General features: G+C 64.2%; 205 protein-coding genes, 4 tRNA genes and 1 other RNA gene (2 of these 210 running past the window's edge). 63 read left to right on the forward strand and 147 right to left on the reverse strand.

Features of this window, described 5'->3' with window-relative positions:
- From LV28_RS38350 to dcm, 7 genes are all read left to right on the forward strand, one after another.
- Nucleotides 1-68, forward strand: the 3' end of a protein-coding gene (locus LV28_RS38350) for a hypothetical protein (protein WP_038620804.1). It extends 1,051 nt beyond the left edge of the window; only the last 68 of its 1,119 coding nucleotides appear in the window; its start codon lies off the left edge, out of view; its stop codon occupies nt 66-68.
- A 115-nt stretch (nt 69-183) separates the two neighbouring features.
- Nucleotides 184-1,044 (forward strand): DNA translocase FtsK, encoded by an 861-nt coding sequence (locus LV28_RS49535; protein ID WP_038620801.1) that lies wholly within the window; start codon nt 184-186, stop codon nt 1,042-1,044.
- A 4-nt stretch (nt 1,045-1,048) separates the two neighbouring features.
- Nucleotides 1,049-2,788, forward strand: a complete 1,740-nt coding sequence (locus LV28_RS38360) for an AAA family ATPase (protein WP_038620798.1) — start codon at nt 1,049-1,051, stop codon at nt 2,786-2,788.
- Entirely contained in the window at nt 2,785-3,699 is a 915-nt protein-coding gene (locus tag LV28_RS38365; protein ID WP_038620796.1) for a hypothetical protein, read from the forward strand. Before LV28_RS38360 ends, LV28_RS38365 begins: the two co-directional genes overlap by 4 nt.
- A complete protein-coding gene (locus LV28_RS38370; RefSeq protein WP_052408641.1) occupies nt 3,699-4,520 on the forward strand; it encodes a hypothetical protein in 822 nt (273 codons plus the stop codon). Before LV28_RS38365 ends, LV28_RS38370 begins: the two co-directional genes overlap by 1 nt.
- Nucleotides 4,521-4,755: 235 nt before the next feature.
- On the forward strand, nt 4,756-5,589 hold the full coding sequence (locus LV28_RS38375; RefSeq protein WP_038620795.1) for a DNA adenine methylase: 834 nt from the start codon (nt 4,756-4,758) through the stop codon (nt 5,587-5,589).
- A 5-nt stretch (nt 5,590-5,594) separates the two neighbouring features.
- Complete coding sequence (dcm, locus tag LV28_RS38380; RefSeq protein ID WP_038622417.1) at nt 5,595-6,752, forward strand: DNA (cytosine-5-)-methyltransferase; 1,158 nt, start codon at nt 5,595-5,597, stop codon at nt 6,750-6,752.
- A gap of 38 nt (nt 6,753-6,790) precedes the next feature.
- Here the strand turns inward: dcm and LV28_RS38385 are convergent, their stop codons facing one another.
- Complete coding sequence (locus LV28_RS38385) at nt 6,791-7,024, reverse strand: hypothetical protein (RefSeq protein ID WP_023873966.1); 234 nt, start codon at nt 7,022-7,024, stop codon at nt 6,791-6,793.
- A gap of 89 nt (nt 7,025-7,113) precedes the next feature.
- Between LV28_RS38385 and LV28_RS38390 the strand changes: the two genes are divergently transcribed.
- A complete protein-coding gene (locus LV28_RS38390) occupies nt 7,114-7,344 on the forward strand; it encodes a DUF4224 domain-containing protein (RefSeq protein ID WP_048806607.1) in 231 nt (76 codons plus the stop codon).
- The gene (locus tag LV28_RS38395) at nt 7,310-8,518 is read left to right on the forward strand and encodes a site-specific integrase (RefSeq protein ID WP_147291625.1); all 1,209 of its coding nucleotides are present in this window, start codon (nt 7,310-7,312) and stop codon (nt 8,516-8,518) included. Before LV28_RS38390 ends, LV28_RS38395 begins: the two co-directional genes overlap by 35 nt.
- Before the next feature lie 84 nt (nt 8,519-8,602).
- On the opposite strand, the gene LV28_RS38400 is transcribed toward LV28_RS38395, so the two are convergent.
- Both LV28_RS38400 and dusA read right to left on the reverse strand, forming a co-directional pair.
- Nucleotides 8,603-8,678, reverse strand: a tRNA-His gene (locus LV28_RS38400).
- Between the two features lie 199 nt (nt 8,679-8,877).
- Nucleotides 8,878-9,891, reverse strand: coding sequence for a tRNA dihydrouridine(20/20a) synthase DusA (gene dusA, locus LV28_RS38405; protein WP_023596485.1), 1,014 nt, complete (start codon nt 9,889-9,891; stop codon nt 8,878-8,880).
- A 239-nt stretch (nt 9,892-10,130) separates the two neighbouring features.
- On the opposite strand from dusA, the gene LV28_RS38410 reads away from it, so the two are divergent.
- Complete coding sequence (locus tag LV28_RS38410; RefSeq protein WP_023596487.1) at nt 10,131-11,015, forward strand: EamA family transporter; 885 nt, start codon at nt 10,131-10,133, stop codon at nt 11,013-11,015.
- A gap of 77 nt (nt 11,016-11,092) precedes the next feature.
- On the opposite strand, the gene LV28_RS38415 is transcribed toward LV28_RS38410, so the two are convergent.
- Together LV28_RS38415 and LV28_RS38420 are read right to left on the reverse strand one after the other, a co-directional pair.
- Nucleotides 11,093-11,566 (reverse strand): GNAT family N-acetyltransferase, encoded by a 474-nt coding sequence (locus tag LV28_RS38415; RefSeq protein ID WP_048806606.1) that lies wholly within the window; start codon nt 11,564-11,566, stop codon nt 11,093-11,095.
- 71 nt (nt 11,567-11,637) lie between these two features.
- Nucleotides 11,638-11,714, reverse strand: a tRNA-Met gene (locus LV28_RS38420).
- Nucleotides 11,715-11,937: 223 nt separating this feature from the next.
- Here LV28_RS38420 and LV28_RS38425 point away from each other — a divergent pair.
- The 6 genes from LV28_RS38425 to LV28_RS38450 all read left to right on the forward strand — a co-directional run bounded on the left by LV28_RS38425 (nt 11,938) and on the right by LV28_RS38450 (nt 16,998).
- On the forward strand, nt 11,938-12,552 hold the full coding sequence (locus LV28_RS38425) for an NUDIX hydrolase (RefSeq protein ID WP_025249314.1): 615 nt from the start codon (nt 11,938-11,940) through the stop codon (nt 12,550-12,552).
- A gap of 86 nt (nt 12,553-12,638) precedes the next feature.
- On the forward strand, nt 12,639-13,403 hold the full coding sequence (aat, locus tag LV28_RS38430; protein WP_038620789.1) for a leucyl/phenylalanyl-tRNA--protein transferase: 765 nt from the start codon (nt 12,639-12,641) through the stop codon (nt 13,401-13,403).
- Complete coding sequence (locus LV28_RS38435) at nt 13,400-14,176, forward strand: arginyltransferase (protein ID WP_023596490.1); 777 nt, start codon at nt 13,400-13,402, stop codon at nt 14,174-14,176. The genes aat and LV28_RS38435 overlap by 4 nt, the downstream gene beginning before the upstream one ends.
- Before the next feature lie 175 nt (nt 14,177-14,351).
- Nucleotides 14,352-15,380: a quinone-dependent dihydroorotate dehydrogenase gene (locus LV28_RS38440; protein WP_023596491.1), complete on the forward strand. Its 1,029-nt coding sequence runs from the start codon at nt 14,352-14,354 to the stop codon at nt 15,378-15,380.
- A gap of 49 nt (nt 15,381-15,429) precedes the next feature.
- Nucleotides 15,430-16,227 carry a transporter substrate-binding domain-containing protein gene (locus LV28_RS38445; protein WP_023596492.1) on the forward strand — a complete coding sequence of 266 codons (798 nt, stop codon included), beginning with the start codon at nt 15,430-15,432 and terminating at the stop codon, nt 16,225-16,227.
- A gap of 111 nt (nt 16,228-16,338) precedes the next feature.
- Nucleotides 16,339-16,998 carry an amino acid ABC transporter permease gene (locus LV28_RS38450; RefSeq protein ID WP_023596493.1) on the forward strand — a complete coding sequence of 220 codons (660 nt, stop codon included), beginning with the start codon at nt 16,339-16,341 and terminating at the stop codon, nt 16,996-16,998.
- Nucleotides 16,999-17,167: 169 nt separating this feature from the next.
- Here LV28_RS38450 and LV28_RS38455 read toward each other — a convergent pair whose 3' ends face one another.
- The 3 genes from LV28_RS38455 to LV28_RS38465 all read right to left on the reverse strand — a co-directional run bounded on the left by LV28_RS38455 (nt 17,168) and on the right by LV28_RS38465 (nt 21,008).
- Nucleotides 17,168-18,577, reverse strand: coding sequence for a lactate utilization protein B (locus LV28_RS38455; RefSeq protein ID WP_038620788.1), 1,410 nt, complete (start codon nt 18,575-18,577; stop codon nt 17,168-17,170).
- A 97-nt stretch (nt 18,578-18,674) separates the two neighbouring features.
- Nucleotides 18,675-19,400, reverse strand: coding sequence for a (Fe-S)-binding protein (locus LV28_RS38460; RefSeq protein ID WP_023596495.1), 726 nt, complete (start codon nt 19,398-19,400; stop codon nt 18,675-18,677).
- 90 nt (nt 19,401-19,490) lie between these two features.
- Nucleotides 19,491-21,008, reverse strand: a complete 1,518-nt coding sequence (locus LV28_RS38465; protein ID WP_115344508.1) for a PspA/IM30 family protein — start codon at nt 21,006-21,008, stop codon at nt 19,491-19,493.
- Nucleotides 21,009-21,299: 291 nt separating this feature from the next.
- On the opposite strand from LV28_RS38465, the gene LV28_RS38470 reads away from it, so the two are divergent.
- Nucleotides 21,300-22,130: an IclR family transcriptional regulator gene (locus LV28_RS38470; protein WP_025249318.1), complete on the forward strand. Its 831-nt coding sequence runs from the start codon at nt 21,300-21,302 to the stop codon at nt 22,128-22,130.
- A 145-nt stretch (nt 22,131-22,275) separates the two neighbouring features.
- Here the strand turns inward: LV28_RS38470 and pbpG are convergent, their stop codons facing one another.
- From pbpG to LV28_RS38490, 4 genes are all read right to left on the reverse strand, one after another.
- Entirely contained in the window at nt 22,276-23,541 is a 1,266-nt protein-coding gene (pbpG, locus tag LV28_RS38475; protein ID WP_038620782.1) for a D-alanyl-D-alanine endopeptidase, read from the reverse strand.
- 188 nt (nt 23,542-23,729) lie between these two features.
- Nucleotides 23,730-24,488 carry a nitroreductase gene (locus LV28_RS38480; RefSeq protein WP_081327010.1) on the reverse strand — a complete coding sequence of 253 codons (759 nt, stop codon included), beginning with the start codon at nt 24,486-24,488 and terminating at the stop codon, nt 23,730-23,732.
- A 174-nt stretch (nt 24,489-24,662) separates the two neighbouring features.
- The gene (locus tag LV28_RS38485) at nt 24,663-25,550 is read right to left on the reverse strand and encodes a DMT family transporter (protein WP_224785335.1); all 888 of its coding nucleotides are present in this window, start codon (nt 25,548-25,550) and stop codon (nt 24,663-24,665) included.
- Nucleotides 25,551-25,651: 101 nt separating this feature from the next.
- Nucleotides 25,652-26,629, reverse strand: a complete 978-nt coding sequence (locus LV28_RS38490; protein ID WP_023873950.1) for a histone deacetylase family protein — start codon at nt 26,627-26,629, stop codon at nt 25,652-25,654.
- Between the two features lie 482 nt (nt 26,630-27,111).
- Here LV28_RS38490 and LV28_RS38495 point away from each other — a divergent pair, with 482 nt between their 5' ends.
- On the forward strand, nt 27,112-27,672 hold the full coding sequence (locus tag LV28_RS38495; RefSeq protein ID WP_024788403.1) for a phasin family protein: 561 nt from the start codon (nt 27,112-27,114) through the stop codon (nt 27,670-27,672).
- A 329-nt stretch (nt 27,673-28,001) separates the two neighbouring features.
- Here LV28_RS38495 and lpdA read toward each other — a convergent pair whose 3' ends face one another.
- The 4 genes from lpdA to aceE form a co-directional block, all read right to left on the reverse strand.
- The gene (lpdA, locus tag LV28_RS38500) at nt 28,002-29,780 is read right to left on the reverse strand and encodes a dihydrolipoyl dehydrogenase (RefSeq protein WP_038620779.1); all 1,779 of its coding nucleotides are present in this window, start codon (nt 29,778-29,780) and stop codon (nt 28,002-28,004) included.
- 20 nt (nt 29,781-29,800) lie between these two features.
- Nucleotides 29,801-30,382, reverse strand: a complete 582-nt coding sequence (locus LV28_RS38505; protein ID WP_023596503.1) for an Ntn hydrolase family protein — start codon at nt 30,380-30,382, stop codon at nt 29,801-29,803.
- A gap of 83 nt (nt 30,383-30,465) precedes the next feature.
- Complete coding sequence (gene aceF / locus LV28_RS38510; RefSeq protein WP_038620776.1) at nt 30,466-32,178, reverse strand: dihydrolipoyllysine-residue acetyltransferase; 1,713 nt, start codon at nt 32,176-32,178, stop codon at nt 30,466-30,468.
- A 97-nt stretch (nt 32,179-32,275) separates the two neighbouring features.
- Nucleotides 32,276-34,963 carry a pyruvate dehydrogenase (acetyl-transferring), homodimeric type gene (gene aceE / locus LV28_RS38515; protein WP_023596505.1) on the reverse strand — a complete coding sequence of 896 codons (2,688 nt, stop codon included), beginning with the start codon at nt 34,961-34,963 and terminating at the stop codon, nt 32,276-32,278.
- 343 nt (nt 34,964-35,306) lie between these two features.
- Between aceE and LV28_RS38520 the strand changes: the two genes are divergently transcribed.
- The 4 genes from LV28_RS38520 (at nt 35,307) to LV28_RS38535 (ending at nt 41,770) form a co-directional block, all read left to right on the forward strand.
- A complete protein-coding gene (locus tag LV28_RS38520; protein ID WP_023873947.1) occupies nt 35,307-37,790 on the forward strand; it encodes a PAS domain-containing sensor histidine kinase in 2,484 nt (827 codons plus the stop codon).
- Nucleotides 37,787-38,431, forward strand: coding sequence for a response regulator transcription factor (locus LV28_RS38525; protein WP_023596507.1), 645 nt, complete (start codon nt 37,787-37,789; stop codon nt 38,429-38,431). Before LV28_RS38520 ends, LV28_RS38525 begins: the two co-directional genes overlap by 4 nt.
- A 208-nt stretch (nt 38,432-38,639) precedes the next feature.
- Nucleotides 38,640-39,494, forward strand: coding sequence for a bifunctional methylenetetrahydrofolate dehydrogenase/methenyltetrahydrofolate cyclohydrolase FolD (gene folD / locus LV28_RS38530; protein ID WP_023596508.1), 855 nt, complete (start codon nt 38,640-38,642; stop codon nt 39,492-39,494).
- A gap of 197 nt (nt 39,495-39,691) precedes the next feature.
- Complete coding sequence (locus tag LV28_RS38535) at nt 39,692-41,770, forward strand: M3 family metallopeptidase (RefSeq protein WP_023596509.1); 2,079 nt, start codon at nt 39,692-39,694, stop codon at nt 41,768-41,770.
- 124 nt (nt 41,771-41,894) lie between these two features.
- Here LV28_RS38535 and LV28_RS38540 read toward each other — a convergent pair whose 3' ends face one another.
- The 17 genes from LV28_RS38540 to ndk all read right to left on the reverse strand — a co-directional run bounded on the left by LV28_RS38540 (nt 41,895) and on the right by ndk (nt 59,579).
- Complete coding sequence (locus LV28_RS38540) at nt 41,895-42,527, reverse strand: DUF4189 domain-containing protein (RefSeq protein WP_081255977.1); 633 nt, start codon at nt 42,525-42,527, stop codon at nt 41,895-41,897.
- A gap of 464 nt (nt 42,528-42,991) precedes the next feature.
- Nucleotides 42,992-43,528 (reverse strand): phosphoribosyltransferase, encoded by a 537-nt coding sequence (locus tag LV28_RS38545; RefSeq protein ID WP_023596511.1) that lies wholly within the window; start codon nt 43,526-43,528, stop codon nt 42,992-42,994.
- Nucleotides 43,529-43,555: 27 nt separating this feature from the next.
- Nucleotides 43,556-44,896: an adenylosuccinate synthase gene (locus LV28_RS38550; RefSeq protein WP_023596512.1), complete on the reverse strand. Its 1,341-nt coding sequence runs from the start codon at nt 44,894-44,896 to the stop codon at nt 43,556-43,558.
- Between the two features lie 74 nt (nt 44,897-44,970).
- On the reverse strand, nt 44,971-46,131 hold the full coding sequence (locus LV28_RS38555) for an ATP phosphoribosyltransferase regulatory subunit (RefSeq protein ID WP_023596513.1): 1,161 nt from the start codon (nt 46,129-46,131) through the stop codon (nt 44,971-44,973).
- Nucleotides 46,132-46,169: 38 nt separating this feature from the next.
- Complete coding sequence (locus LV28_RS48400) at nt 46,170-46,361, reverse strand: DUF2065 domain-containing protein (RefSeq protein ID WP_023596514.1); 192 nt, start codon at nt 46,359-46,361, stop codon at nt 46,170-46,172.
- A gap of 72 nt (nt 46,362-46,433) precedes the next feature.
- Nucleotides 46,434-47,333 (reverse strand): protease modulator HflC, encoded by a 900-nt coding sequence (gene hflC, locus LV28_RS38560; RefSeq protein ID WP_023873944.1) that lies wholly within the window; start codon nt 47,331-47,333, stop codon nt 46,434-46,436.
- Nucleotides 47,334-47,345: 12 nt separating this feature from the next.
- Nucleotides 47,346-48,665, reverse strand: a complete 1,320-nt coding sequence (hflK, locus tag LV28_RS38565; RefSeq protein ID WP_024788402.1) for an FtsH protease activity modulator HflK — start codon at nt 48,663-48,665, stop codon at nt 47,346-47,348.
- Between the two features lie 252 nt (nt 48,666-48,917).
- Nucleotides 48,918-50,087, reverse strand: coding sequence for a GTPase HflX (hflX, locus tag LV28_RS38570; protein WP_023596517.1), 1,170 nt, complete (start codon nt 50,085-50,087; stop codon nt 48,918-48,920).
- A 99-nt stretch (nt 50,088-50,186) separates the two neighbouring features.
- Nucleotides 50,187-50,423 carry an RNA chaperone Hfq gene (gene hfq, locus LV28_RS38575; protein ID WP_010807283.1) on the reverse strand — a complete coding sequence of 79 codons (237 nt, stop codon included), beginning with the start codon at nt 50,421-50,423 and terminating at the stop codon, nt 50,187-50,189.
- Nucleotides 50,424-50,549: 126 nt separating this feature from the next.
- On the reverse strand, nt 50,550-51,887 hold the full coding sequence (der, locus tag LV28_RS38580; protein ID WP_023596518.1) for a ribosome biogenesis GTPase Der: 1,338 nt from the start codon (nt 51,885-51,887) through the stop codon (nt 50,550-50,552).
- A 78-nt stretch (nt 51,888-51,965) separates the two neighbouring features.
- Nucleotides 51,966-53,135 carry an outer membrane protein assembly factor BamB gene (gene bamB / locus LV28_RS38585; protein WP_426630757.1) on the reverse strand — a complete coding sequence of 390 codons (1,170 nt, stop codon included), beginning with the start codon at nt 53,133-53,135 and terminating at the stop codon, nt 51,966-51,968.
- 104 nt (nt 53,136-53,239) lie between these two features.
- A complete protein-coding gene (locus LV28_RS38590) occupies nt 53,240-53,869 on the reverse strand; it encodes a YfgM family protein (RefSeq protein WP_023873937.1) in 630 nt (209 codons plus the stop codon).
- Between the two features lie 32 nt (nt 53,870-53,901).
- Nucleotides 53,902-55,278, reverse strand: a complete 1,377-nt coding sequence (gene hisS, locus LV28_RS38595; protein WP_023596521.1) for a histidine--tRNA ligase — start codon at nt 55,276-55,278, stop codon at nt 53,902-53,904.
- Between the two features lie 67 nt (nt 55,279-55,345).
- Nucleotides 55,346-56,626, reverse strand: a complete 1,281-nt coding sequence (gene ispG / locus LV28_RS38600) for a flavodoxin-dependent (E)-4-hydroxy-3-methylbut-2-enyl-diphosphate synthase (protein ID WP_029754083.1) — start codon at nt 56,624-56,626, stop codon at nt 55,346-55,348.
- A 20-nt stretch (nt 56,627-56,646) separates the two neighbouring features.
- A complete protein-coding gene (locus LV28_RS38605; RefSeq protein ID WP_023596523.1) occupies nt 56,647-57,708 on the reverse strand; it encodes a RodZ domain-containing protein in 1,062 nt (353 codons plus the stop codon).
- A 261-nt stretch (nt 57,709-57,969) separates the two neighbouring features.
- Nucleotides 57,970-59,091 carry a dual-specificity RNA methyltransferase RlmN gene (rlmN, locus tag LV28_RS38610; protein WP_023596524.1) on the reverse strand — a complete coding sequence of 374 codons (1,122 nt, stop codon included), beginning with the start codon at nt 59,089-59,091 and terminating at the stop codon, nt 57,970-57,972.
- Nucleotides 59,092-59,153: 62 nt separating this feature from the next.
- Entirely contained in the window at nt 59,154-59,579 is a 426-nt protein-coding gene (gene ndk / locus LV28_RS38615) for a nucleoside-diphosphate kinase (RefSeq protein ID WP_023596525.1), read from the reverse strand.
- A gap of 407 nt (nt 59,580-59,986) precedes the next feature.
- Here ndk and LV28_RS38620 point away from each other — a divergent pair, with 407 nt between their 5' ends.
- Nucleotides 59,987-60,688, forward strand: a complete 702-nt coding sequence (locus LV28_RS38620; protein ID WP_023596527.1) for a Bax inhibitor-1/YccA family protein — start codon at nt 59,987-59,989, stop codon at nt 60,686-60,688.
- Between the two features lie 163 nt (nt 60,689-60,851).
- Here the strand turns inward: LV28_RS38620 and rlmD are convergent, their stop codons facing one another.
- The 11 genes from rlmD to LV28_RS38675 form a co-directional block, all read right to left on the reverse strand.
- On the reverse strand, nt 60,852-62,381 hold the full coding sequence (gene rlmD / locus LV28_RS38625; RefSeq protein WP_169834579.1) for a 23S rRNA (uracil(1939)-C(5))-methyltransferase RlmD: 1,530 nt from the start codon (nt 62,379-62,381) through the stop codon (nt 60,852-60,854).
- A 131-nt stretch (nt 62,382-62,512) separates the two neighbouring features.
- Nucleotides 62,513-63,289 carry a 3'-5' exonuclease gene (locus LV28_RS38630; RefSeq protein ID WP_023596529.1) on the reverse strand — a complete coding sequence of 259 codons (777 nt, stop codon included), beginning with the start codon at nt 63,287-63,289 and terminating at the stop codon, nt 62,513-62,515.
- Nucleotides 63,290-63,447: 158 nt separating this feature from the next.
- Complete coding sequence (rpoS, locus tag LV28_RS38635; RefSeq protein ID WP_069106836.1) at nt 63,448-64,533, reverse strand: RNA polymerase sigma factor RpoS; 1,086 nt, start codon at nt 64,531-64,533, stop codon at nt 63,448-63,450.
- A 15-nt stretch (nt 64,534-64,548) separates the two neighbouring features.
- Complete coding sequence (locus tag LV28_RS38640) at nt 64,549-65,322, reverse strand: peptidoglycan DD-metalloendopeptidase family protein (protein ID WP_224785342.1); 774 nt, start codon at nt 65,320-65,322, stop codon at nt 64,549-64,551.
- Nucleotides 65,323-65,407: 85 nt separating this feature from the next.
- Entirely contained in the window at nt 65,408-66,466 is a 1,059-nt protein-coding gene (locus tag LV28_RS49650) for a protein-L-isoaspartate(D-aspartate) O-methyltransferase (protein WP_407944702.1), read from the reverse strand.
- A 119-nt stretch (nt 66,467-66,585) separates the two neighbouring features.
- Nucleotides 66,586-67,347, reverse strand: coding sequence for a 5'/3'-nucleotidase SurE (gene surE / locus LV28_RS38650; protein ID WP_023596533.1), 762 nt, complete (start codon nt 67,345-67,347; stop codon nt 66,586-66,588).
- Between the two features lie 171 nt (nt 67,348-67,518).
- Nucleotides 67,519-68,337: an ABC transporter permease gene (locus LV28_RS38655; RefSeq protein WP_023596534.1), complete on the reverse strand. Its 819-nt coding sequence runs from the start codon at nt 68,335-68,337 to the stop codon at nt 67,519-67,521.
- A gap of 165 nt (nt 68,338-68,502) precedes the next feature.
- The gene (locus tag LV28_RS38660) at nt 68,503-69,315 is read right to left on the reverse strand and encodes an ABC transporter ATP-binding protein (protein ID WP_023596536.1); all 813 of its coding nucleotides are present in this window, start codon (nt 69,313-69,315) and stop codon (nt 68,503-68,505) included.
- Nucleotides 69,315-70,346 carry an ABC transporter substrate-binding protein gene (locus LV28_RS38665; protein WP_023596537.1) on the reverse strand — a complete coding sequence of 344 codons (1,032 nt, stop codon included), beginning with the start codon at nt 70,344-70,346 and terminating at the stop codon, nt 69,315-69,317. The genes LV28_RS38660 and LV28_RS38665 overlap by 1 nt, the downstream gene beginning before the upstream one ends.
- Before the next feature lie 142 nt (nt 70,347-70,488).
- Nucleotides 70,489-71,862, reverse strand: a complete 1,374-nt coding sequence (locus tag LV28_RS38670) for a CaiB/BaiF CoA transferase family protein (protein ID WP_023873933.1) — start codon at nt 71,860-71,862, stop codon at nt 70,489-70,491.
- 206 nt (nt 71,863-72,068) lie between these two features.
- Nucleotides 72,069-72,794 (reverse strand): helix-turn-helix transcriptional regulator, encoded by a 726-nt coding sequence (locus LV28_RS38675; protein ID WP_058371666.1) that lies wholly within the window; start codon nt 72,792-72,794, stop codon nt 72,069-72,071.
- Nucleotides 72,795-73,227: 433 nt separating this feature from the next.
- On the opposite strand from LV28_RS38675, the gene LV28_RS38680 reads away from it, so the two are divergent.
- Nucleotides 73,228-73,653, forward strand: a complete 426-nt coding sequence (locus LV28_RS38680; RefSeq protein ID WP_023596540.1) for a hypothetical protein — start codon at nt 73,228-73,230, stop codon at nt 73,651-73,653.
- Nucleotides 73,654-73,793: 140 nt separating this feature from the next.
- Here LV28_RS38680 and LV28_RS38685 read toward each other — a convergent pair whose 3' ends face one another.
- From LV28_RS38685 to ffs, 12 genes are all read right to left on the reverse strand, one after another.
- Nucleotides 73,794-75,125 (reverse strand): hypothetical protein, encoded by a 1,332-nt coding sequence (locus LV28_RS38685; RefSeq protein WP_023873931.1) that lies wholly within the window; start codon nt 75,123-75,125, stop codon nt 73,794-73,796.
- A gap of 395 nt (nt 75,126-75,520) precedes the next feature.
- The gene (locus tag LV28_RS38690) at nt 75,521-76,282 is read right to left on the reverse strand and encodes a hypothetical protein (RefSeq protein WP_023596542.1); all 762 of its coding nucleotides are present in this window, start codon (nt 76,280-76,282) and stop codon (nt 75,521-75,523) included.
- Nucleotides 76,283-76,294: 12 nt separating this feature from the next.
- Complete coding sequence (locus tag LV28_RS38695) at nt 76,295-77,005, reverse strand: C39 family peptidase (protein ID WP_023873927.1); 711 nt, start codon at nt 77,003-77,005, stop codon at nt 76,295-76,297.
- 52 nt (nt 77,006-77,057) lie between these two features.
- Complete coding sequence (locus LV28_RS38700) at nt 77,058-78,437, reverse strand: FapB/FapC family functional amyloid domain-containing protein (protein ID WP_023596544.1); 1,380 nt, start codon at nt 78,435-78,437, stop codon at nt 77,058-77,060.
- A gap of 30 nt (nt 78,438-78,467) precedes the next feature.
- The gene (locus LV28_RS38705) at nt 78,468-79,118 is read right to left on the reverse strand and encodes a FapB/FapC family functional amyloid domain-containing protein (protein ID WP_023596545.1); all 651 of its coding nucleotides are present in this window, start codon (nt 79,116-79,118) and stop codon (nt 78,468-78,470) included.
- Nucleotides 79,115-79,636 (reverse strand): FapA family amyloid fibril periplasmic chaperone, encoded by a 522-nt coding sequence (locus tag LV28_RS38710; RefSeq protein WP_023596546.1) that lies wholly within the window; start codon nt 79,634-79,636, stop codon nt 79,115-79,117. Before LV28_RS38710 ends, LV28_RS38705 begins: the two co-directional genes overlap by 4 nt.
- Before the next feature lie 5 nt (nt 79,637-79,641).
- The gene (locus LV28_RS38715) at nt 79,642-80,196 is read right to left on the reverse strand and encodes a hypothetical protein (RefSeq protein WP_051610622.1); all 555 of its coding nucleotides are present in this window, start codon (nt 80,194-80,196) and stop codon (nt 79,642-79,644) included.
- Nucleotides 80,197-80,915: 719 nt separating this feature from the next.
- Complete coding sequence (locus tag LV28_RS38720) at nt 80,916-82,274, reverse strand: sigma-54 dependent transcriptional regulator (RefSeq protein ID WP_023596549.1); 1,359 nt, start codon at nt 82,272-82,274, stop codon at nt 80,916-80,918.
- 248 nt (nt 82,275-82,522) lie between these two features.
- Nucleotides 82,523-83,119, reverse strand: coding sequence for a recombination mediator RecR (recR, locus tag LV28_RS38725; protein WP_023596550.1), 597 nt, complete (start codon nt 83,117-83,119; stop codon nt 82,523-82,525).
- Between the two features lie 37 nt (nt 83,120-83,156).
- Nucleotides 83,157-83,483 (reverse strand): YbaB/EbfC family nucleoid-associated protein, encoded by a 327-nt coding sequence (locus LV28_RS38730; RefSeq protein WP_023596551.1) that lies wholly within the window; start codon nt 83,481-83,483, stop codon nt 83,157-83,159.
- 195 nt (nt 83,484-83,678) lie between these two features.
- Nucleotides 83,679-85,601 (reverse strand): DNA polymerase III subunit gamma/tau, encoded by a 1,923-nt coding sequence (dnaX, locus tag LV28_RS38735; RefSeq protein ID WP_038622402.1) that lies wholly within the window; start codon nt 85,599-85,601, stop codon nt 83,679-83,681.
- A gap of 309 nt (nt 85,602-85,910) precedes the next feature.
- An RNA gene (gene ffs, locus LV28_RS38740) (signal recognition particle sRNA small type) lies at nt 85,911-86,009 on the reverse strand.
- Nucleotides 86,010-86,296: 287 nt separating this feature from the next.
- On the opposite strand from ffs, the gene trxA reads away from it, so the two are divergent.
- The 3 genes from trxA to LV28_RS38755 all read left to right on the forward strand — a co-directional run bounded on the left by trxA (nt 86,297) and on the right by LV28_RS38755 (nt 89,311).
- On the forward strand, nt 86,297-86,623 hold the full coding sequence (trxA, locus tag LV28_RS38745; protein WP_023596553.1) for a thioredoxin TrxA: 327 nt from the start codon (nt 86,297-86,299) through the stop codon (nt 86,621-86,623).
- Nucleotides 86,624-86,815: 192 nt separating this feature from the next.
- Nucleotides 86,816-88,078, forward strand: coding sequence for a transcription termination factor Rho (gene rho / locus LV28_RS38750; RefSeq protein WP_023596554.1), 1,263 nt, complete (start codon nt 86,816-86,818; stop codon nt 88,076-88,078).
- Between the two features lie 231 nt (nt 88,079-88,309).
- Nucleotides 88,310-89,311, forward strand: a complete 1,002-nt coding sequence (locus LV28_RS38755) for a tetratricopeptide repeat protein (RefSeq protein WP_038620760.1) — start codon at nt 88,310-88,312, stop codon at nt 89,309-89,311.
- A gap of 169 nt (nt 89,312-89,480) precedes the next feature.
- On the opposite strand, the gene LV28_RS38760 is transcribed toward LV28_RS38755, so the two are convergent.
- On the reverse strand, nt 89,481-90,533 hold the full coding sequence (locus LV28_RS38760) for a Fe(3+) ABC transporter substrate-binding protein (RefSeq protein WP_052408640.1): 1,053 nt from the start codon (nt 90,531-90,533) through the stop codon (nt 89,481-89,483).
- A gap of 399 nt (nt 90,534-90,932) precedes the next feature.
- Here LV28_RS38760 and LV28_RS38765 point away from each other — a divergent pair, with 399 nt between their 5' ends.
- Complete coding sequence (locus LV28_RS38765; protein WP_023596558.1) at nt 90,933-92,036, forward strand: patatin-like phospholipase family protein; 1,104 nt, start codon at nt 90,933-90,935, stop codon at nt 92,034-92,036.
- 127 nt (nt 92,037-92,163) lie between these two features.
- On the opposite strand, the gene LV28_RS38770 is transcribed toward LV28_RS38765, so the two are convergent.
- The 5 genes from LV28_RS38770 to LV28_RS38790 all read right to left on the reverse strand — a co-directional run bounded on the left by LV28_RS38770 (nt 92,164) and on the right by LV28_RS38790 (nt 99,084).
- The gene (locus LV28_RS38770; protein ID WP_080685069.1) at nt 92,164-92,901 is read right to left on the reverse strand and encodes a C40 family peptidase; all 738 of its coding nucleotides are present in this window, start codon (nt 92,899-92,901) and stop codon (nt 92,164-92,166) included.
- 311 nt (nt 92,902-93,212) lie between these two features.
- The gene (locus tag LV28_RS38775) at nt 93,213-94,808 is read right to left on the reverse strand and encodes an ABC transporter ATP-binding protein (RefSeq protein ID WP_038620757.1); all 1,596 of its coding nucleotides are present in this window, start codon (nt 94,806-94,808) and stop codon (nt 93,213-93,215) included.
- On the reverse strand, nt 94,805-95,914 hold the full coding sequence (locus tag LV28_RS38780; RefSeq protein ID WP_023596561.1) for an ABC transporter permease: 1,110 nt from the start codon (nt 95,912-95,914) through the stop codon (nt 94,805-94,807). The genes LV28_RS38775 and LV28_RS38780 overlap by 4 nt, the downstream gene beginning before the upstream one ends.
- A 1-nt stretch (nt 95,915) precedes the next feature.
- On the reverse strand, nt 95,916-96,971 hold the full coding sequence (locus tag LV28_RS38785; protein ID WP_023596562.1) for a microcin C ABC transporter permease YejB: 1,056 nt from the start codon (nt 96,969-96,971) through the stop codon (nt 95,916-95,918).
- A gap of 43 nt (nt 96,972-97,014) precedes the next feature.
- Nucleotides 97,015-99,084 carry an extracellular solute-binding protein gene (locus LV28_RS38790; protein WP_052408639.1) on the reverse strand — a complete coding sequence of 690 codons (2,070 nt, stop codon included), beginning with the start codon at nt 99,082-99,084 and terminating at the stop codon, nt 97,015-97,017.
- A 255-nt stretch (nt 99,085-99,339) separates the two neighbouring features.
- Here LV28_RS38790 and LV28_RS38795 point away from each other — a divergent pair, with 255 nt between their 5' ends.
- Nucleotides 99,340-100,191, forward strand: a complete 852-nt coding sequence (locus LV28_RS38795; protein ID WP_048806601.1) for an aspartyl/asparaginyl beta-hydroxylase domain-containing protein — start codon at nt 99,340-99,342, stop codon at nt 100,189-100,191.
- Between the two features lie 113 nt (nt 100,192-100,304).
- Here LV28_RS38795 and LV28_RS38800 read toward each other — a convergent pair whose 3' ends face one another.
- The 8 genes from LV28_RS38800 to cysS all read right to left on the reverse strand — a co-directional run bounded on the left by LV28_RS38800 (nt 100,305) and on the right by cysS (nt 109,244).
- Complete coding sequence (locus LV28_RS38800) at nt 100,305-101,537, reverse strand: MFS transporter (protein WP_023596565.1); 1,233 nt, start codon at nt 101,535-101,537, stop codon at nt 100,305-100,307.
- Nucleotides 101,538-101,670: 133 nt separating this feature from the next.
- Nucleotides 101,671-102,012, reverse strand: coding sequence for an FKBP-type peptidyl-prolyl cis-trans isomerase (locus tag LV28_RS38805; RefSeq protein ID WP_023596566.1), 342 nt, complete (start codon nt 102,010-102,012; stop codon nt 101,671-101,673).
- 130 nt (nt 102,013-102,142) lie between these two features.
- Nucleotides 102,143-102,236, reverse strand: a tRNA-Ser gene (locus tag LV28_RS38810).
- A gap of 235 nt (nt 102,237-102,471) precedes the next feature.
- A complete protein-coding gene (locus LV28_RS38815) occupies nt 102,472-103,722 on the reverse strand; it encodes an aspartate kinase (protein WP_023596567.1) in 1,251 nt (416 codons plus the stop codon).
- Nucleotides 103,723-103,953: 231 nt separating this feature from the next.
- Nucleotides 103,954-105,399, reverse strand: coding sequence for a tRNA lysidine(34) synthetase TilS (gene tilS, locus LV28_RS38820; protein ID WP_038622391.1), 1,446 nt, complete (start codon nt 105,397-105,399; stop codon nt 103,954-103,956).
- Nucleotides 105,400-105,514: 115 nt separating this feature from the next.
- Nucleotides 105,515-106,483, reverse strand: coding sequence for an acetyl-CoA carboxylase carboxyltransferase subunit alpha (locus LV28_RS38825; protein ID WP_023596569.1), 969 nt, complete (start codon nt 106,481-106,483; stop codon nt 105,515-105,517).
- A 154-nt stretch (nt 106,484-106,637) separates the two neighbouring features.
- Complete coding sequence (locus LV28_RS38830) at nt 106,638-107,816, reverse strand: endonuclease III domain-containing protein (protein WP_038620753.1); 1,179 nt, start codon at nt 107,814-107,816, stop codon at nt 106,638-106,640.
- Nucleotides 107,817-107,840: 24 nt separating this feature from the next.
- On the reverse strand, nt 107,841-109,244 hold the full coding sequence (cysS, locus tag LV28_RS38835) for a cysteine--tRNA ligase (protein ID WP_038622388.1): 1,404 nt from the start codon (nt 109,242-109,244) through the stop codon (nt 107,841-107,843).
- A 267-nt stretch (nt 109,245-109,511) separates the two neighbouring features.
- Here cysS and LV28_RS38840 point away from each other — a divergent pair, with 267 nt between their 5' ends.
- The 4 genes from LV28_RS38840 (at nt 109,512) to LV28_RS38855 (ending at nt 112,332) form a co-directional block, all read left to right on the forward strand.
- The gene (locus LV28_RS38840) at nt 109,512-110,240 is read left to right on the forward strand and encodes a tetratricopeptide repeat protein (RefSeq protein WP_063599202.1); all 729 of its coding nucleotides are present in this window, start codon (nt 109,512-109,514) and stop codon (nt 110,238-110,240) included.
- A gap of 83 nt (nt 110,241-110,323) precedes the next feature.
- Complete coding sequence (locus LV28_RS38845) at nt 110,324-110,911, forward strand: peptidylprolyl isomerase (protein ID WP_024788397.1); 588 nt, start codon at nt 110,324-110,326, stop codon at nt 110,909-110,911.
- A gap of 44 nt (nt 110,912-110,955) precedes the next feature.
- Nucleotides 110,956-111,450 carry a peptidylprolyl isomerase gene (locus tag LV28_RS38850; protein ID WP_023596574.1) on the forward strand — a complete coding sequence of 165 codons (495 nt, stop codon included), beginning with the start codon at nt 110,956-110,958 and terminating at the stop codon, nt 111,448-111,450.
- Nucleotides 111,451-111,510: 60 nt separating this feature from the next.
- The gene (locus LV28_RS38855; protein ID WP_023596575.1) at nt 111,511-112,332 is read left to right on the forward strand and encodes a UDP-2,3-diacylglucosamine diphosphatase; all 822 of its coding nucleotides are present in this window, start codon (nt 111,511-111,513) and stop codon (nt 112,330-112,332) included.
- A gap of 13 nt (nt 112,333-112,345) precedes the next feature.
- On the opposite strand, the gene cysE is transcribed toward LV28_RS38855, so the two are convergent.
- A complete protein-coding gene (cysE, locus tag LV28_RS38860) occupies nt 112,346-113,125 on the reverse strand; it encodes a serine O-acetyltransferase (RefSeq protein ID WP_023596576.1) in 780 nt (259 codons plus the stop codon).
- Between the two features lie 310 nt (nt 113,126-113,435).
- The gene (locus LV28_RS38865; RefSeq protein ID WP_023873907.1) at nt 113,436-114,245 is read right to left on the reverse strand and encodes an RNA methyltransferase; all 810 of its coding nucleotides are present in this window, start codon (nt 114,243-114,245) and stop codon (nt 113,436-113,438) included.
- A 393-nt stretch (nt 114,246-114,638) separates the two neighbouring features.
- Between LV28_RS38865 and LV28_RS38870 the strand changes: the two genes are divergently transcribed.
- Nucleotides 114,639-115,499 carry an inositol monophosphatase family protein gene (locus LV28_RS38870; RefSeq protein ID WP_023596578.1) on the forward strand — a complete coding sequence of 287 codons (861 nt, stop codon included), beginning with the start codon at nt 114,639-114,641 and terminating at the stop codon, nt 115,497-115,499.
- A 196-nt stretch (nt 115,500-115,695) separates the two neighbouring features.
- Here LV28_RS38870 and gltX read toward each other — a convergent pair whose 3' ends face one another.
- Entirely contained in the window at nt 115,696-117,087 is a 1,392-nt protein-coding gene (gene gltX / locus LV28_RS38875; protein WP_023596579.1) for a glutamate--tRNA ligase, read from the reverse strand.
- 302 nt (nt 117,088-117,389) lie between these two features.
- Between gltX and LV28_RS38880 the strand changes: the two genes are divergently transcribed.
- The 4 genes from LV28_RS38880 to LV28_RS38895 all read left to right on the forward strand — a co-directional run bounded on the left by LV28_RS38880 (nt 117,390) and on the right by LV28_RS38895 (nt 122,025).
- Entirely contained in the window at nt 117,390-118,166 is a 777-nt protein-coding gene (locus LV28_RS38880; RefSeq protein ID WP_038620749.1) for a helix-turn-helix transcriptional regulator, read from the forward strand.
- A 103-nt stretch (nt 118,167-118,269) separates the two neighbouring features.
- The gene (locus tag LV28_RS38885; protein ID WP_025249339.1) at nt 118,270-118,608 is read left to right on the forward strand and encodes a tRNA-binding protein; all 339 of its coding nucleotides are present in this window, start codon (nt 118,270-118,272) and stop codon (nt 118,606-118,608) included.
- Nucleotides 118,609-118,795: 187 nt separating this feature from the next.
- Complete coding sequence (locus tag LV28_RS38890) at nt 118,796-120,511, forward strand: phosphoethanolamine transferase (RefSeq protein ID WP_115344654.1); 1,716 nt, start codon at nt 118,796-118,798, stop codon at nt 120,509-120,511.
- Between the two features lie 143 nt (nt 120,512-120,654).
- Entirely contained in the window at nt 120,655-122,025 is a 1,371-nt protein-coding gene (locus tag LV28_RS38895; protein ID WP_255315218.1) for an MFS transporter, read from the forward strand.
- A gap of 66 nt (nt 122,026-122,091) precedes the next feature.
- On the opposite strand, the gene hisC is transcribed toward LV28_RS38895, so the two are convergent.
- The 25 genes from hisC to LV28_RS39020 all read right to left on the reverse strand — a co-directional run bounded on the left by hisC (nt 122,092) and on the right by LV28_RS39020 (nt 149,501).
- Nucleotides 122,092-123,165 carry a histidinol-phosphate transaminase gene (gene hisC / locus LV28_RS38900; RefSeq protein WP_023596583.1) on the reverse strand — a complete coding sequence of 358 codons (1,074 nt, stop codon included), beginning with the start codon at nt 123,163-123,165 and terminating at the stop codon, nt 122,092-122,094.
- Between the two features lie 14 nt (nt 123,166-123,179).
- On the reverse strand, nt 123,180-124,367 hold the full coding sequence (locus LV28_RS38905) for an O-succinylhomoserine sulfhydrylase (protein ID WP_023596584.1): 1,188 nt from the start codon (nt 124,365-124,367) through the stop codon (nt 123,180-123,182).
- A 291-nt stretch (nt 124,368-124,658) separates the two neighbouring features.
- Nucleotides 124,659-126,179, reverse strand: a complete 1,521-nt coding sequence (gene purF, locus LV28_RS38910) for an amidophosphoribosyltransferase (RefSeq protein ID WP_023596585.1) — start codon at nt 126,177-126,179, stop codon at nt 124,659-124,661.
- A gap of 55 nt (nt 126,180-126,234) precedes the next feature.
- Nucleotides 126,235-127,158 (reverse strand): CvpA family protein, encoded by a 924-nt coding sequence (locus LV28_RS38915; protein WP_023596586.1) that lies wholly within the window; start codon nt 127,156-127,158, stop codon nt 126,235-126,237.
- A gap of 13 nt (nt 127,159-127,171) precedes the next feature.
- Nucleotides 127,172-128,206, reverse strand: a complete 1,035-nt coding sequence (locus LV28_RS38920) for an SPOR domain-containing protein (protein ID WP_048806598.1) — start codon at nt 128,204-128,206, stop codon at nt 127,172-127,174.
- 45 nt (nt 128,207-128,251) lie between these two features.
- Nucleotides 128,252-129,550 carry a bifunctional tetrahydrofolate synthase/dihydrofolate synthase gene (gene folC, locus LV28_RS38925; RefSeq protein ID WP_023596588.1) on the reverse strand — a complete coding sequence of 433 codons (1,299 nt, stop codon included), beginning with the start codon at nt 129,548-129,550 and terminating at the stop codon, nt 128,252-128,254.
- A gap of 206 nt (nt 129,551-129,756) precedes the next feature.
- Nucleotides 129,757-130,632: an acetyl-CoA carboxylase, carboxyltransferase subunit beta gene (gene accD / locus LV28_RS38930; protein ID WP_023596589.1), complete on the reverse strand. Its 876-nt coding sequence runs from the start codon at nt 130,630-130,632 to the stop codon at nt 129,757-129,759.
- Nucleotides 130,633-130,767: 135 nt separating this feature from the next.
- On the reverse strand, nt 130,768-131,592 hold the full coding sequence (gene trpA, locus LV28_RS38935; protein ID WP_023596590.1) for a tryptophan synthase subunit alpha: 825 nt from the start codon (nt 131,590-131,592) through the stop codon (nt 130,768-130,770).
- Nucleotides 131,546-132,475 (reverse strand): DNA-methyltransferase, encoded by a 930-nt coding sequence (locus LV28_RS38940; RefSeq protein ID WP_023596591.1) that lies wholly within the window; start codon nt 132,473-132,475, stop codon nt 131,546-131,548. Before LV28_RS38940 ends, trpA begins: the two co-directional genes overlap by 47 nt.
- 73 nt (nt 132,476-132,548) lie before the next feature.
- Nucleotides 132,549-133,751, reverse strand: a complete 1,203-nt coding sequence (trpB, locus tag LV28_RS38945) for a tryptophan synthase subunit beta (protein WP_023596592.1) — start codon at nt 133,749-133,751, stop codon at nt 132,549-132,551.
- Between the two features lie 56 nt (nt 133,752-133,807).
- On the reverse strand, nt 133,808-134,473 hold the full coding sequence (locus LV28_RS38950; protein ID WP_029754106.1) for a phosphoribosylanthranilate isomerase: 666 nt from the start codon (nt 134,471-134,473) through the stop codon (nt 133,808-133,810).
- Nucleotides 134,470-135,270 carry a tRNA pseudouridine(38-40) synthase TruA gene (gene truA / locus LV28_RS38955; RefSeq protein ID WP_038620746.1) on the reverse strand — a complete coding sequence of 267 codons (801 nt, stop codon included), beginning with the start codon at nt 135,268-135,270 and terminating at the stop codon, nt 134,470-134,472. Before truA ends, LV28_RS38950 begins: the two co-directional genes overlap by 4 nt.
- 83 nt (nt 135,271-135,353) lie before the next feature.
- Nucleotides 135,354-138,449 carry a motility hub landmark protein FimV gene (locus LV28_RS38960; protein WP_038620743.1) on the reverse strand — a complete coding sequence of 1,032 codons (3,096 nt, stop codon included), beginning with the start codon at nt 138,447-138,449 and terminating at the stop codon, nt 135,354-135,356.
- 179 nt (nt 138,450-138,628) lie between these two features.
- A complete protein-coding gene (gene asd, locus LV28_RS38965) occupies nt 138,629-139,759 on the reverse strand; it encodes an aspartate-semialdehyde dehydrogenase (RefSeq protein ID WP_023596596.1) in 1,131 nt (376 codons plus the stop codon).
- A gap of 60 nt (nt 139,760-139,819) precedes the next feature.
- Nucleotides 139,820-140,887 carry a 3-isopropylmalate dehydrogenase gene (gene leuB, locus LV28_RS38970; RefSeq protein ID WP_023596597.1) on the reverse strand — a complete coding sequence of 356 codons (1,068 nt, stop codon included), beginning with the start codon at nt 140,885-140,887 and terminating at the stop codon, nt 139,820-139,822.
- Nucleotides 140,888-140,921: 34 nt separating this feature from the next.
- A complete protein-coding gene (gene leuD / locus LV28_RS38975) occupies nt 140,922-141,572 on the reverse strand; it encodes a 3-isopropylmalate dehydratase small subunit (protein ID WP_023873898.1) in 651 nt (216 codons plus the stop codon).
- Nucleotides 141,573-141,692: 120 nt separating this feature from the next.
- A complete protein-coding gene (locus LV28_RS38980) occupies nt 141,693-141,821 on the reverse strand; it encodes an entericidin A/B family lipoprotein (protein ID WP_023596599.1) in 129 nt (42 codons plus the stop codon).
- 55 nt (nt 141,822-141,876) lie between these two features.
- Nucleotides 141,877-143,286 (reverse strand): 3-isopropylmalate dehydratase large subunit, encoded by a 1,410-nt coding sequence (gene leuC, locus LV28_RS38985; protein WP_023596600.1) that lies wholly within the window; start codon nt 143,284-143,286, stop codon nt 141,877-141,879.
- A gap of 279 nt (nt 143,287-143,565) precedes the next feature.
- On the reverse strand, nt 143,566-144,867 hold the full coding sequence (gene gltA / locus LV28_RS38990; RefSeq protein WP_023596601.1) for a citrate synthase: 1,302 nt from the start codon (nt 144,865-144,867) through the stop codon (nt 143,566-143,568).
- Nucleotides 144,868-144,897: 30 nt separating this feature from the next.
- Nucleotides 144,898-145,170 (reverse strand): FAD assembly factor SdhE, encoded by a 273-nt coding sequence (locus LV28_RS38995; RefSeq protein WP_023596602.1) that lies wholly within the window; start codon nt 145,168-145,170, stop codon nt 144,898-144,900.
- Nucleotides 145,171-145,180: 10 nt separating this feature from the next.
- Complete coding sequence (locus tag LV28_RS39000; RefSeq protein ID WP_023873897.1) at nt 145,181-145,885, reverse strand: succinate dehydrogenase iron-sulfur subunit; 705 nt, start codon at nt 145,883-145,885, stop codon at nt 145,181-145,183.
- A gap of 12 nt (nt 145,886-145,897) precedes the next feature.
- A complete protein-coding gene (gene sdhA, locus LV28_RS39005) occupies nt 145,898-147,673 on the reverse strand; it encodes a succinate dehydrogenase flavoprotein subunit (RefSeq protein ID WP_038620738.1) in 1,776 nt (591 codons plus the stop codon).
- A gap of 3 nt (nt 147,674-147,676) precedes the next feature.
- Nucleotides 147,677-148,042: a succinate dehydrogenase, hydrophobic membrane anchor protein gene (sdhD, locus tag LV28_RS39010; protein ID WP_023873896.1), complete on the reverse strand. Its 366-nt coding sequence runs from the start codon at nt 148,040-148,042 to the stop codon at nt 147,677-147,679.
- 1 nt (nt 148,043) lies between these two features.
- Nucleotides 148,044-148,457: a succinate dehydrogenase, cytochrome b556 subunit gene (gene sdhC, locus LV28_RS39015; protein ID WP_023596605.1), complete on the reverse strand. Its 414-nt coding sequence runs from the start codon at nt 148,455-148,457 to the stop codon at nt 148,044-148,046.
- Between the two features lie 201 nt (nt 148,458-148,658).
- Nucleotides 148,659-149,501 (reverse strand): GntR family transcriptional regulator, encoded by an 843-nt coding sequence (locus LV28_RS39020; RefSeq protein ID WP_023596606.1) that lies wholly within the window; start codon nt 149,499-149,501, stop codon nt 148,659-148,661.
- Nucleotides 149,502-149,844: 343 nt separating this feature from the next.
- On the opposite strand from LV28_RS39020, the gene LV28_RS39025 reads away from it, so the two are divergent.
- The 6 genes from LV28_RS39025 to LV28_RS39050 all read left to right on the forward strand — a co-directional run bounded on the left by LV28_RS39025 (nt 149,845) and on the right by LV28_RS39050 (nt 158,532).
- On the forward strand, nt 149,845-150,828 hold the full coding sequence (locus LV28_RS39025) for a malate dehydrogenase (RefSeq protein ID WP_023873895.1): 984 nt from the start codon (nt 149,845-149,847) through the stop codon (nt 150,826-150,828).
- A gap of 585 nt (nt 150,829-151,413) precedes the next feature.
- Nucleotides 151,414-151,905, forward strand: a complete 492-nt coding sequence (locus tag LV28_RS39030) for a hypothetical protein (protein ID WP_023873894.1) — start codon at nt 151,414-151,416, stop codon at nt 151,903-151,905.
- A gap of 222 nt (nt 151,906-152,127) precedes the next feature.
- Nucleotides 152,128-154,836 carry an aconitate hydratase AcnA gene (acnA, locus tag LV28_RS39035; RefSeq protein ID WP_023596609.1) on the forward strand — a complete coding sequence of 903 codons (2,709 nt, stop codon included), beginning with the start codon at nt 152,128-152,130 and terminating at the stop codon, nt 154,834-154,836.
- 356 nt (nt 154,837-155,192) lie between these two features.
- Nucleotides 155,193-156,680 carry a DNA-3-methyladenine glycosylase 2 family protein gene (locus LV28_RS39040; protein ID WP_023596610.1) on the forward strand — a complete coding sequence of 496 codons (1,488 nt, stop codon included), beginning with the start codon at nt 155,193-155,195 and terminating at the stop codon, nt 156,678-156,680.
- Nucleotides 156,677-157,240: a methylated-DNA--[protein]-cysteine S-methyltransferase gene (locus tag LV28_RS39045; protein WP_025249346.1), complete on the forward strand. Its 564-nt coding sequence runs from the start codon at nt 156,677-156,679 to the stop codon at nt 157,238-157,240. The genes LV28_RS39040 and LV28_RS39045 overlap by 4 nt, the downstream gene beginning before the upstream one ends.
- 113 nt (nt 157,241-157,353) lie before the next feature.
- Nucleotides 157,354-158,532: a DUF2863 family protein gene (locus LV28_RS39050; RefSeq protein WP_023596612.1), complete on the forward strand. Its 1,179-nt coding sequence runs from the start codon at nt 157,354-157,356 to the stop codon at nt 158,530-158,532.
- A 45-nt stretch (nt 158,533-158,577) separates the two neighbouring features.
- Here the strand turns inward: LV28_RS39050 and trmB are convergent, their stop codons facing one another.
- Nucleotides 158,578-159,258, reverse strand: a complete 681-nt coding sequence (trmB, locus tag LV28_RS39055) for a tRNA (guanine(46)-N(7))-methyltransferase TrmB (protein WP_023596613.1) — start codon at nt 159,256-159,258, stop codon at nt 158,578-158,580.
- Nucleotides 159,259-159,574: 316 nt separating this feature from the next.
- Here trmB and LV28_RS39060 point away from each other — a divergent pair, with 316 nt between their 5' ends.
- A complete protein-coding gene (locus LV28_RS39060; RefSeq protein ID WP_048806597.1) occupies nt 159,575-160,213 on the forward strand; it encodes a BspC domain-containing protein in 639 nt (212 codons plus the stop codon).
- A 42-nt stretch (nt 160,214-160,255) separates the two neighbouring features.
- On the opposite strand, the gene LV28_RS39065 is transcribed toward LV28_RS39060, so the two are convergent.
- Together LV28_RS39065 and yaaA are read right to left on the reverse strand one after the other, a co-directional pair.
- Nucleotides 160,256-161,404 carry a M14 family metallopeptidase gene (locus LV28_RS39065; RefSeq protein ID WP_038620733.1) on the reverse strand — a complete coding sequence of 383 codons (1,149 nt, stop codon included), beginning with the start codon at nt 161,402-161,404 and terminating at the stop codon, nt 160,256-160,258.
- 79 nt (nt 161,405-161,483) lie between these two features.
- Nucleotides 161,484-162,263 (reverse strand): peroxide stress protein YaaA, encoded by a 780-nt coding sequence (gene yaaA, locus LV28_RS39070; protein WP_023873891.1) that lies wholly within the window; start codon nt 162,261-162,263, stop codon nt 161,484-161,486.
- Between the two features lie 47 nt (nt 162,264-162,310).
- Between yaaA and LV28_RS39075 the strand changes: the two genes are divergently transcribed.
- On the forward strand, nt 162,311-162,823 hold the full coding sequence (locus LV28_RS39075; RefSeq protein WP_023596617.1) for a putative toxin-antitoxin system toxin component, PIN family: 513 nt from the start codon (nt 162,311-162,313) through the stop codon (nt 162,821-162,823).
- Between the two features lie 98 nt (nt 162,824-162,921).
- Entirely contained in the window at nt 162,922-164,109 is a 1,188-nt protein-coding gene (locus LV28_RS39080) for a pyridoxal phosphate-dependent aminotransferase (protein ID WP_023873888.1), read from the forward strand.
- Nucleotides 164,110-164,244: 135 nt separating this feature from the next.
- Here LV28_RS39080 and LV28_RS39085 read toward each other — a convergent pair whose 3' ends face one another.
- From LV28_RS39085 to LV28_RS39105, 5 genes are all read right to left on the reverse strand, one after another.
- Nucleotides 164,245-164,784 (reverse strand): carboxymuconolactone decarboxylase family protein, encoded by a 540-nt coding sequence (locus LV28_RS39085; protein ID WP_038620730.1) that lies wholly within the window; start codon nt 164,782-164,784, stop codon nt 164,245-164,247.
- A 74-nt stretch (nt 164,785-164,858) separates the two neighbouring features.
- The gene (locus LV28_RS39090) at nt 164,859-166,100 is read right to left on the reverse strand and encodes an MFS transporter (protein ID WP_048806596.1); all 1,242 of its coding nucleotides are present in this window, start codon (nt 166,098-166,100) and stop codon (nt 164,859-164,861) included.
- Nucleotides 166,101-166,163: 63 nt separating this feature from the next.
- Nucleotides 166,164-166,922, reverse strand: a complete 759-nt coding sequence (locus tag LV28_RS39095; RefSeq protein WP_023596621.1) for an SDR family oxidoreductase — start codon at nt 166,920-166,922, stop codon at nt 166,164-166,166.
- A gap of 336 nt (nt 166,923-167,258) precedes the next feature.
- Complete coding sequence (locus tag LV28_RS39100; protein ID WP_025249348.1) at nt 167,259-168,209, reverse strand: GlxA family transcriptional regulator; 951 nt, start codon at nt 168,207-168,209, stop codon at nt 167,259-167,261.
- A 173-nt stretch (nt 168,210-168,382) separates the two neighbouring features.
- Nucleotides 168,383-169,039, reverse strand: coding sequence for a glutathione S-transferase family protein (locus LV28_RS39105; RefSeq protein ID WP_023596623.1), 657 nt, complete (start codon nt 169,037-169,039; stop codon nt 168,383-168,385).
- Nucleotides 169,040-169,546: 507 nt separating this feature from the next.
- Between LV28_RS39105 and LV28_RS39110 the strand changes: the two genes are divergently transcribed.
- The 8 genes from LV28_RS39110 to LV28_RS39145 all read left to right on the forward strand — a co-directional run bounded on the left by LV28_RS39110 (nt 169,547) and on the right by LV28_RS39145 (nt 182,181).
- Nucleotides 169,547-171,094: a 3-hydroxyacyl-CoA dehydrogenase gene (locus tag LV28_RS39110; RefSeq protein ID WP_025249349.1), complete on the forward strand. Its 1,548-nt coding sequence runs from the start codon at nt 169,547-169,549 to the stop codon at nt 171,092-171,094.
- A gap of 16 nt (nt 171,095-171,110) precedes the next feature.
- Nucleotides 171,111-171,890: an oxepin-CoA hydrolase, alternative type gene (locus LV28_RS39115; protein ID WP_038620726.1), complete on the forward strand. Its 780-nt coding sequence runs from the start codon at nt 171,111-171,113 to the stop codon at nt 171,888-171,890.
- Between the two features lie 168 nt (nt 171,891-172,058).
- Nucleotides 172,059-172,775 carry a histidine phosphatase family protein gene (locus tag LV28_RS39120; RefSeq protein WP_023873875.1) on the forward strand — a complete coding sequence of 239 codons (717 nt, stop codon included), beginning with the start codon at nt 172,059-172,061 and terminating at the stop codon, nt 172,773-172,775.
- A gap of 98 nt (nt 172,776-172,873) precedes the next feature.
- A complete protein-coding gene (locus LV28_RS39125) occupies nt 172,874-173,971 on the forward strand; it encodes a phosphotransferase (RefSeq protein ID WP_038620724.1) in 1,098 nt (365 codons plus the stop codon).
- 113 nt (nt 173,972-174,084) lie between these two features.
- Nucleotides 174,085-175,338 carry an acyl-CoA dehydrogenase family protein gene (locus LV28_RS39130; RefSeq protein WP_023596629.1) on the forward strand — a complete coding sequence of 418 codons (1,254 nt, stop codon included), beginning with the start codon at nt 174,085-174,087 and terminating at the stop codon, nt 175,336-175,338.
- A gap of 202 nt (nt 175,339-175,540) precedes the next feature.
- A complete protein-coding gene (locus LV28_RS39135; protein ID WP_025249351.1) occupies nt 175,541-176,233 on the forward strand; it encodes a glutathione binding-like protein in 693 nt (230 codons plus the stop codon).
- Between the two features lie 426 nt (nt 176,234-176,659).
- Nucleotides 176,660-176,998: a YegP family protein gene (locus tag LV28_RS39140; protein WP_023596631.1), complete on the forward strand. Its 339-nt coding sequence runs from the start codon at nt 176,660-176,662 to the stop codon at nt 176,996-176,998.
- A 332-nt stretch (nt 176,999-177,330) separates the two neighbouring features.
- Nucleotides 177,331-182,181: an Mcf1 protease effector domain-containing protein gene (locus LV28_RS39145; RefSeq protein ID WP_147291624.1), complete on the forward strand. Its 4,851-nt coding sequence runs from the start codon at nt 177,331-177,333 to the stop codon at nt 182,179-182,181.
- Between the two features lie 13 nt (nt 182,182-182,194).
- On the opposite strand, the gene LV28_RS39150 is transcribed toward LV28_RS39145, so the two are convergent.
- The 24 genes from LV28_RS39150 to LV28_RS39265 form a co-directional block, all read right to left on the reverse strand.
- A complete protein-coding gene (locus LV28_RS39150) occupies nt 182,195-182,650 on the reverse strand; it encodes a MaoC family dehydratase (RefSeq protein ID WP_038620717.1) in 456 nt (151 codons plus the stop codon).
- A 116-nt stretch (nt 182,651-182,766) separates the two neighbouring features.
- Nucleotides 182,767-183,228 (reverse strand): DUF1178 family protein, encoded by a 462-nt coding sequence (locus LV28_RS39155; protein WP_038620714.1) that lies wholly within the window; start codon nt 183,226-183,228, stop codon nt 182,767-182,769.
- Nucleotides 183,229-183,298: 70 nt separating this feature from the next.
- Complete coding sequence (locus LV28_RS39160; RefSeq protein WP_038620711.1) at nt 183,299-183,892, reverse strand: NUDIX domain-containing protein; 594 nt, start codon at nt 183,890-183,892, stop codon at nt 183,299-183,301.
- A gap of 78 nt (nt 183,893-183,970) precedes the next feature.
- Entirely contained in the window at nt 183,971-184,282 is a 312-nt protein-coding gene (locus tag LV28_RS39165; protein ID WP_038622371.1) for a DUF2818 family protein, read from the reverse strand.
- A gap of 123 nt (nt 184,283-184,405) precedes the next feature.
- Nucleotides 184,406-185,875, reverse strand: a complete 1,470-nt coding sequence (gene nuoN, locus LV28_RS39170; protein WP_023596637.1) for an NADH-quinone oxidoreductase subunit NuoN — start codon at nt 185,873-185,875, stop codon at nt 184,406-184,408.
- Nucleotides 185,876-185,895: 20 nt separating this feature from the next.
- Entirely contained in the window at nt 185,896-187,377 is a 1,482-nt protein-coding gene (locus LV28_RS39175) for an NADH-quinone oxidoreductase subunit M (protein ID WP_023596638.1), read from the reverse strand.
- 18 nt (nt 187,378-187,395) lie between these two features.
- Nucleotides 187,396-189,447, reverse strand: coding sequence for an NADH-quinone oxidoreductase subunit L (nuoL, locus tag LV28_RS39180; protein WP_023596639.1), 2,052 nt, complete (start codon nt 189,445-189,447; stop codon nt 187,396-187,398).
- A 17-nt stretch (nt 189,448-189,464) separates the two neighbouring features.
- The gene (gene nuoK, locus LV28_RS39185; protein ID WP_023596640.1) at nt 189,465-189,776 is read right to left on the reverse strand and encodes an NADH-quinone oxidoreductase subunit NuoK; all 312 of its coding nucleotides are present in this window, start codon (nt 189,774-189,776) and stop codon (nt 189,465-189,467) included.
- Between the two features lie 9 nt (nt 189,777-189,785).
- Entirely contained in the window at nt 189,786-190,421 is a 636-nt protein-coding gene (locus LV28_RS39190) for an NADH-quinone oxidoreductase subunit J (RefSeq protein ID WP_023596641.1), read from the reverse strand.
- 80 nt (nt 190,422-190,501) lie between these two features.
- Nucleotides 190,502-190,993, reverse strand: a complete 492-nt coding sequence (gene nuoI / locus LV28_RS39195) for an NADH-quinone oxidoreductase subunit NuoI (RefSeq protein WP_024788717.1) — start codon at nt 190,991-190,993, stop codon at nt 190,502-190,504.
- A 23-nt stretch (nt 190,994-191,016) separates the two neighbouring features.
- The gene (gene nuoH, locus LV28_RS39200; RefSeq protein WP_023596643.1) at nt 191,017-192,081 is read right to left on the reverse strand and encodes an NADH-quinone oxidoreductase subunit NuoH; all 1,065 of its coding nucleotides are present in this window, start codon (nt 192,079-192,081) and stop codon (nt 191,017-191,019) included.
- Nucleotides 192,082-194,394, reverse strand: a complete 2,313-nt coding sequence (gene nuoG, locus LV28_RS39205) for an NADH-quinone oxidoreductase subunit NuoG (RefSeq protein WP_038620708.1) — start codon at nt 194,392-194,394, stop codon at nt 192,082-192,084.
- A gap of 29 nt (nt 194,395-194,423) precedes the next feature.
- Nucleotides 194,424-195,716, reverse strand: a complete 1,293-nt coding sequence (gene nuoF / locus LV28_RS39210) for an NADH-quinone oxidoreductase subunit NuoF (RefSeq protein ID WP_038620705.1) — start codon at nt 195,714-195,716, stop codon at nt 194,424-194,426.
- Nucleotides 195,713-196,213 carry an NADH-quinone oxidoreductase subunit NuoE gene (gene nuoE, locus LV28_RS39215; RefSeq protein ID WP_023596646.1) on the reverse strand — a complete coding sequence of 167 codons (501 nt, stop codon included), beginning with the start codon at nt 196,211-196,213 and terminating at the stop codon, nt 195,713-195,715. Before nuoE ends, nuoF begins: the two co-directional genes overlap by 4 nt.
- Before the next feature lie 170 nt (nt 196,214-196,383).
- On the reverse strand, nt 196,384-197,637 hold the full coding sequence (locus LV28_RS39220) for an NADH-quinone oxidoreductase subunit D (protein WP_023596647.1): 1,254 nt from the start codon (nt 197,635-197,637) through the stop codon (nt 196,384-196,386).
- A 9-nt stretch (nt 197,638-197,646) separates the two neighbouring features.
- Complete coding sequence (locus LV28_RS39225) at nt 197,647-198,246, reverse strand: NADH-quinone oxidoreductase subunit C (protein WP_023596648.1); 600 nt, start codon at nt 198,244-198,246, stop codon at nt 197,647-197,649.
- A gap of 12 nt (nt 198,247-198,258) precedes the next feature.
- Nucleotides 198,259-198,738: a NuoB/complex I 20 kDa subunit family protein gene (locus LV28_RS39230; RefSeq protein WP_010807413.1), complete on the reverse strand. Its 480-nt coding sequence runs from the start codon at nt 198,736-198,738 to the stop codon at nt 198,259-198,261.
- Between the two features lie 48 nt (nt 198,739-198,786).
- The gene (locus LV28_RS39235) at nt 198,787-199,146 is read right to left on the reverse strand and encodes an NADH-quinone oxidoreductase subunit A (protein ID WP_010807414.1); all 360 of its coding nucleotides are present in this window, start codon (nt 199,144-199,146) and stop codon (nt 198,787-198,789) included.
- Between the two features lie 130 nt (nt 199,147-199,276).
- A tRNA-Leu gene (locus LV28_RS39240) sits at nt 199,277-199,361 on the reverse strand.
- A 142-nt stretch (nt 199,362-199,503) separates the two neighbouring features.
- Complete coding sequence (gene secG, locus LV28_RS39245; RefSeq protein WP_023873862.1) at nt 199,504-199,872, reverse strand: preprotein translocase subunit SecG; 369 nt, start codon at nt 199,870-199,872, stop codon at nt 199,504-199,506.
- A 92-nt stretch (nt 199,873-199,964) separates the two neighbouring features.
- Nucleotides 199,965-200,732 (reverse strand): triose-phosphate isomerase, encoded by a 768-nt coding sequence (gene tpiA / locus LV28_RS39250; RefSeq protein WP_031627316.1) that lies wholly within the window; start codon nt 200,730-200,732, stop codon nt 199,965-199,967.
- Between the two features lie 181 nt (nt 200,733-200,913).
- Entirely contained in the window at nt 200,914-201,918 is a 1,005-nt protein-coding gene (locus tag LV28_RS39255) for an NAD(P)H-quinone oxidoreductase (RefSeq protein ID WP_023596651.1), read from the reverse strand.
- A 337-nt stretch (nt 201,919-202,255) separates the two neighbouring features.
- Nucleotides 202,256-202,627: a response regulator transcription factor gene (locus LV28_RS49420; protein ID WP_072619097.1), complete on the reverse strand. Its 372-nt coding sequence runs from the start codon at nt 202,625-202,627 to the stop codon at nt 202,256-202,258.
- 247 nt (nt 202,628-202,874) lie between these two features.
- On the reverse strand, nt 202,875-204,884 hold the full coding sequence (locus LV28_RS39265) for a sensor domain-containing diguanylate cyclase (RefSeq protein WP_028730746.1): 2,010 nt from the start codon (nt 204,882-204,884) through the stop codon (nt 202,875-202,877).
- Nucleotides 204,885-205,234: 350 nt separating this feature from the next.
- Between LV28_RS39265 and mutS the strand changes: the two genes are divergently transcribed.
- Both mutS and LV28_RS39275 read left to right on the forward strand, forming a co-directional pair.
- Complete coding sequence (mutS, locus tag LV28_RS39270) at nt 205,235-207,907, forward strand: DNA mismatch repair protein MutS (RefSeq protein WP_023596654.1); 2,673 nt, start codon at nt 205,235-205,237, stop codon at nt 207,905-207,907.
- Nucleotides 207,908-208,126: 219 nt separating this feature from the next.
- Nucleotides 208,127-209,323 carry a hypothetical protein gene (locus tag LV28_RS39275; protein ID WP_147291623.1) on the forward strand — a complete coding sequence of 399 codons (1,197 nt, stop codon included), beginning with the start codon at nt 208,127-208,129 and terminating at the stop codon, nt 209,321-209,323.
- Nucleotides 209,324-209,483: 160 nt separating this feature from the next.
- Here the strand turns inward: LV28_RS39275 and LV28_RS39280 are convergent, their stop codons facing one another.
- Entirely contained in the window at nt 209,484-210,011 is a 528-nt protein-coding gene (locus LV28_RS39280) for an FKBP-type peptidyl-prolyl cis-trans isomerase (protein ID WP_023596656.1), read from the reverse strand.
- 87 nt (nt 210,012-210,098) lie between these two features.
- On the opposite strand from LV28_RS39280, the gene LV28_RS39285 reads away from it, so the two are divergent.
- Together LV28_RS39285 and LV28_RS48795 are read left to right on the forward strand one after the other, a co-directional pair.
- Nucleotides 210,099-211,319: a cupin domain-containing protein gene (locus tag LV28_RS39285; protein ID WP_025249359.1), complete on the forward strand. Its 1,221-nt coding sequence runs from the start codon at nt 210,099-210,101 to the stop codon at nt 211,317-211,319.
- Nucleotides 211,320-211,498: 179 nt separating this feature from the next.
- Entirely contained in the window at nt 211,499-211,756 is a 258-nt protein-coding gene (locus LV28_RS48795; RefSeq protein ID WP_072617452.1) for a hypothetical protein, read from the forward strand.
- Nucleotides 211,757-211,879: 123 nt separating this feature from the next.
- On the opposite strand, the gene LV28_RS39295 is transcribed toward LV28_RS48795, so the two are convergent.
- From LV28_RS39295 to LV28_RS39340, 10 genes are all read right to left on the reverse strand, one after another.
- Nucleotides 211,880-212,671, reverse strand: a complete 792-nt coding sequence (locus LV28_RS39295; protein ID WP_023596658.1) for an MBL fold metallo-hydrolase — start codon at nt 212,669-212,671, stop codon at nt 211,880-211,882.
- 8 nt (nt 212,672-212,679) lie between these two features.
- A complete protein-coding gene (bamC, locus tag LV28_RS39300) occupies nt 212,680-213,822 on the reverse strand; it encodes an NlpB/DapX family lipoprotein (RefSeq protein ID WP_023873845.1) in 1,143 nt (380 codons plus the stop codon).
- 50 nt (nt 213,823-213,872) lie between these two features.
- Nucleotides 213,873-214,790, reverse strand: a complete 918-nt coding sequence (gene dapA / locus LV28_RS39305; RefSeq protein ID WP_023596660.1) for a 4-hydroxy-tetrahydrodipicolinate synthase — start codon at nt 214,788-214,790, stop codon at nt 213,873-213,875.
- A 42-nt stretch (nt 214,791-214,832) separates the two neighbouring features.
- The gene (locus LV28_RS39310) at nt 214,833-215,429 is read right to left on the reverse strand and encodes a class I SAM-dependent methyltransferase (RefSeq protein WP_048806593.1); all 597 of its coding nucleotides are present in this window, start codon (nt 215,427-215,429) and stop codon (nt 214,833-214,835) included.
- Complete coding sequence (locus tag LV28_RS39315; RefSeq protein WP_023596662.1) at nt 215,426-216,628, reverse strand: tryptophan--tRNA ligase; 1,203 nt, start codon at nt 216,626-216,628, stop codon at nt 215,426-215,428. Before LV28_RS39315 ends, LV28_RS39310 begins: the two co-directional genes overlap by 4 nt.
- Nucleotides 216,629-216,653: 25 nt before the next feature.
- Nucleotides 216,654-217,319 carry a site-2 protease family protein gene (locus LV28_RS39320; protein ID WP_023596663.1) on the reverse strand — a complete coding sequence of 222 codons (666 nt, stop codon included), beginning with the start codon at nt 217,317-217,319 and terminating at the stop codon, nt 216,654-216,656.
- 73 nt (nt 217,320-217,392) lie between these two features.
- The gene (locus LV28_RS39325) at nt 217,393-218,019 is read right to left on the reverse strand and encodes an L-threonylcarbamoyladenylate synthase (protein ID WP_023873841.1); all 627 of its coding nucleotides are present in this window, start codon (nt 218,017-218,019) and stop codon (nt 217,393-217,395) included.
- Nucleotides 218,020-218,031: 12 nt separating this feature from the next.
- The gene (locus LV28_RS39330) at nt 218,032-218,865 is read right to left on the reverse strand and encodes a 3',5'-nucleoside bisphosphate phosphatase (RefSeq protein ID WP_023596665.1); all 834 of its coding nucleotides are present in this window, start codon (nt 218,863-218,865) and stop codon (nt 218,032-218,034) included.
- A gap of 119 nt (nt 218,866-218,984) precedes the next feature.
- Nucleotides 218,985-219,875, reverse strand: a complete 891-nt coding sequence (locus LV28_RS39335; protein WP_023596666.1) for an alpha/beta fold hydrolase — start codon at nt 219,873-219,875, stop codon at nt 218,985-218,987.
- A 78-nt stretch (nt 219,876-219,953) separates the two neighbouring features.
- On the reverse strand, nt 219,954-220,916 hold the full coding sequence (locus LV28_RS39340; RefSeq protein WP_081326900.1) for a ferritin-like domain-containing protein: 963 nt from the start codon (nt 220,914-220,916) through the stop codon (nt 219,954-219,956).
- A 49-nt stretch (nt 220,917-220,965) separates the two neighbouring features.
- Between LV28_RS39340 and LV28_RS39345 the strand changes: the two genes are divergently transcribed.
- The 3 genes from LV28_RS39345 (at nt 220,966) to LV28_RS48800 (ending at nt 223,269) form a co-directional block, all read left to right on the forward strand.
- Nucleotides 220,966-221,490 (forward strand): gamma carbonic anhydrase family protein, encoded by a 525-nt coding sequence (locus LV28_RS39345; protein ID WP_023596668.1) that lies wholly within the window; start codon nt 220,966-220,968, stop codon nt 221,488-221,490.
- Nucleotides 221,491-221,730: 240 nt separating this feature from the next.
- A complete protein-coding gene (gene hslO, locus LV28_RS39350) occupies nt 221,731-222,666 on the forward strand; it encodes an Hsp33 family molecular chaperone HslO (RefSeq protein ID WP_023596669.1) in 936 nt (311 codons plus the stop codon).
- Nucleotides 222,667-222,873: 207 nt separating this feature from the next.
- Nucleotides 222,874-223,269: a hypothetical protein gene (locus LV28_RS48800; protein ID WP_155734185.1), complete on the forward strand. Its 396-nt coding sequence runs from the start codon at nt 222,874-222,876 to the stop codon at nt 223,267-223,269.
- 98 nt (nt 223,270-223,367) lie between these two features.
- On the opposite strand, the gene ftsB is transcribed toward LV28_RS48800, so the two are convergent.
- The 5 genes from ftsB to LV28_RS39380 all read right to left on the reverse strand — a co-directional run bounded on the left by ftsB (nt 223,368) and on the right by LV28_RS39380 (nt 229,238).
- Nucleotides 223,368-223,799 (reverse strand): cell division protein FtsB, encoded by a 432-nt coding sequence (ftsB, locus tag LV28_RS39360; RefSeq protein ID WP_023873833.1) that lies wholly within the window; start codon nt 223,797-223,799, stop codon nt 223,368-223,370.
- Nucleotides 223,800-223,871: 72 nt separating this feature from the next.
- Nucleotides 223,872-225,155, reverse strand: a complete 1,284-nt coding sequence (eno, locus tag LV28_RS39365; protein WP_023596672.1) for a phosphopyruvate hydratase — start codon at nt 225,153-225,155, stop codon at nt 223,872-223,874.
- 408 nt (nt 225,156-225,563) lie between these two features.
- On the reverse strand, nt 225,564-226,418 hold the full coding sequence (kdsA, locus tag LV28_RS39370; RefSeq protein ID WP_023596673.1) for a 3-deoxy-8-phosphooctulonate synthase: 855 nt from the start codon (nt 226,416-226,418) through the stop codon (nt 225,564-225,566).
- Between the two features lie 36 nt (nt 226,419-226,454).
- The gene (pyrG, locus tag LV28_RS39375; protein ID WP_023596674.1) at nt 226,455-228,113 is read right to left on the reverse strand and encodes a CTP synthase; all 1,659 of its coding nucleotides are present in this window, start codon (nt 228,111-228,113) and stop codon (nt 226,455-226,457) included.
- 294 nt (nt 228,114-228,407) lie between these two features.
- Nucleotides 228,408-229,238: an alpha/beta fold hydrolase gene (locus LV28_RS39380; protein ID WP_023596675.1), complete on the reverse strand. Its 831-nt coding sequence runs from the start codon at nt 229,236-229,238 to the stop codon at nt 228,408-228,410.
- Here LV28_RS39380 and LV28_RS39385 point away from each other — a divergent pair.
- A complete protein-coding gene (locus LV28_RS39385) occupies nt 229,237-229,503 on the forward strand; it encodes a hypothetical protein (protein ID WP_023596676.1) in 267 nt (88 codons plus the stop codon). The two genes, LV28_RS39380 and LV28_RS39385, sit on opposite strands and share 2 nt — an antisense overlap.
- A gap of 183 nt (nt 229,504-229,686) precedes the next feature.
- Here LV28_RS39385 and LV28_RS39390 read toward each other — a convergent pair whose 3' ends face one another.
- Nucleotides 229,687-230,686: the end of a DNA internalization-related competence protein ComEC/Rec2 gene (locus LV28_RS39390; protein ID WP_081326901.1), read on the reverse strand. The gene runs 1,955 nt beyond the window's last position; the window shows 1,000 of its 2,955 coding nt (coding positions 1,956-2,955); its start codon lies beyond the right edge, outside the window; it ends in the stop codon at nt 229,687-229,689.

The following is a 230,686-nucleotide window of genomic DNA, read 5'->3' on the forward strand; positions in this document are numbered from 1 at the left end:
ACGACGAACCGTCCGCCGCAGCACAGACGACCACGCGCCGTGCGCGCGCCCCACTGAACGCCGACTGAATACCTCGCCCCGGTACGGCCCGCGTAGACGGCTATCGCGGGAGGAAGAGCGTCGCCGCGCCGCCGGTTTCACGCTGGCGCGGCGGGCAGATCACCCACAGGAGAACGCATCACCATGAGCCACTCGCCCGAAATGAAAGACACGATGAACATGACCGCCACCACGCTCGGTAAGGATCTGCTCGGCGCGCTGGTGCAGGAAATCAAGCTGCTGCCCGACGTATGGGTGAAGCTTTCGCAGAAGAAGCAAGACGACATTCTTGACCGGCTTCGCAATCGCGTCGATGCGTCGGTCAAGATGGCTGTACACCTCATCGCCAGCCAGGGCCGCGTGGTGGTAGTCGGCGATCTGGATCAAATCACGATCAAGGATGGCGCGAAGGCCGTAGTGAAGATCGGTAAATCGGCCACCGCGCTGCACGAGTTGGCCGAGGCCCAAGGTCAGGCGGTGCTGCTCGTTCTGTCCGGCGGACACGAGTCGTACACGTCGGGTATGGACGAGGTTACCGGCGAGTCCGATCAACGCGCGTTCGACCTCGGCAAGGAATACACCGACCAGGACGGCGACGGCATGCCCGACGATATCGTCGATGCCGAGGTGAAGACCATCGAGCACCAGCCGCTGAAAGAAGAACTCGACGCCGCGTTCGACGAAGGCTATACCGCCGCGTCCGAAGGCAAACCGGAAAGCGATTGCCCGGTCGTGGCCGGCCCTCTTTGCATCGAATGGGTGAAGGGCTGGAAGGCATGGCACGACGAGCAGGAAATCACCGCCGACCCGCTTTACGAGCAAGCGGTGGCGCACGTCGTCGAGACGCAACTGGCATCGATCTCGAGCCTGCAGCGCCACCTGCGTATCGGCTACAACCGGGCGAATCGCCTCATCGAGCGCATGGAAGCCGAAGGCGTCGTCAGCGCGCCGGACGAGACTGGCATGCGCACCGTGCTGCGCACGACCGAGGAACAGGAGGGCTAAGGCCATGCGGCTCACCCACATCCACGCCACCAACTTCCTCGGCATCCGCACGGCCGACGTCGAGCTGCGCACGCCGGTCGCCCTCTTCTGCGGTCCTAACGGCGCGGGCAAGTCGAGCATTCAGGACGCCGTACGCCTGGCCCTCGCCGGCGAGAGCGTGCGCGTGGCGCTCAAGAAGGAATACGGGCGCCTGGTACACGACGGCGCCGAGTCGGGATCCATCGTCGTCGTGGCCGACGGCGGGCGCGCGAATAACGTCGCGCTGCCCGGCGGGAAGATCACGCAGACGATCCCGACCGATCCGCGCACACCGTTCGTGCTCGACGCCCAGCGCTTCGCCAGCCTCGATTCGAAGGCCCGCCGCACGTTCCTGTTCGACCTGATGGGTGTGACCGTGGGCACCGATGACGTGCGCAAGCGCCTCGCTGCCCGCGGCATCACCGGCGACAAGGTAGATGGCGTGCTGCCACTGGTGCGCGCCGGCTTTGACGCCGCGGCGACCGAGGCTCAGTCTAAGGCCACCGCCGCAAAGGGCGCGTGGCGCGCAGTCACCGGCGAGACCTACGGAAGCTCGAAGGCCAACGGTTGGACGGCAAAGGCGCCGGAAGGCGCCGAGGATGCCGCCGACCTCGCCGCCGCGCTGGTCGAGGGCCGCGAGACAAGCGAGACCTTCGACCGCGAGTGTGCCGACCTTCAGCAGCAGCTCGGCGCCATCGACGCGGCAGACCGCCAGCGGCAACAACGTGACGCGCGCGCCGCGGCGCTGCGCGAGGCTGCCGCCAAGCTGCCGAAGGCGGAACAGTCGCTCGAGCGCGCGCGCGCCGAACTGGCCGAATTCCTGCCGAAGGTCGAAGCGCTGCGCGCCGCCGCCGGCGGCAAGGTCGAGGGCATGCCGTGCACCTGCCCCGAGTGCGGCGCCCTGCTGCGCTACCTCGCCGGGAAGCTCGCGGCCGACACACCGATCGAGCGCAACGAGGATGCAGCCGCGAGCCTGCCCGAGTACGAGAAGAGCCTGGCCGTGTTGCAGAACGCGATGAAGAGCCGCGAGGCCGAATTCGACCGCGCGCGCGACGCCGCCGTGCAGTTGGAACTGATCATGAAAGAGTCCGCCGAGGCCGCGTCGGACGATGCCCCGCCGCGCACCGACATCGAGCAGGCGCTGGCCGATGCCAAGGCAAGCGCCACCAAGGCGCGCGAGATTGTCGCGGGCATCGAAGCGACGCAGCGCGCGATCGCCGACGCTGGCGCGAAGACGAAGCGCGCCGCGCAGCATCACGCAGACGTTGCAGCCTGGGAAGCACTCGCCGGTGCGTTGGGCCCGGACGGCATCCCCGCTGATCTGCTCGCCGAAGCCCTCGGGCCAATCAATGCCCGGGCGGCAGAACAATCCGACGCCGCGGGCTGGGCACGCGTAGCGATCGCGGCTGATATGTCGATCACCGCCGCCGGTCGCGATTACGCCCTGCTGTCTGAATCCGAGAAGTGGCGTGCAGACGCCGTGATCGCCGAGGCCATCGCGCACCTGTCCGGCGTGCGCGTGCTGATGCTCGACCGCGCCGACGTGCTGGTCGGCGCCGAACGCGACAACCTGTTGTATTGGCTCGACGACCTGGCGCACGCCGGCGACCTCGATACCGCTCTCGTGTTCATGAGCATGAAGGCCGCGCCCGGCGCCATGCCGGAATCCATCACCACTTTCTGGATCGCCGACCACTGCGTCGGTGGATCGAAGGCGGCAGCATGACGCAAACGTTCGAACAATGGGCCGAATCCGAAGGGCTCGATATGTCGGTTGACTGGAAAGGTGACCTCACGTCGCCGGTAACTGCCGGGGCGTTGCGCGGATGGGAAGCCGCACAGGGCGCAGGGCAAGAGGCGATCTATCAAGTGCGGTGGCATGAAGGCGACCCGTGGGTGGACATTGACAGCGCTATGTATGCGACTCACGCCGACCGCATGCACGACAAGCGCATCGTCTACGCCGCATCCGTAAGTCCGCCGGAGTTGGTGGCGCATGTCAGAAAGCTGGTGAACGGTGAAATCCTTGATTCGACCGGTTGCCCCACGCGGTGGGAAGATTTGCCAGACGGCACGCCGATCTACGCCAACGCCGCACCCGTGAACGGCGGCGAGCGCGAGCTGGGGCAAGTGATTGACGAGCGCGACCAGTTTCACGACGCGGCCGAGAAGCTGGCCGATGCCATCGCAAAGCATTTCGGTGTCGAAATTGGCGAACACAGCAACCTCAATTGCCCATGGCAGAACGCGCTTGATCATATCGCGCAGGCGACCAAGCGCGCCGCAGATGCGCAGCAGGTAGGCGCTGCTCGATACGAGAAGGTCGACGGCTGCAAGGATTGCCGACACGCGCACTACTACTCGGCCGACCGCTGGGAATGCCTGAAAGCAAATCGCATGTTCGACGAACTCGGCAGGCCGGTCGCCGTGCCGGCATGGTGCCCGCTGCCAGCCCTCACGTATCCCGCGAAGGATGCACAACAGGCAGCCATGACAGACCGCCAGATTATCGAACTGTGTAAGTCGGTCGGCGTCGAGTGGGAAGGCCCGGACATGTGCGACTTCATGGGCGACTTTGGCCGCGTCAACATGGCCGAAATGCGGGCAATCATCGACGCGGCGAAGGAGAAAAAATAATGGACAACACCCCCGACATCAAGACCGCGCTCCGCAAAGCCTATTTGCTCGGCCAAACGTATTGGCAACAGGCTGACAGCGAGTACACGTCGCAGCACAGGAAAGCTGACGAGACACAGGCGAAGTTCGAGCAGCTCGTGACCGATACGGTCGCCGCCCTCACGTCTCCCGAGAAGGTGCCCGACGCCGTTATGCAAGCGCTCGATCGTATGTCGACCCCCCTGCATGACTCGCGTCTGTCTGGCCTGACTGCCGAACTTGATGCCGCTAACATCAAGACCATCCGAGACTATGTGCTTTCCGGGGCTGTGCCCGCAAAGGTGGTAGGGGACGATCAACACCCCGACGATGCCGCCGTCGACCGCTTCTCCGTCGCCATGAAAGCCAAGCTCGCGAAGAAACGTGCACAGGGCCGTGGCGGGTGGGACGACGAGCGCATTTGCTCGCCGGACGACCTCGCCCGCATGCTGGTAGATCACGTTCGCAAGGGCGATCCTGTCGATGTCGGCAACCTCGCCATGATGCTGTTCAACCGGCCTGACGCTGGTGCTGCATTGTGCCGCGCCGCGCTGTCGGCGGATGGCGGGGAGGACAAGCGGGATGCGGAGTATTGGCGCTTCCTCCGAGAGCAGCATGAAGGAACCGAATCATTCGAGGATGCCGAAGGCTTCACCGTCACCGAGCCAACTGCGCGAGCGTTCACTGTTTTCAAACCCGGTCAGGGAGACTATCACCTTGAACCTGTCGGATGCATGCCCGGAGAACTTGAAGAGACGATCCGCGACGCCATTGCCGCCAATCAGGCGCGAAAGGGGGAGTGATGCTAGCGAACCGGATCCCCGTAGCAGCGCAACGCAGGCCCGTCGCCGTAGACGGCCGCCATGCACATCTTTTGTGCCCATCGATCCCACACGATGGTGGGATTTGCGTTCGACGGCTCGAACCGAAACATCCACGCCGCTACAAGCAGTCCAACTGCCGCCAAAGCCAATGCAGCCCAGGCAGGTGTGATGCCCTTCATTTTGGTCTCCACGATAAATTTCGAGGAATACTAGCATGACCTCCCCCACTCGCCCCATCATGCGATACCACGGCGGAAAATGGCGCCTGGCCGACTGGATCATCGCCCAGTTTCCGCAGCACAAGGTCTATGTCGAACCGTTCGGCGGTGCCGCGTCCGTACTCATGAAAAAGCCGCGTAGCCACGGAGAGGTCTACAACGACCTCGACGGCGATATGGTCAACGTCATGCGGGTCATCCAGACGCCTGAAATGCGCGACGCGCTCGCCGAAGCGTTGGCCCTCACTCCTTACGCTCGAGCCGAATTCGAGAAGGCTTGGGAATTCACCGACGAACCGATCGAGCGGGCACGCCGCACGTTCATCCGCGCCGAGATGGGTTTCGGTTCAGCCGGGGCCACGAAAGGCACAACGGGGTTTCGCATCGACTCGAAACGCAACTATGGCACCGCAATGCAGATCTGGACGCGCGTTCCGGAAGGACTTCGCGCGTTCGGTATGCGGCTGCAAGGCGTGCTCATCGAAAATCGGCCGGCCTTGCAGGTAATGCGTGATCACGACACGGCTTACACGCTGTTCTATGTGGATCCGCCGTACGTGCATGACACCCGCAAGATGGGGTCAGCCTGCTACCGTCATGAAATGACCGACGTCGATCACGCCCAGATGCTTGACGCGCTGCTCGAGCTGGAAGGCATGGTAATTCTGAGCGGCTACCCGCACCCGGCATATGACGAACGTCTCGCAGGCTGGCGCCGCGTCGAGACCAAGGCTCGCATGGCCGCAGGGCGTGGCACAGGAACCCGGACAGAGGTGCTTTGGATCTCGCCCAAGGTGCCGCAGTCCGGACTATTGCTGGAGGTGGCATGAAACCGATTCGCTACCTGTCGGTATGCTCGGGTATAGAAGCCGCGACGTGCGCGTGGCATGGCCTCGGCTGGCTGCCGTGGGCGTTCTCGGAGATTGAGCGCTTCCCGTCAGCCATACTCGCGCACCACTACCCCAACGTGCCCAACCTGGGCGACATGACCAAGTTCAAGGGCTGGCCCGATGCAACTATCGATCTTCTCGTCGGCGGAACCCCTTGCCAGTCCTTCAGCGTCGCAGGACTACGAAAGGGACTGGCAGATCCGCGTGGCAACCTCATGCTCACCTATCTTGCCATTGCTCGCCGCTACTCTCCCCGCTGGCTGGTCTGGGAAAACGTCCCCGGCGTACTGTCATCGAACGAAGGGCGGGATTTTGGCACCTTCCTCGGGGGCCTGGCAGAACTCGGGTATGGGTTCGCCTACCGCGTTCTTGACGCTCAGTACGTCCGAGTGGAATCACACTCTCGCGCCGTCCCTCAGCGACGTCGGCGTGTGTTCGTTGTCGGATATCTTGGAGACTGGCGACGTCCCGCAGCGGCACTTTTTGAGCGCGAAAGCATGCTCGGGCATCCTGCGCCGCGCCGCGAAGCGGGGCAAAGAGTTGCCGGCACCCTTACGTGCAGCTCTCTCGACGGTAGCGGCGCAGGAGGGGGAGACGGGCGCGATCAGTTCATGATCCCTACGATTACCCGCGCACTCACCACGAGTAATCAGAGAATCGATGCAGAGACGGAGACGTTGCTCGTTGCTCACTCGCTGCGCGGCGAAGGCTTCGATGCCAGTGAGGACGGCACCGGTCGAGGAACCCCGCTGATTCCTGTCGTTGCCGGCGCCATCGCCTTCGACTGCAAGGCCAGCGGACGCAACGGGTTCGCCGTGGGCGACATCGCCGCGACGCAGCGGTCAATGGGCCACGCCAACAGTCATACGAACGGCGGTGGCCATCAGGCCGTCATGGTCGGAACAGCGGTCCGCCGACTTACACCGCGCGAGTGCGAACGCCTTCAGGGCTTCCCCGATGACTACACGCTGCTGCCTGGCGCGAAGGCTCCGGACGGCCCGCGCTACAAAGCCCTCGGCAACAGCATGGCTGTGAACGTGATGCGGTGGATCGGCGCGCGAATCCAGAGCGTCGAGAATTTGGAAATAGAGAAAGCAGCATGACCACCCACCCGGCCACGGCCGAAGCACTGAATGGCTACTCAGCAGCCAACAAGCCGATGATCGATCGCCATCTGGATCTCTTCGACAAGCGCCGCCTGGATCTCGTCCAGTTCCTCGACCTTCGCCAGCTTCAGCTTGCGGGCCCCGAACGGTTCGATGAGTTCGACGCCGTCGAACGGCGTCACCTCGATGGTGATGTCCCACAGGGTCGCACGCTCGCCGATCTCGATGTCGACGTTGCAACCGCGATACGTGAAGTTGAGGGTAGGCATGGTTTGGGCGGCTTCCGAGAGTGGCCGGGTACCCATGATAGTACGAACGAAATTCTACGAGTGACAGCGCGAAATTGGGGAATCGCAATATGAACGACTACCTCTCCATGCACGAACTTGCCGAGCTGATCGGCTGCAAACCGAACCAGCGCTCGGCAATGATGAAGTGGCTCGACGCCAATCGATGGCGTTACGTGGTCGACAGCCACGGACAGCCGAAAGTGGCCCGGGCATACCGAGACAAGAAGATGGGCATCGTAGAGAACAACAGCAGCACCAACAAATATGACGCAACGCCGAACTACCAAGCCTTCGCGTAAGAGCACCACCTCAGTCACGGACGAGCCCACCGGTACCCCGCGCCTCTACAAGAGGTTCGGGGTTCGCAAGGTCACCTTCTGGTACAAGTACCCGGACGGGCGCCGGGAAACGATCGCGAGTGCGCCGCGTGGTGACCGCGCGGAAATCGCGCGCGCCGCGGCGGTGAGCCAGCGCCGCGCGATGGACATCATTGCGGGACAGATCATCGCTGATTCGGTTGGCGACATGATCGATCGCTTTCGCACCGAGATCGACCCCACCCATTACGCCGACCAGTCGAAGGCAGGCATCGCGGTGCGCAAAGGCACATATGAACGGCTCACGGCATTCTTCGGCCGCATGCAGCCGGCGGCATTGGAGCCGGTCCACGGCTATCAGTATCTGGACGCGCGAGCAAAGTCCGGCGCCCCCAAAGGGGCGAACAAGGAAATGGCCCTCATGTCGACAATCTGCAACTACGGTATTCGCTGGGGGCTGATCCGTGTCCACCCGTTCCGCAACCTCATGTTGAACAAGGCCGACACCTTCGTGCGCGATGTCGTGCGCAGCCAGGTGATTCGGTTCTACCTGTGGTCGGTAAGGCAGGAGCAGGCCTTCCGTACGATGGGCGTGGCCGGCATGTTCACGTACTTGACCGGCTTCCGTGCCGCAGAGGTACGCCCGTATCACATGTCAGGGCTGAGCGACGACGGGGTGATGGTCGTTAGCGCTAAGCGGAAGATGGGTGAATCGGAAACGCGAAAATTGAGGAAATGGTCCCCACGCCTTCGCGTCGTCGTCGAGCGCGCGAAGCGCGAGCGAAAAGTCGCGAGCGTGTTTCTGTTTCCAAACCGCAGCGGGCGGCCGTACACGAAGAGCGGCTGGAACTCGGTTTGGCAGGACGCGATGTACACGTACATCGGCGAAAAGGACGCCGCGATCGCCGAAGAATTCAAGGCGAAGAAGGCGCGCGAGGCAGCTCAGCGAAGAGGCGAAGCTGTGGCCGACTTGGACCTTCAACTCACGAAGCACCCGGAATACTTTTCGTTGCTCGACATCCGCCCGGCCGCCATCACCTCGAAGCTCGAACAGCGCGCTGCAGATGCGTATGATTTCGCCGCTCACACGAGCCCGTCGACGACACATCGACACTACGATCGACGCAAGACAAAGGTCGCTGACGCTACCGAGTGAATTCCGAATTTGGGATTTTCGTTCCGAATTTTGCTTTGTGGAACGTAATGGGTGAGCTTAACGCTTTGAACAACAAGGGAATTTTGGGGTGACCGATGGGACTCGAACCCACGACGACTGGAATCACAATCCAGGACTCTACCAACTGAGCTACGGCCACCGCCGTGATCAGCAACATGACTTGCTTGCTGAACAGAAGCAAGATTATAGCGACGTTTTTATTTCGTTGCCAAGCACTTTTTTCACTTCTTCTAAATGTTTCCTCACTCGCGTGCGCGATCGATGCGCAACATCGCCATCTCACGCGGCGAACGATCCTCGCGCGACGCGGTGCAACATCACTCGCGCCACAACGCCGCTCAAGCCGAAGCTACACCACCCGCGTCTTCGCGCGCCGCGAAGGCGCCTGCGCGCAGTTGCTCCCGCGCTTGCTCGAACGCACCAATGCCGGCCTTCAATCGCTTGGGGTCCGACAGCACTCGACGCCAACCGCGCGCGCCCGGCACCCCGCGATACAACCCCAACGCGTGACGCGTGATCGCGCCCAGGTATTGCCCCTTATCCACCTGCGATGCCGCGTATTCGATCAACGCATCCTCCACCGCCTCGCGTGACTTGACCGGCGACGCGTCCCCATAGAATCGCGCATCCACCTCCGCCAGCACGTACGGGTTGTGATATGCCTCGCGGCCCAGCATCACACCGTCGACATGCCGCAGATGCCGCTCGACTTCATCGAGCGTCTTCACGCCACCGTTGATCAGGATTTCCAGTTGCGGAAATACCTGTTTCAGACGATATGCGTAGTCATATTTCAGTGGCGGAATTTCGCGATTCTCCTTCGGGCTCAGGCCCTTGAGAATGGCATTGCGGGCATGAACGATAAACGTCGTGCAACCCGCCTCGGCAACCTTGCCGACGAAATCCTCCACGAACGAGAACGATTCGACGTCGTCGATGCCAATGCGGTGCTTCACCGTGACGGGCACCTGCACCACGTCGCGCATCGCCTTGACGCAGTCGGCCACCAACGCCGGCTCGGCCATCAGACACGCGCCAAATGCACCGCGCTGCACGCGCTCCGACGGACATCCGCAGTTCAGGTTGATCTCGTCGTACCCCCACCGCTCACCCAATTTCGCCGCCTGCGCCAGATCCGCCGGCTCGCTGCCGCCCAGTTGCAGCGCGACCGGATGCTCCACGGCGTCGAAGTCGAGATGACGCGCCACGTCGCCGTGCAGCAACGCCCCGGTCGTGACCATCTCGGTATAGAGCCACGTGTGACGCGAAAGCTGGCGATGAAAAACGCGACAGTGCGAATCCGTCCAATCCATCATCGGTGCGACGCTGACGCGGCGGGCAGGCAAGTTCATGCAAATTCCTCAAATACAGCAATCGCCGACTTGCTCCGGCAAGACGACGTCATGTGAAATACGAAACGCAAAGTATACGTGATGCCTTCGCCGGCCGCCGGCAGTACATCCCGGTCGCGGTCATCCTCCATCGCCCTGCCCCGCCCCGCAGGTTTTTCCTACGACACGTCGACGTCGCGGGAGTACACTTTCGCCTTTCTCCCCGAAACCCTACCCAAGCAGCGACAGGAGACGTCGGCATGGCACCGAAGGACCTCTTTCAGGCATTGATCGTCGTACTCGCCTGGGGCGTGAACTTCGTCGTCATCAAGGTCGGCCTTCACGGCGTGCCCCCCATGCTGTTGGGCGCGCTCCGATTTTTGCTCGCAGCGTTTCCCGCGGTCTTTTTCGTGAGACGCCCGCAAGTGCCATGGCGGTGGCTGCTCGCCTACGGCGCGACCATCTCATTCGGACAATTCGCGCTGCTGTTCACGGCGATGTATGTCGGCATGCCCGCCGGGTTGGCGTCGCTGGTACTTCAGGCCCAGGCATTCTTCACGCTCGGACTCGCCGTGATGTGCCTCGGCGAACGCTTTCGTGCGCAGAACGTCGTCGGACTGTTGATCGCGGCAGCAGGGCTCACCGTGATCGGACTTCAGGGCGGCGGCGCGATGACGCTCCTCGGCTTCGTGCTCACGCTGTGCGCGTCGCTGAGTTGGGCGACCGGCAACATCGTCACCAAGAAGATCGGCAATGTCGATCTGGTCGGACTCGTCGTATGGGGCAGCCTGATTCCGCCAATTCCCTTTGCCCTGCTCGCCTATGTGTTCGAAGGCCCACGGCAAATCGCCGACTCGCTGATGCACATTTCGGCGTCTTCGGTTTTCGCGGTGGCCTATCTGTCGTTCATCGCCACGCTCGTCGGCTACTCGCTGTGGGGACGCCTGATGACGCGCTATCCAGCCAGTCAGGTCGCGCCCTTCTCGCTGCTCGTGCCCATCATCGGCCTCGCATCGGCCGCCCTTTTGCTGGACGAACAACTCACGACACCGCAAATCGCAGGGGCTGCGCTCGTCATGGCCGGACTCGTCGTCAACGTGTTCGGTGCACGCATCAGACAGCGCCTGATGCCGGCGTCGCGTTAAATACGCGTGGCGCCTGACTTGCCTGATTTGCCCGATTCGCCTGATCCGCCTGACTCGCCTGATCCGCTCGATCGGCCCTACGCGTTCGATCCTGCGGCATGACCGGTCGGCGCGCTCGCCAGTTGCATGTGCAAAAGCGGAAAAGGACGCCCCTGTCCGTCGAGCGGCGAGCGCCCGGTCACCTCGAAGCCCTCGCGGCGATAAAACGCCAGCGCCTGCGGATTCTGCTCATTGACGTCGACGCGCGAGCAACCGAGTTCGCGCACCGCATAAGCCAGCAGCGCCGCGCCGATCCCCTGGCGCCGCGCGTCGGGCGCCACAAAAAGCATCTCGACGTTCCCTTCGGCCACACCGACAAACCCGCGGATGACATTCGCATCGTCGCGAAACACCCGCAGCGTCACCGCAGCGAGATATTCATTCCGAATGCGCGGACGCAACCAGGCGATATCCGCTTCGCTCAGGAAATCGTGCGTCGCGCGCACCGACGCTTCCCATAATTCGGTAATGGCGTCGAATGCCTTTTCGCTCGTAGAAAAGATGCCGGACATGGCGGTACCCGCTGGTTTGTCGTTCAGAACGCAAAAAGCCTGATTTCTTGTGGAAATCAGGCTTTCGAATTTGGTTGCGGGGACAGGATTTGAACCTGTGACCTTCGGGTTATGAGCCCGACGAGCTGCCAGACTGCTCCACCCCGCGTCTGAAGAATTAAATTATATGACAATCGCCATCGCAGCGCAACATTTACGGCCGAATATTTTTCCAGTCCCCTCATGAGGTGCCACCGGCTCACCGACACCCTCCGCCGCGCAGTCCTCCGGCATGGGCGCTCGCCGGGGTTATCCCGGCACCCCGCGTGCGTCGGCGCACAGCGCGCGCCGCCGATGATACACTCGCAGCAACCATGAACCGACGTCCTACCATCCAATTCTGTTCCGCCTGCGGCCATCCGGTCGAGCTGCGCATTCCGCCCGGCGACAACCGCGAGCGGCATGTTTGCACCCATTGCGGCACCATCCACTATCAGAACCCGCGCAACGTGCTCGGCACGGTGCCCGTGTGGGGCGATCAGGTGCTGCTGTGCAAGCGCGCCATCGAGCCGCGTCTCGGATACTGGACGCTGCCAGCCGGCTTCATGGAAATCGGAGAGACGACGTCGCAAGCCGCCGCGCGCGAAACACTGGAAGAAGCCGGTGCAGTCGTCGAGGTCGGCGCGCTGTTCTCGCTGCTCAACGTGCCGCACGTCAATCAGGTGCATATCTTCTATCTGGCACAGATGCGCGAACCGCAATTTGCCGCCGGCGAAGAGAGTCTCGAGGTCGGGCTGTTCTCGGAAGACGAGATTCCCTGGGACGATATCGCCTTTCCGACCGTCGCCAAGACGCTGAAGTACTTCTTCGAGGATCGCCGCGCGGGCGCCTTCGGCGTGCACCTCGAAGGCATGCCCAATGCAACCGCCCCCGGCATGCCGACGCCGGTGTTGCCCGTCAATACGGCGCACACCGAGGACATCCTCACGCCGATGCTGCGTGTCTGAACACACGAACGCCTCGCCTGCGGCTCCGCCTCGGCGCCTCACGCCCCGCGCGATGGCCTCCGTCACCCCGAAAAGCTAACGTCGTCATGGTCGTCTGGCTCGAAGCAAACGATCCTTTCCCGTCGGTCGACGAAGCGCTCGACGCCACGAGCGACGCGCCGGGACTGCTCGCCGCCGGCCTCGACCTCTCACCGCAACGCTTGCTCGCCGCCTACCGGCATGGCATTTTCCCGTGGTACTCGCAGGCCCAGCCTGTTCTCTGGTGGAGCCCGGACCCACGCATGGTGCTGCGCCCGGAGCAGTTCGTCGTCAGTCACAACTTCCGCAAGTTGCTGCGCCGAGTGCTGCGCGACGACGCCTGGGAAATCCGGCTCGACGACGATTTCGCCGCCGTGATGCAAGCCTGCGCGCAAGCTCCCCGGCGCGGACAGGACGGCACGTGGATCACGCCGGCCATCGTCGCGGCGTACCGCGCGCTGCACGACGCCGGCCTCGCCCACAGCGTGGAAACGTTCTACGAAGGTGAACGCGTAGGCGGCCTTTACGGCGTGGCCCTCGGACGAATGTTCTACGGCGAATCGATGTTCGCCCGCCGTAACGACGCGTCGAAAATCGCCCTGGCCGCACTCGTTGCTTTTGCACGCGCGCACGCTATAGAGATGATAGACTGCCAGCAAAGTACCGCACATCTGGCGTCGCTCGGCGGCGGCGAAATCCCCCGCCAGGCCTTTCTGGCCCACGTGCAGAAAGCGGTCATGGCCCCCGCGCCGGTCTGGCGTCTGGACAAGCGGATGCTCAGCGCACTGGCCTACGGTAACGCAGCAGACAAGGCTCACGAGGTTTCGCAGTGACCCATCCGAACGAACTGCCGCTGTCCCCGCTGTCTGCCCTTCAGTTCTACGCGACAGCGCCCTACCCCTGCAGCTATCTCGACAATCACACGGCACGCTCGCAGGTCGCCACTCCCAGTCATCTCATCAACTCGGACGTCTACAGCGAACTCGTGCGCGCCGGATTCCGACGCAGCGGCGTATTCACCTACCGTCCCTATTGCGACGGCTGCCGCGCCTGCGTTCCCGTGCGCGTGCCGATCGCGCGCTTCGCGCCGAATCGTACGCAGCGACGTATCTGGCGGCGCCACGCCGGTCTGGCCGTCAACGTATCGGGACTGCACTACACCGAAGAGCACTACCAGCTCTATATGCGCTATCAGTCGCAGCGTCACGCGGGCGGCGGAATGGACCACGACAGCCGCGAACAGTACGAACAGTTCCTGCTGCAAAGCCGCGTGAACTCCCGCCTCGTCGAATTCCGCGAACCTCCCGGACATCAGGGCGCCGGCACGCTGCGCATGATCAGCATGGTCGACATCCTCAGCGACGGGCTGTCGTCGGTGTACACGTTCTTCGACCCCGACGTCGAAGGCGCCTCCTACGGCACGTACAACATCCTCTGGCAGATCGAACAGGCGCGTGCGCTCGGACTGCCCCACGTCTACCTCGGCTACTGGATCCAGGCCAGCCGGAAGATGGTCTACAAGGCCAATTTCCGACCGCTCCAGGGCTTGATCGACGGACAGTGGCAGGACATGCCACAAGCCATGCTCGACGCCGCCGGGGCGTGACCCGGCGGGCAAAGGAACGCACCGGCGCACCCGCGCACGCCTCGTAGTGCGCACCGCGCTCATCGCACCCCGGATGCTGCGGAATACAAGAGTACGCAGAGCGTAGAAAAAGACGCGCCCCGGCGTCGCGATCCCGGTAAAATGGCGACTTTCCGATTCTGCCGAACCCGACACCGTGCTTGCGTCTCTCTATCCTCTGGCCCGCCGCGCCCTGTTCTGCCTCGACGCCGAACAAGCTCACCATCTGACGCTTGCCACGCTGCGGGGCACCGCCGCGCTAGGCCTGGGCGGCCTCGTGGGCCAGACGCTTCCCGAATCCCCCCGCACGGTCATGGGCATCCGCTTCCCGAACCCCGTGGGCCTGGCCGCAGGCCTCGACAAGGACGGCAGCTGCATCGACGGTCTGGCCGCACTCGGCTTCGGTTTCGTGGAAGTGGGCACGGTCACGCCGCGTCCGCAGCCCGGCAATCCGAAGCCGCGCATCTTCCGGCTGCCGCAGGCCGAAGCGATCATCAACCGCATGGGCTTCAACAACGGCGGCGTCGAGCAGTTTCTCCAGAACGTCCAGTCGGCGCGCTACAAGGGACCGCTCGGCCTGAACATCGGCAAGAATGCCGACACGCCCATCGAGCGCGCCGTCGACGACTACCTCATCTGCCTCGAGAAGGTGTACCCGTACGCCACCTATGTAACGGTGAACATCTCGTCGCCCAACACGAAGAACCTGCGCCAGTTGCAAGGCGGCGATGAACTCGACGCACTGCTCGGTAAGCTCAAGGAAAAGCAACGCGCGCTGTCCGATCGTCATGGCAAGTACGTGCCGATTGCACTCAAGATCGCTCCGGATCTCGACGACGAGCAGATCAAGGTGATTGCGGGCACGCTGACGCGCCACGGCTTCGACGGCGTGATCGCCACCAACACCACACTGTCGCGTGAAGCGGTCGCCGGCCTGCCCTACGCCAACGAAACGGGTGGATTGTCGGGGCGTCCGGTGTTCGAGGCGTCGAACCGGGTGATTCGCGCGCTTGCCGCCGAACTTGGCGGCGCGTTGCCGATCATCGGCGTGGGCGGCATCCTGTCGGGCGCCGACGCACGAGCCAAGCTCGATGCCGGCGCAAGCCTGGTTCAGGTCTACAGCGGATTGATTTACCGCGGACCCGAGCTGGTGCGAGAATGCGTGGAGGCACTGCGTTCGGCCTGACCGGCTGCACGCTGCCCCTCTTCAATCGCCATAGGGAGAATTCGTCACCATGAAAAACTGGCTCAAGACGCTGTGCCTCGTGCCGCTGGCCGCCGCCGCGTTGATCGGCACATCGCCGGCCCGCGCAGCCGACCTGCTCGATACCGTGAAATCGGCGGGCGTGTTGAAAGTCGGCATCGAGGGGACTTACCCCCCGTTCAACTACCGTGGCACCGACGGCCAGCTCGACGGCTATGACGTCGACGTGGCCAAGGCCGTGGCGCAGCGCCTCGGCGTGAAGGCGCAATTCGTGACGACCGAATGGAGCGGCATCATCGGCGGGCTGGTCGCAGGCAAGTTCGATGTCATCGTCAATCAGGTGGCCATCACCGACGAGCGCAAGAAGTCGCTCGACTTCAGCCAGCCGTACACCTACTCGGCCGCACAGCTCATTCAGCGCAAGGACGACAAGCGCGAATTCAATTCGCTCGACGCGCTCAAGGGCCACAAACTCGGCGTGAGCCTGGGCAGCAACTACGACAAGATGGCCAAAGCCGTGCCGGGCATCGACGTGCGCACGTATCCGGGCGCGCCCGAGTACTTGCGCGACCTCGCGGCAAACCGCATCGACGCCGCCCTCAACGATCGCCTGATGCTCGCGTATCTGATCAAGACGTCGAATCTGCCGCTGCGTCCGGGCGCCGTGCTCGAAGGCGCCAGCCAGTCCGTGGGCATCCCGTTCCGCAAGGGCAATCCGAAATTCGCCAAGGCCATCGACGACGCCCTCACGCAGATGAAGCAGGACGGCACGCTCACCAGGATCGCACAGAAGTGGTTCGGTGAAGACGTGTCCAAACCCGCGAAGTAAACCGCAGCTCCCGCGCCGAACGGTTTCGGCGACGTCACGGCCGGCATCACGCACACGACGCGGGTGCCGGCCGTCGTCATTGCGCACTCCGCCATTCCACCAGACATCCCCATGAATCCATTCGAACTCGCCGCCCAATCCATGCCGGTGCTGCTGCAGGGCACCGTGCTGACGATCAAGTTCGCCTTGATGTCGATGGTGTTCGGCCTGATGATCGGCATCGTCGTGGCGATCATGGGCATCGGCAAGATCCGTGCGCTGCGCGCCATCGCCCGCGCCTACGTCAGCGTGATGCGCGGCACGCCGCTGCTCGTGCAGATCTTCGTGGTCTATTACGGCCTGCCGGGCATCGGTATCTCGCTTGATCCCACTCCCGCCGGCGTGCTCACGCTCAGCCTGAATGTGGGTGCGTACCTGTCGGAGAGCATGCGCGGTGCGCTCGAAGGCATGCCGCGCGGCCAGTGGCTGGCCGCCTATAGCCTTGGTCTGTCGTACTGGCAGACGCTGCGCTACGTGATCGCGCCTCAGGCGCTACGCATCGCCGTGCCGAGTCTTGGCAACAGCCTGATCAGCCTGATCAAGGACACCTCGCTCGTATCGGTGATCACGGTGACCGAGTTGCTGCGCTCCGCACAGGAAGTGATTGCCTCGACGTACCAGCCGCTACCGCTATACCTCGCGTGCGCCGCCATCTACTGGGTGCTCTCGACGGGGCTGTCCGCGTTGCAGCGACGCATCGAGAAGCGCCTCGCGCTGCCGGCGAGGACGTAAGCCCACCCGCTGAATGCGACATGGCCGGGGGGCGCCGACACGGTCGACGCCACCCGGCCATGCCGGAAGTCCCACGTTGCGTTGGCGCGTCGGCGTGCGAACATGCACGCGCTCTTCGTCAACGCACCGCCGCGATCATCGCCAAGACGCACGCGCGGGCGGCTGACGCTTACCGCGGCGCCCTGCGCTCGCGATACATCGCACGGAACGTCTTGCCGCTCGGGGCCGGCATCTCGCGCGTGTCGGTCCAGCCTCCCCCGAAAGGCAATTTCGAAATGCTGCCGCGATCGCGCCCCATGCGACGCAGCGCCCACGAGCCAATGCCCGTGAGCGTGGCATACAGACGCGGCCGACGCGCGGCGAACGCCCATGCCGCAAGCGCCGCCCGCTCCTGCCACGGACGCAGGCCACGGTCGACCTGGCGCTCACGCAGCTTTCGCAGCAGGTCCGAAATCGGAATGCCGACCGGACACACACGGTTGCACTCCCCGCATAGCGTTGCTGCCTGCGGCAGGTCGAGCGTCTTCTCCAGCCCCACGTAGCTGGGGGTGAGCACCGACCCCATCGGCCCAGGATAGACCCAGCCGTAGGCGTGGCCTCCGATCTTCTGGTACACCGGACAGTGGTTCATGCACGCGCCGCAGCGAATGCATCGCAGCATCTCCTGGAACGCACCGCCGATCAGCCCCGAGCGCCCGCCATCGACGAGTACGAAGTACATGTGATCGGGGCCGTCCACCTCGCCTTCAGCACGCGTGCCCGTGAGCAACGAGAAGTAGTTCGACGTTCCCTGCCCGGTCGCCGAGCGCGGCAGCAAGCGCATCGCCGTGGCCAGGTCCTCGAGCGTGGGCAATACCTTTTCGATGCCCGTCACCGCCACATGCACGCGCGGCATGATCGTGCACATGCCCTCGTTGCCCTCGTTGGTCACCACGGCCACGGAGCCGGTTTCGGCCACGAGGAAGTTGCCGCCGGTCACGCCCATGTCGGCCGAGAGAAACTGCGGGCGCAACATCTCGCGGGCTTCGCGCGTCATCGCGGGAATCTCGGTCAGGCGCGGCTTTTGGTGCACGCGCGCGAACAGATCCGCGACCTCGTCTTTATCCTTGTGCACCACCGGCGCGATGATGTGCGACGGCGGCTCGTTGTCGTTGATCTGAAGAATGTACTCGCCAAGATCGGTCTCGACGGACTGCACGCCCATGTCGGCGAGCACCTTGTTGAGCTGCAACTCCTCTGTGACCATCGACTTCGACTTGATCACCTTTTTCACGTCATGCTTGCGCGCGATCTCGGCGATCAGGCGCGCGGCGTCCTGCGTGGATTCGGCGAACAGCACCGTCGCGCCGCGACGCGTGGCTTCGCGCTCGAAGATCTCCAGCCAGACGTCAAGCGTCTCGAGCCCGCGGTTGCGGCGCTCCTTGAGCGCCTCGCGAGTGGCCTCGAAATCGATCTCTTCGATGGCCGCGGCGCGCGCCGTCACGAACTTGGTCGAGAGCTTCTTGAGATTGGCCTGCAGACGCTGATCCGCGAGCTTCTGCCCCGCGCGCGCCTTGAACTGCATCGATTGAACTTGCATCGCGACTCAAGAGTAGTGATGGCAACCCGCACGCGCGCCGCGCGTCACCACGCGCGACAGTGCCGGGGCCGGTAGGGTCGGGAGGATGGCGGCGAACTCACGCATCGCCGGCGAGCACCTGTGCGATGTGCAACACGCGCGTCTTCGTGTCGCCCGTGCGCCGCAGGCGCCCTTCGATGTTGAGCATGCAACCGAGGTCGCCGAGCACCACGGCCGGTGCACCGCTCGCCGCAATGTTCGCGCACTTCTCGTCGACGATCGCCGTCGAGATGTCGCCGTACTTCAAGGCGAACGTGCCGCCGAATCCGCAGCAGGCCTGGCAGTCCTTCATCTCGGTCATCTTCACGCCGGGCATCTTCGCGAGCAATGCACGCGGCTGCGTCTTGACGCCAAGCTCGCGCAGGCCCGAGCAGGAATCGTGGTACGTCACTTCGCCGTTGTAGTCGCCGGGCACTGTGTCGATGTGCAGAACGTTGACGAGAAAATCGGTCAGCTCGAACACCCGCGGGCGCAGGCGTTCGTAGCGTCCCATGAGTTCGGGGTCGTCGGCGAAGAGGTCGCCGTAATGCGCCTTGACCATGCCGCCACACGAACCCGACGGCACCACGACATAGTCGAACGATTCGAATTCATCGAGGAATTTCTGGGCGAGATCGCGGGCGATGGCGCGCTCGCCCGAGTTGTAGCCCGGCTGACCGCAACAGGTCTGGGAATCGGGAATGACGACTTCGCAACCGGCTGTCTCGAGCAGCTTGAGCGTCGAGAAGCCGATCTCCGGACGCATCATATCGATCAGACACGTGACAAACAGTCCGACGCGCATTGGGGGAATCCTCTTTTCGGGAACAATGCGCCATTATAAGTCGCCGGGCCAGGGCGGCCCAGCGTGGATTCCCGCATATCGCGCAGTGGATCACACCATGCGCGGAACGTGCGGGCCGGCGCGGCCCGCCGAGCGGGAGCGCGGCGGCACGTAACCCCGGTCCGCCATCAGCGTGGCGACCTGATCCGAGGTGACCTTCAGCATGCGCTCCAGGCGATCCTGCCCCGCCGAGAGCCGCGCGTATCCCTCGGCCTGTGTCGTCCTGAGGCTCGCCACGTCGGCCTCGAGCACGGTCAGGCGATTCACGTCGGCCTCCACACGATCGAATCGTTCTCCAGTCGTGCCGGCGAGCGCCTTCAAGTCCGAGGAAAGCGCGTCGAGCCGGTGCCAGACCTGTTTGTCACGCGCCTCCTGCGCACGCGTCGCCTTCTCCAACCCGGTGGACAATCCGTCGAGCCGGTGCGAGACGCGCGCTTCGCTTTCCTGCCGCGCCCGGGTCTCCTTCGCCAGGTCCGCCGACAGCCCATCGAGCCGACGCCGCACCTGCGCATCGTCCTCCCGACGCGCCAGCGCCTCCTTCGCGAAATCCTCTGACAGTCCCTCGAGCCGGTTCGTGACGAAAGTGTCGCGCGCCTGTTGCGCCTGCGTCGCCTTGGCAAGATCCGCCGACAGCGCATTGAGCTGGTTCCATACCATCGTGTCACGCTCCAGTCGCGCACGTGTGGCCTGCACGTTCATTTGCGTTTTCATCATTGCCCCCTCCGATTCCAGAAAATGTCGGGTATCCGCCAACAGACCTTCGATCGACTTCCACGCGCGATCGCGATCGAACCCTCGTATGCTCGCCAGACTCTGCAGGCGAATAACCGTGGTGAATGTCAGTGCGGCGATGCCGATGATCGCCGCGAACGAGCCCCCCGAAGCAATCAGCGCCGCGATGCCGATTCCGACGGAGACGGCGTATAGCGCCGACGAAATCCAGAATCGCTTGCCGTAGTGCTTCTTCTCGGGCACCACCTGCTTCGAGGCCTGCCCAAGCGCCTCGCGCACCTCGTCGAGATGCAGGTCGATGGTCGCCATGAGCGCGGACGCCTCGCTCTCCACCTCGAGCCGGCTGCGCCACTCTCCCTGCACGTGCGAAGGCGGCCTCGCCCCGAGCTCCTCCACGCTCCGGGCCACGTCGATGCACGTCTGAAGCGCCTGATGTTCGTGCGCCAACACCTCCGTCAACTTCTCCAGAATCCGCGAAAACCGCCTGGCCGACGGCGTCAGCCGGCGGGCGTCGCTCACTGTCGTCTGATCGCCGACGAAGCCGAGCAGACCGGATGCCCGCGACGCCGATCCGCACCGCCAGAACGCATCGCACAGCCCGCCGCGCCAATAACCGGACGTCGCCTTCGCATAGCTCGTCACGAAGGTCTTCTGAAGCTTGCGCGTTGCAACGTTGCTCAGGCCGAGCCGGTCGCGGGCGTTGGCGATCTGCTCGAGTCGCGCGACGATTTCCGCCCGCCTCGCATCGATCGACCCTCCCAGCCCCTTGACCGCGCGAGGAACGTCATGGCGTCGGGGCAACACCGCCACCGCCGGCGCGTACACATAACCGAACATTGCCTGCACCTCCTCCGTGCCGGCCGCCGCCGCCCTCGACCGCGGCTTGACACTCCGTTGAATGGCACTGTCATCGTAACGAGCCACGGCGTTGGCCACTTTCGGTTTCTATCGGCGGTTACTGCGGCACCAACGCGCTTGCATGGCGAAGACCGAGCCACGGCGGCTCGCCGCCCCTTGCGCATACGATCGGCGTCGACGTCACTTTTCGCATGAGTCCTCTACGCGAAATGTGCGAATTTTTCACCATATGATATAGAATCGACGCTATACGAAACTCGGCCCTACCCCATGAAAGACGAAAGCAGTCAAGGCACGGAATCACGCACGTCCATCCAGGTGATCGAGCGCATGATGCGTTTGCTCGACGCGCTGGCAGCGCATGCGGACCCGGTCAGTCTCAAGGATCTGGCGCACGCCACCGAACTCCACCCGTCCACCGCACACCGCATCCTGAACGATATGGTGGCTTGCCGTTTCGTGGATCGTTGCGACCCGGGCACGTACCGTCTGGGCATGCGGTTGCTGGAACTCGGCAACCTGGTCAAGGCGCGCCTGTCGGTGCGCGACGCCGCGCTCACGCCGATGCGCAGCCTGCACCGCATTACCGGACAGACGGTGAACCTTTCGGTCCGTCAGGGCGACGAGATCGTCTATATCGAGCGCGCCTACAGCGAGCGCTCGGGCATGCAGGTGGTGCGTGCCATCGGCGGCCACGCGCCGTTGCACCTGACCTCGGTCGGCAAGCTGTTCCTCGCCGCCGACGAAGCGGCTCGCGTGCGGGCCTATGCCACACGCACCGGACTGTCGGGACATACGCGCAACAGCATCACCGATCTGCAGAAGCTCGAGCGCGAACTGACCCACGTTCGCAAATCGGGCTACGCGCGCGATAACGAAGAGCTCGAGCTTGGCGTGCGATGCATTGCTGCGGGAATCTACGACGACAGTGGCAAGCTCGTGGCGGGCCTCTCGCTCTCGGCGCCCGCCGACCGGCTGCAGGACGCCTGGCTGGCCAATCTGAACGAAACCGCGTTGGCGATTTCCACCTCGCTGGGTTTTCACGCCCCGCATCCGGATACCAGCGGCGCGGCAGCACCGCACACCGCCGCGGCGGAATAGCCTGGATCGCCCAGTCGCGCCAGGGCCTCCTCGGCCTTCACGGCCTTCACGACGACCGGAACGGTTTGGAAAAAACAAAAGGCGCTCCCGTGGGAGCGCCTTTTGTTTTGAACCCGAGCGTGGCAGCGGCCACGCCGCGAGCCGCTTACAGCGCGTGCTCGCTGTTGGTCGCGACCTGCGCCGTCGGCGCGGTACCGGCCGTACGCTGCGGCACCGAGCCACCCCCTTCCAGCAGCCACTTGCGGACGCGCGTTGCGTCGGCGAAGCGTGAATACTTGCCGGTCGAATCGAGCAGAATCATGATCACGGGACGGCCATCGACGTTCGCCTGCATCACGAGACATTGTCCGGCTTCGTTGATGTAACCCGTCTTCTGCAGACCGATTTCCCAACCCGGATGTCCGATCAGGTGGTTCGTGCTTACGTAGTGCAATTCACGACGACCGGTATTGACGTCGTAATTGCTGTCCGTCGAGAAACGGCGAATCATCGGGTACTGATACGCGGCCTTGACCATCTTCACGAGATCGCGGGCGCTCGACACGTTCTGGCTCGACAGTCCGGTGGGATCGTTGAAGTGCGTATCGTTCATGCCGAGCGCTTTCGCCTTGCGGTTCATCGCCGCGAGGAACGCCGGACGGCCACCCGGGAAATAGCGCGAGAGCGCCGCTGCCGCACGGTTCTCCGACGACATCAGCGCAATGTGCAGCATGTCCTCGCGCGTTAGACGCGAGCCCACCGACAGACGCGAGCCGGTGCCCTTCTCGTAGTCACGATCCTCGTCCGTCACTTCCATGACGTCCGTCATCGGGATATTGGCGTCGAGCGCGACCATTGCCGTCATCAGCTTGGAAATCGATGCGATCGGCAGCACGGCCTGCGAGTTCTTGTCGAACAGCGACTCGCCGGTGCGCTCGTCGACGACATACGCCACCGACGAACGCAGTGCCAGGGAGTCCGGTGTTTCGTGCAGGCCGAAGGCGCGGCCCGTCGACAAACGCTCCGGCGCCTGCGGTGCAAAACTCACGGTGCGGTACGACGTCACGACACGACGCTTGCCGTTCTTGTAGACGACGCGCTTGACGGCAACTCGCTTGGCCGCGGGTTCGTCGACTTCGACGGCCGCGAGCTTGCGAACCTTGCCACCGGCTTTCGCGTGTTTCGTTTCGCGAGAGACCTTGGTCGCTACAGCGGGTCTGACTTGGGATTTGGCGTTAACGGATTTCGTGGAGGCAACATTCGCGCAGGCACGCTTCTGTGCAGCCGTCTTAGCCGTCTTGGGCGAGCAGGGGCTCGTCTTACCAGCGGCATGAACGACTGCCGGTGCACCGGCGGCGAGCGAAATCGCCACGACGGCAGCACCCCAGAGGCGGGAGCGGCACAGACGCGCAAGGGCGGTGATCGCGTACATAGATTGGGGGTAGCGTAAGGTTGGCAGGCAACGAGTTTGGGAGAAGTTTAGTAACTTCCGAAAAAATAAGCAATATGAATGACTTAGCTGAAATACTTAAACTGGCATCTGGCAGTTTTGTGCAGCGCAACGCGGCGAAATGCACATCCGCCAAATTTTGCCAAATTACGCCAACCTCTCGTGAAACGTCAGTTCAGAAAATGCGCCCATTCTTCAAGGGGCGCGCGCTCGGTGACGAGGCCGTTTTCCACCGCGTTCGGGTCGGCATGGCCCATCGCCATGCCACAGACCACCATGCGGGTCTCGGGCAGACGCAGTTCCGCCGCAATGACCTGATGAAACGTGGCGAAAGCCGCTTGTGGACACGTATCGAGCCCACGCGCGCGCGCCGCGACCATCACGCTCTGCAGGAACATCCCGTAATCCAGCCAGCTTCCCTGCTCCAGATGCCGGTCGATCGTGAAGATCAGTCCGACCGGGGCGTCGAAGAAGGTGAAATTGCGGGCATGTTGTCCGTGCATGCGCGCCTTGTCGGCCCGACCGATGCCCAGCAGTCCGTACAAATCCCATCCCACCTTGCGGCGCCGCGCCTGATAGGGCTCGGTCCACTCGCGCGGGTAGTACGCGTACTCCTCCTGGTGCAACAGCCGCTGCGCCGGATCGTTGAACGCCTCGAGCAAACGCGTCGTGAGCCGCTTCAGCGCTTCACCGGTCAGAACATAGGTCTGCCACGGTTGAATGTTGCTGCCGGATGGCGCCCTCGACGCGACCGACAGAATGTCGGCCACGGTCGACGGCGGCACCGGCTTGGGCAAATAGGCGCGAATCGAACGACGGCTGCGAATCGCCTCGTCGACATATCTCACGCACAGACCCGCATCGTCGTTGACAACTTCGTTCTGCGAACTTTCCCCAGGGCGTGCGCAATCGCCGTCGGCCGTCGCCATCGGACCGGGCGAATCGACGCGATCGGACGGATCGGCCGAACCGGTCGAATCCGTAGGATACGTAGAATCCGTCGAATCGACGTGCGGCATCGACTGTGCCGTGGGGATGTGCGGTGCTTCGTGACTCATGACGATGGACTCGTAACGTTCGGGAAAAGGCGAGCGCCGTGCCGATTACGACACTGCTGCGGCAGGCGCCGTGCGGCGTTCGATCACGAGGGCAACGCCCAGGGCCGCAACGACCATGCCTGCAGCGCTCAGCGGCGAGAGCGTCTCGCCGAACAGCAGCCACGCCATGACGGCAGTGGTCGGAGGTGTCAGGTACATCAGACTGGAAACCTTGGTTGCGGCACCATGCCGGATCAGCACGAACAGCAACGAAATGGCGCCGATCGACAAGGCGAGCACCGACCACGCGAGCGCACCGATCATCTCGGCATTCCAGCGCACCTGCATGGTTTCGAGCGCCCAGGCGGCAGGCAAAGTCACGGCGAAGGCGGCGCCGAACTGCACGATCATGCCCACGCGCAGGTCGAAGTGCGAGCAGAAGCGCTTCTGGTACAACGTGCCCATGGTGATGGCAAACAGGCTCAGCACACACAGCGCGACCGTGCCGGCGCCAACGCCGCGAACACCGACCTTGTTGGCTACCACCAGCCCAACGCCCACGAAGCCGCACAGCAGGCCAAGCCATTGGCGGCGCGATACGGGTTCGCCGACCACACGCGCGAAGAGCGCCGTCAGGAGCGGCTGGATACCCACGACGAGCGCCGCCAGCCCTGCCGGTGCCCCGTGCTTGATCGCAGCCCAGACACCGCCGAGATAGATCGCCTGAATCAGGATGCCGGAGATCGCCAGATGCACGATGAGGGCCCAGTCGATGCGCTGCGCATCGCCGCGTCGCCTTGGCCACGGCGTGCGCGTGAGCAATGCGATCGGCAGCATCACGATCAGCGTGCCGCCAAACCGCAGTGCCAGGAAGGTCAGCGGTTCGGCGTTCGGCATGCCGTACTTCGCGACAATGAAGCCCGTGCTCCAGATCAGCACGAACCACCAAGGCATGGTGGCGCTCCAGAGCGCGCCCGCTCCGGCACGCGGCGCAGCGTATGCGCCTGGCAAATTCGGGGAATGGGAGGATTGCGGGTCGGCCGCGCGTCGATCCGTCATGCGAGCGCAACCGTCTGCGAGGTCGCGCTCGACGAGCCTGCCGCAAGTGCGCTGACTGCACCCAATGCACGACGTGAAGCGCGCTGGAACTGACTGGCGAGTCGAATCGTCGAGAAATGCGCGTCGACGGTCTGGCCAATGTCCCGTCCATATCCCCCTGCCATGGCAATCGCCACCGGCAGCCCCCGCTCGACGCACGCCGTGAGCACCCGCCGGTCGCGTGCGATCAGACCATCGTGCGTGAGCGCGAGCCGTCCGAGCCGGTCGTTCTCCAGCGGATCGGCGCCCGCAAGATAGATCACGAGCGTCGGGGTGAACTGCGCGAACAGGTCCGTCAACGCATGCCCCAGCGCGACGAGGTATTCGTCGTCGCCGCAGCCGTCGGGCAATGCGACATCCATGTCGCCGTGCGCCTTGTGAAACGGATAGTTATGCTCGCCGTGCAGCGACAGCGTGAAGACGCTCGGATCCTGCTCGAAAATCGCCGCGGTGCCATTGCCCTGGTGCACGTCGAGATCGACGATCGCCACGCGCGTGCCTGGGCCGAGCTCGGCCTGCATGGCACGGGCCGCGACCGCGGCATCGTTGAATACACAAAAGCCCTCGCCGTGATCGGAATAGGCGTGATGCGTACCCCCAGCGAGATTGACGGCAACACCGTCGACGAGCGCCGCCCGACACGCCGCCACCGTGGCCCCCGCTGACCGACGCGAACGCTCCACCATCTGTAGCGACCACGGAAACCCGATTTCGCGCTGTTCTTTCGGACTCAGCGCGCCCGAGCTAACGCGGCCAACGTAGTCCGAGGCATGGACGCGGCCGAGCATCGCATCATCGGCCGGCAGGGCCTCGACGAGCATGACCTGGGGCAGCTCTCGCGCCACACGTTCGCGCAGGCGCGCGTACTTCTCCATGGGAAACCGATGCCCGGGAGGCAGCGGCAAGACGAAATGGTCGCTGTAAAACGCTTGCATCGACGCGGATGGCCGGCGGGTGCGGCACGCTAAAAGGCGTTGAACGACGTCGGCAACGGCGAACGGCGCTCGCGGGAGCCCCCATCGGGTGTCCACCGCACGGCAAGCGCCCGTTCCGCCAGTGCCGGAACTCGTCGATAGTACCATCGCCCGGGACGGTGCGCCGGGCGCCACAACGGTGCAAAGCCGCACCAGTCAAGGCGTGCGAGGCGTCTCCCTGCCTTCGCCGCAACGCGAGGTGATATGCGCGCCACGGGATCCCAAGTTGCTGATTTTGTAAGTCTTTGTTGAATTTGTGCGCCGCACAAAAAAGACTTGACAGCCACGGGAAAATCTCTAAACTTGCATTTGTGCGATGCACAAAAAGAGATCGCACCCATTTTGAGAAGGCCCCAACCGTGTTTTCACCGAGATAAGGTGAGAACCATCCAGCGAACACGGAGTGGGTCGATACGTTGTGTATGACACCCTAGGAGAACGCCATGTCGTTTCTGACCCCCGAACAATTCGCTGCCGCGCACAAAGCCAACCTCGAAACCCTGTTTGGCCTGACCAACAAGGCCTTTGAAGGCGTTGAGAAGCTGGTCGAGCTGAACCTGCAAGCCGTCAAGGCATCGCTGGCCGAATCCGCCTCGACCGCACAGAAGGCTTTCGCCGTGAAGGACGCTCAGGAGCTGCTCGCCCTGCAAGCCAATCTCGTTCAGCCGGCGGCCGAAAAGGCGCTCGCGTATGGCCGTCACCTGTATGAAATCGCTTCGTCGACGCAAGCCGAAGTGACCAAGGTGGCGGAAGCCCAACTGGCCGAAGGCTCGCACAACATGCAAGCGCTGTTCGACAATCTGGCCAAGAACGCTCCGGCCGGTTCGGAGTCGGCGGTGGCACTGGCCAAGTCGGCCCTGTCCGCTGCCAACAGCGCGTTCGACAGCGTCCAGAAGGCAACCAAGCAAGCCGTGGAAATCGCCGAAACGAACTTCGCCGCTGCGACCAACGTCGCATCGAAGGCTGCGGCTCAGGCGTCGCGCGCCGCCAGCGCCAAGAAGTAATCTCGGCGAGTCTTTGGCATTGCTTTACGAGGGACGCTTGAAAATTCGTCGCCGCACCCCAAACTGATGTGGCGACACCAGTTGTCTCCTCGGTACCAAGGGTACCTTTCGAACCCGGCACTCGCCGGGTTTTCTTTTTGTGCGGTGCGAATTGTGCGCCACTGCGGAGCATCGACGCCGCACAAAAGAAAACCGCCATTCGGAGTCCGAACGGCGGTTTTTCACTTTGGCGATCGATGCGGCAGGGAGCACCCCTGGCGACCCTGCCGCACCGTGCTACGCCCTATCGCGCCGACGCGGCAAACGTGGCAAACGCGATCAACGTTGCCTCACTTCTTGCGAGCAGGCGGCACATCGGTGCACACCCCTTCATAGATCTCCGCGGCCATGCCGACCGATTCGGCCAGCGTCGGATGCGGATGGATCGTCTTGCCGATGTCGACCGCGTCGGCGCCCATCTCGACCGCCAGGCAAAGCTCGCCGATCAGATCGCCCGCATGGGTGCCGACGATCGCGCCGCCAACGATGCGATGGGTTTCTTCGTCGAACAGCACCTTGGTGAAGCCCTCGTCGCGGCCGTTCGCGATCGCGCGGCCCGACGCCGCCCACGGGAACACGGCCTTGCCGTACTTCACACCTTCGGCTTTCAACTGATCCTCGGTCTTGCCAGCCCAGGCCACTTCCGGATCGGTGTACGCGACCGAGGGAATCTGGATCGCATCGAAGTAAGCCTTCTCACCCGCTGCCGCCTCGGCAGCCACGTGCGCCTCATGCACCGCCTTGTGCGCGAGCATCGGCTGGCCGACGATATCGCCGATGGCGAAAATGTTCGGCACGTTGGTGCGCATTTGCTTGTCGACGGAAATGAACCCGCGATCGCCCACCGCCACGCCCGCCTTCTCCGCGCCGATCTTCTTGCCGTTCGGGCTGCGGCCCACCGCGACGAGCACGAGGTCGTAGCGTTGCGGCTCGGCCGGTGCGGATTCGCCTTCGAATTTCACATAAATGCCGTCGGGCTTGGCTTCGGCACCCACGGTCTTGGTCTTGAGCATGACGCGACCGAAGCGCTTGGCGTTCATTTTCTCCCAGACCTTGACGAGATCGCGGTCCGCGCCCTGCATCAGGCCATCGAGCATTTCGACGACGTCGATTTCGGCACCCAGCGCGCTGTACACCGTCGCCATCTCGAGACCGATGATGCCACCGCCGATCACCAGCATCTTCTTCGGCATCTGGCGCAACTCCAGCGCACCGGTCGAATCGACGATGCGCGGGTCTTCCGGCAGGAACGGCAGCTTGACGGCTTGTGAGCCAGCCGCAATGATCGCCTGCGCGAACTTCACCACGCGCTTGTTGCCCTCGCCGTCCACGACTTCGATGTGATTCGGGTCGAGGAAGGTGCCCACGCCGCGCACGACTTCGACCTTGCGCATCTTGGCCATGCCCGCCAGGCCGCCGGTGAGTTTGCCGACCACGCTTTCCTTGTAGCTGCGCAGCTTGTCGAGGTCGATCTCGGGCTTCGCAAACGAGATACCGTGATGCCCAAGCGATTGCGCCTCTTCAAGCACGGCGGCCGTGTGAAGCAGCGCCTTCGACGGAATACACCCCACGTTCAGACACACGCCGCCGAGCGTCGCGTAGCGCTCGATCAGCACGGTCTTGCGCCCCAGATCGGCACTGCGGAAGGCGGCCGAGTACCCGCCCGGTCCTGCGCCGAGCACGACCACGTCGCACTCGGTGTCGGCGCCACCGGCATGCGTGGCCGCGGCCGGTGCGGGTGCGCTCGATGCGGCTGGCGCTGCCGGCGCTGCCTGGGCCGTTTGCGGCGCGGGCGCAGCGGCGGCCGGCGCAGAGGCCGTTGCGACACCCGCGTCGTCGGCTTCGACGAGCGCGATCAGCGTGCCCTGGCTGGCCTTGTCACCAACCTTGATCTTCACTTCCTTGACGGTGCCCGCCACTTCGGACGGCACTTCCATGGACGCCTTGTCCGATTCCAGCGTGATGAGCGACGCATCCTTGGCGATCTTGTCGCCGGGCTTGATCATCACTTCGATGACATCCACGCCCTCTGCGCCGATATCCGGCACCTTGACTTCAATGAGACTCATGCGGGGTCTCCCTGTCGCATTTATGACTTGATGGTGGTATCGATCGGAAACGCATGCACCTGAAACGGGCCGGCCGAGCTCTTGTCGAACTCGGCCCCCGCCTTCACGCCCGCTTCGGCGATGGCGCTAGCGCTCAGATCCTGGTCGTAGAGGGCGTACATCGCACCGAGCGCGAAGTTGCGCCCCGAGCCGATCCCCCAGAACCGATCGAAAACAAACACTTCCCGATAGGAATAGATCCCGTAGATACCCGTCGGATTCGCGACCACACAAGTGATCTGCGACGATTCGTACGGATCGTCTTCCTCTTCCTTGGTGTTGAGGAAATACTCTTCCTTGAGCTTCTGGTGGACGCGACAGAACGTGCGGAACACTTCGTCACGCGTGTGCAGACGGCACTCATCCGCCATGCCGGAGAGAATGGCGCGCATGACCGGAAAGTGCGCGGTCGTGCCGGCCAGTCCGATATACGAGTCGCCGACGAGAAACACCTTGCGATTCTCTTCGTACGTTTGCGACAGCCGCGTATCGCCGAACGTGACGAGCGAATCGGCGGCAATGGCGATCTCGCCGGCCTTCCTGACGACTACCACGGTGGTCATGCTGCCCCTCCCCCGTCCAGATCCAGAAACTTGTCCGCGCCGCCGCCGGCATTGCGCTCACGCGCGGCCGGCGGCGATTGCCATCACAGCATTGCGCGGCGGAAGTCAGCCAACAGTTGACCCAGGTAGGCATTGAAGCGCGCGGCCTCGGCGCCGTCGATCACGCGGTGATCGTACGACAGCGACAGCGGCAGCGTCAGTTGCGGCACGAACTGCTGCTTGCTTTCGTCCCACACCGGCTTCTGATACGAACGGGACAGGCCGAGAATGGCCACTTCCGGCGCGTTGATGATCGGCGTGAAGGTCGTCCCGCCGATACCGCCCAGCGACGAAATCGAGAAGCATCCGCCCTGCATCTGGTCCGGCTTGAGCTTGCCTTCGCGGGCGAGCTTGGCCAGTTCCGACGTTTCGCGAGCGATCTCGAACACGCCCTTCTTGTCGGCGTCGCGCACGACCGGCACCACGAGGCCGTTCGGGGTGTCAGCGGCGAAGCCGATGTGGAAATACTGCTTGAAGACGAGGTTGTCGCCGTCGAGGCTGGCGTTGAACGTCGGGAACTTCTTCAGGGCCAGCACGCAGGCCTTGATCACGAACGCAAGCATCGTCACCTTGATGCCGGCCTTTTCGTTTTCCTTGTTCAGTTGAACACGGAAGGCCTCGAGCTCGCCAATATCCGCTTCGTCGTTGTTCGTGACGTGCGGAATCATGACCCAGTTGCGGTGCAGATTGGCGCCGGAAATCTTCTTGATGCGCGAGATTGCCTTGGGCTCGACCGGGCCGAACTTGGAGAAGTCGACCTTCGGCCACGGCAGCAGATTCAGTTCGCCACCACCGGCCGGGGTCCCAACCGCCGCAGCCGGACGATTGCCGGCAAGCGCTGCCTTCACGAAGTTGCGAACGTCGTCGATGACGATACGTCCCTTCGGACCGGTGCCCTTCACTTGCGTAACATCCACGCCCAGTTCGCGGGCGAATTTGCGCACCGACGGGCTGGCATGGCTGATCGGTTGACCGCTCTGGGCCACGGCGGGCGCAACAGGTGCGGCGGCAGCGGGGGCCTGCTGGGGCGCCGGCGCGGGCGCCTGTGCTGCGGGCGCCTGTGCTGCGGGCGCCTGTGCTGCGGGCGCCTGCACTGCGGGAGCCGGCGCGGGTGCAGGTGCAGCGGCCTTGGCCGGGGCAGCAGCGCCTTCGAGCACGACGATCGACGTGCCTTCCGAAACCTTGTCGCCCACCTTGACCTTCACTTCCTTGACAACGCCAGCCGCCGGGCTCGGTACGTCCATCGACGCCTTGTCCGACTCCAGCGTGATCAGCGATTGCTCGGCCGTCACGGTGTCGCCCACCTTGACGAGCAATTCGATCACGGGCACGTCGTCGTAGCCGCCGATATCCGGCACCTTCACATCGATCGTGCTTGTGCCCCCGGCGACCGGTGCGGAGGCCGGGGCCGGGGCCGCGGCGGGTGCAGACGGCGCGGCGGCCGTCGTCGCAGGCGCCTGAGGCGCTGCAGCCGGTGCGGGCGCCGCGGCACCGTTGGCTTGCGCACCCGAGCCGTTTGCGGTCTCGAGCGTCAGAATGAGGGAACCCTCGGATACCTCATCGCCGACTTTCAGGCTCATCGCCTTGATGACACCGGCGGCCGGACTCGGCACATCCATCGTGGCCTTGTCCGATTCCAGGGTGATCAGGGCCTGCTCGGCATCGATCTTGTCGCCCGCCTTGACCAGCACGTCGATGACGGGCAAGTCCTTGAAGTCACCGATATCCGGGACTTTCACTTCGATCACTTGACTCATTTTCCACAGTCTCCTCGAGGCTGCGCTTGGCACACAGCGCGCGAGCGCCGGCCGCTGGGGGGCGGCCGGTGCGCATGCACACCGTGCGAAGCGGCCTTTAGACGGTCATCGGGTTGGGTTTGTTCGGATCCAGGTTGTACTTGGCAATCGCTTCGGCGACCTTGCTCGCCGGCAGCGTGCCTTCGTCGGCCAGTGCCTTGAGGGCAGCGACCGTGACCCAGTTACGATCCACCTCGAAGAAGTGACGCAGCTTCTCGCGCGTGTCCGAGCGGCCGTAACCGTCGGTACCGAGCACCACATAGCGCCCGCGTACGAACGGACGGATCTGATCGGCGTACGTACGGATATAGTCGGTCGATGCGATGACCGGACCACGCGTGTCATTCAGGCACTTCTCGACATGCGACAGACGCGCCGTCTCGGTCGGGTGCAGGAGGTTGTAACGTGCCACGTCGTTGCCTTCGCGGGCCAGTTCGGTGAAGCTCGGGCAGCTCCACAGATCCGATTCGACACCCCAGTCGTTCCTGAGCATCTCGGCGGCGGCAATGACCTCATTGAAGATCGTGCCCGACCCCAGCAGTTGCACCCGCGGCGCCTTGCCGTTGTCCGCGCCACGGCGGAACGCGTACATACCCTTGAGGATGTCCTTTTCCACGCCTTCCGGCATGGCCGGATGCGGGTAGTTCTCGTTCATCACGGTCAGGTAGTAATACACGTCTTCCTGATCCTGCACCATGCGGCGCAGACCGTCCTGAACGATCACGGCGAGTTCGTAGGCGAACGTCGGATCGTACGGCAGGCAGTTCGGAATCGACGACGCCCACAGCAGCGAGTGACCGTCTTCGTGCTGGAGACCTTCGCCGTTGAGCGTCGTGCGACCAGCCGTGCCGCCAACCAGGAAGCCGCGTGCACGCATGTCGCCCGCTGCCCAGGCCAGATCGCCGATGCGCTGGAAGCCGAACATCGAGTAGAAGATGTAGAACGGGATCATCGTCTCGCCATGCGTCGAGTACGACGTCGCAGCGGCGATCCAGTCGCACATGCCGCCCGCTTCGTTGATGCCTTCCTGGAGAATCTGACCGCTTTCCGATTCCTTGTAGAACATGAGCTGGTCGTGATCCTGCGGAATGTAGCGCTGACCAGCCTGGCTCCAGATGCCGATCTGGCGGAACAGACCTTCCATCCCGAAGGTGCGCGACTCGTCCGGCACGATCGGTACGATGCGCTGGCCGAGCGCCTTGTCCTTGAGCAGCACGTTGAGAATACGCACGAACGCCATCGTCGTCGAAATCTCACGGCCTTCTGCCGTCGCCTTGAGCAGCGCGTCGAACGCTGCCAGCGCGGGCACCGGCAACGAAGCCGCCTTGGTACGGCGCTGCGGCAGGTAGCCGCCCAGTTCCATGCGGCGAGCGCGCATGTACTCGAGTTCCTTCGAGCCTTCCTCGAACTTCAGGTAGGGCACTTCAGCGATCTGATCGTCCGGAATCGGGAGCTTGAACTGATCGCGGAACTTCTTGAGCGACTCCACCGGCATCTTCTTCTGCTGGTGGGTGATGTTCATGGCCTGACCGGCCTCGCCCATGCCATAACCCTTGATCGTCTTGGCCAGGATGACGGTCGGTTGCCCCTTGTGCTGCGTGGCGGCCTGGTACGCGGCGTAGATCTTGTGCGGATCGTGACCGCCGCGGTTGAGCGCCCAGATGTCCTCGTCGGAATAATCGGCGACCATCGCCTTGAGTTCCGGCGTGTTGAAGAAATGCTCGCGCACGTAGGCGCCGTCCTTCGACTTGTAGGTCTGATACTCGCCGTCCACGCACTCCATCATGCGCTTCATCAGCAGGCCGTTCTTGTCGCGAGCCAGCAGCGGATCCCAGCGGCTACCCCAGATCACCTTGATGACGTTCCAGCCTGCGCCGCGGAACTCCGACTCGAGTTCCTGGATGATCTTGCCGTTGCCGCGCACCGGACCATCCAGGCGCTGCAGGTTGCAGTTGATCACGAAAACGAGGTTGTCGAGCTGCTCGCGGCCGGCCATGCCGATGGCGCCCAGCGATTCCGGCTCGTCCGTCTCTCCATCGCCGAGGAAGGCCCAGACCTTACGGCCCTCGGTCTTCACGATATTGCGCGACTCCAGGTACTTCATGAAGCGTGCCTGGTAGATCGCCATGATCGGGCCGAGGCCCATCGACACGGTCGGGAACTGCCAGAAATCCGGCATCAGCCAGGGGTGCGGATACGACGACAGACCGCCGCCATCGACTTCCTGGCGGAAATTGTCGAGCTGCGGCATGTCGAGTCGGCCCAGCAGGAAAGCCCGGCTGTACACGCCCGGCGACGAGTGGCCCTGCACGAAAACCAGGTCACCGCCATGCTTGTCGGAAGGTGCATGCCAGAAGTGGTTGAAACCGACGTCGTACAGCGTGGCGGCCGAGGCGAACGATGCGATGTGGCCGCCCACGTTCGTGTCCTTGCCGGCGCGCAGCACCATCGCGATCGCGTTCCAGCGGGTGTACGAGCGGATCTTGTGCTCGACGTCCTGATCGCCAGGAATGCGGGCCTGCTGATCGACCGGGATGGTATTGATATAGGGGGTGTTGGCCGAGAACGGGTGGTGCTCGCCGTTGATGCGGGCGAATTCGATCAGCTTCTCGAGCAGGTAGTGGGCGCGCCCAGGTCCTTCGGCCGCCAGCACGCCTTCGAGCGATGCCAGCCATTCTTGCGTTTCTTGGGGATCGGCGTCCGCAGGGGATACGATCTTCAGGGCTTCTTCAGGTACGGCGGACATGGCGTCTCCTTGTCTGTCGTTAGCGGGTTGGCGTAATGGTCGATACCCGCTTCATGGACGGGCCCACCGGCATTTTTACCGGGGCATTGTACGAAGGATATTCCCGCATTCGCAAGCGAAATTTCAGATTACGATAGTAAATTTCATGATGCGGAATTCTGTTGCAGTGCACATAAAATCAAGGGGTTGCTGACGACATCACACCACGAATCGAGCGCGTACCGATCGGTCTCAACTGCACTTTGAGGTGCCGTCTTACCAAAAGGATCGGACGCATCCGAAAAGCAGGACCCTACGTGTTGCGGCAGCGGGAAACGGGGCGCGCCTGCGCTACAATCTCGCCATGCTTTCGCCACGCCTTGCCAACTCCGCCCCACCGTCCCGGTCCGCCGCTACGCCTGCCCGCTCCAACCGATGGTTGCAGGGGTTCGCGGAGTCGCATTACTACTTGCTCGTCCCGCTCGTCTCCATTGTGATCTTCCTCGTGGTGATGAGTTTGATCCTGTGGAGCCTGAACCGCAGGGAGACGGAGCAGCAGCAGGACACGCTTTACCGCAACGTGGCGTGGGCGCAGCAGCAGATTCGCCTGAACATGCTGGCCATTCAGGACCAGATCAGTTCCCTCGCGCGGGACACGGCCGCCAAGCCCCAGGACATCACGCACTTCCAGAACACCGCGAGCGAGCTGATGCAGAATCATGCGGACATCGTCTTCATGAACTGGCTCGACGCGTCGCAACGTCCGCGGTGGGCCGTCCCCGCCGATTCACCGTTTGCCTCGCGCCTGCAAGGCTCGGCGCAGCATCCGATGGAGGACGAACTGTTGGTGGCGTTTCGCGCCGCCCGGGATTCGCGGCGATCGGCGTACTCCACGCTGATCTACGACGCGTCCGGCGCCAGCTACATCGTCGTGCAGGTGCCGGTGCTGCGCGAGCGCGAGTTTCTCGGCACGATCAGCGCAGTGTATTCCGTCGAGGGGCTGCTCATCCATGAGCTGCCTCAGGAGCTCGGCGACAAGTTCAAGGTGTCGTTCATCGACACGCACAACAACGAGTTGGCCACGACCTCCACACGTCCGCCGTTGCCGCGCGACGTCTCGTACGAGTTGCTGCTCGATCCGCCGGGTCACAGTCTGGCGGTGCGTATCTACTCGTATCCGGCCGTCGGGAATTTCGTCAACAACACACTCGTCTGGCTGATCGCGGGACTGTCGTGTTTCGTCCTGTGGAGCTTGTGGAGCCTGTGGCGTCACACGCGGCAACGCTTCGAAGCCCAGCAGGCGCTGTTCAACGAAACGTCGTTCCGGCGTGCCATGGAGAACTCGATCGTCATCGGCATGCGCGTGCTGGACCTGCAGGGCCACATCACGTACGTGAATCCCGCGTTCTGCCGCATGACCGGCTGGGACGAGCCCGATCTCATGAATCGCGCGCCGCCCTACCCCTACTGGCCGAAGGACGACATTCACGAAATGCAGCGCCGCATCGACATGACACTGCGCGGCAAGGCCCCGTCGCACGGATTCGAGATTCGCGTGCAGCGCAAGGACGGCACCATCTTCTACGCGCGCATGTTCGTCTCGCCCCTCGTGGATGCACACGGCCGCCAGACCGGCTGGATGTCGTCGCTGACCGACATCAGTGAGCCCAAACGCGCGCGCGAGGAACTGGCGGCGGCGCACGAGCGTTTCACGACCGTGCTCGAAAGCCTCGACGCGTCGGTGTCGGTACTGGCCGTCGACAAGGCCGAATTGCTGTTCGCGAACCGTTACTATCGACAACTGTTCGGTACGCGTCCCGAAGGTCACCTCGAACTATCGGGCGGCGGAGAACTGTCCCCGACGTCGCTCGATCATATCGACATGGTCGATGCGTTTGCGGGGCTGCCGGCGGCATCGCTGACCGACACGGCAGCGGAAACGCAGGAAATCTACCTGCCAACGCACCAGAAATGGTTCGAAGTCCGACGTCAGTACATTCAGTGGGTGGATGGTCATTTGGCGCAATTGCAGGTGGCGACCGACATTACGGCGCGTCGGCACGCGGAAGAACTGGCCCGCCAGGAAGAAGAACGCCTGCAATTCACCGGGCGCCTGACGACCATGGGTGAAATGGCGTCGTCGCTGGCTCACGAACTGAACCAGCCGTTGGCGGCCATCAACAACTACTGCATGGGCACGGCCGCACTGGTCCGTGCCGGGCGTACGTCCCCCGAGACCTTGCTGCCCGCGCTGGAAAAGACATCCCAGCAGGCCGTTCGCGCGGGCATGATCATCAAACGGATTCGCGCGTTCGTGAAACGTAGTGAACCGAAGCGTCAACCGTCATCGATTTATGAGATCGTGGCGGATGCCGTGGGCCTCGCCGAGATCGAAGCGCGCAAGCGGCGCATTCGCATCGTGACCGAGCTGCCCGCGGGACTACCGCAGATTTACGTCGATCCGGTGCTCATCGAGCAGGTGTTGGTGAACCTGCTCAAGAACGCCGCGGAAGCCATGCACGGCTACACGCCGCCGCCTGGTCAGCGACGCGATCCGACGGTACGTCTGCATGTGGAACGGCGAGACAAATCGGTCGAATTCCAGGTATCCGATCATGGACCTGGCGTCGACGAGGCGACCATCGAACGACTGTTTGAACCGTTCTTTAGCACCAAGTCGGACGGCATGGGCATGGGCCTGAACATTTGCCGCTCCATCATCGAATCGCATCACGGCCGTCTGTGGGTCGAAAACAATGAAATCGACGGCGTGCGGAATGGTTGTACTTTTTGTATTCTGTTACCGTTAGAAGGCGATACGACATCCGGATCCGGGGGAGGACTATGACGACACCCAACACCAATATCGATCAAGAAACTGTCTTCGTTGTCGATGACGACGAAGCTGTCCGCGACTCGCTTCGCTGGCTTCTCGAGGCCAATGGCTATCACGTGCGTACTTTTTCGAACGCCGAAGATTTCCTTTTGCACTACAACGAACATCAGATCGGCTGCCTGATTCTGGATGTCCGCATGCCCGGCATGACCGGCCCCGAACTTCAGGACCAACTGCTTGGCAAGAAAGTCAATATTCCGATCATTTTCGTGACCGGGCACGGCGACGTGCCGATGGCCGTCGAGACGATGAAAAAAGGCGCGATGGATTTCATCGAAAAGCCGTTCGACGAAGCGGACCTCCGGGCACAGGTCGAGAAGATGCTGTCGAAAGCGCGTGCCGAAGCGAGCAGCCAGCGCGAACAACAGGCAGCGGAAGAGTTGCTCTCCAAGCTCACCAGTCGCGAGCACCAGGTGCTCGAGCGCATCATCGCCGGTCGCCTGAACAAGCAAATTGCCGACGATCTGGGCATCAGCATCAAAACGGTCGAAGCGCACCGCGCGAACATCATGGAGAAGCTCAACGTCAACACCGTTGCCGATCTGCTTCGCCTCGCGCTCTCGAAGCGCTCCAGCAGCGCACCTCGCCCCTGAGCGAACCGCCGCGAGCCGTGTGAAGGACGCCTCGTCACTCCCCCTTTGACGAGGCGTCAAAGCGCAGGCGCCCGCGCTTGTACGCCCTCTCCCGTCCGTCCAGACGCGTCGGTATAATACGGTCTTTGCGCTCGTCATCCGCCTGACACGCGCCGCCGTATCCGGCCCCTTGGGCCAGCCCCCTTCCTTCATTGAATACCCACGCATCATGACCGCCACCCTCATCGACGGCAACGCCCTCGCCAAACGTATTCGCGCCGAAGTCGCCACGCGCGCCGCCGCCCTCACCGCCCGCGGCCACCAGCCCGGCCTGGCCGTGGTGCTCGTCGGCGACGACCCCGCCAGCCAGGTCTACGTGCGCAACAAGGTCAAGGCGTGCGAGGACAACGGTTTGTATTCGTCCCTCGACCGCTATCCGGCGGATCTGACGGAAACCGCCCTGCTCGCCCGAATCGATGAGCTCAATCGCGACCCGAAGATCAATGGCATTCTGGTGCAACTGCCACTGCCGAAGCATATCGACAGCCACAAGGTGCTCGAAGCCATCGCGCCGGAAAAGGACGTCGACGGCTTCCACGTCTCAAACGCCGGCGCACTCATGACCGGCGCGCCGCTGTTCCGCCCGTGTACGCCCTACGGCTGCATGAAAATGCTCGAGTCCGTCGAATTCCCGCTGCGCGGCGCGGTGGCCGTCGTGATCGGCGCGTCGAACATTGTCGGCAAGCCCATGGCCATGATGCTGCTGCAAGCGGGCGCCACCGTCACCATCTGCAACAGCAAGACCCGTGACCTGGCCGCGCACACCCGTAACGCCGACGTGATCGTCGCCGCCGTGGGCAAGCGAAACATCGTGACGGCCGACATGGTCAAGCCGGGCGCCGCGGTCATCGACGTCGGCATGAACCGTGACGACGAAGGCAAGCTTTGCGGCGACGTCGATTTCAATGGTGTCAAGGACGTGGCGGGCTACATCACGCCAGTGCCGGGCGGCGTTGGCCCCATGACGATCACCATGCTGCTCGTCAACACGATCGAGGCCGCCGAGCGCGCACTGGGCGCCTGATCGCCCACCCGCCTCGGCCGCCCCTCGCAAGGGTGCATGCGGACAACCGCATGCACCCTTGTTGTTTCTGGACGCGCGCCATCGGACGGCCATTCGGGACCGCCCCACCCAATCGGCGCGGTTGAAAAAAACGACTGGAAAATTCGACGGGATGCCCCCACACTCTTCGTAAGCCCTTTCCAGTGGACCATGAACGCATGAATACGCCGCAAACCAATCCCCTGCTCGACATCGAAGGCCTGCCCCGTTTCGCCGAAATTCGCCCTGAGCACGTGACGCCGGCCGTCGACGTGCTGCTGGAGCAGGCGCGCGCGGCGGTCGAGCGCGCAGCGGACCCCGCAACGCCGGCGACCTGGGCCAACATTCTCGACGCCGTGGAAGACGGCACGGAAGGCCTTGGCCGTGCCTGGGAGATCGTCGGGCACCTGAACGCCGTTGCGGATACCCCCGAACTGCGCGCCGCCTACAGTGAAAACTTGCCGCGCGTTACCGAATTCTCGGCCAGCGTCGGCCAGAATCTGGCGTTGTTCGAAAAGTACAAGGCGATCGCCGCCGGCTCGGAATTCGACGGCCTGTCCGCAGCCCGCAAAAAGATCCTCGAAAACGAAATGCGCGGCTTTCGTTTGGGCGGTGCCGAACTGCCCGAAGACCAAAAGCCTCGATTCGCCGAGATTCAGGAAGCGCAGGCGCGACTGGCCAAGACCTTCTCGGATCACGTGCTCGACGCCACGAACAAGTTTTCGCTGATCGTCACCGACGAGCAGGAAATCGCTGGCCTGCCCGACGACGACAAGGCCGCCGCCCGTGCCGCCGCAGAGCGCGACGGCGCACAGGGCTGGAAGTTCACGCTGCACTTCCCGTCTTATTTCCCGGTGTTGCAGTACGCCGAAAATCGCGCGTTGCGCGAGAAGCTGTATCGCGCAAACGTCACGCGCGCCTCGGAGCTGGGACCGAAGTTCGGTGACGGCGAAGCCGACTGGGACAACACGGAAATCGTCGTCGAACAGCTGGCATTGCGTCGCGAAGAAGCCCATATGCTCGGCTTCAAGAACTATGCGGAGGTGTCGCTCGAACCCAAGATGGCGGAATCGCCGGCACAAGTGCTCGAGTTCCTCGAAGACCTCGCCCGTCGTGCCCGCCCCTACGCCGAACAGGATTGGGCGGAACTTCAGGCATTTGCCGCGACATCGCTCGGCATCGACAAGCTCGAACCCTGGGACACGGCCTATGCCTCTGAGAAGTTGCGTCAACAGCGCTACGCATTCTCGGAAACCGAAGTTCGCCAATATTTCCCCTTGCCCAAGGTGCTCGACGGCCTGTTCCGCGTGGCCGGCACGCTGTTCGGCGTGACGATCCGTCCGCAGGATGCCGAGACGTGGCACCCGGACGTGCGCTTTTTCCGTATCGAGCGCGACGGTGAACTGGTGGCCCAGTTCTACATGGATCTGTTCGCACGCGAAGGCAAGCGCGGCGGCGCCTGGATGGACAGCGCCCGTACGCGCAAGCGCCTGCACGACGGTGCGCTTCAAACCCCGGTCGCGTACCTGGTTTGCAACTTCCCCGCGCCGGTTGGCGAGAAGCCAGCCCTGTTGCCGCATGACGACGTGATCACACTGTTCCACGAGTTCGGCCACGGGCTGCACCATATGCTCACGCAGGTGGAAGACGCCGGCGTCGCGGGCATCAACGGCGTGGAATGGGATGCCGTCGAGCTGCCGTCGCAGTTCATGGAGAATTTCTGCTGGGAATGGGATGTGCTGGAGCACATGACGGCGCACGTCGACACGGGTGCCCCATTGCCGCGCGCATTGTTCGACAAGATGGTCGCCGCACGCAACTTCCAGAGCGGCCTGATGATGCTGCGTCAGCTGGTTTTCTCCGACTTCGACATGCATCTGCATTACGACTTCGACCCGCATGGCAAGGAGTCGGTGCTGGCGCTGTCCAAGCGCATCAACGATCGTCTGCACGTCACGCCCCAAGCGGAGTTCTCGCGCTGGCCGAACACGTTCAGCCACATCTTCGCCGGCGGATATGCCGCGGGGTACTACAGCTACAAGTGGGCCGAGGTGCTGTCGGCGGACGTGTATGCCGCGTTCGAGGAAGCCGCCAAAGTGAGTGGCACCGTTCTCGATACGACCACGGGTGCACGGTACCGCGATGAAATTCTTGCCGTGGGCGGCAGCCGCGAAGCGATGGAATCGTTCATCGCATTCCGTGGCCGAGCCCCGCAGGTGGACGCGCTGCTGCGCCACAGCGGGATGTCGGCAAACTGACGGACCTGCTCCGGGCGTGCGGGGGTAGACGCCGCGGTAAGGAAGACGGGCGCTTTCGAGCGCCCGTTTTTGTTTCGTCGGCCTTTCGCAAGGCACCAGCCGTCCAACGTCCCGACAACCGGCGTCACCCAGCGTCGTCACAGGCGTCCGGCTGCCAGACGTAGCGGTTCGTCTCCTTGTCAAAACAACGGGTAGCCTGAAAGCGAACTGTACAGCCGTTGTCGTAGGTTCGCGTGCAGCCGAGCGCATCGCATCGGGTCTGCATTCGGATCACCTGACCTGTCGGGATCCGGCACTGTGCGGGAGAAGCCTGTGCCGCCGGCGGCGGTGGCAGTCTGCGGCCCGGTCGTTGACCGTTGTCCGCCCACACTTGCGCGTTCTCCAGCGTGCATTGCCCCGCGCGCTGACACACCACGAAAGCGTCCCCGATTGCCGCCTCCTGCGTGTCGCCGAGCGCCACACCGACCTCGCCATTGGTCGCTCGCACCACCGCCCAGTAGGCGGGGCCGTTTCCGGCCATCAGAACTTCACATCGCCCTCCCCGGCTCCCCGCCGAGAACTGGGTCCGGCACCGGCTCAAGGCCGCAACTTTGGCCTTGGCCATGGATGTCTGGTTGGTCACGTACACGAGTCGAAACCCGCCCGACCCGCGTACCCCCGCCACGGCAGACGCCGCAAGGCCCGACGTGCTGGCCAAGCCCAACAGGCAGGACAGCCACATCGCAAGCATCACGGAAAGATAACGACTTCCATTCATCAGGGCGTAACCGCTGGTGCGGGAGCAACGAAGGCGTGAACCGATGCCCTCATCAAACCACACGACACCGCCTGACGAAGCGCGAAACAAAGGGGATTTTCGGGGGCATTATGGCCCGTCCAGCGTGGCGGCCATGCGCGCATGGGGCTCATCGGTGTCGCCGCTGCCTTGTCGGGTTGACGCGGCCACCGGCGTTCCGGCCCACTTCCCGGGAGTCTCGATAGAGAGAGCGATGCAGCGCGATAGCACGTCGCGGGCCGAAGCGCACACCGAAACGGCGATACCGCCTCAAGTCGTCGGATAGCCGCTGCCAAAGCGCCTTCGGCATGCAAAGTCGCCGAAAAGCCGATATAACACTCCCGCCAAAGAAAAAGGCGGTGCATCTTTCGATATCACCGCCTTCCGGCAGAAGTTCGGCAGTTGGACGCCCCTGTCAAGGCGCGTCCAGTGCCTGCAAATTTCGCTCAGGTGCCGCGTTTGATCCAGGCCGCCAGGTTGTGCGGGCGCAGCGTGTCGTACTCTTCGAACGGCTGGTGAATCCATGGGTTCGTCGGCAGGAATTCCACGGCGTAGTCGGGCGCCACCTTCGAGCAGGCCTTGTGCCAGAGCACTGCCGAGCGCACGTCGGTCACGGCAGGAAATCGCTGCTTGAGGTGCTGGCCCACGCGCTCGAGCGTCACGCCCGAATCGACCAGATCGTCGACCAACAGCACGCGGCCTTCCAGCTCGCCGCGCGTGATGGTGATGTACTGAGCGATATCGAGGTCACCGCGCACGGTCCCCTCGGCTTCACGATACGAACTGGTCGCCAGAATCGCGAGCGGCACGTCGTAGATGCGCGCGAGCTGATCGCCCACGCGCAAACCACCACGGGCCAGACACAGGATCTTGTCGAACTTCCAGTTGGACTCATGGACCTTGAGCGCCAGACGCTCGATCAGCCGGTGATACTCTTCCCACGAGACCCAGAGGTTCTTATCGTCGTTTTGGGGCAGATTCATGGTGTGCCTTGCCAGTCCTACGGTATTTCAGTTCTTGAAGGGGTGACGCAACAGGATGGTTTCGTCGCGATCCGGGCCGGTCGACACCATATCGATCGGAATACCGCTCACCTCTTCGATGCGCTTCAGGTAATTCTGCGCCTGAACCGGCAATTGATCCCACGACGTCACGCCGACCGTGCTTTGCGACCAGCCGGGGAAGTCCTCGTAAACCGGCTCGCAACGCGCCACATCGACCGCACCGCGCGGCAGGATATCCACCGTCTTGCCGTCGATCTTGTAACCCACGCACAGGCGCACGGTGTCGAGGCCGTCGAGCACGTCGAGCTTCGTCATGCACAGGCCGGTCACGCCGTTGATCTGGATCGAACGCTTGAGCGCCGCGGCATCCATCCAGCCCGTGCGACGCGGACGTCCCGTGACCGAACCGAACTCCTTGCCGACCGTGGCCAGTTGCAGCCCGATGGGTTCCTGACGGGCGGGGTTGTCCGCATCGTACAGTTCGCTCGGGAACGGACCGGCGCCCACACGCGTGCAGTACGCCTTGGTGATGCCCAGAACATAGTGCAGTTGTTGCGGACCAACGCCGGCACCGGCCGAGGCGGCGCCCGCCACGCAGTTGCTGCTGGTCACGAACGGATACGTCCCGTGATCGATGTCGAGCAGCGTCCCCTGGGCACCTTCGAACAACAGCTTCTGGCCTTCACGGTTGGCCGCGTAGAGCATCTGCGACACGTCGGCAATCATCGGCTGCAGACGCGGTGCGTAGCTCAGCATCGTGTCGAGCGTTTCCTGGAAGTCGACAGCCTTCGCGCCCAGATATTGGGTCAGCACGAAGTTGTGATAATCGAGGTTTTCACGCAGACGATCGGCGAACGTCTTCGGATCGAACAGATCCTGGACACGCAGGGCACGGCGCCCGACCTTGTCTTCGTAGGCCGGACCAATGCCACGACCGGTCGTGCCAATCTTGCCGGCACCGCGGCGCGCTTCACGCGCCTGATCGATGGCGACGTGGTACGGGAGAATCAGCGTACAGGCCTCGGAAATGCGAAGGCGGCCGCAGACATCCAGGCCAGCGCTTTCGAGTTCTTCGATTTCCTTGAACAGCGCTTCGGGCGACAGCACGACGCCGTTGCCGATGTAGCAAGTGACGTCCTTGTGCATGATCCCCGACGGGATCAGGCGCAGAATGGTCTTCTTGCCACCGATGATGAGCGTGTGTCCGGCATTGTGACCACCCTGGAAACGCACCACGCCTTGCGCGTGATCGGTCAGCCAATCGACGACCTTACCCTTGCCTTCGTCGCCCCATTGGGTTCCGATAACGACGACGTTGCGTCCCTGATTCAAAGCATTGCCGGACATAACAATAGTTGGTTTGGTTAAAAACGTATTCTACCCGTGTTGACGGACGCTAGTGCCGCTTTTTTCAGCGGGGTTCACCTGGGTGTCACTACCCATTGCCCATCTTTCTCGACGAGTACGCGGTCTCCCGTGAATTCCTCGAAATCCTGGTCGTGGCCGGGCAACATGCGGATGACCACCTCGCCCGCGTCGCGCAGGCCATCGATCTTCGCGCGCAGACCCGGCACATCGTCGGCCGGCGCCAAAATCGCGTTACTGCGCGCTTCCACCGGCGAAATAGCTGCCAATTCTCGCAAATCGAGCGAAAAACCAGTGGCAGGACGATCACGTCCGAAGGCCTGTCCAACCTTGTCGTAACGGCCACCGCGCGCGATCGCATTCGGGATGCCGTCCACGTAAGCGGCGAACATCACGCCGCTGTGGTACTGGTAGCCACGAAGATCGGCCAGATCGATCGAAAGGACGGCGGGTCCGTCCTTGCCTTGCGAAGCCGCCAGATACGCCAGATCATCCAGTGCGGCCTTCACGCCCGGCAGGTCCGGCAGCGCGTTGCGCGCGCGCGCGAGCGTCTCGGCCGGTTCACCGTACAACGTGGTCAGGGCAAGCAGCGCATCGCGCAGGTGCGCGGGCAGATCGCGCGTCAACTCCTGCAGCTGGGGCACGTCCTTCGTCGCGAGCGCGCCGAACAGCTGGCTTTCAATGGCCTCCGCCGCCGGCACGCCTTCGATCAGCGCCTCGAGCACGCCGGCGTGACACAAATCGATACGAATCTGCTTCAGACCCGCCAGTTGCAGGCAGTAGAGCAGCAACTCCTGGATCTCGAGATCGGCTTCCAGGCCGCTGTGACCGAAGATCTCGGCACCGATCTGGAACGGCTCGCGGGTCGCCAGCAGATTGCGTGGGCGGGTGAAGAGCACACTGCCCGCGTAGCACAGGCGGGTCACGCCCTTGCGATTAAGCAAATGTGCATCGATACGGGCGATCTGCGGCGTGATATCCGCGCGCAGGCCCATCGTGCGTCCCGAAAGCTGGTCGACGAGCTTGAACGTGCGCAGATCGAGGTCATGCCCGGTCCCCGTGAGCAGCGACTCGACATATTCGAGCATCGGCGGCATCACGAGTTCGTAGCCGTAGGTACGGAATCGATCGAGCATGAGACGGCGCAGATCCTCGATCTTGCGCGCCTCGGACGGCAGCACGTCGGCGATATTTTCGGGAAGTAGCCAATTCGGCATGGGTAGTTCGGTATTCAGACGGCGCGCAAAGGCGCCTTTTAGTAGTCGGCCAGCAGCATCAGAATCAGCCCCAGCGAGACGGCGGCCAGGCCGAAGAAGCGAATCTGGCCGGACGGCATTTCCGTTATTTTACGAAAACTTTGCCGCCACCGGTCCGGCGCGACAAACGGAAACATTCCCTCGACGATCAGCATGAGGGCAAAAGCGAGAATTATCGTGCTGCTGGTCACAGGGAGGCTCGGCCAAAACGCCACCGCCCGCGATTGACGCGGGCGGTGGCAGCTACTCGGATGTCAAGAGCGCTATTTTCCCGCTTTTCCGGCCGACGCGCCAGCACCACCGGAACTGCGCATGAATCGGAAGAAATCGCTGTTCGGGTCGGCGATGATCACGTCCTTCTTGTCGCGGAAGGTGGCCTTGTACGCCTCCAGACTCTGGTAGAACTGCGCGAACTGCGGGTCACGCCCAAAAGCCTGGGCATAGATGCCAGCCGCGGTGGCGTCGCCCTCACCCTTGACCTGCTGGGCCTTGGCATACGCTTCGGCCACCACGACGTCGCGCTGACGGTCCGCATCGGCACGAATCTGTTCGGCCTCGGCGGCGCCTGTCGAACGCAACTCGTTCGCCACACGCTTGCGCTCGGCCGCCATCCGGCTATAGACCGAATCGCTGATGCCCGCGGCCAGATCCACGCGGCGCATCCGCACGTCGACGATCTGGATGCCAACCTGCGCGGCGTCCTCGCCCACCTTCTGCTTGACCCACTGCATCACCTGCTCGCGCTGCGTCGACACGACTTCGGTCACCGTACGCTTGGTGAAGGCCTCCTGAAGGGCCGAGCGAATCTGCTGCGTCAGGCGATCCTGGGCGAGACGATTGTCGCCCTTGAAGCTCACATAGAACTTTCGCGGGTCGACGATGCGCCATTTCACGTATGAATCGACGATCAGGTTCTTCTTCTCGGCCGTGATGAAGCGCTCCGGCTCCGGGTTATCGATGGTCATGATGCGCTTGTCCAGATACAGCACGGTCTGGAGCGGCGGCGGCAACTTGAATTTCAAGCCGGGCTGGCCATAGACATCCTTGATCTCGCCGAGCGAGAACACCACGGCGTAACGGCGCTGATCCACCACGAACATGGTCGAGGCGAGCACGATCAGCAGGACGATCAGCGCGACAATAGCGGTTCCAATACGGTTCATGCGCATATCCCCTTAGCGTGAATCGCGGTCGCGGTTGCGCAGTGCCGCGCGCGAACGATCATGGTCGACATCGTTGTTGTCATCAGCGGCCGGCGCACCCGCCGCCGAACCCGTGCCGGCGCCGGACGCCGGTGCAGGGGTCGACGCGTCGCCGCGCGAACGCTCCATGATCTTGTCCAACGGCAGGTACAACAGACTGTTGTTCTTCGAGTCCACCATGATTTTCGTGGTACGCGAGTAGATCTGTTGCATCGTGTCGAGATACATCCGCTCGCGAATCACGCCAGGCGCCTTGGCATAGGCTTCCTGCACCGACTTGAAGCGATCGGCATCACCCTGCGCCTGCGATACCACGCGCGCCTTGTACGCGGCGGCTTCCTCGGTCAGGCGCGAGGCCGTACCCTTGGCGCGCGGTATCACGTCGTTGGCATAGGCCTGCGCTTCGTTCTTCGCACGCTCCAGATCCTGGCCGGCCTTCACGGCGTCGTCGAATGCGGCCTGCACCTGTTCTGGCGGCTGCACGCTCTGCATCGTCACGCTCGTGACGAGAATACCGGTCTTGTAGCTATCGAGAATGCGCTGAATCGACGTGACGAGTTCGTTGGCGATTTCCTCGCGCCCCGCATAGAGCACAAAATCCATCTTGCTCTTGCCGACGATTTCGCGAACCGCCGTCTGGGCCGCCAGATTCACCGACGATTCGGCGTCCACGTTATTGAAGAGGAATTCGGTCGCGTCCTTGATGCGGTACTGCACGGCAAAGCGCACGTCGATGATGTTCTCATCGCCCGTGAGCATGGACGAATCCTTCAGATCGGTGTCGCGGATCGTATTCGAGCGGCCGATCTCGACCGACCGGATTTGCGACATGTTGACGATCTCGACCGACTGGAAAGGATAAGGCAGGCGCCACTGAATCCCGGAGGTCGTCGTGTATTTGTACTTGCCGAATTGCGTGACGACGCCGACCTGGCCTTCCTGCACAATGAACACGCCGGTGGCGAGCCAGATGAGGAACGCCAGCGCGACAACGACGCCCACGCCGATGCCCGACCCACGCGAGCCGCCGGAGACATTGCCGGAGCCGCCGTTGCCGCTTCCGCCGCCCTTGCGGCCAAAGATACGGTTCAGGCGCCGGTTGAAATCGCGCCACAATTCGTCGAGATCGGGCGGGCCGTCCTGCTGCGGGCCTTGCGGTCCGCGTTGCGGCTCCTTCGGATCCTGCGAATTCGGTGGATTCGCACGATCAGGGCGGTTCGGCTCCTGATTGCCGGACGGCGTGTCGCCGCCGCCGTCCCGCCCCCAGCGCGGGTCGTTCAGGGAGAAAATCAAGCCAACTCGTCGCATCAAAGCTCTTGGAAGCATAGGTAGAAGCGTGGTGACTGAAGCGGTCTTGGCGTTGCGACCGGCGCCCGCGCTTCGGAGCGCGCATGCTGCCGGTTCGCGCGTGGTTACCGAATCTGGTTTGCCGATCGGTGGCCTTGCCCGGCCTCCGTCTAGTCTCTTGCCAGTTCGTCACCCGTCTCGGGTCGCGCTGCCGGTATTCCCCGTGGCAACCCGCCCTTCACGGTGCGACGTCTCGTGTTATCTGTCTTCTGCGCGCGGCGCATCTTCCCAACGGTCGATGAGCCGGACATCGGGCGCTTCGTGTTGCGATTGTAACCCAGCAGTGCCGGCCACAACCGCTTCGCTGATGGCCTCGCGCAGCAGATCGAGGCCCTGGCCGGTACGTGCGCTCAGGAAGACGCGTGTGATGCGCCCCGCCTCATCCCGCTCGATTCTCGGCCCTTGCGCGGCCAGTTCCGGCACCGCGTCGATCTTGTTCCAGACGAGAATCTGCGGGATGTTCGCCGCGTCGATCTCCGCCAAAACGGCATTGACCTCGGCCATCTGCTCCTGACGCACCTGACTCGAGGCGTCCACCACATGCAACAGCATGTCGGCGTGCACCGTCTCCTCCAGGGTCGCCCGGAATGCCGCCACCAGTTGGTGCGGCAACTCGCGGATGAATCCGACAGTGTCGGACAGCACGATGTTCCCGACTTCGCCAAGATAAACGCGACGCGAGGTCGTATCGAGCGTGGCGAACAGCTGATCCGCGGCGTAGGCATTGGCCTTCGTCATCGCGTTGAACAGCGTGGATTTACCGGCGTTGGTGTAGCCGACGAGCGAGATCGACATGGTGCCGCTGCGCTGGCGCGCCCGGCGTTGCGTGTCGTGCTGGCGCTTGAGCCGCTCCAGACGCGCCGTGAGCGACTTCACCCGCTCGCCCAGCAGACGACGGTCGGTTTCGAGCTGCGTCTCACCCGGCCCTCGCAGGCCGATACCGCCCTTCTGACGTTCCAGGTGAGTCCAGGCGCGAACGAGGCGCGTGGACAGGTACTGCAACTGCGCCAGTTCGACCTGCAGCTTGCCCTCGTGACTCTTCGCGCGCTGGGCGAAGATGTCGAGAATCAGGCTGGTACGGTCCACCACGCGACGTTGCAGCAGGTGTTCGAGGTTTCGCTGCTGACCGGGTGTCAGCGCGTGGTTGAAGATCACCAGGTCGACGTCGTATTCCGCGATCGCGGCGCGCAATTCTTCCGCCTTGCCGCTGCCGATGAACAGCTTCGCATCGGGGCTGTGACGGCGACCGGTAATGGTCACGACAGGCGTGGCGCCTGCGGATTGCGTCAGAAGGTCGAGTTCCTGGAGACTGGCTTCGAAATCGAGTTTGCCGAAATCGATGCCGACGAGCGCGGCGTTGGTGGTCAAGCTACGCTGAGACTGGGTGTTGGGACTGTTGGACAAGAGCGGGCGATGGGGAAGAGAAATTCGCCCGGCCGGAGAGACTCCCGGTCGGGCGAGCCTGAATCAGGACTGCTCGGCTTCCGGATGGAAATTCACCGGACGCGCAGGGACGACCGTCGAAATGGCGTGCTTGTACACCATTTGGGTGACCGTGTTGCGCAGCAGGACGACATACTGGTCGAACGACTCGATGTTTCCCTGCAGCTTGATACCGTTGACCAGATAGATCGAGACGGGAACATGCTCCTTACGCAAGGCGTTCAGAAACGGGTCTTGTAGAAGTTGCCCTTTGTTGCTCATAAGTTACTCCATTGTATTTTTAGCAAATGACCGTAAGCCAGGGCGTGTGCGCGCTTCCCACCCTGACCTCCACACTATAGCCGATTTTGCTAGCGTCGCCAGCAAAACCCCGCCCGGGACTGGCTTTCACTCGCCCTTGGCGTAAGGGTTCGCGCTGTTGCGGAACTCTATGCGTAATGGAGTGCCCTTCAACTTAAAAGTTTCGCGGAAGCGGTTCTCCAGGTAGCGGCGATACGTGTCGGTCACGCCATCCAGATTGTTCCCGTGGATAACGATGATCGGCGGGTTCGATCCCCCCTGGTGCGCGTAGCGCAGCTTCGGACGAGAGAACCCCGAACGACGCGGCTGCTGGTGCTCCACCGCCTCGATGAGGGCCTTCGTGAGCTTCGGCGTGGGCAGCTTGCTCATGGCCGCGGCGTAGGCCTCGTCCACCGAGCGCATCAGCGGGCCGATACCGGTTGCCTTCGCGGCCGAAATGAAGTGGAAGTTCGCGAAACTCAGGAATTTGAGTTTGCGCTCCAACTCCTGCTTCGCCTGGTCCCGGGTGTACTCGTCCAGGCCGTCCCACTTGTTCACGCCAACGACCAGCGCGCGCCCCGACTCGAGAATGAAGCCGGCAATGTGCGCGTCCTGATCCGAGATGTCCTGACGTGCGTCGAGCATGAGAATCACGACATTGGCGTCCGCGATCGATTGGAGCGTTTTCACAACCGAGAACTTCTCGACCGCCTCGAACACCTTGCCGCGACGGCGCAGACCCGCCGTATCGATCAGCGTGTACTGCTTGCCCTGACGCTCGAAGTCGATGTGAATCGAGTCGCGCGTGGTGCCCGGCATGTCGAAGGCGATCACGCGCTCTTCGCCGAGCAGCGTGTTGACCAGCGTCGACTTGCCGACGTTGGGGCGCCCGACGATGGCGATGCGCACACGGCCGTCATGCTTCGCATCGTCGTCCTCTTCGTCCTGATTGGCATAGAACGGTGCGATCGCTTCGTCGATCACCTCCTTCACGCCATCGCCGTGCGCGGCGGAAATCGCCAGCGGATCGCCCAGACCGAGTTCGTAGAAGTCGTTCGCCACGGTGGTGTACTTCATGCCCTCGGCCTTGTTGACCACGAGCATGATCTTGCGTCCCGTCTTGCGCAGGTATTCGGCGATGATCTGGTCCTGCGGCGTGAGGCCCTGACGCCCGTCCACGATGTAGATCACCACGTCGGCCTCGACCACGGCCTGGCGCGTCTGCTTGGCCATTTCGTGGAAGATGCCGTCCTTGGCCACGGGTTCGAAGCCGCCGGTGTCGATCAGCAGATACGGGTGCTCGCCCACGCGCCCCTCGCCGTAGTGACGGTCGCGCGTGAGCCCGGGCATGTCGGCGACGAGCGCGTCGCGCGAGCGGGTCAAACGGTTGAATAGCGTCGATTTACCGACGTTGGGGCGCCCTACGAGCGCGATCACGGGTTTCATGAATAAGCCCTAAAAACGAAGACGGCCGGCGCGCTGCCGGCCGTTCCCGGAAAATGCCCGGGTGCTGCCGGTTACCGGTTATTCCGGACGGAAGCCATAGATGTTGCCGTCGCGCGTCTGGACCACCAGCGTCTGGCCGGCCAGCACCGGCTGCGCGCTGATCGCGCCGCTCAACTTGACGCGGGCGAGAATGTCACCGTTGTCACGCGACAGGAAATGCAGATAGCCCTGCTTGTCGCCCACGACCACCACGCGGCCGAGCGCCAGCGGCGCCGACAGGTCGCGGTACTTGAGCTTGTCGTTCTGCCACAGTGTACTGCCATCAGCCGCATTGAAAGCGTACACGGCGCCGTCGGTATTGACCGCCGCCACCACGCGCTCGTCCTGCGACACGCCGTTCGGCGACGAGAAATCACGCGCCCAAAGGCCATTGCCGGTCTGCACGTCCACGCAGCCCACGCGGCCCTGGAACGACGCACCACAAACTTGACGGCCGAAAACGACCGGCGAGCCCGTGACGTCATTCACGCGCTCGACCTCCGTCACGCCCTTCGGGTACGACAGCGGCGTGATCCACAGCGGATTGCCCGTGTTGGCGTCGAGTGCCACCAGCTTGCCGCCCGGGAAGCCCGTCACGATCGCACGGTCGCCCACGAATGTCATGCCGGTGCCGGTGCGCAGCGTGAGCGTGGAGGTCGGCTGCGAATACGACCAACGCACGCTACCGGTGCCGGCGTCGAACGCCGTCACGCGGTTATTGATCGCGCGCACCACCACCAGACCGCGACCGACGAGCGGCGCGGTCAGCACCTCGCTGCCGGCGTTGGCCTTCCAAGACGGCTTTCCGTCATGGTCGAAAGCGATCACGTCACCCTTGTGGGTGGCGACAACCGTCGTCTCGCCGTCGCTACCCGGGCCGGCGGTGATGTTCGTGTCGGCCTTGGCCGACCAGGTCGATGCCCCCGTGTCCGCATCCACGCGCACGACGCCGCCGTTGGCGCCGGCCGCAAACACGGCATTGCCCACCGCGACCGGGGCAAAGCTGTAAGCGCCCGCCTTGCCGACGCTCGCCGTCCAGATTTGCTTGACGGTCAACGCCTGCTTGATCTCCGTGAGCGGCGTCGGCTCATGCGCCGGCTTGCTGCCGAACAGACCGCAACCACCCAGCGTGCCCAGCACCGCCAGCGTCAGCGCGGCGCTGCCCACTCGCTTGAAAATGCCACGGCGCGACGGCTCGGACTGTGACATGGCCATCGTTTGCGGCATCGATCGACGGAAGTCGTTAAGGATCATCATGTACCCGGTTATGCGTTATGGGAGGGTAATACTTGCCAACGGAATGCCGACGCGCGTCAGGCCCCCAGCGCGTCGAGCTTGAACTGCACGAACTGCCGCATGCCCGAGTCCTGCTTGTCGAGCTTGTCGAGCGCGAGCTTGTATGCGGTGCGCGCATCGGCCACCTTGCTCTGCGCGACGAGCACGTCGCCGCGACGGTCGGCAAACAGGGCAGCATACGCCGCCGGCGGGTTCTCGAGCAGCTTGAGCGCCTCGTCGTAGGCCTTCTCGTCGAGCAACACACCCGCCAGACGCAGCTTGGCCAGTTGTTTGTACTCGTCGTCCTTCGCATTCGACACCGCCCATTGCAGTTGGGCCTTGGCGCCGGCAGCGTCGCCCGCGTCCGAAAGCGACTTCGCCGCCAGCAGCGCGGTCATCTGCGCATACGGCGTGCCGCTGAACTTGCTCTCCATGTCGGAGGCAATACGCGCGACCTTGGCCTTGTCCTTCGCATCGATGGCGCTTTCCAGTTCGCCGTACAGCACGCCCGCCTCGACCGTTTGCTTGCGCTCGTAGTAGCGCCACAGGTTCCAGCCGCCATAGGCCAGCATGATGACGACCAGCGTCCAGATAACGTAATTGCCGTACTGCTTCCACCAGGCTTTTACGTTCTCGATCTGTTCCTGTTCCTCGTGATAGCTGCTCATTCGCCGGGGTTCTCCGTGTCTGGCGTCTTGGATTAGTGAAGCGTTTCGTTGCCCGTACCGTTGCCGGTCAGGCTTTCGTTCACGCTTTCGTCGGCACTGGCGACGATCGCGTCGATCAGGTGCTCGGCGAGGGCGTCGAACGCCACGCTCGTCTGGTTGTTGGCCTGGTCGGCCGCGCGCAGGTGCTTGACCACCGCGGTGCCCGAGGCAACTTCGTTCTCGCCGACGATTACGGCGAAATTCGCCCCGCTCGCGTCCGCGCGCTTCATCTGCGACTTGAAGCTGCTGCCCTTGCCGTCCGGGCTGCAATGGAACACGACGTTCAGCCCGGCATCGCGCATGCGCTCGGCCGCGATCAGCGCCGGCGCCACCGCCGACTCACCCTGGTGCACGACGTAGACGTCGGCGCCTTCGGCCTGCGGCACGAGATCGTCTTCACGCAGCAGTTCGAGAATTCGCTCCACGCCCATTGCCCAGCCGCATGCCGGCGTGGCATCGCCGCCCAACTGTTCGATGAGCGGGTCGTAGCGGCCGCCGCCGGCCACCGTGCCTTGCGCGCCGAGCTTGTCGGTCACCCACTCGAACACGGTCAGGTTGTAATAGTCCAGCCCCCGCACCAGGCGCGGATTGATCGTGAACGGGATGTTGTTCGCCTTGAGCAGCGACTGCACACCCTCGAAGTGCTTGATCGACGCCTCGCCGAGGTAATCGATGAGCTTCGGCGCACCTTCGACCATCGCCTGCATCGCGGGGTTCTTCGTGTCGAGCACGCGCAACGGGTTCGTGTACAAACGACGCTTGCCATCCTCGTCGAGCAGGTCGACGTGCTTTTCCAGATACGTGATCAGGTCGGCACGGTGGCGCGCGCGCTCCTCGCCCTGCCCCAGCGAGTTCAGTTGCAGATGAATCCCGGTCAGGCCGAGATCGTCCCACAGGCGCTGGCACATCAGAATGATTTCGACGTCGGCATCGGGACCGGCCAGGCCGAGCGCTTCGACGCCCACCTGATGGAACTGGCGATAGCGACCGCGCTGCGGCTTCTCGTGACGGAACATCGGACCGAAATACCACAGGCGCTTCGGACCGCCGTAGAGCAAATTGTGCTCGAGCGTCGCACGCACAGCGGCGGCCGTACCCTCGGGGCGCATCGTCAGTTGCTCACCGTTGAGCGAATCGGTAAAGCTGTACATCTCTTTCTCGACGATATCGGTCACTTCGCCGATACCGCGCGTGAACAACTGCGTGTGCTCGAGAATCGGCGTACGGATCTGCTGATAGCCATACGCGCGCAGCATGGCGCGCACCGATTCTTCGAAAAACTCCCACAGGGCTTCGTCCTGCGGGAGGATGTCGTTCATGCCCTTGACCCCGGCCAGCTTGGCGGGGCGTTTCTTCTTTGCGTCAGTCATATTCTCTTGTGTCCTGCCTGCTTGCTCCTGCTTGCAACGGCCTCACTGCCCCACCGTCGGCACGGGGTCAGGCAGCGACCACCCCTTCGGCCTGACCGTAGCGCGTCTTCACGTACTCGTCGACGATCTGCTGGAATTCCTCGGCGATGTGATCGCCGCGCAGCGTGCGTACCTTCTCGCCGTCGACAAACACCGGGGCGGCCGGGGATTCGCCCGACCCCGGCAGGCTGATGCCGATGTTCGCGTGCTTCGATTCGCCCGGGCCGTTCACGATACAGCCCATCACGGCCACGTGCATGTTCTCGACGCCCGGATATTGAGCCTTCCATACCGGCATTTGTTCACGCAGATACGTCTGGATGCTCGAAGCCAGCTCCTGGAACACCGTGCTCGTCGTACGGCCGCAACCCGGACAGGCGATGACCATCGGTGCGAACGCGCGCAGGCCCATCGTCTGCAGGATTTCCTGCGCCACCACGACTTCGCCCGTGCGTGCGCCACCCGGCTCCGGCGTCAGCGAAATCCGAATCGTGTCGCCGATCCCTTCCTGCAGCAGCACCGCGAGCGCGGCCGTCGACGCCACGATGCCCTTCGACCCCATGCCGGCTTCGGTCAGCCCCAGATGCAACGCATAGTCGCAGCGCCTGGCCAACTCGCGATACACGGCGATCAGGTCCTGCACGGCGCTCACCTTGCACGAGAGCAGGATCTTGTCGGCCGACAGCCCCACGCGCTGCGCGAGTTCCGCCGATTCGAGCGCGGACGTGATGAGCGCTTCGTACATCACGCTTTGCGCGTCCCACGGCGTGGCGCGCGACGCGTTTTCGTCCATGATGCGTGCGAGCAGCGACTGGTCCAGACTGCCCCAGTTCACGCCGATGCGCACCGGCTTGTCGTGCTTGATCGCCATCTCGATCATCTGCGCGAACTGCGTGTCGCGCTTGGCGCCCTGCCCGACGTTGCCCGGGTTGATACGATACTTCGAGAGCGCCTGCGCGCACTCCGGATAGTCGGCGAGCAGCTTGTGACCGTTGTAATGGAAATCACCCACGAGCGGCACCGTCACGCCCATGCGATCGAGCTGCTCACGAATCGCCGGCACCGCCGCGGCGGCCTCCGGCGTATTCACGGTGATACGCACGAGTTCGGAGCCCGCCTGCGCAAGTTCCTTGACCTGGATGGCCGTGCCGATCGCGTCCGCGGTATCGGTATTGGTCATCGATTGCACGCGAATCGGCGAGTCGCCACCGACCGTCACCAGCTGGCCGCCCCAGCGAATCGCAACCTTGCGCGACTGACGGCGCGGCGCCGGACCGCCGATGATCGGCATGCATTCTACAGAAGCCATGATTACCCTCTTTCGGTCACTTACTGGAGCGTCAGACGCGCCACGTTGCCCGCATTGCGGGACTTGATCTCGACCGGTTGACCGTTGAACTCCAGCGACTCGACGCCCGCGACGTTACCCACGACGATCCTGAGCGGCGCATCGCCCGTAATTTCCTGTTGCGCACCTGCGCGCAGCAACTGGGAGAACAGCACCTTGCCGTCCTTCGAACGCACTTCTACCCAGCTATCCGCCTTCAGACGCAACGCAATCTTGCCATTACCCGGCGCACCGGCGCTCGACGCCCTGGCGTCCGACGGCGCCTCGGGGGCCGAAGCCACCTGCGCCGCGGCGGCCGCGCTCGCGATACCCGCCACCACATGCGTGGGGTCGACGGCCGCGATCAGGCCCGGGCCAGCAACGGCGGCACTGGCCGTCGCACCATTGACCGCATTTTCCGTGTTGCCGATGTTGGCCCCATCCGCGCCCGGCGGCGTGCCGTTGGCGTCGGTAACCACCGGCTGGCTCGCCGGCTCGGCGGCGTCCGTCGCACCTTGCGCCGACACGCCGCTGGCGAGTTCGGCCGGCTCGACCGAACCGCGTCCGGCCTTGTGGGCGTTGCCAAAGTACCAGGCGGCGCCAGCGATCACCACGAGCGCGGCGAGCGCCCAGGGCCATTTGGCCTGCGACGCGGCCACAGGCGAGCGAAAGCGCACCGGGCTCTTCGGAATGCTCGGCTGCCCCGTGGGCGCCTGCGGAATATCGATGGGTGCCGCGCGGCCGAAACGACGCAGCGGTTCGATCATCGGCTCCGGATCCGCGCCGAGCATGCGTGCATAGCTGCGCACGACGCCCTGGAGGAATGGCATCTCCGGCAAGGCATCCCACTCGCCGGCTTCGAGGCGCCTGAGCTTTTGCACCGACACTTTCAGACGCGCCGACACGTCTTCGATCGACATGCCGCGCTGTTCGCGCAATGCGGCCAGTTGCGCACCCACCTGCGCGCCCAGCTCAGCCAATCCGGCGGAAGACGATCCCTGCGGCAGCCCTTGGCCCTGAGCCTCGGCTTGCCCGCCTGCATCCGCCTGATTCTGGTTATCCATCGATACGCCCCCGTTCGTAAGCAGCCGCCCGCAGCGGCTGAGGATATGCTGACGACAGTCCCGCTACATCATCAGACGTACGCTCGGCGTGAAGATCTGCTCGGCGCATCGACGGATTCGGCATGGAACTGACGGAATCGCGCGGCGCACGAAACGCGCCCCGCGCAAGGAATGCTGTCCTGCGAGACTGATCCGACGGGCGGCACGGCGCGTGCGGGGCCGACGGCCCTCGCCACGGTCCGCGCCCGCCCGTTCGCAACCTCATACGGTACGCACCTCGACCGCGATTTTCCCGAATTTGCCGCGTTGCGCAAGCCGTGTGCGGTCCTGCACTTCACCGGCGAGTTGGCCGCACGCCGCGTCAATGTCGTCGCCACGCGTCTTGCGCACGGTGGTGACCAGGCCCGCGTCGAGCAGAATTTGAGCAAATCGCTTGATCTGCGGATCCTTCGAACGCAGCAGACCGGATTCGGGAAACGGATTGAACGGAATCAGATTGAATTTGCACGGCACGTCGCGCGTAAGGGCGACCAGCTCGCGCGCATGCGCTTCGGTGTCGTTCACACCGTCGAGCATGCAGTACTCGAACGTGATGAAATCGCGCGGCGCCACTTCCAGGTAACGCTCGCACGCGGCCATCAGTTCGCGTAACGGATATTTCTTGTTGAGCGGCACGAGCACGTCGCGCAGCGCGTCGTTCGGCGCATGCAGCGACACGGCCAGCGCCACGGGCAACTCCTGGCCCAGGCGATCCATCATCGGCACCACACCGGACGTCGACAATGTAACGCGCCGACGTGACAGCCCGTAAGCATTGTCGTCGAGCATCAGGCGCATGGCGCCCACGACGTTATCGAAATTGAGCAGCGGCTCGCCCATGCCCATCATCACCACGTTGGTGATGACACGCTCGTTCTTGCCCTCGCGCCCGAGATCACGACGCAGCGCGAATTCGGCCATCCACAGCTGGCCGATGATCTCGCCGAGCGTCAGGTTGCGCGAGAAACCTTGCTTGCCGGTGGAACAGAACCGGCAATTGACCGCGCAGCCCGCCTGCGACGAGACGCAAAGCGTGCCACGCGTTTCCTCGGGAATGTAGACGGTCTCGACGGCATTGCCGTTACCCACGTCCAGCAGCCACTTGCGCGTGCCGTCCGCCGACAGGTGGTCGGTGATGGCGGCGGGCGCTGCGATGGTCGCGCGCGTCTTCAACTTCTCGCGCAGCGACTTGGCAAGATCGGTCATGCCGTCGAAATCGGCGGCGCCCATCTGGTGGATCCAACGCTGGAGCTGGCGGGCACGGAACGGCTTTTCGCCGAGCGTGCCGCAATAGGCGGCCAGACCGTCCGGATCGTAATCAAGCAGATTCGTAAGGTGGGTCATGGCCGTAGTCCGTCTAACATCCCTTCGGTAACTTCCTGCAATCGAGCGACTGAACGCGCGGCTTAGCGCGCGTAGACGTTCATGCCCGGGAAGAAGAATGCCACTTCCACGGCGGCCGTTTCAGCGGCGTCCGAGCCGTGCACGGCGTTGGCGTCGATGCTGTCGGCGAAGTCGGCGCGAATCGTGCCCTTTTCGGCCTTCTTCGGATCGGTGGCGCCCATCAGTTCGCGGTTCTTCGCGATGGCGTTCTCGCCCTCGAGCACCTGGATCATCACCGGACCCGAGACCATGAAGTCGACCAGATCCTTGAAGAACGGGCGCTCCTTGTGCACGGCGTAGAACTGCTCGGCTTCGGCGCGCGACAGGTGCACGAGCTTGGCAGCGGCGATCTTCAGGCCTGCGCCTTCGAAGCGGCTGTAAATCTGGCCGATCACGTTCTTGGCAACGGCATCGGGCTTGATAATCGACAAAGTGCGTTCGACTGCCATGAAAAACTCCAAAAAATTAAGCAGTTATATAACCAACATGAACCCATAATTGTAGCACGAAGGCTGTTATGATGGGGATGGAACCTACAGTGCGCGTACCGCTCAAACGCAGGACGGCCGGGACGATCCGGCTTTTCGTGAAGTCGACGCAGGGGTATGAATCGGCAACCCTCCTATTATTGGAGGGTCAGGTGTCGGAAAGGTGAATTGAAATTCGGGGATTCGCCCGCAAATTTCGAGCGTCTTCCGAGTCCGCTGCCGGGTATCTTTCGGTATCCTCTGGACTTCGACGACGAGCCAGTCGCAGCGGCTGCGGGGAATTTGCCGGAGAAACGCCGGCATCGTAAGCGTCAAGCGGCGCTTGCCGGCCCCGCCGGCGGGCACAATGACCACGGAGAACACAATATATGAACCAGGACTTCCAACGTTTCGGCTACGGCGGGACCGCCGGCGCCACCACCGTACAAGTGCGCAACAAGGTACTGCGCAATACGTACTGGCTGCTCGCCCTGTCGATGCTGCCGACGATTGCGGGCGCCTGGCTGGGCGTGAACTACGGTTTCGCCTTGTTCGCGGGCAGCCCGATGGTCAGCATGATCGCCTTCCTGGCGATCGCTTTCGGCTTCATGTTCGCGATCGAGCGCTTCAAGAACAGCGGCGTGGGGGTTGCCCTGCTGCTGGGCTTCACGTTCTTCATGGGCCTGATGCTCACGCGCCTGCTGAGCTTCGTGCTGGGCTTCTCGAATGGCGCATCGCTCATCATGCTGGCGTTTGGCGGCACGGCGGTGATCTTCGGCGTCATGGCCTCGATCGCCACGGTCAGCAAGCGTGACTTCAGCGGACTCGGCAAGTGGCTGTTCATGGGCGTGCTCGTGATCCTTCTGGCCTCGGTCGCCAACATCTTCCTGCAACTGCCGGCACTGATGCTGACGGTTTCGGTGCTTGCCATCGCGATCTTCTCCGCCTACATCCTGTTCGACGTCCAGCGCGTGGTGAATGGCGGCGAAACGAACTACGTGACGGCAACGCTGGCGATCTACCTCGACCTTTACAACATCTTCACCAACCTGCTCGCCTTGCTGGGCGTGCTGGGCGGCAACCGCAACTGATCTGCCGCGGATGCGGTGGGTGCGCCCACCGCATCCATCTCGATCCGACAAAAAAACCAGTCCCTCGGGACTGGTTTTTTCGTTTTGGCGAATCGCGCCGCGCGCCTCGTCCTTCGCCGGGCCACGGGGAGAGAAGCGGGATTGCCGTCCCGCCCGCACGAAATCACTCGCTTTCGTGGACCACACCGTCACCGCCGATGGCACCGGCGATCGCCTCGACCCCCTCATCGGCGGGCGTCGCCTCGTCCTGCGGCTCCGACACGCGCACGCGCGGCACCCAGGGCTGACCGATACTCTCGTGCTCGAACACCGCCATCGATTCGACGTGCGACGTATGGGGGAACATGTTCACCACCCCCGCCAGCGTCAGACGGTAACCCGCCTCGTGCACGAGCAGGCCGGCGTCTCGCGCAAGCGTTGCAGGACTGCACGACACGTAAACGATTCGCCTGGGTAGCCCATCGTAGCCCTGTTGCGCCAACTCGGCGAGCGCCTTCGCGACGGCCAGCGCCCCTTCGCGCGGCGGGTCGATCAGGTAGCGATCGAACGCGCCCAGCGCCCGAATGTCGTCAGGCGTGATGTCGAACAGGTTGCGGCACGCGAACTCGGTACGATCCGCCACGCCATTGCGCTGGGCGTTGGCCAGCGCCCGCTCCGTAAGCGCCGTGCTGCCCTCGATCCCCATCACGGTGCCGGCGCGACGCGCCAGCGGCAGCGTGAAGTTACCCAGGCCGCAGAACAGGTCGAGCACGCGCTCATGCGACTCGGGAGCCAGCAGCCGCAGCGCACGATGGACCAGTACGCGATTAATCTGGTGATTGACCTGCGTGAAGTCCGTCGGCTTGAACGGCATGCGGATCTGATATTCCGGCAGCGTGTAATGCAGCTCCGGCTCGAGCGGATAGAACGGCACCGCGGTATCCGGCCCCTTCGGCTGAACCCAGAACTGCACACGATGGGCGTCGGCAAACGTCCGCAGAATGGTTTCGTCTTCTGGCGTAAGCGGCTCGAGAATACGCAACACGAGCGCTGTCACGTCCGCGCCGATAGCCAGCTCGATCTGCGGCAGACGCTCGCGAATCGAGAGCGACTCGACCAACCGCCGCAAGGGCACGAGCATGTCGGAAACATGGCGCGGCAACACTTCGCACGAGTCCATGTCGGCCACGTAGCTGCTCTTGCGTTCGTGAAAACCGATGAGCACCCCACCCTTCTTCGGCACGTAACGCACCGTCAGACGCGCCCGGAAACGGTACCCCCAGTCCGGGCCCTGAATCGGGCGAAGCATGGCTTCGGCTTTCACTTTCCCCAACCGGGCGAGATTGTCCTCGAGCACGCGCTGCTTGATGGCGATCTGTGCCCGGGGCTCGAGGTGCTGCATCGAGCAGCCGCCACACTTGCCGAAATGGGGGCATTGTGGCTTCGCGCGCATCGGACTCGAGCGCAGCACGCTGACGGCTTCGGCCTGCTCGAACTTGGGCTTGCGGCGATAGCTCAGATAGGTGACGCGTTCGCCGGGCAATGCGCCTTCGACGAAGATGACCTTGCCGGGCTTGTAATCGGGGGTACCCGGCTCACCCTCTGGCGCGGTGCGGCCAACGCCGCGCGCTTCCATGTCGAGCGATTCGATGTCGATGATGCCGGGCTCGGCGGCCGGCCGGCCGCGCGAGGCGTTTCGGGAGGAACGGGTCACGTCTTGGTTCTCATGGGCGACAGCAAACCCGGCATTTTAATCGATTCGTCCGCCCCTGACGCGTGCAGGCCGCGTCGCACCGCACCCCCATGCCTCGAACTGTCGATTCCGCGCACCGCCCCGCCTTGCGTTCAGCCCCACGCGTCGAGATATTCCTTCCAGTGGGCAGCGGCCTCCTGCGCGAGCGAATTTTTCACAAACTCGATTTCCTGCTCGTACTCGGCCTGACGCAGTCCACCGCGCATCAACTGATAGCGGCAATAGACGAGGTACGTGTTCACGACATCCGTCTCGCAGTAGTTGCGAATTTCCTCGAGCTTGCCTTGGCGATACGCCTCCCACACCTTGCTGCCGTCCATGCCGAGCTTGCCCGGGAAGCCGCACAGTTTGGCCAGATCGTCGAGGGGCGCATTTGCCCGAGCCTGATACATCGCAAGCAAGTCCATCAAATCAAGGTGACGCTGGTGGTAACGGCTGATGTAGTTGTTCCATTTGAACTCGCGATCGTCTTCGCCCATGTCCCAGTAGCGCGGCGCGGCAATGCCGTGAATCATCGCGCGGTAGTGCAACACGGGCAGATCGAATCCGCCGCCGTTCCACGATACGAGTTGCGGCGCGTACTTTTCGATCGTGCGATAAAACCCCGACACCAGTGCGCCCTCGCCGTCCTCGAGCGTGCCCAGCGACTTCACCCGGAAACCGTCGCGATCGCGAAACACGCAGGAAATGGCGGCGACACGCTGCAGATGCAACGGCAGGAAATCATGCCCCACCTTTTCGCGGCGCGCGGCGAAAGCGGCCTCGGCAACGGCATCGTCGGACAGGCCGGCGTACGCCGGTTCGAGCTTGCGCAAGCCCTCGACATCGGGAATCGTTTCAATGTCGAAGACGAGTACGGGAGATGGCATGGTGACAATCGAAAGAGAAAAAATAGTGAGCGCCGCAATGCGGCATCGACGTGAGGCATGACCCGCCGGCAACGTTGGCGATTCGCGGCAATCCGTGATGCCGACCGGCGCGCGTCAGCGAGATGGCCGCATGCCGTAAGCGACTGGACCTGCGTTGCTCAGAGCACCGCGTCCTTGCGCACGCCGTTCGACGCGAAGTAGCGCTTGAGCTTGACGAGTGCTTCCTGCTGGATCTGACGTACGCGCTCGCGCGTCAGCCCCATTTCGTCGGCCAGCTCTTCGAGCGTCGCGGGCTCGACGCGATTGAGCCCGAAACGACGCTCGATCACGTAACGATGCTTGGTCGACAGCCGGGACAGCCACAGACGCATCAGGTCCTCCAGCTCTCGGTGTTGCACCTCTTGCTCGGGAGCCTCGCTGTGATCGTCGGACAGCAAATCGAGCAGACTGCTGCCCGGATCGATGTCCAGCGGTGCGTCGAGCGACGCCACGTGTTCGTTGAGCGCGAGGATGTCGGTAATTTCCTCGGGCGTCTTGCCGGTCAGGTCGGCAATGTCCTCGATACTGGCCTCGCGTTGTTCGCCAGCGTCGACATACGCCGCGCTCTTCTCGAGATGACGCTTGGCGCGCAGCACCTGATTGAGCTCGCGAATGACGTGCACCGGCAGGCGCACGGTGCGCGCCTGATTCATGATGGCCCGCTCGATGCTCTGGCGAATCCACCACGTGGCGTAGGTCGAGAAGCGGAACCCGCGACCCGGATCGAACTTCTCGATGGCGTGCATCAGGCCGAGATTGCCTTCCTCGATCAGATCGAGCAGCGGCACCCCGCGATTGAGATAGCCTTTGGCGATACTCACGACCAGACGCAGGTTGCGCTCGATCATGACCTGACGGGCGTCGAACTCGCCCGCTTGCGCGCGCGTGGAGTAATCGAGCTCCTCCGCGGGCGTGAGCAGCGGCTTGACACTGATGCGGTTGAGATAGTGCTGGACGGTGTCGGCCGTGAGTTCGGCCTGCAGCACGGTGCCGAAGTCGTCGGCGTCGGCGGACTTGCGCTTGCGCGCGCTACCGCCGTCTTCGGCGGCATCGGACGACGAGGCGTCGTCGTCCTCCGCCTCGCGCTCGTCGAAAGCGTCGTCCACGTCCTCGTCCTGCCGGGATTGCCGATCGTCGATTTCCTGATCGGGCTCCGGGGCAGCGAGGTCTTCCTCTTGCGAAGTACGACGCTTTCTCTTGAGCATTCGACCCTGCCTAGATTATTGAGGCGGCAAATACTTCATCGGATCCACAGGCTTGCCATCCTTGCGCACTTCGAAATGCAGCATCACACGGTCTGCATCCGAACTGCCCATTTCGGCAATTTGCTGACCCCGCGTAACGGAGTCGCCTTCCTTGACCAACAGTTTGCGGTTGTGCGCATACGCCGTCAAGAAGGTGGCGTCGTGTTTGATGATGACAAGGTTGCCGTAGCCGCGCAGCCCCGCGCCGGAGTACACCACCTTGCCCGCCCCGGCGGCGTAGACGGGGGCGCCCGCGTCGGCGGCAATGTTCAGCCCCTTGTTCTTCGAATCGTCGAAACGCCCGACGACCATCCCCTTTGCCGGCCACGAGAGTTGCAGCTCGCCGCTCGACACCGCGGTCGGCGCCGACGACGTTGCCGGCGGCGGCACAACGGCCGGCGGCACGGTCGCCGCCGTGTTGCCGGTGCTCGACGGCGTGCTGGCCATCGGCGGCGGCAGCGGCGTGCCGGTGTCGCCTGCCGGCGGCTTCACGCGCAGCACCTGACCGACCTCGATCTGGTCCGGATTCTGGATGTTGTTCCAGCGCGCGATGTCGCGATAGTTCTGACCGTTCTCCAGCGCGATGCGATAGAGGCGATCACCGGGCTTGACCCGATAATAGCCCGCCGGCACCGGCGTGTTGTCGATAACGGGCGCAGCACCCGGCACGTTGCTGTCGGTCGTCGCACCGCCTACGGTACGGTCGACGACCGGCGCCCCGACTTGTCGCGATGCGCACGCTGCCAGCATGCTCAGCAACAGGACACTGGCGACGCGTTGTTGGAAACCCGCTCGCAAATTCACTCAAATCCTCCGCAGAATAGGCCCGTCGGGCTCAAATGATGCCCGATTTTAAGGGGACGAATAACACCCTATCAAGCTGCGTCTCGCGCCATTGGCGCGCACCGACGCGCTCGATCAGGGTCAAAATCTGTTGCTCGCCGCCAACCGGCGCGACGAGACGCGCACCAACGGCCAGTTGGTCGATCAGCGCGTCCGGAATCTCCAGCCCGGCGGCCGCGATCACAATACCGTCGAACGGGGCGACCGCTGGCAATCCCAGGCGTCCGTCGCCGTAATGCAACCGGATGTTCGGCACGCGCAACGGCCGAAGATTGGCTTTGGCCCGCTCATGTAACGGCCGAACCCGCTCAATGGAATACACGTCGCGCGCGACGCACGACAACACGGCCGCCTGATAGCCGCAGCCAGTGCCGATCTCAAGCACCTTCTCGAGCGGACGTCCGCCCGCGAGCAGTAACTCGATCATCCGGCCGACGACCGAAGGCTTCGAAATCGTTTGTCCGTGGCCGATGGGCAGCGCGGCGTCCTCATACGCCTGAGTGGCCAGCGCGGCGTCCACGAAGCCATGGCGCGGCACCGTTGCGAGCGCCGCCAGCACGCCCGCGTGTTTGACGCCGGATGCGGCGACGCGTTCAGCCATTCGCGCCCGCACCCGATCGGATGTAAGTCCCATGCCCTCGGGCACGCTGGTGACCGCCGACGGGCCCGTGCGTACGGTACCGACAGACGAAACCTTCGCCGACGCGCCGCCATGCGACATCCCCGACGCACCGGCGGTACCGGCGGTGCCGACGGCACCGGCGACGGCCGGCTTGTGCAAACCGCCCGCAGCGGGCTTTGCCGCCTGACGCGGTGGGGTCTTCGCGGCGTGTGGGGCGGGTTGGGCATGCGGCGCCGCCGCCGGGCGCGCCAACCCTTTGGGCACGACGGGATGCGGCGTCTGGGCGCCACCCGGTCGCGCGGACGCGCCCGCCATCGGCGTCGACGCGGCGCGCGGTCCAGTGCGCGTGTTGGAATGCGCCGTAGCCGCGCCTCCTGCCGCCGGCGTTTTCCCATTCCCCGGGTTCGCTGAGCCCGCCTTGCGCGTCATTGCCGCGGGCGGTGCCCCTGCGGGACTTACCCGCGACGCCTTGTCGAGCGTCGGCGCCTTGCGTTGCCGACGCGTCATCACTTCGGCCAGGGGGAGAGGAAAACGCTTCGGCGGTGTCGTCATCGTTGGGCCACCCCTGCGCTGGCCAGCCAGTCATGCACGACACCGAGCCGTGCGTTATGCGTGAGATCCAGTTGCAAGGGGGTGACCGAGACGTAATCGTGCGCCACGGCGTGAAAATCGGTGCCTTCGCTGCTGTCGCGCGCGTCGCCGGCCGGACCGATCCAATAAATGGCTTCGCCGCGCGGATTTTCCTGACGGATCACCGGCTGCGATTGGTGTCGCTTCCCAAGACGCGTGGCGAGTGCGCCTTTGAGCCGATCGTACGGCAAATTGGGAATATTGACGTTCAACAGGAACGGCGCGCCCAGCGGGCGCTCCATGTAGCGCTCGACGATCTCGCGCGCCACGCGTGCGGCGCTGTCGAGATGATCCCAACCCTTGTTGACCTGGGAAAACGCGAACGAGGGAATGCCGAACAGGAAACCCTCGGTGGCAGCGGCCACGGTACCGGAGTACAGCGTGTCCTCGCCCATGTTCTGGCCGTTATTGATACCCGAGACGACGATATCGGGACGCTCATTGAGCAGGCCTGTGAGCGCCACGTGTACGCAATCGGTCGGTGTGCCGTTGATGAACGTGAAATCGTTGGCCGCCTTGAAGACGGAAAGCGGCCGTTGCAGGGTCAGGGAATTGGACGCACCGCTACAGTTCTGTTCGGGCGCCACCACGGTAATGTCGCCAAGCGGTGCCAGCGCTTCGTAAAGCGCGGCCAGGCCTGGCGCCTGATACCCATCGTCGTTGCTGAGCAGGATTCGCATGCGGCAATTGTAACCGAGGAAAGGTACCCGGATATGACGCCTTCGCGGCATCGATCCACGCTTGGCCACGATCCGGGGTGGGCGGCAACGGCAAAATCGCCGTGTGTCGCCCAGTCGGCCATGCCACTGCCGCGAGCGCCGGAAACCCGGGGCGCCAGCGACACCGGCGCGCTACATCTTCTCGGTCTCGCCGGCTTGCGGTTGCCACACGAGCAAGCGCCGCTCGGCCACCCCGACCAGTCCGTCGAGCACCAGGGCGAATGCGGTGAGGATCAGCACCCCGGCAATCACGGCATTGATGTCGAACGTGCCCTCGGCCTGGAGGATGAGGTACCCCACGCCGCGCGCGGAGCCGAGGTATTCACCGACCACCGCGCCGACGAATGCCAGCCCCACCGAATTGTGAAGACTGGAGAACACCCAGCTCGTGGCGCTCGGCAAGTAGACGCGGCGCAGCAACTGGCGCTGGTTCGCGCCCAGCATGCGGGCGTTGGCCAGCACGACCGGACTCACTTCCTTCACGCCCTGGTAGACGTTGAAGAACACGATGAAAAACACCAGCGTGACCCCAAGTGCGACCTTCGACCAGATACCCAGCCCGAACCAGACCCCGAAAATCGGGGCGAGAATCACGCGCGGCATCGAATTGGCCGCCTTGATGTACGGATCGAGCAAGGCGCCGGCGCTGGGCGAGAGCGCCAGCCAGAGCCCGACCGCCAGGCCGGACACGGTGCCGATGATGAAAGCCAGCACCGTTTCGAGCAGCGTCACACCCAGATGCAGGTAGATCTCGCCGCTGGCGAACCATTGCCAGATTTGCAGGAGCACTTTCTGCGGTTCGCCAAAGAAGAAAGCCGCCTTGTCGGGGCTGTCGAAGTAGAACGCGGGCAGCAGCGTCGGGCTGGTGAGCACATACCAGACAAGAAACGCCACCGCCAGCAGCAGCCATTGCCACAAACGCAAATGCCGCATGATCGAACGATTACGCATGACGAACGGATTCCGGGAAATTCAGACGGACACGCAAACGAGCCGTCAGACAAGCCAATCGAACAGGCCGAAGCCATCCGGGAGATCGAACCAGTCCAGCCAATCGAACCAGCGCGCCCAGCCGCATGTACTCATCAGAAAGCCCGCGATTTGGCACATGACGATTCAGACCGCCTTCAACTGTTGGGCATAGCCCTTGAGCACTTCCTCGCGCAGCACGTCCCAGATCTGGGCGTGGAGCTCGGTAAAGCGCGGATGGTTCCGGATTTCCGCCACATCGCGCGGACGCGGCAGATCGATCCGGAACTCCCCTATCGGATGGGTGCCCGGCCCCGCGGCGAGCACCACGACACGGTCGGACAATGCAATCGCCTCGTCCAGATCGTGCGTGATGAAGAGCACCGCGCGACGTTTGGCCGCCCACAGCTCGAGCAACTCGTTCTCCATCAGCTGTCGCGTCTGGATATCGAGCGCCGAAAACGGCTCGTCCATCAAAATGATGTCGGGGTCGAGGATCAGCGTCTGCGCCATGGCAACCCGCTTTCGCATCCCGCCCGAAAGCTGGTGCGGATATCGGTCGCCGAATCCGCCGAGCCCCACCCGCTTGAGCCATTCATGGCCGCGCGCCTTCGCCTCGTCGGCCGCCATGCCGCGAAATTCGAGGCCGGCGGTCACGTTGTCGATCGCGTTGCGCCAGGGCATCAGCGCTTCGGCCTGAAACATGTAGCCGGCGCGCGAATTGATGCCCCGAAGCGGTTCGCCGAACACCTTCACGGCGCCCGACGACGGCATGAGCAACCCCGCCGCGACGTTGAGCAAGGTCGACTTGCCGCAGCCGGTCGGCCCCACGACGGAGACGAACTCTCCCGGCGCAATATCGAGCGAGGTGTCCGCCACCGCCGTGTAACGCCTGGCGCGATCGTCGCGTGCGACGAAGGTGCACGTAATGCTGTCGAAACTCAGAGCCGGCGCAGTCATCATTTGTACTTGGCGTCGGCCTTCTTGGTGAACTCGTTCGTGAACGTCTTCGACAGATCGATCGACTTGCCCTTGACGGTTTCGTCGAACGCCTGGAGCGTGCGCAGCGCCGTTGCCGGACCGTCGGCGGGAATCATCCCATCGGGCGAGATCGCTTCTTTCACCCGCGCCCAGGCGTCGAGGTAAAGCGCACGATCGCCCAGCAGGTAGGCATCCGGCACCGTCTTGATGATGTCCGACGGACCGGCCGTCTGCAGCCAGCGCAATGCGCGAACCATGGCATTGGTCAGCGCCTGCGTGGTGTTCGGATTTTTCTGGATGAACGCTTCGTTCGTGTAAAGACAGCCGGCCGGCATGTTGCCGCCGAACAACGATACCGTTTCCTTGAGCGTGCGCGTGTCGGAGATCACGCGGATTTCCTTGTCGCGCTCGAGCATCGTGATGACCGGATCGAGGTTCACGATCGCATCGATATTGCCCGAGCGGATCGCGGCGAGCGCACCGGACGAGGCCCCGACCCCGACGAAGGCCACCTCATTGGGTTTCACGCCGCCCTTGGCGAGCACGAAGTTCGCCATGATGTTCGTGGACGATCCGGGCGCGGTCACACCGATCTTCTTGCCGCGCAGATCGGCGATCGACTTGTAGTTCGGCAAGGTCTTGTTGGACACGCCGAAAACGATCTGGGGCGCACGGCCCTGCAGCACGAACGCGCGGATGTACTGATGCTTCGCCTGCAACAGGATCGTATGTTCGTACGCCCCCGACACCACATCCGCGCTGCCGCCGACCAGCGCCTGCAACGCCTTCGAACCACCGGCGAAGTCCGAGATCTCGACGTCCAGACCTTCGTCCTTGAAATAGTTCAGACGCTCGGCAATCGTGAGCGGCAAATAGTAGAAGAGGTTCTTTCCGCCGACGGCGATGGCGACCTTGGTCTTTTCCAGCTTGGCTTGCGCGAAGCCCGGACGAATGCCGGCCCCGATCAGACCGGTCGCGGCCAGTGCCGTAACGAATTGACGTCGTTGCATGGTTGTTTGTCTCCTTGGTTGCAGCGATTTTTCTTGGTGTGACGTGCGATGGGTGTGACGTGCTGCAGGGGCATCGCGTAAGGCGGCAAAGCGCGGACGATGCCGCATCTCGCGCGCCCCGGCGGGCACCAGGCAGTTTGGCTCAGATGACCCCGTTCTCGCGCAGCGCCTTGATTTGCTCGGCATCATACCCCAGGCGTGCGAGCACCTCGTCGGTGTGCGCGCCCAGTTCGGGGCCGAGCCACTGCGTCTGGCCAGGCGTCTCCGACAGCTTTGGCGTGACGTTGGGCAGATCGATCGGCGTGCCGTCGGGGAACGTGTGACGCTGGATCATCTGGCGCGCGATGAACTGCGGGTCCTTGAACATGTCGGCCACGGTGTAGATCCGGCTCGCGGGCACATCCGCGCCCTGCAGCACGTCGAGCGCCTCCTCGATCGGTCGCTCGCGCGTCCAGTTGCCGATGGCATCGTCGATTTCCTGCGTGCGTGGCACGCGTCCGTCGTTGTGTGCCAGGCCGGGGTCTTCCGCCAGATCGGCGCGACCGATGGCGTGCATCAGCCGCTTGAAGATCGGGTCGCTGTTGCCGCCGACGACGATCATGCCGTCGGCGCAGGGATAGGTATTCGAAGGCACGATGCCCGGCAGCGACGCGCCGGTTCGCTCGCGCACCATGCCCGCCACGCTGTATTCGGGCACCACGCTCTCCATGAGGTTGAAGACAGCCTCGTAAAGTGCCACGTCCACGACCTGCCCTCGCCCGCCGTTCGCATTCCGATGGTGCAGCGCCATCATCGCGCCGATCACGCCGTGCAGCGCCGCGATCGAATCGCCAATCGAAATGCCGATACGCGGTGGCGGCAGATCCGGGTAGCCGGTGATGTGCCGCAATCCCCCCATCGATTCGGCAATGGCGCCAAAACCCGGGCGGTCGCGGTACGGCCCGGTCTGTCCGTAGCCCGACAGGCGCACCATCACTAGCCCGGGATTGAGCGCGGACAATTGTTCGTATCCCAGACCGAAGCGCTCGAGCAGGCCCGGCCGGAAATTCTCCACCACGATGTCGGCCTGCGCCGCCAGCTTGCGCACGATCTCCTGGCCTTCCGACGATTTGAGGTTGATCGTCACCGACTTCTTGTTGCGTGCCTGCACGGCCCACCATAGCGAAGTACCGCCGGCGTCGGGGTGCAGCTTGCGCCACTTGCGCAATGGATCGCCGTGCTGCGGATCCTCGATCTTGATGACTTCAGCGCCGAATTCGCCGAGCATGCGCGCCGCGAACGGCCCAGCGATGAGCGTACCGAGCTCCAGGACCTTGACCCCGGCGAGCGCGCCGCGCGCGGGCAGGCCAGCGGTCGCGGCGGAATTCTGCGACGAAGCGGCCCCGGGAGTACCGGCAGTACCGGGATTTCCGCCCATACCGGACGGATCGGACGGATCGGACGGATCGGACGTGGCAACCGAATCGGGTGAACGCGACGGTTCAGACGATGTGAACGACGTGGACGACTTGGACAACGCGTGGACTCCTGTACCCGTCGACGGCCATTGCCGTCGACTTCGAAACGCGCCCGGTGGGCGGCGCCTGTCACCATGGGTGGCAAATGAAGTCCGTATAGTAATTCGACAGTCGGCTATCGGCCAATAACGTAGAACCCGATACCGGAGAGTTCCGATCCGGATCGTCGCGAAGTCCTAAACGTGGCCTTCACCGGCCGCAGCGATCATGTCTCGAACAGGTGACGCGCGCCTCGCTGCGCCGCAATATAAATCGCTTCGCCCCGATTACGCGCGCCAAGCCGCCGGTAGAGCGCGGACACGTGGGTCTTTGCGGTGCCCTCCGAGATCACCAGTTGCTGGCAAATGGTTTTGATGGACAAACCGCGCGACAGCAGGGCCAGAATTTCATACTGCCTTTGCGAGATGCCGAGGAGCGCCGACTCGGCCAGTTGCGTCGCCTTGTCGCCGCCGAGCGGAAACACGGGCAGACGCGACAAGGGCAGCGCCTCGCCCATGGCTTCCTGCCGCCAGAGCACGAGCAGCGCCGATAGCGCATCTTCCGGCACATAGCGCCCGCCGCAGAACGCCAGGTCGAACACCGACCGCACGCGCGCGACGGCGCTCGGCCAGGGCAGAAACGCGGTAACACCGCTCTGCAGCCAGTGAATGATTTCATCGGGAAAACCCGTATCGCCGATCACGATGACCGGCACAGGCGGCGCGCATTCGCCGGCCATCGAGCACAAGGTGTCGAGAAGCGGGGTGCGAGCGACCGATTCATCGAGTACGAGTGCACGGCGCGAGGGCAGTTCGCGCAGCCAGATCCAGTCCTGCGTCGCCACGTCATGAACGTGGCGCAGGACCGGTAGTGTCGCGTTGGCGTCGGTTTGCAATGCGACCTGCAGGCCGCTCAGCCATCTGGCGGCCTCACCCATGACCAGTACACGCATGGTTTCCCCTGTATTTCCGGTCGGCACCCCACGCCGCCGCCCCGATTCTGGTGACACCCGCCCGCTCGCCTGCGCTTCATCGCGCGGCTGCGCCCCTTTGTCCGCTCGCCACGTATATCCGGCATCCCCGCGCGTTCCGCGCGTGTCGTGGCCGGCACGAAAACCGAAGATATCCTCCAGCGTTCGTCGTGATCTGTCCCTCAGGTGTCACTTCGCTTTTGAAGCAGTTTATGCGTGAAATCCGCACGTCGGCGAGTCCGCCCTCACGGGATCCCGGCCGTTGTTGCCTCTGCGCGACAATCCGCAATGTGCGTAACCTATTTACTCATTTCACCGAGACTCCGCCATTACTTTTTTCCCTTCCTTTTCTGCAATAGCGCAATAGAATACAAAAAGCCTGACAGGACAGTCAGCGGAAGCCGGGGGGCACGCCATGTTCAAATTTTCCGTCGTCTCGACGCGCAGCGCCATGTTTTGCATGGCTTGCGCGTGCATTGCCAGCAGCGCCCAGGCCGACGTCACCGGCGCAGGCATCCCGAATATCGCCGTGAGCGACGCCTTGCTCGCCACCACCCGCGCCGCGAATCTGCAACAGAGTGTCGTTGCCCATCTCCCGGGCGCCACGCCCACCGCGCTCGCACCGGTCAGCTCGACACTCACCACCGCCAACAACGTGCGACTCTGGGATGAAGTCATCCCGCCTGCGCCGTCGCCGAAGCCAACACAGGCATCGAGCGCGCCGCAGGGACAACTGCGCACCACGGTTGCCATCGCCCAGCCGTCGACGCATCCCATCGCGGCCGGTTTGCTGGCAACGAGCTTCACGCTCAACGCCAGCACGGTGCGCGTGGGGCGTTGATCACCGGCGCATCACCGAGGCTTTCCCGGCGCATCGCACGCACGCCGCGCCAGGCGCGCTCCGAATTTCACTGACGCGCTGCGCCTCTCCTGCGGGCGGGATGCGCAGCGCGTCACTTGTCACGGCCTCGCGTCACGCCATCAGAACGTGTACGGGAAACGCACGCCGATCACGTAATTCGGCGCATCCGGCGACATGCCGGCGTTCACGTAACCGTTCACCGTCCAGTGCTTGTTGATGGCGTAATTGATGCCGAAGTTGAGCGACGCGGCGTTCGTCGAGCTGCCGGCCACCGTCGTCCACGGACCGCCCGGCGTGGCGGTCTTCGTCGCACGCGAAATGGCCGTCGAGTACGAGATCGACAGCGCCGTCTTGTCGTTGAGCGCGAGCGCCATGCCGGCGCCGAGCTGAATGATGTCGCCCAGCTTGACCTTCGCGGGCTGCACCGTACCTTCGATCGTCGAGATGTCGTCGAAGGTGCGCGCCACGTTGTACGTGTACGCCACGTTCGCGAACAGCACGATCGGATCGTAGGTCCGCAGGAACGACAAGCCGGCCGTGAACGCCCAGATCCCGTTCCCCGTGGGCAGACGCGACGGCGTGGTCAGGTTGTTGTTGGACGGGTCGGGCGTGCCGAGCTTGATACCGAACGGCGACGTGCCGGTCGGCGCCGTGACGCGCAACGACGCCACGATGTCCGGCCAGTTCGCATTCTCCTTGACCAGCTGGTAGTACAGCGACGCGTTCACGTCGCCGATATTCGCCGAGTTCTTGCTGATGTCGCTCACCGACGATGCCGCGCCGCCCACCCCGCCCGAGATGAAGTCCGAGTTGCGGTACAGGTACGGCACGTCGAACGCCACGCTCATACGGTCGGTGATGCCGTAGCGCGTGTTGACGTCGAAGGTCCACACGTTCGCCTTCGTCTGGCCGAGATTGAGCTGGCCGAGGAAGATGGCGTCGAGTGCCAGGAAGCCACTCAGTACGAGTTGACGCCGATCGTAGTAGCTGTAGCTGATACCGGCGTCGATGGTGAGCTTGCGATCGAACAGCGGCGCGTGCTGCGCCTGCACCACGGCTTCTTCGGCCGGCGTGCGCTGCGAGTCGGTCTCGCTCTTTTGCATCTGCTGCGTCTCGCCGATGGGCGTGGCCGTCGTGGGGCCCGCGGCCCCGGCCGCGCCACCGCCCGGCGTACCCGCGGACCCGGCGGCGGAACCGTCGCCGGGCGACACCTGCGCGATCTGCGCGGTGTCCCACGCGGTCAGGCCGCGTCCGCGTTGCGCCATCTCGATGTCGGTAAGGCGCTGTTTCAGAGAAGAAATTTCCCGCTGCTGCCGGTCGACCATGTCCATCAACATCTGGAGACGGTCATCCGGCGATGGGTTCGTATGCTCCTGAGCCTGGGCCGATAGCGTGAAAAGCAGTACCCCCAACGGAATAGCGGCAACGGGAAAAAAGCGGTGAGTGTTCATGGTCCCCCCCGGGTAAAAAAGCGGACGGGCGTCCGCGCGCAATCCAACCAACACGTGATGCCGAAAAACGGTTGTCCTAGCTGCTCGACTGCGGGGTGATGCGTGCGAAACCCACCGCGACACCTGCTGCGCGCACTGCCCGGGCTCTGCCGACATCACCTTCTTGTTACGCCCCACTTCTTGTTGTCATCGCGTCCGGTGTCGCCCCGTCGCTTCACTGCGTTCGACGACCGCACCGGCCACTGCTGCCGGCGTCGCGTGGTGCATGCACCACCTCGCGACGCCGTTACGACACCTGCGCTTTGCCTGCACCGCCACCTGCATCGGCGTCTGGGCGAACCGCATCGACACGGCTCGCCACATCGGTCACCGAATCGGTCACCCCAGCGATCGCTTCACCGGCGAATGGCCGCCATGTTGGCAAGCGCACTCTGCACGCCTGCCTGACGCAGCCCGCCCGATGTGATCGGACTCGACTGGAGGTTCAACTGCAACGTATTCATGACCTGCTGTGCGTTGCCCGCCACCTGCACGACCTGCATGATCTGGTTCATGGCCGCACCGGCGCCGCCGCCGATGCTCTGCCCGAGATTGCCGTTGGGCGTATTGAGCGTGACCTGCATGCCCGCCGACGTAATGGCGACGCTCGCACTCAGGTTGCCCACCGTGGTCTGCGAATGGTTGGCGCCCTGCCCGCTCACCGGTATGAGCGAGGCAATCGACACGCCCGGGGCGTACTGGATGATGGCTTTGTTCAATGCGTTGTTCGCGTCGCCGGCCACCTGCGTAATCTGGGCGACGCCGTTGATGAGCACGCTCGCACCGCCGGAGACAACCTGCGTGACGGGCGTCGTTGCGTTCGCCACGCCCGGCAGGATGCCGGTCGCGGCGCCGGTTTGGACCTGGTAGCCGCCGGCGCCCTGATTCACGCCGAGCACGCCGGTGGCCATCAGGCTCGCACCGGTCGGCATCTGCCATTGCGACTGCATGACGAGCTGAAAGCCCGTGATCATGTTCTGTTGAGCGTATTTGCCGGTCGCGTGCGAGAGCACCTCATCGCTCACGGGCGTCCAGCTCTCGGGCACCACGCTCGACGCGAATGCCGGCACGGCGCTCGCGAACAGCGGGATGGCCAGCATCGGGACATATCGATTCATGATGGTCTGGTCTCAAAACAGATCCGCCCGGATGATGCCGAAGTCCACCATCGGGGTCGGTGACGTCCCGGTCGCCAAGGCGCTGTCGCGTAGCTTGACTGCCAGGGATTCGTTGCCTTTGAGCAGCGGTGAATCCTCCAGAAACGGCTTGCCGATGACCGCCAACACCAAGCCATTCCACTGCTTGGCAAAATCGGCCTGCTCGATGATGCGGTTGCCCAGCGCCGGATCCGACACGAACACGCGCCCGTCCTTCGCCGCCTTGATGACCACAAAGTGCTGATAACCGTTGACGTCGATGAGCGCGATGACCGGGATCTTCAGGTCGTACAGCGCATTCACGTCCACCTTGAAACCGCGGCCCTCGAGCCCGAGCGTTTCGACGAACTTCTTCATGTCGAGCATCGAGAAACCATTCTTGATGACGGTCTGCGGATTGGAGAAGACCATCATCTTCTGAATCATTTCGGCCTCGGGGATATCGATCCCGTAGCCATATCGCAGCAACGTTGCCAGGGCTGCGGACCCACAGCTGAAGTCGTATTCCTGCTGGACCAGATTCACGTAGTGCATCGACTTGAACGAGCGCATCTTCTTGACCGCCGGTACACCGATCGAAGACTCCAGGTTCACCGATGCATACTGCGCGTGCCCGGCCACGCTTGCGCACGCCAGGGCGCAAACAGTAGCGATCCTCACTGCGGCACGACGCGCATCACTCATGACACACCTCAGGAAAAAACCGGTCCGGGGAACCCCGGACCGGTGACCTGCATTACTTGATTGCCGAGATGGCGAGGCTGTTGGCCTGAACGTTGCCGATACCGGCTGCGACGTTCACGCCCACGTTGCCGCTGGCCCACTGCAGAGCGCCGTTGCCCAGCGATGCGTTGGCGACGAAGTCACCCGAGGCCTTCATGCCTGCGACCTGGTCGGTTTGGGCCGTCGAGTTGGCCGCACCGCCCTTGAACCAGCCGTTTCCACCTTGCGAGACGGCCGCGGCCAGGCTGTTGCCCTGCACGTTGCCCACACCCGAAGCCACGTTCACGCCGACGTTGCCGGTGGCGCCGGCAAGCGCTCCGTCGCCCACGCTGGCGTTGACCATGAACTGCGAGATGCTGGCCGAACCCTTGGACGACTGGTTCGCAAACACCTGGGCCGACGCATACACCGGCTGGGCGTTGAGCGATGCGATCGCCACGTTGTTGGCCTGGGCGTTGTCGGCACCCGCCGCCACGTTCACACCGACGTTGCCGTTGGCGTTAGCCAGTGCGTTGGTGCCCAGCGTTGCGCCCATCGTCTGGTATTGCGCCGTGTTGAAGTGGTACGTGAGCGCGCCCTTCGTCCATGCGGTCGACGACATGTAGGTGTTCGAGAAACCCCACAGCGCACCGGCGGCCATCGAGTCGCTCTCGACGGAGTAGTTGCCGTGGTTCAGCGTGGCGTGGAACGCCGCGTCGAAGCTCTTCTGCGTGTTCAGGAAGCCTGCAGCAAGGAATCCGGCAGCCTGCTGCGACTGTTGCCCGTAGGCGTAGCCGCCCCATGCCGAACCCTGACCCGCGCCGAAGTTGCCCACGAGATAGCCGCCATACAGCGCCAGACCGCCCGGCAGCGGGATAATGCCGCCGCCGATGATGCCTCCACCGCCTGCGACGTTCGAGTACTGATACCCGCCGCCCGCGATGAAGCCACCCGAACCGGAGCTCGACTGGCCGGCCACATAACCCGCGCCCGCCTGGAAGGAGTGGCTCGTGTTCAGGTGGCCGTTGGCCGAAGCGTTCACCCACGACGTGGAGTTGTCGTAGTGCGTGGTGGTCCTGCCTGCGATCATGTACGCGCTACCCTGATCCGTCACCGTCTTGGTCTTCGAATCGACGCCGTACGTCACATGGCCTGTCACATAGGAACCAAGCAGCGGTCCCGTCAGGTTCACGTGGTGTACGTCGACACGCTGGTTGCTCTGCACGACAGCGTTGCCGGTGTTGTCCACCGTCACGCAGCCGCGAATGCCGACCAGACCGAAGATGCCGACCAGGTTCAGTACGTTGGTCTCGTTGCCGATGAACGAGAAGCTGTATTGCTGGTGATTGGGGGACGCCATGGCGGAACCCGTTGCTACCAGCAGTGCAGCCGCTGCAATTGCTTTCGTTTTCATGACCATCTCCTTGACGAGAGAATTACCCAGTTAAAAAGATGTGCCCGCCGGGGGACGGAGCACAAAAACATTTGCGGTTACATTGCCTATCCCAGCCGACTGGTTCACTTGCACCACACCGCTCGCGCCCCGAAAGGCGTCACCGGAAATCGACGCCGTGCGGAACTGATCGTTGAGGTTGTCGCGCCCAGCCGGGCCACCCTTGGAGATCGCAGCGGATAGTGCCGTATCCGATACGCTCGCCACTCCAGACGCATCGCCGGTCACAATGACGGTCGCGTTGCGTTGAAGATTGCCGGCACCGCTCGCCTGGTTGACTTGCGTCAGCCCCGAGGTGCCTGAAAATGCGTTGCCTTGAATTGCTGCGCTGGCCGCGCCGGTCGTGGTCGTGACGAGCGCCTGCTGATTCGTGCTCGACGCCCCGGCCGTCACACTGCCGCCATTGGCAATCACGGCACTGTTGGCCTGGGCGTTGTTCACGCCCGCCGCCTGATTCACACCCAGCGCGCCGGTCACGCCGACGGCCGTGCCGTTCTCGACGGTGGCGTGCGTGCCGGCGAGTTCACCGTTCACGAACCACACATCTTCCGCGGCCGATGCACCGGCAAGCGTCGCCAACATTGCGGCAACCGCCAGATGGACGGCGCGCTGCGCGCCACGCGACCCACGCAGTCCGCTCATTTCGTCGCTCCTGCCGCGCCGAGATTGGTCAGCGGCGAGAGCGCCGAGCTGATCACCGACGGCACGAGCGTGCCGATGCTGCCGATACCGCCTACGCCACCCGAGGCACCCGCGAATCCACCGCCGACACCGTTGGACGTGTTGAGGCTGTTCCCACCAGGCGCATTGCCCACGAGCACGCCCATCACCGGATTGATGCCGGACTGCACGGCGCCCGTGACGAGACCGGCGTTGCCGCGGCCCATCAGGTCGCTGTCCGTGACCTGCTTGACAGCGCCCATGGCGGTATTGAACGGCCCGGTCGGGAAAGCCGGAACAGCGATGCCGATCGGGTTCTCGACGCGCGGCAGGCCTCGATAGGCGATTTGCGGACCGATGTTGCGCTCGACCACGATATCGCCCGGGGTCGCCGGTTCCGCACTCGCCTGACCCGCGAGCAGCACCGGCGTCAGCACCACGACCATCGTGGCGAGCGCTCGTGCGGCGTGCGCGACAGGAAGAAAATGGGTCTGGGTCATGTCGTTCACCGCGTGGTGTAAGTCACACGCGTCACCTGCACGTTGTTCACGCCGTTGGACAGTTGCTGCGGACGCGGCATCGGCGTGACGGCGCCGGGCAGTTCGTCCCACAACGTCACACCATTGGCGAGCGCCATGCCTGGTGACTTGACCATCGTGCCGCCCATGTTGCGGCCGCGCTGGTTCCCAAGTTGTTCGTCGTCGACACGGGCGGCCGCGAGCGGCATTCCCGTAACGGCGGGGGCATTGCTTGCGGCCTCAGCCGATTCGTCATTGGTGGCGGCCACGTCCTGCGCATCGCCTTGCGGCAATTGCGCGGCAAGCGGCGCCGGGATGGCGACATCGGCGTCGTAAATCGACGCACGCGGCAGTGCCGTGGTCGTGAACGTCGTCGGCACCATCGCGCCCGTGAGCATCGCAACCTGCACGAACGGCGAGCGCGACACTTCCTGCGCCTGAGCCTGCGCGGCACACAGACCCAGTGCCACGGCAACCGCGGCGCCCAGAGCGCCTGCACTTTGCCGTACGCGGACCTGCATTTCGGTAGTGAGAATTCGCATCGCTTTGCCCTCCTTGCCCGGACCAATAAAGCGACTTCCGTGCCACCCACCTTAAGTGCATGAAAACATTGGCTTTATATTTTTCGACGTTCCAGTGTGCCTGGCCATGTGTCCGAAAACGTTTCAGCATTGATACGTGGGCCGCCATCCAGCGCGTGCGTCGTTTCACCCATGCCGTTCGCAAGCATTCCGAACTGCGAACGATATCCGCGCGAGCAGCGACGCATGCCGCGAAGGCCCGGCCGGCAAGGCGCTCCTGTGACGGAGCGATGCCAAATTTGCCGCGCGGGCGCACAACGACACGACGCCGTCACACGGGTTCGCGCGATGCCTTGGCGAATGCGGCGCCACGGATGTTTCATCTTTGATGTGTGCCTCCGACGCGCACGCGGCGCGCGCACCGATCGTGTTGGCGACGCGCTTCAAACGCGCGCTGCATGGCATCGCGTTATGGCAGGCGTGACGTCGCGACATGAGGTCTTTCGAAGCGCGAGAGAACGCATTGCGTACGGAGCGCGCGACAGGCGAAGGCAACGGAAATGGCGCGATTTTTCCGTCGTTATTGGCGACGTCAGGATTCGCGGAATGCGAAGACGCCGCAGCGAGGGCGTGTGTCGCAGCGTGACTTCAATGGTGTGTCAGGGAGATCTTCAGGACCCCAAAAAGAAACGACCGCCCTGTTCATCACAGGACGGTCGCCCTCTCTTCGCCAGAAGATATCAGGCCGGCACGCCCGATTCGTCACCACGCAATCCGTAGCGGCACATGAGCCGATAGAGGGTGATGCGTGAAATGCCCAACTCTGCGGCCACCTCGGTGAGCCGATGACAATGGCGCAGCAATGCTTGCTCGATGGCCGTTCGTTCGGCCTCGGCACGGATTTCCTCGAGCGTGCGCACCTGCGTCGGCACCCACGGCAGCAGGTCGAGATCCTTGGCCGAGATCACGCGACTGTCGGCCATCACGATGGCGCGGCGCACGCGGTTGATCAACTCGCGCACGTTGCCCGGCCAGTGATATTCGTACATCGCCTGCACCGCGCACTGCGTAAAACCGCGGATCTTGCGATGGTTATCGCCCTTGAAGCGTTGCAGCACATGATGCGCCAGGATCTCGATATCCTGGCCGCGGGCACGCAACGGCGGCTCGTCCACACGCAACACGCACAGGCGATGGAACAGATCCATGCGGAACCGGCCTTCCTTGACCGCGGTCTCGAGGTCCACATGGGTCGCGGAAATGATGCGCACGTTCACGGGAATGACTTCATGTCCGCCCAGACGTTCGATCGCACCTTGCTGCAGGAAGCGCAACAGGCTCGCCTGACTCTCGATGGGCAGATCGCCGATTTCGTCGAGGAACAAGGTACCGCCGTTGGCCGACTCGACGCGCCCGACCTTGCGCGCGTTCGCACCGGTGAAGGCGCCGCGCTCGTAGCCGAACAGTTCGGACTGCATCAGGTGCGGCGGAATGGCGCCACAGTTGATCGCCACGAACGGGCCCTTGGCGCGCAGCGAGCGCTCGTGAATCGCCACGGCACTCAATTCCTTGCCCGTGCCCGATTCACCGGAGATGAACACGGGCGCGTCCGTGTTGGCAACCTTGCGGATCGTTCGGAAGAGCTGCTGCATCGCCTCGCACGTGCCGACCATTTCCTGGTCGCCACCGACCTGCGGTGTGATGATCGGCACTTCCGAGAGCGACGCCATGCCCCATGCGTGACCGATCGAATGCGCAAGCTGATCGTTCGTGCAAGGCACGTTGACGTAATCGAAGCAGTAGTCGCGAATCAAACGACGAATCGAGGTCGTCGTCAGTTGCTCGGGGTGCGTTGCGGCAACCCAGCCGACCGTGGCCGGCTGCATGCAAGACTCGAATGCCCCCATCTCGCGGTCGCTGTAACCGCTCGCCAGGTCAATGAGTGCTGCGCTGGTGATCCCCGGATTCAGAATGCGACCGACGTCGCTGGCGCTCTTGGCCGGCATGACTTGCCAGCCTTGCTCTCCCAGAAACGACAGCAACCCGTCGTTGTGCTTTCGGGAGGCGTAAATCAGGGTGCGCCCGGTATCGTTAGCCATACCTTAACTCCCTGCCTAAGCAGTGCCCGCGCGCCATTATTGGGTTTCAGACCGGTTGGCACGACAGGTATACGGCCCCACGCCGCTCGGGAGTTATGGTGTTCCCCGTGTTGTTTGGGTCCCCAAGTCGGCAGGTTCAGTCTAGAAGACCGGAATAGGCGCAGGAATACCGAATAACAACTAATCCGATTGGATGAGAGTACGAGTACCTACGCGCAAGGGCGCGTGGCGTCACGCGAGCTTCATGCTCAGAGCGTATGCCGATCGAGCACGGCGCGGGCGATGGTGCCGGCATCGACGTACTCCAATTCGCCCCCGACAGGCACGCCTCGCGCGAGCCGGCTCACGCGCAGGCCGCGCGCCTTGAGCGTCTGACCGATGTAATGCGCGGTGGCCTCGCCTTCGTTGGTGAAGTTGGTCGCGAGCACCACTTCCTTGACCACGCCGTCGGTGGCGCGGCGAATCAACTGCTCGAAATGGATCTCGCCCGGGCCGACGCCGTCAAGCGGCGACAAGTGCCCCATCAGCACGAAATAAAGCCCCTTGAAGGTCATGGTCTGCTCGAGCATGTTTTGGTCGGCGGGGGTTTCCACCACGCAAAGCAGGCTCGTGTCGCGCTCGGAATCGAGGCACGTCTCGCAGATCTCGACTTCGGAAAACGTATTGCAGCGCGCACAATGGCGAATCTGCTCGGACGCATGCACCAGCGCCTCACCCAGCCGCACCGCCCCTTTGCGGTCGCGTTGCAGCAGGTGATAAGCGATGCGTTGGGCGGACTTCGGACCGACACCCGGCAGCGCGCGCAGGGCGTCGACGAGTTCTTGCAGGCTCGAGAGCTGAGGCATGCGTCGTCTTTCGATACTTGTGACTGGCCGGCGCGGTTCAGAACGGCATCTTGAAGCCCGGCGGCAGCGGCAGACCGGCGGTCAGGCCACCCATCTTTTCCGCGGCGGTCGCCTCGGCCTTGCGCACGGCATCGTTGAACGCCGCGGCCACGAGATCCTCGAGCATGTCCTTGTCGTCGGCCAGGAGGCTCGGATCGATGGTCACGCGACGCACATCGTTCTTGCACGTCATCACCACCTTCACCAGGCCGGCCCCCGACTGCCCCTCGACTTCGATCTGCGCGAGCTGCTCCTGCGCCTTCTTCATGTTTTCCTGCATTTGCTGGGCCTGTTTCATCAGACCCGCGATGTTTCCTTTCAGCATGTCGACTCCTGAGTAAATCGTATGAGGGGCTTGGCGCGCGTTGCCGTTTTGCAGCGTTGACGTCAGGACGACCACCCTGTCCCACGGCGTACAGCGGCGTGCCGCATCGTCGCGCCGCGCCCTGTAACGCGCGTTTGGGTGACGCCCTCCGAAACGCTCGGAAAGCGGCGACCCGGTTATCGAAAACGAACCCGATTATTGTACCGGGCGAATGCTGCCCGGCAGGATCTGTGCACCGAAATCCTCGATCAATTCGCGCACGAGCGGATCCTCGGCAATGGCCTGCTCGGCGGCGCGCTGCCTTGCGGCAGCCGCTTCGGCCGCCAGCGAAGCCGCCGTCGTGCCGACCTGTCCCAGCGCCACGTGCAGTTGCACTTCCGTGCCGAAATGCTCGTTGAGCGCCTGTCGCAGCTTGTCGGTGGTGGCGGCGTCGGCCAGTTGACGCAGCGGCACGCGCAAATGCAGCGCGCGCCCCGCGACTTCCGTCAATTCGCTCTGGAATGCCAGTTGCTGGGCAAGCCCCCGCGCCGGCAGTTCGACCGCCAGCGCCGGCCAATCGCCCGTGAACACGGGCGCCACGCCGTCGGCTTCGCGATAGACACAGGCGTGCGGCGCGACGGCCGGTGCAGGTGCCGGCGGGGCAGGCTCAGGTTCAGGATCGGCGCCGGCCGGGGCATCGTCCGAGGCGCGCGACGGATTGCCTCGGTTGGCGCCTGCGGCAGCGCCCCCGTTGCTGGTGCGCCCGGCCGTGCCCTTGCGTCCGGCATTGAGTGCGGCAAGCGCCGCCCGGGCGGGCGACATCGGTGCGCCGTCGGCCGGCGCGGCGGTACTGCGCGCGGCGGGCACGCGGCGCGCCTCGGGCTGTGCGGGTGCTGCCACGGCGCCCGCCCCCCCCATAGGCGACGATGCCGACGACGTCATGCGGCCCGGCTCACCCGTCGGCACGCGTGCCGGCGCGCCGGTCGAGGGCGCCGCGGCGCGAGCGGCACCGGCGGCCCGGGGCATGGGTGGTTCGGCCAGCGTGCCGCCTGCGAGCAGCGGCGTGAATGCCGCCATGCGCAGCAGCGCCATGGAGAAACCGGTGTATTCGTCGGGTGCGAGACCCAATTCGCCGCGCGCACGCGTGGCGATCTGGTAATAGAGTTGCACGGCCTCGGGCGACAACGCCTCGGCCAGACGCCGCACGTCCGCCGCTTCCGGCCAATCGTCGGAGACGGCTTGGGGTGCGTACTGCGCCAGGGCAATTTTGTGCAGCAGACTGCCGAGGTCCTGGAGCCCGGCGGCAAACGAGAAACTGCGCTCGGCCATTTCATCGGCGATCGCCAGCAGGTCGGTACGCGATTCGTCCTTGAGGGCATCGAGCAAGCGCACGAGCACACTCTGGTCGATGGCGCCGAGCATGCCGCGTACCGCTGTCTCGGACAGCGGCCCCGCCGCATAGGCGATGGCCTGATCGGTGAGCGAGAGCGCGTCGCGCATGCTGCCCCCCGCCGCCTTGGCGAGCAGGCGCAGCGCCTGTGGCTCGCTCTCGATGCCCTCTTCGCCCAGGATATTCGTGAGGTGCGACACGATATGCCCGGCAGGCATCTGCTTCAGGTTGAATTGCAGGCAACGCGAGAGCACGGTGACCGGAATCTTTTGCGGATCGGTCGTCGCCAGGATGAACTTGACGTGTGCGGGCGGCTCCTCGAGCGTCTTGAGCATCGCGTTGAACGCGTGCCCCGTGAGCATGTGCACTTCGTCGATCATGTAGACCTTGAAGCGGGCATCCGCGGGCGCGTAGACGGCCTTCTCGAGCAACGACGTCATTTCATCGACGCCCCGGTTCGACGCCGCATCCATTTCGACGTAATCGACGAAACGGCCCTCGTCGATCGCGCGGCACGCCTTGCACACACCACACGGCTCGGCCGTGATCCCCGTCTCGCAGTTGAGCGCCTTGGCCAAAATACGCGAGAGCGTCGTCTTGCCGACGCCGCGCGTGCCCGTAAACAAATAGGCGTGATGCAGACGCTGTTGCTCGAGCGCGTGCGTCAACGCACGCACGACATGCTCCTGGCCCACCAGGGTCGAGAAGCCTTTGGGGCGCCATTTGCGCGCGAGTACTTGATAGGTCATGCCAAATTGTAACAGTTCGGCGTTGAGCGCCCGCACCGATATCCTACCGCGGCCGGGTGGTCCGGCGCCCGCCCGAGGCGGTGGCTATCAGTGCGATAGAAAAAAATGTTGCGCGATTCTACCAAGGGCATCCCGGACATGCGACACGTCGGCGCCAGCCCATCGTCGCGCGCGTGCCTCTGGCCCGTCTGCACGGCGAGGCGCACCGATCACATGCCCGGCAATGGGTGGCGGCAACGGATTCAGGCAAAGGTTTCGGGGGAAAACGTGCGCAGAACGCGCGGAGAACATCGATAAAACAAGGAGGTAGGTGACGAGCCTGACCCTCGGCACTGGTAGAAAACGGTTGTGGCTGCTTCGTTCCCGACCTGACCAGATTGGCCGCGCCACCATGCGAGGAGGCCCGTCAGTGATAGATTCTACCAGAGTCGACGCGCCAACAGAAGCCCCATTCCGCCAGAAGATGCGTCAGGGCGCCGCCGTGCCCCGGGCACGGGCCGTGGGCGCGCGCGCAAGCGTTTGCGATTTCCGCTAAGATGAGCACAAACTGCATTGGCGGGCGCTATTGAAGCCCGCGATTGCAGCCTCCATATGGGGAATGCACGCCCGGAACGTCGGGTGACATCTCCAGCGTCGGCGAGAGCGAGGGGCTTTCGCCGCACGTTTCCGAATAGTCAGACGAGGCAACAATACTCATGAGCGAAGCCATCAAACACATCTCCGACGCCAGCTTCGATGCGGACGTTCTGAATTCCGACAAGCCGGTGCTTCTCGACTTCTGGGCAGAGTGGTGCGGTCCGTGCAAGATGATCGCGCCCATCCTGGAAGAGGTCACGAAGGAATACGGCGACAAGGTCCAGGTCGCCAAGATGAACGTCGACGACAACCAGGCCACGCCGGCCAAGTTCGGCATCCGCGGTATTCCCACGCTGATCCTGTTCAAGAACGGCGCCGTCGCCGCTCAGAAGGTCGGCGCCCTGTCGAAGTCGCAACTGACCGCGTTCCTCGACGGCAATCTGTAATCCCCGCCGGTGGGAGCATACGCCGGGGCCTTTGTCGCCACAGTGCGACACCCCGGCGGCGCGCAGGCAGGACAGTGCTTGCGCGCCGCGCTGCTTGCTATATAATCCGGCGAAAAGCATCTCAAAGTTCTTCGAGCGTTCGCTCACTTTTCCCTGATCCTTCACTTGTCGTCCGATGGACGGCACCTCCGTATGCATTTATCCGAACTAAAGTCCCAGCACGTCTCCGAGCTGCTTGAAATGGCGAACGGTCTCGAGATCGAGAACGCGAACCGCCTTCGCAAGCAGGAGCTGATGTTCGCCATTCTGAAGAAGCGCGCAAAGTCCGGCGAAACCATCTTTGGCGACGGTACGCTCGAGGTGCTGCCGGACGGCTTCGGTTTCCTGCGTTCCCCCGAAACGTCGTATCTCGCCAGCACGGACGATATCTATATCAGCCCGTCGCAGATTCGTCGCTTCAACCTGCATACCGGAGACACGATCGAAGGCGAAGTGCGCACGCCCAAGGACGGCGAGCGTTATTTCGCGCTGGTGAAGGTCGACAAAGTCAACGGCCACCCGCCCGAGGCCTCGAAACATAAGATCATGTTCGAGAACCTCACGCCGCTGCATCCGAACAAGCCGCTGCTGCTCGAGCGCGACATTCGCGGCGAGGAAAACGTCACGGGCCGCATCATCGACATGATCGCCCCGATCGGCAAGGGCCAGCGGGGCCTGCTGGTCGCCTCGCCGAAGTCGGGCAAGACGGTCATGCTGCAGCACATCGCGCACGCCATCACCGCCAATCATCCGGAAGCCAAGCTTTTCGTGCTGCTCATCGACGAGCGCCCGGAAGAAGTGACGGAAATGCAGCGCTCGGTGCGCGGGGAAGTGATCGCGTCGACGTTCGACGAACCCGCCACGCGTCACGTGCAAGTCGCCGAAATGGTGATCGAGAAGGCCAAGCGCCTGATCGAAATGAAAGAAGACGTGGTGATTCTGCTGGACTCGATCACACGTCTGGCTCGCGCCTACAACACCGTGATCCCGGCATCGGGCAAGGTGCTCACCGGCGGTGTGGACGCCAACGCCCTGCAGCGCCCGAAGCGCTTCTTCGGCGCGGCGCGCAACGTCGAGGAAGGCGGCTCGCTCACGATTATCGCCACGGCCCTGATCGAGACCGGCAGCCGCATGGACGACGTGATCTATGAAGAATTCAAGGGCACCGGCAACATGGAAGTGCACCTCGAGCGCCGCCTCGCGGAAAAGCGCGTCTACCCGGCGATCAACCTGAACAAGTCGGGCACGCGTCGCGAAGAGTTGCTCATCAAGCCCGAGATCCTGCAGAAGATCTGGGTGCTGCGCAAGCTCATTTACGACATGGACGAAGCCGAGGCAATGGAATTCCTGCTTGGCAAGATCAAGCAGACGAAGAACAACGCCGAGTTCTTCGACCTGATGCGCCGCGGCGGCTGATCCCACCGACAACGCCACGAAGCATCACGAGAAAAAGCCGCGACCCTGTCGCGGCTTTTTCATTGCGCCCGCCTGCCGGCGGCGCCGACCTCCGCCTTCACGTAGGCCGCCCCCTGCCCGCGCTTCACCCCGGCGCGGTTCGGGCTGTCACGATGACTGTTATATGATGGGACGTACCGTGCGCCGGTCGCCGGCACGCCTCCCCCCTGCTGTTCCCGAAGGAGAAATGCAATGTCCGAGCAAGACGATTTGATGACGGAAGCCTTTGCCCACCTCGAAGCCGGCGACCCCGAGTCGGCACTGGAGATCGGCAAGACGCTCGAGTCGATGCGATACTCGGGCGCCTATGAGGTGCAGGCGATGGCCTATGCCGACATGGATGAAATGGAGCAGGCGGTGGCGGTGCTCGAAGCCGGCGTCGCCCATGCACCGGGCGTCTGGCTGCTATGGCAACTGCTTGGCAACTATCGCTCCGATCTGGGGCGTTTCCCCGAAGCGATCGAAGCCTATGAGGCCGCCGCCAACTGCGCCCCCGATGAAGACCTCGTGATCGTCGACTTCAATCACGCCAACGCGCTGGCACGACACGGCGACCTGCCCGCCGCGCAGAAACGTCTCGATCGGGTGCTGGATAGTCCGCATCTCGCCCAAGCGGGGCGGGCATTCATCGAAAACGCCATGACATTGCGCATGCATCTGTTCAATGCGCAGGGAGAGCCCAAGGCCGCCATCGCGACCTACGAAGCCCTGCACAAGCAGGAGCATGACGAGGAAGGCAGCAACGTGTCGATGGCCGACGTGCTGGCCGAATTGTCGCTGGCTTACAAGCAGTCGGGCGACAACGACAAGGCGCTCGCCCATGCGCTCGAAGCCGTGCAGTTGTACAAATGGAGCGAGGCCGCCCTGTGGGCGCTGCGCGCGGCTCGCGAGGCGCAATCGGACACCGCGCACATGATGCATCTGATCGTGGAAGGCGAGTGGTTCGAGCCGCTCGAAGACGAGGACCCCGACGGCCCGCCGCCGTCGTTCGTGACCACGTACGACGTCGTTGCCGACGACGAGGCCGAGGCGCGTCGCCTGATCGCCGAGTGCGAGCCGCCGCAGGTGCGCGAATCGTTGCGCGTGGTGGAAACGCACCCCATCGAGCACGATCCGGAGGCGCCCACCCCGTACAAGGGTGTCTATGCCACGGGCGACTACCACATGTACCAGCCTGGCGACGATATCGACTGACCGATGACGGACGCGCCGCCGGACGACGATAACGCGCGCGCGGAACACGAATGCCAAGCGGGCACCGGATCATCTCCGGTGCCCGCTTCGTTTCGATGCCGGCATCCCGCATCGGTATGCCGGATGGTGTCCGGACGCCAACGCCCTCGCGTCCGGTGCGCCGCGCTTTTTACTTGTAACCCGCGCGATCGAGGATACGCTGCGCTTCGGGCAAGTTCCTGGCGATGGTGCCGATGGATACGTCCTCCGCCTTGAACTCGCCCAGCGCCGCGAGCGCCGGGTTGTCGAGCTTGGTCGTCGGCACGGCGGGCCACTCGTTGTTGCCGTTGGCGAAATACTGCTGCGCCTCGTCGCTGGCGAGGTACTCCAGGAACTTGACCGCGTTCGCGTGATTTGGCGCGTGCTTGGCAACGCCGGCCCCCGCCACGTTCACATGCGTACCCTTGCCGGCCTGATCCGGCCAGATGAAGCCGACCTTCGACATCAGGGCCTTGTCCTCGGGCTTGTCCGAACGCGCCATGCGCACGTAGTAATACGAGTTCGCGAGCGCCACGCCGCACTCACCGGTGGCCACTGCCTTGATTTGATCGGTGTCGCCACCACGCGGCGCGCGCGCGAAGTTCGCCACCATGCCTTCCGCCCACTTCTGCGTGGCTTGCGCACCGTCGCGTGCAATCAGCGCGCCGACGAGCGACAGCATGTAAGGGTGCGAGCCCGAGCGCGTGCAGACCTGCCCCTTGTGCGACGGATCGGCCAGCGAGGCGTACGTCTGGACCGTCTTCGGGTCTACCTTGTCCTTGTTGTAGACGATCACGCGCGCCCGGGTCGAAAAACCATACCAGTCGGTGCCCGCCTTCGACGCCGCGGCATGCAGCTTGGCCGGAATGCGTGCATCGAGCGTTGCCGACTTCGTCGGCTGGAACAGACCCGCTTCGTCCGCCTTGGCCAGACGCGCCGCGTCGACCATCAGGATCACGTCGGCCGGGCTCTTGGCGCCTTCGCTCTTCAAACGCTCGAGCAGCGCAGCGTCGTCTGCCTCGATGCGGTTGATCTTGATGCCAGTCTGCTTGGTGAACGTGCCGTAGAGCTGCTCATCGGTCTGGTAGTGACGCGCCGAGTAGAGGTTCAACACCTTCGTTTCCGCTTGCACGGCGAACGCCGTACATGCTGCGGCGCCAAGCACCGTCAGTCGCGCCAGTTTGCCGATCGTCTTCGCCTTCATGGGCCATTCCCCCGCCGTCGTGGTTTCGTAGAGAGGAACAGCATAATGAAAAACGCCGATCAACGCAAATGATTCCCATTATTGTTAGACAGGATATTCTGGCTTGCCGCTGGAATCGGTGGAGCGTCGGGGCCAGGCGGGGAATCCGCCAGGAATGGGGGGCTCGCGACGACAGCGATCGAGCGATCGCCGCCAGGAAGATGTGGCAGATAAGATGAGTCGGCCCCGTAAAGGTTCCACAACACGTCGCCGCTCGTCGATGACACCCTCCAAAAGTGAACTGATTTATGCCCGGGCAGCTCCAATCGCCGTAAAATTGCGCGTCGACGCACCGCCTCCCCACCCTCCCGGGCGATTCGGGGGCGCCGCGCGCTTGTCCTGCCCTGCCGGAGTTTCTCCTTGTTGTCGTTGATCAGAATCCTGCGCCGCGCTGTCACACCGACAGCCGACGGCGCCCCCGCCGTGCCCTCGTTCCCGGAATCGGCATCGCCGCAAGCCCTGCGTCGTACGTCCATCTCCGCTTCCTCCCCGCGCACTGCCCTGAGCGCCCTGGCCATGCTCGCCGTGCTGGGGGGTTGTGCAAGCGCGCCGTCGGTCGACTCTCAGGGCAACGCGCCAGACACGCCGCAGGTGGCACAAGTGCCCGCGTCGCCGACGACCCCGGCGACGCCGCCCAAGGTCGTTCGTCCCCTCAAGATCGGACTGGCGCTTGGCGGCGGCGCCGCACGCGGTTTCGCGCATGTGGGTGTCATCAAGGCCCTCGAAGCGCGCGGCATCCATGCGGATATCGTCGTCGGCACCAGCGCCGGCAGCGTGGTCGGCGCCATGTATGCGTCGGGCCTGAACGGCTTCCAGCTCAACCGGCTCGCCTCGACCATGGACGAAGCCTCGATCAGCGACTGGACGATGCCGTTCCGCTCGCGCGGCATGCTGCGCGGCGAAGCACTACAGTCGTACGTCAACAAGATTCTCAAGGACCGTCCGATCGAACAGATGCCGCGCCAGTTGGGCATCGTGGCGACCGATCTGCAAAGCGGTGCGCCGATTCTGTTCCGGCGCGGCAATACCGGCCAGGCCGTTCGGGCGTCGAGCAGCGTGCCGGGGGTGTTCGAGCCGGTGCACATCGGCACGCGCGACTATGTCGACGGGGGGCTCGTTGCCCCCGTGCCAGCGGAATATGCGCGCCAGATGGGTGCCGACTTCGTGATTGCCGTCGACATCTCGGCGAATCCGACGGCGCAGGCGACACAGGGGCAGTTCGACATCCTGATGCAGACATTCACGATCATGGGTCAGTCGATCAAGCAGTACGAGCTGGAAAAGAATGCCGATGTCGTGATTCGTCCGTCGCTCGCAAAAATGGGCGCATCGGACTTCCAGGGCCGCAACCGCGCAATTCTGGCGGGCGAGGAAGCCGTCGCGAAGCAATGGCCGCAAATCCAGCGCAAGCTCGCCGAAGCGCAGTCGGATGCGACGCGCGGCATGCCGCAGGCCTCTCGCTGAGCGTTTCGACTCGGGGTTGCGATGCGCGGGCGGTCCCGCGCAAGATCCAGACGCAATCCGGGACGTCCCAATGAAGAATGCCGCCCAAGGGCGGCATTCTTCATGTCTGCGGCAAACGCCGGAAAACTTACATCGGGTGATCGTTCTTGAACAGCTGCTCGACGCGCGTCAGTTCGGCGCTGGCCTTGAGCGTTTCGACGCGACGGGCACCGTTGTAGCGAGCCGACCAATACGACTCGCGCAGATCTTCCACACGAATCTTGCCGCCGGTCGCCGGGGCATGCACGAACTTGTCGCCGCCAATGTAAATACCGACGTGCGAAAAACTGCGACGCATCGTATTGAAGAACACCAGATCGCCCGGCTTCAGGTCGGTCTTGGCGATACGCTCGCCGACCTGGCTCATCTCTTCCGAGCGGCGCGGTAGCATGAAGTTGAGCGTGTCCTGGAACACGTAGCGCACGAAGCCGCTGCAATCCAGACCGCTGTCAGGCGTATTGCCGCCGTACTTGTAACGAACGCCGATGTAGTTCAACGCGCCGAGCACCACGTCCGACGCCTTGTCGGTCACGTTCGAGAGCAGCTTCTGCGCCCGTTGCACACGCGTCTCTTCGACGGCTGCCTGCGGGACATCGGAGGCTGTCGTGGCGACGTTGGACGAAGCGTTCTGGGAATTCGCGGCGCCCGCGCTGTTGCCGGACTTCGCGGCCTTGGCTGCCTGAATGGCTTCGGCGGCGGCGCGTGCGGCGGGTGAGGGACCGTTGTTGTAGTCGTCTGCCTTCGCCGTCAACGAGGCGGTGACGAGGCCGGCAGCAGTGAACGCGAGAAGGAGAGTCTTGCGGGTGCGCTTGGGGATCGTCTGCATTGGTCGCCGGGTTGGTTGAGTCGGATGGCCGATGAGTAGCTCGTCAGATACAACAGGATGCTGTGGTGCTGAAACCCTTCGAGTTACGCCCGGCAGTCTCACCGCCGAACCTGTCGCCTGAAATGACCTGGTTAACTCGTTGAATATTCAACTTAATTGGTACGCGATAGTAATGTGAACGTCACATGATGTCAAAAGGTAATAGAAAAAAACAATCAGCACAATCGGAAAATTTTCATTACCAATCAAGCGCTTGTGATTTAGCCGACATTCCGCGACGTTACGCGGTCTTTCACGCCGACGTCACGGACCTACAGCATGGCTGCCGCCACCAGTTCCCGCGTGTAGTCGTGACGCGGATCGAAAAATACCGATTCCGTATCGCCCTGCTCCACCAGACGGCCGTCGCGGAACACCAGAACGCGATGCGCCATCGCGCGCATGACCGCCAGATCGTGACTGATGAAGAGGTAGCTCAGGTTGTACTTGATCTGCAATTGCGCGAGCAAATGAAGCACCTGCTGCTGAATCGACACGTCAAGCGCGCTGGTCGGCTCGTCGAGCACAAGAATCTGCGGATCGACCACGAGCGCCCGGGCAATCGCGATCCGTTGTCGCTGGCCGCCGGAAAACTCGTGCGGATAGCGTGACATCGCCCGTGCATCGATGCCCACCTCGCGCAGCACGTCGGCGACGCGCGCGCGCCGCTCGTCTTCCGTCAAATGCGGACGATGCAGCGCCAGCCCTTCGCCGACGATTTCCTCGATCGTCATGCGCGGCGAGAGCGAGCCGAACGGGTCCTGAAACACGATCTGCATCTGGGAGCGCAACTTGCGCTGTGCGGCCCCGCGATACGACGACAACGGTTCGCCGTGAAACACGATCTGCCCTTCGCTCGCGCGCTGCAGGCCGAGCAGCGCCATGGCAAGCGTCGACTTGCCGGAGCCGGACTCGCCAACCACGCCCAGCGTCTCGCCCTGGCGCAGCGCGAGATCGACCGGGTGCACCGCGCGAAAGCGTCCGCGCCGGAACCAGCCGCGCAAGCCGGGCTGCGACGTGGCGTAATCCACCGCGACCCCCTTCGCCTCGAGCAATACGGGCGCAATCGGCAGCACTGGATGAATCTCCCGCTGCGGACGGCTGTCGATCAGCTTGCGCGTGTATGGATGCTGCGGATTGGTGAAAAGCGTCTCGGTGTCGGCACACTCCACAAGCACGCCCTTCTCCATCACGGCCACGCGCTGGGCGAAGCGCCGCACGAGATTGAGGTCGTGCGTGATCAGCAGCACGGCCATGCCGCGCTTTTCGGCCGCGTCGCGCTGTAGCTCCAGCAACAATTCGATGATCTGTGCGCGAATGGTCACGTCGAGCGCGGTCGTCGGCTCGTCGGCCAGCAGGAGCTTCGGACGGCAGGCGAGCGCCATGGCAATCATGGCGCGCTGGCGCTGCCCGCCCGAGAGTTCGTGCGGGAAATGCGACACGCGACGCTCCGGCTCAGGAATGCCCGTGCGACGCAGCAGGTCGACGGCACGTGCTTTCGCGTCCTTCGGCGAGAGCCCTTCGTGCAATTCGAGCGCTTCCGCGATCTGTTCCCCGATCGGATAGAGCGGATTGAGGGCGGTCATCGGCTCCTGGAAGATCATGGCGATGTCATTGCCACGCATGCCGCGCATCGCGCGCTCGCTCACCGACGCGAGGTCCACGCCGTCGAGCAGTATGCGTCCCTGAACCTGCGCGTCCTGGAGCAGCCGCAGGATCGCCAGCGCGGTCACGCTCTTGCCCGACCCCGACTCGCCGACCAATGCCACGCGCTCTCCGCGCGCGATCGCCAGGCTCACGTCCTTTACCGCCTCGGTGTCGCCAAAGCGCACCGACAGATTCTCGATACTGAGCAGCGGTGCGTTCACATTGCCCTCCCGGCCGCGGCCTGCTTGTCCGCCATGCGCGTGTCGAGCGCATTGCGCAGGGCGTCGCCCATGAACGTGAGCAACAACAACGTGAGCACCAGCACGACGAACGTCGCGAGCGAAATCCACCACGCGTCGAGATTCGCCTTGCCCTGATTGAGCAATTCGCCCAGGCTCGGGGTCGGTGGCGGCACGCCGAGTCCGAGAAAATCGAGACTGGTGAGCGAGAGGATCGCCCCGCTCATGCGGAACGGCAGGAATGTAATGACGGGCGTCATGCTGTTGGGCAGCACGTGGCGCCGGATGATCTGCCAGTTCGAGAGCCCCATGGCGCGCGCAGCACGAACGTAATCGAGCTGCCGATTGCGCAGAAACTCGGCACGCACGTAATCCGACAGTCCGATCCAGCCGAACAACGACAGCAGCACGAAGAGCAGCCACAGATGCGGCTCGAAGATCGACGCAAAAATGATGAGCAGATAGAGCTCCGGCAGCGAACCCCATATCTCGATCAGCCGCTGCAACGTCAGGTCGATGCGCCCCCCGTAAAAGCCCTGCACGGCGCCGGCCAGCATGCCGAGCAGCGTGCCGGAGATCGTCAGCGCCAGGGCGAAGATCACCGACAGGCGAAAGCCGTACAGCAGGCGGGCGAAGACGTCGCGACCGCGGTCGTCCGTGCCGAGCCAGTTCTCGGCCGACGGTGGCGCCGGGTTCGGTACCTTCGCGAAGTAGTTGATGGTGTCGTAGCTGTAGCGCACGGGCGGATAGATCGCGAAGTTGTCGCCCGCGCGAATGCGCGACTCGATGAACGGATCGAGATAGTCGGTCGGCGTCGGGAAGTCGCCGCCGAAGGTCGACTCGGGATAGGTCTTCACCAGTGGGAAATACCAGTTTCCTTCGTACCGCACGACCCATGGCTTGTCGTTGGCGATGACCTCGGCAAAGAGACTGAGGCCGAACAGAATGACGAAGGCGACCAGGCTCCAGTAGCCCAGCCGCTGCTGGCGAAAGCGTCGCCACACGCGCCATCGCGGCGAGCGCGAAGGCGATGCGCTCGACGCGGCAAGGGACGACGGACGAGGCGTTGGCGTGGTGGATCGGGTCACGTCAGTGCTCCAGTCGATCGAATTGAATGCGCGGGTCGACCATCACGTAGCAGAGGTCGGAAATGAGCTTGGTCACCAGACCGATGAGCGTGAAGAGATACAGCGAGCCGAGTACGACGGGATAATCGCGACGCTGCACCGACTCATATGACAGACGGCCCAGACCATCGAGCGAGAACAGGGTTTCGATGAGCAGGCTGCCCGCGAAGAACGCCCCGATGAACGCGGCCGGGAACCCGGTGATGAGCGGGATCAGGGCATTGCGGAACACGTGCTTGAACAGCACCTTACGCTCGGAGAGCCCCTTCGCGCGCGCGGTAAGCACATATTGACGGCGAATCTCGTCGAGAAACGCGTTCTTCGTGAGCATGGTGATCACCGCGAAACTGCCCACGACGGACGCCGTCACCGGCAGCGTGATATGCCAGAGGTAATCGGTGATCTTCGCGGGCCACGACAGTTCGCTCCAGTTGTCGGAGACCAGTTCGCGCAGCGGGAACAACTGCCAGAACGTACCGCCGCCGAAGAGCACCAGCAGCAACACGCCGAGCACGAAGCCAGGAATGGCGTAGCCCACCAGCACGACCATGCTGGTGAGCGTATCGAAGCGGGACCCGTTGCGCACCGCCTTGGCGATGCCTAACGGCACCGATATCAGATACGTCAGGAAAAACGTCCAAAGACCGAGCGAAATCGACACCGGCAGCTTCGAGACGATGAGCGACCATACGCTCTGGTGGTGAAAGTAGCTTTGTCCGAGATCGAATCTGGCGAAGCGCTTGAGCATCAGCCAGTAACGTTGCGCCGGCGTCTTGTCGAAGCCGTACAGGGCCTTGATCTGCGCGAGCTGCTGCGGGTCGATGCCGCGACGTCCTCGATACTCGCTGCCGCCCCCGCCGCTCGCTTCCCCACCGCCGCCGGCGCGCCCCTTGAGCTCAAGCATGACCTGCTCGACCGGCCCGCCCGGCACGAATTGAATGACCACGAAGGTCAGCGTGATCACGCCGAGCAGCGTCGGAATCATGATCAGCAGTCGTTTGAGGATGTAAGACCACATGGCTGGGGGACGGCTCCTATCAGTGTCTGAAGCGCGGCGAAAGCTATCGGGCGACGCCGGACGCGACGGCAGGCGGCGCCACCGGCTGCGGTCGATCCGTCGAAGGCGGCGTGCCGGACGCCGAAGCGCGGCCCCGCTCCAGACGCGAGTCCCACCACATCGACACCAGCCAGCCTTCGGCGGTGAAGTACAGCGGCAACTTGTCCGGGAAGTGCAGATACTGCTTGTAGGCCATGCGATGGGTGGACGAGAACCAGTGCGGCACGATGTAGTACCCATGCATGAGCACACGGTCGAGCGCGCGTGCGGCCGCGACGAGATCGTCGTAGGTGCGCGCACGCACGAGTTCGCCAAGCAACGTATCGACGGCCGGGTCCTTGAGCCCGATGACGTTGTCGGACCCCTCCACGTCGGCCGAACGGCTGCCGAAACGGTCGAGCAGCTCGGTGCCCGGAATCTGCGAGTCCGGATAACGCAGCGAAATCATGTCGAAGTCGAACGCCTCGAGGCGCTTCTGGTACAGCGCGAAATCGCTCGTGCGAAAGTTCAGCGTGATGCCGAGCTTCGCGAGATTGCGCGCGTAGGCCGAGGCGACCGGCCCCATCGCCCCGCCGTCGTCGAGGAATTCGAACACGAACGGCTCGCCTTTCGCATTGCGCAGCGCGCCGTCGCGATAGGTCCAGCCCGCCTGCGCCAACAACTCACGCGCCTGACGCAGGTTTTCGCGCAGGCTCGCGGGTGGAGCAGTCGTCGGCTGCACGACCATCGGCCCGAACACGGCCGGGTCGAGCGACTTGCGCAGCGGATCGAGCAGCTTGCGTTCGGCCTCGCCCGGCATGCCGCGTGCCGCGAGGTCACTGTTGGTGAAATAGCTGTAGATGCGCTGGTACTGGTTGTAGAACAGCTGACGATTCAGCCACTGGAAGTCCAGTGCGAGGTCCAGCGCGCGGCGCACACGCACGTCGCGGAACTTGTCGCGGCGCGTGTTCAGAATGAAGCCCTGCATGCCGGCCGCATTGTGATGGGCGAATTCGCGCTTGACCAGTTCGCCGTCGCGAAAGCGCTTGCCCACGTAACTGCGTACCCAACTGCGCGCGCGATATTCGGTGGTGGCGTCGAATTCGCCCGCCTTGAAGCCTTCGAGCCGCACGATATCGTCGGCGTACATCTTGTAGACGATGCGCTCGAAGTTGTAGGTCCCGCGCCGCACCGGCAGGTCGTTGCCCCAGTAGTTCGGGTCGCGGTGGAAGGCAATGCGACGGCCGCCTTCGTACGACTCGATCAGATACGGACCACTCGCGATCGGCGTCTCGAACGTGATGGCGTCGAATGCCTTGCGCTTGCCGTCGGCCCCCACGCCCCACTTCGGCGAGAACACCGGCACCGACGCCGCGAGCAGCGGCAGGTCGGGACTGACACGCCGGAAGTCGAAGCGCACCCGACGATTGTCGATCACCGTCACGCCCTTCACGTCGGCGAGCATCACTTTGTAACCCGGCGCTGCCTGCGGGCTCATGAGGGTGTCGAACGAGTATTTGACGTCCTGGGCGGTCACCGGGTCGCCGTTGTTGAAGTGCGCGGCCCGATTGATGTGAAACGTGACCGACGCCCCGTCGGGCGCCACCGCGATATCGTCGGCCAGCAGGCCGTATACGGTCGCCGGTTCATCCGCGCTGCCAATGCCGAGCGTCTCGAACATCAGGCCCGACACGCCGGGCGGCGACGTGCCGCGCAGCGTGAACGGATTGAATTTATCGAAGCTCGTGCGCCGGTCCGGATTGGCCAGTGTGAGCGTGCCGCCACGCGGCGCATCCGGATTGACGTAATCGAAGTGCGTGAACCCTTTCGGATATTTCGGCTCGCCGTACTGCGCGATGGCGTACTTGGCGTGTGCGTCCGGCGCAAACCACAGGATCGCCGACACAACGATGCCGACGACGGTCACGGCGAAGCGGGTCGAGAAGCGCGCGCCGGACACGATGGACGCAGCGCACGCGAAGGTCTGGACGACCGGCGCGACGACGGCGCGCATCGACGCCGTTCGTCCGGCAATACGTGAGGCGGCAAACGAGGCCTGCGTCGAGTGTGGATGCCGTGTTGTGCGCGCGTTCATGCGTCTCCTGTATTTGTCGGCGAGCCCCCGCCTGCCGGGGCACGGACGCATCCAGCCCCTCCCCCTGCCGCCGGTCGGAATCTCTCGCGGCCCGTGCTCGCGCAGCTTTGCCGCACGAGACTTGGCGTCACGACCAGACCGCGCGACAATTGTACCCAAAAGCCCGGCGATCACCGCACTGAAAGACACATGCGCGCCGGCCCGGTTCCCCCATCCGCGCCCTGGAGGCCGACGTTGCCCGCAACACGATCCCCCGTGCAAAACCCCAACCGCACCCTGCCCCGCTGGCTCGCGAAATTCTTCTTTCAGTGTGTCGAAGCGGCGCAGCGCCGGATTGCCCGGGGTTCGCTGGTCGGCGACAAACCCATCTTCGACAATGCGCAGTTCCCGTGGGTCGAAGCGATCGAAGCGCAGGCACCGGCCATCGCGCGCGAACTCGAAGCGGTGCTTGCCACGCCGGGCCGTCTGCCCGCGTTCCACGAAATCTCGCCCGACGTTGCCACCATCACGCAGGACCATCAGTGGCAGACCTTCGTGTTTCTCGGCTATGGCATGCGCGCCGAGCGCAATCTTGCACGCTGCCCCGCCACCGCTGCCGCGCTCGACGGCATTCCGGGCCTGCGCACCGCCTTCTTCTCGATCCTCTCGCCAGGCAAGCAGATTCCGCTGCATCGCGGCCCCTACAACGGCGTATTGCGGCTGCATCTTGCGCTGAAGGTGCCGCGCGAGCGGGAGAAGTGCTGGATCGAGGTCGACGGCCAGCGCTATGTGTGGCAGGTCAATCGCGCCGTCATCTTCGACGATGCATACCCGCATCAGGTGCACAACGACACCGACGAGACGCGCGTGGTGCTGTTCGTCGATTTCGAGCGCCCGTGCAAGCCACCCGTTTCCTGGCTCAACCGGCTGCTCCTCGCCTTCGCCCCGCTCACGCCCGAGCTTCAGCAAGCCAAGGCGAATCACGAGAAGTGGGAGCGGGACTATTACTCGGCGCCCAAGCCGGCCGCGGGTGATCCCGCCGGACCTGTCGGCGCGTCTGCCGCACCGTCCGGTGCGAGCGACGCACATCGCGCCGAAACGCTGTCGGACGAGCGGGCTCATCACTGAGCGTCGGCCCATGAAAAACCCCCAAGGGTTGGCGGTGCATCCAACGCTTGGGGGGAATTTCAAAACTCGCTGGCGCCTTTCTTGTCTTTTTTGTTTACCGCGCGGCACGCCTATCACGGCTGGCGTGCCGGATGCGCAAGCGGATCGTGCGCGGGCGGCGGCACGAAATTCGCCGCCAGCACGGCCACCAGCGCCGCGGCCGTCATTGCGCCGATGCCCAGCGCGGCGTCGCCGAAGTGCAGGTACGCCAGCTTCATCGATTCGATCACCGCAACGGCCACGACAATGGTAATCATGCTGAGCATGCCGGCGACCGTGGCACGGTTGGGGCTATCCACCGCGAACAACGACTGGCGATACACCACGCCGTAGCACATGCCCATGCCGAATGCGTGCAACGTCGTGCCCACGAGCAGCGCCGGATATCCCGGCGCGAGAATCGCGGTCCCGATGAGCGAGACGGCCGCGCCGATGAGCATCGCCGCCACACCGGTGGCCAGCACGCGAGCGTTCGACCAGCGACCCACCTGACGCGACAGGAGCAGATTGCCGAGAATCAGCGCCGCGAACACCGGCAACTGCAGCAGTGCATATTGCATCTGCGACATTCCCGCACGCTCGATCAGGAATACCGGGCCGAGCGCAATCCATGTGAGCAGCGGCGTCACCGCCAACCCGGTGAGCACCGCACCGCGCCAAAAGCGCGTGCTCGAGAGCGGCAGCCTGTAACCCTGCCACAACGAGCGGGCGTTGAGCGCGCTGCGATCGTGTCGCGAGAGTTCCGGCATGGTGCGGTACAAGCCGACGAAAGAGACCACGGCGACCAGCGCGATCAGCCAGAAGATGCTGCGCCACGACAGGTACGACACCACGGCGGCGCCCGCGAGCGGGCCGAACATCGGCGAGAGCAGCGAGACATTCGCCATGAGCGCCATGACCCGCACGGCAGTCTTCTCTTCGAATGCTTCATGGACAGTCGGATAACCCACCGTCAGCACGAAACAGCAGCCCATGCCCTGAAGGAAGCGCAGCAGAATGAATTGCGACATGGTCTGCACATAATGCATCGTCACACAGGCCGCGATGAACATGACCAGTCCCGAGAGCAGCACCCGACGCCGCCCGAAGCGATCGGCCAGCGGGCCGAGCAGCCACTGCAGGCTCGCATTGCCGAGCATGGCGGCCGTCAGGGCCAGCGTAATCATGTCCGCCGTCGCACCGAACTCGCGCGTGACGAGCGGCATGCCCGGCATGATCATGTCGTTCGAGACGTAGACGGCAAACTCGAAGAGCACCAGCGACAGGGGAAACCAGAATCGTGAGACAGGCTTGGCGAAGTGAGACACCTCGTTAAGGCTCCTTTGTGCGGCCACGGCTCGTGACAATGGCGCACGTAAAAAGACAACACCCCCGGCGCCTGCGAGGCACCGGGGGTGTCTGTTGCATCGACTATGCCGTATTCGTACGGCTTTCGATGGTTCAGACGTCCAACAGTTCAACCTCGAAGACCAGCGTTGCGTTGGGCGGAATCACACCGCCGGCGCCGCGGGCGCCGTAACCGAGTTGCGGCGGAATGACCAGCTTGCGCTTGCCGCCGACCTTCATGCCCTGAACGCCTTCGTCCCAGCCGCGAATGACCATGCCGCCGCCGAGCACGAAGTCGAACGGTTGGTTACGGTCCTTGCTGGAGTCGAATTTCGTGCCGTCGGTGAGCCATCCCGTGTAGTGCACGGAGACGGTCTTGCCTGCGACGGCTTCGGCGCCTTCGCCCACTTGCAGGTCGTCGTATTCCAGGCCGGAAGAGGTGGTGATGGTCGACATGTTGATCCTCGCTCGAAAGGCGGATGATGGAATGATACCGACGCGCGAGATATCGCCAACGCGCGAACTCGGGAAAGAAAAAAACCCCCGGCTCTCCGCGAAGAGCCGGGGGTGTTCCGCCAAGGCGACTTGGCGGAGACGGAGGGATTCGAACCCTCGATCCAGGTTTTGGCCCAGATGCTCCCTTAGCAGGGGAGTGCCTTCGACCTCTCGGCCACGTCTCCCAAACTTGTCGTCACATCAGGGAGGTGATGTAACGAAGGCGTGATATTACCTACTGTTCGCGGTGTCGTCAAACAATATGCGCATGGAAATCCAACTTTTTTTGCGTACGTGTCATGCACTCGACACGTTAGGGGATTTTTCTGCGCATCACCTGACACCACGGCGCGCATTTCGCGCTTCGGGCCGCACACCTCGCACAGATATGCGGCACCGGTCTTCACGACGCCGGATCGCTTATGCCTGATCGAGCTCGAACGCCTTATGCAGCGCGCGCACTGCGAGCTCCATGTACTTCTCGTCGATCAGCACCGAGATCTTGATTTCCGACGTCGAAATCAGCTGGATGTTGATGCCCTCTTCCGACAGCGTGCGGAACGCCTTGCTGGCGATTCCGACGTGCGAGCGCATGCCCACGCCGACGATCGAGACCTTCGAGACCTTCGGGTCACCCACGACTTCCGCCGCACCGATGTGACCCTGCACGTCGTTCTGCAGCAATGCCATGGCGCGCTGATATTCGCCGCGCGGCACCGTGAACGTGAAGTCGGTCTTCCCCTCGACGCTCAGGTTCTGGATGATCATGTCGACATCGATGTTCGCGTCGGCGATCGGGCCGAGGATCTGATAGGCAATGCCCGGGCGATCCGGCACGCCGCGCACGGTGATCTTGGCCTCGTCGCGCTGGAATGCGATACCCGAGATGATGGCCTTTTCCATTTGTTCGTCTTCCTCAAAAGTAATCAGCGTGCCCGAGCGCGCTTCTTCGTCGAGCGCGATCATCGGATCGGTCAGGCTCGAGAGCACACGAGTCTTGACCTGGTACTTGCCGGCAAACTCCACCGAGCGGATCTGCAGCACCTTCGAGCCGAGGCTGGCCATTTCCAGCATCTCTTCGAAAGTGACCTTGTCCAGACGGCGCGCTTCGTCCACCACGCGCGGATCGGTCGTGTACACGCCGTCGACGTCGGTGTAGATCAGGCATTCGTCGGCCTTGAGCGCGGCCGCCACGGCCACGGCCGAGGTGTCGGAGCCGCCGCGACCGAGCGTGGTCACGTTGCCGTTCGGATCGATCCCCTGGAAGCCGGTAATGACCACCACGCGTCCGGCGTCGAGATCGGCCATCACGCGCTTGTCGTCGATTTCCGAAATGCGGGCCTTCGTGAAAGCACTGTCGGTCTTGATCGGTACTTGCCAGCCGGCGTAGCTCACGGCATCGACGCCCGCTTCCTTGAGGGCAATCGCCAGCAGGCCAACGCTCACCTGCTCGCCGGTGGCGGCAATGGCGTCGAGTTCGCGCGGGTCGGGTTGGGCCGAAATTTCCTTGGCCAGACCCAGCAGACGATTGGTCTCGCCGGACATCGCCGACGGCACCACCACCATCTTGTGACCGGCCTTGTGCCACTTGGCCACGCGCTTGGCGACATTCTTGATGCGCTCCACCGAGCCCATCGACGTGCCGCCGTATTTGTGTACGATCAGAGCCATAACATTGCTAACACATTGATTTAAAACCGTTTATGAATCCTGCGCGGATACCCTCGCCGGAGTATCGGTGACGTTTCGATTCGCGAACTTTTGATTATCGCACGAATGTATCGCGCCTGAGGCAGTTCGGCGCAGATTGCACTGCGCACACCGTCGTCGGCCGCACGCGGCGGCAGATTGTGCTGCATTTCGCAGACGTTTCGGAACGAGATGCTTCCGTGGCTGCGGCGCTCACGCCTCGTCGCGCCACGTCATTTGCCAGCGAGCACCGCCCTGCTCGCCCTGCGATCCGCCATCGATACCGAGGCGAGGCACGAAAAGGATCGCGTCGCCCTGCCAGACGATCGGCACGTTGCGCAACCACGCAGCGATGCCGCGACTCTGATACCAGTGCTTCAGCGAACGCGAGTGCCCCCGCGCATGCTCGCGCCACCGCTCGCCGCCCGCTCTCGCCCGCGCAACCAACGGCCGGGCACGCAGCACATGTTCGTCGACCGTCCCACCGGCGGCGGCCCCCGGGGTCGCCGGCGAGTTCGGTGAAAGCGGTGAAAGCGGCGTGAAGACGATGCTTCCTTTCCACGCGGGCAGGCGCCACTCTCGCTCCCCTGACCAGCGCAACATCACGTCCGGCGCCACGTCGTCGCGACCGGCGGCGTCGTAGACGGCCGTCCACTGCAACGCATCGCGATACAGACGCAACACGGCGTCGCCGTGCGGCAATTCAAGCGACGCGTCGACATGCGCATCGCGAATCTGGCGAACCCACTCGTCGAGTCGCGCCTCCGGGGGCGTCGCCAGGCCGCGGCGCGCCGCCCAGAACCGCAACAGGTTGGCAAGTCTTGCGGCATCGAGCGACTGCAACCGGCTGCGCTGCAATCGTTCCCGCCCGTCTCCATGCGCATCGCACGGCACGCAGGCCATGTCGAAGTCGAGTTGCGCCAGTTGGTCGAGCAGTGTCTGGGCTTGCGCCGCGTGGCGCGCGAATCGCGCGAGCGTCTCGCGATACGCGGGCACATGCCGTGAGATGGCGGGCATGACATCGTGGCGCAACGCGTTGCGCAAATACTGGCGATCCTCGTTCGACGGATCCTCGACCCATGACAATGAGCGCGCCTTCGCGTACGCATGCATCGTCTCGCGCGAGACATCGAGCAAAGGGCGCAGCAAACGCGTGCGGGTCGCCTCGCGTGCGGCGCCCGGCAACGACCCTTCCACGGCCATCGCCGCCACCCCCGGCAAACCGGCGCCGCGCAGCATCTGCAACAGGACGGTTTCCGCCTGATCATTCGCGTGGTGCGCCGTGAGCAGTGCGTCGATGTCGTGCTCGCGGCAACTCGCCGCAAGCGCCTCGTAACGCAAGGCGCGTGCCGCACCTTCGGTGCCCTGACGGGCGTCTCGCGGCACGTCGACCTGATGCGATGCGAAAGCGAAGCCGCGCATACGCGCCTCGCGCTCGCATATCGCAAGCCAATCGTCAGCGTGAGGAGACAATCCGTGATGAATGTGGACGGCCAGCGGCTGGGCTACCGCGTCGCCGGCCTGACGTCTCGCGTGGACCCAACGGGCGAGCGCGTCGAGCAACACCATCGAGTCCAGCCCGCCGCTCAGGGCCAGCGCGAGACGCGGCGTGCCGGGCGTGCCGGGCGTGGCGAGCGCCATGCGCAACGCGACGTCCACATGTGCAACTGCCGCGTCGCATCGGGGGGATGCGAACGCGGCAGTGGATGAATCGTGATGTGGCATCGGATTCGGCGTCATCGCCACCAAGGGCGACGACGCATCGGCCATCGAATTACTTCGCGCCGGCTTCCTTGAATTTGCCATAAGTCATCAGGCGCTCGAAGCGGCGCTCGAGCAACTCCTTGTGGCTCATGCCCTGGAACTGACGCAGCGAATCGGCCAGTGCGCGCTTGAGCATGCCGGCCATGCCGAGCGGATCGCGATGCGCGCCGCCCAGCGGCTCATTGATGATCTTGTCGATCAGGCCAAGCGCCTTCAGGCGGTGCGCCGTCAGGCCCAGGGCTTCCGCGGCCTCGGGCGCCTTGGCGGCACTCTTCCACAGGATGGATGCGCAACCTTCGGGCGAGATGACCGAGTAGGTCGAGAACTGCAACATCATGACCGTATCGGCGACGGCCACGGCCAACGCACCGCCCGAACCGCCCTCGCCGATGATCGTGGTGATGATCGGCGTCTTGAGTTCGGTCATCACGTACAGGTTGCGACCGATGGCCTCCGACTGACCACGCTCTTCGGCGTCGATGCCCGGATAGGCCCCCGGCGTATCGACGAACGTGAAGATCGGCAGGCCGAACTTCTCGGCGAGCTTCATCAGGCGCATGGCCTTGCGATAGCCCTCCGGTCGCGGCATGCCGAAATTGCGCATGGCGCGCTCCTTCGTGTCGCGCCCCTTCTGGTGACCGATCACCATGCAGGCCTGACCGTTGAAACGCGCCATGCCGCCCACGATCGCGTGATCGTCCGAGAAGGCCCGGTCGCCATGCAGTTCGTGGAAGTCGGTAAAGATGTCGCGAATGTAGTCAAGCGTGTACGGACGCTGCGGGTGACGCGAAATTTGCGAAACCTGCCACGGCGACAGGTTCGTATAGATGTCTTTGGTGAGCTGCTGGCTCTTCTTGGAGAGGCGCTCGATCTCTTCGGAAATATCGACGGCGGAGTCGTCTTGCACGAAGCGCAGCTCTTCAATCTTCGCTTCGAGCTCGGCGATCGGCTGTTCAAAATCCAAAAAGGTGTTCTTCATCAGGTTTCCCCGGAAATGCGGCAGCGTATTGTACCGCCGGCAACGTCTACCCGGTCGACATAGACAACTTTCATCGACTCGCAACTCACAATAGACGTCAATAATGGCTGGATGAAACGGAATGGACGCGGATTATACGTCCTGGGCGAAACAATCAGTATTCGACCGGCACCGGTTCGAGACTTCGCCACATGTACCACGTGGCGACTGAGCGCCACGGCTCCCAGTTGGCGGCCACTTCACGCGCTTCGCTGCGCGTGACGGGTTCGCCGCTGAAATAGTTGACGCTGATGGCATTGATCAGCCCCACGTCGTCGAGCGGAAGCACATCGGGGCGCATGAGGTTGAACATCAGAAACATCTCCGCCGTCCAGCGGCCGATGCCGCGAATGCCGGTCAATTCGGCGATAACGGCCTCGTCGTCCATGCTCGCCCAGGCGTCGACGTGCAGCGCGCCCGATTTGAAATGCGTGGCCAGGTCGAGGATGTATTCGGCCTTGCGGCGCGACAGCCCGCACCCGGCAAGCGCGTCATGACCGGCCTTCATGAACTGCGCCGGGGTGAGCTTCGGACAGACCGCCACCACGCGATCCCACACGGACTGTGCGGCCTTCACGGAAATCTGCTGACCGACGATGGAGCGCGCCAGCGTGACGAACGGCTCGCCGCGCCCGGTCAGATGCGCAGGGCCAAACTGCGGAATCAATTTCTTGAGAATGCGGTCGCGCCGCATCAGATCGGCGCACGCCTGATCCCAGAAGTCGGGGCGCGTTGCGCCCGGCGCGACTGGCAGCGGCACCACGCCCGTCACCGCCTCCTCGACGACATCGTGCTCGATGCGTTCGATCTCCGGCGTGACGATGCGCGTTTCACCGTCGCGCTTCGCGATGACTCGGCGCGCGGTAGCCGCGCCGGCCGTCGCACCCGAGGCCCCGGATGACGCAGGCGCCGTGCGGGACGACTTCGACGCCACTTTCGATGCGACCTTCCGAGGTGTATTCGCACCCGTCTTCGTCGGCGCCTTGGCGGACTCCCTGGCCGACACCTTCGCAGGTGTCTTGGCCGGCACCTTCGCTGCCGGCCTCGGCGCTGCCTTCCGGGCGTCCTTGCGCGCGACCTTCGGGGAGACTTGCGGCGCCGCCGAGCGCGCACTGCCGGCCTTGGTCGCCGTGGCGGTCTTTCCCCCGGCCTTGGCCACGGTCGTCTTGCCGTCGGACTTGGTCACGCCCTTGGCGGGTGCAGGTCGCACCGACGCCGCCCTGGCGGGCTTCGTTGCGCCCCTGGCGGGAGATTGGGTCGCGGTCTTCGCGGCCACGGATTTACGAGTCACCATGAGTTTTGTCTCGATGCGCCGCGCTCAGGCACGACGCCATTCGGTGGCGCCTCCGGGACGATCTTCTAGCACGATACCTTCGGACAGCAGCTCAGCACGAATACGATCGGCCTCGGCGAAATTGCGATCGCGCTTGGCCTGCACACGTGCCTCGATGCGCGCCTCGACGGAAGCTCGCAGCGCATCGCCGTCACCGGCCGATTCCGCCCCCGTCGCCCCTTGCAGGAATGACTGCGGATCGCGCCCCAGCAGCCCCAGCGTGGCCGCCAGCCCCTGGAGCTGGCGCACCAGCACGGGATCGCGCTGTCGGTTGATTTCGCCGGCGAGTTCGAAGAGGACGGCGATGGCCACCGGCGTGTTGAAGTCGTCGTTCATGGCCGCGGCGAAACGCTGTGCGAATGCCTCGTTCCAATCCAGCGGCGCGCCGTCGCCCACGGCGTCCTTGAGTGCCGTGTACAACCGCGTGAGACCGCTACGCGCGTCATCGAGATGCGCGTCGCTGTAATTGAGCGGGCTGCGATACTGGGCGCGAAGAATGAAGAAGCGCACGACTTCCGCGTCGAACTTCTCGAGCACCTCGCGGATCGTGAAGAAATTGCCCAGCGACTTGGACATCTTCTCGTTGTCCACGCGCACGAAGCCGTTGTGCAGCCAGTAATTCACGAACGTCTCGCCCGTCGCCCCCTCGCTCTGCGCGATTTCATTCTCGTGGTGCGGGAACTGCAGGTCGGCTCCGCCGCCATGAATGTCGAAGTGATTGCCCAGCAGCTGGCAGCTCATCGCCGAGCATTCGATATGCCAGCCGGGACGGCCCTCGCCCCACGGCGACGCCCACTTGGACTCCTCGGGCTCGGTATCCTTCGCGCGCTTCCACAGCACGAAATCGAGCGGATCCTGCTTCGACGCATTGGCCGCCACGCGCTCGCCCGCACGCAGGTCCTCGATCGACTTGCCGGACAGCTGTCCGTAGCCGGCGAACTTGCGAACCGCATAGTTCACGTCGCCGTCGTCGGCCTGATAGGCGTACCCGTTGCGCTGCAGCGCGCCGATCATGTCCACCATCCGGGGAATGAAGTCGGTCGCACGCGGCTCGTGATCGGGACGCTGCACACCGAGCGCGTCCGCGTCTTCATGCATGGCGGCAATGAACCGCGTGGTGAGTTCGCGCAGCGTCTCGCCGTTCTCGACGGCGCGCTTGATGATCTTGTCGTCGATGTCGGTGATGTTGCGCACATAGGTCACCCGATACCCGAGCGTGCGCAGCCAGCGCTGCACCATGTCGAACACCACCATCACGCGCGCATGACCGACGTGACAGTAGTCGTACACCGTCATGCCGCAGACATACATGCGGACTTCGCCGGGAACAAGAGGTACGAACGGCTGTTTGTCTCGCGCGAGCGAGTTGTAGACGCGGAGTGAATCCATAGATAAGCGCTTGACCATCGTCGCAGCGGGCGCCAGCAGCGCCGGACGCTGCGACGATGTCGGGCGCATCGCCACATGCCGTGACGGGAGCGACATCGCGAGGCGGGCTGCGCGCCGTGCGGTAGAAAAAACGAACCTGCGAACCGAATCCGCCACCACTTCACGAAAGACCGGGAGAAATGGCGCGGGACGAGCGCAGGTGTTTTGTTAGAATGCGGCCGAGTATAGCATCTCTTGCGCACCTCTCAGGTATCCCAAGCACCCACTATGACGCAACGAAGCCGGTCACTTTTGCCCCCTGCAACGCGCCTTCTCTCCCGCCTTCGCCCGGCCGCGGCCATCGCGCGAAGCCCCCGTGCCCTCACGCTCGCGGGCGCCACCCTGGGTCTGGCGGGCGTGCTGTTCGCGCTGCCCGCCGGTGCGCAGGCCATCATCGATCCGCCGCCGCCCGCGCCGCTGCAAACCCCGCAGCAGGCGAGCGAGTCGGCCATCAACAAGCTGGTCGACGCCGGCAAGTTCAACGACGCCCTGACCAGAATCGACGAACATCTGAAGCAGTACCCGCGCGACGCGCAGGTGCGCTTCACGCGCGGTCGTGTGCTCATGGAAATGGGCCGTAACGCGGAAGCCATCGACGACTTCACCGCACTCACCCAGGATTTCCCGGAACTGCCCGAGCCATACAACAATCTCGCGGCGCTGTACGCGCAGGCAGGCGAGTACGACAAGGCGCGCGCCGCCCTGGAAAACGCGATCCGCAATAATCCAGGCTTCGCCGTGGCGTACGCCAACCTGGGTGACATCTACGCCAAGCTTGCGCAACAGGCTTATCAGAAATCGCTCAGGCTCGCGCCCACGGCGCGCGTGTCGAACCGCGAGAAGCTGCTCTCGGACATGCTTGCCCCACAACGCGCCAAGCCGGTCAGCCAGGCACCCGCGCCGGCGAAATCGGGCGAGGCCGGCGCACTCAAAAACATCGGCAAGTCGGGAAATTGAGAACCCGGCGCCCGCCTGCGAATCGAATCGAACTCGATCGCCCCTTCCTCGCAACGGAGACACTCATGTCCTTTCCGAATCGCCTGCGTCGCGCGCTGCTCGGCAGCGCCGGCACCTTCATCGTCGCCGCCGCCCTGTCGGGTGCGAGCGTGAGCGCGATGGCACAGAATGTGCAACCGCAGGTACTGTTCAAGACATCGGCCGGCAATTTCGTGGTCGAAGTCAATCCGAAGGCCGCTCCGAAGACTGTCGACAACTTCCTGCAATACGTCAACAGCGGCTTCTACAACGGCACGATCTTTCACCGCGTGATCAACAACTTCATGATCCAGGGCGGCGGCTTCACGCCCGACATGCAGCAAAAGCCCACGCGCGCGCCCGTGCCGATCGAATCGAAGAACGGCCTGAAGAATCTGACGGGCACCATCGCCATGGCGCGCACGTCCGATCCGAATTCCGCGACCGCGCAATTCTTCATCAATGTGAAGGATAATGCGTCATTGGATTACCCCAACCCCGACGGATATGGCTATACCGTATTCGGCAAAGTGGTGTCCGGCATGGATACCGTCGAGAAAATCAAGGGTGTTGCCACGACCCGCAGTGGCATGTACGCAGACGTGCCGGCCACGCCGGTCGTGATCGAATCGGCCAGCGTGGTCAAGCGCTGAAATCCTCCGGCCCACAGGGACCATTTCTTCAGAAGGAAAGCATCATGGTTGAACTGCAAACGAATCACGGCGTCATCCGCATCGAACTGGACGCCGCCAAGGCGCCGAAGACGGTCGAGAACTTCCTGAACTACGTCAAGAAGGGCTTCTACGACAACACGGTGTTCCACCGCGTAATCAACGGCTTCATGATCCAGGGCGGCGGCTTCGAACCGGGCATGAAGCAAAAGCAGACGGACGCCCCGATCGAGAACGAAGCCAACAACGGCCTGAAGAACGACAAGTACACGCTGGCCATGGCCCGCACGAACGATCCGCACTCGGCCACGGCGCAGTTCTTCATCAACGTGAATGACAACGACTTCCTGAACCACAGCTCGCCCACGCCACAAGGCTGGGGCTACGCCGTGTTCGGCAAGGTCGTCCAAGGCCAGGAGATCGTCGACCAGATCAAGGGCGTGCAGACCGGATCGAAGGGCTTTCACCAGGACGTGCCGGTCGAGGACGTCATCATCGAGAAAGCCGTGATCGTCGCGTAAGCCACCTGCCGACTGCGACAATCGATGCCCGTATCGACTGCGCGGTGCCCGCAATGCCCTGTGACACCTCGGGGCGACGGGCCCGCGCTTTTCATTTCCGATCTTCACCTCTCGCCGGCGCTGCCGCGTACGGTGCAAGTCTTCGAGGACTTCCTGCGCGGCCCCGCGCGCGAAGCGTCCGTGCTTTTCATTCTCGGCGATCTGTTCGAATACTGGATCGGCGACGACATGCTCGGCGCCGACCTGCCACCCCGCCTCGCCCCCCCTGCCCCTGAAGTGTCCGGCCCCGAACCCCTGGGTGCGTTCGCCCGTCGCATGACGGCGGCCATGGCGGAATTGTCGGCAAGCGGTGTGCCCATCGCCGTGATGCGCGGCAACCGCGATTTCCTGCTCGGCGCGCGATTCGCCCGTGCCGCCGGTGCGGTAATGCTCGACGATCCGTGCGTCTTTTCGTTTCTGGGTCAGGCGCTCGTGCTCAGTCACGGCGACCAGTTGTGCACCGATGACGTTGGGTATCAGCGCTTTCGCCGCATTGCCCACTCGCCGCTCGGCAAGCGCTTTTTCCTGAGCCTGCCGCTGCGCCTGCGCATGGCGATCGCGGAGCGCGTGCGGCGGCGTAGCGCCGCCAAGGGTGCGCACCGCATGGGTTACGCGGACGCCAACGCCCACGCCATCGACGCACTGCTCGACGCCGCCGGCGAGCGCACGCTCGTGCACGGCCACACGCATCGGCCCGCGCGGCATGCCCACGGGCGTCGCGTTCGGTGGGTGCTACCCGACTGGGAGTTCGACGTGGCGCCCCCGCGCGGCGGCTATCTGCAATGGGATGCGCGCGGGTTGCGCGCCGTCGACCTCTCGCCCTCCCAGCCTTCTCAGCCCTGACGGCGCACGTCCGTCACATGTCCTGGATTTCCTTGCCGAGCTTGCGCAGCTCGGCGGTATCGATCTTGCTCGCGCCGAGCGCTTCGAGGTGTGCGCCGAGCTGATTGAGCGCCGCCACCATGACATCGATCTTGTGTGCCTGGTCGGTCGCGTTCTCGATCAACCCATGGATGGCCAGCGATACGGGATCGTCGGCGTTCGGCGCGATGCCGTACGCCGAGAACTCCGCCTTGCGTCCCTGATCATCCCGCCTTGCCTGCGCATCGTCCTTCGGCGCGTTCGGACGAATGACGCGCGCCGGATTCCCCACGGCGGTGCCGCCCGCGGGCACGGCCTTGACGACGACGGCGTTCGAGCCGATCTTCGCCCCTTCGCCGACCGTGAAGCCACCCAGCACCTTGGCACCCGCGCCGACGATGACACCGGCCTCCAGCGTCGGGTGGCGCTTGGCGCCGCGCGCCAGCGATGTCCCCCCGAGCGTGACGCCCTGGTAGATCGTGCAATCGTCGCCGATAACGGCAGTCTCGCCGATCACCACCCCCATCCCGTGATCGATGAAGACCCGGCGACCCAACGTCGCGCCCGGATGGATTTCGATCCCGGTGAGAAAGCGGGCGTACTGCGAGACGTATCGACCGAGCCACTTGAAGCCCGACGTCCAGCACGCGTGCGCCACGCGATGCAGCATGACGGCGTGCAAGCCGGGGTAGCACGTGAGGACTTCCCAGTTGCTGCGGGCGGCGGGATCCTTTTGCCGGATGGCGGCGATATCTTCGCGAAGACGAGTGAACATGAGCCTGATTCGATCCTGTGAAGCGCTTCCCGCCCACCCGGCAGAGGAGCGGCGGATCGGCGCGGAGGGTGATGTCTGGAGCAAGGGCACCGGCCGTGATCGGCGGGCGTTGCAGTGCGGTGTGAGTGACGGCGGCGCACGCAGCGGCGCAGGTCACTCGGGTCGGCGCAGGGCTAACAGTGCACGTGATAAGGCAGGGAGGCGGCGCAACGCTGGCGCAAACGGTTCATATCCGCGAAGGCTGATGAGCTTATGACGGGAAATTGTATGGCGTTTTCGCGAAGTTTGCAGGCGCGCAAGGTGCGCCACCTCAGCGGCGCACCTTGCGCTCGAGGATGTGCTTCGCGATACCCCGGAGGATGTTGACTTCCTCGCGCTCCAGATGACTCTTGGCGAAGAGCCGGCGCAGGCGCGTCATGAGCTTCTTCGGATTGTCGGGATCGAGGAAATCGAGGTCGACGAGCGCTCGCTCCAGGTGCGCGAGCATGCCCTCGACGTCGTCGCGCGTGGCGAGCGCCTCGTGCCCCGTGGCATCGATGACCGCGGGCGCCACGATCGGCGTGTTCATCGGCTCGCCCCGTTCGTGCGCCAGACACGCGAGGCGCACTTCGTAGGCGATCAGTTGCACCGCCTGGGAAAGATTCAACGAGCTGTACACCGGGTTGGCGGGGATGTGCACCAGCGCGTTGCAACGCTCCACGTCGGCATTCGAAAGTCCGGTGCGCTCGCTGCCGAAGACGAACGCGACAGTCTCGCCCTGCCCCGCGTGCTGCACCGCCATCGCGGCGCTCTCGCGCGGCTCGGCGTTGGGCGGTCCGTATTCGCGCGAACGCGCGGAGAGCGCCACCGCCCAGCTCACGCCCGCCAATGCGGCGTCGAGGTCGGCCACGACCCGCGCGTTGGCCAGCACGTCGTCGGCCCCGCTCGCAAGCGCCACCGCGTCCGGATCGCGCAGAACGTCCGCCCCGGCACGCGGCGCGGCCAGCACGAGACTGCCGAACCCCATCGTCTTGATCGCCCGGGCTGCGGAGCCGACGTTCCCGGGATGGCTGGTCTCGTTGAGCACGAAACGCACTTGATCGAACAGTGGCGACGAATGAGTGGGAGCGGACAAAGGCATGGGACGGCGATGGTGGCGAAAAAACCTGATGAGGTGGAAAGGCAAGCACCCTGCGGGCGATCCGGCCCCCCTCAATGGGCGGCCCGGCGGCAAACGTCGCTATTTTGCCCTGAAATGCGCACGCTGCGGGCCGACTTACATGGCCCGCCCCCCAACGAAGGGTCCCTCGGCAAAACGTGAAAAAGGGTCAGAATCCACAGACACGCCAGCGCGTCGGCCGTATTTTTGTTAGAATGCGCGTTTTCGCCCGGCAATCGCCTCGACACCTTCGGGGGGTCGTGCTTGTCGGGCATCGCTCTTGCTCAATTTGTTCGCTTTGTCTGCCATGCCTGCCGGCCCGCCCAGAGAATGGGTTGCGCGTATCGTCGGCGGTGGCCTTAACAGGAATCTGTCATGCAGCATCCCATGCTCAATATCGCGGTGAAGGCCGCGCGCCGCGCCGGCAACATCATCAGCCGTGCCTCCCTCGACATCGATACTGTCAAGGTCAGCAAGAAGCAGCACAATGACTTCGTGACGGAAGTGGACAAGGCGGCTGAGCTGGCGATCATCGAAACCCTCCTCCAGGCTTACCCCGACCACGCCATCCTTGCCGAAGAAACCGGCGAGGAACATGGCAATGGCGATTCGGAATATCAGTGGATCATCGATCCGCTCGATGGCACGACCAACTTCATTCATGGTCTGCCCTATTACTGCACTTCGATCGCGCTTGCCCACAAGGGTATCGTCTCGCAGGCCGTGATCTATGACCCGACGCGCAACGAACTCTTCACCGCCTCGCGCGGCCGGGGTGCGTTCCTCGACGGCAAGCGCATCCGGGTGTCGCGGCGCGATCGCCTGGCCGACGGCCTGATCGGCACCGGATTCCCGTTCCGCGATCTGCAGGGCGTGGAGAATTACCTCAAGATGTTCGGCACGATGACCGAGCATTGCGCCGGCATCCGACGCCCGGGCGCCGCCGCGCTCGATCTGGCGAACGTCGCCGCGGGCCGAATGGACGGCTTCTTCGAACAGGGTCTGAACGCCTGGGACATGGCCGCCGGCAGCCTGCTGATTACCGAGGCGGGGGGTCTGGTGGGCAATTACACCGGCGAATCGAACTTCCTGTTCGAAGGCGAGATCCTCGCGGGCAATCCGAAGATCTACGCGCAGATGGTCAACCTGCTCGAAGGCTACTCGCGCACGCAACGACCGGCGTCGACGAAGCGGGCGCCCGCCCCGGCCGCCAAGGAAGACGGCCCACAGGCGTAATCGGCACGCCGCCGCTCACGAACGGATAGCCAAGGGCCGCAACGTACCCTCGCGCCCCGCGTAAAAAACCCCGGCGATGCTCGCGCATCCCGGGGTTTTTGCATGGTACGTCGCCACGTCGACACATCGGGCGCGGCGGCGTCCGCTTCAGCCGCGCTGGTCGCGCCGGTCGCGCTGGTCGCGATATCGGCGAGTGTCAGTTGCCAAGACGCGCCAGCACCGTGTCGCGGCCGAGCAACTCGAGCACGGCGTCGATCGACGGGGTGTGCGTGGTGCCGACCACCAGCAGACGCACCGGCATCGCGAGCTGCGGCATCTTCATGCCGTGCTGCGCGAGCGTCGCCTTGAACACCGGCGAGATCGCTTCCTTCTTCCACTCGGGCAGTGCCGCGAGCGCCGTGGCGAGATCCTTCACCGCGGCGCGTGCGGCGTCCGTCATGTGTTGCGCGAGGTCGGCGTCCGACGGCGCCGGCTTGCGATAGAACATTTCCGCGCTTTGCGCGATGTCCTTGACGGTATTCGCGCGGTCCTTGAACAGACCCACCACGCCGGAGAGCGACGGGCCGCCCTCGATCGACACGCCCGCCTTTTGCAGGAACGGCTCGGTCAACCCGGCCAGACGCTCGTTGTCGGCCTGCTTCAGGTACTGGTTGTTCAACCACAGCAGCTTTTCGGGATTGTGCTGCGCCGGCGACTTGCCCAGATGCTCGAGGTCGAACCAAGCGACGAACTGGTCGCGCGTGAAGACTTCCGCGTCGCCATGCGCCCAGCCGAGTCGGGCCAGATAGTTCACCACGGCCTCGGGCAGGAAGCCTTCTTCGCGGTACTGCACCACGCTCATGGCGCCATTGCGCTTGGACATCTTCTCGCCCTGGTCGTTGAGCACCGTGGGCAGATGCGCGTAGACCGGCGGCTGCTTGCCGAGCGCTTCGAAGATGTTGATCTGGCGCGGCGTGTTGTTCACGTGGTCGTCGCCGCGAATCACATGCGTGATGTCCATGTCGATGTCGTCCACGACCACGCAGAAGTTATACGTGGGCGTGCCATCCGGGCGCGCGATCACGAGATCGTCGAGTTCCTCGTTGGAGATTTCGATCCGCCCCTTGACCGCGTCCTCCCACACCACGCTGCCCGTGAGCGGGTTCTTGAAGCGCAGCACCGGCTGCACGCCCACGGGCGGCTCGGGCAGCACCTTGCCCGGCTCCGGACGCCAGCGGCCGTCGTAACGCGGCTTCTCGCCGCGCGCACGCTGCTGCTCGCGCAATTCGTCGAGTTCTTCCATGCTCATGTAGCACGGGTAGACGTGACCGGCAGCCTTCAATTGCGCGAGCACCTCGCGATAGCGATCCATGCGCTGCATCTGGTAGAACGGGCCCTCGTCATAGTCGAGACCGAGCCAGGCCATGCCCTCGAGAATGACCTGTACGGCTTCCGGGGTCGAGCGCTCGAGATCGGTGTCTTCGATGCGCAGCACGAACGCGCCGTGGTTGTGACGCGCGAACGCCCACGGATAGAGAGCGGAACGGATGTTGCCCAGATGGATGAATCCGGTCGGGCTAGGCGCAAAGCGGGTGCGGACAGTGGTCATGGTTTGGCTTCGGTGCATCGCGTCGGCAACAAACAAAAACGCCCGCGGCGGAAGGTCTCGCGCAGGCGGGTCGCCAACATTGGGAAGCCATCATTATATCAGCCGAGTGCGTGCATTCGCGGCACAGTCCGAGTGCGGCATCGGAATTTCCCGCCTTGCCCCTCGGACATCGCTCGCCCGCTTCGCATGACCTCGGCGGCAACGGTCCCCTGTAGCGCGCACCAACGCCGCACGTGGGCGATAATGCGCCATAGCCGAGCGTCGTGAGCCTCCGCCACGTGCCTTCCGAACCGCTTTCCGTCATGTCCGCCCCTATCCTCGAACTGCGCGAATACCGTCCAACGCACAGCACCGACATCCACGACTTTCACCAAGTCGTGATCGGGCTCTCGGGACGCATGGCGTTGTCGCTCGACGGCGAGACGGCACAGTCCGGTCGCGTGAGCGCGCGCAACGGCGTGGTGATTCCCGCCGGCGTGCGTCACGACTATCGCGGCGACGGCCCGAATCGCCAGGTCGTGCTCGACGTTCCCGCGCGCGTGGCCGAGATCACCGGCACCGCACGCGCGTTTGCGCATGAGGCCTTCTTCGCGCTCGACGCCCGGCTGCTGGCGCTCGCACAATGTGTGAGTGCGAGCCTCGCTCGCGGGCAACCGCTCAACGAACACGACCCCGTCGTGCGCGAATGGCTCATGGCGCTGACGTCGCGACTGGCGCCGGCGCGCCACGCGTCTCGCACGGTCCGGTTGAATCTGGCCCACATCGACGCCCGGCTGCATGCCGACCTGGCCGCGCCGCCGGATACCGCGACCCTCGCGCGCGAGGCCGGCATGAGCGTACGCCACTTCCACGACTGTTTCGTCGCCATGGCCGGCGAGACGCCGCACCGTCACCTCATGCGTCTGCGGCTCGCCCGTGCAGCCGCGCTGCTCGTGGCCGACGACACCGCGCTCGCGGACATCGCACTGGAGGTTGGATTCAACGACCAGAGCGCCCTGACCCACGCGTTTCGCCAGCACTTCGGTCTCACGCCCGCGACATGGCGACGCGAACATGGCGCACGCGACGCGGCGCACTGAGGCGCGTCGACGCCCCGTGTGCAGAAATTCACAAGCCGTCGGCCCAGCGATCCCGATACGCTCACGGGATTTTCAGGCATCGCAACAGAACCGGGAGCAGCCCATGGCCGAGATCATCGAGTGGCAGGATTTCGAGAAAGTGGAACTTCGTGTGGGGACGATCGTGACCGCACGCGTCAACGAGAAGGCGAAGAAGCCGGCCTACGTGCTGGAGGTCGACCTCGGGGAACTGGGTGTGAAGACGTCCAGCGCGCAGATCACGGTGCATTACACGCCGGCATCGCTCGTCGGGCGGCAGGTGCTCTGCGTATGCAATTTTCCGCCGAAGCGGATCGCCGGCATCGTCTCGGAAGTGCTCGTGACGGGTTTCGCGGACACTGACGGCGCGATCGTCCTCGCCGGTGTTGAACGTCCCGTGCCCAATGGGGCTCGCCTCCACTGAACGCCCCCCTCGCCCGGCGCCCGAAAGTTCCGACGACCCGACGAAATTCGTCCCGAAAATGACAGGGGGACGGCACCGAATGCCGAATTCCGTGTCAAATGGCGTCGCTGCCCGGCGCGCGACGATGGCGCCGGCAAGGATCGACGGGCACGCCGCGACGTGCCACGGGGTATTGGGGGATGATGGCTTGAAACCACTTCTGTATCGTCTGGGGCTCGGATTGCTCGGGCTTTGTGCGTTCTGGGCGCTGGGCATGCTCAGCGCCAACGAGCTGGGCAAGAGTGCCGCGCTCATGACCACGGCGCTGCCGGGACTGGCGGGCCTGTGCCTGTTGCTGCGGGCGCGGCCCGCCTGGTTCAGCGCGACCACGCTCGGCGTGATCGCCGTTTTCTTTCTCGACGCCGCTACGAAAGGTTTCCTGCGCGATTACTTCGGTTTGCGACCGAATCATCTGCTCGTGCTTCAGGCGGTGTTCAACACCAATGCATCGGAGACCGGCGAATTCTTCCGTCACAACTGGCGCGACGTGGCCGAGGCGAGCGCCGCCTTCGCCGGACTTTTCGCAATGGCCGTGGCGCTGGAGCGCTGTCTGTCACGCCGAGAGGCCGCCGGTGCGCGACCACCGCTGCGCCGTGGCGGCCAGATCGCGGTGGCCACCCTGCTCGCGGGCTTTCTCGCCCTGCATCTGAACCCGACGATGGCCAAGGAGAACCCGCTGCTCTACTGGCCGCTGCGCTATCTCGATTACAAGGGGCAACTCGCGCACGCCGAGAAGCTGCAACGCGAGCTCGAGCAAAGCATGGCGCAGCGCACCGACTGGCAGGTGCAATATCACGGTCCGGACCGCAAGACCGTGGTATGGGTCATCGGCGAGAGCCTGAACCGCAACAACATGTCGCTCTATGGCTACGCGCGCAACACCACACCGATGCTGGACACATTGCGCAGCGACCTGACCGTATTTCGCGACGTGGTGTCGTCCGAGCCGGCGACGATGGCATCGCTCATGAAGATGCTCACCCCCGCGAGTCTCGACGATCCCGACGCGTGGACACGCCAACCGGACTTGATCATGCTGGCCAAGGAGGCCGGTTTCCGCACGTATTGGCTCTCGAATCAGGTGCCCAATGACGGCTGGCTCGGCCTCGTCGCCAATCGCGCGGACGAACGCGTCTTCATCAACAAGGGGTTCGGCCGGGGCGAGAACAACTTCGACGGCAATCTTCTGCCGGCATTCGAGCATGCCCTCGCGAACGATGCCCCCCGCAAGCTCATCGTGGTGCATCTGCTCGGCGCGCATCCCACCTATGACATGCGCTATCCCGAGAGCTTCGCGCGCTTCCACAACACGGACGACACCGTAATGGCCGGGCTCGAGGCCCAGGGGCGCTCGCTCTGGGTGCGGCGCCTGCGCAACGAGTACGACAACGCCATCGCCTACAACGATTTCGTCGTCGCCAGTCTGATCCGCAAGACGATGTCGACCGATGCGTCGGCCGACGCGAGCCTGCTGTTCAGCTCGGATCACGCACAGGAAGTGGGGCATACCCGAAACCACACCGGGCAGTCGGTGGCCGACGCGTCGGGTTACGAGATTCCGATGATCGTCTGGACGCGCAGCGCCATCGATGCGCAACGCCGCGCCTCGCTGGAGTCGCGCCCTTACCAGACCGATCAGCTCGAGCATACGATGCTCGGCCTTCTGGACATCGGCACGCCCTACTATGACGCGTCGCGCGATGTGCTGAGCGATGCGTTCGTCCCCGCGCCACGCCGCATCAACGGCATGGCCTACCGACCGGCGGCAAGCGTGTCCGACGCGGCGTCCGGCGCGCAGCGCGCACGAGGCGCGCAAAGCGCCGGGAGCGGCGGGAGTGACGGGACGCGGCGGGAAGGTGCGTAACGCCAAAGTTCCCGCCAACAGTGCCCTTACCAGCGATGCCGGTTGAGTCGTCGCGACGTCGAATTCAACCGCAAGAAACGGAGCGTTTGATCACGGCCATCTGACTAGACTCCCTTCGAGATCCCCGCCTCGAAGAGATGCCGATGACAGACGCACCGCCGCCCCTGCCCCGCCACCCGTTGCCCGCCGATTTGCCGCCCGATGTACGCATCGATGCGCACATCGATGCGCACGTCGACTCGGAGTCCGATGCACACGCCGCGCCATGCACCGGCGAGTCGATGCATGTGCTCGTCACATCGCTCTCGCGCGCGAACCTCGCTGCGCAATTCAGCGAACAGATGACGCTGGCGGTCATCCCGATCGTGGCCGTCATCGCGTTGCGCGCCTCAGCCGAGCAGACCGCCACGTTGCAAGCGGCCACCACGTTGCCGTTTCTGCTGCTCTCTCTGCCTGCCGGCGTGCTTGCGGACCGTTATCGTCGCAAGCCGCTCATGATCTCGACGGAGCTGCTGCGTGCCGCGGCGCTCCTCGTGCTCTTCCTCCTGTTCCGGATGCACTGGCTCACGCTCGCTTCACTGGGCGCGCTGGGCTTCGCGATAGCGACGGGGACCGTGGTCTTCGGCGCGGCGGCCCCCTCGCTGGTCGCCGCGCTCGTCGGCCCGGCCCATCTGCTCACCGCGAACCGGCGATTGGAGACGGCCCGCAGCGTTGCCTTCACCGCCGGACCAGCCATCGGTGGCGTGCTGGCGGGCGTGGCCTCCGGGCTGTTCGCCTTCGCGACCGCCCTCGCGCTGTCGCTCGCCAGCGCATTCTGGCTGTCCCGGCTGCCAGCGGAAACCCCGCGCACCGGTGCGCGACGACACTTCGTTCATGAACTCGGCGAAGGGGTGCGTTTCATCGTCCGCAATCGGTATCTGCGCCCCATCGTGGCGACGGCGTTCGTCTTCAATACCGCGTGGTATCTGCTGTTGTCCGTCTTCGCGTTCCACGCCATCGACGCACTCGGGTTCTCGCCGCAAGCGGTCGGCGCCGCGCTGGGGACCTATGGATTCGGGATGGTGTGCGGGGCGATGGGTTACGCACGTGTGGCAAACCGCCTGCGCTTCGGACGGCAGATCCTCCTTGGCCCGATCTGCGCCGCGCTCGCGGCACTGCTGATGTGCGCCACCACCGTGGTGCCGCGCGGTCCCGGCGCCTACGGCGTCGTGTTCGCGGCCTTCTTCCTGTTTGGCTTCGGCCCGATCGTCTGGACAATCTCCACGACGTCGCTGCGCCAGATCGTCACCCCCGGCGGCCTGGTCGCGCGCGTGTCGGCTGTCACGATGACGGCAACCTTCGGCGCACGACCGTTAGGTGCGTTTCTGGGGGCCGCAATCGCATCCGGGCACGGCGCAAAAGCCTGTCTTTTTGCCATGGCCGTCGGCTTCGGCATGCAGCTTGCCATCATCGCCCGCTCGCCCGCGGCGCGCCTTGCGTCGCTCGAAGCCGCGGATAGCGGCCAATCGCGTTAGACGCGGCTGGGATCGCCCGGCCGTCGGGACGATCTCGCATGACGCGTAGTCGTCCCGAAGCACCGTTCATTGTGCGTGCAGCACCTCGCGAAGCGCATCGGTCAGCGCCTGGCACTCCGCTTCCGTCCCCACCGTAATGCGCAGGAACTGCGCAATGCGCGCCTGCTTGAAGTGACGCACGATGATCGAGCGCTCGCGCAGCGCGGCGGACAGTTGCGCCGCGTCGTGCGACGGGTGACGCGCGAACACGAAGTTCGCGGCAGACGGCAGCACCTCGAAGCCGAGGGCCGTCAGCCGCGCCACCAGCGCCTCGCGGCTGGCGATCACCGCGCGCCGCGTCTCGTCGAAATACGTCTCGTCCTCGATGGCCGCCACACCGGCCGCTTGCGCGAGCCGATCGAGCGGATACGAGTTGAAGCTGTTCTTCACGCGCTCGAGCGCTTCGATCAGGTCGGGATGCCCCATGGCGAAGCCCAGGCGCAGCCCCGCGAGCGAGCGGGACTTCGACAGCGTTTGCACGACCAGAAGATTCGGATATCTGCCGATGAGCGTCGCGGCGCTCTCGCCACCGAAATCGATGTACGCCTCGTCGATCACCACCACCGAATCCGGATTGCCCGCCAGCAGCCGTTCGATCTCGCCCGAGGCCAGCACGCGCCCCGTCGGGGCATTGGGGTTGGGGAAGATGATGCCGCCGTTGGGCTTCAGGTAATCGTCGACACGGATTTCGAACGTCTCGGTGAGCGGCACGTTCTCGAAGGCCACGCCGTACAGCCCGCAGTACACCGGGTAGAAGCTGTAGGTGATGTCCGGATAGAGAATCGGCTTGTCGTGCTTGAGCAAGCCTTGAAACACGTTTGCCAACACCTCGTCGGACCCGTTACCCACGTGCACATTCGCCACGTCCAGACCGAAACGCCTGGCAATGGCCTGCTTGAAGCGACGCGCGTCAGGATCGGGGTAAAGCTTGAGCGCGTCCGCATCGCTGCCGAGCGCCTCGCGAATCGCGGCGAGCACCCGCGGCGACGGCCCGTACGGATTCTCGTTGGTATTGAGTTTGATGAGCCGCTGCATCTGCGGCTGCTCACCGGGGACGTACGGCGTCAGGTTGGCAACGCCCGCACTCCAGAATCGGCTCATGACGTCGGCTCCACTCACTTTGCGAAACCGCGCGCCAGATCCGCCTGGATGTCGGCCGGCGACTCCAGCCCCACGGCCAGGCGAATCAGCCCCTCCGTGATGCCGGCGGCCGCGCGGGCCTCGGGCGTGATGCGACCGTGCGTGGTGCTCGCCGGATGCGTGATCGTCGTACGCGTATCGCCGAGGTTACCCGTGATCGAACACACCTGCGAGTTGTCGATCACACGCCATGCGTTCTCGCGTTGCTCGGCCGGTGTTGCCCCCTTGAGCTCGAAGGCCACGATCGCGCCGCCCGCCTTCTGCTGACGCTGGGCCAGGGCGTACTGCGGGTGCGACGGCAGCCCGGGGTAGTACACACGCGCGACCTGCGGCTGTTTCTCGAGCCATTGCGCAATGATCAGTGCGTTCGCGGATTGCTTCTCCACGCGCAGCGACAGCGTCTCCATGCCCTTGAGCAGCACCCATGCGTTGAACGCCGAGAGCGTGGGGCCCGCGCTTCGCACGAACGGGAAGACCTTGCCCATGATGAATTCCTTCGTACCGACGATCGCGCCGCCCAGCACGCGGCCCTGGCCATCCAGATACTTGGTCGCTGAGTGCACGACGACGTCGGCGCCATACTCGATCGGGCGCTGCAATGCCGGGGTGCAGAAGCAGTTGTCGACGACGAACAGCGCGCCCGCTTCCTTCGCGATCTTGCCGATGGCGGTAATGTCGGCGATATCGGTGAGCGGGTTCGACGGCGTTTCCAGGAAGAACATCTTCGTGTTCGGTCGAATCGCCGCGCGCCAGGCGTCGAGATCCGTGGGATCGACGAACGTGGTCTCGACACCGAAGCGATTGAAGATCGTGGAGAAAACGTTGAGCGTGGAGCCGAAAATACTGCGCGAACTCACGAGATGGTCGCCGGCGGACAGCGCCGACATCACGACCGAGACGATCGCGCTCATGCCCGAGGCGGTCGCCATGCACGCCTCGGCGCCTTCGAGCGCGGCCAGTCGATCCTGGAACATCGACACGGTCGGATTGGTGAAGCGCGAGTAGGTGAAGCCCTCCTCCGAATGCGCGAAGCGTTCGGCGGCTTCGGCCGCGCTCTTGAAGACAAAGCTCGAGGTCAGGTACAGCGCCTCGGAATGCTCACCAAACTCGGAGCGCTGCGTGCCCGCGCGCACCGCCAGGGTGTCGAAATCGAAGGAGTCCATCGTATATCTCGTCATTGGATCGGCCCGCCCGTCGGCCAAAAAAAGAAAAGCCCGTTTCGCTGGTCAGCAAAACGGGCTCGAAATCCATCTGTCTAGGCCTCGCTTTAGCTGTTTCGGGGAGATTCCCCCACGTCCGCAAGCTGAAATCAAATCGACGTGAGAAGCAGTGTAGCACGTTGCCGGCAACGCAGAAACTTTGGCGCCGCGCACCCGGATCGCGTCCGGCCCAAGCCCGCGGTCCGCCCCGGATGCCCGAAGCTTGCCGCCATGGCCGGCCCGGCGACGCGTCTGTCAGAGGCCAAGCTGAGCCCCGCGCGGCTCATTGTCATCGCCCTCGTTAGCTTCCACGACAGGCGCCTTCGGCGCCTTGCGCTGCTGCTCCAGGCGATTGAGGTATTCCGGCGTGACATCGCCCGTGATGTAGTTGCCGTCGAAGCACGAGGCGTCGAAGTCGGTCAGCGCCGGATTGATGTCGCGCACGGCGGCCTTCATGTCCTCGACGTCCTGATAAATCAGTTCGTCGGCGCCGATGATTCGCGCCACTTCCTCGTCGCTGCGGTCATGAGCGACCAGTTCGCTGCGCGTGGGCATGTCGATGCCGTACACGTTCGGGAATTTCACGGGCGGCGCGGCCGAGGCGAAGATCACCTTGCGGGCGCCGGCGTCGCGCGCCATCTGCACGATTTCCTGGCTGGTCGTGCCACGTACGATCGAATCGTCGACGATGAGCACGTTCTTGTCCTTGAACTCGACGCGCATCGCGTTGAGCTTCTGGCGCACCGACTTCTTGCGCATGGCCTGACCCGGCATGATGAAGGTGCGGCCAACGTAGCGGTTCTTGAAAAAGCCTTCACGGTAGTTCAGGCCCAGGCGCTTGGCGACCTGCATGGCAGCCGGACGGCTCGAGTCCGGAATCGGCATGACCACGTCGATGTCCTGGTAGTCGAGTTCGCGGCGGATCTTCTCGGCGAGATAGTCGCCCATGCGCAGGCGGGCATCGTAGACCGGCACGCCGTCGAGCACCGAGTCCGGGCGCGCCAGATACACGAGTTCGAAAATGCAGGGATGCATCGACGCCGACGTCGCGCATTGCTGCGAGGTCAGCTCACCGTCGTTGCTGATGAAGACCGCTTCGCCCGGCTTGACGTCGCGCTCGAACGCGAAGCCCATGCCTTCGAGCGCCACCGATTCCGACGCCACCATCCACTCCGTGCCGTTCGGGCCGTCGAAGCGGCCGATACACAGGGGACGAATGCCGTTCGGATCGCGAAACGCGAGCAGGCCGAAGCCCGAGATGATCGAGACGATCGCGTACGATCCGCGCAGCCGGCCGTGCACCTTGCCGACCGCCTCGAACAGCGAAGCGACGGTCAGGCCATCGCGCGAACTACGTTCGAGTTCGTGCGCGAGCACATTGAGCAGCACTTCGGAATCGGAGGTGGTGTTGATGTGGCGACGGTCGACCCGGAACATCTCGTCCTTGAGCTGTTCCCAGTTCGTCAGGTTGCCGTTGTGGGCGAGTACGATGCCGTACGGCGCATTCACGTAGAACGGCTGCGCCTGCGCGGCACTCGACGATCCCGCCGTCGGGTAACGCACCTGGCCAATGCCGACGCTGCCCGGCAAGTCGCGCATGTTGCGCGTGCGGAACACGTCCCGCACCATGCCGTTGCCCTTGTGCATGTAGAAGGACTGGCCATCCGTCGTCGCGATACCGGCGGCGTCCTGGCCGCGGTGCTGCAGGAGCAGCAGACTATCGTAGATGAACTGGTTGACCGGGGATTTGGAGACTACACCGACGATGCCACACATGGCATGAATCCTTCAAAAAACATCGAAATCTGCATCAAACGGACTGTATTATCCGTCATTCGGAAACCTTGTGCAGGCCGGTCGACGGCGTGGACGATCCGCCCACCCCACCGCTGCGCATGCCCCAGCCCGGCGACCCATCGCCGCCGCCCTGCACGCTCAGGCCGCTGCCGCCCGACGATCCGGTACCGTGCCCGGCCAGCGCATTCGCCGCTCCGCTCACCGCATTCGTCGCGCCGCCCATCAGGTTCGACAATCGGCTCGACATCGCACCACCGCCCGCGCCGCCCGTTTTGTCCACGTCGCTCATCGCGCCGGCCGCCCCCGTGTTGCCTGGCCTGCCGCGCACATGACCGCCCTCGATCACTTCCGGCCCTGCCCGCCCGCCTGGCGACGTCATGCCCCGGTAAGGCTCCAACTGGGGCAAGGGGATCGACGTCCCCAACGGATTCGTGCTCGGTATCGCCGCATCGGGCTTGTGCAGGTAGTGCTGCACCGGTTCGGGCAGGTAAGGCATCAGACGTTCGAGCCCCGCTTCCACCCAGGGCCTCACCAGCGAGTTCTGCCAGACCGGCTCCTTGGGCAATGCCGTTAACTTGGCGGCGACCATCAGGACCATCAAGAGCAAAACACCGCGAACAATACCGAACAACATGCCTAATCCGCGATCGGCCGGTCGCAGGCCGATCAAATCGGTCATGCGCCCCACCAGCGCGCTCACGATTCCCGCGCCGAACACCACGGCAACGAGCACCAGCAGGAAGCCCAGTGCACCCTGCGTCATCTCGCCGCCCGGCAGGTCCGCCGGCAGCCAGTGCGCCACCGTCGGGCCGAAAGCGCGCGCGACGAAGAACGCAACCACCCAGCCGACGAGATTGAACAGCTCGCGCACCAGACCGCGCAGCATACCCAGCAACATCGAACCCAACAGGATCGCAATGGCCGCGTAATCCACCACGGTCAGCAGACCGCCATGCATGGAATTGCCCAACTCAGCCTGCCTCGGCGACCTGCGCCGTCAGTCCGGCATCGCGAATCTTCTTGCCCGCGGCTTCCGCACTCGCGCGATCGGGGAAGGGACCTGCGCGCAGCAGGTAAAGCTCACGACCGTCGACCGCGCTCTTCACCATATAGCTCGGCACGTTCACGAGCTTGAGCTTGACGAGCCACGCCTGGGCACGATCCTGGGTCGAGAACGCCCCGATGCGCACGAGGTATTTGCCACCCGACGCGGCCGGCTTTTGCGTCGCGTCATGATTGTCGGCCGACCTGGCGGGCCTGGTGCCCGTGTTGTTCTGGGCGAACTGTGCGATCGGGTCAGCGGCATTGCCGGACTGGGGCTTCGCCTGGGCTCGCGCGGTGTCGTGCGTGTCCGGCTTGGCCGCCGGCTTCGCATCGGCGTGCTGCTCGGGCTTTTTCGCGTCGGGTTTGTGCGCTTCAGGCTTGACTTCCGGCTTCACCTGCGCGACCTGCGGCTCCGGCACTGCGGTCGGTGCGGGGGCCACGGCGGCGGCGGGCGGCACGGCCGTCGGCGCCGGGGCCGGGGCCGGGGCCGGGGCCGGCTTGGCCGCGTTGGCCAGTGTGCTGCTGTCGACGGCCTCCTCGCCCTTGTCGAGCGACGCGTCGGACGGCGGCGTCGCGGCGGCCTGCGGCTTCACGCGCACGGGCGGCGAGCCGGCATCCTTGCCGGGAATCTGGATCGCGATGTCGTCGGCCGCCGGCTTCGGCTCCGGCGCGAGGACCATCGGCAGAATAATGACGGCGGCGAGCACCAACGCCAGCGCGCCGACCAGACGGCGGCGCGCACGTTGCTTCTCGGGCAGCAGCGGATCGAGTTGCTCGTGCTCGCTGTACTCGCCCCCTCCCGCCGCACGGGTGCCGGTTCGGCCGCTCCTGCGGCTACCGCGCTTCGGGGGAACGGCTTCGGCGTCTTTCTTGCGGAAGGAAAACAATCCCATAGGCCCTTGGCTCTGGTCGAAACTCGCGTCGTTGGACTGATCATCGCGCATCTGGTGCGGCATGCGCATGACATTTCTCGTAAGCAAATGTCACGGCAAAGGCACCTTCACGCATCAGTGGCGTTGCAGCTTGCGGTGCGACATCACACCCGCCACCGTAAAGAACGATCCAAAAACCACAATTCTATCATTCTCCCCGCACTGCTCGAGCGCGGCGGCATAGGCTTTCTCGGGGGATTCGAAGCTTTCGACGGAATGGTCGGCGTCCGGCTTGAACCCGACGGCCCGCAACTTCTCCTCGAGCACCGCCGGCCCTGCCGCGCGCCCGGTCGGCAGTGCGCACAGGCGCCAGTGATCGACCTTGTCGACCAGGTGGCGCAGCACGCCTTCGATATCCTTGTCGGCCATGGCGCCGAACACCGCATACGTGTACGGAAAGTAGCCCATGCCTTCGAGGTTGTGGCCAAGTGCCGCCGCGGCGTGCGGGTTGTGCGCCACGTCCAGCACCACCGCAGGGCGCCCCGGCAGCACCTGAAAGCGTCCCGGCAGTTCCACCGAGGCGAGTCCCAGACGAATGTCCTGTGCGGAGACCGGCAGCACGCTGCGCATCGATTCGAGCGCCGCGAGCGCCGCCGATGCGTTGAGCAACTGGTTCGCCCCGCGCAGCGCCGGGTATGCCAGCGCAGGACGGCGCATCTGGCGCCCGCCGTAGCTCCATTGCTGCTTGTCGCCCTGATAGTTGAAATCGCGGCCGAAAAGCCACAGGTCGGCGCCAATGCGCTCGGCCTCGGAGACGAGCGTGGCGGGCGGCATCGGATCGCCGCAAATGGCCGGCTTGCCCGCACGGAAGATGCCGGCTTTCTCGATGGCGATCGCCTCGCGCGTGTTGCCCAGGTAGCTCGCGTGGTCGATGTCGATGCTCGTGACGACCGCGCAATCGGCATCGACGATATTCACCGCGTCCAGGCGCCCGCCGAGCCCCACCTCGAGAATCACGGCATCGAGCCCGGCGGTGGCGAACAGATGCATGATCGCAAGCGTGGTGAACTCGAAATACGTGAGCGAGACCGGCGTCTCGAAGCTGGTGCGCGCCCGCTCGACCGCCTCGAAGTGCGGCAGCAGCGTAGCGTCGTCCACGACTTCGCCGTTCACGCGCGCGCGCTCATTGAACGAGATCAGATGCGGCGACGTGTGGCAGCCGACGCGGTACCCGGCCGAGAGAAGAATGGCCTCGATGAGCGCGCAGGTCGAACCCTTGCCGTTGGTGCCGCCGACCGTGAAGACGGGGCACGGGAATTTGAGCCCTAGTGCGTCTTTCACGCGGCCAATGCGCGCGAGCCCCATGTCGATACCCACGGGGTGGGCGGTTTCGAGGTGGGCCAGCCAGGCGTCGAGAGTGGAATATGTCGGCATGAATATACGGGGCAGAAAACAAAAACGCGGACGTCGTGTAACGTCCGCGCTGTTTGCTGCGAAATAAGGCGAATGATGCAAACGATGCAATCAGGCGCTGCTGGTGCCGCGCCCGCGTGGCGTTGCGTCATTCTACGCCGTTGCACCGCCCTTTGGGGCACAGCAACGGCGCACGCCGCTTCACCGTGCGGCCGATGCCGCGGGCCTCAGGCGACCGCGTCGGCCGGCTGGCACTGCATCAGCGCGATCAGGCGAGCGATCTCCTCGCGCATGTTGCGACGGTCGACGATCATGTCGATCGCGCCCTTTTGCAGCAGGAACTCCGAGCGCTGGAAGCCTTCGGGCAGTTTCTCGCGCACGGTCTGCTCGATCACGCGCGGGCCCGCGAAGCCGATGAGCGCCTTGGGCTCGGCCATCACCACGTCGCCCAGGAAGGCGAAGCTCGCGGACACGCCACCCATCGTCGGATCGGTCAGCACGGAGATGAACGGCAGCTTGGCGTCGGACAGCTTCGTGAGCATGGCCGTGGTCTTGGCCATCTGCATGAGCGAGAGCAGGCTTTCCTGCATGCGCGCGCCGCCCGAAGCGGTCACGCAGATGAAGGGCACACCCTGTTCGAGTGCATTCTGTGCGCCGCGCACGAAGCGCTCGCCGACCACGGAGCCCATCGAACCGGCCATGAACGAAAACTCGAAGCAGGCCACCACGACTGGCAGGGTGTGGATCGCACCGCCCATGACAACCATGGCATCGGTCTCGCCGCTATCGTCCATCGCTTCCTTGATGCGATCCGGATACTTGCGGCTGTCCTTGAACTTCAGCGCGTCGACCGGCACGATCTCCTGGCCGAGTTCGTAGCGGCCTTCCGGATCGAGCAGCGCGTCCAGACGCGCGCGCGCACCGATGCGCATGTGATGGTCGCACTTCGGGCAAACGTGCAGATTCGCTTCCACGTCGTTGCGATACAACACCGCTTCGCACGACGGGCACTTGATCCACAGCCCTTCCGGGATGCTCTTGTTGCGCTGCGTCGGATCGGTTTGCTTGATCTTCGGGGGCAGCAGCTTATCGAGCCAGCTCATAGTTTCTCCTTGGCAAACGCCCGCTCCACAGGGGCGGGCGTTTCTGGCGACCGTATGATACGGTCGTTTCAATTCAGCGTTTCACCGGGCGGGTCGGGCGCCCCTCGGGCCGTCTCGACCCCGGACGCCGCGAATTTACGCCGATTTGGCGCCCTCGTCGAGCGCCTGACGGATACCGCCGATGAATTCAGCCAGCGATTTTACCGCGTTCTGGCCTTCCAGATCACGCGGCGTGTTTTCCAGACGCTGCACGATGGCACTGCCGATGACCACGGCGTCGGCCACGCTTGCGATGGCGCGGGCCGTTTCGGCGTCGCGAATCCCGAAGCCCACGCCGACCGGCAGCGCCGCGGCCGCCTTGATCTGGGGAATCTTGGCGGCCACACTCGCCAGATCCAGGCTCGCCGCGCCGGTCACGCCCTTGAGCGAGACGTAGTACAGGTAGCCGCTCGCCTGACGTGCCACGGCGGCGATACGCGCATCGGTCGACGTGGGCGAGAGCAGGAAGATCGGATCGATGCCGTGCGCGCGCATGGCGCCCGCGTAGGCTTCGGCCTCCTCGGGCGGGTAATCGACCACCAGCACGCCGTCCACGCCGGCCCTGGCGGCGCGCTCGGCGAAAGCCTCGAGGCCCATCGCCTCGATCGGGTTGGCGTAGCCCATGAGTACGACCGGCGTGCGATCGTTGGTCTGACGGAACACGGCCACGTAGCCGAGCACCTCGGCCAGGCTCACGCCGCGCGCCAGCGCGCGCTCCGAGGCGCGCTGAATCACTGGGCCATCGGCCATCGGGTCGGAAAACGGCACGCCGAGTTCGATGACGTCGGCACCGTTGTCGGCCAGCGCGTGCATCAGCTTGACGGACCACCCCGGCTCCGGATCGCCGGCGGTGATGAACGGAATGAGGCCCTTCTTACCCTGCGCTTGCAAGGCTTGGAACGTCGCTTGAATGCGGGACATGATCGGAAAGTCTCTGAAGTCGTTGGTTGGCGAGCGCGTGATAGTGCGCGTTGAGCTCGAAGCCGACGAAACGCCGGCCGTGCAGCGCGCACGCCACGGCCGTCGTGCCACTGCCCATGAACGGGTCGAGCACGAGTCCGCCGGGCGGGCAACTGGCCAGCACCATGCGCTCGATGATATGCAGCGGTTTCTGCGTCGGATGATCGACGCGTTCGGGGTCTTGCCGGTGCAATCGCGAGATCGACCACAGATCCTTGGGGTTGTAACCCAGTTCCAGCCACTTGCTGCCCTCGAAGATGCGGCGCGAGCGCGCCTTCTTCGTCGCGGCGTCATACGGCACGCGCACGGCATCGAGGTCGAAATAGTAGTCCTTCGACACTGCGAAAAAACCGATGTTGTCGTGCACGGACGAGAATCGCCGCGTACTGCCGCCCATGCTGGGCACGCGGCGATCCCAGATGATCTCGTTGATCATCAGCATGCGCTGCTTCAGAAACACGAAGAGCTCGGGGGCGTACTGCCACGTACAGAACAGATAGAGCGAGCCGCGCGGTGCGAGCTTCGGAATGGCCGCCTCCAGCCAGCCATACGTCCAGCCGAGAAAGTCCTCGCCGGAGCGCTTGTCCGAGTCGTTGCCGTAATCCTTGCCGAGCCCGTAGGGCGGGTCGGCCAGAATCAGGTCGACGCTGCCGTCTTCCAGTTCATGCACGTGATGCAGGAAATCAGCGTGACGCAAATCGATGTCGCCCGGCGCCCATTGCGCCCGCAGCTCGCCGGCAGCCTCCAGGGCTTCGAGACGTGCGGCGGCGGCTTCGGTGGCGTCCACGGGACGCTCGGTCCCGAGGGCATCATTCTGTGCCTTGCGATCAGTCAGATCGGTCATGCTGGTTCGGTTGGTGTCAGGAAGGATCAGGGAATCCGTGGCATCCCGCCGCAATGCGGCAATGCAACGGCGCTTACGCGCCCGGGTGCGCCGGCTTGGCCAGCGCCATCACGGTGTGCATGTCCTTGTCGCCGCGCCCCGAGAGATTGACCAGCACGATCTGATCGCTCGGCAGCGTGGGCGCAAGCTTGCACGCGTAAGCGAGCGCATGACTCGACTCCAGTGCCGGGATGATGCCCTCGATGCGACAGCAGTCATGAAAGGCCCGCAGCGCCTCGGTGTCGGTAACGCCCACGTACTCGGCACGCTTGATGTCGTGCAGCCACGCATGCTCGGGCCCCACCCCGGGGTAGTCGAGACCGGCAGAGATCGAGTGCGTCTCGGTGATCTGACCGTGCGAATCCTGCAGCAGATACGTGCGGTTCCCATGCAGTACGCCCGGCGTGCCACCGAGGATCGACGCCGCGTGGCGGCCGGTCTCGATGCCCTCGCCCGCCGCTTCCACGCCCACGAGCTTCACGTCGGGCACGTCGATATACGGGTAGAAGATGCCCATGGCGTTGGAGCCGCCGCCCACGCACGCGAGCACGTAATCCGGCTGACGACCGGCCAGTTCGGGCATCTGCACCTTGCACTCCTCGCCGATCACGCTCTGGAAATCGCGCACGAGCATCGGGTACGGGTGCGGCCCGGCCACGGTACCGATGATGTAGAAGGTACTCTCGACGTTCGTCACCCAGTCGCGCATCGCTTCATTGAGGGCATCCTTGAGCGTCTTCGATCCGGACTCCACCGGAATCACGGTCGCGCCCAGCAGTTGCATGCGGTACACATTGGCGGCCTGGCGCTTGACGTCCTCGGCGCCCATGTAGACCACGCACTCCATGCCGAAACGCGCGGCGATGGTCGCGGTGGCCACGCCGTGCTGCCCCGCCCCGGTCTCGGCGATCACACGACGCTTGCCCATGCGGCGCGCAAGCAGCGCCTGTCCGATCACGTTGTTGACCTTGTGCGCGCCGGTGTGATTCAGGTCTTCGCGCTTGAGGTACACCTGCGCACCGCCCAGTTCCTGGCTCCAGCGCTTGGCGTGATAGATCGGCGACGGTCGGCCGACGTAATGCTTCAGTTCGTAGTGGAATTCTTCGAGGAAAGCCGGATCGTGCTGATACCGGGCATACGCCTCGCGCAGTTCGTCGAGCGCGTGAATCAGCGTCTCGGCGACAAAGACACCGCCGTACGGGCCGAAATGGCCCCGGGCGTCAGGAAAATCGTACATGGTCGTCACTCTTCGCAGTACCGGTGCGCGGCCCTTGCGGCCGCCCCGGCGGGTTGCTATTCGGTGTCGGCGGCACGCACTGCGTGCACGAACGCCGTCATGCGGGCGGGATCCTTCACGCCCCGCGACGCCTCCACACCGCTCGACACGTCGACGGCGTACGGCGCCACCCGGCCGATGGCTTCAGCAACGTTGTGTGCGTTCAAGCCACCACTCAAAACGGCCCGACGCGCGATGTCTTTTGGAATAAGTGACCAATCGAAAACCTTTCCTCCACCGCCATAGCCCTCGACCAGGGCGTCGAGCAAGATGCCTTGCGCGGCGGTGTATGCCTGAGCGAATTGTAGCAAATCGCCGCTGTCTTTCGTCTCCGGGCCGATACGCATGGCGCGCATGTAGGGACGGTTCCCGGCCGCGGCCGACAACGCCGCGCATTGCTCGGGCGTTTCGTCCCCATGGAACTGGAGGCTGGTGAGCGGCACGGCCTCGACGGTTCGGGCGATCTCGTCGGGTGCGGCGTTGACGAACAGGCCGACCAGACTCACGTACGGCGGCACCCGCCGGGCCAGTTCGGCCGCACGCGCCAGCCCCACATAGCGGGGACTGGGCGGATAGAACACGAGGCCGATCGCGTCGACGCCAAGCGCCACCGCGTGGTCGATGTCCGCCGCCTGAGACAAGCCGCAGATCTTGATTCGCGTACGGGAGTTGAAGGAATTCATGAACGGGCCCACGGCATCGGAAATGGCCACGCAGCCCAGTTGGGCTCGGGCACGGCGAAACGCTCAGGATACCCCACGCGTGCCAGATACAGGCCATCGGGCATGAACGTCGGCGCGGCCTGACGGCGGTCCAGACTCGCGAGCACGTGCGCCATCCAGCTCGCCGGCTGGCGCCCACGGCCGATCGCCAGCAGGCATCCCATGATGTTGCGCACCATGTGGTGCAGGAAGGCGCTTGCGCGAAAGCGGAACACGAAGAAGTGCCCCTGCTGCTCGATATCGATGCCATAGAGATGCTTGACCGGCGTTTTCGCCTGGCATTCGGACGACCGGAACGCTGAGAAGTCGTGCTCGCCCACGAGTGCCTGGCCGGCGGTGCGCATGGCGTCGAGATCGAGCGGCGTGTGCAGCCAGCCACAGCGACCGTCGAGCAGCGGGGAGCGCACCGGATGCACGTACAGCACATAGAAGTAGGTGCGCTCGAACGCCGCGAATCGTGCGTGAAAATCGTCCGGCATCGCCTGCGCCCATTGCACGGCAACCGTTTTCGGCAGGAACGCGTTGACGCCGCGCACCCACGAAAACATCGCCCGGTCCAGTTCCGTGTCGAAGTGTACGACCTGACCAATGCCGTGCACACCGGTGTCGGTGCGGCCCGCGACCGTCGTGGGCAACGCCACGCCGCCGAATTCCCGCAATGCGGCTTCGAGCGCCTGCTGCACGGTGTTGCCGTGCGGCTGCGATTGCCAGCCGGAGAACGCCGTGCCGTCGTAATGGATGCCCAGTGCGATTCGCATATGAAAAAGAAAAATGGGCGCCCAAGCTTCGGGCGCCCCAAACTACGGTCAATCTGTGGTGTGTTCGCCGGTGTGCCGCCGCGTCACTTGCCAAGCTCGGCCAGCCGCGCACGCGCGACCGACTGTTGCGCGGCGTCGCCGCCGGCGATCACCTCCTCGAGCAGCTCGCGCGCGCCATCGTCGTCGCCGATGGTCTGGTACGCCGCCGCCAGTTCGAGCTTCGTGTGGAACTCGTCGGGCACGTCCGCCTCTGTCGCGCGCGGGACAATCGGCGCGGGCGACACGTCCTGCGCCTGCGGTGCCGCGGGCTCACCTGCATACGACGTGGCAGGCGTGGTCGGTGACAACGGCGCATGGGCCTCATGCGCCACGAGCGCCTCGGTCCCCGTTGGCACGGGCAATACCGGCGCGCTCGCCGATGCGGACGCCGGTGAAGCCTCGTCGCCCTTCAGGTCGAGACTGAAATCGGACAGGTCGAACGACAGCGGCTTGAGCGACGGCGCCTCGTGTGCGGCGTCGGTGTAGCTGCGCGGCGCTTCCTCGGCGCTGGCGGCCTGCCGCATCGCGGCATCGAAATCCTCGTCGCTGAGTTCGTCGCCCGGCTCGTCGGCGGCGTCGTTGTTCGCGTCGTCCGATGCGTCGGCGCCGTGCTGCGCGGCCGCCTGCTCATGCAACGGATGCCCCGGCGGCGCCATCGTGAACTGGACCGAACCGATGCCCTGCGAGAGCGACGGCAAGGCGCCGCTGGAAATCGTCCCCACATGCGCCGGCTGGCCCGGAATGCCGAGATCCAGATCGCCAAGCATGCCGGCAACGCCGCCCTTCGGCGCCGCTTGCGTGGACAGTTCGGCCAGCAGTTCCTCGCTTGTCCCGGACGCCGGTTCGCGCGAGTTCTCCGACGCAGGCACGGCCTCGAGCTCGGATGCCGGTTCGGCATGTGCTGCGAATGCGGCCGTCGATTCGGGAGCCACACTGCCAACAGCCGCCGCCGCGTTCAGGGCTTCGAGCGATGCGAGGCTCGCCGCCATCGGATCGGGATGTGCGGCAGGCGCATCGCCCACGGCGACGGTCGGCTCCACCTCGCCGGCTTGCTCCGCAAACGCGGCATCCCAATCAATGTCCTTCTCGTCGGCGCCATCCGCTGTCGATTCCCCGGCGTGGGCGCCGTCGGCAACCAGGTGCTCGTGATCAATTTCAGACGCTTCAGCCGTTTCAGCCGTTTCAGCCGTTTCAGCCGTTTCAGCCGTTTCCAAAGGCGGGAACGCCTCGGGCGCCCTGGATGCCTCGTCGAGGCCCGCGGTAAGCTCGTCGTCCGGCGAGTCCTGCGCCGCCTCCCATTCGTCCGGCACGGCGGATTCAGCCGCGGCCAGCGTATCCTCCGGCGTCGACCACGCATCGTCGGCCGACGGATGCAGATGTTCGTCCGCCTCCGCCTGATTTGCCGCGTAAAGCGCTGCCGCGCCGGCGGCGGCGCCCGCAACACCGGCAGCCGCGACGCCATGCACGCCCGGCGACGCGCTCTCGGGCGCATGGTGTCCCGCAGGATCGTCGTCGTACCCCCGCGAAGCGTCGGGCCCCTCGCGACCGTCGTCGTACGGCCCGGGCTGCCCCACTGGCGGCTCGGCGCGGCGACGGCGCATCAGCGCCCACAAGCCGAGCAACACCACCAGCACGCCTGCGCCGGGAAGCACATAGGGGTTCTGGGTCATGGCACGCCAGTTCATCCCCGCGTTCGGCGTGGCATTTGCCGCGGCGGCTGCGCCCGCCGATGCACTGGCCGCTAACGGCGCGCTGGCGGCGGTCGCATCGCTTGCGGACGCTGCCGCGGTTGCCTCGGACGCGGTTGCCGAGGCATCCGAGGCGGCTTCGCCGGCGATGGCCGTGGCTTCGGAGGCCGTCGCGGCACTGGCGCCCGCCCCCTCCGCCTTCGCGTCCGGCACTTGCGCGCCGTTGGCTGCCTTCGGCGCCGTCTGGGCCTCCGCAGGTGCGTTCTTACTGCCTTCCGCAGGCTTTGCCGTCTTGTCCTGCGCAGGCACCCCGGAAGCGGTGGCGGCCTGCTCCTCCAGCTTCGCGGCGGCCTGATTCTTCATCGCCAACAGCTTCTGGAGATCTGCTACGTTCTTCTGCAACTCATTCACCCTGCCCTGGGCCTCGGCCTGTGCCTTGCCCTGGGCGATTTGCTCTTCTTCGCTGCCGCCGGTACGTCCGGCCGAGCCGCCCGCCCCACCCTTGCCGGGTCGCGACAGCTTCAATTCATCGCGCGTGGCGGGGGCGGCGGCTTCCGGCGCCTTGCCCGCTTCGATCGCGCCCTGTGCACTGCGGCCACCGGCCGGTGCCGCCTGCTGCGCCGTCGAATCGGCCAGCCGCGCGCGATACGCATCAAACTGTTCCCGCGCGGCAGACACGAACTTGTGCGCCTGCGCGGGAGGAATACTCTGCACCTGTGCATCGGCAGGACGCGTCAACGTCACGCCCTGGCGCAACCGGTTCGGGTCGTTGCCAATGAATGCCGAGCGGTTCGCTTCGAACAGCGCGGTCATCATCTGCGCAAGGGTCGTGCCGCCCTCGCCGTCCGTAAACTCGCGGGCGATCGACGACAGTGAATCGCCACGGCCGACCTTGCGCGTGTCTTGCGCGTCTGCCGCGCCGCGAGCGGCGCTGGCCGCCGGGGCAGGCGCAGTCGGTACCGGGGCCGACGCCGCCGACGCCGACGCCGCCGACACAGGCGCTGCCGCCTGCGTCGTTGCCGCCGGCACGACTGCCTGCGGCTGCGCCAGACTGGCTTCAGGAATCGCCGAGAGGGTCACGGCGTTGGACTGTCGACCGGTACGCCATTCGACCACCAGCAACAGATCGAGGAATGACGTACTGACCGGCTCGGCCGAGTCGACGTGAACGAGATACGTTCCGCTATAGCCCGGCTCACGCCCACCGGTCGGCGAGACCGATACCGAGAGCTTGTCGAGCGTGGGGTCGTAGCGCAGACCGGCCTGCCTGAAGGCGTCGCGCGGCGCGAGTTTCACTGACAACCCGTCGGCTTCCGCCGGCGACACGTTGCCCAGCACGATCACGGCGCGCAACGGCTGGCCTGGGCCCGAGCGCACCTGTTGCGGGCCGAACTCGGCAGCACCGGCGTTGAGGAGCCCCAGGCTCCACAGGACAGCCGCCGCTGCGCTCAAGCGAAACGAATTACGGGACGAATTTGCGCGCTTGCCGGTCGAGTATTTCCGCACTGTGATCTTGTTTGCCTGTCAGTCGTTTGTCACTGGCAGCCCCTCACACGAGGGGTGCCTCCCAAAGCGCGGACGGCGGCCTCGCGGGCCGCCGTTCTTCATGCGCTACCGATGCACGACGACGCTCAAGCGTCGAGCAGGATCCGCAGCATGCGGCGCAGCGGCTCGGCCGCGCCCCACAGCAGTTGATCGCCCACCGTGAACGCCGACAGGTACTCCGGACCCATCGACATCTTGCGCAGGCGTCCCACCGGAATCGTCATCGTGCCGGTCACGGCGGCAGGCGTCAAATCGGTCATCGACGCCTCGCGCGTATTCGGCACCACCTTCACCCAGTCGTTTGCCTGGCCGATGATGTCGGTCAGTTCATCTAACGGCACATCCTTCGTAAGCTTGATGGTCAGTGCCTGGCTGTGGCAACGCATCGCACCGACACGCACGCACAGGCCGTCGACCGGAATGGCGCGGGTGCCCGGGAAGCCGTCGCCCAGACCCAGGATCTTGTTGGTCTCGGCGCCGCCCTTCCACTCTTCCTTCGACTGACCGTTGCCCAGGTCCTTGTCGATCCACGGAATCAGGTTGCCACCCAGCGGCACACCGAACTGCTTCGTTTCCTCGGCCGTCAGCGCGTGCTGCTTGGCGAGCACCTTGCGATCGATCTCGAGAATGGCCGAATGCGGATCGTCGAGCAGCGCCTTGACTTCGGCATTGATGCTGCCGAACTGCGTGAGCAGCTCGCGCATGTGCTGCGCGCCGCCGCCCGATGCCGCCTGGTACGTCATCGACGTCAGCCAGTCAACCAGACCGTGCTGGAACAAGCCGCCCAGACCCATCAGCATGCAGCTCACCGTACAGTTGCCACCGATGAAGTTCTTCGTGCCCTTCGACAGCGAATGCTTGATCACGTCGAGGTTGACCGGATCGAGCACGATGATTGCATCGTCCTTCATGCGCAGCGTCGACGCGGCGTCGATCCAGTAACCGTTCCACCCTGCCGCGCGAAGCTTCGGGAAGATCTCGGTCGTGTAGTCACCGCCCTGGCAGGTAATGATGATGTCGCATTTTTTCAGCTCGTTGACATCATTGGCGTCTTTCAGCGAAGTCTCGTTCTTCGCCATCGACGGGGCTTTGCCGCCCGCGTTGCTGGTGCTGAAAAACACCGGCTCGATCAAGGCGAAGTCGTTCTCCTGCTGCATGCGCTGCATCAGGACCGAACCGACCATGCCCCGCCAACCTACCAGACCTACGGTTTTCATTTATCCACTCTCTTATCGTTGCAATTGCGCCAAGGGGCGTCTCACGACGCCCCGTCAGCGTTATAGCGCGGCAACCACCGCCGCGCCCATTTCGCGCGTACCGACCTTGGTCGCGCCTTCCTGCCAGATATCGGGCGTGCGCAACCCCTGCGCCAGCACCTTCTTGACTGCATTCTCCACGCGGTCGGCCTGTTCGGCCTTGCCCAGCGTGTAGCGCAGCATCATGGCGGCCGACAGGATCGTCGCCAACGGATTGGCCACGCCCTTGCCAGCGATGTCGGGAGCCGACCCGTGCGACGGCTCGTACAGCCCCTTGTTGTTGGCGTCGAGCGACGCTGACGGCAGCATGCCGATCGAACCGGTGAGCATCGCGGCCTCGTCCGACAGAATATCGCCGAACATGTTGCCAGTCACCACCACGTCGAAGTTCTTGGGGGCCTTGACCAGCTGCATCGCGGCGTTATCGACGTACATGTGCGACAGCTCGACCTCCGGATACTGCTTGGCGACCTCGACCATCGTGTCGCGCCACAGCTGCGAAGTCTCGAGCACGTTGGCCTTGTCGACCGAGCACAGGCGCTTGCCGCGCTTGGCCGCCGCCTGGAACGCCACGTGCGCGATGCGCTCCACTTCGGGCACGCTATAGCGCATGGTATCAAAACCTTCGCGCGCGCCTTCGAAAGCGCCGTCCGGCGACTGACGAAACCCCTTCGGCTGACCGAAGTAGATGTCGCCGTTGAGCTCACGGATGATCAGGATATCGAGCCCCGCCACGATCTCCGGCTTCAGGCTCGACGCGTCGGCCAGCTCCTTGTACAGAATGGCCGGACGGAAGTTAGCGAACAGCTGCAGATGCTTGCGCAGCCCCAGAATCGCCTGCTCGGGACGCAATGCGCGCTCGAGCGAATCATACTTCCAGTCGCCCACGGCGCCGAACAGGATCGCGTCGGCTTCCTTGGCCAGCTTGAGGGTGGCCTCCGGCAACGGATGGCCCGCGGCCTCGTAGCCGGCGCCGCCCACGGGCGCTGCCTCGAGTTCGAACTTTTCGCCAAGCGCATTGAGCACGTTGACGGCTTCCGTCACGATTTCCGGACCAATGCCGTCACCCGGCAACACAGCGATTTTCATGCAATCTCCTTGGATATGCCTGGAATGCGCGGGCTCAGCCCGGCAAACGCGTTGCGAGCCACGGCTGCCTGGCAAGCCGCTCGGCCTCGTAGGCGCGAATCTTGTCGGCGTGACGCAGCGTCAGGCCGATATCGTCGAAGCCGTTCAACAGGCAGTACTTGCGAAACGGCGCGATATCGAACTCATAGGCGCGGCCGTCCGACGTGATCACGGCCTGCTTGTCCAGATCGATCGTCAACTGATAGCCGTTGAATGCCGCCGTCTCGTTGAACAGGTGATCGACCTGCATCTCGCTCAGCGCGATCGGCAGCAAGCCGTTCTTGTAGCAGTTGTTGAAGAAGATGTCGGCAAAGCTCGGCGCGATCACCGCGCGGAACCCGTATTGTTGCAGCGCCCACGGCGCGTGTTCACGCGAGCTGCCGCAGCCGAAGTTCTTGCGGGCGAGCAGAATCGTCGCGCCCTGGAAGCGAGGCTGGTTAAGCACGAAGTTCGGGTTGAGCGGACGCGTGCTGCAGTCCTGGCCCGGCTGACCGACATCGAGATAACGCCACTCGTCGAACAGGTTCGGACCGAAGCCCGTACGCTTGATCGACTTCAGGAATTGCTTGGGGATGATCGCGTCGGTATCGACGTTCTCGCGATCCAGCGGTGCCACCAGCCCCGTATGGACGGTAAATTTTTCCATCACGAACCACCTGATCAAAACAGTTCGGCTGCGGCCCGCATCCGCGATGCGCAAGCCGTCACAACCGGAAATTTCGTAGGTGCGCGCGCCGGGAATCCCCGCGCGACGCGCACCGTCGCATCACTTCTTCGCGGCGTTTTCGAGCGCCGAGCCAGCGGCTTGCGTATCCTTGCCCAGGCCCGCCATCGTGTTGCAACCTGCCACACCCAGGAGCAACACCGCACCGATCAGCATCCACAGTTTCTTCATGGTTTTGTCTCTGTCAAAGCTAGTGTCAAACGACGGATAAATCGATGCGAACGCGTCAAACGAGGCGACGCACGTCGACGAAGTGCCCCTCGATGGCCGCGGCGGCCGCCATGGCCGGGCTCACCAAATGGGTGCGTCCTCCGGCGCCCTGACGGCCTTCGAAGTTGCGGTTCGAGGTCGAGGCGCAGCGCTCGCCCGGTTCGAGCCGGTCGGCATTCATCGCCAGGCACATCGAGCACCCGGGCTCGCGCCACTCGAAGCCGGCCGCCTTGAAGACCTGGTCCAGCCCTTCCTGCTCGGCCTGATGCTTCACGAGCCCCGAGCCCGGCACGACCATGGCCAGACGCACGTTCGACGCCACCCGGCGCCCCAGCTTCTTCACGACGTAAGCCGCTGCGCGAATGTCTTCGATGCGCGAATTGGTGCACGATCCGATGAAGACCTTGTCGACGTTGATGCTCGACATGGGCGTGTCCGGCGTGAGTGCCATGTACTCGAGCGCTCGCTCCATGGCGCTGCGCTTGACCGGATCCTTCTCTTTCTCGGGGTCGGGCACGCGGTCCTCGATGCTCACCACCATTTCCGGCGACGTCCCCCAGCTCACCTGCGGACGCAGCGTGCTGGCGTCGATCTCGACCACATGGTCGAACTTGGCCCCGGCGTCGGTGTGAAACGTGCGCCAGTAGGCTTCGGCCTGCTCGAACTCCACGCCGGACGGCGAAAACGGTCGGCCCTTCACGTAATTGATGGTCGTGTCGTCCACCGCCACCAGACCGGCCCGTGCGCCGGCCTCGATGGCCATGTTGCACACGGTCATGCGCCCTTCCATCGACAGCGCGCGGATCGCCGAGCCCGCGAATTCGATCGTGAAGCCCGTGCCGCCAGCCGTGCCGATCCTGCCGATGACGGCCAGCACGATGTCCTTGGCGGAGCAACCGCGCGGCAGCGTGCCTTCGACCTTCACGAGCATGTTCTTGCTCTTCTTCATGAGCAACGTCTGCGTGGCGAGCGTGTGCTCGACTTCGGAGGTGCCAATGCCGAACGCCAGCGCGCCGAACGCGCCGTGCGTGGACGTATGCGAGTCACCGCACACTACCGTCATGCCGGGCAACGTGGCGCCCTGCTCCGGCCCGATCACGTGCACGATGCCCTGACGGACGTCGTTCATCTTGAATTGGGTGATGCCGTAGTTGTCGCAGTTGCTGTCGAGCGTGTCGACCTGCAGACGCGAAATCGGATCGGCAATGCCTTGCGTACGGTCGGTGGTCGGCACGTTGTGGTCCGACACCGCGAGGTTGGCGGACAGGCGCCACACCGGACGCTGTGCGAGTTTTAGCCCCTCAAACGCCTGCGGACTGGTCACCTCGTGCAGCAGGTGGCGGTCGATGTAGAGCAACGTAGTGCCATCGTCCTCGGTATGCACGACATGTGCATCCCACAATTTGTCATACAGCGTCTTGGCCATGATAAAAACGCGGGGCTAAATATGGTTCTGAGAACAAATATCGTTCTGGGAACTTTTGATTATGCCATAGCGCTTTCGCGCCGGCGGAATACGAAATCCCCGGAAAACCGGGCGGTAAACGCACGATCAACCGGGGATTTGTGCGAATCACGGCAGCGTGTGCCGTGGATTCGAATATAGCGCAACGAGGGCTCGCTGCGGGCCGCACCGCCTTGCCGTTTCGGCAAGGTTGCGGTGCCGGCACGGCAAGCGGGGGCCGTGCCGGGGGCCTCGACTCGCTTAGCGCTTGTCGATTGCCGTCACTTCGCGCGGCGTGTGGCCAATGAACAGCTGACGCGGACGACCGATCTTCTGGTCCGGCTCGCCGATCATTTCGTTCCACTGCGCGATCCAGCCCACGGTACGGGCCAGTGCGAAGATGCAGGTGAACATCGAGGTCGGGATGCCCAGCGCGCGCTGCACGATACCCGAGTAGAAGTCGACGTTCGGGTACAGCTTGCGCGACACGAAGTATTCGTCTTCCAGGGCGATCTTCTCGAGCTGCATGGCCAGCTTGAACAGCGGGTCGTCGTGCAGGCCCAGTTCGTTGAGCACTTCGTAGCACGTCTCGCGCATCAGCTTGGCACGCGGGTCGTAGTTCTTGTACACGCGGTGACCGAAGCCCATGAGCTTCACGCCCGAGTTCTTGTCCTTCACCTGCTTGATGAACTCGGGGATCTTGTCCGGCGAACCGATCTGCTCGAGCATGTTCAGCGCGGCTTCGTTCGCACCACCATGCGCCGGGCCCCACAGACAAGCGATACCGGCGGCGATACACGCGAACGGGTTCGCGCCCGACGATCCGGCCAGACGCACGGTCGACGTCGAAGCGTTCTGTTCGTGATCGGCGTGCAGGATCAGGATACGGTCGAGGGCGCGCACCAGCACGTCGTTGACTTCGTACTCTTCGCACGGGTTCGCGAACATCATGCGCATGAAGTTCGCGCTGTACGACAGGTCGTTGCGCGGGTACACGAACGGCTGCCCGATGCTGTACTTGTACGCCATGGCCACGAGCGTCGGCAGCTTGGCGATCAGGCGGATGGCCGAGACTTCGCGATGCGTCGGGTTATTGATGTCGAGCGAGTCGTGGTAGAACGCGGACAGGGCGCCGACCGAGCCGGTCAGTACGGCCATCGGGTGCGCGTCGCGACGGAAGCCACGGAAGAAGAAGTTCATCTGCTCGTGAACCATCGTGTGACGGGTGACCGTCTTCACGAACTCTTCCTTCTGCTGCGCGTTCGGCAGCTCGCCCTTGAGCAGCAGGTACGAGGTCTCGAGGAAGTCGCAGTGGGTCGCCAACTGCTCGATCGGGTAGCCGCGATACAGCAGCTCGCCCTTGTCGCCATCGATGTAGGTGATGGCCGAATTGCACGACGCCGTCGACATGAAGCCCGGGTCATACGTGAACTTGCCAGTCTGGCCGTACAGCTTACGGATGTCGATTACATCCGGGCCCATCGTTCCCTTGTAGATCGGCAGCTCGACGCTAGGCGAATCGTCAGAGAAAGATAGGGTGGCTTTAACTTCAGACGGAGTCATATCGCTTCCTCAAAAAAATACTGTAAACCCCTACACGGCACGCAAAAGCGCCAGCAGGCGCTGCACGTCCGGCCCGTCCAGATCCGCCTCGGGCTCTTTACGCGCTAGCAGCAGATCCATCAAATCGTTGTCGCTCAAATCGAGCAGCTTCGTGAGCGCGCCCACATCCTCGTCGGTCATCGACGCTTCGTATTTGGCGAAGAACCGTTCGAGGATAAGGTCGTTTTCCAGCAAACCGCGGCGTGCCCGCCAGCGCAGGCGGGCACGTTTGACCGGATCGGACTGGTGAGTGGTATCCGGCATGATCGATGGGTCAGACGGCGCGACGCACCATCAGCTCCTTGATCTTGCCGATCGCCTTCGTCGGGTTCAGACCCTTCGGGCACACGTCCACGCAGTTCATGATCGTATGGCAGCGGAACAGGCGATACGGATCTTCCAGGTTGTCCAGACGTTCGCTGGTCGCCGTGTCGCGGCTGTCCGCGATGAAGCGATAGGCCTGGAGCAGACCGGCCGGGCCGACGAACTTGTCCGGATTCCACCAGAAGCTCGGGCACGACGTCGAGCACGAAGCGCACAGGATGCACTCGTACAGGCCGTCGAGCTCGTCACGCTGTTCGGGCGACTGCAGACGTTCCTTCTCCGGTGCCGGCTCGGGGTTGATCAGATACGGCTTGATCGAGTGGTACTGGTTGAAGAAGTGCGTCATGTCGACGATGAGGTCGCGAATGACGGGCAGGCCCGGCAACGGCTTGAGCACGATCTTGTTCGGCAGATCGTTCATGTTGGTCAGGCAGGCCAGACCGTTCTTGCCGTTGATGTTCATCGCGTCCGAACCGCACACGCCTTCACGGCAGGAGCGGCGGAAGGCGATACCTTCGTCGAGCTTCTTGAGCTTGACCAGGGCGTCGAGCAGCATGCGCTCATGACCGTCGAGTTCGACCTCGTAGGTCTGCATGTACGGTGCGGCGTCCTTGTCCGGATCGTAGCGGTAGACTTCAAAAATGCGTTTCATGATCTTGCGAATCCCTTAGAACGTCCGCGCCTTGGGCGGGACCGAGTCGACGGTCAGCGGCTTCATCTGCACCGGCTTGTATTCCAGACGGTTGCCTTCGCTGAAGAACAGCGAGTGGCGCATCCAGTTGGCGTCGTCGCGCTCCGGAAAATCGCTGTGCGCGTGGGCGCCGCGGCTTTCCTTGCGGGCTTCGGCTGCGATCATGGTGGCCTTGGCCACTTCGATCAGGTTGTCGACTTCGAGCGCTTCCATGCGCGCCGTGTTGAACACCTTCGACTTGTCCTTCAGGTGGACGTGCGAGACACGCTCGGCCACTTGCTTGATCTCGTCAACGCCTTCCTTGAGCAGGTCGGACGTGCGGAACACGCCGGCGTGCTTCTGCATCGTCGCGCGGATATCGTTGGCGATGTCCTGGGCGTATTCACCCGAGCTCGACGCTTCCAGACGCCCCAGACGCGCGAGCGCGTTCTCGCCGGCATCGGCGGGCAGCGGCTTGTGTTCGCCGTGGTTCTTCACGAAATCGACGATGTGGTTGCCGGCCGCACGGCCGAACACCACCAGGTCGAGCAGCGAGTTCGTGCCCAGACGGTTCGCACCGTGGACCGACACGCACGAGCACTCGCCCACGGCGTAGAAGCCGTTGACCGGCACCGATGCGCCGTCCTTCTGCATGACGACCTGACCGTTGTAGTTCGTCGGGATGCCGCCCATCTGATAGTGAATGGTCGGCACGACCGGGATCGGTTCCTTGATCGCGTCCACGTTGGCGAACTTCAGCGCGATTTCACGGATCGACGGCAGACGCTTCATGATCGTCTCGGCACCGATGTGCGAGAGGTCGAGCAGCACGTAGTCGCCGTTCGGGCCGCAGCCGCGGCCTTCCTTGATTTCCTGGTCCATCGAACGCGACACGAAGTCACGCGGCGCCAGATCCTTCAGCGTCGGGGCATAGCGCTCCATGAAACGCTCGCCGTTCGAGTTGCGCAGAATACCGCCCTCGCCGCGCACGCCTTCGGTAATCAACACGCCCGCGCCGGCCACGCCGGTCGGGTGGAATTGCCAGAATTCCATGTCTTCGAGCGGAATGCCCGCACGCGCCGCCATGCCCAGACCGTCGCCGGTATTGATGAACGCGTTGGTCGACGCCGCGTAGACACGGCCGGCACCGCCGGTCGCGAACAACGTGCACTTGCCTTCGAGCAGGTAGACGTCACCGGTTTCGAGCTCCAGCGCCGACACGCCGAGGACATCGCCCTCTTCGTTGCGGATCAGGTCGAGCGCCATCCATTCCACGAAGAAGTGGGTCTTGGCAGCCACGTTCTGTTGATACAGCGTGTGCAGCAGCGCGTGACCGGTACGGTCGGCCGCCGCGCAAGCGCGCTGAACCGGCTTCTCGCCATAGTTGGCCGTGTGGCCGCCGAACGGGCGCTGGTAGATCGTGCCGTCCGGGTTACGGTCGAACGGCATGCCGAAGTGCTCGAGCTCGTAGACGGCGTTCGGCGCCTGGCGGCACATGAACTCGATCGCATCCTGGTCGCCGAGCCAGTCGGAACCCTTGATGGTGTCGTAGAAGTGATAGTGCCAGTTGTCTTCGCTCATGTTGCCGAGCGAAGCACCAATGCCGCCCTGTGCGGCGACGGTATGCGAACGGGTGGGGAACACCTTGGACAGCACGGCGACCGACAGACCGGCCTTGGCCAGTTGCAGCGACGCACGCATGCCCGAACCGCCTGCGCCCACGATGACAACGTCAAAGCGGCGGCGCGGCAGCGAATTTTTGATTGCAGCCATTCTTTACACTCTCCACAGAATCTGCGCGGCATAGCCGGCACAAGCCAGCAGCCAGACGATCGTCAGCGCGTACAGCGCCAGTCGCACACCGACCGGCTTGACGTAGTCCATCCAGATGTCGCGCACACCGACCCACGCGTGATAGAACAGCGCGAGCAGCGTGACGAACGTGGCCAGCTTCATCCACTGATGAGCGAAGATGCCGGCCCAGCCTTCGTAGGAGAAATCCTTGGCGGTGAAGAACCACACCAGCAGGATCACGGTGTACACGGCCATGATGACCGCGGTCATGCGTTGAGCGATCCAGTCGCGCAGGCCGTAGTGAGCCCCGACGACGAGACGCTTCGAACCAATATTGTTCTGTGCCATCTTAGAACGCTCCGAACAGCTTGAGGGCGACGGCCAGCGTCAGCACCAGCGACACGGCCAGGACGACCACCGCCGAATTCTTGCCACCTTCCTTGCTCACGGCATCGTGATTGAAGTCCATGCGCAGATGGCGCAGGCCAGCGCAGAAGTGGTGCAGGAAGCCCCACGACAAGGCAAGGATGACGAGTTTGACAAACCAGTTGGAGGCGATGCTTCGCAGAACGTCGAAGCTGAGTTCCGACGTGAGGCTCTGTTCGAACAAGAAAAGCGCGAACGGCAACAGAAGGAACAAGATCACACCGCTAATACGGTGCAGAATGGAAACGATACCAGCCGGCGGAAGACGGTACGTGACAATCTGTCCGATACCGATATTCCTGTAGACTGGCCGCTCTTTTTTTACCACTTCAGCCATGCTAGACCCCATGTAGTTACATCAGCTCCGGATTTTAGCGCCGATTCTAGTGCGTTGCACCATACCGGTTCCAAAGCGTCCGGAAATTCCTGCCAACGGCGCACGACACGCCGCCCCTCAAGCCCCCGACTCACGGTCGCGCACCGGCCACGACACCGACGCGCTCCCGGATGAGCCGCCCTACCTCTCAATTCAACGCTTTCAGCTCAGTTCGTTCTGGTAATGGTGTTCCGTGGTGACATACCAGCCCCGGCGCACTTCCACCGGCTTGTCCCCGTAAGTGTAGGAAACTCGTTCCACACTCAACAGCGGGAAACCCTTCGGCACCTTCAGCAAATCCGCGGTCATGTCGTCCGCGGCCACGGCGCGAACCTTTTCCACGGCGCGAATCATGCGCGTGCCGAACTCGTCTTCGAACAGGCCGTACATCGGCCCCTTGTATTCGTTGAGCTTCTCTGCGGTCAGGCCACGAAACAGCGCCCCCGGCAGCCAGATTTCGTCGAGGACCGTCGGACGGTCCGAGAAATCCATCATGCGCCGGATCAGGATCACGCCGTCGCCCGCGCGCAGCTCCAGCTGACGAGCGATCTCCGCCGGTGCGCGCATGCGGCGGCACTCGATCAGGCGACTTGGCGGGTGGTGAGGTTCGCCCGAATCGGGCGCAAGACGCAGAAACCGGAACTGCACCCGGTCCTCGTGGTGTGTCGCAACGAACGTGCCCCGCCCCTGACGGCGCACAAGCAGATTCTCGGCCGCAAGCTCGTCGATGGCTTTGCGCACCGTCCCCTGACTCACCTTGTAGCGGGCGGCCAGATCGACTTCGCTGGGAATGATTTCGCCGGGCTTCCACTCGCCGGCCTGCAGGCTCTGTGTGATGAGCCCCTTGATCTGCTGATAAAGCGGGCTGAAGGTCGGCGACGCTCCCGCGCCGGCCGCGCCCTGCTGAGCCTGGGAGCCCGGTGCGGCGTCGCGCGCGCTGTCCGGTCGCTGCTGGACATCGACGGGCGGCGTGGGGTTGGATGTGTCGCGAACGTTCGCATTCATGGCGGCGATTTGACCACAAATCAAGGCCTTCGTCCATCGAATAACAGCAATAATCCTATGTCTTATATAAGACATAAGATAGAGTTGACATTCGTGATGACGACTCCTACACTGACGCGGGCTAACAGGGGCCTGCAGCCGCAGCACCGCTATCTTATAAGAGAGTCGGGCGCTTCGCACACGTCGACGGCAGCACACCCCGCAGCCCGCAAGCTTCCGTAGGTCAAGGAATTTTAGAAGCTTCATATGACGCGGCGCTGTCAGCCTGGCAACCAAGATGCCACCCGGACGGCGAGCTTCTTCTGAGCTTCGCAGGAATTTGTACACGTCTGGAGAGATTCTCATGGCAAAACCCGCAATGCGTGTCGCCGTCACCGGCGCCGCTGGCCAAATCGGCTACTCCCTGCTGTTCCGCATCGCCAACGGCGACATGCTCGGCAAGGATCAGCCCGTCATCCTGCAACTGCTCGACCTCCCGCAAGCTCAAGCCGCCGTCAAGGGCGTCGTGATGGAGCTCGAGGACTGCGCGTTCCCGCTGCTCGCCGGCGTGGTCGTGACCGACGACCCGAAGGTCGCCTTCAAGGATGCCGACGTCGCCCTGCTGGTTGGTGCCCGTCCGCGCTCGAAGGGCATGGAGCGCAAGGATCTGCTCGAAGCCAACGGCGCGATCTTCACGGTGCAGGGCAAGGCGCTGGACGAAGTCGCCAGCCGCAACGTGAAGGTGCTGGTGGTCGGCAACCCGGCCAACACCAACGCCTACATCGCCATGAAATCGGCGCCGAACCTGCCGAAGGAAAACTTCACCGCGATGCTGCGCCTGGATCACAACCGCGCCCTGTCGCAGATCGCCGCGAAGACCGGCAAGCCGGTCGCCAGCATCGAGAAGCTGGCCGTGTGGGGCAACCACTCGCCGACGATGTACGCCGACTATCGCTTCGCCACGATCGACGGCAAGAGCGTCAAGGAAATGATCAACGACGACGTGTGGAACAACGACGTGTTCCTGCCGACCGTCGGCAAGCGCGGTGCGGCGATCATCGAAGCCCGCGGGCTGTCGTCGGCCGCTTCGGCTGCCAACGCCGCCATCGACCACATCCATGACTGGGTGCTCGGCTCGAACGGCAAGTGGGTCACGATGGGCATTCCGTCGGACGGCTCGTACGGCATTCCGGAAGACGTCATCTATGGCGTGCCGGTGATCTGCGAGAACGGCAAGTACAAGCGCGTGGAAGGCCTCGAAATCGACGCCTACTCGCGCGAAAAGATGGACTTCACGCTCAAGGAGCTCGAAGAAGAGCGCGCCGGCGTGGCACATCTGCTGGGCTAATCCCCCGGGGACCCGGCACCGTGCGACGCCACAAGCGTTGCACGGCGCCGGAACTGCGCCGGCGACCACCCCCAGCGCCGGCGCACTTCCCGCGCACTTCCCTTTATTGCACGGAAGATCCCAGCGCCTCTCGAATTCACAGTGTCGCGACGCCGCGCAGCCATCGCGGTATGCTAGACGCACTGTTTCTCGCAATATCGAGCGATTCCTTGGCCAAGCGAATGCAACGTCCGACTGCTGCAGAACGTGCATGGCACCGGCTCCCCGGTGTGCTGCTCGCGGCGTCCCTGCTGCACCGCCACATCCGGCGCCGTCCGCCGCGTTTGCTTCGCCAAGTTTTCCGCCCTTCGCGCACCGCGCCCCACCCAGACGGCTTGTCCGCGCACCAGCGTCTTCCCGACACGCCAGTCTTCCGGGTTCCATACCGCAATACCCACGCTCGCGCGACGCCGGCACCTGCCGTCGTCGCCGGTGGCGTCTGGCGCGAAGGAATTGAAAAAATTTGTATGGTGACGTCGAACGACGCGGACTTCGTACGATAATCTGCGCTTTTGTCAGCCCTTACTTTGTTTTCGGAGACTCACCATGAAGAAGCTTTGCCTGACCGCGCTGGTTGCCCTGTGCTCCACGGCGCTCGTACCGGCCGCGTTCGCTGCCGACACCCCGGCTCCGAAGCACAAGACGACCAAGAAGGCCGCGCCGAAGAAGAAGGCGCCGGCGAAGAAGGCGACGGTTGCTGCCGCCCCCGCCCAACCGGACGAAGGCTCGGAACTGTGGAGCTGCAAGGACAACGAGCGCCTGTTCCTGAAGGGCGACATGAAGCGCGACCAGATCCTGACGCTGTTCTGGTCGGGGCGCAATTACAAGTTGCCGCGCCAGCAGACGACGACCGGCGCCGACCGCTTCTATGACGCCGCCAGCGGCCTGGACCTGGTCGTGATTCCGGCCAAGGCCATGCTGTTCACGCACCGCGACGGCGGCGCCCGTCTGGCCGACGAATGCATGACGCACGCGATGGCCGAGCAGAACAAGCTGGCTCCGACGCAATCGAACGAACTGATCAAGGTGGCCAACTGAGCACCACCGGGTTGACGCCAACACGGAACGCATGACGCACGACGCACCAGCCGCTTTCCTGCCGCTGCATCTGCAACATTCGCAATCTCTGCAAGACCCGTCGCACCGGCCATCCGGCGCAACGGGGCCGCAGCGGGCACACACGCCAGTGCCCGTGCGAAGCTGGCCCCCATTAATCGAATCACCACCGCTTCGTTTTTCTGTATCACTCAAGGAAAGATCATGGCCCACAACCTCCACAAAACGCTGAAAGAGTTCAAACTCGGCGGCGGCAAGAAAGGCAAGTTCTATTCGCTGCCCCAACTCGGTGAAGCCCTGGGTGTGAATGTCGCACGCCTGCCCGTGTCGATCCGCATCGTGCTCGAGTCGGTGCTGCGCAATTGCGACGGCAAGAAAGTGACCGAGGAGCATGTCCGCCAACTGGCTAACTGGAAGCCGAACGCTGAACGCGTCGACGAAATCCCGTTCGTCGTGGCGCGCGTCGTGCTGCAGGATTTCACCGGTGTGCCGCTGCTGGCCGACCTTGCCGCCATGCGTAACGTGGCCGAGCGCCAGGGCAAGAATCCGAAGCGCATCGAGCCGCTCGTGCCGGTGGATCTTGTGGTCGACCACTCGGTCCAGATCGATCACTTCCGCGAGAAGAAGGCGCTCGACCTGAACATGAAGCTGGAATTCCAGCGCAACAACGAGCGCTATCAGTTCATGAAGTGGGGCATGCAGGCGTTCGACACGTTCGGCGTGGTGCAGCCCGGCTTCGGCATCGTGCACCAGGTGAACCTGGAATATCTGGCTCGCGGCGTGCACAAGAAGGACAACGTGTTCTATCCGGACACCCTCGTGGGCACGGACAGCCACACGACCATGATCAATGGCATCGGCGTGGTGGGCTGGGGCGTTGGCGGCATCGAAGCCGAAGCCGGCATGCTGGGCCAGCCGGTGTATTTCCTTACGCCGGACGTCGTGGGCGTGGAGCTCACGGGCCGTCTGCGTGAAGGCGTGACCGCGACCGATCTGGTGCTGACGATCACGGAAATGCTGCGCAAGGAGAAGGTCGTCGGCAAGTTCGTCGAATTCTTCGGCGAAGGCACGACCAGCCTCGCGCTGCCGGACCGCGCCACCATCGCCAACATGGCGCCGGAATACGGCGCCACGATGGGCTTCTTCCCGGTCGATGAAAAGACGATCGATTACTTCAAGGGCACGGGCCGCACGAAGTCGGAGATCGACGCGTTCGAAGCGTATTTCAAGGCCCAGAAGCTCTTCGGCATTCCGAAGACGAACGAAATCGACTACACGAAGACGCTCACGCTGGACCTGGGCACGGTCGCACCGTCGCTGGCCGGACCGAAGCGCCCGCAGGACCGCATCGAGATCGGCAACGTGAAGTCGACGTTCAAGGATCTGTTCACGAAGCCGGTCGCCGAGAACGGTTTCAATCAGACCCAGGAGCAGCTCGACGCGACTTACAAGACGGAAAGCGGCATCGACGTGCGCAATGGCGACGTGCTGATCGCGGCCATCACGTCGTGCACGAACACGTCGAATCCGAGCGTGCTGCTCGCGGCCGGCCTGCTGGCCAAGAAGGCGGTGGAAGCCGGCCTGAAGGTCGCGCCGCACATCAAGACGTCGCTCGCCCCGGGAAGCCGTGTGGTTACCGAGTATCTCGAAGCCGCCGGCCTGCTGCCGTACCTGGAGAAGCTGGGCTTCGGCGTGACGGCATACGGCTGCACGACCTGTATCGGTAACGCCGGCGATCTGACGGCCGAGCTGAACGAGACGATCGTGAAGAACGATCTGGTCGCCGCCGCGGTGCTGTCGGGCAACCGCAATTTCGAAGCGCGCATCCACCCGAACATCCGCGCCAACTTCCTCGCTTCGCCGCCGCTGGTCGTCGCGTACGCCATCGCCGGCAACGTGACCCGCGACCTGATGACGGAGCCGGTCGGCAAGGGCAAGGGCGGCCGCGACATCTACCTGGGCGACATCTGGCCGACCAGCGAAGAGATCCACAAGCTGATGAAGTTCGCGATGAACGCGAAGGTCTTCAAGGCGAACTACGACACGGTGAAGGACCCGAGCCCGCTGTGGGCGAAGATCAAGGGCTCGAAGGGCCAGGTCTACGATTGGCCGACGTCGACGTACATCGCCGAGCCGCCGTTCTTCGAGGGCTTCGCGATGGAGCCGAATGCCGACATCAAGCCGATCCACGGCGCACGCGCGCTGGGCGTGTTCGGCGACTCCGTCACGACGGATCACATCAGCCCGGCGGGCTCGATCAAGGAAACGTCGCCGGCAGGCAAGTGGCTGCTCGAAAACGGCGTGCTCAAGGCGGACTTCAACAGCTACGGCTCGCGCCGCGGCAACCACGAAGTGATGATGCGCGGCACGTTTGCCAACGTGCGCATCAAGAACCTGATGATCCCGCCGAAGGAAGACGGCTCGCGCGTCGAAGGCGGCCTGACGATTCACCAGCCGAGCGGCGAGCAGTTGTCGATCTACGACGCCGCCATGAAGTACGTCGGCGAGAACACCCCGACGGTGGTGTTCGGCGGTGAGGAGTACGGCACGGGTTCGTCCCGCGACTGGGCAGCCAAGGGCACGCAACTGCTGGGCGTGAAGGCCGTCATCGCCCGCTCGTTCGAACGCATCCACCGCTCGAATCTGGTCGGCATGGGCGTGTTGCCCCTGCAGTTCAAGGGCTCGGACAGCGCGCAGTCGCTCGGCATCACGGGCGACGAGACGTTCGACATCGAAGGGCTGTCGACGGACATCAAGCCCCAACAGGATGTCACGCTGGTGATCCATCGCAAGAACGGCGATACGCAGAAGGTGCAGGTCCTGCTGCGCATCGACACGCCGATCGAGGTGGACTACTACAAGCACGGCGGCATCCTGCCGTTCGTGCTGCGTCAACTGCTCGCGGCCGCCTGATCGACATCGGCACAGCGCCGATCCGCACTGCCGGGTAACGGGCCTCGCTCGTTGTCGGCAGTGCTTCAAAACCCGGCCTCGTGCCGGGTTTTTGTCGTTTACGGTTGCCGGAGATCATCGCTCCTTCCGCTAAATTGCCGCCCCCACGCCCCCCCGCCCCCCGCCCCCCGCTAACCCCGACCCCATCCGACCCATTCGACCCATCCGCAGCATTCGTCGCCATCTCCCCACGCCCCGGCGCACGAACCAGCGTTCGCCGCACCGGTATGCCGCTGTCATGTCCGAAAATGACTAGCCCGCGCCCTGTCTGGCGCGTAGAGTGGTGTCATGTTCCCCCGCCCTGCCGGACTTCTCCCATGACGCTCGACCCCGAGGTCTGCTACAAGGCCGTCTCCGCCCGCGACCGGCGCTTCGACGGCTGGTTCTTCGTCGGTGTCGCGTCGACCGGTATCTATTGCCGCCCGGTGTGCAATGTGCGCACGCCCCGCTTCGAGAACTGCTCGTTCTACGGCAGCGCCGCCGCTGCGGAAAAGGCCGGGTTCCGCCCCTGTCTCAAGTGCCGGCCGGAACTCGCCCCCGGCAGTGCCCGCTTCGATGCCACGCGCGAGCTCGCCGACGCCGCGGCGGCAATGATCGACGAAGGTTTTCTGAATCACGCGGACCTGCCGGCGCTCGCGGCACGCATCGGCATCACGGAGCGACATCTGCGCCGGATCTTTGCAGACGAATTCGGCGTATCGCCGGTCGAGTACGCGCAAACCCAGCGCCTGCTGCTCGCCAAGCGACTGCTCACCGACACGGCACTCCCCGTGACGGAGGTCGCGATGGCCGCAGGCTTCGGCAGCGTGCGACGCTTCAATGGCCTGTTCAAGACGCGATACGGCTTCCCGCCAGGACGCCTTCGCCAGAACGCCCGACATGCCGCCCTGCCCGACGGGGATCTCGTCTTCCAGCTCGCCTATCGCCCGCCGCTCGCGTGGCATGCCCTGCTCGATTTCCTCGGCGAGCGCGCCATCGAAGGTGTGGAGGTGCGCGAGGCGGACACATACACGCGAACCCTCGACATCGAACGTCAGGACGGCCGGATCGTTGCGGGCTGGTGCCGCGTGACCCCGCTGCCGGATCGCCACGCCCTGCAGGTGACCCTGCCACCGGCCCTGGCGGGGAGCGTGCCGCAGGTGCTGGGCAAGCTGCGTCACCTGTTCGATCTGGGCGCACGCCCGGATGTGATCGATTCGCACCTGGGCAAGCTGGCCGCCGCCACCCCGGGACTTCGCGTGCCCGGCGCCGTCGACGGGTTCGAGATCGCAATGCGGGCGATCGTCGGGCAGCAGATCACGGTCAAGGGCGCGCGCCGTCTGCTTGGCCGTCTGGCGCAGCGCTTCGGCACGCCGCTGCCCTCACCCGTGCATGGCCTGACCCATACGTTCCCGAGCGCGACGCAGATGCTTGCGGCTCCCGCGGACGCGATTGGCGAAGCCGGTATCATTCGAAGTCGAATTGCCGCGATTCACGGCGTCTCGAGGGCGATCGTGGAGGGCCGCCTGCGACTGGACCCGCTCGCACCGCTCGAGACGACCGTCGCCGCGTTGCTGGCGATCAAGGGCATCGGCCCATGGACGGCGCAGTACATTGCGATGCGTGCCCTCGGTTCGCCGGACGCGATGCCGGTGGATGATCTGGTGCTGCGCCAGGCGCTGGGCGTGGCGGACGGTCGTGGCGTGGCCGCACGCGCGGCCCGCTGGGCGCCCTGGCGTGCATACGCGGCGCTACATGTCTGGCGCGCGGCGGCACAGGGACCGGCAGGGCAACCTGTCGGGATTTTGCTGGAGGAAAGTGCATGACCCGCTATGAAACGTTCTACGACAGTCCGTTCGGTGAAATGCTGCTCGTCGCAAACGGCGAAGCGCTCACCGGCGTGTATTTCTCGCACCAGAAGGATTGGCCCGACAACCAGGACGTGCGCCGTGACGGCGACGATCTTGCCGTGCTCGCCACGGCGAAGCAGCAACTCGATGAGTACTTTCACGAAGGCCGCCGCCTGTTCGAGCTGCCGATCGCCCCGCAAGGCACCTCGTTTCAGCAGCAGGTGTGGGCCGAACTGCAACGCATTCCCTTCGGTGAAACGCGCAGCTACGGCGACCTCGCGCATGCACTGGGCGACGTCAACAAGTCGCGCGCGGTCGGCGCCGCAAACGGGCGGAATCCGATATCGATCATCGTCCCCTGCCACCGCGTGATCGGCGCGGACGGCACGCTGACAGGCTACGCCGGCGGACTGGAGCGCAAGCTGGCGCTGCTCTCGCTCGAAGGCGCCGCACTCGCGCCGGTCACCGGCACCGGCGCCCCGGCCACGCGTCGCACGCGACTGTCGGCGCCGGCCAATCTGGCCTTCGATTTCTGACGCCCGCCCCTCCCCGATCCGACGGGGACGACGCGATTCGGCGGTACGTACCATCAATCGCGTTCACGCATGCCGTACAATCGTGAGTTCATGTGTTTCTGCTTTGCACGACTATGCGCTCACGCACCGCCAAACGACTGACTCCCGACGCCGAAAAGCTGGTCGGCCACGCGCTCGCGCTGGCCGCCTCGGGAAGCCGTATCGAAGACCGCTTCTGGGAAGCCCAGCTCGATACGCTCCTCACCCGCGTATTGCGCACGGGCAACCAGCCCGCCATCGACGCCGCGCTCGACCACCTGCAGGCCAATCACAGCGAGGCCTACGGCGCGCTGGCCGACCTGATCGAATCGCAAAGCGAATCGGCCGAGCCCGAGGCCGACGGCCAGGTCTGGGACGGCCTGCTCGTCGCCGTGCCGATTCTCGCCTGGACACGCTATGCGATTCCCTCGGGCCCCGTGAAAGGCGACGCCCTGATGCCGATCCGCGCGCACCTGCATGCGCACGTGCTGGCCGAATCGGCCCGTGTGGCGATTTCGCCGTACCTCTACAGCATCGATCAGCTCCCGCGAACGCATTGCGAATCGTGGAAAGTCACGCAGCAGCTCGTGCGTGCGGCCGTCGACAACGCCGAAGTGAAGCAACCGGGCGGCGATCTGCCGGAGACCGCGCCCATTCTCGCGGATCCGCGCTTCCTTCTCGCTGCCGTCACGGTGCCCAAGGGCGCGCCGATGTTCCGCTGGCAGGAAGACGGCGCGCGTCACGCCGAGCGCGGCCAATGCCAGGAAGCCTGGTCGGCACAGGGTGGCCCGAACCTGAACGCACTCCTGCCCGGCTGCGAAATCGAATGCCTGCTGCCCGACGCCTACTATGCGAGCTGTCGCGAGGCCGACGAACGCATTCGCCCGCACACGATCCGCACAGCGCTGCGCTATCTCGAAGACGTGCTCACGCTCACGCCGCCGGAGTTGCGCGCCGTGATCGCCGGGTTCGGCGAACAGAACATCGACGAGTACCGCATCAGCTTCACGCAGCGCGGTAGCAACGACGTGATCTACGGCGTCGTATGGCCGCTGTACGGCCGCGAGAATGGGGAAGTCGAGGGCGGCGCACTCGATGAGGTCACGGACTTGCTCAAGGCGTGCGGCGTGACGGAGATTCGCAAGCATCCGGGCCGCTTCGATCCCGAGTATTGCGACGATTGCGGCGTGCCGCTGTATCCCGATCCGGTGGGCGAGGTGGTCCACGCCGAAATGCCGGAAGACGCCGAACCGAGCCGTCCGCATTTCCACTGATCGCGTCGGCGCCGACATGGTGCCGGGGACGGTGCGGCCGTGCGCTCACGGCAACGTCACCACGCAACGATGCAGTCCATGGCCGGACGCGAGGTACTTGCGCTCGAACGGCGTCATGGGCGCATCGCCGGGCGTCGGGGCCCACGTCTCGACGCTCGGGCGCACACCGCTGAGCCACTCGGTGGCCAGGGCGAATTCCTCGATGTAGAGGTGCCAGTTGCTGCGGCACTCGAGCACGCCGCCCAGCGCGATGACCGTGGGAAACACGGCGTGCGCGTGCCAGCGACGCGAGAGCTGCCCGATCTTCGGCCACGGATTCGGATAGAGAAGGTAGTGGCGTGCCGGGCGAACGCCTGCGTCGGCCAACTGCCGCCAGAAGTCGACGAGATCCGCACGCACCCACACGAAGTTCTCGGGCCACACGCCTTCCCACCAATCCTTGCCTCGCACGATGCGACTCTCCGACTGGTCGATGCCGATGACGAAGTGATCGGGAAACTGCGTTGCCAGACGTAACGTGCTTTCGCCTACGCCACAACCGGCGTCGACGATGAGCGGCGCGGCGCCGGCGGTGCGCCAGGCGTGCATCGCCGCGTCGAAAGCCGCCGCGCTGTAAGCGGCCAGCGGTTTGCGGAACACCGCTTCGCGATGACGATGCACGAGGTCCGCGAGCTTGTCGTGCGGACCGGTTTGAGCACTCTCGACAGTGCGTGAGTTTGCGAACATGCGAAAGGAATGCGGTGCGAACGCGCGAAGTTTGCGCAGGCCGGCGTGGCATCGAAGCGTGAATCAGGCCCGCATTGTAACGCGCCGTCACTTTCCCGCCCTGCCCTGTTACGTTTGCGGGCTTACCCGGCGGGCGTGAGCGGCGCTTTTTTCGGTTAAGATGGGAGCCGCCTAGCCGCTGTCTTTCAAAATGCGGCCAAGCCTCTTCGCGAGCGGCGCACGCAATCGGCTCATACGATGGACCACCGCGTGCCCGCATTGCTCTGCAATGCTCGGGTCTGTCCAGACCCGTCCGCCCCCGAGACTACGTCAAGTAATGTCGAATCGATTTTTTCAACGCGCCGTCGGCGTCGTGATGCGAGCCGTGCGCCAGGTCGCCGCTTCCGCCTCGATCGCCGTGGCCGCGCCGTTTTGCCTGTCGGCCTTCGCGCCTCCTGCACAGGCCTTCACGCTCGAGCAGCATCGTGCGCTGGTCGAGCAGTTCATCAACACGCGCCACGCCGACCCGCTGGTCGCCGACTGCGCCGCGCATGCGAGCTTCGTCGTGGCGACGCTGCCCGGGTACGAGAGCGTCGAGTACGCCGACAACGCCCTCGACGCGGACCACGCCAAAGTCGCGCCATGGTCGGGGCCATTCGACGATCGCAAACAGCGCGTCGACGTCACGCAGATGGTCGAGCTCGACGGCATCGGCAAACGCACCACCGGCCAGACGGACAACATCCACATACGTTGTGGCTACGCGGACGGCCGCATGATGGGCTTCGATTACACGTCGCCGCTGCCGCAGGTCGAGCAACCGGTCAAGCGCGCGTCACGCGGTCACACGCGCGGCAAGGCATCGCACGCCACCGCGAAGTCGGGCAAGCGGAGCGCTGCGAAGTCGTCGGGCAGCAAGTCGTCGTCGAAGTCGTCCGGCACCAAAAAGGCCACGACCAGGAAGAAGGCGCACTGATCGCACGATGCGGCGTCCCGGACGCCGTATCGCGTTCACGGCTTACTTCTGGTCCGCCTGCATCTGCGCCCAGATCGCCGCCAGCATCGACGCACCGAGCGCCGCGCTGCGCGCGCCGTTCCAGCCTGTGTGCGTGTCGGGCCGGTTGGCGTTGTCCTTGAACGGCATCTCCAGCGTCAACGCCAGACAACCAAAGCGGTGGGCAACCCACTTCGACGCGAGCTTGAGCGACTCCGGCCCGTGCTTGCCCGGCGGATAGCCGAACTTGTCCTGGAAGTCGAGGCTGGCCGCCTTGAAACGTTCGCCGAATGCCTTCTCGCGGGCGAGCAACTCGGGCGATGCCGTCTCGACCCCATCATTGCCGGCGAGGAACACGTAGGGCAGCGCCTCGTCGCCGTGAATGTCGAAGAACATGTCGCAGCCGAGCGCCTCGATGGCTTCGCGTACCACGAAGACTTCCGGGCTGCGCACGGGATCGGGCTCGAGCCATTCGCGATTGAGGTTCGCGCCCGCCGCATTGGTACGCAGATTGCCGCGCGCCGCGCCGTCGGGATTCATGTTCGGCACGATGTGCAGCGTCGCTTCGTCCAGCACGGCCCGGGCGAGCGGGTCGCCGGCCCAGTCACCCGCGCCCAACAACCGCCGCAGCATGCCTTCCACGAACCACTCCGCCATCGTCTCCCCCGGGTGCTGACGTGCAATCACCCACACGTTGCGCTTGCCGGCACGCGGCTCGCCCACCGTGAGCAACGTCATGTCGCGGCCGTCGACGGTGCGCCCCAGCGAGCGCGTTCGGGCGAGCGGTGAATTCTGCGCCGTGCCGACCAGCGCGAGGTGGCGTTCATCCGAATAGGGTTCGAAATAGGCGAGGTAGACGCTGTCATGCGCGGGCGTGAACGCGACGGTCATGACACGCCCGTCGTACGACGTCGGCACGCGAAACCAGGTCACGCGATCGTACGATGCGACCGCACGGTAGTTCTCCCATCCGCGCGGGTATGACGTCTGCCCCGCGTTATCGAACACGATGCGGCAGGGCACACCCGCCACGCCCTGCACCCGGAAGTGAAACCACTGCGCGAACGCCGCGGCGTTGTCCTGGGGAATGCGCACGTGGATATCGTCCGCCTGCGCGGCGCTGACAACTTCGATGGCGCCGCTGTCGAACCGGCTGCTGATGTGAACGGTCATGGCTTGTCTCACTGACGCAAGGACTGGCAAAAACGAAGAGGCCCCGGCGCATTGGCTCGGGGCCCGTGGTTGTCTGGCGCTATGCCACTCGGCGGCGGAAGACCCAGAGCGCATCGTTCGACACGCTGTCGTCGAACGCGTAGCCCTCGCTGTCGAATGCCTTGAGCTGCTGCACGTCGGTCACGCCGCGCTCGATGGCGTAGCGCGCCATCAGCCCTCGTGCCCGCTTGGCGTAGAAACTGATGATCTTGTACTTGCCGCTCTTCCAGTCTTCGAACACCGGCGTGATCACGGGCGCCGCCACCAGACGTCGCTTGATGACCCGGAAATACTCCTCGGACGCCAGATTCACGAGCACGCGACGCGGCTCGGCATGCTCGGCAAGCGACGCATTGATCGTATGCGTCACGCGCTCGCCCCAGAACGCATACAAGTCACGCCCGCGCTTGTTGGCAAAACGCGTGCCCATCTCCAGACGATACGGTTGCAGCAGGTCGAGCGGCCGCAGTACGCCATACAGGCCGGAGAGAATGCGCAGATGCTTCTGTGCGAAGTCGAGTTGCGTTGCGCTCAGGCTGCGCGCGGCGAGCCCTTCGTAGACGTCGCCGTTGAAAGCGAGCACGGCTTGCTTGGCGTTGGTGGTGTCGAAGCGCGGGGACCACTCGGCATACCGGTTGGCGTTGAGGACGGCCAGCTGATCGGAGATGCTCATGAGCGAGCCGACCTGCGCCGGGCTCAGTTCGCGCAGGCCCTCGATCAATTCGGCCGCGTCGTCAACGAACTGCGGCACGGTGTGCGTGCTCACGTGCGGCGGCGTTTCGTAGTCGAGCGATTTGGCCGGCGAAAGAACAATTATCATATTGGGTGCAGCGTTCCTGCAAAAACGAGAAACCGACATTCTATCCAATGCTTCAAAACGCTGTTGCCACGCCCGCCGACCGGGCCTTCGCCGAGCATCTCGACACCCTGGCCACACCGCCGCGCGTGGTGCTCGACACCAATGTCTGGATCGACCTGCTGGTTTTCGACGACCCCGTCGCCCGGCCGGTGCGCGACGCGCTCGTGGAGCGCCGCCTCACGGCACTCATGGCGCCGCGCTGCCGCGACGAACTCGCCGTGGTGCTGACCTACCCGCAATTCGCCTCGCGCGAAATCGACAACGCGGCGGCACTCGCCTGGGTCGACGCCCACACGCACCGTATCGTGGTGCCGGACGACGCTGCCCCGCCCGCGTCCCTGCCCCTGTGCCGTGACCGCGACGACCAGAAGTTCCTCGAAGCCGCGCGCGACGGCCATGCGCATTGGCTCGTCAGCAAGGACAAGGCCGTGCTTAAACTCCGGAGCCGCGTGGCACGCCAGTTCGGCTTTCGTATCGTGACGGCCAGCGCCTTCACGTCGCTGCTGGCCATCGGCAGGTAGTGCGTCGAAGCGGGGTCGAAGCAGGGGCCGAAGTGAGGCCGAAGCGAGGCCGAAGCGTTAGAATGACGTCCTGATCACTGCTTCGTCCCACCGTATAAATGAACGCGCCTCACACTGCTTCGCCTTCGCCGACGCTGGTCGCGCCGCCGCTCACGTCGCGCCTGCCGAATGTCGGCACCACCATTTTCACCGTGATGTCGGCGCTCGCCGCCGAGAAGCAGGCCGTGAACCTCGGCCAGGGCTTCCCCGACTTCTCGTGCGATCCGAAGATCGTCGACGCCGTCTCGCGCGCCATGCGCGAAGACCACAACCAGTACCCGCCGATGGCCGGCGTTCCGGCGCTGCGTCAGGCGATTGCGGACAAAATCGGCCAGCTTTACGGACAGGCATACGACTGGAACACGGAAATCACGGTGACGGCCGGCGCCACGCAGGCACTGCTCACGGCGATTCTCGCCACGGTGCATCCGGGCGACGAAGTGATCGTGTTCGAACCGACGTACGACAGCTACGTGCCTTCGATCGAGCTGGCCGGTGGCAAGCCGGTTTACATCACGCTCGAGGCGCCCGACTTCCGGATTCCGTTCGACAAGCTGGCTGCCGCGATCACGCCGCGCACGCGCCTCATTCTGTTCAACACGCCGCACAATCCGAGCGGCACGGTGTGGCATGAAAAGGATCTGGCGAAGCTTGCCGAGATCGTGGCCGGCACCGACATCCTGCTGATCTCGGACGAGGTCTATGAACACATGGTGTACGACGGCAAGCGCCACGAGAGCGTGGCGCGCCATCCGGAGCTCGCGCGCCGCAGTTTCATCGTGTCGAGCTTCGGCAAGACGTATCACGTAACGGGCTGGAAGGTCGGTTTCGTGGCCGCTCCGGCGGCGTTGTCGGCTGAGTTCCGCAAGGTGCATCAGTTCAACGTGTTCACCGTGAACACGCCGATGCAGGTCGGACTCGCGGACTACATGCGCGACCCGACGCCGTATCTGTCGCTCCCGGCCTTTTATCAGCGCAAGCGCGACCTGTTCCGCGAAGGGCTCGCCGCCACGCGTTTCAAACTGCTGCCGTGCGAAGGCACCTACTTCCAATGCGTGGATTACAGCGCGATCAGCGATATGAGCGAGGCCGACTTCGCGCTTTGGCTAACGGGCGAGATCGGTGTGGCCGCCATTCCGGTGTCGGCGTTCTATCATTCACCGCACGAATCCGGCGTGGTGCGCTTCTGCTTCGCCAAGCAGGACGCCACGCTTCGCGAAGCGCTCGCGCGACTCGCGAAGATCTGAGCGGCGCGCGGCATCGCGCCGCCCCCGCTCGACCTCCGTTCTCCGTTCTCCGTTCTCCGTTCTCCGTTCCCCGTTCTCCGTTCGCCGGTCGATAGCCGACCGGCAAATGGAGTGCCGGCACGCGGGTTGGCCGCCTCACTTCAGTGCAGGGAAGTCCACCGTGGTGTCGTTGACGCGATTGAATACGTTCGTGAACGTGATGATCGCAATGGCCAGTGCAACGTCGACGACCGCCTCGTCCCCAAAACCCGCTGCCTGGAATGCCTCGAGCTCCTGCGGCGCAATCGTTCCCCGGCTTTCCTGGAGCACACGGACGAATCTCACCAGGGCATCCCGGCGCACATCTCCCGTCGGCGTCAATGCCTGGATCGCACGAACGCCGTCGACCGGAATTCCGGAGGCCTTGGCGGCAAGGCTGTGTGCCGCCACGCAATAGTCGCAGCCGGCCACGGCGCTCACCACCAGCTTGACGATTTCGCGTTCCTGCGCCGACAGCGTTCCATGCGAGAGAACCGCATCGGCGGAGAGCATGGCCTGGAGCGCAGGTGTGTTCAGGGCGCCGATAGCGGCGTAGGCGTTTGGCACCATGCCAATGGCCTTGCGGATCGCGGCAAAAACGTCGGCAGTGTTGCCCGCGGCAACGGTTGCGGCGGGCGTCTGGATACGTGAAGTCATTACGGGTTTTCCTTTCGAGAGAGTCCGCGCGGGCGAAAGCGTCGCCTTGCGAGGACGTTGAAAATCAGCGGTGCTCAACCATCCAGTCCGGTCGTTGCGTTCCGATGGAGGGACTTCGCGGCTTGGGGCCATGTCCCGAGTCGGGCGTTCAGGCCCAGGGCAATGGCTTCGGCAAGTGCCGCGACGAGACCGATGCCCCAGAGGGCGCCGGTGCCCAATACGAGCGCGCCCAGGGCGCTGCCAATCGAGAAGCCGAAGTACATGGTCGACGTGTTGAGCGCCAGGGCGACGGTTGCCTGCCCCGGGGCACCGGCGCCGATCAGGCGCGACATCTGAGCCGGAAAGAACGACCAGACAGTGAAGCCCCATGACGCGACAGCAACGAGTACCGGCACAAAGGCAATCCGCGCAGGCAACCCGGACGCGGCGGCCAGTGCCAGGAACGAAAGAGCGAGCAGCACCAGCGAAGCGCGCACCACGCGTTCGGCACCGAACCGGTCATTGAACACGCCTCCGGTCATCACACCGGCGGCCGCCGCCAGCCCCCAAAGCGAGACCGTCGCGGTCACCGCATTCGGATCGAAGTCGAGAACGGCCGCCAGGTATTCGGCGATGTACGGATATACGGCAAACGCGCCGATGGCCCAGAAAAGGCTGACGGCCAGGAGGCGCTGAATGGCTCGTTGGCGTGTCACCGACACGCGCTCGCGCAGGCTCGCCACCACGACGCCCTGCCCCGCCTCGCGTGCGATGCCCGCCGCGATTCCCACGATTGCGATGGCGCTCATCGCGCCGACCAGCCCGAACGTCGCCCGCCAACCGAAAGCGTGGCCGATCACACCGCCCAGCGGCAGTCCCAGCGCAATGGCCAGTGTCTGCCCCGCGCTAACGATGGCCAGAGCCCGGCCACGCATGCCGGGAGCCACGATGACGCCGGCCAGCCCGTTGGCCGCCGGCACATAGAGGCCCGCGGCAACGGCCATCAGCACGCGAGCGCCGAGCAGTACGGCGAACGAGGACGACAGCGCCGCGGCGGCATTACCGATGGCGAAGAGCGACATGGCCAGCAGCAGCACCCGCTTGCGCGCCATCCGGCCGGTGGCCACGGTGGCGACCGGAGAGGACAGCGCCAGCACCAGCGTGAATACGACAACCAGCAACGCTACCCTCGGGACCGGCATGGCGAAATCGCGCGCCATGACCGGCAGCAATGGCGCGATCATGAAACCTTCCGTGCCGATGGCGAAGGTGCCAAGGGCCAGAAAGCCGGCGGGAAGCAGGTTGGCACGGGTATTCAGGGCAAGCGACGCGGCCATGGCGCGGGTCTCCGAGGGAAGCGGGCCCGCTCGGCAGCAGGCCCGTGTGATTGCGCGGTCGTGTCAGACCGGGATCGGGTTGGCGGCGATCTCGGCGTTGAAGCCGTCGACCAGGGCGTGCTCGCCCAGGCCGGGGTTGTCGCGCAACGCGCGAACCGCCTCGACGAAGACCTCCGGCGCATCGGTCGCCAGGCCCTTCATCGTTTCGGCGATGAAGGCGTCGAGCGGCATGGCACGCGGATCGCCGCTCTTCTTGATCAGGTCGGTGTCCACCCACGGCGGCGCGATTTCCTGCACGGACACGCGGGTGTCTTTGAGCATGAAGCGCTGCGACAGCGCGTAGGAATGGAGCGCCGCCTTCGAGGCCGAATACACGGCATTGGTGGCGATCGGCACGTACGCGAGGATCGAGGTGTTGTGGATGATGGTGGCGCGCGGCTGTGCCTTGAGGTGTTCGACCAGCGCCGAGGTCAGGCGGATGGGGCCCAGCAGGTTGGTATCCAGAATGCGCCGCGAGACAGCGTCGTCGATCCGGCCGGATGCGTCGTCGAACGGCATGATGCCGGCGTTGTTGATGAGTACATTCAGTGTCGGGTAGTCGCGGATCAGTTGCGCGGCCACGCGGTCGATGTCGGCTGCATCCGAGATGTCGAGCGCCACGCCGTCAATGCCGGGATGGGCGGCGGCGACTTCGTCGAGCAAGGCCTGACGGCGGCCGGCAATGATCACTTTATTGCCCAGCGCGTGGAACTGCTCTGCGAGCGCGCGGCCGATGCCGGAGGTGCCACCTGTGATGAAAATCGTGTTGCCGGTCGTTTGCATGATTGTCTTCCTTGTCGTGCGCCGCACCGGCGCTGTTTGTCGATGGATGCACTATGCGCGCTCGGCAGGAAGTCTCAAATGACATATAAACGTCGATAACGGACATCCCCGTCATCAGGCGGCATGCACGCAAAAAAGCCCGGGGAGCAACCGGGCCGACAAGGACGTTTCGAACGATCGCGAATACCGCGGGACGATGACCGGATCACGCCGGAGCGCGACGGGCATCGCGGCTCCCCGGATCGAGGCGGAAAGGGATGTCACACGTTGGGTGGCGATGCGGGCGGGCGCACCGTGCACCGGTCGGCCCGAATGACATCGTTCCGGCGTATCAGGTCACGCCGCCTCGTCACCTTCCATCAGCTTCAGGTGACGTTTGAGGCTCGCGGGCGGCTGTCCGTAGTTGCGCAAAAAGGCACGTCGCATGCGATCCCGATCCGTGAAACCGGTGTCGCGGGCAACGACATCGAGCGGATGACGGCCATGCTCGAGCATTACGCGCGCGGCCTCCAGACGCAGCATCTCCACGGCCTTGGCGGGGGACTGCCCGGTTTCCTCCCGAAACACCCGGCTGAACTGACGCGGGGACAGACTGGCGGCGTCGGCCAGTTCCTCGACGGAGAGCGCGTTGCGCAGGTTCTCGCGCGCATACGTCAGGGCCCGTCGGACCCGATCCGAGCGTGGTTCCAGTTCCAACATCGCCGAGAACTGGGATTGGCCGCCCGGCCGGCGGTGGTACACGACCAGCTTTCGCGCGATGGCGCGCGACAGCGCCGGGCCATGGTCGTCTTCGAGCAGGGCCAGCGTGAGGTCGATGGCCGAGGACATGCCGGCCGACGTCCAGATGTTGCCGTCGCGGATGAAGATGCGGTCCTCGTCCACGCGAACTTTCGGAAAGCGCGCCTGCAGCGTGCGCGCATGTGCCCAGTGCGTGGTGGCTGCGCGGCCGTCGAGCAGGCCCGCCTGGGCCAGGACGAAGGCGCCGGTGCACACCCCCGCTACCCGGCGTGCCTCGTCACCCGCTCGGGCGACGTAATCGTTCAGCCCCGGCGAGACTTCCTGGGGCAGCAGTTCCCCTGCCACCATAAGCGTATCGGGCATGACCCCGATGGGCACCGTTTCGATCCCCGCGTTCATCGACGAGCGGATCGTACCGCCGCGCTCGGACAATATCGTCAGACGATAGCCCTGCGCCCCCAATTCGGCGTTGGCGAATTCAAAGGCCGTCAACGCGGCCAGCCCCATGAGTTGAAAGCCATCTTCGAGAATCAGGCCGACCTGTCGCATCGCGTTCCCTTCCTGAAATGCCGGATCAGCCCCATCCTGCCACCGAAGTGCTCGGCTGTGTGGCGCGTTGGCCGCCAATGGCCGGAAATGCCGCCTTCGTGTCTGCAATCTGCGCAGCCGACGCATGAACCGATGGCGGCCCGTGTCCTTTGGCGACCCACGCCCCGACGACGTTACTTCGCCGCCTTCTCCTTCTGCGCTTGCTGATATGCCTTCTGCTCCGCGCGCATGCGCTGGAACGACTCACGTTCGGCCATCAGCTTGGCGTAAGCCTTCCAGTCGATGCCGGCGGCCTGCAGGAAGTCTTCGCCGTACACCGCTTGCGTCGCCATGCCGAGAATCGGCAAATGGATGGCCGCCGCAATGTCTACCATCGTGAAAGTGTCGCCCGCGACATAGGGTGCGAACTTCGCCAGACGCTTGAAGGCCGCGATATTGCGGCGCAGCAGCTTTTCCGTGCGCGAGCGCGTGCCCTCCGACACCGTGCCGCCGAAGAACGCCTGCGTGTACACCTCGCGCACGACCAACTCCAGATGCAGTTCCAGCATCGTCAGTAATTCGCGCTCCTTGGCCTGACGCCACGGATCGGCCGAAAACAAGGCCGGCGACGGATGCGCGGCGTCCAGGTAATCGCAGATCACCTGCGATTCCGCCAGATAGCCATGCTCGGTTTGCAGATACGGCACCTTGCCAAGCGGCGAGCATTGCAGCAGCGGCTCTTCCTGGCTCGGAATGGACTCCGACTCCTCAAAGGACAGGCCCTTCTCGTACAGCACAACCTTGACCTTGTTGTAATAGTTGCTGATAGGAAATCCGTACAGCTTCAACATGATGTCTCCCATGCGGCACGGCCGGCGTCATCGGCGTCGAGGCGCCGTGCGACGTGCGCAATGTTCATGATGCGTCCCAGATGCACTGCCGCCCTCAGGGCGACGGCTCGTTAGCGGCCGGGCTCGACCGGCGGCCAACCGAAGTGTAACGGCATTGCGCGACCCTTCGTGAAACACCGGCGTGACGGCGTGTCCCGAAATCCGGCGGCACCGCCCGCGGAGCGATCGGTTTCGCCATCTTGCAGGCTGACCGCGCAGCGGAACAAGCGCTGGCAGCGTGCGCCAGATCGGCGACAATAGCGGCAACGCATCAGGCGCATCGGTTTGCATTGCTCGCGAACTCGGCAGGAAATTCATTTCCCGACCGACCGGTCGGACGATAGAATGGCGAGTCACGTTCGCGCGGCGTCCCCCACGACGTCGTTGCGGCGCCGGTCCAACGGCGCAACCGTACCTGCATGACGATTTCGATCGACGACAATCGACACCAACCTCGAGACACTCCGAATGACTGCATCCTCCGCATCCCCCTCCTCCGGCACGACCATCGACGTATTGGGCATCGTCGGCGCAGGCGCCATGGGCCGGGGCATCGCCCAGATCGCCGCGCAGGCCGGACTGCGCGTCAAGCTCTACGACACCAACGCGAAGGCTGTGCAGGCCGCGCTGGACGCGCTGCGCGACACGCTCGACAAGCTTGCCGCGAAGGGCAAGATCGAGGCATCGAGCGTCGAGGCGACGATGGGGCGTTTGCAGGCCTGCGGCGCGCTCGAGGATCTCGCCGACTGCCAGCTCGTGGTCGAGGCCATCATCGAGAAGCTCGAGATCAAGCGCGATCTGTTTCGCTCGCTCGAAGGCATCGTGGCGCCCGATGCGATCCTCGCATCGAACACGTCGTCGCTCTCGATCACGGCCATTGCCGCGGCCTGCGAGCGCCCGGAGCGCGTGGCCGGCTACCACTTCTTCAATCCGGTCCCGCTCATGAAGGTCGTCGAGGTCATCGACGGGCTGCGCACCGCGCCCGAGGTCGGCGACGCCCTGCTCTCGCTGGGTCGTCGAATGGGCCACACCGCCGTGCGCTGCAAGGACATGCCGGGCTTCATCGTCAATCACGCCGGCCGCGGCATGAACACCGAAGGCCTGCGCGTGGCCAGCGAGGGCATTGCTAGCTTCGCGGACATCGACCGTATCCTGCGCGAGCAGGCCGGCTTCCGTCTCGGCACGTTCGAGCTGCTCGACCTCACGGCGCTCGACGTCTCGCACCCGGTGATGGAATCCATCTATCACCAGTTTTACGAAGAGGCGCGCTTCCGCCCGTCGCCGATCACGGCAGTGCGTTTCGCCGGTGGCCTGCTCGGACGCAAGGTCGGTGAAGGTTTCTACCGCTATGTCGACGGCAAACAGCAGGTGCCGCCCGAGGCCAGCGCACCGAAAACACTGCCCGCGAGTGTGTGGGTGAGCCGAGCCGATTCGCGCGGCTTCGCGGCCGTGGTGGAGTTGCTCGGTGCCACGGGCGTGACCATCGAAGCCGGCGACAAGCCGTCGGACTCGGCGTTGATCGTCGTCACCCCCCTCGGCCTCGACGCGACGACATGCGCGGTCGAGCAGGGCCTCGACGCCACGCGCACTGTAGCTGTCGACACCCTGCTGCCGCTCGCGGGCGCCAAGCGTCACACGCTGATGACCACGCCCGTGACCACGGTCGACGCGCGCGACGCGGCGCACGCGCTGTTCGCGCATGATGGCACGCCGGTGACCGTGATTCGCGACTCGGCCGGATTCGTCGCCCAACGGGTGATCGCCACGATCGTCAACATCGGTGCGGACATCGCGCAGCAGCGCATTGCCTCGCCGGGCGACATCGACCGGGCCGTGACGCTGGGCCTGGGCTACGCCAAGGGACCGCTCGCGCTGGGCGACGCCGTGGGCGCGCGCCAGTTGCTCACGGTGCTGCGCAATCTGCAATCGTTCTACGGCGACCCGCGCTATCGTCCGTCGCCGTGGCTCACGCGCCGCGCGCAACTCGGCGTGTCGCTGCTCACCGAAGAACAGTGATCCGGAGAATCGCCCCATGAGCGCCGAACTGCTTGCCGAACGCATCGACCATACGCTGGTGCTGACGCTGTCCAACCCCGGAGCGCGCAACGCGCTGCATCCGGACATGTACGCCGCGGGCGTCGAGGCGCTGGCCACGGCCGAGCGCGATTCGTCGATCCGTGCGGTGGTGATCACCGGCGCCGACAACTTCTTCTGCGCCGGTGGCAACCTCAACCGTCTGCTCGAAAATCGGCAGAAAGACCCGTCCGTGCAGGCCGCGAGCATCGACGCGCTGGCCGAGTGGATCGAAGCGCTGCGCGCCTGTCCGAAGCCGGTCATCGCCGCCGTCGAAGGTGCCGCCGCGGGCGCGGGCTTCTCGCTCGCCCTTGCCTGCGATCTGCTCGTGGCGGCCGACAACGCCAAGTTCGTGATGGCGTATGTCAAGGTCGGCCTCACCCCGGACGGCGGCGGCTCGTGGTTCCTCTCGCAAGCCCTGCCGCGGGCGCTGGCCACCGAGATCCTGCTCGAGGGCAAGCCGGTGGCTGCGTCGCGTCTGGCGGCCGCGGGTGTGGTCAACCGCGTGGTCGCGCCGGGTCAGGCACGCGCCGAAGCCCTGAACTGGGCTTCCGATCTCGCGCAGCTCTCGCCGAACGCCGTAGGCCGTATCAAGTCGCTCATCGAGAGCGGTGCCAGCGATTCCCTCACCTCGCAACTCGGGGCCGAGCGCGACAACTTCGTCGCATCGCTGCACCATGCCGACGGTCTGGAGGGCATCAGTGCCTTCCTCGAGAAACGTCCAGCAAAATACACCTGATCGCGCGAACGACGACGGCGCGGGCGGCACGGGCGCCCCGTGCTCCCCACGCCGTCGTCCCACGCGCGGCCGCCACCCCGGGGTGGCGGACACCGGTATCCCTCATACCCCGTTCAGGAGATTGACCGCATGAGCGCTCTCGGCCACCCCGGCACCGCCGCCGGCCCGCTGACTTTCACTCCGCCCGCGCGTCGCCGCATCTATCTGATGCGCCACGGCGACGTGACCTATTTCGACGACAGCGGCAAGCCCGTCGACGCCGACACCGTCCCCCTGAACGCCCTTGGCCGTGAGCAGGCAAGCGCCGCCGGCCGTGCCTTCGCCGCCGAGAATATCCGTTTCGACCGCGTGATCGTGAGCGGCCTGCCGCGCACGCGCGAGACCGCCGAGCGCGTGCTGGCCGAGACGGGGCAGCGGATCGATATCGAGACGTGGACCTGCTGGCAGGAAATTCGCGCGGGCAGTCTTGCCGACGTGCCGCCGGCCGAGTTGGCGCAGGCGTTCCTGAGCGCCTTCGACGGACTCGTGCCGGAAGAGACCCGCTTCATGAACGGCGAGTCGGTGAGAGAGCTGCTCGATCGCGTGGTGCCGCCCCTGGCGGAGTTGCGTGCCGACCCATCGTGGGACACCGTGCTGCTGGTGCTGCATGGCGGCGTGAACCGTGCGATTCTCTCGCATGCGATGCATCCGCACGGACGGCTATTCCTGGGGCAGCTCGCCCAGACGCCCGCGTGCATCAACGCCCTCGACGTGGGCGACAAGCCACAGGACTGGGTGGTACGGTTGATGAACTTCGCGCCGCCGCAGCCGCTGCATCGCGACAACCGGCTCACCGTCATGGAGAAGATCTTCGCGTCGTTCCTGCGCACACGTCGGCGAGACTGAGCGCGGCCGAACGCGGCGCATCTCGCCGGGTAGTCGTCGAGTTACCGAATCGTAGCAATCGTCCCGATCCACGTTGCACCGGAAATGCAGGAGACAGCATGGCCGAGGAGCTTCCACAGGACTTTTCCGCATTCGCAGGCGAGCGCGCGCTGGGTTCGCGCGTGCCTTTCGACGCCGCCGCGCTGGAGCGCTGGCTCGTTGCGAACGTCGACGGCTTCGCCGGGCCGCTCGCGATCACGCAATTCAATGGCGGCCAATCGAATCCCACCTACCGCCTGAGAACCCCCGGCGCGGCGTACGTGCTGCGCACCAAGCCCGCGCCGGCGGCCAGACTGCTGCCGTCCGCGCACGCCATCGAGCGCGAGTATCGCGTGATGGATGCGCTCGCCGGCACCGATGTGCCGGTAGCGCGCATGCGCGGTCTGTGCGAGGACGAAGGCGTGATCGGTCTCGCGTTCTACGTGATGGACTTCGTCGAGGGGCGTGTCCTGTGGGATCCGGCCCTGCCCGGCATGACGGCGGCCGAACGCGGCGCCATCTACGACGAAATGAACCGGGTGATCTCGGCGCTGCACCGCGTGGACTACCGGGCGATCGGCCTCGAATCGTACGGCAAGCCCGGCGACTATATCGCCCGCCAGATCGCGCGATGGAGCAAGCAATACCGCGCGTCGGAGACCGAGACCATCGATGCCATGGATCGCCTGATCGCGTGGCTGCCCGAGCATTTGCCCACCGACGCACCCGAGCGCACCACCATCGTGCACGGCGACTTCCGGCTGGACAATCTCATCTTCCACCCCAGCGAGCCGCGCGTGCTTGCCGTGCTCGACTGGGAACTGTCGACGCTGGGCGACCCGCTCGCCGACTTCAGCTACCACTGCATGGCCTGGCATGTCAGTCCGGGCGTGTTTCGCGGCATTGCCGGTCTGGATCGGGAGACGCTGGGCATTCCCGACGAATCCGACTATGTGAGGCGTTACAGCGAACGCACGGGGATCGCGCGACCGTCGCAATGGAACTTCTACCTCGCGTACAACATGTTCCGCATCGCGGCGATCCTGCAAGGCATCATGAAGCGCGTGAGCGACGGTACCGCCGCGAGTCAACAAGCGCTGGACGCCGGCCGACGCGCCCGCCCGATGGCCGAACTCGCCTGGCAGTACGCCCAGCGCAGCGATGCGCAACGTGCGTGAAGGCGCACCGCGGCCTCGCACGCTTCGTGGCCGCTCGATGCCCGCACCGACCTTGATTTGCAAAGACTTCGCATGCCCTTCGCACCCGTAGTCCGCCACTGACCGGAGACGTCATGGATTTCAGCTACAGCCCCAAAGTCGACGCGTTGCGCGCGCGTCTGAGCGCGTTCTTCGATGAACACATCTTTCCGAACGAGCGCCGCTATCTCGAGGAAATCGACATCGCGCGGCGTCAGGGCGACGCCTGGCAACCGTCGCAGGTCATCGAACGCCTCAAGCCGCTGGCACGGAAGGCGGGGCTCTGGAATCTCTTCCTGCCCGACTCCGCGCGCGGCGCTGGCCTCACGAACGTCGAATACGCGCCACTGTGCGAGATCATGGGACAGGTGCCGTGGGCGCCCGAGGTTTTCAATTGCAATGCGCCCGACACCGGCAACATGGAAACGCTGGAGCGCTACGCCACGGACGCCCAGAAGGCGCAATGGCTGGCGCCACTGCTGCGCGGCGAGATCCGGTCCGCGTTTCTCATGACCGAGCCGGACGTGGCATCGTCCGATGCCACCAATGTGCAATGCCGGATTCGTCGCGACGGCGACGACTATGTCATCAACGGACGCAAGTGGTGGTCGACCGGTGCGGGCGACCCGCGCTGCGCGCTTTATATCGTGATGGGCAAGACCGACCCGGACGCGCCGAAACATGCGCAGCAGTCGATGATTCTGGTGCCGGCGGATGCGAAGGGTGTCTCGCGCGTGCGTCCGCTCACCGTGTTCGGTTACGACGACGCGCCGCACGGCCACATGGAAATCGTGCTCGACGACGTTCGCGTCCCGGCCAGCAGCATCCTGCTCGGCGAGGGCCGTGGCTTCGAGATCGCGCAAGGCCGCCTCGGGCCGGGACGCATCCACCATTGCATGCGACTCATCGGCCTGGCCGAGCGCGCCTTGTCCCTCATGTGCCAACGCACGCTCTCCCGGGTGGCGTTCGGCAAGCCGATCGCCGCGCAGGGCGTCACACGCGAGCGCATTGCCGAGGCGCGCTGCCTGATCGAGCAGGCGCGTCTGCTCACGCTCAAGGCGGCGTACATGATGGATACCGTAGGCAACAAGGCGGCGCGCGCCGAGATCGCCATGATCAAGGTCGTGGCGCCCAACATGGCGTGCCAGGTGCTCGACTGGGCGATGCAGGCGCACGGAGCGGCTGGGCTGTCGGGTGATTTTCCGCTCGCGTACGCCTACGCGAGCGCACGCACGCTGCGCTTTGCCGATGGCCCCGACGAGGTGCATCGCAACGCCATCGCCAAGCTGGAACTGGCACGCCACATGGCGGCCGACGACGACGCTTCGGCGGGCGTGGCACGAGGCTGACCCCGCGTCCGGCAGGGAAAAACGTTCTGTGGTGTAATTTCCGGGCAGTTTTCCCGAGGGCGCCTGACGCGCGCCCTCGTCCTGTTTCGTCATCCGTGTCGTCACCGTGCCGGGCGCCTGGCGGGATCGTCGCAGCGCTGGCCGGGGAGACGGTCGTCCGCCCGCGTGGCGGCGCCCCAGACGGCCCCACGAGGAGTCGCAATTGATTCAGGTCTATTCCTGGGCCACGCCGAACGGCCACAAGGTCCACATCATGCTCGAGGAGTGCGGCTTGCCGTACCACGCCCATGCCGTCGATATCGGCGCGGGCGACCAGTTCAAGGAAGAATTTCTCGCCATCTCCCCGAACAACAAGATCCCGGCCATCGTCGACGAGGACGGTCCCGACGGCAAGCCCATTTCCCTCTTCGAATCCGGGGCTATCCTGCTCTATCTGGCGGGCAAGACCGGACGATTCCTTCCCGAGGACGTGCGCGGCAAGTACGAGACGCTGGAATGGCTGATGTTCCAGATGGGCGGCGTGGGGCCGATGCTTGGCCAGGCGCACCATTTCCGCATCTACGCTCCCGAGAAGATCGACTACGCGATCAAGCGCTACACGAACGAGGCGCGCCGGCTTTATGGGGTGCTCGACAAGCGTCTGGGGCAACACCCCTATGTGGCGGGCGACATGTACACCATCGCGGACATCGCGATCTGGCCGTGGCTGCGCTCCTGGAAAAATCAGGGCGTGGAGTTGTCCGATTATCCCAATGTGCAGAAATGGTTCGAGGCGATCGAAGCGCGCCCGGCGGTGCAGCGCGGTGTGAAAGTGCTCGCCGACGCCCGTAAGCCGCTGCAGGACGACAAGGCCCGTGAAATCCTGTTCGGTGCCACGCAGTACGCGCGACGCTGAGTGTTATGTGCCGCCGACGATCGGGCGATGTCGGGCCTGCCGCAGGGCAATGTCAGGGGCAGGCCGACGCCGGAGCAACGATCCGCCCGGGATCCCTGCGCCAAGGGGGGAAGATCGCCGGACGATCCGCGGCCGGTACGCCGGCACGCCGGCGATTGGCCGCTGCGGCGCTGCAGCACATGGCAGGGTTTACACTTCGAAACAAAGTGCGGTTTCGTCCGGGCGCGGGCGGTGCTAATCTAGGCGCTGTCCACACGGTGCGTACGCCCTACGGACAAGGGTGAAGCCGGCGCGCCGGTGCCAATTGCCTCGGACCGGCTCGATTCTGGATGCATCGGCAACGCCCGGCGCCGGCCATACACCGCCGGCCCTCAGCCGTTCGCAGTTCCTCGCCGCTGGCTTTTGGAAGATCCGGGAGATCCACATATGTCAGGCAAGTTCGAACTCAAGCGCAGCCCCAACGGTGAATTCCACTTTCACCTGCTGGCCGACAGCGGGCAGATCATTCTCTCCTCCGAGACCTACAAGGCGCGCGCGTCGGCGCAAAACGGCATCGAGTCCGTGCGCAAGAACGCCGTCGACGACCACCGGTTCGAGCGCAAGACATCAACATCCGGCCGACCGTATTTCGTGCTCAAGGCCCGCAATGGCGAGATCATCGGTCAAAGCCAGATGTTCTCGACCGCCGATCAGATGGAAGATGGCATCTCGCAAGTCAAACGCGATGCGCCGGCGGCGTCGGTGAGCGATTTGTCGCATACCTGATCGTTGTGATCCTGTCGCATTGGCGCGGCGCGGTTCGACTTCCCGCGATCGGTAATATGCACGGTCTGAACGTGACCGCGCACTACGGCTCAACGTGAGCAAATGCGCCGCCTGGCAGCCCTCGCGATTGTCTGCCTTTTGCCCGATTCGTCCCCTTCCTTGAGCGCGAATTCCCGACATGCCTGAAGCGGCGTGCCGGCCGTCGTCACTCGCGGACAAGCGATATCTGGTAGTCCTTGCCGGGGGGGCGCCACCAACATGGCGCGGACCACGTTCGTGCCTCGTCGCCATTGCGCGAACGCCCGATCCCTTCTCGCCAAAGTCGATATCGCATGCCTCGTCTCAATGCCTGCCCGACAGTCGTGCCACTCCCGGTGGCAAGTGACCGCTCTCGCGATCTCGCGCTCCCCGGATCGACGGTGGCGGCGCATCCGGCTGATGAGGTCAATGGGACTGACATCCTCCGGTCGCTCTACATCACGACGCCGCACACCGAAGTGCTGCGCTGGAAGTCAGCGCTGGAGGATGTCTATCGCGCACACGCCGGCATTCGCACCAGCCTGCCACTGTTGCTGAGCGATGCGCCCATGGACGACATCGCACAATTTCTCGAGGGGGATATCGATCAACTCGTCGACGCGCTCAACACGTTCCCCGAGCTGTCTCACGACATTGCCGCTACATGGGAACGGGCGTTGGCCGCGCGCCGTCCCTATGAGACGCTGGAAGAAATCGCGAGGCGAGTGACGTCGACGCGCAATCTTCGCAGCATTCAACGCTCCTTCGAACGAGCAGCGACGCGCGGGATCTCCTCCGACACGCACGACGTCGAGGCGCCCGGCGACCGTTGGGTGCATCGCGTGCGCGACGCCTTTCGCTGGTGCCTCCTTGCGGGCAGCGGCCACGATCCCCGCTGTGACGGGCATGATCTTGCGCCGTGGGCACATCCCCTCGCGCAAACTTTCAGCGCGGGGCCTCCCCTGCTTCGCCTGGAACGGCATGGCGCGGTGGGCACCCTTACCGGACTGCTTTACGCTTACGCGGGCGTGACGCAGATCGTGAGGGAGATCGGTTGCGCCGAACCGCTGCACGTGTGTCAGTCGCGACAATTCGCACGAGACCTTCGCTTCGCCGACGCCTTCGCAATGGAGCAACAAAGATGGCGCGTCGACCGCGCCGTTCCTCGCTCACACGCCAAGGACGCCCGCGCCGCAAGCGACACCGCGTCCGGCCCGTCTTCTCCGGAGTCATCGGGTGCCACGGGCGCCATGGCGTTGCGCGAGGTCATCGGCAATGCCGTGGACGCGTGTCTGGCTACGCTCGCCGATGCTGCCGGTCAGATCGGGCAACAGGCACTCGCCTACGATCCCCTGCGGTTCCCCGCCGCTGACGCGATCGCACCAGCCTCGCCCACCTTGTCCGATGCCCGCTCGTCCGAAGCGACTGCCGCGCATCGCATACGGCATGCATCCCATCATCACCCTTCATCGCGCACTGGCGGGACCTGGAGCGCCCCGTGGGAAGCATCGGAAGCCGTTCAACGCATCACCGCGCTCGCAGAAACCCAGACCGAGCGTGACGACGCGCGCAGGCGGGTCTCGGAGACGCTCGCGCCCATGCTGAACCTGCGGAAGTTGCTCCACGAGGGACTGGTACAGCGCCTGGCACCGGGCAAGACACCGTTCGATCCCGACGCGTTGTATCTCAACCGGTTCCGGTATTTCGTTCGCCCAATACACCTGCACCTGCCCGCAGGCACCTTCGCACGCCGGGGACTGCTTGACTCGATCACGCTGTCGGAAGCCGCGTCCCGATTCTTCGCCGGGAGCGATCGGGTGCACGACACGACGCTGGCGTATGGGATCTATACACGCAATGTCACCGACCACCCGTATGCCCTGCCTTCCGACGAGTTCGCCGACCTGTCCGTGGACGGCTTCGTCGCGGCCATCGGCCTGAGCCGGGCGCGCTGGGAGGCAAACCTTGGGGCGATGGCAACGTCAAGCATCGATGCGGCCGGCCTGACATCGATATACGAATGCGCGCGGAACGCGCTCGAACAAGAATCAGTGCTCGCGTATAACGCCGGACAGCTCTCCATCGACGGGCTGACCCTCGCGCAGATCGTGGCATACGCCCCCAGCGCGGCCCAACGCTCGGATTCGCTCGACAGCGCCCTGAGCCACGTCAAAGGATACGGCATAGCGATCGAGTTTCCCGGGCAGGATTCACCTGTGCACCCGGCCGGCATGTTCGCGATTTCCGAGAGTCCGTCGACGCTCACCAGGCATCGGCAACGCGTACTCATGGTCGTTCCGGGCAGCGAATGGCCGCTCCGGGAGTACGCGTCCATGGACAGCCTTCTGGCCGACGTGGCACGTGGCAACGCGTCACGTCTGTACCGCGAGCTCGTACGGCGCCTGCCGCTGGACGCGCAGCATGTCGGCGCGGCGCATCCTCCCGGGCGCATCACGTTCCAGATGTGGCACGGCGACATTCTGCAAATGTCCGTGCAGACCAGCGTCGACGTGATCCGTCGCGACGAGGCCCGCAGCGATCCGCATCGGCTCGACGATCGTCGCAGTGAGGAATGGATATCGTGGCTGGCGGGCACCGCAACCGATACCAGCGCCACGTCGACCCACGACGCGTCACCCGCCGAGACCGGATTTCCGCACAGATATCCCCCGGAGGCGCTCAAACGCGGTGAGCGTCTGACGGTCGATCTACGGACAATGCAGCAAGTGCGCCAACTTGGTCAGTTGCGTCTGGCGTTATCGGCGGCGTTGCCGGATATCGATGCGGGCGCCGGGCAGTACATGGCCAACCTCGTCGACCGCCTGGCAGGTGTGACGATCGATGCGTCCCGCGTCTATCTGCACATCTATCGCAGTGGCATGTCGGCGTCGGGACAGCCGGCCATGTCCGCGAAGCGCCGGTTGCAATGCGTCGAAACCTCCTCCCTGCAGCAACTGATGACCGGTCTGGCGAGCGGCAGCCGGCAGGCGACGCTGCCTGCGCACACCGTGGCGATGTTCTCCATGGATGAGCATCCCGTCGGGGCAAGACCGATGGCCATTGGGCAGTTGACACCCGCGACATTACTCGCAGCCGTCGACGTGAACGCCTTCATCAACCGGCAATGCGATCTTTTCGACGCATTCTGGTCACAGCAATCGCACGACATATACCGATCTCTCAAAGGCGCGTTCATCATCGAATCGTTCGTGCAAGCGCAGGATGGCCGTTTGCCCGCACCGGCAGCGAATATCGCGCAAAGAATCGCTGGCGTGAGCCAGTCGCACACACTGGATCTCGATGGAATCGACACGCCACTTCCCCCACCCGCCGGCATCGAGATCGGGTGGCTACGCGTTGGCACCGCCGTCTCGGATATCCAGATCTTCGCCGACATGCGCTCCGGCTGGCGGCTCGTGTATGCGCCGGGCCTGCTGCCCGGCACAATGGCGGCGGTCGAAACACAAGGTCAGCTTCACCACTGGCTGCTCAGCCAGATTCGCGACCCCGACAGCCGCCAACGGTTGGCCGGTGCGTTTACCGTTGTCGATCGGCGCAATGCAAATGAGAAGGGCATCTCCGCCATCACGACGCCCGACGCCCGCTTCCCGCCGGACGGACTCGAGACATCCATCGTCCCGATCCGTGGCGATCCCTTCCAGGCCTATTCGCAAACGTTTCGGGCGAGGGCGGAAACGGAAAGCCGACCATCAGGCTCACTTCGTGAAGTCGGGGGATCTCTGGCCACCCTGCTGCACTGGATGGCCACGACGAATTTTGTCACCGGCATGGGCACCTTCATGCGCGCTCCCTTGCCGGGGATGACACCACTGCATCTGGCCCTTTCGATGGGGAATTTGTTCATCGGCGCTACTTCGCTCGCCTTCGAAGATTCGAGGATTCGCGAAGCCGCCGTGAACTCGCTGGTCATTGGCGCATGCGGCATTCCGATCGGTTGGTACTACACGGCCAATGCCGCGTTGCGCAGCCGCCTGCAGCGCTTCGTGACCGCCACGCCCCTGGGACGCCTGCGAGAACTCATGCCGAACCTCTATCGCGGCGAACACGGCATGGTGCTGCGCTCCGGCGATCAGTATTTCGATGTCGAATATTGCGCGCAGGAACGAACATGGCAGATGGTCGACACCGGAAACCCAACAACGCCCGGGCCCCAGGTTCGGCAGAATGAACACTACGAGTGGTATCTCGACGACACGCCAGCCATCGCACCAGCCTCACATGCCGCGCAGGAAACCGTCTTTCACGAGGCGGTAAACCGAAAGTTCCTGGATCTCGGCTACCGCTCGAAACTCACCGCACAGCGCCAATCGGCATCGCTCGAGCGTCGAGCTGCATTCGCGGCCGGGCGCCGTGATGCCCAACAAAGCCCGCTATTGCCATCGGACACGGCCAGACCGTCGGAACTCCTTAAACTGGATTTCGTCGACCCGTCGCTGACCGACCCCCGGCTTCTGGGCATTCTGTCGCGCAGAATCGAAGAGGCTGAACGCGCCGAGGCAACGCTACGTGCGGCGATGAGCTCGCGCATCGTTGCCAGCGAGATTCGCGATGCCGGGGGAAAATTCACCGCACTGCCTCAGTCCGCCTACGTCAACACCAACGGCGATGGCCACACGGGGTTCTGCCTGCCGCTGGTGCGTCTGATGGCCGTGGCACGGCACGCGGGGCGCGAAGGCGAATTGGTCGCGAAGCTCGAACGCGCCGTGCTCGCGCCCAAGTCGAGCGAAGCGCTCGAATTGCGGCAGCAACTGGCGAAGCTGCACTCCAACGAGGCCGCCAGCGTGGCGGAAACGAACCTGGGGCTGCGCGACATCGGCTCACTCAGCGATGCCATCCGCAGCGGTCCGACGCACGCCACCTATATCGTCAGCACGTGCGCACATTCGCTGTCAGTAATGGTGACGCCGGACAAGTCGGTCTTCTACGACCCCAACTTCGGATTGGCAGAGTTCTCACGCATCGCGGATGCCGTTGCCGCATTTGCCGCACACCTCCAACGACACGACCTGCCAAGGCTGTACCGGGCGTTCGATAGCGGCGGCGTCTGGCAATTCTCCGTCAGGCGGGTCCATCTCAAGGCGCTCGCGGAGGTCGATGTCGGCGGCAAGACGGTGATGGAGGTCGTGCGCGCCGCGCCCGGGTGAGCGACGTTGGCGCTCAGGCGCCGCGCTTCCGATACAGGCCGGTGCCGCGAAACCGGCACACTTCCTCCCCGTGCTGATTGGTCGCGGTCCACAGCTGGCGCACGATTCCCCGGTCTGGCCGGCTCTTCGATTCACGCACTTCCAACGTACTGCTCGTCACGCTGAGGGTGTCGCCCGGGCGCACCGGCTTGAGCCATTCGATCTGCTCGACCCCCGGCGAGCCCATGCTCGACGAGCGTGACAGCAACTTGTCGACGTTGAGCCGCATCATGATCCCGCAAGTGTGCCATCCGCTGGCCACAAGGCCCCCGAAGTGCGATTGCGCTCCGGCCACTTCGTCGATGTGGAACGGCTGCGGATCGAACTGCTGCGCGAAGCGCACGATCTCCTCGGCCGTGAATGTGTATTCCCCGAGATCGAAAGTGTCGCCCACGGAAAAGTCTTCGAAGTAATACTCAAGCGCTGTCATTCCATCCTCCTGCTTCTCGTGTCTGCAACGATGCACGGGTCGTGGGGTGCAAGGCGCCGTGCGCAACGAATTCTCCTGGACACTGATCTCGATACCGATACGAGACAGCCGAGCGACTATTGCAGCGTTTCCTTCACACTGTCGGGCAAGGGCAATGCCATGATGTCGATGCCCTCCTCGGCAAGCGCTTCCGCGTCTTCACGCGAGGCAGTGCCGCGAATGTTACGCTCCGGGGCTTCCTGATAATGGATCTTGCGCGCCTCTTCGGCGAAATGACTGCCGACGTCCTCGGTGTTCGCGATCACATGGCGCACTGCCTTCATCCAGAGGGTCTGCAACGCGCGATGCGCCTCCACCGCGGTCGGCTGCCGCGAGTCGCCCGCCGGGACCGGGTCGGTGCGCGACGTGGCACCAGACAGGTTCAATCGCGGCGCCGACGGCATGCGTGCCACCGCCGTGTCGCCACAGACCGGACACGCGACGAGGCCGCGCGCCTGTTGCGAAAGATAGTCATCCTCCGAGCCGAACCAGCCCTCGAAGGTGTGCTCATGGGCACAACGCAGATCAAAAACCTTCATGACGCGATGCTTGTGCTCCCGCCCTGCCACGCAGGTGCGCCAGGGCGCGGGATCGAAAAATGACCGGAAATCAGCGCAGCGGCGAACGCTCGTTCGGCTGCCAGACTCCAGATAATATCTTTTCCAGCCAGAACGCGCCGATGATCGTTTTGACGTCGGTAATACGGCCGTCGCGCACCCATTGCAGCAATTCGGTGGCGGGCATCCTGAAGACGTCCAGGAACTCGCCTTCGTCGAGTTTCTGCTCGCCGTGCGACAGATCGCGCGCCAGCCAGATGTCGATGAACTCGGTCGAATAGGAGATCACCGGGTGAATGCGCGTGAGGTAATCCCAACGTCCCGCCCGGTACCCCGTCTCCTCGAGCAGCTCGCGCTGGCCGCAGGCCAGCCCGCCTTCGGCGTCATCGAGCTTGCCCGCCGGCAGCTCCGTCATCACGCGCTCGAGCGGATAGCGATACTGGCGCTCCATGAGCACCTGCCCGTCTTCGAACAGCGGAATCACCATGACCGCGCCCGGGTGCGTCGTATATTCGCGCACCGCCTGCTTGCCATCCGGCAAACGCACCGTATCGCGCTTGATGGTCAGAAACGCACCCTCGTACACCGTATCGGTCGCGAGACGCGACTCGATCAAATGCTGGTCGTCGACTTGACGTTGGGTCATATGCCCTCCACGGCAAAAAAATTGGCGATCCCAAAACAAAACGCCGCCCAATGGGCGGCGTCTTGCGAAGCAGACATCTCAGGCGGCAGCCGCCGGTCGATGACGCCACAAATACCGGTAGACGAAGCCCGGAAACGCGAACACGACGAACAGACTCGCCGTCACGGCGTAAAACTCCCATCCCTGCGTGAACACATTGCCGATGCCGGCCTCGATCAGGTAGCCCAGCGCGCCGACTACGAAGTACGCCACCACCATCTCGATCAGACGCCACCACAACGGCTTGACCCCGCGCCGTAGCGCGATCACGCCGAACAGGCGCTGGTTCACGAACGGCAGGTTCGCCCCCAGCAAGGCCAGCAGAATCACGAGCGTACCACCTGCCGACATGCCCATCGCTGTTGTCTCCGTCAGTCCGTTCTTTCTTTCGTTCGTTCTTTCTTTCGACGGGCGGCGACGCGGTCGATCCGCCCCCCGCATCACCGCACCGTCTCTGGTCCGACGTTCGCCCGCTCAGCTGGCCAGCGTCAGTTTGATGGTGCGCAGGCACCAGTCCATCAGCGAGCCGGGCATCAGGCCGAGATACAGCAACGCCAGGCCGTTGAGCGACAGCACGAAGCGCATCGTACCGCTGCCTTGCAGTGCGTTGGTGTCTTCCGGCTTGTCGAAGTACATGAGCTTCACGACACGCAGGTAGTAGAACGCGCCGATCAGCGAAGCGATGACCGCCACGACCGCCAGCCACACCATGCCGGCCTTGACCACCGCCTGCAGCACGGCCAGCTTGGCATAGAAGCCTGCCAGCGGCGGAATGCCCGCGAGCGAGAACATCAGCATCAGCATGACGAACGCAAACCACGGGCTGCGTTGGTTCAGGCCCTTCAGATCCGAGAGGTTCTCGGCTTCGAAGCCCTGACGCGAGAGCAGCAGCACGATACCGAAGGTGCCGAGCGTCGTGAGCAGGTAGATCACGCTGTAGAACAGCGACGAACCGTAAGCGTCGGCGATGCCGTCGATCTTGCCGCCGACCACGCCCGCGAGCATGCCGAGCAGCACGAAACCCATGTGCGAGATCGTCGAGTAAGCCAGCAGACGCTTGACGTTGGTCTGCACGATCGCCGTCAGGTTACCGACCACCAGCGAGAGCACCGACAGGATGATCAGCATCTGTTGCCAGTCGAGCGCCAGCGGCAGCATGCCTTCGACGAGCAAACGCAGCAGCAGCGCGAACGCACCCAGCTTCGGCGCGCCGCCGATGAGCAGCGTGACGGGCGTCGGTGCCCCCTGGTAGACGTCGGGCACCCACATGTGGAACGGTGCGGCGCCCAGCTTGAACGCCAGACCGGCGACGATGAACACCACGCCGAACACCAGCACGATCTTGTTCACCGCGCCGGAGGCGATCACCTCGAAGACCTTGGCCAGTTCGAGCGAACCGGTCGCGCCGTACATCATCGACATGCCGTACAGCAGGAAGCCCGAAGCCAGCGCACCCAGCACGTAGTACTTCATGGCCGACTCGGTCGCGTTCGTCGATTCGCGCCAGACGGCGGCCAGCGCATACAGCGACAGCGACATCAGCTCCAGACCGAGATACAGCGTCAGGAAGTTGTTGCCCGAGATCATCACCGACAGGCCCAGCAGCGAGAACAGGCTGAGGACGTAGAAGTCGCCACGGGCAAGACCGCGCGCTTCGAGATACTTCTGACCGTAGATGAACGTGACGAACGTTGCCAGGCCGCCGAAGGCCTTGAGCAGATTCGACATCGGGTCGGCCACGAACACGTTGCCGAACAGGTAATGCGATGCCGGGTCGGCGGCATTGCACGCCCACAGCACGGAGACGACCGCGCTGGTCAGCAGCGCCAGCACGTAGTTCAGCTTGCGCGTCTGGCCGAGGAACGCGTCGCACATCATGATCACGAGGATCATGAGCAGCAGGATGGCCTCGGGCAGCGCAGGCAGCAGATTGATGTTTTGCATGATCTAGATTTCCTCCCCGATTACGGCAGCTTGGTCTGCGCCACGTGGGCGAGGAGGTTAACCACTGAGGTGTGCATCAGGTCGGTGAAGGGCTTCGGATAGATACCCATGAACAGCGTCAGCGCAGCCAGCACGGCCAGCATGAAGAACTCGCGCTTGTTGACGTCGACCAGTTCGCGCACGTGATCGTTGGCAATGGCGCCGAAAATCACGCGCTTGTACATCCACAGCGAATACGCGGCACCGGTGATCAGCGAGGTCGCCGCCAGCAGGCCGACCCAGAAGTTCAGCTTCACGGCGCCAAGGATCACCAGGAATTCGCCCACGAAGCCCGACGTCGCCGGCAGACCGCTGTTGGCCATCGCGAAGAGCATGAACAGCGCCGCGAACTTCGGCATCGTGTTCACCACACCGCCGTAGTCGGCGATGTTGCGCGAGTGCATGCGGTCATACAGCACGCCGATACACAGGAACATGGCGCCCGACACGAAACCGTGCGAGATCATCTGCACCAGCGCGCCTTGCATGCCGATTTCGCTGAACATGAAGAAGCCGAGAATCGCAAAACCCATGTGCGCGATCGACGAGTACGCCACCAGCTTCTTCATGTCCGTCTGCACCAGGGCCACCAGGCCGATGTAGACCACGGCGATCAGCGCAAGCGCGATCATGAAGCCCGACAGGTAGTGACTCGCGTCCGGCGCGATCGGCAGCGAAAAGCGCAGGAAACCGTAGGCGCCGAGCTTGAGCATGATGGCGGCCAGCACCACCGAGCCGCCCGTCGGCGCTTCCACGTGGGCGTCGGGCAGCCAGGTGTGCACCGGCCACATCGGCACCTTCACGGCGAAAGCCATGAAGAAGGCCACGAACAGCAGGATCTGCACGTTCATCGGCAGCTTCGCGGCGTACCAGTCCGTCAGCGTGAACGAGCCCGTCACGTTGTACAGATAGATCAGCGCGACGAGCATCAGCAGCGAACCGAGCAGCGTGTACAGGAAGAACTTGAAAGCCGCGTACACACGGTTCGGACCGCCCCACACGCCGATGATCAGGTACATCGGGATCAGCGTGGCTTCGAAGAACACGTAGAACAGCAGGCCGTCCTGCGCCGAGAACACGCCGATCATCAGGCCCGACAGGATCAGGAACGCGGCCATGTACTGCGCCACGCGCTCGGTGATCACTTCCCAGCCCGCGATCACCACGATGACCGTGATGAGCGCCGTGAGCACCACCAGCCACAGCGAGATGCCGTCGATGCCAAGGAAGTAGTTGATATGGAAGCGTTCGATCCAGCTCGATTTCTCGACGAACTGGAACGCGGCCGTATCGGCGTTGAAGTTCGAGATCAGCGGCAACGTGACCAGAAAGCTGGCCAGCGAACCGATGAGCGACAGCACACGTGCGCCGCCCGGGTTGCGGTCGTTACCCACCGCGAGGACAACGATCCCCGAAATGATGGGCAGCCAGATGGCCAGACTCAGAAGCGGTAGCGATTGCATTGTTATTGGCTCCCCCTATTACTTGCCGTTCAACGTCACAAACAGCGTCAGGAGCCCGAGCATGCCGATGATCATGGCGAACGCGTAGTGGTAGATGTAACCGGATTGCACGAAGCGGATGACACCGGCGAACCAGCCCACCAGGCGCGCGCTGCCATTGACCACGGCGCCGTCGATGAGACCCTGATCGCCCGCCTTCCACAGGCCGCGGCCGATCTTGAGCGCGCCCTTGGCGAAGACCACTTCGTTGATCTTGTCCATGTAGTACTTGTTGTCGAGCAGGTTGTAGATGCCCGAGAACCGGTTCTTCAGCGCTTCCGGAATGTCCGGACGCTTCAGATAGAAGAATGCCGCGAGGAGAATGCCCAGCGCCGACAGCGCGATCGGCAGCGTGCCGAACGAGTGCAGCGCCATCGCCACCCAGCCGTGGAACTCCTGGCCGAGCTCTTCCATCGCCGGGTGATTCTCGCCGATGAAGATCACGTCCTTGAACGCCACGCCCTGCTTGAAGAAGTCGCCGAAGAGCATCGGGGCAATCGCGATGGCACCGATGATGACCGACGGGATGGCCAGCAGAATCAGCGGAATCGTGACGACGGCCGGCGACTCGTGCGGCTTCTGCCCAGGCGCCAGACCATGATGGTGGTCGTGCGAATCCTCTTCTTCCTCGTGGTGCGCGTCGTGATCGTGGTGCGCGTGCGCCTGACCGAAACGCTCCTTGCCGTGGAAGACCAGGAAGTACATGCGGAACGAGTAGAACGCCGTGACGAACACACTGGCGACCACGGCGAAGTACGCGAAGCCCGAGCCCGGCAGATGCGAGGCGGCCACCGCTTCGATGATCGAATCCTTCGAGTAGAAGCCCGAGAAGAACGGCGTGCCGATCAGGGCAAGCGAGCCGAGCAGCGACGTGATCCACGTGATCGGCATGTACTTCCACAGGCCGCCCATGTTGCGCATGTCCTGATCGTGATGCATGCCGATGATGACGGAGCCGGCGCCGAGGAACAGCAGCGCCTTGAAGAACGCGTGCGTCATCAGGTGGAAGATGGCGACCGGGTAGGCCGACACGCCGAGCGCGACCGTCATGTAACCGAGCTGAGACAGCGTCGAGTAGGCCACGACACGCTTGATGTCGTTCTGGATCATGCCCAGGAAGCCCATGAACAACGCCGTGATCGCGCCGATGATCGTGATGAACGACAGCGCGGTGTCCGACAGTTCGAACAGCGGCGACATGCGGCTCACCATGAAGATACCGGCGGTCACCATGGTGGCCGCGTGGATCAGTGCCGAGATCGGGGTCGGGCCTTCCATCGAGTCAGGCAGCCAGACGTGCAGCGGAAACTGCGCCGACTTGCCCATCGCACCGATGAACAGGCAGATGCAGGCCACGGTGATCAGGCGCCAGTCGGTGCCCGGGAACGACAGGGCCGCGACCTCGTTGGCCTTGGCGAACACTTCCCCGTAGTTCAGCGTGCCGGTGAAGGCCAGCAGCAGGCCGATGCCGAGCAGGAACCCGAAGTCGCCGACACGGTTGACCAGGAACGCCTTCATGTTGGCGTAGATCGCGGTCGGACGCGTGTACCAGAAGCCGATCAGCAGGTACGAGACCAGGCCCACCGCTTCCCAGCCGAAGAACAGTTGCAGGAAGTTGTTGCTCATCACGAGCATCAACATCGAGAACGTGAACAGCGAGATGTACGAGAAGAAGCGCTGGTAGCCGGGATCTTCGGCCATGTAACCGATGGTGTAGATGTGCACCATCAGCGACACGGAGGTCACCACGCACATCATGGTGACGGTCAGCGTGTCGACGAGGAAGCCGATCTCGAGCTTCAGATCGCCGATGCGGGCCCATTCGTAGACCGTGGCGTTGAAGCTCGCACCGTTCATGACGTCGATGAACGTCATGACCGAGAGGACAAATGCGACCAGCACGCCGAGGATCGTGACCGTGTGGGCGCCCGCGCGTCCGACTTGCTTGCCGAACAGGCCGGCGATCACGGAGCCGACGAGCGGCGCCAGCGGGATCGCGAGCAGCAGGTTGGGATTCAATGTGGATGCCATAACAGCGTTCGCTTTTGTTAACCCTTGAGGCGGTCGAGATCTTCGACGTTGACCGTTTCGAGCTTACGGAACAAGGTGACCAGAATGGCCAGACCGATCGCGGCTTCCGCGGCGGCCACCGTAAGAATGAAGAACACGAATACCTGGCCGGCAATGTCGCCCAGGTAATGCGAGAACGCGACGAAGTTCAGATTGACCGCGAGCAACATCAGCTCGATGGCCATGAGCAGCACAATCACATTTCTGCGGTTGAGGAAGATACCGGTAATGCTGATCGCGAAAAGAATCGCGCCAAGCACCAGGTAGTGCGCTAGCGACAACGACATCATCCTGTCTCCTTATTCCGCCGCCGGCGTGTCGGCGCCGGTGGACTGCTGCCGTGCTTCGGCGGGCATCGACACCAGACGCACACGGTCGCGCGCCTTCACGCGCACCTGCTGGCTCGGGTCGGTCTGTTTGTGATCCTTGCGGCTACGCATCGTGAGCGCAACGGCTGCCACGACGGCCACCAGCAGGATCAGACCTGCCACTTCGAAGGCAAAGATATAGTCGGTGTACAGCGCAATGCCCAGGGCCTTCGTGTTCGCCACGTCCGGCGCCGAGACCGCCTTGACCGGCGCACGCGTGGCACCGTAACCGCGCATGAGCACCAGCGCCGCTTCCACGATCATGATCGCGCCAACGGCGCTCGCGAGCGGAATGAACTTGCCGAAGCCGCGTCGCAGTTCGTCGAGGTTGATGTCGATCATCATCACCACGAACAGGAACAGCACCATCACCGCGCCCACGTACACGAGCACCAGCATGATCGCGAGGAACTCGGCCTCGAGCAGCATCCAGATCGCCGCGGCGTTGAAGAAGGCCAGCACCAGGAAGAGTGCCGACTGCACGGGGTTGCGCGAGGTCACGACCTTCAGGCCCGAGACCACGAGGATCAGCGCAAACACGTAGAAAAGAAAGGTTGTGAATTCCATAATCACCGGGTGTCGCGAGAATTAGCCAACGTCAATTTGCCGTACCGGGCGCGCCATCGAGACGCCGCGCCCTGCCCTGCTTAACGGTACGGCGCATCGGCCGCCTTGGCCGCCGCGATTTCGTTTTCGTAACGATCGCCCACCGCGAGCAACATCTCCTTGGTGAAGTACAGATCGCCGCGCTTCTCGCCGTGATACTCGAGAATGTGGGTCTCGACGATCGAGTCCACCGGGCAGCTCTCTTCACAGAAGCCGCAGAAAATGCATTTCGTCAGATCGATGTCGTAACGCGTGGTACGGCGCGTGCCGTCGTCGCGCACATCCGACTCGATCGTGATGGCCATTGCCGGGCACACCGCCTCGCAAAGCTTGCAGGCGATGCAGCGTTCTTCACCGTTCGGATAGCGGCGCAGCGCATGCAAGCCGCGAAAGCGCGGCGACAGCGGCGTCTTCTCTTCCGGGAACTGCACCGTTACCTTGCGTGCGAACGTGTAGCGCCCCGTGAGCGCCATGCCCTTGAGCAGTTCCAACAACAGGAAACTGCCGAAAAAGTCCTTCATTGCCCTTACCATGGGATTCCTCTACTCCGTTCGCCTCAGCCCCAGATGTTCCAGGGAGACATGATCCAGACACCCACCACGATCACCCAGACGATCGTCAGCGGCAGGAACACCTTCCAGCCCAGACGCATGATCTGGTCGTAGCGGTAGCGCGGGAACGTCGCACGCACCCAGATGAATACCGACAGCAGCAGGAACACCTTGAACGCGAGCCAGAACACGCCCGGGATGAACGACAGGAAGCCGAACGGCGCACTCCAGCCACCCAGGAACAGCACCGAGGCCAACGCCGAGATGATGATCATGTTGATGTACTCGGCCAGGAAGAAGAGCGCGAAGCCCATGCCCGAGTACTCGATCATGTGACCGGCCACGATTTCCGATTCGCCTTCCACCACGTCGAACGGGTGACGGTTCGTTTCCGCAATGCCCGAAACGAAGTAGATGACGAACATCGGCAACAGCGGCAGCCAGTTCCACGACAGCAGGTTCAGCCCCATGCCCGCGAACATACCGTGCTCTTGCGAGCGCACGATGTCCGACAGGTTGAGCGAGCCGGCCGTCATCAGCACCGTGACCAACGCAAAACCCATGGCGATTTCATACGAAATCATCTGCGCCGACGCACGCATGGCGCCAAGGAACGCGTATTTCGAGTTCGACGCCCAGCCGGCGAGAATCACACCGTACACACCGATCGACGAAATCGCGATGGCGTACAGCAAGCCGGCGTTCACGTCGGCCAGCACGGCGCCCGGCTGGAACGGGATCACCGCCCAGATGGCAAACGCGGGCAGCACGGCCATCACCGGCGCAATGGCGTAAATGCCCTTGCTGACCTGCGTCGGTGTAATGACTTCCTTGAGCAGCAGCTTCAACACGTCGGCGATCGGCTGGAGCAACCCGCCCGGGCCCACGCGATTCGGACCGAGACGCACGTGCATCCAGCCGATGAGCTTGCGCTCCCACAGAATCAGATACGCCACGCACAGCAGCAGGATCACGGCCACGACGAGGATGCGGACCAGTGCCCACACCGTCGGCCAGGCCACGCCCAGCAGCTGCGTGCCGTATTGATTGATGACTTCGTTCAGGCTCATTTACGCCTTCTCCACCGAAATTTCACCGAACATCGCGCCAAGCGCGGCAGACGCCGGCGTGGCTGCCGGTACGCGTACCACGTTGGCAGGCAGCGATTCCGAGCGCGCGGCCGGCAACGTGACCACGGCGTCGCCCTGACGCACGCGCACGGCGTCGCCGGCGGCCAGGCCGAGGCTGTCGAACAGCGCGGCCGGCAGCGTGGCGCGCAGCGCGGCCTTGGCGTCGTTGGTCAGTTGCAGCGACGGGGCACGGCGCACCAGGGCGTCGGCCGAGTAGATCGGCACATCGGCCAGGCGCTCCAGGCCCTGACTCGCCGCCTTCGGCGCGACCAGCGCGGCCTTGGCGCGGTTGTCGAGCACCGCTGCCGAGAAGCCGGCGAGCGCTTCGTCACGCACTTGCTCGGCAGTGTCCTGCTCGAAGCCTTGCAGCTTGAGGAGGTTGCCCAGCACACGCAGCACCTTCCAGCCCGGGCGCGTTTCGCCCAGCGCGCGCACCACACCGTTGAAGTGTTGCGGCAGGCCTTCGGCGTTGATGAACGTGCCAGCCGTCTCGGTGAACGGTGCGATCGGCAGCAGCACGTCGGCGTACTCGAGGCCGTGCTTGAACGGCGAGAGCGAGACGACCATCTTCGCGGCGTTGAGCGCGGCGAGGGCCTGCTTCGCGTCGGCCGAGTCGTATTCCGGCTCGGCGTTGAGCAGCAGGTAAGCCTGGCGCGGTTGTGCGAGCAGTGCCGCCGCGCCCTTGGCGTTCGTGGCTTTCACGACATGACCGCCCACCGTGTTCGCGCCTTCCGTCAGGAAGCCCAGCGATGCGCCCGTGATGTCGGCGATCACCTGTGCGATGGCGTGCAGTTGTGCGAATTGCGGGTGCTGCACCACGGCGTTGCCCAGCAGAATCGCGCGACGCTCGCCATTGACCAGCGATGCGGCGATGGCCTTGGCGGCATCGCTGGCACTCACGCCGGCCAGCTCGACCGGCGCGGCCACGCCCTTGGCAGCGGCAGCCGCGACGGCGATACCGGCAAGCTCGCTCACCCAGGCGCTCGGCGCCGCGATGATCTTGTTGGCGAGCTTCACAAGCAGATCGTCGTCCGCCGCGTGCAGGACATTGAGCTGACCGCCGGCCTTGACGGCCGAGCGCAGTCGCGAAGCGAACAACGGATGATCCTTGCGCAGGAACGAACCCACGACGAGCGCGCTTTGCAGCTTGTCGAGCTCGGCGATCGGCAGGCCGAGCCACGGTGCGCCTTGCGTGCCGCCCGAAACGTCCGTTTGACGCAGACGGAAATCGACGTTCTCGCTGCCCAGTGCGCGCACGAACTTTTGCAGCAGATGCAGTTCCTCGACGGTGGCGTGCGGCGACGCCAGCGCGGCAACGGCGTCGGCGCCGTGGTCGCGGATGATGTCGGTGAGCCCATGCCCGACGTATTCGAGCGCCGTCTGCCAGTCGACTTCGTGCCACTCGCCGCCCTGCTTGAGCATCGGCTTGGTCAGGCGATCATCGCTGTTCAGACCTTCGTACGAAAAACGATCCTTGTCCGAAATCCAGCATTCGTTGACCGCTTCGTTCTCGAGCGGGACCACGCGCATGACCTTGTTGTTCTTCACCTGCACCACGAGGTTCGCACCCACGCCATCGTGCGGGCTCACGGACTTGCGGCGCGAGAGTTCCCAGGTGCGGGCGCTGTAGCGGAATGGCTTCGACGTGAGCGCACCGACCGGGCACAGGTCGATCATGTTGCCCGACAGTTCGGAGTCGACCGTCTTGCCGACGAACGACGTGATTTCCGAGTGTTCGCCGCGCCCCAGCATGCCGAATTCCATGACGCCGGCCACTTCCTGGCCGAAACGCACGCAGCGAGTGCAGTGGATGCAGCGCGACATCTCTTCCATCGAGATCAGCGGGCCCACATTCTTGTGGAACACCACGCGCTTCTCTTCCTGGTAACGCGATGCCGACTTGCCGTAACCCACGGCCAGATCCTGGAGCTGGCATTCACCGCCCTGATCGCAGATGGGGCAGTCGAGCGGGTGGTTGATCAGCAGGAACTCCATGACCGATTGCTGTGCCTTCACAGCCTTCTCGGAGTTCGTACGCACGATCATGCCGTTGGCCACCGGCGTGGCGCAGGCCGGCACGGCCTTCGGGGCCTTCTCGACCTCGACCAGGCACATGCGGCAGTTCGCCGCGATGGAGAGCTTCTTGTGGTAACAGAAGTGGGGAATGTAGGTGCCGTTCTTCTTGGCAGCCTGGATCACCATGCTGCCTTCGGGCACCTCGACCTTTTGGCCGTCAATTTCGATTTCAACCATAGCGGTTCAATGCCAAGCGTCAAAAGGGATTAGTGAGTGCCGACCAAGCAATGCTTGTGCTCGACGTGGTAGGCGAACTCGTCCCAGAAGTGTTTGAGCATGCCGCGCACCGGCATCGCCGCGGCGTCGCCCAGCGCGCAAATGGTACGGCCCATGATGTTCTCGGCCACCGAGTTGAGCAGGTCCAGATCTTCCTTGCGGCCTTCGCCATGCTCGATACGGTTGACCACGCGCCACAGCCAGCCGGTGCCTTCGCGGCACGGCGTGCATTGACCGCACGATTCTTCGTAGTAGAAATAAGACAGACGCAGCAGCGAGTTCACCATGCAGCGCGTCTCGTCCATCACGATCACGGCACCCGAACCCAGCATCGAACCTGCCTTGGCGATGCTGTCGTAATCCATCGTCGTTTCCATCATCAGCCCGGCCGGCACGACCGGCGCCGACGAGCCGCCCGGAATCACGGCCTTGAGCTTCTTTCCACCGCGCATGCCACCCGCGAGTTCGAGCAGTTCGGGGAACGGCGTCCCCAGCGGCACCTCATAGTTGCCCGGCAGCTCGACGTCGCCCGACACCGAGAAGATCTTGGTGCCGCCGTTGTTCGGCTTGCCCATTTCCAGGTACTGCTGCGGGCCGGTGGCCAGCAGGAACGGAACGGCCGCGAACGTTTCGGTGTTGTTGATGGTCGTGGGCTTGCCGTACAGACCGAAGCTCGCCGGGAAAGGCGGCTTGAAACGCGGCTGGCCCTTCTTGCCTTCGAGCGATTCGAGCAGTGCGGTTTCTTCGCCGCAGATGTACGCGCCATAACCGTGGTGGGCATGCAACTGGAACGAGAAGTCCGTACCGAGGATGTTGTCCCCCAGATAGCCGGCCGCGCGGGCTTCCTCGAGCGCCTCTTCGAAGCGTTCGTACACTTCGTAGATTTCACCGTGGATGTAGTTGTAACCGACGGTGATGCCCATGGCGTAACCGCCGATGGCCATGCCCTCGATCAGCGCGTGCGGGTTGTAGCGCAGAATGTCGCGATCCTTGAACGTGCCCGGTTCGCCTTCGTCCGAGTTGCAGACGAGGTATTTCTGGCCAGGAAACGCGCGCGGCATGAAGCTCCACTTCAGACCGGTCGGGAAGCCCGCGCCGCCACGACCCCGCAGGCCCGACGCCTTGACGTCCGCAATGACCTGCTCCGGCGTGATGCCTTCCTTCAGGATACGTGCGAGCTGCTGGTATCCGCCGCGCTTGACGTAATCTTCGAGATGCCAGTTCTCGCCGTTCAGATCGGCGAGAATCAGCGGTTTGATGTGACGATTGTGCAGCGACGTCATGCTTTCTCTCCGGCAGCGGCCTTGGCCTTGAGCTCATCGAGGAGCGCGTCGACCTTCTCTTCGTTCATGAAGCCGCACATGCGATGGTTGTTCACCAGCATGACGGGCGCATCGCCGCACGCGCCCATGCACTCGCCTTCCTTGACCGTGAAGAGACCGTCGGGCGTGATGTCGTTGTAGTCGACCCCCAGCTTTTCCTTCAGATAGTCGGCCATCTCCTTGCCGCGCGTGAGCTGGCAAGGCAGGTTCGTGCACACGGTCAACTTGAACTTGCCCACCGGGCTCGTGTTGAACATGGTGTAGAAGGTTGCCACCTCTTGCACCGCGACTGCGGGCATCTCGAGGTAGTCCGCCACGAACTGCATGACTTCGGGCGACAACCAGCCTTTCTCGACCTGCGCTACGGCAAGGGCGTGCATCACCGCCGACTGTTTTTGGTCGGCAGGGTATTTGGCAACGGCACGGTCGATTTTCTTCAGGGCTTCGGGAGAAAGCATTTCCGATCCGACTGTTCTCTAAAACGTTATCCCCGCTCGCGCCAGTGCGGGCAAGTCGATGTCTCGACCGCCCGCAACTCACAGGCACGGCTACTGGAACGGCAATGGTATCGACCTGCGAAACCCTGCCGAATTAAAACCTGCGGGCGCCCGGGGCGCCCGCTGCGCGTTTAGCGATCGATCTCGCCGAACACGATATCCTGGGTACCGATGATTGCCACTGCATCGGCAATCATGTGTCCCTTCGCCATCTCATCGAGCGCTGAGAGGTGGGCAAAGCCCGGCGCACGAATCTTCAGGCGATACGGCTTGTTTGCTCCGTCCGACACCAGATAGATGCCGAACTCGCCCTTCGGGTGCTCAACAGCGGCATACGTTTCGCCGGCGGGCACGTGGAAGCCTTCGGTGAAGAGCTTGAAGTGGTGAATCAGCTCTTCCATGTTCGACTTCATCTCCACCCGCGACGGCGGCGCCACCTTGTGGTTGTCAGTGATCACCGGCCCCGGGTTGGCCCGCAGCCACTTCACGCACTGGCGAATGAGGCTGGCCGACTGACGCATCTCCTCGACGCGCACCAGATAGCGGTCGTAGCAGTCGCCTTCCTTACCCACCGGGATATCGAACTCGAGGCGGTCGTACACTTCGTACGGTTGCTTCTTGCGCAAATCCCAGGCAATGCCCGAACCGCGCAGCATCGCCCCGGAGAAACCCAGTTGCATGGCACGCTCGGGCGACACCACGCCGATGCCCACCAGACGCTGCTTCCAGATACGGTTGTCGGTGAGCAACGTTTCGTACTCGTCGACACACTTCGGGAAACGCGTGGCGAAATCTTCGATGAAATCGAGCAGCGAACCCTCGCGAGCCTCGTTCATCTTCTTGATGGCGCGCTCGTTGTGGAACTTCGAGGCACGATATTTCGGCATCGAATCCGGCAGATCGCGATACACGCCACCCGGACGGTAGTAAGCCGCGTGCATACGCGCACCCGAGACCGCTTCATACACGTCGAACAGATCTTCGCGCTCACGGAAGGCGTAGAGGAACACCGCCATCGCGCCCACGTCGAGTGCATGCGAGCCGATCCACATCAGGTGGTTCAGCACGCGCGTGATCTCGTCGAACATGACGCGGATGTATTGTGCGCGAATTGGCACGTCCACGCCGAGCAGCTTTTCGATCGCCATCACATAAGCGTGCTCGTTGCACATCATCGACACATAATCGAGACGATCCATGTACGGCACGGACTGCAGGAACGTCTTCGATTCGGCGAGCTTTTCGGTCGCGCGGTGCAACAGGCCGATGTGCGGATCGGCACGCTGGATCACTTCGCCGTCCAACTCGAGCACCAGGCGCAGCACACCGTGCGCTGCCGGGTGCTGCGGACCGAAGTTCAGGGTGTAATTCTTGATGTCTGCCACAAGGCCACCTTAATGTTTCAGACCGGCGTAATGCGTTTCGCGGATGATGCGCGGCGTGATTTCGCGCGGCTCGATCGTCACCGGCTGGTAGATCACTCGCTTCTGCTCCGGGTCGTAACGCATCTCGACATAGCCCGAGGTCGGGAAGTCCTTGCGGAACGGGTGACCGATGAAGCCGTAGTCCGTGAGAATGCGACGCAGATCCGGGTGTCCTTCGAACACGATACCGACCAGATCGAAGGCCTCGCGCTCGAACCAGTTGGCCGAACTCCAGACGTCGATAAGCGACGCCACGACCGGCAGATCGTCTTCCGGCGCGAACACACGCACGCGCAGGCGCCAGTTGTGGGTGAGCGAAAGCAGATGCGAGACGGCGGCGTAGCGCGGGCCGTCGTAGGCGCCGTCGCCGTAGGCCGAATAGTCCAGGCCGGCAACGTCCATCAGTTGCTCGAACTTGAGTTCCGGGTGATCGCGCAGCGTGCGCGCGACGTCCAGATAGTCACTCGCCTTGACGGTCAGCGTAAGCTCGTCGAGGGCCTCCACCAACTGCTCGGCGCGGGCGCCAAGCACGTTTTGCAGGGTGGTCTTGAGTTGTTCTAGTTTAGACATGGGCGGTAGCGGTTATTTACGCGCGATCGTCGCAGTCCGCTTGATCTTCGACTGCAACTGGATGATGCCGTAGACCAGCGCCTCGGCCGTCGGCGGACAGCCCGGCACGTAGACGTCGACCGGCACGATGCGATCGCAACCGCGCACCACCGAGTAGGAATAGTGATAGTAGCCGCCGCCGTTCGCGCACGACCCCATCGAGATCACCCAGCGCGGCTCGGCCATCTGGTCGTACACCTTGCGCAGCGCGGGCGCCATCTTGTTGCACAGCGTGCCGGCCACGATCATCACGTCCGACTGACGCGGGCTCGGACGGAACACCACGCCGAAACGGTCCAGATCGTAGCGCGCCGCGCCGGCGTGCATCATTTCAACGGCACAGCAGGCCAGACCGAACGTCATCGGCCACAGCGAACCCGTGCGCGTCCAGTTGATGAGTTTGTCAGCCGTGGTGGTGACGAACCCTTCGCGCAAAACCCCTTCGATGCTCATATGCTTACCCTGAATCCTTCTGCAATGCAGCCAGTGACCTTGGCGGCCTTATTCCCAGTCGAGCGCACCGCGCTTCCACAGGAAAACGAAACCGACGAGCAGCTCAAGCAGGAAACCCATCATGGAGATAAAGCCCACCCAGCCGATATCGCGCAGGGCGACGCCCCACGGAAACAGGAATGCCGTCTCGAGATCGAACAGGATGAAAAGGATGGCGACGAGATAGTAGCGCACATCGAACTTCATGCGCGCGTCTTCGAAAGCCTCGAAGCCGCACTCGTACGGAGAGAGTTTTTCGCTGTCGGGTTTGTTGGGGCCGAGGAATTTACCGACCCCAATCAGTACCGCCCCAAGACCGCCACCTACCAGAAGAAACAGCAGGACGGGATAATAGGTTCCGAGGTTCAACTCTACCCTCTTTCGGTTAGTTCAAAGAACCGCTCTCGTCGATGGCGTGGGGACCAGAAAGCGGATGAACGGTGAGCACAAAATAAAATGCCAGCCAAAGCATGATCGCAAGGCTGGCATCGGAGAACTGTGGTGCCGACGGCGAGACTCGAACTCGCACAGCTTTCGCCACTACCCCCTCAAGATAGCGTGTCTACCAATTTCACCACGTCGGCATTCAAATTCTGCAATCCGCTGTCACTTACGAATCGCTTCAAGACCGCTATATTAGCGCCCTTCAGCATTTTGTTCAATGCACAAATCGAATTTTTTTCTACTTTCTTTACAGCTTATTACTTGTCAAAAACGCGCCGAAAATCACTTCGGCACGTCTTGCGGATTCACCGCCGAAGCCGGGGCCGGGGCGCTTGCCGCAACGGGTGCAGAAGCCGCGGTCGGCGACGTCGCAGCAGGCAAATTGCCAAGGACACCGATATTTGCCGTCGGCTTGTAGGAGCCGAGATACGTCAGCCCCAGCGTCGTCACGAAGAACACGGCCGCCAGAACCGCCGTGGTGCGCGACAGGAAGTTGGCCGAGCCCGATGCCCCAAAGAGACTGCCCGACGAGCCGCTGCCGAACGCAGCCCCCATGTCGGCACCCTTGCCATGCTGCAACAACACCAGACCGATGATGCCCAGTGCGGAAAGCACCTGCACCACGATCAACAACGTTTTCAACAACCCCATCTCATCACCCGTGTAGAAGAATCCAATTTGCAGTGCATTTTGCTGCACTGCGTCATGACTATTTCATGCCGTTACGCTCAACGGCGACGACCTCAGCGCGACAGGGCCGCCTCGCAGATCGCCAGAAAATCGATTGCTTTCAACGCCGCACCGCCGATCAGACCGCCGTCGACGTCTCCCATTGAAAACAGCTCGGCCGCGTTGTCCGGCTTCACACTGCCGCCGTACAACACTGCCACATCCGATACCGCCTCACCCTTCGCGCGCAGCAGCGAACGCAGGTGGGCGTGCACTTCCTGCGCCTGGGCCGACGTCGCCGTCTTGCCCGTACCAATCGCCCAGACGGGCTCATAGGCCACGACGATCTGCGCGGCCTGCTCCGAAGAGAGCGATGCGAGCACCGCCTCGAGCTGACGCGCTACCACCGCCTTCGTCTCGCCCGCCTCGCGCTCCGCCAGCGTTTCACCCACACAAACGATCGGCGTCATGCCGGCGTCGAGCACACGATTCGCCTTGGCCGCCACGCTCGCATCGGTTTCGCCGTGATACAGGCGACGCTCCGAGTGACCAACGATCACGAAGCGCGCCCCGAACTCGGCAACCATCGCCGCGGCGACCTCGCCCGTGAAGGCGCCGCTCACGTGAGCGGACACATCCTGAGCGCCGAAGCCCAACACCTGCCCGGACAGACGTGCCTGGCACTGCGCGAGATAAGGGAACGGCACGCACACGGCCGCAGTCACCCCCGGCGCACTCAGCACCGGCGAGGCCAGCAGGTCGCCCAGCAATGCCTCGTTGCCGGCCAGGCTGCCGTGCAGTTTCCAATTGCCCACGACGAGCTTGCCAGCCTTGCGGCTAATGGTGCGAGCCGAAGCTGCGGTACCAGTTGTCACGCCTTATCCCCCAATGCGTATGGACGAAAAACCTCTCATTCTAGTGCGTGTGGGGCATGGGGGTCAATTTCGCCGGCTTTCGAACGCAAGAACCCGCATGATTCCAGGCTTCCATGCGGATTCTTCCCGCCAACCGACGAGGGCATGCTTACCAGGTCAGCACGATCTTGCCGACGTGCGTGCTCGTTTCCATCAGGGCATGGGCCTTGTCCGCCTGCTCGGCAGGGAACGTCTGATAGATCACCGGGCGGATCTTTCCCGCCGAGAACAACGGCCAAACCTTTTCGTGGAGTTGCTTCGCGATCGCGGCCTTGAAGGCGACGGAGCGCGGACGCAGCGTCGAGCCGGTCACCGTCAGCCGGCGGCGCAGCAACGCCCCCATGTCCAGCGTGGCCTTGCTTCCGCCCAGCAGCGCGATGATGGCGATGCGGCCATCGAATGCGAGCGCCTGGACTTCGCGCGGAAGATAGTCGCCCCCCACCATGTCGAGCACCACGTCCACGCCGCGATCCTGGGTGAGCGCCTTGGTCACCGCGACGAAATCCTCGGTCTTGTAATTGATGCCGCGCTCGGCACCGAGGGCCTCGCAGGCACGCGCCTTGTCGTCCGAGCCCGCGGTCGCGAACACACGATGGCCGAGCGCCACGCCGAGCTGGATCGCGGTCACGCCGATGCCGCTCGTGCCGCCCTGCACGAGCAGCGTCTCCTTCTCACCCGATTCGGTTTCGCCGAGATGCGCCCGATCGAACACATTGCTCCACACCGTGAAGAACGTCTCGGGCAACGACGCCGCCTCCACGTCCGTGAGCCCGTCCGGCACAGGCAGCACCTGTGCGAGCGGTGCGGCACAGTACTCGGCGTAACCGCCGCCCTGCACGAGAGCGCACACGCGCGAACCGATCTTCAGCCCCCAACGGTTGTCCGCACCGTCGAGCGCGCCTTCCACGATCTCGCCTGCTACTTCCAGCCCGGGCAGATCCGACGCCCCCGGCGGCACCGGATACTGACCGATGCGCTGGAGCACGTCCGGACGGTTCACACCCGACGCGCTGACCTTGATGAGTACTTCGCCCGGCTTCAGTTCGGGGCGTGGCCGCTCGGTGAGCTTGAGCACTTCCGGTGCACCGTACTGGCTGATCTCAATTGCCTTCATCGTGTCTGTCCTCGTTCCGTTGTCTGGTTGACGATGGTTGCGCGCCCCGACGCACAGCGGCGGCCCGCGCCGGCGAGACCGCCCCCTCGTCCATGAAAATGGTGTAGAGCCGGTACCATATCACCGACTGGACCGTCGCGTTGCCCGTCAGCGAGGTCAACCCGAAGGATCGCGATCTTTCAGGAGTATTCGAGACGTCCGCCTCGGACGATTCCGAGGCATCAAGCGGATTGGCTGGCGCGCCGCGTGCGATCAGTTCAATCTCACGCAGCGCGCCGGATTGGCCCCGGACGGGGCGAGTCTGTCGCGCGCGGCAACTCGAAGCGTCCGAGCGCACTCAGCCCGCGCCTTCCGCCCCCTCGTCGATCAGTCCGTGCCGGATGGCATAGCCGATCAGCTCTGCGGCGTCGTCGAGCGCGAGCTTGTGCAGGATATGCGCAACGTGCGAGGTGATTGCTCGCTCACTGGCATGCAGTGCGTGTGCAACTTCATTGACGGCCAGGCCGTCGACAAGCATGTGAAACACTTCTTTTTCGCGAACCGACAGCCGCTGATGCCTCGGCTCGTGGTCGCTTGCATCGGCACCGTGTTGCGTGCGCGCCGCCCGATGCGATGCCCGCGGTGGATCACGGCGCGCCCCTGGTTCGCGCCACCCTGCGTCGGAAGCCGCCCGCGTTGCTGCCCGGCTTCGTCCGCCTTCGAGTTTCATGCCCGCCTCCTATTGTGTACACCGACTCATCCGAACCGTGCGCCGCGACGCGCGGCGCGCGAACGGCGTCGCCCATTGTGCGGCAAGGAACGCATGTTCGTAACTTCGGGGAAGCTGATCGTAACGGCGGGCCCGATTGCCTCTGCCTAACAGGAACGCCTGCCTCGGCGTGCCACATACCGGCGCAACGCTCGGCAACGCATGGGCCACGAGCGGCCACCTCCCCGGTGAGCGCTCGCTCACCTGCTCACCCGGCGCGCGCGGCGGCGTCGCCGGAGCCCTCGGCACCGGCGGTGCCATCCACGCTCGGGGCCAGCACGAAGAGACCGCGCCCGCCGTGCTTGGCGTCGTACAACGCCCGGTCGGCGGCTTCGAACAACATGTCGGGCGTCTTGTCCTCGCCGCTCGCCACCATCGCCACCCCCACGCAGGCGCCGACCGTCACCTCTCCCACCGAGAGCGCCATTGGCCGCGAGGCGGCATCGAGAATCGACAACGCCGTACGCTCGACATCGAGCGCATCGTGAACGTCGCGCATGATCACGGCAAACTCGTCGCCACCGAAGCGAGCGAGCACGTCGCCCTCTCGCACGTTCGCCACGAGCCGTTTGGCCAGGCGCCGCAACAACTCGTCGCCCAGCGCGTGTCCCCATGTGTCGTTGACCAGCTTGAAGCGATCGAGGTCGACGAACAGCAATGCCTGCGCCCCCGCGCCTTCACGCGCGCGGCGAACGGCGGCGGCGAGCGCCTGATCGAAGCCCTTGCGATTGAGCAGCCCCGTCAGGTGGTCGGTATGCGATTCGCGTCGCCAGCGCCGCTCGTTCGTGCGCTCGATGGTGATGTCGCGCACGAACAGGTGCACGCCGGCGAGCACGTTTTGCGTCGCCCATTCCGGCTGATAGCTCACTTCGAAACAACGGTAGGCGGCGCCCTCGCCGAAGTCCCATGTGAACGTGGCCGCCTCGCCCGCGAACGCCCGCGCAAGGTGCGGCGCGAATTCGCGGTACAACGAAACGCCAAGCAACTCCCGCGCAGTCGCCCCCAGGATCTGGTCTCGCCGGCGACGCAGGCGTGTCTCGCACGCGCGGTTGACGAACGCGAATCGCTCATCGCCGTCGAGATAGGCCACGAGGTACGGCACACGGTCGGCGATTTCCTGCATGCGGCGTACGCTCGCGCGTGCCGCCTCGCGCGACACTTCGAGCGCCTCGGTCCGTTCGCCCAGACGCTCCATCATGTCGCGAAATGCATTCGCCAGCGCACCGATCTCGTCGGCACGCTGCACCGGCAATGACTGCATGGCCCGCATGTCGCCCCCGCTGCGAGCCACCAGAACGCGAAGCTTGTCGAGCGGGCGCAGCAGGCACCGCGCCACGCACCACATCACCAGGGCCGTCATTGCGATCGCCGCGATCGCCAGCAAGATGACACGCCGACGCACGCGCGCAAGCGGATCGAAGGCTTCGGCGCCGGGCAGCACGGCCACGACCGTCCAGCCGGTCGCGGCCATCGGTGCGCGGGCGACGAGCGGATGCATGTGAAGCCATTCGTTCGATCCGCCGTCGCGCACGCCGCAAAGCGTCTGCACCGGCCCCACGGGCGAGAGGATCCTGGTGACGTCGGCCTGGATCACATAGCGCGGCGGACTGTCGTTGGAGATGAGGCAATACCGTCCCGTCTGGCCGACGGCGTTGCTGGCCAGATCGACGATGAAGTTCTGTCGCAGCAAATTGACGGCGCCGCCGATGACGCCGATCAGCTTCCCCTGCTTGTCGGTGACGGGCACAGCCAGCACGATGCCGGGCGAGTTGGTGATCTTGCCCGCGATCACGCTCGATGCCGCCTGCGGCGCGCCCGCAAGCAACTGTCGGAAATAATCGCGGTCCGCGATGTTGATGGCGGTGGTCGCGAAGGTCGAATCGTAGCGCATGTGTCCGTCGAGGTCGGCCACGAAGAGCGTGTTGAACGTCTCGGGCATGGACACGGACATGTTGGCGAACGATTCGAACTGAGCCGGTGTCAACGTGCGGGGATCGCCGATATTCCTCGCCATGCGGTGCAGCGCGAGGAATTTTCCGCGCATCTTGTCGTCGAGCTGATCGGCCACGAGCTTGACCTGCGTGTCGAGCTGGGCCTGCAGCGAGTTTCGCAATTCACCGTAGACGAAAAACTCGATGCCGACGGCTACGCCGACGATCAATACCATGGAAACGAGCGCGGTCATGGCCGCAACCCGCCCCTTCAACGACTTCACCATGCTGGCCCGTACGAGAGTAGCTTTATGCTGCTTTTGGTTTTTGGTGGCTTTTTGCGAGAGCTTACCACCCGAAACGGCACATTTTTGGGAAACTTGAGCAAATTCGGCATTCGCGCGTCACACCTTGCGCGACACCGGGAAGCGACATCGCGAGGCGCTCGATACCGTCGCTCGGCGAACCCGTCGTAAAATTGCGCATCCAACGCGCCACGAGGGCGACGGGCGAGACAGTTGCCCCATTCGGCAGACGCACCGCCGCACCGCCCGCCGCTTCGTGACCCGACTCGCCCGACCCGATGGAATTCATGACGAGCACCCAAGCCCAAGACACCCCAGCCGCCCCGGAAACAATGAAGCCGACGCCCCCGATGACGCCGATGATGCAGCAGTACACGCGTATCAAGGCCGAGCATCCGAACATGCTCGTCTTCTATCGCATGGGCGACTTCTATGAGCTCTTCCACGACGACGCCGCGAAGGCCGCACGCCTGCTCGATCTCACGCTCACCGCGCGCGGCCAGTCCGGCGGGCAACCGATCCGCATGGCCGGCGTGCCGCATCACGCGGTGGAGCAGTACCTCGGCAAGCTCGTCAAGCTGGGCGAGTCGGTGGCCATCTGCGAGCAGATCGGCGACCCGGCCACCTCGAAGGGGCCGGTGGAGCGCAAGGTTGTACGCATCGTCACGCCGGGCACGCTGACCGATGCCGCGCTGCTCAGCGACAAGGTCGATCAGTACCTGCTCGCCGTGCAGGTCACGGCGGCACGTCGCGCGAGCGAGCGAGTCGCCGGTCTCGCCTGGCTGTCGCTGGCGAGCGGCGAACTGCGGTTGATGGAAATCGCTGCGGACAAGCTCCCGCGTGAACTGGAGCGCATTCGTCCGGCCGAGACACTCGTGCCCGACAGCGCACTCGAGGCGTTCGAGGGATTCTCGCTTGGCACGACCACGCGCGTGCCCGACTGGCATTTCGATACGGCCGCCGGCACCCAGCGCCTGCGCGACCAACTGGGCGTGGCGAGCCTCACCGCATTCGGCTGCGACGGCCTGAATCCGGCGCTCGGCGCGGCCGGCGCCCTGCTCCAGTACGCAGCCGCCACGCAAGGGCAGTCGCTGCGCCATGTGCAAAGTCTGAACGTGGAGCGGGAGGCGGCCTATATTGGCCTGGACGCCGCCACACGTCGCAACCTGGAACTCACGGAGACGCTGCGCGGCACGGAATCGCCGACGTTGCTCTCGCTGCTCGACACCTGCGGCACCACCATGGGCAGCCGTCTGCTGCGCCATTGGCTGCACCATCCAATGCGCGATCAGCAGGTGCCGCAGTCGCGTCAGCTGGCCATCGCCACGTTGCTCGAAGGCCCGGGTGCGTGGCGCGCATTGAACAGCGAGCTGCGCAACGTGGCCGACGTCGAGCGCATCACGGCGCGCCTGGCCCTGCTCACGGCGCGCCCGCGCGACCTGTCCAGCCTGCGCGACGCCCTGCGCCGGCTGCCCGAGCTGCATACGACGTTGCGCGCCGTGGAAGCCCGCTCGCCACTGTTGGCCATGCTGCACGAGGATCTCGCGATCCCCGACGCCGCCCTTGCCCTGCTCACCAGCGCCATCGCCGAAGAGCCGGCCGCAATGCTGCGAGACGGCGGCGTCATCGCCCGCGGTCACGACGCCGAGCTCGACGAGCTGCGCGACATTTCGGAGAACTGCGGCCAGTTCCTCGTCGACCTGGAAACACGCGAACGGGCGCGCACCGGCATCAACAATCTGCGCGTGGAGTTCAACAAGGTTCACGGCTTCTACATCGAAGTCACCCGCGGGCAGACGGACAAGGTGCCCGACGACTACCGCCGCCGCCAGACGCTCAAGAATGCCGAGCGCTACATCACGCCCGAGCTCAAGACCTTCGAGGACAAGGCGCTGTCCGCGCAGGAGCGCTCGCTCGCGCGCGAGAAGATGCTTTACGACGCGCTGCTTCAGGACCTGCTGCCGCACATCACCGAGTTCAAGCGCATTGCCCAGGCCCTGGCGCAACTCGATGTACTCGCCGCACTCGCGGAACGCGCCGAGACGCTCGGTTGGGTCAAACCCGAGCTGGTGGAGGACCGTGTCGTCGACATTCGCCAGGGGCGTCACCCGGTGGTCGAGCAACAGGTCGAGCGCTTCATCGCCAACGATTGTTCGCTCGGCGATGCCCGCCGATTGCTGTTGATCACCGGCCCGAACATGGGCGGCAAGTCGACGTTCATGCGTCAGACCGCGCTCATCGCCCTGCTCGCCTACGTCGGCTGCTACGTGCCGGCCGAAGCCGTGCGCCTCGGTCCGCTCGATGCGATCTTCACGCGCATCGGCGCCTCGGACGATCTGGCGGGCGGGCGCTCCACATTCATGGTGGAAATGACCGAATCGGCGGCGATTCTGCACACGGCCACCGAGCACAGCCTGGTGCTCATGGACGAGATCGGGCGAGGCACGTCGACTTTCGACGGCCTTGCGCTCGCCTGGGCGATTGCACGCCATCTGCTCGGCCACAATCGCTGCTACACCCTGTTCGCCACGCACTACTTCGAACTCACGCAGTTGCCCGACGAATTCCCGCAATGCGCGAACGTTCATCTGTCGGCCGTGGAGCACGGCGAGGGCATCGTGTTCCTGCATGCCGTGCAGGATGGCCCGGCGAGCCAGAGCTACGGCCTTCAGGTCGCACAGCTTGCCGGCGTGCCGATGCCGGTGATTCGCGCGGCGCGCAAGCACCTCGCGCTGCTCGAACAGCAGGCGCTGGATCCGGCGGCACCACAACTCGATCTGTTCGCGCCGCGCGCGACGCTCGACGACGATCGCTTCACGGACGATGCCGTGCGGTCGCAAGACGGTGCCGTTGCCCATGGCACCGATCACGCGACGCTTGCCCCGGCTGCCGAAGCGACGCTGGCCCGCCTGGCGCAAATCGATCCCGACGACCTGCGTCCGCGCGAAGCGCTTGACCTGCTGTACGAACTGCGAGGCCTGATGGACGGCCGCGCGAACGGCTGACGTTTCGTGAAGCCCCCGCGTCGCGAGCGCCCCACCGGTTTGCCGCCGATTGGCCGGCGGGCCGTACGCGTCTTTTGCGCGGCGACGTTCGCGCTCGCCTGGGTTGTGACGCTCGCCCTGCCGTCACCCGCGTGCGCCGCCAATGCACGCGTGCCAGGGAAGGCTGCGACCAGGGCGCCGACCAAAGGCCCCGCGAAGCCGCCGCCATTCGAATTTGCGGTGCTTGGCAACACCCCGTTCGGCAACACGGAAGTGCCTGTGGTGCGCAGCGTGCTGGCCAGCATCGGCGACAGTGCTGCGGCATTCGTCGTGCACGCGGGCAACCTGAAAGGACCGACGGAGTCGTGCCGCGACGATCTCATCACGCAGCGCCTCAGTCTGCTGGCCAGTTCCCCAAAGCCGCTGATCTACGTACCGGGCGGCAACGACTGGGCGGACTGCCAGCGCCCCGGAGACGGGGGCTATAACCCGGTGGAGCGCCTCGACTTCCTGCGCGATCATGCATTCGACGACGACGCCCTGCTCGGGCCCGGCCCCGTCGGATACGCACAGTTCGACCTCACGCGTCAGAGCGACATGGCACGCTTTCGCCAGTACCACGAGAACGTGCGGTGGTTCTACCGCGACGTGGTGTTCGTCGGACTGAATCTACCCGGCAACAACAATAACTACCGCTCCGCGGGTGGACGCAACGGCGAGTACGAGGACCGCGTGATCGCCACGCGAGTGTGGTTGCAGCACGCCCTGGTCTATGCCAAGCAAAAGGAAGCACGGGGCATCGTTGTCGTCGCGGCGGCGGATCCGCAGTTCGAGCCCGCGCGCAGCGGCGGGTTGGGCGGAATCTTTTCCGATCGCGCCGGGCGGCGCGGCGTGGACGGGTACAAGGACTTCCGCACCCAGCTGCAACGACTCGCAGCGCGATTCAAGGGGCCGATCCTGCTGATTGACGGCGGCCGGACGATGCATCATGCACAGCCGCTGCGCGACGCGCACGGCGCGCCAGTGAAGACGTTTACCCAGTTGAGCACCTTCGGATCACCGACGGCGAACCGTTGGGTGCGGGTGCGCGTCGATCCACGCACACCTCAACTGTTCCGCTTCGACAGCGAACTGTTACCGCCGAACAGCAATGCAGCGCCCGGCAACGCGCGAATCGGGCCGGCGCCCGTACCCGGCATCATGCCCAACCCGGAGCCGGAGAAATCGCAGTCCGCACCGACAGCGCCGTTCGCACCCTCCGACGGCGTGTCAGGGACCGCGCCGACTGCTGTGCCCTATTCCTCGCTCTACCCCAAGCCGGGGGCTTCCGCGACTCACGTGAACGGCATGAGCTCGGACCCGAACCAGGGCGTCATGCCGATCGGCCCGTCGCTCATTCGCGAAGGGGCCCCGCGCGGCGCGACGCGCCGCAACTGACAATCGGCGCGCACAAAATGCAAACGCCGGATCCGGCACATTGCGCGAGGCAATGCGCCGAACCCGGCGTCCGTTCCAACTTGGCATGCGCGATCCGTTCGCCCGCATGCACCGCACCCGAGGCGCGAATCGCCCGTCTGGCAATCCGACGCGCCGAGACTCAGTGCAGCGTGGGGGCGTCGTCTTCGTCTTCGTCGACGATTTCGAGACCCGATGCACCGTGCGCGTGCTGATGCTCGACTTCCTCTTCCGTTGCGGGACGCACGTCCGCTACCGTCAACTCAAAGCGCAGCGCCATGCCGGCGAGCGGATGGTTGCCGTCGAGCACGACCTTGTCGTCCGCCACATCGGTCACGGTGTAGATCAGCGTGTCCGCTTCGTCATCGCCATCTTCCGGCGTGCCCTCGAACTGCATGCCGACTTCAAGCGGCTCGGGGAAACGGCTGCGCTCCTCGACCTTGATCAGCTCCGGATCGTAGTCGCCGAAGGCATCGGTCGGCTCCAGTTGCAGGTGCGTTTCGTAGCCGACGTCCTGTCCATCGAGCGCTTCCTCGATCTTGGGGAACGTGCCATCATAGCCGCCGTGCAGATAAACCATCGGCTCGGCGCCGCTTTCCTCGATCAGGTTGCCCTGAGCGTCCGACAACTTGTAAGTCACCGAGACGACGGTATTCTTTTCGATCTTCATCAAACTCTCCGAAAAACAGCCCGCATTATACGCGCAGCCGTATGACAGCGACCCGGCAATCGATCGGAGCCAAGCCTCGACATCCGCATGACGACTTCCCGCCCCTCCTCGCCCCCGCTCGGCGGCCTCACCCCCGATGCGTTCATGAAGCGCTATTGGCACAAGCGCCCACTGCTCATTCGGCAGGCGATTCCCGGCTTCATGGCGCCGCTCTCGCGTGAGGCGCTCTTCGCCCTCGCCGCGCAGGACGACGTGGAATCGCGCCTCATCACCCACTCGCGCAAACGCTGGACCCTCGAGCACGGACCCTTCGACGCCGACTCGCTGCCGCCGCTATCGCGCAAACAGTGGACACTGCTCGTGCAAGGCGTGAACCTTCATGCACCCGCCGTCGACGCCCTCATGCAACAGTTTCGCTTTATTCCCGACGCCCGTCTTGATGACGTCATGATCAGCTACGCGACCGATGGCGGCGGTGTCGGACCGCATCTCGATTCCTACGACGTCTTCCTGCTGCAGGCGCACGGCCAGCGACGCTGGCGCATCGGGCCGCAGCGCGACACGACCTGGCAAGAGGGCGTACCGTTGCGCATCCTCCGGCACTTCGAGCCAGAACAGGAGTGGGTACTCGAACCTGGCGACATGCTCTATCTGCCGCCTGGCTATGCGCACGACGGCGTGGCCCAGGGCGAATGCATGACCTACTCGATCGGTTTTCGCGCACCGCTCGAACAGGAAATGCTGCAGAACTTCCTGTACTACCTCGCGGAGAACGCGCCGGAGCTCGCGTTCGCCCGTCATTTCGCCGGCCGATATGCCGACCCGAAGCAGCCGGCGGTCAAACACCCCGCCGCGCTGCCCGATGCGATGGTCGACACGCTCGCGGCACAGCTGGAGAAGGTCCGCTGGGGGCGCAAGGAAGTGGAAGATTTTCTGGGCCGCTGGCTGAGCGAGCCGAAGTCGCATGTGTTTTTCGACCCGCCGGCATCCCCCGTTTCGCCCGGCCGATTCGCCCGGGAAGCCGCGTCGCGAGGTATCGCACTGTCGCCGAAGACTCAATTGTTGTATCGACGCAACCGATACTACGTGAACGGCGAGCCGCTGGAAGTCCCCGTCAGTACGCGATCGACGTTGCGTGCGCTCGCCGACAAACGTCGACTCAATGCTGAGGAATGTGCGAATTTCGAGCAAAAAGACCAAGAAATCGTCGAAATTATGTACGATTGGTATGCTTCGGGCTGGGTACAGATTTCCGCCGACCCGGGGCCGGCGCGAAAGTTGCGCGCCGTAAGGAAAAAAGCGGGGTAATTGCGCGAGTTTGACGTGACGCATTGGGGAAAACCCAATATAATTTCTCGCCAAGCAGCTTGCATGACCAAGGGTAATCCTCAATTGCCAATGTCTCGCAATCGGCTTTGCGCTGGCAAGAGCGTATTACCGTAACTAATTATTCATTCGCTTGTCTTCTACCATAAAAGGACGTGATCATGAAGAAGTCTCTCCTCGTCGCTTCGTTGTTGGCTATCGCCCTGACCGCCTGCGGCAAGAAGGAAGAAGCCGCTGCTCCGGCTGCTGACGCTGCCGCTTCGGCTGCTACGGCTGCTTCGGACGCCGCTTCGGCTGCTGGCGCTGCTGCTGATTCGGCTGCTTCGGCTGCCGGTGCTGCTGCTGACACGGCCGCTTCGGCTGCTGGTGCTGCTGCTGACGCCGTTGCTTCGGCTGCTGACGCTGCTGCCAGCAAGTAAGCTCTCGCTGCCGCAAGGCAGCCGAGACAAAAAAGCCGGTCATTCGACCGGCTTTTTTATTGCCTCACGCGCCCCCACGCCCTCCTTCCCCGCGCGTCGCGCGCACACAGCCTCAGGCGCCGGCTAGCACGTCAACCAATCGAAGCCTCCCGCCTGGGTGGCCACGAGAATCTCCGTCGCCTCGCTGCCGATCACAGCCGACATCGCCGTCATGGCCAATTCCGGCGTGTTGTTCTGCTCGCTCAAATGCGCACAGATCACGCGCTGCAATCGGGTACGGTCGATCGCCCCGAGAATTTCCGCCGCCGAATCGTTGGCCAGATGGCCGTACGTGCCGCCAATGCGCGCCTTGAGCGACGGAGGATACTTGCTGTTGGCCAGCATTTCGCGGTCGTGATTGCACTCGAGCACCAGCGCATCGCACCCGCCCAGCGTAGCGATCAGATGGGCCGTGGGGCATCCGGCATCCGTGAGCACCCCCAGCCGACGCGCGCCATCGGAGAAGACGAACTGGAGCGGCTCACGCGCGTCGTGAGGTACCGTATACGGATGAAGCTCGATCGCACCGACCGCAAGGCGTTCGTCGGACCGGCACCAGCGCACCAGCGCGTCGTCGGCGTCCACCTTGAGCGTGGCGTGCGCCTTGACGGCCTGCCCTGTGCCCCAACTCATGATGAGCGGGATCCGATACTTGCGCGTGAGGGAGAGAGCACTGCCAATATGGTCGGCATGCTCGTGCGTGATGACGATGGCGGCGAGCGACGCCACGTCGACCGAGCGAGCCGCCAGGCGCCGCTCGACCTCTCGCATCGAGAAACCGCAATCGAGGAGAATACGCGTCGTGGAGGCGCCTTCCGACGCCTCCACCAGCAGGGCATTGCCTTCGCTGCCGCTGCCTAGACTGGCGAACCGCACGCCCCGCCTTAACGGAGCTGGTTGCCGATCACACTGATGATCGTCTGCGCGATCTGCGAGTTGTCGACGTTACCCTTGTCGTCGAGCACCTGCACGCGGGTCTGGTTGTCGCCGCGCCCCTGCACGTTCACGCTGTACTTCTTCGCCTTCTTGCTGTCCTGCACTTCCTTCGCATGGAACAGGCTGTAGAAGAAACCATTGTCCTTGGCGAGCGTGGCCGGATCGACGTAGCTCACGAAGTACAAGCCCTTGGCGCGATCACGATCGTCCACGGTGAAGTTGCCGCGATCGAGCGCCACGCCCACGCGGCGCCATGCACGGTCGAACGGCTCGTTGATGTCGAGGTAGGCCGAATCGGCCGTCTTCACGACCTGGGTCGCCGGCGCACCCGGCTTGGCACTTTCCACCTGCGCCTTGGCCTGATCGGCCTGGACACCGAAGCGCTGCATCAGCTTGGTCAGCATGATGGCCTCGAGACCCGGATCGTTCGGCGCCGGCTCCCACTTGGTCGTGTCCTTTTGCGAGTTCGTGAAGACTTCGACCATGCGACGATGCGTGATGTAGATGTCCGTGCCACCGTTCGGATCACGTTCGACACGGGTGCGGAAGCGGTCGCGCTCTCCGGTGGAATACAGACCGTCGAGGACCTTGCCGAGTAGATCGCGAATGATGTCCTGATTGAGCTTGGCGCGGTTTTCCGCCCAATCGGTTTCCATCACGCCCGTGTCGGGCGAATCGATCGTCAGCACGAAGCCGTTTTCCTGCCAGAATTCACGCAACGTCGGCCACAGGTCGCCGGCGGGCTTTTGAATCACGAGCCAACGCTCGTTGCCGTCGCGCACCACCTTCATGCCAGGCACATCCGGCAGCACGGTAGTCGAGGGGTTGGCTGCCACCACCTTCTGCTGATTCTCGTAATTCGACAGCGTGGCGGTGCCGCCGGGCGTCACGTACTTGCGATCGACGGCCTGAACGTTCGTCAGATCGGGCGGCACGTCGAGCGAAGGGCCGGTCTTCGAGCTCTTGTAATCGACCTTGTCCGACGACAAGGCGCTCGAGAGCGAGCTGCATCCGGCAACGAGGGCCAACGAGGCAATAGCGGCCCATGCCAGCACGGGACGAGCTACGGAATTACTGACGATTCGTTTCATGAGTCGCAAAAAAAGGGATGGGCAACGAACCCGGGTGCCTGAACGACAGCTTAGACAACGGCAATGTTGGCCGACTTGAGGGCAGCGAGCACCGTTTCGTGGTACGGCTGCGCCAGCGGCGTGAGCGGCAGGCGAATGCCCGACGCGATCATGCCCATCTGTTGCAGCGCCCATTTCACGGGGATCGGATTGGCTTCGACAAACATGGCACGGTGCAATTCGAACAGCTTGAATTGCCATTCCCGGGCCTTGGCCACGTCGCCGGCCAGCGCGGCCGCGCACAGTTCGTGCATCGCGCGCGGTGCCACGTTGGCGGTGACCGAGATATTACCCTGTCCGCCCATGAGCATCAGCGCCACGGCGGTCAGGTCGTCGCCGCTGTACACGGCGAAGCTCTTCGGGGCGCGCCGGATCAGGTCGATGCCGCGATCCAGGTTGCCGGTGGCGTCTTTCACGCCGATGATGCCGGGCACCTGCGCCAGACGCAGCAGCGTTTCATTGCTGGCGTCGGCGACCGTGCGGCCGGGCACGTTGTAGAGAATCACCGGAAGCTCGACGGCTTCGGCGATCGCGCGGAAGTGCTGGTACTGCCCTTCCTGCGTCGGCTTGTTGTAGTACGGCACGACCTGCAGCGATGCGTCCGCACCGACCTGCTTCGCATGCTTCGTGAGTTCGATGGCCTCGGCGGTCGAGTTTCCGCCCGTACCGGCGATCACCGGCACCTTGCGGCCGCGCGACTTGCCGGCCTCGGCGGTTTGCTGCACGGCGATCTCGATGAGTTCGCAATGCTCTTCGACGTTGACGGTCGGCGATTCGCCCGACGTACCGACGATCACAATGCCGTCCGTGCCTTCGTCGACATGCCAGTTGATCAGGTTGCGCAGGGCTTCACGGTCAAGGCTGCCGTCCTCTGCCATCGGCGTGACAATCGCGACAATACTGCCTTGAATCGGAGTTTGGGTAGTCATGGTTGATCGAACAATTCAGCGATAAGGGTGGATTGTAGCGGATTACGAAGCCGCCTCGTACAGCGCGGCGCTGGCGGGGTTTTCCCCGGGGACCGCGCGCGTGGCGCACAGACGCTGCACGCAGGCCGCGCGCGGCGCCGGCAGCGTGACATCCTCGAAGCCCGCCACTCGCAAGTTCGCCTCACCCGCGAGATCGAGCAATTCGCCCGGTGCCAGCAGAAACAGCGGGTTGGACGGCTTCCCGTACTTTTCGTTTCCCTGCGCGAAGGTCTCGTAAATCAGCACCCCGCCCGGCGCAACGCTGGCGCCAATGGTGCCGAACAGCGGCCGGTGCAGGTAGTTCGTGACGATCACCGCGTCGAACGTTTCCCCCGCGGCGAACGGCCACGGCGCGCCTTCGAGATCGGCCGCGAGCGTCGTGACGTTTGCGAGCGTTGACATGGTGGCAAGCGCCGCCGCGTCGCGATCGACGGCCGTCACACGAGCGCCGCGCGCGGCCAGCCATCGCGCGTGGCGCCCCTGGCCGCACGCCAGGTCGAGCACGCGGGCGCCGGACGCGATCAGATGCGCCCAACGCACGACCCACGCTGACGGCGCACCCGTGCCATGCATCGTCCCCACCACGGCCGAATCCGTCATGAATACTGAAGTCCCATGGCTTCGCGCACGTCGCGCATGATTTCCTGCGCCGACTTACGGGCTTTTTCACAGCCGTCTGCCACAATGGCGCGCAGCAGCGACGGATCGTCCATGTACTTCTGTGCACGCTCGAGCATGGGTTGCTGCTCACGCAAAATGCCTTCGATCACTGGCTGCTTGCACTCGATGCAACCGATTCCGGCGCTGCGACAGCCCTTTTGCACCCATTCGCGCGTGTCGTCGTCGCTGTAGACCTGATGCAACTGCCACACCGGGCACTTGTCCGGATCCCCCGGATCGGTGCGACGCACGCGCGCGGGGTCGGTGGGCATCGTGCGCACCTTCTTCGTGATCGATTCTGCGTCTTCGCGCAGGCCGATGGTGTTGTTGTAAGACTTCGACATTTTCTGGCCGTCGAGCCCCGGCATGCGGGATGCCGGCGTGAGCAGCGCCTGCGGCTCGACGAGAATCAGCTTGCGCGCGCCCTCGAGATAGCCGAACAGCCGCTCGCGGTCGCCCATCGACAGCGACTGGGACTCGGAGAGCATCGCGCGTGCCTGCTCCAGCGCCTCCTCGTCGCCCTGCTCCTGGTACCCGGTACGCAGTTCCAGATACAGCTTCGCGCGCTTGCTGCCCAGCTTTTTCGCCGCTGCCAGCGCCTTCTCCTCGAATCCCGCCTCGCGGCCATAAAGGTAGTTGAAACGACGCGCGATTTCGCGTGTCATCTCGACGTGCGGCACCTGATCCTCGCCCACCGGCACATGCAGCGCGCGATAAAGCAGGATGTCGGCCGCCATCAGCACAGGGTAGCCAAGGAAGCCGTAGGTCGAGAGGTCCTTTTCCCTGAGCTTCTCGATCTGCTCCTTGTACGTCGGCACACGTTCGAGCCAACCCAGCGGCGTGCTCATGCCGATCAGCAGGGCCAGTTCGGCGTGCTCGGGCACCTTGCTCTGGATGAACAACGTCGCCTGATTCGGATCGATCCCCGCGGCAAGCCAGTCGATGAGTACGTCCCACACGTTCTGCTCGATGACTTCCGGCGTTTCGTAGTGCGTGGTGAGCGCGTGCCAGTCGACCACACAGAAGTAGCACGGATACTCCGACTGAAGCTGAATCCAGTTCTTGAGCACGCCGTGGTAGTGACCGAGGTGCAGACGACCGGTCGGTCGCATGCCGGAGAAAACGCGTTCGGGGTACATGGTCTCGTTATCTTGTGCAAATACGTCAGGAAATCAGCGACATCAGCGGCGTGAGCATCCACACGATCAAGTCGCGGCCCCACTGGATGAGCGGCCACAACCACACGCGGCCGAGTACGCCACTGACCACCAGCGCCATCACGATGAAAAAGCCGAAGGGCTCCACGCGCGAGAGCGTATAGGCCGCACGCGCGGGCAGCAGCGACACCAGCACGCGGCCGCCGTCGAGCGGCGGCACGGGAAACAGGTTGAACATGCACATCACGAGGTTCACCAGCAATCCCGCCTGCGCCATCATCATGAAGAACGGCTCGTGCACGCCGGCCGCCTGCAGGCCGAGGCCGAACACGGCCCAGAGAATCGCCTGAGCGAAGTTGCACAGCGGACCGGCGAGCGCCACCCAGATCGTATCGACGCGCGGATTTCGCAGACTGCCGAACGCCACCGGCACCGGCTTTGCGTACCCGAAAAGGAATGCGCCGCTCGTCATGAAATAAAGTGCGAGCGGCACGAGCACCGTGCCGATCGGATCGATGTGCTTGAGCGGATTGAGCGTCACCCGCCCCATCAGGAAGGCCGTTGGATCGCCGAAATACTTCGCGACGTAGCCGTGGGCCGCCTCGTGCAAAGTGATTGCGAAGAGAACGGGGAGCGCGTAGACCGCAACGGTCTGGATCAGGTCTGCATTCATAGCCGGCTATTGTAGCAAGCCGGCCTGCGCGCCAGTATTACCGCGTGTTGCAACGTGCGGCGGACCACGTCCGTCACGACAGGCCGAACGGCGCGAGCGAACCCCGTCCGCGACGCAGCACCTCCGGCGGCGTGACGGTCAGATCCACCACGGTCGACGGCTCCTTCGGGCAGGCGCCGCCATCGATGACCAGGTCAAGTTGCTTTTCTAGCCGCTCGCGGATCTCCTCGGGGTCATTCATCGGCTCGGTTTCACCCGGCAGAATCAGCGTGGTGGCCAGCAGCGGCTGGCCCAGCGCCTCGAGCAATGCCAGCGTGATCGCATGCTCCGGCACGCGCAGGCCGATGGTCTTTCGCGACGGATGCGAGAGGCGCCGCGGCACTTCCTTCGTTGCCTCGAGTATGAACACATACGGCCCCGGCGTGGTCGCCTTGATCAGGCGGTACTGCCGGTTGTCGACGAGGGCGAACTCGGCCAACTCCGACAGATCACGCACGAGCAGCGACAACATTTGCTTCTCGTCGAGTCCGCGAATGCGGCGCAGGCGATCCACGGCCTGCTTGTCGTCGATGTGACAGGCGAGCGCATAGCTCGAATCGGTCGGCATCGCCACGATGCCGCCCTTGTCGATGATCTGGGCGGCTTGCTTGATGAGTCGTGACTGCGGATTTTCCGGATGGATCTGGAAGAATTGCGACATGGCGTCGTGAAGTTACTGCCAACGGCTCCAGATGGGCGTGAGGTCGTCGGGCAACGGCGGCAGCTTGCCGAGTAGCGCACGGCTCTCGGTCGGTCCATGAAAGTCCGAGCCGCGCGACGCCAGAAAACCGTACTGACGCGCGACGTCGGCATACTCGCGGTATTGCTCCGGCGTATGACTGCCGGTGATCACTTCGATCGCCTCGCCGCCCAGCGCCTGGAAGCGGTCGAACAGCGCCCCGAATTCGAGCGGCGAGAACTTGTAGCGCCCGGGGTGGGCCACGACGGCAATCCCACCCGCGCCGAGAATCCATTGCACGGACTCCTCCAGCGTCGCCCAACGATGCGGCACAAAGCCCGGGCGGCCCTCGGCGAGATATTTCGTGAACACGTCCGACACCGATGCGCATTTGCCGATTTCCACCAGATAGCGCGCGAAATGCGTGCGTGAAATCAGGTCCGGGTTGCCGACGTAACGCAAAGCGCCCTCATAGGCGTTCGGGATACCCGCCGCGGCCAGTTGATCGCTCATCTGCTGGGCACGCGTGGCCCGTCCGCCGCGCGTGGCGGCCAGTCCGTCGATCAGCGTGGGATTGTCGGGGTCGATGTTCAGCCCGACGATATGCACCGTGCGATTTGCCCACGTGATCGAGATTTCCACGCCGCTCACGTAGCGCATGCCCAGTGCCTGAGCGGCCGCACGCGCCTCGCGCTGTCCGCCGACTTCGTCATGGTCGGTCAGCGACCACAGGTCGACGCCGGCCTCGAACGCGATCTGCGCCACTTCCGACGGCGCGAGCGTGCCGTCCGACACCCTGGAATGACAATGAAGATCCGCGTTGAGCATGATGTGCCGCCGGGCAATGCGACGTCCGATCGACCAGACACCGGCGCGTGACGTAGTAATGACGGCTTCATTCTACCGCTCAAGTGCACTCGACGCGAGTGACCCGCCGACGCCCTTGCCTACGTTGCGCAGAAGTCGTCGATCAGCCGCGCGACTTCCTCGGGCTGATCGTGATGCAGCATGTGGCCGGCGTCGGCCACGAAGGCCTCCGTCAAATTCGGAAAGACCTCGAAACGCGCGCGAAAGACGTCCTTGCCCTGCGCTCCGGCGAAGTGCTGCAGCACGTCGGACTCCGTCGCCTCGACGTGCAACACCGGCGCGCTCACATTGCCCCATACGGCCTGGGCTTCCTCGAGTCGGTAAGGATACGGATTCGCCATCTTGTGCGCGGCATCGGCAAGCAGATGCCATTGACCGTCGGCAGCCCGTCGCGCCCAGCGTTGCGCGAGCCAGGCCGCGCGCTCCGGCGTGAGGCGCGGGTTGGTCCGGCGCAGTCGGGCGGCCACGTCGTCGAGCGACGCGTACGCCCGCAGCGTGGGCGGTGCCTGCAGGTCGTCGAGCCAGCGGCCCAACTGGCGGATGGCGGCGGTGGCCGGCGCAGGCGGCAAACCGAAGCCTTCGAGGTTCACGAGGCGGCGCACGCGCGCGGGGCGCACCCCCGCATACAGACAGGCGACATTGCCGCCCATGCTGTGTCCGATCAGATTGATGGCCTCGCCGGGCTCGGCGTACACGTCGAGCAGCGCCTCCAGGTCGGCCAGATAGTCCGGGAACCAGTAGCTCTCGCTGCGCCCCTCGGCCACGGGCCAGTCGGTGAGGCCGAAGCCGCGCCAGTCGGGTGCGAGCAAGTGCCAGCGCCGGGCCAGCGTCTGCGCGACAAACTGGAACGACGCCGAAACGTCCATCCAGCCATGCAGGAGAAACAGCTTGGGTGCACCGGGCGTGCCCCATTGCCGGACATGATGGCGCAGACCGCGCACGGTCAGGAACTCGGATCGCGAATCAAGCATGACGCTCACGGATACTGAAGATCGAAACGATTGAGGAACGTCGAGTATATCGGCTGCACCGCGGCATCAAAAATGACGCTACGCGCCCGCCTGGAGTGCGGCGAGTTCGGCGTCGTCGAATCCCGCGGCGCGGCGCGCTTCCAGGTTGAATGGCCCGCGCAGGCGCGGTGCGTTGTACTGGGCCGCCAACCGGGCATACGTCGCGATCGGCTCGCAACCCGCACGCTCGCAGCCCCAGCGATACCAGCGATTGCCGATGGCGACGTGGCCGATTTCGTCGCGCAGGATGATATCGAGGATCGCCGCACCGGCGCTGTCGCCCGCGCCGGCCAGCTTGGCCTTGATGGGCGGGCTGGCATCGAGGCCGCGCGCCTCGAGCGTGCGCGGCACCAGCGCCAGACGCGCCAGCCAGTCGCCCGAGGTGCGGCGCGCCATCTCCCACAGGCCGTCGTGGGCGGGAAAGCAGCCGTAGTAATACGGCTCGCCCAACGTCGTCAGATGTTGGGCGAGCAACGAGAAGTGATAGGCCTCCTCGGCAGCGACCTTGAGCCAGTCGTCGTAATACGCCGGCGGCAGGCCGTCGAAACGCCAGAGGGCATCGAGGGCGAGGTTGATGGCGTTGAATTCGATGTGGGCGAGCGCATGCAGCAGCGCCGCGCGCCCGTCCACCGACGTGACCGCGCGGTGCTTGAGCTCACGGGGCGAGACCAGTGGCGGGGCGTCGGGACGCCCGGGGATGCCGGCTTCGCGCTCGCCATCGCCTGCGCCTTGGTCGTTCACCGCAACGCCGTCGATGCCGCCAGGCGGGCGCCACGGCGCGATCTGGCGCGACGGGTACCAACGCATGGCGCCCGTACGGACGGCGTCGCGCAGCGCGCTCACGCCGGCGGCTTTCTCGTACGGGTCTCGCTGGCGCAGCAAGGCCAGCGCGCGTTCGCGCGCGCAATCGGAATCACTGGAAGCTTTCGGAAGGGCTGGAATGCCGCCAGCAGCGGCGGTCCCCGGGGTGTCGCCGCCGGGCACGGGAGTGAAGTCGGCCATGACGTTACAATAGCAATTTCGTCGATTTTAACCGCGAAGCGAAGCTGCCATGCCGATCTATAAACTTGGAGACAAGACCCCGCAGATCCACGAGAGTGCTTTCGTGGCCGACACCGCGACCATCATCGGCGAGGTGATTCTCGCGGAGAACAGCAGCGTGTGGCCGGGGGTCGCGATCCGCGGCGACAACGAACCGATCCGGGTCGGCGTGGGCACCAACGTTCAGGAAGGCGCCGTGCTGCATGCGGATCCGGGATACCCGCTTACGCTCGCCGAAGGGGTGAGCGTGGGCCATCAGGCCATGCTGCACGGTTGCACGGTGGGAGAGAACTCCCTCGTCGGCATTCAGGCGGTGCTGCTCAACGGTGCGGTCATCGGGCGCGACAGCCTCGTGGGCGCCGGCGCACTGGTCACCGAAGGCAAGACGTTCCCCGACCGCTCCCTGATTCTGGGCGCGCCGGCCAAGGTGGTGCGAGAGCTGACCGACGAGGAAGTCGCCAACCTCAAACGCAACGCCGACGTGTACGCGGCGCGCCGTCAGGTCTTCAAGGAACAACTGGTGCGCATCGGCTGAACGCACCGTCGGCGAGCGGCGTGCGCTGGCCGTCCGGCGCATGACCTGCGGCGCCGGCGAGTTGAAAATGCGGCGCGCGCCCCCAGATAACGCAATATCGACGCGCCAATCTTCGGCTTTTGTGCCAATTCGGGACGATTTGCCCGGTGTCCCGGCGATTGCGGCAGCCCCAGTGCGCCTCGCCTTCGATCGCCGCCCGTCACACTGACCGCCGTTGCCGCATTTTTCAGGAATTCGACCGTGTCCGACCAACTTCAGAAATTCATGTTCGACGCCGCCCCGGTACGCGGCGAGTACGTCAGCCTCGACGCCACCTGGCGTGCCGTGCTGGAGCGCCACGACTACCCGCCGGCGGTGCGTCATCTGCTGGGAGAGATGATGGCGGCGGCAGCGCTGCTCACCGCGAACGTCAAGTTCGACGGTGCCCTCATCCTGCAGTTGCACGGTGACGGTCCGGTGAGCATGGCCGTGGTCGAGTGCAACGCCGATCTGACGATGCGCGCCACCGCCAAGTACAGCGGCGACATTCCGGACGACGCCACGCTCGAGTCGCTCGTCAATGTCCGCGGTCGCGCGCACTTCGCCATCACGCTCGACCCGCGTGAGAAGCAACCGGGCCAGCAACCGTATCAGGGCGTGGTGCCGCTGTCCGACGAGCACGGTGCCCTGCCCGACATGGCCTCGGTCCTCGAACATTACATGCATCACTCGGAGCAGCTCGACACCCGTCTGTGGCTGGCTTGCGACGACAATCACGCCGTGGGCATGCTGCTGCAAAAGCTGCCGGGACATGGCGGTACCGCGGGCACCGGCGCCGAGCGCGCACCGGAACTCGACGAGGATACGTGGAACCGGGTCTGCCAGTTGGGCAACACGCTCCAGCGCGAGGAAATGCTGAGCACCGACCGGGAGACCATGCTCCATCGTCTGTTCTGGGAGGAGGCGGTACGCGTGTTCGAACCACTGGTCACGTCGTTTCGCTGCACCTGTTCGCGCGAGCGCGTGGCCAACATGCTGCGCACGCTCGGGGAGGCCGAGGTCATGAGCGTGTTCGACGAGCGTCCGAACGTCGAAGTCGCTTGCGAGTTCTGCCGTCAGACGTACCATTTCGACAAGGTGGACGCCGCGCAACTGTTCACCGAGCAATCGCACGCCGCGCCGTCCGCGCAGCATTGATTCGCGCCCAAATCGCCGGCGCAACCGGAACAGCGAACGCAGTACCGCACGGAACCGTAAGCCAGGCCAGTGAATCTCAATGACAACGGCGGTCTGCGACGTCGGACGGTGCCATCGCGCCGCGACGCCGCGGGTCAATCCGACACGCCTTCCGACACTCGATCAGGCACTCGCCCGGGGAATTGACGCATGCAGGTATTCGGTTCCATGGCTCACTCGGCTGTCCGGCGCGCCCCTGCGGCGCTGGGCGTGGCCGTCATGACGCTCCTGTCCGGCTGTGCGCAATGGCAGTTGCCGCCACCCGACGCACCGGCGGCACGCCTGCCGGCGACGCCGGTGGCGCCGGCCCTGAACGACGCGCAAACGCAGGATCTGACGCGCCTGAACAAGCGCATCTACGACGAGCAGGAATCGACCATCGAGCGCGAACGCGCGCAGCGCGCCTACGAAAGTGCCATGCGCACCTACTACAACAGCAACGCCTACTTTTATGGCGGCTGGGGCAGTCCCGGTTGGTATGGTCCCGGTTGGTATGGCCCTGGATGGTACGGGCCGGGCGGGTATGGACCGCGCTCGTCCATCGGGGTGGGTATCGGTTTCTGAATCCGGCCGGCATTGGCGCCGCGCGCGACAAAGTAAAAAGGCGTTCCGTGAGGAACGCCTTTTTGCGTACTACCGTCCGCGCGCCGCGCCAGTGACAATCAGTGATGTTGCGACTTGTGCGCAGATTGCGTCTTGCCCTTCGACGGCGACGCGGGCGTTGCGGCGGGCGCCGCGGCCCCCACCGACTTGTGCGCGGGCTCGGTCGACGAGACGAGCGGCGCGTCGGCACCCGAAGCACCTTGCGGGCCGCCAGCGCCATCCGGACCGACGAACTGCACGAACACTTCGCCATCCTTGACCATGCCCAGCTCGAAACGAGCACGTTCTTCGATCGCCGAGGTGCCGTCCTGCAGATCCTGCACTTCGCCGGCCAGACGATCGTTACGTTCCTTCAACTGCTCGTTCTTCTGCTGTTCGGCGCTCAGCTCGTCGCGCAGTTCGTGCACGTACAACCAACCACCGTGGCCGAACCAGAGCGGATACTGGATCGCCACGAGCAGCAGCACCAGCACCAAGGTCACCATTCGCATGCTTTCGCCTGGCAAGAATTCCGGGAAACGTGCCGCGACCGACGTCACGGCCCCTCTCCCGGGGAAACGGAATTAGCGCAGATTGTAGAACGTTTCCTTGCCCGGATACGACGCGATATCGCCGAGATCCTCTTCAATGCGCAGAAGCTGGTTGTACTTGGCGATACGGTCGCTGCGCGAGAGCGAACCGGTCTTGATCTGACCGGCGTTGGTGCCCACCGCGATATCGGCGATCGTCGAGTCTTCGGTCTCGCCCGAGCGATGCGACACCACGGCCGTGTACCCGGCGCGCTTGGCCATTTCGATGGCGGCAAACGTCTCGGTGAGCGTACCGATCTGGTTGATCTTGATGAGGATCGAGTTGGCCACGCCCTGCTCGATGCCCTGCTTCAGAATCTTCGTGTTGGTCACGAACAGATCGTCGCCGACCAGTTGCACCTTCTTGCCGAGTTTCTCGGTCAGGATCTTCCAGCCGGCCCAGTCGTCTTCCGACATGCCGTCCTCGATCGAAACGATCGGGAACTTGTCGCACAGGTTGGCGAGGTAGTCGGCAAACTCTTCCGAGGTCAGCGACAGACCTTCACCGGCCAGCTCGTACTTGCCGTTCTTGAAGAACTCGGTCGAAGCACAGTCCAGCGCCAGCAGGACGTCGTCGCCCAGACGATAGCCGGCGCTCTCGACGGCTTGTTGGATGGTGGTCAGGCACTCTTCGTTCGAGGCGAAGTTCGGGGCGAAGCCGCCCTCGTCGCCCACGGCCGTGCTCATGCCCTTCTCGGCGATCAGTTTCTTGAGCGCGTGGAAGATCTCCGCGCCGCAACGCAGGGCTTCGCGGAAGCTCGACTGGCCGACCGGCATCACCATGAATTCCTGGATGTCCAGGCTGTTGTTGGCGTGTGCGCCGCCGTTGACGATGTTCATCATCGGCACCGGCATTTGCATGGCGCCCGAACCGCCGAAGTAGCGATACAGCGGCAGGCCGGCTTCCTCGGCAGCGGCCTTGGCCACCGCCATCGACACGGCCAGCATGGCGTTCGCACCGAGGCGCGACTTGTTGTCGGTGCCGTCGAGCTCGATCAGGGTCTTGTCCAGAAAAGCCTGTTCGGCGGCGTCCAGGCCCATGATCGCTTCCGAAATCTCGGTGTTGATATGCTCGACAGCCTTCTGCACACCCTTGCCGAGATACCGCCCCTTGTCGCCGTCACGCAGCTCGATGGCTTCGCGCGAACCGGTCGACGCGCCCGACGGCACTGCCGCGCGGCCCATCACACCCGACTCCAGCAGCACGTCGCACTCGACCGTCGGGTTGCCGCGCGAGTCCAGCACTTCGCGCCCGATGATATCTACGATTGCACTCATGTATTCCTCGGTATCTGTAAGACAAAAACGCTAAAGGGAACCTGCTTCGCGCCGCCATCCGTCACCGGTCGCCGTCCAGGTCGGGCGCGCAAGCCCATGTGAGCCGCACGCGCCGAATCCTGACATGGACGCCGATGCCGCGCTTGCGCGCGCACCGACAGAGGCGATACCTGGACGGGGGAACAACGGCGCCTCGAATTGAGGCACGGCGGCCTGTGGGATGACATCGATGTCGACGGTGCGCTCGGCGTACGGCACGCGGGCATCTCCTGAGGCTCACCCTCGCGACGGCCACTGCGACCGCTGCGCGACAAGCTTAACGACTCGACGCCATGCTGCCAAGGCGTCTGACCGCTATACCCGTCCTGTGAGCGTGCTGATACTGGCCCCAGGACGGTGTGTCTCATTTCAGTTGAAATTATTTTCCAGAAACTCGCCCTGCTTCACTGCCGCATCGATGGTCTTGAGCGTAGTGAGCAGTTCGCGCATGCGGCCCAGCGGCACGGCGTTGGGGCCGTCCGACAACGCGCAGGCCGGGTCAGGGTGCGTCTCCATGAACAGTCCCGAGACACCCACGGCCACGGCCGCTCGCGAGAGCACCGGCACGAACTCGCGCTGGCCGCCCGAACTGGTGCCCTGTCCGCCCGGCAACTGCACGGAGTGCGTGGCGTCGAACACGACCGGCGCACCGGTCTCGCGCATGATCGCCAGCGAACGCATGTCCGACACCAGATTGTTGTAGCCGAACGAGACACCGCGTTCGCAGGCCATGAAGACATCATCGGGCAGGCCGGCTTCGCGCGCGGCGTCGCGAGCCTTGTCGATGACGTTGATCATGTCGTGCGGCGCGAGAAACTGGCCCTTCTTGATGTTCACGGGCTTGCCCGACTGGGCGCAGGCACGAATGAAATCGGTCTGGCGGCACAGGAAGGCAGGTGTCTGCAGCACATCGACGATGGGCGCGGCCACCGCCACGTCCTCTTCCGTATGCACGTCCGTGAGCACCGGCACGCCGAGTTGACGGCGAACTTCCTCGAGGATCTTCAGACCCGCCTCGCGCCCAGGGCCGCGGTAGGACTTGCCCGAACTACGATTCGCCTTGTCGAACGACGACTTGTAGATGAACGGGATGCCAAGCGCGCCCGTGATTTCCTTGAGCTGCCCCGCGACGTCGATCGTCATTTGTTCCGACTCGACGACGCAGGTGCCTGCGATCAGGAAAAACGGTTTGTCCAGGCCAACCTCGAAACCACACAGTTTCATGCAAACTCCTTGTTTCTCGCTCGCGGCAACTCAGCCTCAGGCAGCCTTCTTGCGGGCTTGCTGACCGGCCAGCGCAGCCTCGACGTACGCCTTGAACAGCGGATGGCCATCGCGCGGCGTCGAGGTGAACTCGGGGTGGAACTGAACGCCCACGAACCACGGGTGCACCTGTTGCGGCAGCTCCATCATTTCCGGCAGATTCTCGGTCGGCGTGCGCGCCGAGATCACCAGACCTGCCGCCTCGAGCTGCGGGACATAGTGATTGTTGACTTCGTAGCGGTGACGGTGACGCTCGTTGACCGTGTCGCCGTAGATGCGCGAGGCAAGCGTGTCGGCCCTGACCGGCACGCGTTGCGAGCCCAGACGCATCGTGCCACCCAGGTCCGAGTCCTCGGTACGCTGCTCGATCTTGCCGTCGCGGTCCTGCCACTCGGTGATGAGGGCGACGACCGGATGCGGCGTCGACGGCTCGAATTCCGTGCTGTTCGCGTCGGCGAGCTTGGCCACGTCGCGTGCGAATTCGATCACGGCAAGCTGCATGCCCAGGCAGATGCCCAGGTAGGGCACGCGGTTCTCACGAGCGAAACGAATCGCCTTGATCTTGCCTTCGGTGCCGCGGCGACCGAAACCGCCCGGCACGAGAATCGCATCGAGATGCTTGAGCGCATCGGTGCCGTCCTTCTCGATCTGCTCGGAATCGATGTACTCGATATTCACGCGCGTTTCCGTGTGGATGGCGGCGTGACGCAGCGCTTCGATGAGCGACTTGTACGATTCGGTCAAATCGACATACTTGCCGACCATGCCGATGGTGACGTCGTGCTTCGGATTCTCGACGGCCTGCACCAGACGCGTCCACATGGACAGGTCGGCCGGCTTGGCTTCGATTTTCAGTTCGTCGCAGATGATCTTGTCCATGCCCTGGTCATGGAGCATTTGCGGAATCTTGTAGATCGTGTCGACGTCCCAGACCGAAATCACGGCGTCCTGAGGGACGTTCGCGAACAGCGAAATCTTGGCGCACTCGTCTTCAGGAATCTGTCGGTCGGCGCGGCACAGCAGCACGTTCGGCGAAATGCCGATCTCGCGCAGTTTCTGCACGCTGTGCTGGGTCGGCTTGGTCTTGAGTTCGCCTGCCGTGGCAATGTACGGCACCAGCGTCAGGTGCACGAAGGCCACGCTGTTGCGGCCCAGGCGCAGGTTCATCTGACGGGCGGCTTCAAGGAACGGCAGCGACTCGATGTCGCCGACCGTACCGCCGATCTCGACGATGGCGACGTCGGGATGGCCGTCCCACGTCGAACGCGCGCCGCGCTCGACAAAGGCCTGAATTTCATTGGTGATGTGCGGAATGACCTGAACGGTCTTGCCGAGATACTCGCCGCGGCGCTCCTTGCGGATCACCGATTCGTAGATCTGGCCCGTCGTGAAGTTGTTCGCACGACGCATCTTGGCGCTGATGAAGCGCTCGTAATGGCCCAGATCGAGATCGGTTTCCGCACCGTCCTCGGTCACAAACACCTCGCCGTGCTGGAACGGGCTCATTGTGCCCGGGTCGACGTTGATGTAGGGATCAAGCTTGAGGAGGGTGACTTTGAGGCCACGCGATTCGAGAATCGCGGCCAGAGATGCGGCAGCAATTCCCTTACCAAGAGAGGAAACCACGCCGCCCGTGACAAAAACGAATTTGGTCATCGCAGTAATTGCTCGCGGGAAAGCCGGATTATACCCGAAAGCCGCCTTGCCCTCGATGTGCGGCGCGGCAAATTTTGGTCTTGACAGGCACCGTGCGGGCCGCCCCGGCGCGTGCGGCGCGCCCCGACGCACGTCGGCACTTTCGGGCAGGCACCGACAGACACCACTTCACCTCGACGTATGCCGATGTGTGTCGATGCACCACGATGCACCCCAATGCACGCCGATGCATGTTTCACCGACCTGCGAAGGCGCGCCGTGCGCCGATTCCCTGCGCGGCGCGCGGCACCCGGTTCAGGCGGCCAGCGAACGGCGGTGATCGCCGCGCAATTGGGCGAGCATGTCGCGCACCGCCGATGCTGTCTCCAGCGGCCGCTCCATCGGGAAGAGGTGTGTCCCCTTCACATAACGCAGATGGGTACCGACGATGCGGCGTGTCGCGCCGATTCCCGCCTGCCTGAGTTCACGCGACTCGGTACCGGCGAGAAATCCTGCCGGCACCGGCACGCCGCGCATGGCACGCACGGCAAGCAGCGGAGGCAGTGTCAGATAGATCCGGTACTCGATCTCGCGTGCGAACGCGAGCCGCCGAACATCGCCCTCTCCCGTCGGTACGGTGCCGCAGTCGATGTAATCGCGCAGGACATCCGGATCCCAGCCGGCGAACGCCGGCTTGCCGGCAAAGTGCCGCCATGCGGCCTCCCAGTCCGGCCAATGATCGCGCCGCCGCTTGGTCACGCCCGCCGGCGACATGCGCTCGTACAATCCGGTAAGCATGCTCAGGCGCAACATCTGCGTGCGCCAACCGGGCGTCACGATGGGGGAATCGATCATCACCACGCCGCGCACGGATTGCGGCGCCTTGAGCGACGCCATGAGGCTAAGAAAACCACCCAGCGAATGCCCGACCAGCCAGACCGGTTCGCCACCGTACTGGCGCTCGAGGGTATCGACGAGCTCGTCGCGCAAACACCGCCAGCCGGGCGTGACCGGATAGCGCGGGTCATGACCGATGCGGTCGATGGCGCGCACGTCGTATTCGTCGGCCAGCGCACCCAGCATCTTGCGATACACGCCTGCGGGGAAACCGTTGCCGTGCGAAAAATGGATGATGTCTCGTGTCATGGAATTCGTTGTCGTGGCGAGCGGTTGCCGCGCGGGCTTCGGCGATCGATTCGGCCTCGAATCTTGCCTCGAACTTCGCCTCGACGTTGACTGCGAATGCCGCTTCGACTTTGGCTTCGACGTTGGCTTCGAATCCGGTTTGGCATCGCGGCGCCCGGCTGCCGGGTCGCATGCGCCGGAAATCTTCGCCACAGCCCACCAAAGTACGCTTGCAGCGGAGCGCGCGCTGACCCATTCTAACGAATCGGCCGCAGCGCGCCGGTAGAGGTTTCCATCGAATCGCTCGGGCGGCGCGTCCTGCGCGACGGGCGCCGTCAGGCACGTCGCGCTTCGTTCCGGGGCGCACACGACGGCATCTGGCGCTTGTTGATACCTCGCCCGCCTCGGCGATTTGCCCCGACGGCCATTGCGCGCGAAGGCGACCCTTGTCACACGCACATCAGCTTCGTCACGGGGTAGCGAAGCTTTCCGCGTGCCAGTACCGTCGGCGTTGCTCGCGGCAGGATTTGGCCTCGATGCCGTCGCGATTCAGTGAAAATCGCACGGCACCGTGCACCGCGCTGTCCCACACGGTCGCTCCAGCTGCGCGGTAGCGTTCGACGACGGACGGTCTCGGATGACGGAAACGATTGCGGTACCCCGTTTGAAACACCACGTGCTCCGGCGCAACCGCTTGCACGAACGCCATCGTCGACGACGTCTGACTGCCGTGATGCGGGGCGAGCAGGACATTGGCGTGCAATGCCGAACCAAAGCGCGCAAGCATCGTGCGCTCCTGGGGAGCTTCCGCATCGGCGGCGAGCAACGCGCTGTGGCGCTCGTTGGACACTTTTAGCACACAGCTCACGCTATTGGGGCCGGCGCGCCCCGCCCATGCCGCGCGCAGGGCGTTCGGGTCCGGATGCAGGAAGCGGAACGTCACGCCTTCCCATGTCCACTGCTGGCCCGCCAGACAGGTCCGATGGTCCCGCGCCGCGCGACGCACCCGATGCTCGCCCGGCAGTGACGAGAACACCTGCGCGTCCGGATACGCCCGCAAGACGCTGCGCGCGCCGCCAAAGTGGTCGTCGTGCGCGTGGCTCACCACGAGGCGGTCGAGCCGCCGCACGCCATGTGCGCGCAGATACGGCACGATTACGCGACGCCCGGCGTCGGTGCGAGCCCCCATTGGCGGTCCGGCATCGAACAACAATGTGCGTGTTGCCGTCTCGACCAGCACGGCGTTTCCTTGCCCGACATCGAGCATGGTGACGCGAAAGTCACCGTCGCCCGGTCGAGGCGGCGACGCGAACCACGCCGGCCCCATCAGGACCAAACCAGCGAATCGCCAACCCACGCACCCGGCCCTCTTCCCGCGCATCCAGCGGGGGAACGGCATCAGGACCACCGCAGCCCCGGCGACGGCTGTGGCCAGTACCCACGTCGGCGCGACGCCCGCGCGCCACACG

This window comes from Pandoraea pnomenusa, from assembly GCF_000767615.3.
Classification (GTDB): domain Bacteria; phylum Pseudomonadota; class Gammaproteobacteria; order Burkholderiales; family Burkholderiaceae; genus Pandoraea; species Pandoraea pnomenusa.

Bases quoted from the DNA above. Each gene is read 5' to 3' on its own strand.
- LV28_RS49535 (WP_038620801.1), top strand. From the start codon at position 184: ATGAGCCACTCGCCCGAAATGAAAGACACGATGAACATGACCGCCACC.
- LV28_RS38360 (WP_038620798.1), top strand. From the start codon at position 1,049: ATGCGGCTCACCCACATCCACGCCACCAACTTCCTCGGCATCCGCACG.
- LV28_RS38365 (WP_038620796.1), top strand. From the start codon at position 2,785: ATGACGCAAACGTTCGAACAATGGGCCGAATCCGAAGGGCTCGATATG.
- LV28_RS38370 (WP_052408641.1), top strand. From the start codon at position 3,699: ATGGACAACACCCCCGACATCAAGACCGCGCTCCGCAAAGCCTATTTG.
- LV28_RS38375 (WP_038620795.1), top strand. From the start codon at position 4,756: ATGACCTCCCCCACTCGCCCCATCATGCGATACCACGGCGGAAAATGG.
- LV28_RS38385 (WP_023873966.1), bottom strand. From the start codon at position 7,024: ATGCCTACCCTCAACTTCACGTATCGCGGTTGCAACGTCGACATCGAG.
- LV28_RS38390 (WP_048806607.1), top strand. From the start codon at position 7,114: ATGAACGACTACCTCTCCATGCACGAACTTGCCGAGCTGATCGGCTGC.
- LV28_RS38395 (WP_147291625.1), top strand. From the start codon at position 7,310: ATGACGCAACGCCGAACTACCAAGCCTTCGCGTAAGAGCACCACCTCA.
- dusA (WP_023596485.1), bottom strand. From the start codon at position 9,891: ATGAACTTGCCTGCCCGCCGCGTCAGCGTCGCACCGATGATGGATTGG.
- LV28_RS38410 (WP_023596487.1), top strand. From the start codon at position 10,131: ATGGCACCGAAGGACCTCTTTCAGGCATTGATCGTCGTACTCGCCTGG.
- LV28_RS38415 (WP_048806606.1), bottom strand. From the start codon at position 11,566: ATGTCCGGCATCTTTTCTACGAGCGAAAAGGCATTCGACGCCATTACC.
- aat (WP_038620789.1), top strand. From the start codon at position 12,639: ATGGTCGTCTGGCTCGAAGCAAACGATCCTTTCCCGTCGGTCGACGAA.
- LV28_RS38445 (WP_023596492.1), top strand. From the start codon at position 15,430: ATGAAAAACTGGCTCAAGACGCTGTGCCTCGTGCCGCTGGCCGCCGCC.
- LV28_RS38450 (WP_023596493.1), top strand. From the start codon at position 16,339: ATGAATCCATTCGAACTCGCCGCCCAATCCATGCCGGTGCTGCTGCAG.
- LV28_RS38455 (WP_038620788.1), bottom strand. From the start codon at position 18,577: ATGCAAGTTCAATCGATGCAGTTCAAGGCGCGCGCGGGGCAGAAGCTC.
- LV28_RS38460 (WP_023596495.1), bottom strand. From the start codon at position 19,400: ATGCGCGTCGGACTGTTTGTCACGTGTCTGATCGATATGATGCGTCCG.
- LV28_RS38465 (WP_115344508.1), bottom strand. From the start codon at position 21,008: ATGTTCGGTTATGTGTACGCGCCGGCGGTGGCGGTGTTGCCCCGACGC.
- LV28_RS38470 (WP_025249318.1), top strand. From the start codon at position 21,300: ATGAAAGACGAAAGCAGTCAAGGCACGGAATCACGCACGTCCATCCAG.
- pbpG (WP_038620782.1), bottom strand. From the start codon at position 23,541: ATGTACGCGATCACCGCCCTTGCGCGTCTGTGCCGCTCCCGCCTCTGG.
- LV28_RS38480 (WP_081327010.1), bottom strand. From the start codon at position 24,488: ATGGCGACGGCCGACGGCGATTGCGCACGCCCTGGGGAAAGTTCGCAG.
- LV28_RS38485 (WP_224785335.1), bottom strand. From the start codon at position 25,550: ATGCCTTGGTGGTTCGTGCTGATCTGGAGCACGGGCTTCATTGTCGCG.
- LV28_RS38490 (WP_023873950.1), bottom strand. From the start codon at position 26,629: ATGCAAGCGTTTTACAGCGACCATTTCGTCTTGCCGCTGCCTCCCGGG.
- LV28_RS38495 (WP_024788403.1), top strand. From the start codon at position 27,112: ATGTCGTTTCTGACCCCCGAACAATTCGCTGCCGCGCACAAAGCCAAC.
- lpdA (WP_038620779.1), bottom strand. From the start codon at position 29,780: ATGAGTCTCATTGAAGTCAAGGTGCCGGATATCGGCGCAGAGGGCGTG.
- LV28_RS38505 (WP_023596503.1), bottom strand. From the start codon at position 30,382: ATGACCACCGTGGTAGTCGTCAGGAAGGCCGGCGAGATCGCCATTGCC.
- aceF (WP_038620776.1), bottom strand. From the start codon at position 32,178: ATGAGTCAAGTGATCGAAGTGAAAGTCCCGGATATCGGTGACTTCAAG.
- aceE (WP_023596505.1), bottom strand. From the start codon at position 34,963: ATGTCCGCCGTACCTGAAGAAGCCCTGAAGATCGTATCCCCTGCGGAC.
- LV28_RS38520 (WP_023873947.1), top strand. From the start codon at position 35,307: ATGCTTTCGCCACGCCTTGCCAACTCCGCCCCACCGTCCCGGTCCGCC.
- LV28_RS38525 (WP_023596507.1), top strand. From the start codon at position 37,787: ATGACGACACCCAACACCAATATCGATCAAGAAACTGTCTTCGTTGTC.
- folD (WP_023596508.1), top strand. From the start codon at position 38,640: ATGACCGCCACCCTCATCGACGGCAACGCCCTCGCCAAACGTATTCGC.
- LV28_RS38535 (WP_023596509.1), top strand. From the start codon at position 39,692: ATGAATACGCCGCAAACCAATCCCCTGCTCGACATCGAAGGCCTGCCC.
- LV28_RS38540 (WP_081255977.1), bottom strand. From the start codon at position 42,527: ATGAATGGAAGTCGTTATCTTTCCGTGATGCTTGCGATGTGGCTGTCC.
- LV28_RS38545 (WP_023596511.1), bottom strand. From the start codon at position 43,528: ATGAATCTGCCCCAAAACGACGATAAGAACCTCTGGGTCTCGTGGGAA.
- LV28_RS38550 (WP_023596512.1), bottom strand. From the start codon at position 44,896: ATGTCCGGCAATGCTTTGAATCAGGGACGCAACGTCGTCGTTATCGGA.
- LV28_RS38555 (WP_023596513.1), bottom strand. From the start codon at position 46,131: ATGCCGAATTGGCTACTTCCCGAAAATATCGCCGACGTGCTGCCGTCC.
- hflC (WP_023873944.1), bottom strand. From the start codon at position 47,333: ATGAACCGTATTGGAACCGCTATTGTCGCGCTGATCGTCCTGCTGATC.
- hfq (WP_010807283.1), bottom strand. From the start codon at position 50,423: ATGAGCAACAAAGGGCAACTTCTACAAGACCCGTTTCTGAACGCCTTG.
- der (WP_023596518.1), bottom strand. From the start codon at position 51,887: ATGAAACCCGTGATCGCGCTCGTAGGGCGCCCCAACGTCGGTAAATCG.
- bamB (WP_426630757.1), bottom strand. From the start codon at position 53,135: ATGTCACAGTCCGAGCCGTCGCGCCGTGGCATTTTCAAGCGAGTGGGC.
- LV28_RS38590 (WP_023873937.1), bottom strand. From the start codon at position 53,869: ATGAGCAGCTATCACGAGGAACAGGAACAGATCGAGAACGTAAAAGCC.
- hisS (WP_023596521.1), bottom strand. From the start codon at position 55,278: ATGACTGACGCAAAGAAGAAACGCCCCGCCAAGCTGGCCGGGGTCAAG.
- ispG (WP_029754083.1), bottom strand. From the start codon at position 56,626: ATGGCTTCTGTAGAATGCATGCCGATCATCGGCGGTCCGGCGCCGCGC.
- LV28_RS38605 (WP_023596523.1), bottom strand. From the start codon at position 57,708: ATGGATAACCAGAATCAGGCGGATGCAGGCGGGCAAGCCGAGGCTCAG.
- rlmN (WP_023596524.1), bottom strand. From the start codon at position 59,091: ATGACCCACCTTACGAATCTGCTTGATTACGATCCGGACGGTCTGGCC.
- ndk (WP_023596525.1), bottom strand. From the start codon at position 59,579: ATGGCAGTCGAACGCACTTTGTCGATTATCAAGCCCGATGCCGTTGCC.
- LV28_RS38620 (WP_023596527.1), top strand. From the start codon at position 59,987: ATGAACCAGGACTTCCAACGTTTCGGCTACGGCGGGACCGCCGGCGCC.
- LV28_RS38630 (WP_023596529.1), bottom strand. From the start codon at position 63,289: ATGCCATCTCCCGTACTCGTCTTCGACATTGAAACGATTCCCGATGTC.
- rpoS (WP_069106836.1), bottom strand. From the start codon at position 64,533: ATGCTCAAGAGAAAGCGTCGTACTTCGCAAGAGGAAGACCTCGCTGCC.
- LV28_RS38640 (WP_224785342.1), bottom strand. From the start codon at position 65,322: ATGCTGGCAGCGTGCGCATCGCGACAAGTCGGGGCGCCGGTCGTCGAC.
- LV28_RS49650 (WP_407944702.1), bottom strand. From the start codon at position 66,466: ATGACGCGCAAGGCGGGCTCAGCGAACCCGGGGAATGGGAAAACGCCG.
- surE (WP_023596533.1), bottom strand. From the start codon at position 67,347: ATGCGAATCCTGCTCAGCAACGACGATGGGTATCAGGCGCCAGGCCTG.
- LV28_RS38655 (WP_023596534.1), bottom strand. From the start codon at position 68,337: ATGCGTAATCGTTCGATCATGCGGCATTTGCGTTTGTGGCAATGGCTG.
- LV28_RS38660 (WP_023596536.1), bottom strand. From the start codon at position 69,315: ATGACTGCGCCGGCTCTGAGTTTCGACAGCATTACGTGCACCTTCGTC.
- LV28_RS38665 (WP_023596537.1), bottom strand. From the start codon at position 70,346: ATGCAACGACGTCAATTCGTTACGGCACTGGCCGCGACCGGTCTGATC.
- LV28_RS38675 (WP_058371666.1), bottom strand. From the start codon at position 72,794: ATGCGTGTACTGGTCATGGGTGAGGCCGCCAGATGGCTGAGCGGCCTG.
- LV28_RS38680 (WP_023596540.1), top strand. From the start codon at position 73,228: ATGTTCAAATTTTCCGTCGTCTCGACGCGCAGCGCCATGTTTTGCATG.
- LV28_RS38685 (WP_023873931.1), bottom strand. From the start codon at position 75,125: ATGAACACTCACCGCTTTTTTCCCGTTGCCGCTATTCCGTTGGGGGTA.
- LV28_RS38690 (WP_023596542.1), bottom strand. From the start codon at position 76,282: ATGAATCGATATGTCCCGATGCTGGCCATCCCGCTGTTCGCGAGCGCC.
- LV28_RS38695 (WP_023873927.1), bottom strand. From the start codon at position 77,005: ATGAGTGATGCGCGTCGTGCCGCAGTGAGGATCGCTACTGTTTGCGCC.
- LV28_RS38700 (WP_023596544.1), bottom strand. From the start codon at position 78,437: ATGAAAACGAAAGCAATTGCAGCGGCTGCACTGCTGGTAGCAACGGGT.
- LV28_RS38705 (WP_023596545.1), bottom strand. From the start codon at position 79,118: ATGAGCGGACTGCGTGGGTCGCGTGGCGCGCAGCGCGCCGTCCATCTG.
- LV28_RS38710 (WP_023596546.1), bottom strand. From the start codon at position 79,636: ATGACCCAGACCCATTTTCTTCCTGTCGCGCACGCCGCACGAGCGCTC.
- LV28_RS38715 (WP_051610622.1), bottom strand. From the start codon at position 80,196: ATGCGAATTCTCACTACCGAAATGCAGGTCCGCGTACGGCAAAGTGCA.
- LV28_RS38720 (WP_023596549.1), bottom strand. From the start codon at position 82,274: ATGGCTAACGATACCGGGCGCACCCTGATTTACGCCTCCCGAAAGCAC.
- recR (WP_023596550.1), bottom strand. From the start codon at position 83,119: ATGCCTCAGCTCTCGAGCCTGCAAGAACTCGTCGACGCCCTGCGCGCG.
- LV28_RS38730 (WP_023596551.1), bottom strand. From the start codon at position 83,483: ATGCTGAAAGGAAACATCGCGGGTCTGATGAAACAGGCCCAGCAAATG.
- dnaX (WP_038622402.1), bottom strand. From the start codon at position 85,601: ATGACCTATCAAGTACTCGCGCGCAAATGGCGCCCCAAAGGCTTCTCG.
- trxA (WP_023596553.1), top strand. From the start codon at position 86,297: ATGAGCGAAGCCATCAAACACATCTCCGACGCCAGCTTCGATGCGGAC.
- rho (WP_023596554.1), top strand. From the start codon at position 86,816: ATGCATTTATCCGAACTAAAGTCCCAGCACGTCTCCGAGCTGCTTGAA.
- LV28_RS38755 (WP_038620760.1), top strand. From the start codon at position 88,310: ATGTCCGAGCAAGACGATTTGATGACGGAAGCCTTTGCCCACCTCGAA.
- LV28_RS38760 (WP_052408640.1), bottom strand. From the start codon at position 90,533: ATGAAGGCGAAGACGATCGGCAAACTGGCGCGACTGACGGTGCTTGGC.
- LV28_RS38770 (WP_080685069.1), bottom strand. From the start codon at position 92,901: ATGCAGACGATCCCCAAGCGCACCCGCAAGACTCTCCTTCTCGCGTTC.
- LV28_RS38785 (WP_023596562.1), bottom strand. From the start codon at position 96,971: ATGTGGTCTTACATCCTCAAACGACTGCTGATCATGATTCCGACGCTG.
- LV28_RS38790 (WP_052408639.1), bottom strand. From the start codon at position 99,084: ATGAACGCGCGCACAACACGGCATCCACACTCGACGCAGGCCTCGTTT.
- LV28_RS38805 (WP_023596566.1), bottom strand. From the start codon at position 102,012: ATGTCGACCATCACCACCTCTTCCGGCCTGGAATACGACGACCTGCAA.
- LV28_RS38815 (WP_023596567.1), bottom strand. From the start codon at position 103,722: ATGGCTCTGATCGTACACAAATACGGCGGCACGTCGATGGGCTCGGTG.
- LV28_RS38825 (WP_023596569.1), bottom strand. From the start codon at position 106,483: ATGAAGAACACCTTTTTGGATTTTGAACAGCCGATCGCCGAGCTCGAA.
- LV28_RS38830 (WP_038620753.1), bottom strand. From the start codon at position 107,816: ATGGTGACTCGTAAATCCGTGGCCGCGAAGACCGCGACCCAATCTCCC.
- cysS (WP_038622388.1), bottom strand. From the start codon at position 109,244: ATGGATTCACTCCGCGTCTACAACTCGCTCGCGCGAGACAAACAGCCG.
- LV28_RS38840 (WP_063599202.1), top strand. From the start codon at position 109,512: ATGACGCAACGAAGCCGGTCACTTTTGCCCCCTGCAACGCGCCTTCTC.
- LV28_RS38850 (WP_023596574.1), top strand. From the start codon at position 110,956: ATGGTTGAACTGCAAACGAATCACGGCGTCATCCGCATCGAACTGGAC.
- cysE (WP_023596576.1), bottom strand. From the start codon at position 113,125: ATGTTCACTCGTCTTCGCGAAGATATCGCCGCCATCCGGCAAAAGGAT.
- LV28_RS38865 (WP_023873907.1), bottom strand. From the start codon at position 114,245: ATGCCTTTGTCCGCTCCCACTCATTCGTCGCCACTGTTCGATCAAGTG.
- LV28_RS38870 (WP_023596578.1), top strand. From the start codon at position 114,639: ATGCAGCATCCCATGCTCAATATCGCGGTGAAGGCCGCGCGCCGCGCC.
- gltX (WP_023596579.1), bottom strand. From the start codon at position 117,087: ATGACCACTGTCCGCACCCGCTTTGCGCCTAGCCCGACCGGATTCATC.
- LV28_RS38880 (WP_038620749.1), top strand. From the start codon at position 117,390: ATGTCCGCCCCTATCCTCGAACTGCGCGAATACCGTCCAACGCACAGC.
- LV28_RS38885 (WP_025249339.1), top strand. From the start codon at position 118,270: ATGGCCGAGATCATCGAGTGGCAGGATTTCGAGAAAGTGGAACTTCGT.
- LV28_RS38895 (WP_255315218.1), top strand. From the start codon at position 120,655: ATGACAGACGCACCGCCGCCCCTGCCCCGCCACCCGTTGCCCGCCGAT.
- hisC (WP_023596583.1), bottom strand. From the start codon at position 123,165: ATGAGCCGATTCTGGAGTGCGGGCGTTGCCAACCTGACGCCGTACGTC.
- LV28_RS38905 (WP_023596584.1), bottom strand. From the start codon at position 124,367: ATGGACTCCTTCGATTTCGACACCCTGGCGGTGCGCGCGGGCACGCAG.
- purF (WP_023596585.1), bottom strand. From the start codon at position 126,179: ATGTGTGGCATCGTCGGTGTAGTCTCCAAATCCCCGGTCAACCAGTTC.
- LV28_RS38915 (WP_023596586.1), bottom strand. From the start codon at position 127,158: ATGCATGGCGGTCTGCTGACCGTGGTGGATTACGCGGCCATTGCGATC.
- LV28_RS38920 (WP_048806598.1), bottom strand. From the start codon at position 128,206: ATGCGCATGCCGCACCAGATGCGCGATGATCAGTCCAACGACGCGAGT.
- folC (WP_023596588.1), bottom strand. From the start codon at position 129,550: ATGCCGACATATTCCACTCTCGACGCCTGGCTGGCCCACCTCGAAACC.
- accD (WP_023596589.1), bottom strand. From the start codon at position 130,632: ATGAGCTGGCTCGATAAGCTGCTGCCCCCGAAGATCAAGCAAACCGAT.
- trpA (WP_023596590.1), bottom strand. From the start codon at position 131,592: ATGTCCCGCATTCAAGCGACGTTCCAAGCCTTGCAAGCGCAGGGTAAG.
- LV28_RS38940 (WP_023596591.1), bottom strand. From the start codon at position 132,475: ATGACCGATCTGACTGATCGCAAGGCACAGAATGATGCCCTCGGGACC.
- trpB (WP_023596592.1), bottom strand. From the start codon at position 133,751: ATGTACGATTTTCCTGACGCCCGGGGCCATTTCGGCCCGTACGGCGGT.
- LV28_RS38950 (WP_029754106.1), bottom strand. From the start codon at position 134,473: ATGAATTCCTTCAACTCCCGTACGCGAATCAAGATCTGCGGCTTGTCT.
- truA (WP_038620746.1), bottom strand. From the start codon at position 135,270: ATGCGAATCGCACTGGGCATCCATTACGACGGCACGGCGTTCTCCGGC.
- asd (WP_023596596.1), bottom strand. From the start codon at position 139,759: ATGAAAACCGTAGGTCTGGTAGGTTGGCGGGGCATGGTCGGTTCGGTC.
- leuB (WP_023596597.1), bottom strand. From the start codon at position 140,887: ATGAAAATCGCTGTGTTGCCGGGTGACGGCATTGGTCCGGAAATCGTG.
- leuD (WP_023873898.1), bottom strand. From the start codon at position 141,572: ATGGAAAAATTTACCGTCCATACGGGGCTGGTGGCACCGCTGGATCGC.
- LV28_RS38980 (WP_023596599.1), bottom strand. From the start codon at position 141,821: ATGAAGAAACTGTGGATGCTGATCGGTGCGGTGTTGCTCCTGGGTGTG.
- leuC (WP_023596600.1), bottom strand. From the start codon at position 143,286: ATGGCCAAGACGCTGTATGACAAATTGTGGGATGCACATGTCGTGCAT.
- gltA (WP_023596601.1), bottom strand. From the start codon at position 144,867: ATGACTCCGTCTGAAGTTAAAGCCACCCTATCTTTCTCTGACGATTCG.
- LV28_RS38995 (WP_023596602.1), bottom strand. From the start codon at position 145,170: ATGCCGGATACCACTCACCAGTCCGATCCGGTCAAACGTGCCCGCCTG.
- sdhA (WP_038620738.1), bottom strand. From the start codon at position 147,673: ATGGCTGCAATCAAAAATTCGCTGCCGCGCCGCCGCTTTGACGTTGTC.
- sdhD (WP_023873896.1), bottom strand. From the start codon at position 148,042: ATGGCACAGAACAATATTGGTTCGAAGCGTCTCGTCGTCGGGGCTCAC.
- sdhC (WP_023596605.1), bottom strand. From the start codon at position 148,457: ATGGCTGAAGTGGTAAAAAAAGAGCGGCCAGTCTACAGGAATATCGGT.
- LV28_RS39020 (WP_023596606.1), bottom strand. From the start codon at position 149,501: ATGAATGCGAACGTTCGCGACACATCCAACCCCACGCCGCCCGTCGAT.
- LV28_RS39025 (WP_023873895.1), top strand. From the start codon at position 149,845: ATGGCAAAACCCGCAATGCGTGTCGCCGTCACCGGCGCCGCTGGCCAA.
- LV28_RS39030 (WP_023873894.1), top strand. From the start codon at position 151,414: ATGAAGAAGCTTTGCCTGACCGCGCTGGTTGCCCTGTGCTCCACGGCG.
- acnA (WP_023596609.1), top strand. From the start codon at position 152,128: ATGGCCCACAACCTCCACAAAACGCTGAAAGAGTTCAAACTCGGCGGC.
- LV28_RS39040 (WP_023596610.1), top strand. From the start codon at position 155,193: ATGACGCTCGACCCCGAGGTCTGCTACAAGGCCGTCTCCGCCCGCGAC.
- LV28_RS39045 (WP_025249346.1), top strand. From the start codon at position 156,677: ATGACCCGCTATGAAACGTTCTACGACAGTCCGTTCGGTGAAATGCTG.
- LV28_RS39050 (WP_023596612.1), top strand. From the start codon at position 157,354: ATGCGCTCACGCACCGCCAAACGACTGACTCCCGACGCCGAAAAGCTG.
- trmB (WP_023596613.1), bottom strand. From the start codon at position 159,258: ATGTTCGCAAACTCACGCACTGTCGAGAGTGCTCAAACCGGTCCGCAC.
- LV28_RS39060 (WP_048806597.1), top strand. From the start codon at position 159,575: ATGTCGAATCGATTTTTTCAACGCGCCGTCGGCGTCGTGATGCGAGCC.
- LV28_RS39065 (WP_038620733.1), bottom strand. From the start codon at position 161,404: ATGACCGTTCACATCAGCAGCCGGTTCGACAGCGGCGCCATCGAAGTT.
- yaaA (WP_023873891.1), bottom strand. From the start codon at position 162,263: ATGATAATTGTTCTTTCGCCGGCCAAATCGCTCGACTACGAAACGCCG.
- LV28_RS39075 (WP_023596617.1), top strand. From the start codon at position 162,311: ATGCTTCAAAACGCTGTTGCCACGCCCGCCGACCGGGCCTTCGCCGAG.
- LV28_RS39080 (WP_023873888.1), top strand. From the start codon at position 162,922: ATGAACGCGCCTCACACTGCTTCGCCTTCGCCGACGCTGGTCGCGCCG.
- LV28_RS39085 (WP_038620730.1), bottom strand. From the start codon at position 164,784: ATGACTTCACGTATCCAGACGCCCGCCGCAACCGTTGCCGCGGGCAAC.
- LV28_RS39090 (WP_048806596.1), bottom strand. From the start codon at position 166,100: ATGGCCGCGTCGCTTGCCCTGAATACCCGTGCCAACCTGCTTCCCGCC.
- LV28_RS39095 (WP_023596621.1), bottom strand. From the start codon at position 166,922: ATGCAAACGACCGGCAACACGATTTTCATCACAGGTGGCACCTCCGGC.
- LV28_RS39100 (WP_025249348.1), bottom strand. From the start codon at position 168,209: ATGCGACAGGTCGGCCTGATTCTCGAAGATGGCTTTCAACTCATGGGG.
- LV28_RS39105 (WP_023596623.1), bottom strand. From the start codon at position 169,039: ATGTTGAAGCTGTACGGATTTCCTATCAGCAACTATTACAACAAGGTC.
- LV28_RS39110 (WP_025249349.1), top strand. From the start codon at position 169,547: ATGACTGCATCCTCCGCATCCCCCTCCTCCGGCACGACCATCGACGTA.
- LV28_RS39115 (WP_038620726.1), top strand. From the start codon at position 171,111: ATGAGCGCCGAACTGCTTGCCGAACGCATCGACCATACGCTGGTGCTG.
- LV28_RS39125 (WP_038620724.1), top strand. From the start codon at position 172,874: ATGGCCGAGGAGCTTCCACAGGACTTTTCCGCATTCGCAGGCGAGCGC.
- LV28_RS39130 (WP_023596629.1), top strand. From the start codon at position 174,085: ATGGATTTCAGCTACAGCCCCAAAGTCGACGCGTTGCGCGCGCGTCTG.
- LV28_RS39140 (WP_023596631.1), top strand. From the start codon at position 176,660: ATGTCAGGCAAGTTCGAACTCAAGCGCAGCCCCAACGGTGAATTCCAC.
- LV28_RS39145 (WP_147291624.1), top strand. From the start codon at position 177,331: ATGCCTCGTCTCAATGCCTGCCCGACAGTCGTGCCACTCCCGGTGGCA.
- LV28_RS39150 (WP_038620717.1), bottom strand. From the start codon at position 182,650: ATGACAGCGCTTGAGTATTACTTCGAAGACTTTTCCGTGGGCGACACT.
- LV28_RS39155 (WP_038620714.1), bottom strand. From the start codon at position 183,228: ATGAAGGTTTTTGATCTGCGTTGTGCCCATGAGCACACCTTCGAGGGC.
- LV28_RS39160 (WP_038620711.1), bottom strand. From the start codon at position 183,892: ATGACCCAACGTCAAGTCGACGACCAGCATTTGATCGAGTCGCGTCTC.
- LV28_RS39165 (WP_038622371.1), bottom strand. From the start codon at position 184,282: ATGTCGGCAGGTGGTACGCTCGTGATTCTGCTGGCCTTGCTGGGGGCG.
- nuoN (WP_023596637.1), bottom strand. From the start codon at position 185,875: ATGCAAAACATCAATCTGCTGCCTGCGCTGCCCGAGGCCATCCTGCTG.
- LV28_RS39175 (WP_023596638.1), bottom strand. From the start codon at position 187,377: ATGCAATCGCTACCGCTTCTGAGTCTGGCCATCTGGCTGCCCATCATT.
- nuoL (WP_023596639.1), bottom strand. From the start codon at position 189,447: ATGGCATCCACATTGAATCCCAACCTGCTGCTCGCGATCCCGCTGGCG.
- nuoK (WP_023596640.1), bottom strand. From the start codon at position 189,776: ATGATGTCGTTGTCGCTAGCGCACTACCTGGTGCTTGGCGCGATTCTT.
- LV28_RS39190 (WP_023596641.1), bottom strand. From the start codon at position 190,421: ATGGAATTCACAACCTTTCTTTTCTACGTGTTTGCGCTGATCCTCGTG.
- nuoI (WP_024788717.1), bottom strand. From the start codon at position 190,993: ATGGTAAGGGCAATGAAGGACTTTTTCGGCAGTTTCCTGTTGTTGGAA.
- nuoH (WP_023596643.1), bottom strand. From the start codon at position 192,081: ATGAGCCTGAACGAAGTCATCAATCAATACGGCACGCAGCTGCTGGGC.
- nuoG (WP_038620708.1), bottom strand. From the start codon at position 194,394: ATGGTTGAAATCGAAATTGACGGCCAAAAGGTCGAGGTGCCCGAAGGC.
- nuoF (WP_038620705.1), bottom strand. From the start codon at position 195,716: ATGACGTCGCTGCACAATCGTCACATCAAACCGCTGATTCTCGCCGAT.
- nuoE (WP_023596646.1), bottom strand. From the start codon at position 196,213: ATGCTTTCTCCCGAAGCCCTGAAGAAAATCGACCGTGCCGTTGCCAAA.
- LV28_RS39225 (WP_023596648.1), bottom strand. From the start codon at position 198,246: ATGTCTAAACTAGAACAACTCAAGACCACCCTGCAAAACGTGCTTGGC.
- LV28_RS39230 (WP_010807413.1), bottom strand. From the start codon at position 198,738: ATGAGCATCGAAGGGGTTTTGCGCGAAGGGTTCGTCACCACCACGGCT.
- secG (WP_023873862.1), bottom strand. From the start codon at position 199,872: ATGGGGTTGTTGAAAACGTTGTTGATCGTGGTGCAGGTGCTTTCCGCA.
- LV28_RS39255 (WP_023596651.1), bottom strand. From the start codon at position 201,918: ATGAAGGCAATTGAGATCAGCCAGTACGGTGCACCGGAAGTGCTCAAG.
- LV28_RS49420 (WP_072619097.1), bottom strand. From the start codon at position 202,627: ATGAAACTCGAAGGCGGACGAAGCCGGGCAGCAACGCGGGCGGCTTCC.
- LV28_RS39265 (WP_028730746.1), bottom strand. From the start codon at position 204,884: ATGGTGAAGTCGTTGAAGGGGCGGGTTGCGGCCATGACCGCGCTCGTT.
- mutS (WP_023596654.1), top strand. From the start codon at position 205,235: ATGAAGCCGACGCCCCCGATGACGCCGATGATGCAGCAGTACACGCGT.
- LV28_RS39280 (WP_023596656.1), bottom strand. From the start codon at position 210,011: ATGAAGATCGAAAAGAATACCGTCGTCTCGGTGACTTACAAGTTGTCG.
- LV28_RS39285 (WP_025249359.1), top strand. From the start codon at position 210,099: ATGACGACTTCCCGCCCCTCCTCGCCCCCGCTCGGCGGCCTCACCCCC.
- LV28_RS48795 (WP_072617452.1), top strand. From the start codon at position 211,499: ATGAAGAAGTCTCTCCTCGTCGCTTCGTTGTTGGCTATCGCCCTGACC.
- bamC (WP_023873845.1), bottom strand. From the start codon at position 213,822: ATGAAACGAATCGTCAGTAATTCCGTAGCTCGTCCCGTGCTGGCATGG.
- dapA (WP_023596660.1), bottom strand. From the start codon at position 214,790: ATGACTACCCAAACTCCGATTCAAGGCAGTATTGTCGCGATTGTCACG.
- LV28_RS39310 (WP_048806593.1), bottom strand. From the start codon at position 215,429: ATGACGGATTCGGCCGTGGTGGGGACGATGCATGGCACGGGTGCGCCG.
- LV28_RS39315 (WP_023596662.1), bottom strand. From the start codon at position 216,628: ATGTACCCCGAACGCGTTTTCTCCGGCATGCGACCGACCGGTCGTCTG.
- LV28_RS39320 (WP_023596663.1), bottom strand. From the start codon at position 217,319: ATGAATGCAGACCTGATCCAGACCGTTGCGGTCTACGCGCTCCCCGTT.
- LV28_RS39325 (WP_023873841.1), bottom strand. From the start codon at position 218,019: ATGTCGCAATTCTTCCAGATCCATCCGGAAAATCCGCAGTCACGACTC.
- LV28_RS39330 (WP_023596665.1), bottom strand. From the start codon at position 218,865: ATGCTCAACGCGGATCTTCATTGTCATTCCAGGGTGTCGGACGGCACG.
- LV28_RS39335 (WP_023596666.1), bottom strand. From the start codon at position 219,875: ATGCTTGATTCGCGATCCGAGTTCCTGACCGTGCGCGGTCTGCGCCAT.
- LV28_RS39340 (WP_081326900.1), bottom strand. From the start codon at position 220,916: ATGGCCGACTTCACTCCCGTGCCCGGCGGCGACACCCCGGGGACCGCC.
- LV28_RS39345 (WP_023596668.1), top strand. From the start codon at position 220,966: ATGCCGATCTATAAACTTGGAGACAAGACCCCGCAGATCCACGAGAGT.
- LV28_RS48800 (WP_155734185.1), top strand. From the start codon at position 222,874: ATGGCTCACTCGGCTGTCCGGCGCGCCCCTGCGGCGCTGGGCGTGGCC.
- ftsB (WP_023873833.1), bottom strand. From the start codon at position 223,799: ATGCGAATGGTGACCTTGGTGCTGGTGCTGCTGCTCGTGGCGATCCAG.
- eno (WP_023596672.1), bottom strand. From the start codon at position 225,155: ATGAGTGCAATCGTAGATATCATCGGGCGCGAAGTGCTGGACTCGCGC.
- kdsA (WP_023596673.1), bottom strand. From the start codon at position 226,418: ATGAAACTGTGTGGTTTCGAGGTTGGCCTGGACAAACCGTTTTTCCTG.
- pyrG (WP_023596674.1), bottom strand. From the start codon at position 228,113: ATGACCAAATTCGTTTTTGTCACGGGCGGCGTGGTTTCCTCTCTTGGT.
- LV28_RS39385 (WP_023596676.1), top strand. From the start codon at position 229,237: ATGGAATTCGTTGTCGTGGCGAGCGGTTGCCGCGCGGGCTTCGGCGAT.
- LV28_RS39380 (WP_023596675.1), bottom strand. From the start codon at position 229,238: ATGACACGAGACATCATCCATTTTTCGCACGGCAACGGTTTCCCCGCA.